The organism is Hylemonella sp. P2_B10 (genome assembly GCF_056404875.1).
The window spans coordinates 835,532-1,060,820 of sequence record NZ_JBFUDE010000001.1 but is presented as its reverse complement, the minus strand read 5'-3'; the positions used below and the strand labels follow the sequence as shown (position 1 = coordinate 1,060,820).

Sequence of the window (225,289 nt, the reverse complement as noted above, 5' to 3'; positions counted from 1 at the left end):
CACACGCGCGCGGGCCTTGGCATTCGCGGCGCTGCTGCTGGCGCTGTCGGGCGCGGGGGCGCAGACACCCCAGCAAACACCCCCGCCAGCACCCGCAGACAAGCTCAACGAGGCGCTGATCACCGCCATCTACACCCGCAAGCCCCAGCAGGTGGCGGCGCTGCTGAAGCAGGGCGCCGACCCCAACAGCCGCGACATGGTGACGCAGCCGGCCGTGGTGGCCGCCGCCTACCTGGGGCAGGGCAGCACGGTGGCCGCGCTGCGGGTGGCGGGCGCCCAGATGGACGCCGTGGACAGCGACGGCGTCAGCGCCCTGCACACGGCGGCATTGGGCGGGCACACGGCGGTCGCCGCCGACCTGCTGGACCATGGCCTGAGCGTGAACCTGCGCGCCAAGGTGGACGGCATGACGCCGCTGGCCTACGCCGCCGTGCGCGGCCACGTGCCGGCCATGCGCCTGCTGCTGGCGCGCGGGGCGGACGCCAACCTGGCCGACACCGGTGGCAACACGCCGCTGGTGCACGCCGCCTTGCGCGGTCGTACCGAGGCCATTCGCCTGCTGCTGGCCAACGGGGCCAGCGCCAGCACCGCCTCCACCCACGGCTGGACGCCGCTGATGGCCGCCCAGTCAGCGGGCTGCGCGGCGTGCGTGCAGCGGTTGCAGGCGGTGCGCTGAAGCTGCGGGCTTCTGGCTAGGGCGCCTGCACCAGCCGCCCCGCCGAGCCCCGTATCAGCTCCAGCATCGCCTTCTGCGTCAGCGTCGCCGGCCGCTGGGAGCTGACCGCCATCGACAGCCTGCTGCGCAGCCTGGGCGCGGCAATGGCGCGCATCACAAACGCATTGGGGTTGCTGGAGGTGGCCACCGCGTTGCGCGACAGCACGGCGCAGCCGGCGCCATCGGCCACCAGGTCCAGGATGGCGGACACGCCGTCGATCTCCAGCGCAATCTTGGGCCGCAGGCCCAGGTTGGCCAGCTCGCCTTCCACCAGCATGCGGATGGCGTTGGGCCGGCTGGGGATGACCAGGGGCAGGGCGGCAACGTCGGCCAGCGCGATGGGCTTCTCGCTCGCCTTGGCTTTGGTTTTGGTGGGGGCCTTGCTCTCGCTCCGCAGCACCAGGAACAGTTCTTCCTCCAGCAGCGGCGTCAGCTCGATCTCGGGCGCCGGGCTGGCGTTGTACAGCAGGGCGATGTCCAGCCGGCCGTGGGTCAACTGCTCTTGCATGGCCACCGACAGGCCTTCGCTGATGGACAGCGTGGCGTCGGGCATGCGGTGGCGGAATTCGCGCGTCAGCGGCACGGTCAGCAGCTTGGCCACGCTGGGCGGCAGGCCAATGGCCACGCGGCCGGCCAGCGCGCCGCGCACGCGGCCCAGCTCCTCGCGCGCACGCTCCACCTGGTGCAGGATGCCGCGGCCATGCTCAAGCAGCAGCTTGCCGGCCTCGGTGGGGGCGGCGCCGCGGCCGTTGCGCGTCAGCAGGTTTTGCCGCAGCTCCACCTCCAGCAGGCGCACCTGGCGGCTCAAAGCGGGCTGCGCCACGCCCAGCGCATTGGAGGCGCGGGTGAAGCTGCCCAGCTCAGCCACGCGGACGAAATATTCCAGTTGCTTCAGGTCCAAGGCATTGTCTCTGTTCTGTATAGCTTTGCCGTGATTATGCCGAATTGCGATAACTGCTAGTGGCACCCTCCGGCTGGCAGGGTTGCGCCGGCGCGCCCACAATCCAACGCATAAGACCGAGACCCCGCGACCGCGAGAGAGACGACCTGCCATGAGCGTGAACACCCCCCTGATCATCGACTGCCATGGCCACTACACCACCGCGCCCAAGGCGCTGGAGGAGTGGCGCAACCGGCAGATTGCCGGCATCAAAGACCCCGCTGCGATGCCCAAACCGTCCGAGCTGAAGATCAGCGACGACGAGCTGCGTGAATCGATAGAAACCAACCAGCTGAAGCTGATGCGCCAGCGCGGCAGTGATTTGACGCTGTTCTCCCCCCGCGCCAGCTTCATGGCCCACCACATTGGCGACTTTGCCGTCTCCAGCACCTGGGCCGCCATCTGCAACGAACTGTGCTTTCGCGTCAGTCAGCTGTTCCCCGACAACTTCATCCCCGTGGCCATGCTGCCGCAGTCGCCCGGCGTGGACCCGGCCACCTGCATTGCCGAGCTGGAAAAGTGCGTGAAGGACTACGGCTGCGTGGGCATCAACCTGAACCCGGACCCGTCAGGCGGGCATTGGAACTCACCGCCTTTAAGCGACAAGCATTGGTACCCCATCTACGAGAAGATGGTGGAGTACGGCCTGCCGGCGATGATCCACGTCAGCACCAGCTGCAACCCGTGCTTCCACACCACCGGCGCGCACTACCTGAACGCGGACACCACCGCCTTCATGCAGTGCCTGACGAGTGACTTGTTCAAGGACTTCCCCGAGCTGAAGTTCCTGATTCCCCACGGCGGCGGCGCCGTGCCCTACCACTGGGGGCGCTTTCGCGGCCTGGCGCAAGAGCTGAAGAAGCCGCTGCTGAAAGACCACCTGCTGAACAACATCTTCTTCGACACCTGCGTCTACCACCAGCCGGGCATAGACCTGCTCACCAAGGTGATCCCGGTGGAGAACATCCTGTTCGCCAGCGAGATGATTGGCGCCGTGCGCGGCATCGACCCCGAGACCGGCAACTACTACGACGATACCAAGCGCTACATCGAGGCCAGCACGCAGTTGACGGCGCAGCAGCGCTACCAGGTGTACGAGGGCAACGTGCGCCGCGTGTTCCCGCGGCTGGACGCGGCGCTGAAGGCCAAGGGCAAGTAATGACAAGGACGACGGAGGGATACACACCATGGCCATGAACAATCTGGGTATCGTCAAGCGCAACATCGTGCGTGCAGACAAGGCGGCTGTGCAGGCGCTGTCGCAATTCGGCGTGGCCACCATCCACGAGGCCATGGGCCGGGTGGGGCTGATGAAGCCCTACATGCGGCCCATCTACCCCGGTGCCTATGTGTGCGGCACGGCGGTCACCATCCTGGCCCAGCCAGGGGACAACTGGATGCTGCACGTGGCGGCCGAGCAGCTGCAGCCGGGTGATGTGGCCGTAGTGGCGATGACGGCCGACAACACCGATGGCCTGTTTGGCGACCTGCTGGCCACGTCGTTCCGCGCGCGCGGCGCGCTGGGGCTGATCACCGATGCCGGCGTGCGCGACGTGAAGGACCTGACCAAGATGCAGTTCCCGGTGTTCTCGCGCGCCATCCACGCCAAGGGCGCGGTGAAGAGCACGCTGGGCTCGGTGAACATCCCGGTGGTGTGCGCTGGTGCCATCGTCAATCCCGGCGACGTGGTGGTGGCCGATGACGATGGCGTGGTGGTGGTGCCCGCCGACGTGGCCATGGCCGTGGCCGAAGCCGCCAAGGTGCGCGAAGACAACGAGACCGCCAAGCGCGCCCGTTTTGCCGCCGGCGAGTTGGGCCTGGACATCTACAACATGCGCGAGGCGCTGGCCAAGGCCGGCCTGAAATACATTGACTGACAAGTTCACGATGACGCCGGGCTGGCTGCCGTTCTACCCCGGCCCCACCAAACCCAGCTTCAAGCTGCCCCCCGGCGCGGTGGATGCGCACTGCCACGTGTTCGGCCCCGGCGACCAGTTCCCCTATGCGCCGGAGCGCAAATACACGCCCTGCGATGCCGGCAAGGAGCAGCTTTTCGCGCTGCGCGACCACCTGGGGGTCAGCCGCAATGTGGTGGTGCAGGCCACCTGCCACGGCAGCGACAACAGCGCGCTGGTGGATGCGCTCAAGCATTCCAACGGCAAGGCCCGTGGCGTAGCCACCGTCAAGCGGGCCATCACCGACACCCAACTGCAAGACCTGCACGCCGCCGGTGTGCGCGGCACGCGCTTCAATTTCGTCAAGCGCCTGGTGGATTTCACCCCGCGCGACGAGCTGCTGGAGATCGCCCAACGCATTGCGCCGTTGGGTTGGCATGTGGTGGTGTATTTCGAGGCCGCCGACCTGCCCGAGCTGTGGGACTTCTTCACCAGCCTGCCCACCACGGTGGTGGTGGACCACATGGGCCGCCCGGACGTGGCCAAACCGGTGGACGGGCCGGAGTTCGAGCTGTTTGTGAAGCTGATGCGCGAGCACCCCAACGTGTGGAGCAAGGTCAGCTGCCCGGAGCGGCTGTCCGTCACCGGCCCCAAGGCGCTGAACGGCGAGCAACACGCCTACCGCGACGTGGTGCCGTTTGCCCGCCGCATTGTCGAGACCTTTCCCGACCGCGTGCTGTGGGGCACCGACTGGCCGCACCCGAACCTGAAAGACCACATGCCGGACGACGGTCTGCTGGTGGACTACATCCCCCAGGTCGCCACCACGGCACAATTGCAGCACAAGCTGCTGGTGGACAACCCCATGCGGCTGTATTGGCCCGAGGAAGTTTGACGCCATGCCCACTGACTACACAGCCGCCTTCAAGGACATCCCCGGCACCACGGTGTTCGACGCCACGCAGTCGCGCCTGGGCTACCACCTGAACATGTTTTGCATGTCGCTGATGAAGGCCGACAACCGCGCCGCCTTCAAGGCCGATGAGGCCGGCTACCTGAAGCGCTTCCCCATGAGCGCCGAGCAGCACGCCGCCGTGCTGGCGCGCGACTACAACCGCATGATCAAACAGGGCGGCAACATCTACTTCCTGGCCAAGATAGGCGCCACCGACGGCAACTCGTTCCAGAAACTGGCCTCGCTGATGACCGGCGTGACCGAGGACGCCTACCGCAACATGATGATTGCCGGCGGCCGTTCCCCCGACGGCAACCGCAGCATGGCCGACAACAACGGAATTGTGAAGACTTAAATGGCAGCAAAAATCTTCGCCGGCCTGGCCACTTCGCACGTGCCGGCCGTAGGCGCCGCGCTGGACCTGGGCAAGACGCAGGAGCCGTATTGGCAGCCGGTGTTCCAGGGTTACGAGTTTTCCAAGCAATGGATCGCCGAGCAGAAACCCGATGTGATCGTGCTGGTCTACAACGACCACGCGACGGCGTTTTCGCTGGAGATGATCCCCACGTTTGCCATTGGCTGCGCAGCCGAGTTCCAGCCGGCCGACGAGGGCTGGGGCCCGCGCCCGGTGCCGGTGGTGAAGGGCCACCCGGCGCTGGCCTGGCACATCGCGCAAAGCACCATCCTGGACGAGTTCGACATGACCATCGTCAACAAGATGGACGTGGACCATGGGCTGACGGTGCCGCTCTCCTTGATGTTCGGCCAGCCCGACGCCTGGCCTTGCCCGATCATTCCACTGGCGGTGAACGTGGTGCAGTACCCGCCACCCACCGGCAACCGCTGCTACAACCTGGGCAAGGCGATACGCCGCGCCATCGAGTCCTATGTGGCGCCGGAGGGCGAAAAGCAGGATTTGAAGGTGATGATCTGGGGCACCGGCGGCATGTCGCACCAGTTGCAAGGCCCACGTGCCGGGCTGATCAACAAGACCTTCGACACCGCCTTCCTGGACGGCCTGACCAAAGACCCGGCCGCGCTGGCGCGCATCCCCCACATCGACTACGTGCGCGAAGCCGGCTCCGAGGGCATAGAGCTGGTGATGTGGCTGATCATGCGTGGCGCGCTGAACGACAGCGTGCGCGAGGTGCACCGGCACTACCATGTGCCGGCATCGAACACGGCCGTGGGCCATATCATTTTGGAAAACACATGACGATCAAAGTAGCCCTAGCCGGGGCAGGCGCCTTCGGCATCAAACACCTGGAAGCGATCCAGAAAATCGACGGCGTAGAGGTTGTCTCCCTGATCAGCCGCGAACTGGCCAAGACCCAGGAGGTCGCTGACAAATTCAAGATCAAACACGTCAGCACCAAGCTGGAAGACAGCCTGGCCATCCAAGAGGTGGACGCCGTCATCCTGTGCACCCCCACGCAAATGCACGCCGCCCAGGCCATCGCCTGCATGAAGGCCGGCAAGCATGTGCAGGTGGAAATTCCGCTGGCCGACAGCCTGGCCGATGCGCAAGCGGTGGTGGCGCTGCAGAAAGAGACCGGCAAGGTGGCCATGTGCGGCCACACGCGCCGCTTCAACCCCAGCCACCAGTGGGTGCGCAAGCGCATCACGGCCAAGGAATTCAACATCCAGCAGATGGATGTGCAAACCTTCTTCTTCCGCCGCACCAACATGAACGCGCTGGGCCAGCCGCGCAGCTGGACGGACCACCTGCTGTGGCACCACGCCGCGCACACGGTGGACCTGTTCGCCTACCAGGCCGGCGGCCCTGTCGTGGCCTGCAATGCGCTGCAAGGGCCCATCCACCCCACGCTGGGCATTGCGATGGACATGTCCATCCAGCTGAAAAGCAGCACCGGCGCCATTTGCACGCTGAGCTTGAGCTTCAACAACGAGGGGCCGCTGGGCACCTTCTTTCGCTACATCGGCGACACCGGCACCTACATCGCCCGCTACGACGACCTGTTCGACGGCAAGGAGCAGAAGATCGACGTCAGCCAGGTGGACGTGTCCATGAACGGCATCGAGCTGCAAGACCGCGAGTTCTTCGCCGCCGTCCGAGAGGGCCGCGAGCCCAACGCCAGCGTGGCGCAGGTGTTGCCGTGCTACGAGGTGCTGCACAAGCTGGAGCAGCAGCTGGCCGGCTCGGCCTGAGGGGGATCACCCCACTGTGCGTTGGTTCGAAATTGTCTTCCGCTTCTTTTGCGCGGGCATCCTCGCGGGCTTCTCTTGCGTTCTGCTGTTCATCTGCCATCAGGCATTGCGTACTGTTGTCAGTGAGCCCGCCAAGTTCGGCCTCACTGTTGTCTTGGTCTTCACAGGATGCGCAGCCCTTGCCTTTTTCCTGTTTCTGCTGACCTACAGACTGGCCGTAGGTCGAGGGCGCAAGGCGGACGGTGGTTTATTTCCTCCGGCGATGGTGAAGGGAATTCTTCTGTGGAATTTTTTTGACAAACTGGGGGAATGGGCATTCCTGATGACCATGAAGCTGTTGAGTTTCTGGCGCAGGTCGCGGGGAAGGAGCCAGTTTGTCGAATCAAATATGCCGAAAGCAGCGTATGAAGCCATGCTGCTGTCTCAGTACCGTGCATTCACGAAAGGCGAATTGAAACCAAGGACACAAGAGGAACTGGTGGAACTGATGGAGTCGCGGCGCAAGACCAGCCAAAAGTAAGCCTCTGAAATCGTGTTGCGCAACCGTATCGACCCGTGTTGCGTGCCGCCGCCAAGGCGGCACAATGAAAGTCAAGATCAGCGTCCCCCGGTGCACAGGAGTTCTGTCAATGCAAGTTCATGGTGCCTGCCACTGCGGCCAAGTCACATTCACCGCCGAGATTGATCCCTCCAAGGTGATGATCTGCAACTGTTCAGACTGCCAAACCCTGTCGGGTGCGCCGTTTCGGGCCATCGCCCAGGCGTCCATCGAGTCGCTCAAGCTTGTCGGGCCAACGAAGACCTACGTCAAGACAGCCGAGTCCGGCAACCGGCGCGCGCAGGTGTTCTGCCCGGAGTGCGCAACGCCGCTGTACTCGTCGGCAGTCGAGAATCCGCCAGCCGTCACGCTCCGGCTGGGCTGCGTCGCTGAGCGCGCTCAGCTCAAGCCAGGACTTCAGCTTTGGCAACACTCGGCCATGCCGTGGGTGACGGAGCTGGGTGCCATCCCGGGCGTTCAGACGCAACCGCCACGCTGACCAACCCCGCTGGCCCTTCGGCCTTCAACCTGCGGCTCCCTGAGCAACATGGTCGGCGCAATGCCAAACATGCGCCGGCAGGTGCGGCTGAGGTGGGCGGAGTCGGCAAAACCCCAGGTGTGCGCGGCCTCGGTCCACGACACGCCGCCCATGGCAGCGCCGACAGCCGCTTCCACCCGCGCCCACAGCAGGTAGGCCCGAAACGAGATGCCCGTTTGCGCCATGAACAGGTGGCGAAACCGGCTGGGCGACAAATGGGCCACCGCTGCGGCCTCGGTCAGCGTGATTGGCGCACTCAACCGCGAGCGCATGTGCGCGATGGCGCGCGTGATGCGTGGGTCCACGCTGAATGGCGTAGGCTCGACGCCCACCAGCAGCTCCAGCAGGCGCTGGCCGGTGGCAACCAGTGTTTCATCTTTCGCACCACGGGTGTAGGCCGCATGCAGGGGGGCCACCAGCGCCGCAAGGGCCTCACCGGGGAGCGCATGGATGGGGGTGCCCGTGTAGCGCAGCAACAGCGCGCGCCCTTGCACGGTTTCTGGCTCCACAAAAAGCTGCGCCACCATTTCGCCTGTGCCGTCGAACTGGTGCCGCTGATGCGGCAGCACGATGGCGCCAGCGTAGCCCGTCCAGTCAGCCGCAGCGTCGCTGCGCAGCATCACGCGGCCAGACAGGGCCAGTGAAATCTGGATCGCATGGTGTGCGTGTGCCTCGGCCCTGCCGGTGCTGCGCCCTATCCACAGGCTGCCACCGCTCCACAGCAGCACACAGCCGACGCCGATGATGGGCTTGGTTGCGGCGGGCGGGTTGGGCTTCACGTGGGTGCCTGGCACATCAGCCGTTTTGTTCAAGCGGGGTTTGGCCTGGGTCAGCAGAATTCATGGCACGGACAAACCGTTCCGCATCATGTTCAACGAAATGGAGCTTTTTATGCACAGCCAAATCACCTCTTCCTGCCAGTGCGCCAACTGCCCGGGCGCCAGCTGCACCTGCGGCTGCCAGACGCCAGCCGCCGCACAAGCCCCCGTGACCCCCGCGTCGGCAGCATAGCACCACGCCCGCCGCGCGCCGCGTTGGGCAGCCGCCTCATTGGGGCGTGGCGGCCAGGGTGTAGCTGAAATCGTAATTGTGCTTGCCATCGACCACGGTGACCACCATGCTGCCGGCCAGGCCGGTCAGCTCGTCGGTGCCGGAATCGGGCACCACGTGCAGCGCATAGGTGGATTCGCCCCGGTTCATGCTGCCGCTGTGCTGCAGCACGAAGCTGCCGGCGCGCCCTTGCAGCTTGCCCACCACCAGCTCCATGGCCACAAAGCCGGCCGAGCCGGGCACCTGCGTGCGCATGGCCAGCATCTGGCCGGTGCTGGCGGCGGCCAGCGGGCCGTGGAAATGCTTGTCCAGCAGCATGCGGCCGATCACCTGGCCGGCCGCCTGGGCGGCGGCGACCTGCGGGATCATGGTGACGTCGAACGTGCCGTTGATTTTCTGGGTTTTGACGGGCTGTGGCATGGTGGGTTCCTTCTGCGAAGTGTGATGAAATGATTGAGCAGCAGCCGGCTGCGCCAGCGCGAGCGGCGCAGTGCAGGCCAGCAGCAAGCCCAGCCACCGCGCGCGTGCGCGAGACTGGCGAGGCGAATGGTTTCCAGATCCGTGGTTCATGGTGTCTGCTCCTTTGTTGGCACTGTTAGTCACAACGCAATTTCAGCAGCGAAGCGGAAAAAACGATTGGAAAAACGCGACAACGCCCGCAGCGACGGTGCCCAGGGCGTTGGGCCCGCCTTGCCGCCGCGCACCTGGGCCGCCCGGGGCGTGCTGCGCAAGGCGGTGGTGCCGGGTGACTTCCAGCACACGCGGCTGGCGCCGGCAGCCGCGTTGGCCGGCCTGGTGGAGCGCTACTGGAGCGTGCGCTGGCACGTGGCCGGCGAACCCCAGCCGGTGGAAACGCTGCCTCACCCCAATGTGCAGCTGGTGTTTGAAGCCGGGCGCAGCGGTGTGTATGGCGTGGCCTCCGGCCGTTACACCCGCACGTTAGCGGGGCAGGGCGGTGCGTTTGGCGTCAAGTTCAAGCCCGGGGGCTTCCGGCCCTTCCTCGGCCGCCCGGTGGCGGAACTGGCCGACAGCTCATTGGCCATCGCCGACGCCTTTGCCGGCGCCGGGCAGCTGGAAGCCCAGGTGCTGGCGCTGAGCGAGCCAGCGCAACAAGCGGCGCTGCTGGACGCCTTCCTGCTGGCGCGGCTGCCGCCGCCGGACGACACGGTGGCGCGCGTCACGCGCATGGTGGACGGCATCGTGGACGACCGCAGCATCACCCAGGTGGACGAGCTGGCCCGGCGCGAAGGCATGAACAAGCGCGCGCTGCAGCGCCTGTTCAGCGACTATGTGGGTGCCAGCCCGAAATGGGTCATCAACCGCTACCGCATCCACGAGGCGCTGGAGCAACTGGCCGCCGGCCGCCCGCCCGACTGGGTGATGCTGGCGCTGGACTTGGGTTACTTCGACCAGGCCCACTTCATCCGCGATTTCAAGACCCTGGTGGGCCAGACGCCCACCGACTACGCCAGCACCGCACGCGGCCCGGCGTGAAATAAACCGAAACAAACCGATACCGCGGGGAGAAGACGCCACGGGCCACAGGCGGCACCATGGCCACCATGTTCAATTCCCTTTTCTCCAAAGGTACCCCGATGATGATGAAACCCTGGCTCAAGCGCGTGCTGTATGGCGTGGTCGGCCTGTCCATCCTGGGCGGCGGTGTGGCGGCTTACAGCCACGGCCACCGCATGTCCTACGCCAGCATGACGCCGGAGCAGATGGCGCAGCACCGCAGCAAGGCGGTGGACCGCATTGCCGCCAAGATGGCGCTCAACGCCGACCAGAAGGCCAAGCTGAACGTGCTGGCCGACAAGCTGCAGGCGCAATACCTGGCGCTGCACGGCCAGGCCAAGCCGCGCGCCCAGGTGGCGGCGCTGGTGGCCGGCCCCAAGTTTGACCGCACCGCCGCACAGGCCCTGGTGTCCGAGAAAACCGGCGCGCTGACCATGAAAAGCCCCGAGGTGATTGCCGCCCTGGGCGATTTCTACGACAGCCTGGACGCCACGCAGCAGCAAAAGGTGCGCGACTTCATGGCGCGCCACCACGGCAAGCGGCACCACGGCGGCGGCGGCGAATGACGCGATCGCCCGGCCGCAGCCGGCTGGGCGACAATGCGCCATAGAGGGGCCTCACCACCGATATGCCGCGCATCCTGCTGATCGACGACGACACCGAGCTGGGCCCGCCGCTGGCGGCCTACTTCCAGCGCTTTGACATGCAGCTGGTGTGCGCGCACCGCCCCAGCATTGGCCTGGGCCTGCTGCGCCAAGGCGGCTTTGACGCCGCCATCCTGGACGTGATGCTGCCCGAGATGGACGGCTTTGAGCTGTGCCGCACGGTGCGCCGCGACAGCGACATCCCCATCATCATGCTGACCGCCCGTGGCGAGGTGATGGACCGCGTGGTGGGCCTGGAGCTGGGCGCCGACGACTACGTGCCCAAGCCCTTTGAGCCGCGCGAGCTGGTGGCGCGGCTGCAAACCGTGCTGCGCCGGCGCACCCCGGCGCACCCCACCACCGGCGCACGCCTGCAGTTTGACGGCCTGACGGTGGACGTGGCCACCCGCAGCGTGCTGCGCCTGGGCCAGCCGGTGGAGCTGACCGGCACCGAGTTTGATTTGCTGCACCTGCTGGCGCGCGAGCCCGGCAAGGTGTGCAGCCGCGACGACATCCTGAACCACGTGCGCGGCCACGAGGCTGAGCTGTTCACCCGGGCGGTGGACATCGTGGTCAGCCGGCTGCGCAAGAAGCTGGAACCGCTGGAGTGCATCAAGACGCTGCGCAATGCCGGCTACACGCTGGCCCTGGCGCCTTTGGCCAACAACACGGACGGCCAGACTACACCATGACGCCACCAGCCGCGCCAGAAGACCACAGCGTCTGGCACCGGCGCGCCCGCCACGCGCTGGCGCATTCGCTGCGGGTGCGCATGACGGCACTCTTCCTGCTGCTGGCGCTGGCCATGATCGCCGTCTTTTTGCTGGGCCTGCAGCAGGCGCTGACACTGGGCTGGCGCGATGCCGCCCGCCCCCTGGTGGCCGACTACGTGGACCGGCTGGCGGCCGACATCGGCGCCCCGCCCAGCGTGGAGCGCGCCCGCGCACTGGCGCAGCGCCTGCCCATCACCGTGCGCATCGACGGCCCGGTGGTCAACTACCGCAGCTATGCCAGCCGCTACCGGGGGTTTGACCGCCGCTTCCAGGTGCTGAACGAACCCCGGCTGGCCGACGACGACAGCCGCGCCGAGGAGCTGGATGGCGGCGAATGGCACCACAACGAGCCCCACCTGCTGGAGCGCTTCACCCCCGACGGCCACCGCATCCGCTTCGGCCCCAATGTGCGCTTCTGGCACGACCGTCCGCGCAACGTGGGTTGGCTGACGCTGGCGGTGATCCTGCTGATGACCGCCATCGCCTACGTGCGGGTGCGCCGCATGCTGCTGCCGCTGGACGACATACGCGCCGGCGCCCTGCGCTTTGGCAGCGGCGACTTTGCCCAGCCCATCCCCGTGCGCCAGGCCCGCCGCCCCGACGAGTTGGCCGAGCTGGCCACCACCGTCAACACCATGGCGCAAGACATCCACCAGATGCTGGAGGCCAAGCGCACCCTGCTGCTGGCCATCAGCCACGAGCTGCGCAGCCCACTGACCCGCGCCCGGCTGAACACCGAGCTGCTGCCCGAGCAAGACCCGGCGGTGCAGGCCAGCCGCGACGCGCTGTTGCGCGACATCAGCCTGATGCGCGACCTGATCAACGACCTGCTGGAAAGCGAGCGCCTGGCCAGCCCCCATGTGGCTCTGCAACGCGAGCTGACCGACGTGGGCCTGCTGATCACCGAAACGGTGGTAGCCACCGAAGGCGCCGAAGCGGTGAAGCGCGACATTGCGCCCAACCTGCCACATATCTCGGCAGATCGCGCTCGCCTGCGCCTGCTGCTGCGCAACCTGCTGGACAACGCGCTGCGGCACACGGCGCCGGATGCACCTGCGCCCGAGATCAGCCTGCAAGTGACCACCCTGCGCGGCCGCCCCGCCGTGCAACTGACCGTGCGCGACCATGGCCCTGGTGTGCCAGAGGAGCAACTGGCCCACCTGGCGCAGCCGTTCTACCGGCCGGATGCCGCCCGCGAACGGGCCACTGGTGGCGTGGGGTTGGGCTTGTACCTGTGCCGCTTGGTGGCGCAGGCGCATGGGGGGACGTTTGCTGTCAGCAATGCATTGCCTGGGCTTGCCGTACAGGTTTGCTTGCCTGTCTGAAGTTCAGAGTCCAAGCTGACGTGTCTTGGCTAGCATGCTTCATCGCGATGCGTGGAAATCGTCGGCTCTAGCTAAACGTCACTGTGGCGTCGCTGTAGAACTTAGATTTTTCTATGTTCAACTCGACTGTAAAGCTCTTTTCGGTTATGTCAGTACCGACAAGAATACCTTCTTTAAACATGGTCTCTTGAAGGCTCCCAAGTCCTTTACCCCGAAAGATCGGCAATCCCAGTAAATTCGTCTCGATGGTCGGGGCGGGTTTGGTTGGAGAGATCCGATTCTTGAAGCGGAGCACTATCGTGTCATCCCGATCCTTAGCCTGCACACCGACATATCCCTGCGCACCATGATGCATGGCATTGTCAAATATCTCCGTTACACCTCGGAAGAGCCCGTTGTGATCAAGTTTTACGGGGGGGAGATTGTGTACGGATCGACCGATGCCCACTCTCAAATTAGAGAAGCCTGCGGCAACTGACCGAATGAAATCAGGCAATGAGACGTAACCCTCCTCCGATACGGCTCGGCTCCGCCGGCCTTTCTCGATCAGACTCTTTGCCTGAGTTATAGATGAGTCTTGAACGCTAGCTTGGAGTTGTAACTTTGCATGCCGAAGAAAGCTGGCGGTGTCGTACATATAAAAATTTTGTACGCACCCCGCCTCTGAAAAAATCTCGTTCAGTAGCTCTTTTCTTGGACCGAGTTTCTTTCCTCTCTTCTCCAGCCACCAGTCTTCCTTCACGTCACCCGTGATTAAAACTACGTTTGCGATCTGATCGATTTTTGCTTTGCGAATAATTTCCTTCCAAAGAATCAAGTCTCCATACTTCCGTATGAACTCCCTGTCTTCCACCAAATAGGATCCTTGCTTCGATTTATCCTTGTAGCCTGGAGGAATGTTCGCCTCGTAGCGCTTCTCCCCGGTTTTGCAAATTTCATCCAGTTCCTTTTTGCTGAAGCCTTCACCAATCTTCCCTTGAAAGATATTGAGAACGATGTCCTTGATTAGGTCGCGGTCGTTAACGTCGGACTGCTTGCCCTCAAGAACTGAAAGCTCGCGAATGAACTCCTCTATTGCCAATTTCCCATTTGAAATCTTGTCTGGCGTAAGGAATTTGTCAGGGTCTATAAGGGAATGACGTTGCTTCAGTTTTAGCTTGGCGAGTTCTTCTGACAGCTTATCGAAGACATCGTCATACTGACCGCTGGCTTCCTCGAGCAAGCTCCGGACCGTATGGAATTTATTCTTTTGGTCGCTTATCGCCTCATGCCGATTGTTAAGAAATTCGACCAAGACTTGAAATCCAATCCAAATTCGTTGCTGCAACTTCTCATCTCTTAGTACTCCTAGGAGATCGTTGCTCGCCGATTCAGGAAGGCGATAGAGGTCAAGTAAAACATTCGAGTCAAAAACGAATAGACCTTGCTGCCAAAGCAAAGCGAAGTCGATTTCGTCCGGGTCGCGATGGGTTCGTAGGAGGACTTCGAGCATTGCGTCGTTGAGTCGGTTGGATGTGAGCTCAGTCTACTCGGTAGTGTTCCATCTACCAATCCCCAAAGATGGGTAAGGGAGGCGCTGTCCTCGGGGTGCATGAGGTTGTAGCCATCGTATTGGCTGTTAGGGCTTATTTGCTCTTCGTTGGAAGCGGAGGTGTACCCCAGCGTGCCGGGTGGCCGTGTCGGGGTGCAGGCGCCATTCGGGCAAGCGGCGGCATTCCGCGCCAGCCAGGCAACTGAGGGCATGGGAGCAACTGCCGCCAATCAAGTAGCCTCCCGACGAGCCGGAGAACCGATACGGACGCCCGGTGCGCCTGCCTAGGGCCATGGCGTGGCGCTAGCTTGAAGCCTGGGGCTTCGACAGGCTCAGCCCGAACGGAATATGCGCCTGAATGGAGTGTGGTGCGCGCCCAAAAGAAAACGCCCCACACCCAAAGGCATGAGGCGTTCACAAACGTGAAGCTAAAAGGTCAGCTTACAGCGAATCGGTGAAGCTCCGCAGCTTGTCCGACCGGCTCGGGTGCTTCAGCTTGCGCAGCGCCTTGGCTTCGATCTGGCGGATGCGTTCGCGCGTGACGTCGAACTGCTTGCCCACTTCTTCCAGCGTGTGGTCGCTGGTCATCTCGATGCCGAAACGCATGCGCAGCACCTTGGCTTCGCGCGGCGTCAGGCTGTCCAGGATGTCCTTCACCACGTCGCGCAGGCCGGCCTGCATGGCGGCGTCCATGGGGGCGGTGTTGGCGCTGTCCTCGATGAAATCGCCCAGGTGGGAATCGTCGTCGTCTCCGATCGGCGTTTCCATGGAGATCGGCTCTTTCGCGATCTTCATGATTTTGCGGATCTTGTCTTCCGGGATTTCCATCTTCGCGGCCAGGATGCTGGCGTCCGGCTCGAAGCCGAACTCCTGCAAGTGCTGGCGGCTGATGCGGTTCATCTTGTTGATGGTCTCGATCATGTGCACCGGGATGCGGATGGTGCGCGCCTGGTCCGCGATAGAGCGGGTGATGGCCTGGCGGATCCACCAGGTGGCGTAGGTCGAGAACTTGTAGCCGCGGCGGTATTCGAACTTGTCCACCGCCTTCATCAGGCCGATGTTGCCTTCCTGAATCAGGTCGAGGAACTGCAGGCCGCGGTTGGTGTACTTCTTGGCGATGGAGATCACCAGGCGCAGGTTGGCCTCGATCATCTCCTTCTTGGCGCTGCGGCTGGACGATTCACCCTCGTTCATGCGCTTGTTGATGTCCTTCAGCTGGTCCAGCGGCACCACCACGCGCGATTGCAGGTCGATCAGCTTTTGCTGCAGGTCCTGCACCGGGGGCACGTTGCGCGCCATGATGGCGCTCCAGGTCTTGCCGGCGGTGGCCTGCTTTTCGATCCACTTCAGGTTCAGCAGGTTCGAGGCCACCTTGGCGCCGTGCTTGTCGCGGCCGGAGAAATCAGCGATGAAGTTCTCTTGCGGGTAGCCGCACTTGTCCACGATGATGCGGCGCAGCTCGCGCTCTTTCTTGCGGATGTCGTCCACCTGGGCGCGCACCATGTCGCACAGTTTCTCAATCGTCTTGGCGGTGAAGCGGATGGTCATCAGCTCGTCGCTCAGGGCGCGCTGGGCCTTCACATAGTGCGGCGTGCCGTAGCCTTCCTTGTCGTAGACCTTGTGCACCTTCTCGAACAGGTCGCGCAGGCGGTCAAAGCGGGTCAGGGCCTCGTTCTTCAGCTCTTCCAACTTCTTGGTCAGCGCCTTGGAGCCGCCCTTGCCGTCGTCGTCGTCTTCGGCGTCGAACTCGTCAAAGTCTTCCTCGGCCACATAGTCGTCGGCCTCGTTGGGGTTGGAGAAGCCGTCCACGATGGTGGAGATCACCACCTTGTTCTCGCGGATGTCCTCGGCCATGCGCAGGATCTCGGCGATGGTGGCGGGCGAGGCCGAGATGGCCTCCATCATCGCCATCAGGCCGCCTTCGATGCGCTTGGCGATTTCGATTTCGCCTTCGCGCGTCAGCAGCTCCACGGTGCCCATTTCGCGCATGTACATGCGCACCGGGTCGGTGGTGCGGCCGAATTCGCTGTCCACAGTGGACAGGGCGGCTTCAGCCTCTTCTTCGGCTTCTTCTTCGGTGGCGGCGGTGGGGCCGGTGTTGTTCAGCAGCAGGGTTTCGGCGTCGGGCGTCTGCTCGTACACCGCCACACCCATGTCGTTCAACATGGAGATCACGACTTCCAGCGTTTCAGCATCGACCAGCTTGTCGGGCAGGTGGTCGGAGATTTCGCCGTGCGTCAGGTAGCCGCGCGTCTTGCCCAGCTTGATCAGGGCCTTCAGGCGCAGGCGGCGCTTGGCCATGTCTTCTTCGGACAGCACGGTCTCGTCCAGACCGAATTCCTTCATCAAGGCCCGTTCCTTGGCCTTGCTGATCTTCATGCGCAGCGGCTTGACCTTTTCGCCGGGGGCAGCCGCTGGTTCTTCGGCGAACTCGGCTTCGATGTCGGACAGGTCGATTTCGGCCTCGGGCTTGGCGGAGGCATCCGCATTCTTGGGCTTGCGGCCGCGCTTGGCGCCGGTGGCGGGCGCTGCGCTGCCGTCGGCACTGGCGGCCTTGGGCGGGCGGCCAGGCTTTTTCTTGGGCGCGGCTTCAACGGTGGCAGCGGCCTTGGCGGCTACGGTGTCTTTGTCGGCTTTGGCGGGAGTCTTGGAGGCGGGCACTGACGGGGCTTTCTTGGAGGCGGCGGTCTTGGCGGGCGCCTTGGCCGCCGGGGCGGTCTTGGGCTTGGCTTTTGTTGCGGGCGATGCTGACTTCACTGACTTTTGAGCGGGCATTTAAATCCTCAAAACAAAAAAGCTGTTGATTAATTAGCACGCACCGCAAGACACACCGGTGCAATGGTGGAAGGCAGAGGAAAACGTGGTTTCCTCAACGGCAAGACAGAAGGGCGAACATTTGGAATGCAGTCCTTGCGGTTAGGTGGCCGGTCGTGAACTGTGTCAACGGTTGGCCTGGCCCGGAGGTGCTGCTGTCGCGCTTGCCGACGAACAACCTTGGATTATACCCAATAACGCCTGCCTCGTAGGCAAATATAGGGTGCCGGGCGGCAAAATCAAGCGACTTTTCAGGCCGCCTTGCCGCTGCCGGGCGTAAATTTGGCTGTCAATGCATTCTTTCGGGTCAACAAATCACGGTAACGCTGCTGAGCGGCTGGATCGTTGGACATCGTCAATGCCAATTCATCCATTTGCCGGGTGAGCGAATCCACCAACAGCCGGTCCAACAGGCCCCGCAGTTCCTGGGCGTCTTCTTGGGCCTGTTGTTGCTCAGCCTCCTCGCCGGCCGCGCTCAGGTCTTCGGCCGTCATCAGTCGGATCGCCAGCGCCTCGGATTCATGGTCGCGCAAACCTTCGCGCAGAGCGCCCCAGGGTTGGGGCCCGTATTCGTGCAACTGGCTCTCCAGCCAGATGAACAGTGGGCCGTGTGGTGCTGGTAGCTCGCACAACATGGCATGGTCCTCGGCCGACAATTGGTCCCATACTGCTACCTGGCCCAGGAGTAGCCGAGTGGCGTGGTCGGCCCGGCTGAGCAGGGAGTTGCGCAGCCGACCTGTTGGGCGGGGCAGGGCGGGTTTGAAGGAGCGCTCTCGCCAGGGGCGTTTGCTTGCGCCGGCCTGCTCTTCGCCCTCGCTACCGCGCTCCTGCCGCTGCCAGCGGTTGCCTTGGCCGTCGGGTTTATCGCCACCACGGCCGCCGCTGCCCGGTTTGCGCTTGTTCCACAGGTCGTCCAGCTCGTGGCTGCCCAGTTGCACCAGGTCGGCAATCTCGGCCAGCAGCTGGCGCTTCAGGGCGCCGTCGGGCATGGCCAGCCACAGCGGGGCGGCGTTGCTGGCCATGTGGGCGCGGCCCTCGGGGGTGTCCATGTCGCAGCCCTCGCAGGCCGCCTCGATCAGGAAGCGGCTCAGCGGCGTGGCCTGGGCCACGTACTGGGCGAAGGCCTCCTTGCCGTTTTCGCGGATGTAGCTGTCGGGGTCGTGCTCGGGCGGCAGGAACAGGAACTTGACGCTGCGCACATCGGTGGCAAATGGCAGGGCGCCGTCCAGTGCCTTGCGCGCGGCGCGCCGGCCGGCGGCGTCGCCGTCGAAGCTGAACACCACCGCGTCGGTGAAGCGGAACAGCTTTTGCACATGGTCTGTGGTGCAGGCCGTGCCCAGCGTGGCCACCGCGTTGGGAAAGCCCAGCTGCGCCAGCGCCACCACGTCCATGTAGCCCTCGGTGACCAGCACATAGCCGTGCTCGCGCAGCGCGTTGCGGGCTTCGAACAGGCCATACAGCTCGCGGCCCTTGCTGAACACCGGGGTTTCGGGCGAATTCAAGTACTTGGGTTTTTCGTCGCCCAGCACCCGGCCGCCGAAGCCTATGCATTCGCCCTTGACGTTGCGGATCGGGAACATCACGCGGTCGCGGAAGCGGTCATAGCGCTTTTCCTCGCCGCCGTCTTCCTCGGCGTTGCTGATGACCAGGCCGCTTTCCACCAGCAGCGGGTCGTCGTAGCTGGGGAACACGCTGGCCAGGCTGCGCCAGCCCTCGGGCGCGTAGCCCAGGCCGAAATCACGCGCCACCTCGCCGGACAGGCCGCGGCCCTTGAAGTAGGCAACGGCCTTGGGCGAGATCTTCAACTGCTTCTTGTAGGCCTCGCAGGCCTTTTCCAGCACATCGGTCAGCGTGGCCTGTTTTTGCCGCTGCTCGGCGGCGCGTTCGCGCTGCTGCGGGCTCATGCCGTCGTCGGGTACCTGCATGCCGTATTGGCCGGCCAGGTCTTTCACCGCTTCGACGAAGGTCATGCCGGCGTGTTCCATCAGGAAGCCGATGGCGTTGCCGTTCTTGCCGCAACCAAAGCAGTGGAAGAACTGCTTGGCCGGGCTGACCGAGAACGACGGCGATTTCTCGCCATGGAACGGGCACAGCCCCATGAAGTTGGCGCCGCCCTTTTTCAGCTGCACGTAACGGCCGACGATGTCCACCACGTCGGTGCGCGCCAGCAGTTCCTGGATAAAGCTTTGCGGGATGGCCATTGCACCTGATTCTAGAGAGTCGGGGTCAGCAAGCCTGGCGACGATGGTTGGCAAGGATCAGGCCGCCACGGCGCTCAGCTCCGCGGCTGTCCCCCGGCCCTTCGGGCCTCCTCCTTGATGCCGCTGCGCTGAACGCCATGACGACCTGATCCTGCTGGCCTGGTAGGCGCGCTTCCAATCTCGGAAGCCTGTCTTGCCCCCACCATTGGGGATTCGCGGATACATCGATACCGCTTAGACTGATGGCAAGCGAAACAGTAACGCGACGTCGTTGCCCAAACCTCTATGAGTTATGTCCTTGGAATAGCGGATAAGCCTCTTGGGGAGGGTTTTGTGCCATTGATTCAACGTGTGACAGTTGCTTCACGAGCCCGCTTTCTAAGGGGCTACCTGAACGAGATTGCACCTGCGTTTCAGCAGTTCAGTGATCGTGGGAAAGACATTCTTACATTGCATTGCTTCGCTAGCATCTCACCCGAGCAATTCGACGCAGCGAAGTGTGTCTGTGATCGTTTGAGGAGTTCACTCTCAGACAGACCATCTTCGTGGCGGCTGCCCCTGGGCACCATTCAGTTCCCAGGTCAACCGAAGAGGGCATTCGCGCCGTTTGTCGCCAAACGTCGGGCCTTGGCCATAGTTGACCATATTGAACGGCTGCTCATCTTGGCACGTAAGGCTGGAGGTACCGTCGTCTTTGCTGGTGGTGCTTGGTATGTTCCTCTTTGCGGAATTAAGCTTCCTCTAGATACTGTCCTCTACTCGTAGTCGCCGAATAGCATAAGGATTGACCCTCCGCCTCGGTTTTCATACGCTGCGCCCGCCAACGAGCCCGATGCCGCTGGGGCGTGTGGCGGAGGGAAATCAAGGAGGAGGCCCGCAGGGCCGGGGGACATTCCCGTAGCCACGCGCACCAGCGGCGTCGGCAGCCAACAAGCCAGCTGCCTCGGGTGTTAAGGATCGCCGGCGACCGCGCCCTCACGCCTGGGGTCAGCCCCGCCGAACCAACCGGTGGGCGTGCGCTGGATGAACTGGGTGCCGCTGTTCAGGCCGCTCTCGTTCACCACATGCCCGCGCGCCCTCAAGGCTTGCAGCGTTGCCTCGCCAAAGCGCCCTGCCTCCAGCTGCGCGGGCCCGGCGAAGGCGCCGAAATTGGGCAGGTTGATGGCCTGCTGCACGTCCATGCCCCAGTTCAGCGTGGCGTACAGCACCTTGGCGGTGTAGTGGATGATCTGCGGCCCACCGGCGCTGCCGCCGGCCAGCACCAGCGGCCCCAACTGGCCGTCGGGCCGCTTCTCGAACACCAGCGTGGGCGCCATGGCCGAGCGCGGGCGTTTGCCGGGCTCCAATCGGTTGGCCACGGGTTTGCCGGCGGCGTCCGTGGGGCGGAAGCTGAAGTCCGTCAACTGGTTGTTCAGCAAAAAGCCGCCAGCCAGACCCAGGCCGCGGTTGACCATCTGCTGCGAGCCAAAGGCATATTCCACGCTGGTGGTCATGGACAGTGCGTGGCCCTGGGCGTCGACGATGGCGATGTGCGAGGTGCCGTATTCGGGCTGCTGCGCCATGGGCGCATAGGCGGTGGTGGTGCCGCCGGGCCGACCGGGCTGGACGGTCTTCATGCTTTTGCCGTCCTTGCCGGTCTGCACCAGTTGTGCGCGTTGGCGCAGGTAGGCCGGGGCCAACAGGCTGGCCCAGTCGCCGGCCGGGGCGGCGACGAAGTCCGGGTCGGCCGGGTACTGGTCGCGGTCGGCCGAGGCCAGGCGGGCGGCTTCGGTGTACAGGTGCAGCCAGTCGGCGGAGGGCACCGCCGGCCCGGGGCAGGGCAGGGCCACGCAGGCGAAGGGCGCGGGGGACGCGCCCGCGTCCAGCGGGTTGGCCGCCGCTGGCAACTGGTTCAGCAGCCCCAGGATCTGCGCCACCGCGACGGCGCCCGAGCTGGGCGGCGGCATGCCGCAGATGCGGTAGTCCCTGGCTGCGCCGGCCAGCGGGTGGGCGGTGTAGTCCACGCACAGCGGCATGCGTTGCTTGGGCTGGTAGGCGGCCAAGTCGTTCAAGCCCAGCTTGCCGGGGTTGCGCGGGTGCTGGCGCACCTTGTCCACGATGGCCTGGGCAATGGGCCCTTGGCTCAGCGCCTTGGCGCCTTGCTGGGCGATCTGGCGCAGCATGGCGGCCAGCTCGGGGTTCTTCAACACGTAGCCGGTGGGGCGGGGCTGGCCGTCGGCCCCAAAGAAATAGGCGCGCGCCACCGGGTCGTCCTCGCGCAGCACCTGCACCTGGCCCAGCAGGCCGTGAAGCCGCTCACCGACTGCGAAGCCGTTTTCGGCCAGCGCGATGGCCGGCTCGAACAGCGTGGCCCAGGGCAGCTTGCCGTGTTGGCGGTGCGCCTGCTCCAGCATGGCCAGCACGCCGGGCGCGCCCACGGCGCGGCCACCAACGACGGCTTCGCGAAAGCCCATGGGCTGACCGTTGGCCTGCATGAACAAGCCGCTGTCGGCGGTGGCCGGGGCGGTTTCGCGGCCATCAAAGGCCTGCACCTGGCGGCCGTCAAAGTACAGCAGAAAGGCGCCGCCGCCCAGCCCGCTGGACTGTGGCTCCACCAGCGCCAGCACCATCTGGGTGGCGATGGCGGCGTCCACCGCGCTGCCACCGCGTTGCAGCATCTGGTAACCGGCCTGGGCGGCCCGCGGGTCGGCGGCGGCCACCGCCATGCTGCGGGTGGCCCAGCCGGCGTGGGCGCGGTAGCCGGTGCTGCCCTCGGGTTGCGCGGCTGAGGGGGCGGGAGGTGTTGCGGCCGGAGGTGTGGGGCCGGCGCAGCCTGCCAGCAACAGCAGCAGTGCGGGCAACAGGCGAAGGCGGTTCATCGCCCCCATGGTAAGGCAGCCGCCAAAGTGCTGCTGGGGGCGTGCCGACTGCGGGGCTACCAGGGCTGGCGCTGGTAGTAGGTGACGTAGCAGTCACCGTCCAGGCACAGCATGGGGTCGCGGTTTTTCGGGTGATTGCGCTTTTCCAGCCGGTAGGTGGTGGTGCTGCCGGTGTTGGAGTGCGCGGTGATCTGGTAGTCGGTGGCGCTCCAGCGGCCGGCGTCGCCATTGCCCGCCGAGGTACCGCCATACATGCCGCCGCCATAGGCGGAAGCGGTGCGTTGCGAGCCATAGGTGTAGCTGCCGTTGGGGTGCAGCTCAAAACAGGCCGAGCTTTGCGAACCGCCGCCGCCGTTGGCCGTGAAGCTGGAGGCCTTGCACCATTTGCCCACCAGTTCCTGGCGCACACCGCCAGCGCCACCCGTGTTGGGCGCGCCGTTCATGGCCTGTTGCTGCTGCGGTGGCGGCGCGCCGGGCACGCCGCGCGTCATGGTCAGCACGCCTTGGATGACGCCGCCGGCCACCTGCAGCTGGTTGCCGTTGACCTGGAACTGGTAGGTGTAGACCTGTCCCTGGTCCTCGACGAACAGCATCTGGCCCATCACCTGGTAGCGTATGCGCCGGCCATCGACCTGGCCGCCGCCACTGCCGTCCAGCGTGAGTGAAATGGGGGTGCCGTTGAGGTTGGCGTTCCAGGTCCCGGTCAGGCCGGCCTGGGCCATGGCCAGCGTGGCCGACAGCAGAAGGGCTGAAACAAGCAAGCGCATCCACATGGTGGCGTCTCCTTCACTTCAGCCTTGACTATAGCGGTGTCTCGTCTTTGTCAGTGGCCTATCGCACCCGCCGAACAGCCATGCACGTGCTTGCCTTGCTGGCTGCCGACGCCGCTGGTGCGCGTGACTCCGCGAATGTCCTCCGGCCCTGCGGGCCTCCCCCTTGATTTCGCTGCGTCACGCGCCCCAGCGACATCGGGGCCGTTGGCGAACGAGGCGCCGGCATACCCTTGCCGGCATGCCAACCGTATTCGTTGGATCAGGTCGTGGTGGCGCTCAGCGCAGTGGCATCAAGGAGGAGCCCGCAGGGCGGGGGACAGCCACGGAGCTGAGCGCCGCCGCGGCCTGATCCCCGCAACCCTGCTGGCGTGCGGAGGGTGTTCGGAAGCTTAACGCGGCGCCAGACGAATGGCCCCGTCCAGGCGGATCACCTCGCCGTTGAGCATGTCGTTTTCGATGATGTGCTTGGCCAGCTTGGCGTAGTCCTGCGGGGTGCCCAGGCGCGAGGGGAAGGGCACGCTGGCGGCCAGCGATTCCTGCACCTCCTTGGGCATGCCGAACATCATGGGCGTGCCGAAGATGCCGGGGGCAATCGTCATGTTGCGGATGCCGTTGCGTGCCAGGTCGCGGGCGATCGGCAGCGTCATGCCCACGATGCCACCCTTGGAGGCGCTGTAGGCGGCCTGGCCGATCTGGCCGTCGTAGGCCGCCACCGAGGCGGTGGAGATCATCACGCCGCGCTCGCCGGTGGCTTCGGGTTCGTTCTTGCACATGGCGTCGGCGGCCAGGCGGATCATGTTGAAGCTGCCCACCAGGTTCACGGTGATGCACTTGGTGAACACGCCCAGGTTGTGGGCGCCGTTCTTGCCCACGGTCTTTTCCGCCGGAGCGATGCCGGCGCAGTTGACCAGGCCCATCAGCTTGCCCATGGACACCGCCTTGGCCACCACGGCTTGGCCGTCGGCTTCCTGGCTGACGTCGCACTTGACGAAGGCGCCACCGATTTCCTTGGCAATCGCCTCGCCCTTTTCCGCCTGCATGTCGGCGATCACCACCTTGCCGCCGTTGGCCGCCAGCATGCGCGCCGTGCCTTCACCCAGGCCGGATGCGCCGCCGGTGACGATGAATACCTTGCCGTTGATGTCCATGTGTTGTGCTCCAGAAGAAAAGAGGGGGGATGAGTTGACGTTGACGTAAACGGAAATTATCGTTGATTGGTGCGCGCGTTTGGGCCGCAGCGTGTCGCCATGGCGGCGCTGGCCGGGGCATGCCGCAATAACTGCTATACTTGCGTTCTCGAATACTTTTAGGCGCGTAGCTCAGCTGGTTAGAGCACCACCTTGACATGGTGGGGGTCGTTGGTTCGAGTCCAATCGCGCCTACCAATGATCAGCCTCGTTTTCACTGTGAAAACGGGGCTTTTTTGTTTTCGGGCCTCAGAAACCCGCATTGCGCGGCCTGCACTTCTGTTTGTTCAGCCCACCGACTCCACCCGCTCGAAGCGGTAGCCAAAGCCATACACCGGCACCAGCTTCCAGCCGTGGCCGCCGTCCAGGCTGAGCTTGCGGCGCACCCGGCTCACGTGGGTGTCCACGGTGCGCACGTCCACATCGGCCGAGATACCCCAGACCTTGTTCAGCAGGAAGTCGCGCGACAGCAGCTTGCCCAGGTTCTGGAACAGCGTGACCGTCAGGTCGAATTCCTTTTGCGTCATCTCCACCACCTTGCCGGCCATGGACATGCGCTGGCGTTTGATGTCGATTTCGTAGTCGCCGGCGCGCAACACCGGCAGTGCCCCGGGGCGCGCGCGGCGTGAGGCGGCGGCGATGCGGGCCATCAGTTCCAGCGGTTTGGCGGGTTTGACGATGTAGTCGTCCGCGCCGGCTTCCAGCGCGGTCACGACGTCGTGTTCTGACTCGTGTGCGGTGATCACGATGCAGGGCAGCTGCCAGCCCATGTTGGCACGTATCCATTTCAGCAACTCGCCGCCATTGCCGTCGGGCAGCACCCAGTCGATCAGCACCAGGTCAAAGCTTTCCTGCTTCAAGCCCTGCAGGAAGGCGGCGGCGGTGTCAAACGCGCGGCAGCTGTGCTGGCCTTGTTGCAATTGCACGGTCAGCATCTCACGTTGCAGCGGGTCGTCTTCCACAAAACCTATGTGCATCTGTCTCCTCCTTTCTGGCGCCCACAGTCGAAACTTGTATCCGCCTGATCCTGGGCCTGCTCAGTGTCCCCGCCATGGCATCGCGCGGATGTGCGGCATCATAAGTACATTGCACCATTTTGCGGCGCCCCTGGCAATGGTCGCCTGCACCACCCCAACAACGGTGTGGCTGTCGGCCCTCAAAGCGAATGCTGTGCTAGGTGTAGGCGTACGCCACAGTCTCATCACACTTGTCCGGCCCTGCTGTCGCCTAATAGATACTGTAGGAGCACGTGCCGCTGCTCCAGGGGAGCAGGTCCATGGGCCTTGAGGAACAAGTCAGCCATTCTTTCATTGACGCCTGTCTGCGCCATCCCGCGCCGAAGGTGGTTTCCATGTTCGCGCAGCGCTCGCATGGGGCGCTGTCGCCGCCGGGGTTGAGCGCCGGCGCATTGATGCAGATCGTCAACGACGGCGTCTTCATCGCGCGCGACGGCCGCTTTGTTTATGCCAACGAAGCCCTTCCCGCGCTGCTGGGCTACAGCAGCGCGGAGTTTGCCGATATGCCATTTGAGCGTGTCGTCGCGCCGGAGTTCCTCGGGTTGTGGACGCACCGCTTCGCCCGCCGCGTGGGCGAAGGTGACGCACCGCCGGGCAACTACCGCGTGCGCCTGCTCAAGCGTGACCCGTTGGACGAGGTGTGGGTGGACCTGCAGGCCAGCCGCTTCACCTACCAGGGCCGGCGCTGCGTGCTGGGTTTGCTGCGGGACGTCACGGAGCAGCGCCGTGAGCAGCAGCGTAGCAGCCTGCGCGACCACGTGCTGGAACGGCTGGCGCGCGGCGCCGGCCTGGAGAGCCTGCTGCACGCCATCGTCTATGCCATCGAGGAAGTGGTGCCGCACATGCACTGTGGCGTCTTGCTGCTGGACCCGCGTGACAACCGCCTGCGCTGTGGCGCGGCGCCTAATCTGCCCGAGCCGCTGGCGCAGGCGCTGGATGGCCTGGCCCTGGAGCCGGCGGCCAACGCCTGCGGTCTGGCCGTTGAGCCCGGCGTGGCGTTGACCGGGGCGGGCGCAGGCGCCAGCCACAGCCCGGCATTTGCCGCCGTGCTGGCTGGGGCCGGCGTGCAGGCCACCTGGTCCGCGCCAGTGCTGGACGGCAGCGGCCGGCTGGCCGGCGTGTTTGCCGCCTATTACGACGTGCCGGGGGCGCCTTCGCACAGTGACGTGGCGCTGCTGCGCGAGGCCGTCAGCCTGGTTGCCCTGGTGATGGCGCGCAAGCGCGCCGAAGAGGAACTGCAGATTGCCTCGCTGGTGTACCAGACCAGCACCGAAGGCATGATGGTGCTGGACGCTAAAGGGCGGGTGGTGGCCGTCAACCCGGCTTTCCTGGCCATCACCGGCTACACCACTGAAGAACTGGTGGGCGCGGACGCGGCCCGGTTGCCCCTGCTGCGCGACGACCAGGTGCTGCTGCGCAAGCTGTGTCAGGCGCTGCAGGCGCAAGGCCAATGGCAGGGCGAGGTCTGGACCCGCAAGCGTAGCGGCGAATCGGTGGTCTGCTGGGTCACCATCAACACCAGCCTGGATGCTGGCGGCGAAGTGCAGCGCCGGGTGGTGCTGTTCTCAGACATCACCAACCGCAAGCAGTCGGAAGAGTTGATCTGGCGGCAGGCCAATTTCGATCTGCTGACGCAACTGCCCAACCGCAACATGCTGCAAGACCGCTTGACGCAGAAGGTCTTGCGCGCCGCGCATGAAGGCCGCAGGTTCGCCGTGTTGTCCATAGACCTGGACAAGTTCAAGGAAGTCAACGACGCGCTGGGCCCGGACCAGGGGGACCATTTGCTGGTGGCCGCGGCGCGGCGCATCGTGCGGGGGGTGGGACAGTTCAACACCGTGGCGCGCATGGGCAGCAACGAGTTCGTGGCTGTCGTGCCGCTGGGCGGTGGCACCGAATCGGCGTCTACCCTGGCTGCCGCGTTGCTGGAGCAGTTGTCCGAGCCCTACCACCTGGCCGTGGGGCCCACCGTGGTGCACGCGAGCCTGGGTGTCTCGGTGTACCCGAACGATGCTGGCAGCGCCGAGAGCCTGCTGAGCAGTGCCGCGCATGCCATGCGCGTCGCCAAAGTGCAGGGTGGCAACCAGTGCTGCCTTTTCACCGCCGAGTTGCAACAGGCGGCGCAGGCGCGCGCGCAACTGGTGAAGGACTTGCGCGAAGCGGTGCAGCAGCAGCAGTTCGAGCTGCTCTACCAGCCCATCGTCGACCTGCACACGGGCGAGGTGCACAAGGCCGAGGCCCTGCTGCGCTGGAACCACCCGCGCCGTGGCCTGGTCGGCCCGGCCGAATTCATCCCGCTGGCTGAAGAGACGGGGTTGATCGTCGACATCGGCAACTGGGTCTTCCACGAGGCCACCCGTTGGGTGCAGCAGTGGCGCCAGCGCCATGACGCGACATTTCGCATCAGCATCAACAAGTCACCGGCGCAGTTTGACCGCACCGGTGCCGGCACCCGTGCCTGGCTGGAGCACCTGCGCACACTGGGCCTGCCCGGCGAGGCGGTGGTGGTGGAAATCACCGAGGGGCTGCTGCTGCATTCCGAGGCGCATGTGGCCGACACCATGGCGGCCTACCGCGCCGCCGGCATGCAGCTGGCCATTGACGATTTCGGCACCGGCTACTCGGCGCTGTCGTACCTGAAAAAGTTCGACATCGACCACCTGAAGATCGACCAGTCCTTCACCCGCCACCTGGGCGAAAGCGCCAGCGACCGCGCGCTGTGCGAAGCCATGGTGATGATGGCCCACCGCCTGGGTTTGAGCGTGGTGGCCGAGGGGCTGGAGACCGCAGAACAGCGCCAGCTGCTGGTGGACATGGGCTGCAACTTCGGCCAGGGCTACCTGTACACCAAGCCGTTGACGGCCCAGGCGTTCGAACAGCAATACGCCCGCGCCTGACGGCATTTATCCGGGCACGGTAGGCCCGTTTGCGCATGGCACGCTCTTTGCATTCAATCTTGGATACAAGATTGAATGCTCAAGGATGGTGCACATGGTGGTTCAGGGGCATGCGCCGGTGGCGCAGGCGGCAGGCGCAGCAGCTGATGGTGCAGGTTCGTTGGCACCCCAGGCCTGGATTTCTCGGCTCTCCCAGCCCGAGCCGGTGGACGCCGCCGGGCCGCTGGCCGGCCTGCGCTTTGCCGCCAAGGACAACATCGACGCGCTGGGCCTGCCCACCACGGCTGCCTGCCCGGCTTTCAGTTACGCCCCGGCGGCCAACGCCGTTGTGGTGCAGCGCCTGCTGGATGCTGGTGCGCGCCTGTTGGGCAAGACCAACCTGGACCAGTTCGCCTGCGGTTTGAACGGCACCCGCTCGCCTTATGGCCCGGTGCCCAACGCCTTCAACCCGCTGTATGTGTCGGGCGGCTCCAGCTCCGGCTCGTCCTACGTGGTGGCCACCGGGCAGGCCGACTTTGCGCTGGGCACCGACACCGCCGGCTCCGGCCGGGTGCCGGCCGGCCTGAACAACATCGTGGGCCTGAAGCCCAGCAAGGGCCTGATCAGCACGCGCGGCGTGGTGCCGGCGGCGCAGAGTGTGGACTGCGTGTCCATCTTCGCCCGCGACGTGCCCACCGCCGTCCGGGTGCTGCAGGCCGCCTTGGGCTACGACCCGCTGGACCCGTACTCGCGCAAGCTGGTGCTGGCCGCGCAACCGCTGCCGGCCAGCTTTCGCTTTGGCGTGCCGTCCGAGTTGCAGTTTTTCGGTGATGCGCTGGCCGAGGCCGCGTTCACGGACGCGCTGCAGCGCCTGGCCGCGCTGGGCGGCACCCCGGTCAGCATTGACTACACGCCGCTGGCCGGCGCCGCTGCGCTGCTGTACGAGAGCGCGCTGGTGGCCGAGCGTTATGCGGCGGTGCGCGGGTTCTTCGATGGGCACGAGGCGCAGGTGGTGGAGCCGGTGCGCAGCATCCTGGCCGGGGGCCGGCGCTACAGCGCGGCTGACCTGTACGACGCCCAGGCGCAGTTGCGTGCCTTCGGCCAGCAGGCCGCCGCGCTGTGGGATGGCATGGATGTGCTGCTGGTGCCCACCGCGCCCACGCACTACACCATTGCCCAGATGCAGGCCGACCCGGTGGCGTTGAACCGCAACCTGGGCGCCTACACCAACTTCGTCAACCTGCTGGACTATGCCGCGCTGTCGGTGCCCAGCAGCCTGCGCCCGGACGGCTTGCCATTCGGCATCACGCTGGTTGGCCCCTGTGGCAGCGATTTGCAGCTGGCCGAGCTGGGCCAGCGCTACCACCAGGCCACTTGCTTGCCCCAGGGGGCCACGGGCCAGCCATTGGCAGCACCACAGGCCATTGCCGGCTTGCAAGCACCGACCACGGCCAAGGTGGCCGTGGTGGGGGCCCACCTGTCGGGCATGCCGCTGAATACCCAATTGACTGAACGTGGTGCACGCCTTCTGGCCAGCACCCACACCGCGCCCAACTACAAGCTGTTCGCACTGCCCGGCACCGTGCCGCCCAAGCCCGGCCTGCTGCGTGTGGCACCGGGCGAGGGCGCTGCTATCGCCGTGGAGGTGTGGGAAATGCCGCTGGCGCACTACGGCAGCTTCGTGGCGCTGATACCGGCGCCGCTGGGCATAGGCACGCTGGCGCTGCTTGACGGCAGCAGCGTGCAGGGCTTCATCTGCGAACCGCAGGCCCTGGCCGGCGCGCAGGACATCACCGCTTTCGGTGGCTGGCGCGCCTTTATCGCCGCGCGTGCCGCCGCCGCTTCATGAGTTTTCTTGTTCCACGTACCCCTCAGGAGATTGCCATGCCTTTGACTGACTCTGACACCCCCGCGACCGCCGCAACTGCCGCCGGTCCATCGCGGCGCAGGTTGCTGAAAGCCGCTGCCGCCGGCACCGCATTGGGCACGCTGGGAGCGCCCGCCATCGTGCGGGCGCAAGGCGTCAAGATCCGCATCGGCTTCTGGCCGGTGGCTGCCGGCCTGCCGTTCTTCGCCGCGGTGGAGAAAGGCTACTTCAAGGAAGGCGGCCTGGATGTGGAGCCGCTGAAGTTCGCCGGTGCCCAGCAGGTGATGGAGGCCATGTTGGCGGGCCGCAGTGACGGCAGCTCCAACGGCACGGGGTCGGCCAACCTGGCGATTGGTGAGATCGCGCAGCCGGGCCTGTTCAAGATTTTTGCCACCAACCCCAGCAACGCCAAGTATGTGCTGGACGAGTTCATCGTGCCCAAGGACAGCCCGGTGAAGACCATGGCCGATCTCAAAGGCAAAAAGGTCGCCTCCGGCCCCGGCATCCAGAACGTGACGCTGGCCAAGACCATGCTGGAGCGCGCCGGCGCCAGCGGCGTCACCGTCAGCGAGCTGCCCATAGGCCAGCACGTGGCCTCGCTGGTGGCTGGCCAGGTGGATGCCTGCTACACGCTGGAGCCCACCGGCACCGTGGGCCGCCTGAACGGCACCACCCGCGTGCTGGAGGCCGGCGTGGTGGCCAAGTACATCCTGGGTGACCCGATGGCGCCGTGGCACGGCGGCTCGGCCAGCCTGACCACCGAGTTCATCAAGAAGAATCCCGAACTGGCCAAGAAGTACATCGCCGCCTACACCAAGGGCATTGAGTTGGTGCGCACCAAGCCGGCTGAGGCGCGGCAGTACCTGAAGGGCTACACCGCCATCGAAGGGCCGCTGACCAGCGAGGTGCCGCTGGCGTCCTACATGCTGTACAACGAGTTCAAGCCCAGCGACGTGGCTTACTTCCAGAAGTTCTACGACCTGTTCACCGAAAAAGGCATCTTCGAGAAGAAGGTGCTGGTGGATGGCCTGCTGTACAAGGGGTAAGCGCCATGGCCATCTCTGTTGCCACCGCTGGCGCCACCGCGCTGGCCACCCCGCCGGCCAATACGCAAGCCGGTGCGCCGCCCGCCGAGCTGGCGCCCATTCCGGCGGCCAATGACGCCACCGCCCCGGCCGCGCCAGTGGCGGCCACGGGTGCCAAACCCTGGGTGCCGCCGGCCATGGCCGCCAGCACGCCACCCAAGCAGCGCTCGCTGGCCAAGCTGCTGCCGGTGGTGGGGCCCATCGTGCTGTTCATCGTCTGGGACCTGGTGGTGCGCCTGGGTTTCATCAAGGCCATCCTGCTGCCCAGCCCGACTGCCACCATCGCCACGCTGGTCACCGGCCTGGCCGGTGGGCCGCTGCTGCTGGACTTCGGCATGACGGTGATGCGCACGCTGGAGGCCTTCCTGATTGCCGCTGTGGTGGGCGTGCCGCTGGGCGTGCTGCTGGGCAGCAACGAAAAGGCCTACCGCAGCGTGGAGTTTCTGATCGATTTCTTCCGCTCCACGCCGTCGTCGGCGTTGATCCCGCTGTTCCTGCTGATCTTTGGCGTCTCGGACATCAACAAGGTGGCCATCGCCGCCTTCGGTGCGTTCTTGATTGTCATTTTCAACAGCGCCTACGGCGTCATCAACGCGCGCAAGCAGCGGGTGATGGCCGCCAAGGTGATGGGCGCGTCGCGCTGGCAGGTGTTCAAGGACGTGCTGATCTGGGAAAGCCTGCAACCTTCGTTCGTGGGGCTGCGCTCGGCGGTGTCCATGGCGCTGGTGATCGTCATCGTGGCTGAGATGTTCATCGGCTCGGACACCGGCCTGGGTCACCGCATCATCGACGCGCAGCAGGTGCTGAACGTCAAGAGCATGTACGCGGCCATCCTGGCGGCGGGGGCCCTGGGGTACGCGCTGAACATCCTGTTCCTGCTGGCTGAGCGCCGCATCGTGCACTGGAGTGGAAGATGAATGCAGTACTCAATGGCCCCGTCTATGCCGACGTGCCCGCGCCCACGTTCGAACCCGGCCCGGCCGGCACCCACATCACCATACGCGGCCTGACCAAGTACTTCGCCGGCTGGCCGTTGTACGAGAACTTCGACCTCGACATCCCGAAGAACAAGATCGTGTCCGTGTTCGGCCCCAACGGCTGCGGCAAGAGCACGCTGATCAACATGATCGCCGGGCTGATTCCCATCGACGCCGGCCAGATTCTGTTCGACGGCAAGTCGTTGAAGGACACCAAGATCGGCTACGTGTTCCAGAACTACCGCGAGGCGATGTTCCCGTGGATGCGCACCATCGACAACATCGCCTACCCGCTGAAGCTGGAGGGTAAGAGCAAGGCCCAGGTGGACAAGCGCATGGCCGAGCTGGTGGCGTCGTTCGACGTCAAGTTCGACCTCAACCGCTACCCGTATGAGCTGTCGGGCGGCCAGCAGCAGACCGCCTCCATCATGCGGGCGCTGGCGCCCAACCCCGAGGTGCTGTTCCTGGACGAGCCGTTCTCGGCGCTGGACTTCGAGATGACGCTGTTCATCCGCGAGAAGCTGCAGCAGGTGTTCATGCAGACCGGCACCACCATGCTGCTGGTGTCGCACGACCTGGAAGAGGCCGTGTACCTGGCCGACCAGGTGCTGCTGTTGACCAAGCGGCCGACCCGGGTGGCCGACATCCTGGCCTACAGTGACCCGCGCCCCCGCACGGTGGACACCTTGTCCGAGCCCAGTTTTGTGGCGATGAAGAAGCTCAGCCTGGAGATCTTCCAGCGCGAGGTGCGCCGATGACGGAGGGCGAGGTCATCGCCTACGTGCGCGCCAGCGCGGCGCTGCACGGCATCCCCATGGACGAGGCGCGCACCCAGCGCGTGGCCCAGCACCTGGCGCGCACTGCGCAGCTGGCCCAGCTGTTGGAAGAGGCACCGCTGGCGCCACACGACGAGCCGGCCGAAATTTACAAACCACTCCCCTTTGCGCCGATGCCTGACCGGCGTGGCGCGCCATGAGTCTGGCCCGCGAAGCGACTGTGATGCCTGGCCTGGCGCTCGCCCGGGCCATCGCCACCGGCGACATCAGCGCGCGCGAAGCGGTTCAGGCCAGCATCGCACGCATTGATGCCACCGACGGCCGGGTCAACGCCTTCACCACCAAGACCTACCAACGGGCGCTGAATGAGGCAGACGCGGTAGACGCGTTGCGCGCCAGTGGTGCCGCACTGCCGCCGCTGGCCGGTGTGCCGTATGCGGTGAAGAACCTGTTCGACGTGCAAGGCGAGGTCACACTGGCCGGCTCCAAGGTCAACCGGGGCCTGCCGCCCGCTGCCGAGGACGCTTTCCTGGTGGCGCGCATGCGCGCCGCCGGTGCGGTGCTGCTGGGCGCGCTGAACATGGACGAATACGCCTACGGCTTCACCACCGAGAACACGCACTACGGCCCTTGCCGCAACCCGCATGACCTGGCGCGCATTGCCGGTGGTTCCTCCGGTGGCAGCGGCGCTGCGGTGGCGGCCGGGCAGGTGCCCATCACGCTGGGCTCGGACACCAACGGCTCCATACGTGTGCCAGCCTCGCTGTGCGGGGTGTGGGGGTTGAAGCCGACGTTTGGCCGGTTGTCGCGCCGTGGCAGCTACCCGTTTGTGCACAGCATTGACCACCTGGGCCCGCTGGCCGATTCGGTGGACAGCCTGGCACTGGCCTATGACGTGCTGCAAAGCCCGGACCCGCTGGACCCCGGCTGCCACGCGTTGCAAGTGCAACCTGTGGGCGAGGGGCTGGGTGCCGGTGTGCAGGGGCTGCGCATAGGCCTGCTGGGGGGCTACTTCCAGCAACAGGCCACGCCGGCCGCGCGCGAGGTGGCGGCATTGGCCGCCCGCACGCTGGGCGCCAGCGACGAGGTGCAATGGCCCGAGCCGGAGCGGGGCAGGGCGGCGGCCTTCATCATCAGTGCGGCGGAAGGCGGCAGCCTGCACCTGGCCGACCTGCGCAGCCGTGCGGACGATTTCGAGCCCCTGTCGGTGGACCGCTTCATCGCCGGTGCCTTGCAGCCGGCCGCCTGGTACACGCGGGCACAGCGCTTTCGCCGTGTTTACCGCGAGCAGGTCAACGCCTTGTTCCGCCAGTGGGATGTGCTGCTGGCACCGGCCACACCGGTGGCCGCGCCCGAAATCGGCACCGAGTGGTTGGACATCAACGGCCAGCGCCTGCCCTGCCGCCCGTCGGTAGGCCTGCTGACGCAACCGATCTCGTTCGCCGGCTGCCCGGTGGTGGCCGCACCGATGTGGCCCAGCGGCACCGGTGGCCTGCCCATTGCGGTGCAGGTTATCGCGCCGCCCTGGCGCGAAGACCTGGCACTGCGCGCTGCCAAGGTGCTGCAGGAAGCCGGCGTGGCCCACCTGAAACCGCCCAAGGATTTGTAAAGTGGACATCAACCTCCCCGACGTGTTGGCCGAGGTGACGGCCCAGTGCGAACGCTATGAGAAGGCGCTGACCAGCAACGACGTGGCGGTGCTGGACGAGCTGTTCTGGAACAGTCCGCACACGCTGCGCTACGGTGCCACCGAGAACCTGTATGGCTACGAGGCGATACAGGCGTTTCGCGCCGGGCGTCCGGCTGTGGGTCTGCAGCGCACCGTGCTGAAGAACGTCATCACCACCTACGGGCGCGACTTCGCCACCGCCAACGTTGAGTTCCAACGCGTGGGCAGCGACAAGACCGGGCGCCAGAGTCAGACGTGGATGCGTACTTCTGACGGCTGGCGTGTGGTCGCTGCCCATGTCAGCTTGCTGTCTTAGCTCATTGAAGTCACATGGGGCGGCTTGTCTTGCTGGCTGCCGACGCCATTGGTGTGCGTGGCTCCGCGGCTGTCCCCCGGGCCTGCGGSCCTCCTCCTTGATGCCGCTGCGCCACGCACCCCAACGACATCGGGGCCGTTGACGGAGGTGAAGCTCGAATGCCGAATACCGGGCTTTGGTGCGCCAACCATGTTCGTGGGACCAGGTCGATGCGGCATTCGGCGTAGCGGCATCAAGGAGGAGGCCCGCAGGGCCGGGGGACAGCCGCGGAGCTGAGCGCCGTGTCGGCCTGGTCCCAGCCAACCAGTTTGAAGCGCGATGGCAGTTGGAGGGTAGGCACAGTTTATGCATCCCGTCTTGTATCCAAGAAATTTGGACTCCGCTGGCACCACTTTGATGCGCCGCCCCTGAGCTAACAACCCTTTGGAGAGATGAGCATGAGCTTGAACAAACTGAACCGTCGCGATTCCCTCAAGACCCTGGCCGCGCTGGGCGCGTCCGGCACGTTGGCCACCTGGGGCGACCAGGCGTTGGCGCAAAAGCCGATGACCGTGGGGGTGATCTACGTTGGCCCGCGCGACGACTACGGCTACAACCAGGCCCAGGCGCAGGCGGCGGCGGAGGTCAAGAAATGGCCAGGCCTGAAGGTGGTGGAAGAAGAGAACGTGCCCGAAACCGCCGCCGTGCAAAAGACCATGACCGGCATGATCGCGCAGGACGGCGCCTCGGTGCTGTTCCCCACCTCGTTCGGTTACTTTGACCCGCACATCCTGGCGCTGGCCGCCAAGAACCCCACGGTGCGCTTCGCCCACTGCGGCGGCATGTGGACCGAAGGCAAGCACCCGAAGAACGTGGGCAGCTATTTCGGCTACATCGACGAGTGCCAGTACCTGAACGGCGTCATTGCCGGCCACATGACCAAGAGCAAGAAGATTGCGTTTGTGGCCGCCAAGCCCATCCCCCAGGTGCTGCGCAACATCAACGCCTACCTGATGGGTGCGCGCTCGGTCAAGGCCGACATCACCTGCAGCGTGATCTTCACCGGCGACTGGTCCATGGCCGTCAAGGAGGCGGAAGCCACCAACAGCCTGGCTGACCAGGGGTGCGATGTGTTCACCATGCACGTGGACGGCCCCAAGGTGATTGTGGAAACAGCTGCCAAGCGCGGCAAGATGGTCTGCGGCTACCACGCCAGCCAGGCCAAGCTGGCACCCACCGCCTACCTGACCGGTGCCGAGTGGAACTGGCTGACCGCCTACAAGACCATCATTGAGGCCGCCCAGACCGGCAAGCCGCACCCCAACTTCCTGCGCGGCGGCTTGAAGGAAGGCTTCGTCAAGATGTCGCCCTATGGCTCCATGGTGCCTGACGCGGCCAAGAAGAGTGCCGACGACACCAAGGCCAAGATGGTGGCCGGCAGCTTCGACATCTTCAAGGGCCCGCTGAAGGACAACAAGGGTGCGGTGGTCATTCCCGCCGGCAAGACCTACAAGCAGACCGACCTGGAGCTGGAGAAGATGAACTACCTGGTGGAAGGTGTGGTCGGCTCCATCTGAGCCCCGGCGACATACAGAGCAGCCGAGCGCCCCCATGCGCGACACGCTGATCGACATCGCCTTGCCGACGCTGGCCATTGCGGCAGCGCTGCTGGTGTTCGGCCTGTTGGTGGCCTTTGCCGGCGTCAACCCGCTGGACGTGTGGCTGCTGCTGTTCAAGGGGGCGTTTGGCGACTGGTTCTCGTGGCAAAACAGCCTGCAACGCGCCGCACCGTTGATGCTGACGGCCCTGTGCGTGGCCATTCCGGCGCGCGCCGGCCTGGTCATCATCGGTGGCGAGGGCGCACTGGTGCTGGGTGGCCTGGCCTGCGCCGCGCTGGCCTATGCGGTGCCGCTGCCCGCCAACATCGTTGGCACCGCGTTGGTGTGCCTGGCCGGTGCGCTGGCCGGCGGGCTGTGGGTTGCGCTGGCTGGCTGGCTGCGGCAGTACCGGGGCATCAATGAGACCATCTCCAGCCTGTTGCTGGCCTACATCGCCATCGGCCTGTTCAAGCACCTGGTGGAAGGCCCGCTGCGCGACCCGGCCAGCCTGAACAAGCCTTCCACCTACGCGCTGCCCGAAGGCATGCTGATCGGCGGCATAGGCGGGTCCGACGTGCACTGGGGCTTTGTGCTGGGCGCCGTGGCCTGCATTGTCCTGGGCCTGTGGATGCGCTGGACGGCCTCGGGCTTCTCGGTGCGCGTGGTGGGCGGCAACCCGCGCACCGCGCAGCTGGTGGGCTTGCCGGCTTCCAAGTTGATCTTGCTGGCCTGTGGCCTGGGGGGTGCGTGTGCCGGCCTGGCCGGCGCCGTGGAAGTGGCGGCGGTGCACACCAATGCCAATGCCTCGCTGATCGCGGCCTATGGCTACGCCGGCATCCTGGTGTCTTTCATCGCGCGGCACCAGCCGTTTGCCGTCATCCCGGTGGCCATCCTGTTCGGTGGTTTTGGGGCGGCGGGCAGCCTGCTGCAGCGCCGGCTGGGCTTGCCGGATGCCTCCGTGCTGGTGCTGCAGGGCATTGCGTTCGTGTTCATCCTGGCCAGTGAGGCGCTGCGCGGCATGGACTGGCAGGCGCTGTTTGCCAAGTTGCAGCGGGCATCCGGTGGTCCCAAGGACGAGCTTGCGCCCGTGGAGAAAACAGCATGACCGCTGATCAATGGGTGGCCTTGTTTGCCGGCCTGGTGGGCGGCGCGCTGCGGGTGGGCGTGCCCTTCCTGTTCGTCAGCCTGGGAGAGTGTTTGACGGAAAAATCCGGACGCATCAACCTGGGGCTGGAAGGTGTGCTGGTGCTCTCGGCCATGGTGTCGTTCGGCGGCGCCTACCTCACAGGCTCGCCCTGGCTGGGCGTGCTGGCCGGCGCGCTGGCTGGCGGGCTGCTGGCCTCGCTGCACGGGGCGCTGTGTTCGCTGCCGCGCGTCAATGATGTGGCCACTGGCATCGCGCTGATGTTGCTGGGTACCGGCCTGGCGTTCTACTTTGGCAAGCCGCTGATACAGCCGCAGGCGCCGCAGATACCGGCCATCCCCTTGGGCAACTGGAGCGACTCGTCTGCCGTGCGCTCGGCCTTGCAGGTCAACGCATTGTTGCCGCTGGGCTTGGTGCTGGCGGGGGTGATGTGGTGGGGCTTTCGCCGCACGCGCTACGGGCTGCTGGTGCGCATGGCGGGGGATTCGGCCAATGCGGCGCGCGCGCTGGGCTACTCCGTGACCCAGATACGCCTGCTGTCCACCACGGTGGGCGGCATGATTGCGGGGCTGGGTGGGGCCTCGCTGACCCTGTTCTACCCCGGCAGCTGGAACGAGGGCATCTCCAGCGGCCAAGGCCTGATCGCTGTCGCCCTGGTCATCTTTGCCCGCTGGAGCCCGCTGCGCTGCATTGGTGCGGCGGCGCTGTTTGGCGGTGCCGGCGCCTTGGGGCCGGCGTTGCAGTCGGTGGGCGTCAGCTGGGGCTACCACCTGTTCAACACCGTGCCCTATGCGCTGACGCTGCTGATCCTGGTGCTGACCTGCAAGCCCGGCAGCGTGGCGCAGGGCAGCCCGGGCGAGCTGTCGTCCACCCGCTGAGAAGGCCGTCCATGAAGTACGTCCAAGCCAACCCCTACGCCTGGCCCTACGACGGCGCTTTGCGCCCGCACAACACCGCGCTGATCGTCATCGACATGCAGATCGATTTCTGTGGCCCGGGCGGCTACGTGGACAAGATGGGTTACGACATCTCGCTGACGCGCGCTCCGATTGAGCCGCTGAAGCTGCTGATGGCGCGCATGCGTGCCCTGGGCTACACCCTGATCCACACCCGCGAAGGCCACCGGAGCGACCTGGCCGACCTGCCTGCCAACAAGCGCTGGCGTTCGCGCCAGATCGGCACCGGTGGCGTGGGCATTGGCGACGTCGGGCCGTGCGGGCGCATCCTGGTGCGTGGCGAGCCGGGCTGGGAGATCATTGACGAGCTGGCGCCGCTGCCGGGCGAGGTGGTCATCGACAAGCCGGGCAAGGGCTCGTTTTACGCCACCGACCTGGACCTGGTGCTGCAAAACCGTGGCATACGCAACCTGGTGCTGACCGGCATCACCACCGACGTGTGCGTGCACACCACCATGCGCGACGCCAACGACCGGGGCTATGAGTGCCTGCTGCTGTCCGACTGCACGGCCGCCACCGACGCCGGCAACCATGCCGCCGCACTGAAGATGATCACCATGCAGGGCGGCGTGTTCGGCGCCCATGCCACCTCCGGCCAGTTGCTGGAAGCGCTGGGCTGACCCGCAGACATCATGGCACGCCGTGACCTGATCCCCCCACCCAAGCCCGCCACCGGCGCGCTGCTGCTGGAAACCTACGAGCTGACCAAGCGCTTTGGCAGCTTCACCGCCATGGACCATGTGACCATGCGGGTGGAGCCCGGCACGGTGCACGCGCTGCTGGGCGAGAACGGTGCCGGCAAGAGCACATTGGTCAAATGCGTGGCCGGCTTCCAGCAGGCGGAAGAAGGCAGCGTGCTGATCGACGGCCGCGAGCAGGACATCGCCAACCCGGTGGTGGCACGCGCCCTGGGCATTGGCATGGTCTACCAGCACTTCACGCTGGCACCCGGCATGACGGTGGCCGAGAACCTGTTGCTGGCGTCTGACCAGATGCCGCAGGTGATCGACTGGCGCGCGAAGCGCCAGGAGTTGCAGGACTTCCTGGCCACCACGCCGTTCAGCCTGGACCTGGACGCCACCCCCGCCGCGCTGGCGGCCGGTGAGAAGCAGAAGCTGGAGCTGCTGAAACAGCTGTACCTGAAGCCGCGCTTGTTGATATTGGACGAACCCACCTCGGTGCTGACGCCGCAGGAGGCTGATGAGGTGCTGGGCCATGTGCGGGCGTTTGCCCGCAGCGGGCAGTGCACGGTGATCATCATCACCCACAAGTTCCGCGAGGTGATGGCCTATGCCGACGCCGTGACGGTGCTGCGCCGGGGCAAGGCGGTGCATCATTGCAGCGTGGCCGACACCACGCCCGCGTTGCTGGCCCAGGCCATGATGGGCGAGGCGGCTGCCACTGAGGCCGAGCCGGCAGATGCCGCGCAGGCCACACTGCCTGCCGCCGATGCCCAGGTGGCCCTGCAGGTCAGCGGCCTGACGGCTCCCGGTGACCGTGGCACGCTGGCCCTGCATGGTGTCGACCTGGCGGTGCGGCGCGGTGAGATATTGGGCGTGGCCGGTGTCTCCGGCAACGGGCAGCGCGAGCTGGTGGAGGCCCTGGTGGGCCAGCGGCCGCGCCTGGGCGGCCAGGTCAGCGTGCTGGGCCAGCCCTATGGCGCCACCCGGGCCGAAAACCGCAGCCTGAAGGTGCGCAGCCTGCCCGAGGAGCCGCTGCGCAGTGCCTGCGTGGGCGACCTGAGCGTGGCCGAGAACATGGCGCTGCGCGACTTTGACCAGCCGCCGCTGGCCAAGGGTGGCCTGCTGCGTTTCGGTGCCTGGCGCGAACGCGCCCGCGCATGGATTGCCGAATACGGTGTCAAGACGCAGGGCGAGGGTGCGCCCATACGCTCCTTGTCTGGCGGCAACGTGCAGCGCGCCGTGCTGGCGCGCGAGCTGGCGGGCGATATCAACGTGCTGATCGCCGCCAACCCGGTGTTCGGGCTGGACTTTGCCGCCGTGCGCGAAATCCACAGCCGGCTGCGCCAGGTGCGCGCGCGCGGCGCCGGTGTGCTGTTGATCAGCGAAGACCTGGACGAGCTGCTGGAGCTGTCCGACCGCATCGTGGTGATGAGCGAGGGCCGGGTGGTGTTTGAGACCACGGCAGCCGGTGCTGACCGCCATGTGCTGGGCGCCCACATGGGCGGTGGCCACGGCGCGCACGATGAACCGCACGACAAGGTGGCCGCATGACTTCCAAACCCCTGATCACGCCGCTGCACCTGGCAGCCACGCCGTTCGAGTACAAGTTCATGGTGGAGCGCACTGCGCTGGTCATCATCGACATGCAGCGCGATTTTGTCGAGCCGGGCGGCTTTGGCGAGACCTTGGGCAACGACGTTTCCCTGCTGGCGGCCATCGTGCCGGCCTGCCAGGCGGTGCTGGCTGCCTGGCGCGATGCGGATGGTTTGGTGGTGCACACCCGCGAGGCGCACCAGCCTGACCTGTCGGACTGCCCACCGGCCAAGCTGCACCGTGGCAACCCCACGCTGCGCATTGGCGACGTGGGGCCCATGGGGCGCATTTTGGTAGCCGGTGAGCCGGGGAACCAGATCATCCGCGAACTGGAGCCGCGACCGAAGGAATGGGTGGTGGACAAGCCCGGCAAGGGCGCCTTCTACGCCACCGGCCTGCACGAAAGCCTGCAGGACAAGGGCATCACCCACCTGCTGTTCATGGGCGTGACCACCGAGGTCTGCGTGCAGACCTCCATGCGCGAGGCCAACGACCGGGGCTACGACTGCCTGCTGCTGACCGACTGCACCGAGAGCTATTTCCCGCAGTTCAAGGCCGCCGCGGTCGAGATGATCCACGCCCAGGGCGCCATCGTCGGCTGGACCGCGCCCAGCAGCCTGCTGCTGCAAGCCCTTGCGGCGCCGGTGCCGGCCTGATGCTGGTAGAGTTTCGTCCGATGCCTGCTGCCACTGCCTCCCCACCGCGCCGAACCGCAGCGCCCGCCATCGCCGAAACGCCGGCACACCGCTCGCGCGCCGACGAGGTGTATGGGCAGCTCAAGCGCGACGTCGCCGAATTCAAGCTGGTGCCGGGCGACCGTTTCACCGAGACCGAAATCAGCGAGCGCCTGGGCGTGTCGCGCACGCCGGTGCGCCAGGCGCTGTTTCGCCTGCAGCAGGAAGGCTATGTGGAGGTGCTGTTTCGCAGCGGCTGGCGCGTGCTGCCGTTCGACTTCGAGCAGTTCGAGCAGCTGTACGACCTGCGCATGGTGCTGGAGACCACCGCCGCCCACCGCCTGTGCGAGGACGGCGCGCTGCGCCACGCCAAGATAGACCGCGCGCTGCTGGAAGAGCTGGCCGCCATCTGGCTGGTGCCGGTGGCCCAGCGCAGCACCGACACGGTGCAGGTGACGCAGTGGGACGAGGCCTTCCACTGCGCGCTGGTGGCCGCCGCCGGCAACCCCGAGATGGCGCGCGTGCACCGCGACGTGACCGACCGCATACGCATCATCCGCCGGCTGGACTTCACCAAGCAGGCGCGCATTGACGCCACCTACGACGAGCACGCCAAGATCCTGAAGGCCATCCAGCGCAAGCGGGGCGACCAGGCCGCCATGCTGCTGCGCGCCCACATCGAGACCAGCCAGGCTGAGGTGCGCAAGATCACGTTGCACCAGGTGCACATGGCGCGGCAGCGCGGGTAGTTGTTCTGCCCAGCTGGCGCCACGCGTTGCCGGTTCGCGGTTTACCGATGACACTGGAGCGCGTGGCTCCGCGAATGTCCCCCGGCCCTGCGGGCCTCCTCCTTGATTTCGCTGCGCCACACGCCCCAGCTTCACCGGCAGCGTGTTGGTAGGGATAGCGCCAGCCAGAAGTCCAACTGCGTGGTGCCGGCGGTGAAAACTGTTTTCAGAAAACTGATGTTGCGCTTGCACATTGCAGCGACGCGCCGTTGCACAATCCAACCAGCCGGTGCGGCAGTCGCACCTTCCAACCACTCGGGGGTCATCGCATGAATCGCAGGGATTTCGTCAAGGTCGGCATGGGCGCCGGCAGCACGCTGGCCGCTCACCCTGCTTTTGCCGCCTTGGCCAGCGACCCGGCTCAACGCTTTATCGCCAGCGCCGATGTGGCGCAACTGCAGGCTGCGATGACCTCGGGCAAGCACACGGCCCAATCCATTGTCAAGCTGTACCTGGCGCGCATCGCCAAGCTGGACAAGGCCGGGCCGAAGCTGAACGCCATCATCGAGCTGAACCCGGATGCACTGGCCATCGCCAAGGCGCTGGACGCCGAGCGCAAGGCCAAGGGGCCGCGCGGGCCCATGCATGGCATTCCGGTGCTGATCAAGGACAACATCGCCACCGGCGACAAGATGCTGACCACGGCCGGCTCGCTGGCGCTGGCCCATGGGCCAGCGGCCAAGGACTCGCACCTGGCGCAGCGGCTGCGCGAGGCCGGCGCGGTGATTTTGGGCAAGACCAATCTCAGCGAGTGGGCGAACCTGCGTTCCACCCGATCCACCAGCGGCTGGAGCGGCCGGGGTGGCTTGTCGCGCAACCCGTACGCGCTGGACCGCAGCACCAGCGGCTCGTCCTCCGGCTCGGGCGCGGCCGCCGCAGCCAGCCTGGCGGCCGTGACCATTGGCACCGAGACCAATGGCTCCATCATCTCGCCGGCCTCCATCTGCGGGCTGGTGGGCATCAAGCCCACGGTGGGCCTGGTCAGCCGCAGCGGCATCATCCCGCTGTCGCACACGCAGGACACCGCCGGCCCGATGACGCGCACGGTGGCGGACGCGGCGGCGCTGCTGTCCGCGATGGCCGGCGTGGACCCGCTTGATGCTGCCACGCAGGACAGCGCGGCCCAGCGCCCGGGCGACTACACCCGTTTCCTGGACAAAGGCGCATTGAAAGGCAAGCGCCTGGGCGTGGTGCGCAACTACTTTGGCGGCAAGCGCGACTTGATCGACGCAGAGATCGAGAAGGCGCTGGCGGTGCTGCGCGACCAGGGCGCGATTCTGGTGGATTGCGAGCTGACCAACTTCGCCAAAACCGGCGCTGGTTCGCTGGAGCTGTTGCTGTACGAGTTCAAGGCCGGCCTGGCCGCCTACCTGAAGGACTACGCGCCGGACGCCAAGATCAAGAACATGGCCGACTTGATCGCCTTCAACCTGGCGAACAAGGACAAGGAGTTGCAATACTTCGGCCAGGAGTTCCTGATCCGCGCCGAGGCCAAGGGCGACCTGAACACCAAGGAATACCTGGATGCGCTGGCCAACAACCAGCGCTATTCCCGCACCGAGGGCATAGACCTGCTGCTGAAGGACAACAAGCTGGACGCGCTGGTGGCACCCAGCAACAGCACCGCCTGGTTGATCGACCTGGTCAATGGCGACAGCAGCCTGGGCGGCTTCTCCGGCCCGGCGGCCATTGCCGGCTACCCGCACATCACCGTGCCGGCCGGGCAGGTGCGGGGGTTGCCGGTGGCGTTGTCGTTTGTCAGCGGGGCGTGGACCGATGGGCCGTTGATCGGGATGGCTTATGCCTATGAGCAGGCTACGTTGCTGCGCAAGCCGCCAACTTTCCCTCGGTCAGTGAATCCGGCCATTTGAGGGGCACCGTGGTTGGCGGGGACCAGGCCACCACGGCACTCCGCTCCGCGGCTGTCCCCCGGCCCTACGGGCCTCCTCCTTGATGCCGCTGCGCAGAGTGCCATGATGTCCTGGTCCTGCCAGCGTGGGGGGCGTTCTAGCTGCAGGCGCGCCAAGTTGGTCCGCTTCTCAAGAAGGCTTCCAGTAGCCACGGTGCAGCGCTGCGATCTCTTCCTCCACTTCTGCGACGGGGCCGATGACCTCGACCGCCTTCTGTCCGGCGGCAAACACACTGCGGCAGGGCAGGTCCATCGTTGGGTTCTCGTCGTGGTTGCCGGTCAGCTCCAGCAGTCGTCGTTCGGTCATGCCATACACCAGCCGCCCGATGTTCGCCCAGTATTGCGTGCCGGCGCACATGGCGCAGGGCTCCACCGTGGTGACCAGCGTGCATTGCCACAAGTAGTCTGGCGTGAAGTTGGTCGCCGCCGTGCGCGCCAGCGTGGACTCGGCATGGTTTACCGTGTCCACATTGCCTTGCTCGGCCAGCACGGTCTCACCATCAGGCGCGACCAAGATGGCACCGAACGGGTGGCGGCCCAATTGCATGGCGCGGCGCGCGACCTCATTGGCGCGGCGCAGGTGACGGGCGACTTGCTCAGCGTTCATGACGGGGCGGTAAAAGTTAGTGTGCCAAAGCGCTTGGAATGGGATCAGGACATCATGGCACTCTGCGCAGCGGCATCAAGGAGGAGGGCCGAAGGCCCGGGGGACAGCCGCGGAGCGGAGTGCAGTGGTGGCCTGATCCAGCCAACCAAGCAGGCACGCAACCACGACAAAAACCACGAAGCTCAGCCATTCTGAGAACCCCTATGCGCCCAGGCCGTCGTGTGCTTTTCCACCAGGCTGAACAGCTCGTACATCACCATCGCCATGGCACCCACCACCACCAGGCCGGCAAAGGCCAGGCCCATCTGCATGGCCGAGCCGGCGGAGATCAACAGGTAGCCTATGCCCTCGTTGGCGGCGGTCATCTCCGACACCGTGGTGCCCACAAAGGCCAGTGTGATGGCCACCTTCAGCGAGCCATAGAAGTAGGGCATGCTGCGCGGCAGGCCGACCTTGACCAGCACGTCCCAGCGCTTGGCGCCCAGCACGCGCAGCACGTCTTCCAGCTCCGGCTCCAGCGTGGCCAGGCCGGTGGCGATGTTGACCATGATGGGGAAGAAGCTGATCAAAAAGGCCGTCAATATGGCCGGCCCCGCGCCGATGCCGAACCACACCACCAGGATGGGCACGAAGGCGGCCTTGGGCAGTGCGTTGAAGGCCGTCATCAGCGGGTACATGGCGGCATAGGCCAGGCGCGAACTGCCGATGACAAAGCCCAGCAGCACGCCCACCACGATGGCGATGGCAAACCCGGCCATGGTGACCCAGAAGGTGCGCCAGGCGTGGCCGGCGATCAGCGCCTTGTTCTCCCAGAACTGGCTCCAGATGCGCCAGGGGCTGGGGAAGATGAACTCCGACACGTCGAGCGCCGCGCACAAAATCTGCCACAGTGCGATCACCGCCAGCAGCAGCAGCCACGGGGCCCAGAGTTCCACTTGCTTGGTGTTGAGTTTCATCGGCTTGGCTTCAGACGGTGGTGGAGGCCGTGGCAGCAGGGGCGCCCTTGCGCATGGCACCAATGTGGCCGCGCAGCTCGTGCACGATGTCGCCGAATTCCTGCGTGTAGGTCAGCTCCAGCTCGCGCGGGCGCGGCAGCGTGATGTCCTTCTTCACCACAAAGCGGCCCGGGCTCTTGCTCATCACGTACACCGTGTCGGCCAGGAACACCGATTCGCGCAGGTCGTGCGTGACCAGGATGACGTTGAAGCGCTGCTCGGTCCACAGGTCGCGCAGGATGCACCACAGCTCTTCGCGGGTGAAGGCGTCCAGCGCGCCAAACGGCTCGTCCAGCAGCAGCATCTTGGGCTCGTGGATCAGTGCGCGGCAGATGCTGGCGCGCTGCTGCATGCCGCCCGACAACTGCCAGGGGAACTTGTCCTCATACCCGCCCAGGCCCACCTTCTGCAGCAGCCCACGGGCGCGCGCCTCGTACTCCTTGCGCTTGGCCTTGAAGCTGCTGCGGTAGGGCTCCACGATCTCCAGCGGCAGCAGCACGTTGTCCACCGTGGTGCGCCAGGGCAGCAGCGAGGGGGCCTGGAAGGCCATGCCCGAGATCTTCAGCGGCCCGGTGACCGGCTGGCCGGCAATGCTGATCTTGCCCATAGACGGCATCTTCAGCCCGGTGGTCAGCTTCATGAAGGTGGACTTGCCGCAGCCCGAAGGCCCCACGATGGCGATGAACTCGCCGGCGCGCACCTTCAGATCGATGGCCTCCACCGCAAAATGGTTTTCCTTCAGCAACTGCTCGTTATAGGCCAGCCAGACGTCCTGGAAGTCCACGAACCAGGGGGCTTGGGCGGTTTGCATGGAGGCTCGGTCGAATTGCTGAACGCGGTTACTTCTTCGCCCACACGTTCAAATCTGCCTTGGCGGGCAGGAAATTGCCGTTCCACACCGTGTCCGGGTTGACGCGGGTCTTGGTGGCAAAGGCATCGGACACCTGCGATGCCATCAAGGACAGGCGCGGCCCGCTGATTTGGCCAAAGCCCTCGGCGCGGGCGCTGGGGGTGTCGATGACGGTCTCTATCGCCAGTTTCAAGCGCCGGGTTTCCAGGTCCAAGTTGACGATGCCGTCGCGTGCTTTCACGTCCTGCGCGGCAGCGGCAGGGTTGGCCAGGATGTCCTTGACACCGCGTGTGAACGCCACCAGGAAGGCCTTCACCTCGGCCGGGTGCTCCTTCAGGAATTTGGGCGACACGATGATGGCATTGCCATACAGGCGCACGCCATAGGCGGGGTAGGGCAGCACCACCACGTCGGCCGCCTTGACGCCGCGCGCCTCCAGGTTCAGCAGCGAGGTGAAGGTGAAGCCGGTGATGGCGTCCACATCGCCGCGTGCCAGCATGGTCTCGCGCAGCGGCGGGTCCATGGCCGTCCACTGCACACCGCTGACGTTGTTGGCCTTGGCAAAGATGGGAAAGGCGCGGCGCCCGGCGTCGAACACCGGTGCGCCCAGTTTCTTGCCGTTCAGGTCGGCAGGGGTCTTGATGCCGGATTTTTTGAGCGCCATCACCGAGGCCGGCGTGTCGTTGTAGACCATCATCACCGCCACCGGTTTGCTGGGCGCGTCCGGGTTGTTGGCCTGGAACTCCATCAGCGCCGCCATGTCGGCAAAGCCCATGTCGTAGGCGCCCGAAGCCACCCGGGTGACGGCGCCGCCCGAGCCGTTGCCGGCGTCCACCGTGACGTCCAGCTTCACATCCTTGAAGTAGCCCTTGGCCAGCGGCGTCAGGAACAGCGCACCGGGCCCTTCAAAGCGCCAGTCCAGCTGGAACTTGATGGGGGTCATTTGCGCCTGGGCCACGCTGCCCAGCGTGGCGAGGGTGAGGGCGGTCAGCAGTTTCAGCAGCAGGCGCTTGGGGGTCATGGGGTTCTCGTGCGGTGGGTTGTTGTTGCTCTGTGCCAAGCAAGACAAGTGCCAGTGCTTCGCGCTGCCGCCGAAAGTACTGATAATGCCTTCGTCAGCGGTTCATTCAACAACAGGAGACTCCATGAAAAAGCTCGTTTGTGTTGCCGCCATGGCGGTGGCTGTTTCCACCGTGTGGGCGGAGGACAAGAAGGGTGCGGCACCCCATTGGACGTACACCGGCGCACAGGGTGCCGAAAAATGGGGCGATCTGGAGAAAGACTTCGCAACCTGCAAGCTGGGCAAGAAACAGTCGCCCATTGACATCAAGGGCGCGACCAAGGGCAGCTTGCCCGCCATCGCCTTCAACTACGGCCAGGGCGCCGCCGAAGTGGTCAACAACGGGCACACCATCCAGGTCAACCTGGCCGCGGGTGGCGATGTCAAGGTGGCCTCGGGTGGGTACAAGCTGCTGCAGTTCCACTTCCACACACCGAGCGAAGAGCTGGTCAACGGCAAGCCCTACCCCCTGGTGGCGCATCTGGTGCACAAGAGCGATGCCGGCAAGCTGGCCGTGGTGGCCGTTCTGTTCAAGGAAGGCAAGCCCAACGCCGCGTTGCAAAAGGTGTTTGCCGCCATGCCCGCCAAGGAAGGCGGCAAGGCCGAGCTGGGCGGTGGCCTCAACGTGGCGGACATGCTGCCGGCCAAGCAAGCCTACTGGGCCTTCGAAGGTTCATTGACCACGCCGCCTTGCAGCGAAGAGGTGCAGTGGCATGTGCTGAAGGAGCCGGTGGAATTGTCACCGGCGCAATTGGCGGCGTTCAAGAAGCTTTACCCCATGAATGCTCGCCCGGTGCAGCCGCTCAACGGGCGTGCGCTGCAGGAAAGCTCCTGAGCGGCGCTACCCTCAAGGTCCACGTCCAGCCAGACAGCGTCTGAGCCTTCTGTGATCGACACCGCTGGGGCGCGTGGGGCTTAATCCGCTGGCTGCCGACGCCGCTGGTGCGCGTGACTCCGCGAATGTCCCCCGGGCCTTCGGCCCTCCTCCTTGATTTCGCTGCGTCACGCGCCCCAGCGACATCGGGGCCGTTGGCGGACGTGACGCTCGAATGCCGGATGCCGAAGCTGGCACGCCAACCACGTTCGCAGGATCAGGTCGTCATGGCACTCTGCGCAGCGGCATCAAGGAGGAGGCCCGAAGGGCCGGGGGACAGCCGCGGAGCGGAGTGCCGTGGCGGCCTGATCATCCAAACACGTTAGCGCGAGGAGCGCTATCAAGCCATCCCGGCCTTGACCAACAACCCGTGGCTCAGCCGGTTGTGCTGCTCGATCAATGGCGGCAGATCAACGCCCTGCAGCCGGCCGTCTTCGACGACGATACGCCCGTTGATCACCGACAACCACGCGGGTGCCGGCGAGCACGTCAACAGCGCTGCCACCGGGTCACCCAAGCCACCGGCATGGTGCAGGCCATCGACGCGGAAGGCCACGAAGTCCGCCGCCTTGCCCAGCTCCAGGCTGCCGATGTCGTCGCGTGCCAGCGTGCGGGCGCCGCCTTGTGTGGCCAGCCACAGCGCTTCGCGGGCCGACAGGCGGGCGGCGTCGGATTCGAAACCTGGCCAGCCCACGCGCTGCAGCAACATGGCCTGGCGCGCTTCGCCCAGCAGGTGGTTGCCATCGTTGCTGGCTGAGCCGTCCACGCCCAGGCCCACGCGCACACCGGCGTCCAGCATGGCGCGCACCGGTGCGATGCCCGAGGCCAGGATCATGTTGCTGCTGGCGCAGTGGCACACGCCCGAGCAGGTGTGGGCCAGGCGGGTGATCTCAGTGGCATTGGGGTGCACCATGTGGGCAAACCACACGTCAGGGCCCAGCCAGTCCACCGACGCGGCGTAGTCAATGGGCCGCATGCCGAATTTCTCCAGGCAGAAGCGGTCTTCGTCCAGCGTTTCAGCCAGGTGCGTGTGCAGGCCCACACGCTGGTAGCTGCGCGCCAGCCGCGCCGATTCGCGCATCAGTGCGCTGCTGACGCTGAACGGCGAGCAGGGCGCCAGCCCCATGCGCAGCATGGACAGCGGTTCGGGGTCGTGCCAGGCCTCGATCAGGCGCTGCGACTCAGCCAGGATGTCTGCCTCGCGTTCCACCAGGCTGTCGGGTGGCAGGCCGCCGGCCGATTCGCCCAGGCTCATGCTGCCGCGCGTGGGGTGAAAGCGTATGCCCATGGCCTGGGCGGCCTGGATCTCGTCTTCCAGCCGGCAGCCGTTTGGGTACAGGTACAAATGGTCGGCCACCGTGGTGGCGCCGGACAGCATCAGCTCGGCCAGCGCCACTTGGGTGCTGACATGCACTGCCTCGGGCGTGATGCCGGCCCACACCCGGTACAGCAGCTTCAACCAGTCGAACAGCGCCAGGCCCTTACCGGTGCCAATGGCGCGGGTCAGTGTCTGGTACATGTGGTGGTGGCAGTTCACCAGGCCGGGGGTGACCACGCAGCCGCTGGCGTCCAGAGTGCGCGTGGGGGCGTGCTCGGGGTGCTGGGCGACCCAGGCGTCCAGCTCGGCGGTGCTGGCCACGCGCAGGATGCGGGGGCCGTCGGTCAGCAGCGCGCCGTTGGGGATTTCGCGCCGCGCCCCGTCTTGCGTGGCCAGCACCAGCGCGTGGCGCAGCAGCAGGCGTTCGCTCATGGGCTGGCCAGGTTCAATCCGGCGCGATCACGCCGTAGCGCAGGCCTTGCCCGACCAGGTAGCGGCGGTAGGCCAGCGACATGCGGTCGCAGGCCATGGACACCTCGGCCCCAGCGGCCAGCGGCAGGCGCTGCGGCTGCTGGTTCTCGACGATGGGCAGGTCCTGCATGAAGATGGTGTCCTGGAACTGGCGCAACTCGTCGTCTGTCTTGTCGTGGATGGGCATGGCCAGGATGATCCAGGCCCGTGTTGTCGTTTCGGTCAGCGGCTGCAGGTGCAGGCTGATGGCCTCGTGAAAGCCGTCCTGCGCCTGCGGCTCCTTGGTCAGGATGGCGGTGAGTGGCCGCAGCACCCGATAAGTGTAGGCCACCTCGCTGCCGGTTTCGGCCGCCGCATTGGCGCGCGGCTGCCACACCTTGCATTGCACCGCGCGCACGCCCTGGCCCAGGGTGGGGTCGTCCAGCATCTCCACGCGGTAGTCCGGCACGGCGGCCTGGGCCGGTTCACCCAGGATGCCCTCATGCACGAAAGACAGGTGCGCCAGATCCAGAAAATTTTCCACCAGGCGCGGGCCGCTGGCGCGCACCTCATACGGGCCGCACCACACCTTGCGCAGCCGCGCGTCGTCAAACTCGGGGAAGGGCAGCACGTCTTGCGCCGGCGTGCCCAGGCACACCCACACCAGGCCGTAGCGCTCGCGCACCGCAAAGCTGGTGGCGCAGGCTTTCAGATCAGCCTCGCGCAGTTGCGGCAGCGCCGGCACCAGGCGGCATTTGCCGCCGCTGTCAAATTCCCAGCCGTGGTAGGCGCAGCGCAGGGCGTCACCCTGCAGCGTGCCCATGGACAGCTTCATGCCGCGGTGCGGGCAGCGGTCTTCCCAGGCCTGCAACGTTCCCTGGCTGTCGCGCCAGACCACCAGCGCGGTGTCCAGCAGTTGCGTACCCAGCATGCCGCCGCTGGGCACCTGTGTGGCCAGGGCCACCGGGTGCCAGTCGTCGAACAAGACCGGATCGCKCAACATGCCGCGACTGTACCGCGCCGCGACTACTTCGGCACCGTGCCTTCCACGCCTTGCACGTAGTAGTTCATGGACAGCAGGTCTTTCAGCGGCATCACCGAGCCGGCGGCCACCTTGACGGCGCCGCTCTGGTCCTTCACCGGGCCCTGGAAGGGGTGGAAGGTGCCGGCAATCATGGCCGCCTTCTTCTCCTCGAAGGCCTTGGCGGCGTCAGCCGGCACGGCGGCGTTCAGCGGTGACATTTTCACCATGCCTTCCTTCAGGCCGCCGCGCACTTCGCCCGACTTCCATTTGCCGGCCAGCACCGCCTTGGCGGTGTCGGTGTAGTAGCCACCCCAGTCGTTGGTGTTGGCCGTCAGGTGCGCCTTGGGCGCGAACTTCACCATGTCCGAATCCCAGCCGAAGGCGTAGATGCCTTTTTCCTGCGCCGCCTGCAGTGTGGCCGGCGAGTCGGTGTTCTGGCTCAGCACATCGGCGCCTTGGGCGATCAGCGTCTCGGCGGCCTGGCGCTCCTTGGCCGGGTCATACCAGCTGTTGACCCAGATCACCTTGGTCTTCACATTGGGGTTCATGCTTTGCGCGCCCATCGTGAAGGCATTGATGTTTCGCACCACCTCGGGGATGGGGAACGAGGCCACCACGCCCAGCGTGCCGCTCTTGGTCATCTTGCCGGCGATCACGCCCAGCAGGTAAGCCCCTTCGTAGAAGCGCGACTCGTAGGTGCCCAGGTTCTTGCCCGTCTTGTAGCCGGTGGCGTGTTCGAAGATCACGTTGGGGAAGGCCTTGGCCACCTTCTCGGTCGGGTTCATGTAACCGAACGAGGTGGTGAAGATCAGCTTGTTGCCTTCGGTGGCCAGCTTGCGGATCACGCGCTCGGCGTCGGCCCCTTCGGGCACGTTTTCCACAAAGGTGGTTTTCACCTTGGCGCCCAGCGCCTTTTCCATCGCCAGGCGGCCCTGGTCGTGGGCGTAGGTCCAGCCGGCGTCGCCCACCGGGCCGACGTAGACGAAACCCACCTTCAGCGGTTCGTCGGCCGCGCGGGCGGGCTGCGCAAAAGCGGTGAGGACGGCGGTGGCCACGGCGGCCAGGGCAAAGAATGTGCGGCGGTTCATGTCGATGTTTCCTGTTGTGCTGGGGCGTGGATCAGAAATGGTACTCCACGCGGATCATGGGCGTGTGCGCAAAGGCGCCCTTGCCGGCTGCGCCAGCGGAATCGTTGCCGAACTTGTTCTTCCAGTACTGGTATTCCAGGCCGATCTTGAAGCCTTTGGCGCCCACGCTGCTCAGGTCATACATGATCTGCATGTCGATGTTGGTCTCGGTGGCGGTGTTGCCGCCGAACTCGTTCTTGCCCTTGGGCGCGATGATGTTGAAGAAGCCCTCGAACGACAGTGGCAGCTTGCCGATCGGGATGCTCCAGGCGCCGGTGATCATGGCGTGGGTGTCGTAGCTGTAGCGCGGTGTGGACACGCCGCCGGGGAAGGTGCTGTAGGGGGCGTTGCTCTCCCACAGCGCCAGCAGGCTGACGTTGAAGAAGCCGGGCACGTCCAGCATGAAGGTGGGGCCGGCCACCAGCATGCGCTTCTTCGAGTTGTAGCCGGCATCGGTCTTGGTGTTCCAGTCAAAGCCAAAAGTGATGCCCATGTTGCGCACCGGGCCGAACTTGAACGGCGTGCCCGAGAGCTTCTCCAGGTCCAGCGTGTGGCGGTAGACGATGTAGGCCTCTTGGGCGCCGTTCTTGGAGCCGAAACTTGACGGGTCCTTCTCGTCGGACATCAGCAGGTCGACGTTGAAGAAGTTGCTGCCGTATTTGTAGCCGCTGGCGTGCGTCAGGTTGATGATGCTCTTGCTGACGTCCTGGTTGTTGAAAGGCTCGGCATAGGAGCTGCCGTAGCGGTAGCCGATGGAGGTGTCGCTCCAGTCGGCGGCCTGCGCGCCCGTGGCGCAGGCCATCAGGGCGGCCAGGGCCATGCTGTGTTTGAGAAATGTGTGCTTCGTCGTCATGGCAGCTCCTTGAGCGAGGGGTTTGCGGATTTATGAGGGATTACCAGAATGGTTGATAGCAAGTAGCGGGCCAATTGCCTTGGTGCCGGTGGGGGTATGCCGCGCAAAGGATTTATACCGTTTCGCGTCGCGGGGTGAGTACCGACATGCACCCGAACTTGTATACAAGGCACCAGCATGGGGATTTTTTGGCACCAAGGGCTCCTGTTCTTGGTGCGCGTGCGCTGCTCTGCCGTTATGCTGGCGTGCGCGGGTTGCGACAGCGCTTCGGCATGCAACTTGCGTTGTTTGAAGTACAAGATGGCGAAAGCGAACGCCGTCGACTGCCTTAGGAGCCTCGCCATTGCCATGACCGAAGCGCTTGCCGCCCCAGCGTCCCCATTCCGGTCCGAGCCGCGCTTGCAGATGCTGGGCATCTCCAAGATCTACCCCTCGGTGGTGGCCAATGCTGACGTCAACCTGACCGTGATGCCGGGCGAGATCCACGCCGTGCTGGGCGAAAACGGCGCCGGCAAAAGCACGTTGATGAAGATCATCTACGGCGTCACCCGCCCCGACGCCGGCGAGATCATGTGGGAAGGCAGTCAGGTGCACATCCCCTCGCCGTCGGCGGCGCGCAAGCTGGGCATTGGCATGGTGTTCCAGCATTTCTCGCTGTTCGAGACGCTGACAGTGGCAGAAAACATCTCGCTGGTGCTCGACGAGCGTGTGCCGCCCAAGGTGCTGGCCCCGCGCATACGCCAGGTGTCCGAAGAGTACGGCTTGCCGGTGGACCCGGAGCGCCACATCCACAGCATGTCAGTGGGCGAGCGCCAGCGGGTGGAGATCGTGCGTTGCCTGCTGCAGTCGCCGCGCCTGTTGATCATGGACGAGCCGACCTCGGTGCTGACGCCGCAGGCGGTGCTGAAGTTGTTCGAATCACTGCGCCGGCTGGCCAGCGAGGGCTGCTCCATCCTGTACATCAGCCACAAGCTGGACGAGATCCAGGCACTGTGCGACAAGGCCACGGTGCTGCGTGCAGGCAAGGTGTCGGGCACCGCCATCCCGAAGCAGGAGACCGAGCGCTCGTTGGCCGAGTTGATGATTGGCAAGGAGCTGCCGGTGTGCAACCTGCAACCGCGCCAGCCCGGCGAAACGCGCTTTGCGCTGCGCCAACTCACGCAGGCCTCCAGCGACCCGTTCGGCACCGATTTGCAAGAGGTCAGCCTGGAGTTGCGCAGCGGCGAGATCCTGGGCATTGCCGGCATATCGGGCAATGGCCAGCAAGAGCTGCTGAAGGCCATTTCCGGCGAGGCGTTGATGGCTGACGCGGCGGCGGTGCAACTGGCCGGCCAGGACGCCGGCCGCTTGGACGCTGCCCAGCGCCGCGCTTTAGGCTTGTGCTTCGTGCCCGAAGAGCGGCTGGGCCGCGGTGCCGTGCCCGAGCAGTCGCTGGCCGACAACGCGCTGTTGACAGGTTACGTGCCAGGCTACGGCAGGCACATGCTGAAGCACGGACTGATCCAGTTCGGTGCGGTGCGCGCGTTTGCCAGGCAGGTGATCGAGCGCTTCAACGTCAAATGCGGGGGCGAACGCGCCATGGCCAGCAGCCTGTCGGGCGGCAACTTGCAAAAGTTCATCGTCGGCCGCGAGACGCTTTTGGCGCCCAAGGTGATGGTGGTGGCCCAGCCCACCTGGGGCGTGGACATCGGTGCATCCATGCTGATACGCCAGGCCATCATCGACCTGCGCGATGCCGGCGTGGCGGTGCTGGTGCTGTCTGAAGAGCTGGACGAGCTGTTCATGATGTGCGATCGCCTGGCCGTGCTGGCCAAGGGCAAGCTGTCGCGCGCGGTGCCCGTGGCGCAGACCAGCGTGAACCAGATCGGCATCTGGATGAGCGGCAATTTTGACGCCACGCTGGAGGAAAGCGGCGGCCCAACCTCCCAACCCGAATCCACAGGAGAAGGCCAGCATGCCCCGGCTTGAAGCCCGCCCCGAGCCCTCGCGGGCGATGATGGTCGCCTCGCCGCTGATTGCCGCCGTGGCCATGCTGCTCAGCGGCTCGCTGCTGTTCAGCCTGCTGGGGCAGGAGCCGCTGCACGCTTTTTATGTGTACTTCATCAAGCCGGCCAGCACCGCCTATGGCGTGGGTGAGCTGTTGCTGAAGGCCACGCCGCTGACGCTGTGTGGTGTTGGCCTGGCCATGGGTTTTCGCGCCAGCGTGTGGAACATTGGCGCCGACGGCCAGCTGACCATGGGCGCGGTGACCGCCAGCTGCGTGGCGCTGTACTTCCATGGCTCGGAATCGCACTGGGTGCTGCCGCTGATGCTGCTGGCCGGCGCTGTGGGCGGCATGCTGTGGGCGGCAATACCGGCGCTGCTGCGCACCCGCTTCAACACCAGCGAGATCCTGGTCAGCCTGATGCTGGTGTATGTGGCCTATCTGTTCTTGAGCTACCTGGTGCATGGGCCGCTGCGCGACCCGGACGGTTTCAACTTCCCGCAGTCCAAGATGTTCAGCGACAGCGCCATGTTGCCGCTGCTGGTGGAGGGCCTGCGCGTCAACGCGGCCTTCATCCTGTCGCTGGTGGGGGTGGCCGGGGCCTGGTTCTTTGTCTCGCGCACTTTCGCCGGCTACCGCATGAAGGTCAGTGGCATGGCGCCGGCCGCCGCTGCCTATGCTGGTTTCAGCGAGCAGCGCAATGTGTGGCTGGCCTTCATGATCAGCGGCGGCCTGGCCGGCCTGGCTGGCGTGGGCGAGGTGGCCGGGCCCATAGGCCAGCTACAGCCCTCGGTGTCGCCGGGCTACGGCTTTGCCGCCATCATCGTCGCCTACGTGGGGCGGCTGCACCCGCTGGGCGTGCTGCTGGCGGCGCTGCTGATGTCGCTGCTGTACATCGGCGGCGAATCGGCACAGATGGAGCTGCAACTGCCCTCGGCCATCACCGGGCTGTTCCAGGGCATGCTGCTGTTCTACCTGCTGGCGGCTGATTTGTTCATCCACTACCGCTTCAAGCCACGGCACCGCGCCGTGGCTGCAGCGAGCAAGGCGGCCTCATGACGCTGGACCATCTGATCCCTTTCCTGGCCAGTACCGCTGGCGCGGCCACGCCGCTGATCGTGGCGGCCACCGGCGAGCTGGTGACCGAGCGCTCCGGCGTGCTGAACCTGGGGCTGGAGGGCATGATGCTGGTCGGCGCGGTGGCCGGCTTTGCCGTCACGCTGCACACCGGCTACGCCGGCCTGGGCCTGCTGGCGGCTTGTGGCGCGGCGATGGCCGTGGCGCTGCTGTTTGCCTTTCTGGTGCTGACGCTGCAGACCAACCAGGTGGCCACCGGGCTGGCGCTGACGCTGTTTGGTGTCGGCCTGTCAGCGTTCGTCGGCCGCAGCCTGGTGGGCCAAACGGTGCAGCCGCTGGCCAAGCTGAATATCCCGCTGCTGTCGGACATTCCTTTCCTTGGGCCGCTGTTGTTCCGCTTTGACGCCATGGTGTACGGCTCGCTGCTGCTGGTGGTGGTGGTGGGCTGGGTGCTGGCGCGCACGCGGCTTGGGCTGGTGATACGCGCCGCCGGCGAGTCCCCGCAAAGCGCCCATGCCATTGGCCAGCCAGTGATCGCGCTGCGCTATGGTGCGGTGCTGTTCGGCGGCGCCATGGCCGGCCTGGCCGGCGCCTACCTGTCGCAGGCGCTGACGCCCATGTGGGTGGAGGGCATGACGGCCGGGCGCGGCTGGATCGCACTGGCTCTGGTGGTGTTCGCCACCTGGCGGCCGCGCGGCGTGGTGCTGGGCGCCTACCTGTTCGGTGGGGTGACGGTGCTGCAGTTCCACGGTCAGGGTTTCGGGCTGGCGGTGCCGTCGGAGTTTTTGTCCATGCTGCCCTACCTGGCCACCATCGTGGTGCTGGTCATCATCTGCCGCAACCCCAAGACCATTTTGCTGAACCGGCCGATGTCGCTGGGACAGAGTTTTCGGGCTGACTCGTAGTTTGGTTTGCTCTGTGTTGGCTTGTGCGGTGACCGCATGCCAGCCATGCATTGCGCTAAACTTCTGCGACTATTTTTGCGCACCTCGTGCGCCATGGTGCTCCCCTGGCTTCTGACTGCTTGGTTGACCTGAGATTGAGTTTTCTGCACAAGGCTTGCGGGCTCCCTGACCGAAAACGGCGTCAGTTCAAATTGAGAAAATCTTATGTTTGAAACAAGCAAGGCAATTTCACGCCGTATTCACGACAGTCGATTCGCGACCCGGTATTTTGTGGGCCATGGTGTCGACATTGGCGCTGGGCCTGACCCCATCAACCAGTATGGCGAATTTTTTCCACGGATGCAAAGCTGTCGAGCCTGGGATCTTGAAGACGGAGACGCGCAGTTGCTTGCGTCGCTGGACGACTGTTCAATGGACTTTGTCCACTCAAGCCATTGCTTGGAGCATATGCACGACGTGAAAGAGGCCATGCTGAACTGGCTTCGCGTCCTCAAGCCTGGCGGGCATCTGGTTGTGGTCGTCCCTGACGAGGATTTGTACGAGCAAGGCGTATTCCCATCCGCTTTCAACGCAGATCACAAGTGGACCTTTACCATGTGCAAGCATCTGAGCTGGTCGCCTAAATCCATAGACTTGCTGGACCTGCTGTCAATATATTCAGGTGACGCACAGGTTTTGAAAGTTGAGCTGCTTGACGCCACTTTTCGATTTGGGTTGGGGCGTTTTGATCAGACGCTGACGCCCGTGGGGGAGTCAGCGCTGGAGTTTGTCATGCGCAAATCACTGCCGGATGAAAAAATACGGCGTGGGCGGTTCGCTGCTTGAGTGCGCATGGAGCTTGCTCTGGCGTCGCTGGGTTTCGAGCAGGTGGCACGGCAACTCAGGAAGCACTGGCGTAAATCACCTCCCGTACCCGCGGGTAGATCTGCTGGTTCCACTTGCGGCCGCTGAACACACCGTAGTGGCCCACACCGACCTGGATGTGGTGGGTCTTCAGATAGGGGCGGATGCTGCTGCACAGGTCGTGAGCGGCCACCGTCTGGCCGACTGAGCAGATGTCGTCGCGCTCGCCTTCCACCGTCATCAGCGCGGTGCGGCGTATCGCCGCCGGGTTCACCGTGCGGCCCTGGTAGGTGAGCGTGCCCTTGGCCAGGTCGTAGGTCTGGAACACTTTTTCCACCGTCTCCAGGTAGAACTCGGCCGGCAGGTCGTTCACCGCCAGGTATTCCTCGTAGAACGCGCGTATCAGGTTGGCCTTTTCGATGTCGCCGTCCACCAGGTGCTGGTACAGGTCTTGAAAGGCCTTCTTGTGGCGCTCCGGGTTCATGCTCATGAAAGCGCTGAGTTGCACGAAGCCGGGGTAGACCCGGCGCATGTGGCCGGCGTGCGGCAGCGGCACATGGCTGATCAGGTTCTTTTCAAACCACGCGATCGGCTTGCTGGTGGCCAGGGTGTTGACGCCGGTGGGGTTGACGCGGCAGTCCACCGGGCCGGCCATCAGGGTCAGGCTGCGCGGCTGGGCCGGGTGGTCGTCCTCGGCCATCAGCGCGGTGGCGGCCAGTGCGGCCACGCAGGGCTGGCAGACCGCCACCACGTGCGCGCCGGGGCCGATGGTTTCGATGTAGCGCACCATGTGGCTGATGTAGTCGTCCAGGCCGAAGGGGCCGTTGCGCAGCGACACGTCGCGGGCGTTGTGCCAGTCGGTGATGTAGACGTCGTGGTCCTGCAGCAGGGTGCGCACGGTTTCGCGCAGCAGCGTGGCGAAATGGCCTGACAACGGTGCCACCAGCAGCACCGGCGGTTGGGCCGGGGCGCTGGCGGGCAGGTCTTTCTTGAAGTGCAGCAGGGTGCCGAAGGGCAGGCTGAGGGTTTTCTCCTCGGTCACGGCGATGTCCTGTTCGCCCATTTTCACCGAGCTGATGCCGTAGGCCGGGCGCGAATGCGTCAGGCGCATGCGCGACAGCACCTCCATGGCGGCGGACCATTTGCGCAGCAGGCTGCCCTCGGTCTTGTTCAGCCACAGCGCTGCGCTGCTGCTCTGAGCCAGCAACCGCATGGGGGACATCAGGTCGGACTGGGTTTGGTAGGCTTGGTACAGCATGGGTTTCCTGACGTGCGCCGGGCGGGTGGCCCGGATACCGGGAAGGCAGGCAAGTTGCGGGCCAATCTGCGCTGAAACACCGGCTGGTATACAAGTTGGCACAAGGCTTGCGGAGGTTGTGTCACCCCTTTGGGGTTACAGGAGCAGTGCATGGCCGCCAGCAAAGCCGTTTTGACGATCAGCAGCAAGAACTACGGCGCCTGGGCGCTGCGCGGCTGGCTGATGGCCAAGCTGGCCGGGCTGGAGTTCACCGAAAAGGTGATCCCCCCGGACGATCCTGCCATGAAGGCCGAGATGCTGTTGCTGGCACCCAGCATGCTGGTGCCCTCGCTGCTGCACAACGGCATCAAGGTGTGGGACACGCTGGCGATCGGCGAGTACCTGAACGAGATCAAGCCCAAGGCGCTGCTGCTGCCGTCGGACGCCAAGGCGCGCGCGCACTGCCGCGCCATCTGCGGCGAGATGCACTCGGGCTTTACGTCGCTGCGCTCGGCGCTGCCGATGAACCTGAAGGCGCATTTCCCCGGTTTCAAGGTCTGGTCGCGCGCCCAGGGCGACATCAGCCGCGTGCTGGAAATCTGGAAGGAGTGCCTGGCCACCTATGGCGGCCCCTACCTGTTCGGCAAGCAGCCTTGCATGGCTGACGCCATGTATGCGCCGGTGGTGACACGCTTCCTGACCTATGACATTGCGCTGGACAAGGGCAGTGCCGCTTACTGCAAACGCATCATGGAACTGCCGGCGATGCAGGAATGGCTGAAAGCTGCGAAGACCGAACCCGACGAGATTGATGAACTGGATGCGGAATTCTGAAACCTTGCGGGACAGACCAGATTTGCGCAGCAAATGTGCTCTGTCCCCAACTGTTTGTAGCTGTTCCGGTTATTTCCACGGCGTGGGCGGCGGAATCTCGCACACCGGTTCCACGTCCACCGTCTTGAAATCCGCCGGCGACACAATCTCCAGGTACTCCATATCGGGCGAGTAGTCGAACAGGTAGTGGCGTATGCCGGGGCGCTGGTGCACCACGTCGCCGGCTTGCACCAGCGTTTCCTTGTCCTCGTACATGAACTTGGCCCAGCCCTTGGTCATGATGACGATCTGGAAATCCGCCTCATGTCGGTGCCAACCGGTGCCTGTTTCTGGTGCCATGTTTGCCTTCACCAGGTGCGCGATCACCTGGCCGTGCGTGGCTTCGGCAATGCCGAGGTCGCGGTACAAGAAGAAATCGCGCAGCCCGCCTGAGACGAACTGCGTGTCGCCGGGCTTCACGTGAGTGAAGAGCGTGGTGGTGCGGTCCAGCATGATGTACTCCTGTTCGTACAAGATAAGAATGGTGCAGTGCAACATCAAGCACAAAGCATGCCTCAGGGTAAACCTTGGGCACCAGAACGGGGCTGGTCCTTAGAATCTGTTGCAGCGCAATACACAGCCGCAACACACGCTACGTAGACCACGGTCCACACCCACAGGACACAGGAGCCAGGCCGCACATGCAAAGCAACAAGGGCAAGGACAGCAAGCCCGCGCAGAGGGTGATCAAGAAATACCCGAATCGCCGTCTGTACGACACCGACACCTCCACCTACATCACGCTGGCCGAGATCAAGCGGCTGGTGATGGACGCCGAACCCTTCGTGGTGCGCGACGCCAAGAGCGGCGAGGACCTGACGCGCAGCATCCTGCTGCAGATCATCCTGGAGGAAGAGGCCAGCGGTTCGCCCATGTTCACCGCCAGTGTGCTGGCCAGCGTTATCCGCTTCTACGGCCATGCGATGCAGGGATTCATGGGCGGCTACCTGGAAAAGAGCATCCAGTCGCTGATGGAGGTGCAGTCCAAGCTGGGCGAGCAACCCACCGGCCTGACGCCGGAGATGTGGATGCAGTTCATGAACATGCAGACCCCCATGGTGCAGGGCATGCTGGGCAACTCCATCGAGCAGTCCAAGAACATGTTCGCTCAGATGCAGGAGCAACTGCAAAAGCAGACCGAGCAGATGCTCAGCGGCTTTGGCATGAAGCGCTGAGGGGGCGCTTGGCCTGGATGGCCTTGGGCCGCAGGAAACTCAGTACGTCAACTTGTCGGCCATGGCGCGGTATTCCGTCAGGCGCCGATCGATGTGGGCCAACTTCCTGTCGCACCATTGGATGTCCTCGGAAGCACCGGTGTCCGGCACCTTGGTTTTTCGATAGACATAGATCGGAACGCCGACAAGGGCGACCAGCCAGACAAAACTGAGCAATGTTGACATGGTGGGGTGTCCCTCAGTCGCTTGCGCCATGGCGCCACCGATAAAAAACATCACGACCAAGGCGGTCAGCGCCGCGTTTCTTCGTCCAGTGCGGCCGCTGGCGAGCTTTTCAGCGTGTGCGGCTATCGCTTCCTTCTTTTTCTCCAGCACCTCATCGCGCTCTCCCATCAGCAGATCAATCTCGATTTCGGCGCTTCTGCGGGCACTGTCGCGGCGTATGGCCTCGTGGGTGGCGTCAATCTCGTCGACCGGCTCCGCCTCGCCGCTTCTCTCCAGCACCTGCGGGCTGCCGCAATACCCGCACTTCAGATTCTTGGCTTCGCCAAGCAACTCCAGGGGCGCCGTGCAATTCGGGCAAGTCAGGCTGTAGTTTTTCATGCGAGTTCGGTCTGTCAAGCTGGACAAGTCAAACGGTGCCCCATCCTCGGTCGAAGCCGGGTGCTGGCGAGCGCATCTTACGCGACCCCGCCAAGCTGATCCATGGCCAACTCTGCTGCGCCTTGGCCGAACCGGGCCGAACCTGGGACAATACGGGGATGAGTGAAGTTTTGTCCCCCCCCGCCGCCAAAAGTACCGGCAGCGCCGCGCCCAAGGTGGGCTTCGTCAGCCTGGGCTGCCCCAAGGCACTGACCGATTCCGAGTTGATCCTGACGCAATTGAGCGCCGAGGGTTACCAGACCTCCAAGACCTTCCAGGGGGCTGACCTGGTGATCGTCAACACCTGCGGCTTCATCGACGACGCCGTCAAGGAAAGCCTGGACACGATCGGCGAGGCGCTGGCCGCCAATGGCCGCGTCATCGTCACCGGCTGCCTGGGCGCCAAGGCAGGCGAGGGCGGCAGCGGCAACCTGGTCAAGCAGATGCATCCCAGCGTGCTGGCCGTCACCGGCCCGCACGCGACGCAGGAGGTGATGGACGCGGTGCACGCCAACCTGCCCAAGCCGCACGACCCTTTCCTGGACCTGGTGCCCAACAGCTTTGGCACCGCCGGCATCAAGCTGACGCCGCGCCATTACGCCTACCTGAAGATCAGCGAGGGCTGCAACCACCGCTGCACCTTCTGCATCATCCCCTCCATGCGCGGCGACCTGGTGTCGCGGCCCATAGGCGACGTGCTGAACGAGGCCAAGGCGCTGTTCGAAGGCGGCGTGAAGGAGTTGCTGGTGATCAGCCAGGACACCTCGGCCTATGGCGTGGACGTCAAGTACCGCACCGGTTTCTGGAACGGCCGGCCGGTGAAGACCCGCATGGTGGAGCTGGCCCAGGCCTTGGGCGAGATCGCCGAACCGTTTGGCGCCTGGGTGCGGCTGCACTATGTGTACCCCTACCCCAGCGTGGACGAGATCATCCCGCTGATGGCCACCGGCAAGATCCTGCCTTACCTGGACGTGCCGCTGCAGCACAGCCACCCCGATGTGTTGAAGCGCATGAAGCGCCCGGCCAGCGGCGAGCGCAACCTGGAGCGCATCCAGCAATGGCGCCGGGACTGTCCCGAATTGGTGGTGCGCAGCACCTTCATCGCCGGCTTCCCCGGCGAGACCGAGGCCGAGTTTGAGCACCTGCTGGACTTCATGCGCGAAGCACGCATAGACCGCGCCGGTTGCTTCGCCTACAGCCCGGTGGCTGGTGCCACCGCCAACGACATCCCCGGCATGCTGCCGCCCGAACTGCGCGAAGAGCGCCGGGCACGCTTCATGGCGGTGGCCGAGCAAGTGTCAGCCGCCAAGCTGCAAGAGCGCATAGGCGCCACCATGCAGGTGCTGGTGGACTCGGCCCCTGGCCTGGGCAAAAAGGGCGGCATCGGCCGCAGCTATGCCGACGCGCCTGAGATTGACGGCACGGTGAAGCTGCTGCCACCGGAGAAGATCAGCAAGACGCTGAAGGTGGGCGAATTCACCAAGGCCCGCATCGTGGGCACGCAGGGGCACGATCTCGTGGCCCTGCCGATCTGAAGCCGTGGGGCACGATCTCATGGCCCTGCCGGTGTGATCAAGCACCATCCCGTGTGCTGCAAATTTCGCGCTGACCGCAGAAATAAGTGGCACGACGGGGTGTTAGCATTGTCTGCATGAATTCAAGGCATGAAAAAAGGGTCTGCAACTTGCGTTACAGACCCTCTATCAAACGTGGTGCCCAGGAGAAGACTCGAACTTCCACGACCTTGCGATCGCCAGCACCTGAAGCTGGTGCGTCTACCAATTTCGCCACCTGGGCACAGCCTTGAATTATAGGCACTTTTTTTGTGTTTTTGCAAGGCCGTCAAAATTTTTTTCAAACTAGCTGTCAAGGCAGGCGCGTCTACCCATACAGCCGCCGTGACACCCCCTTTTGCATTTCAGGAAAGAGAGAGGACCTATCAAAAATTTGAGTACCCCCAGCGGCCTGCTGGATGAAGTTGAAGGAACCATACAAGGCCACCGCGATGGCCATGGTTTCGTGGCCCGTGACGACGGCGAATCAGACATTTACCTGCCCCCCAACGAGATGCGCGCGGTGCTGCACAAGGACCGCGTCAAGGCGCGCATCGTGCGGCACGACCGCAAGGGCCGCCCCGAGGGGCGCGTGGTGGAGATCGTGGAGCGCCCGCCGCACCCCATCATCGGCCGCCTGCTGCAGGAAAGCGGCATGTGGCTGGTGGCCCCGGAGGACAAGCGCTACGGCCAGGACATCCTGATCCCCAAGGGCGCCACCGGCACCGCCAAAACCGGCCAGGTGGTGGTGGTGGAACTGGTGGAGCCGCCGGCGCTGTTCGGCCAGCCGGTGGGCCGCGTGAAGGAAGTGCTGGGCGAGATCGACGACCCGGGCATGGAAATCGAGATCGCGGTGCGCAAGTACAGCGTGCCGCATGAGTTTTCCGACGCCTGCATCGCCCTGGCGCGCACGTTGCCCGACAAGGTGCGGCCGCAGGACAAGCGGCACCGGGTTGACCTGACCGACGTGCCGCTGGTCACCATCGACGGCGAGGACGCGCGCGACTTCGACGACGCCGTGTACTGCGAGCCCATCACCACCGGGCGCGGCAAATCGGCGCAAAAGGGCTGGCGCCTGCTGGTGGCGATTGCCGACGTCAGCCACTATGTGGAGACCGGCTCGGCCATCGACATCGATGCCTACGACCGCGCCACCAGCGTGTATTTCCCGCGCCGCGTCATCCCCATGCTGCCGGAGAAGCTGTCCAACGGCCTGTGCTCGCTGAACCCCGAGGTGGAGCGCCTGTGCATGGTGTGCGACATGGTGGTATCCAGCGCCGGCGACGTGACCGGCTACCAGTTCTACCCGGCGGTGATGTGGAGCCATGCGCGTTTCACCTACACCGAGGTGGCCGCCATCCTGGCCAATACGCGCGGCCCCGAGGCCACGCGCCGGCGCGAACGCGTGCCGGACCTGATGAACCTGCACGACGTCTACCGTGCGCTGCTGGGCTCGCGCAACAAGCGCGGCGCAGTGGATTTCGAGACCACCGAGACGCAGATCATCTGCGACGAAAACGGCCGTATCGAGAAGATCGTGCCGCGCACCCGCAACGACGCCCACCGCCTGATCGAGGAGGCCATGCTGGCCGCCAATGTGTGCAGCGCCGACTTCATCAACCAGAGCAAGCACCCGGGGCTGTTTCGCGTGCACGAGGGGCCGACGCCGGAGAAGAAGGAAATCCTGCGCACCTACCTGAAGGCGCTGGGTGTCGGTATGGGCATCAGCGACGACCCACACCCCAGCGAGTTCCAGGCCATCGCCCAGGCCACCAAGGAGCGGCCAGACGCGCAGCAGATCCATTCCATGCTGCTGCGCTCCATGCAGCAGGCCATCTACACGCCCATCAACAGTGGCCACTTCGGCCTGGCCTACGACGCCTACACGCATTTCACCAGCCCGATACGGCGTTACCCGGATCTGCTGGTGCACCGTGTCATCAAGGCCATCCTGGCCAAGGGCAAGTACCAGTTGCCGGCCCTGCCCACCCCGGGCGAGGCGCATGCCAAGCTGCAGCGCCGGCTGGAAAAGAACCAGGCCGCGCGCAGCAAGGACAAGGATGGCAGTGCCAAGCCCAAGAAGGCCAGCGCCGACACCGTGGCCTGGCAGGCCGCCGGCCTGCACTGCAGCGCCAACGAGCGCCGCGCCGACGAGGCCAGCCGCGATGTGGAGGCCTGGCTGAAGTGCAAGTACATGCGCGAGCATCTGGGCGAGGAATATGGCGGCGTGGTCACCGCGGTGGCAGGTTTCGGCATCTTCGTCACGCTGGACGCGCTGTACGTGGAGGGCATGGTGCACATCACTGAGCTGGGCGGCGAGTATTTCCGCTTCGACGAGGTGCGCCAGGAACTGCGCGGCGAGCGCACCGGCCTGCGTTATGCCGTGGGCACCCGCGTGCGGGTGCAGGTCAGCCGCGTGGACCTGGACGGCCGCAAGATCGACTTCCGCCTGGTGCGCGAGGGCGAGGAGTTGCTGCAGCGTGCCATGCGCGACAAGGGCGCCGGGCGTGAGCGCGAGCGCGAGCCGCAGCACCGAGACGATGCCGATGGCTTGCCGCCCAAGTCCTCGATGAAGCAGCGCACGCCGCGCAAGGCCGCAGGTGGCGCTGCGGCCCCGGTACACGCACCCGCCTCGCCGATACAGGCGTTGAAGGCGGCGGCCAAGGCGGCTGCGGCGAAGAAGCGCGGCACGAAGGGGCGTAGGCGGGGCTGAGCTTTCACAGGCCGTTCGGGCTGAGCCTGTCGAAGCCCTGTTCGGCGGCCTGCGCCAGTTCGTCGCGTGTTTGCTTGCTGCCGACGCCGCTGGGGCGCGTGGCTACGGGAATGTCCCCCGGCCCTGCGGGCCTCCTCCTTGATTTCCCTCCGCCACGCGCCCCAGCGACATCGGGTCAATTGGCGCGCGCAATGCTTGAACGCCAGCAAACCATCGCGGCCTGAAGGGTGCCCGTAATTGGCAACTCAGGCAAACGGCGCTATGGACCGGGCCAGCGACGAGGCTGTCAGCGCTGTCCCGGCGGGCCACGAATCAGCACACAACCCATGGACGTACACGCTGTCGCAAGCTGCGTCAAAGGCGGTTGCGCCTGCAGCCAGCCGCGCCCCCACCATGCCGGCCAGCACGTCGCCGGTGCCGGCGCTGGCCAGCAGGGCATTGCCGGTGGGGTTGATGGCGGGTAGCTGGTCCGGTACGGCGATCACCGTGCCGGAGCCTTTCAGCACCACGGTGCATTGGAAGTGACTGGCCAGGCGTTGCGCGGCGGCGATGCGGTCTTGCTGCACATCGCGAGCGGTGCTGTTCAGCAGGCGGGTGGCTTCCAGCGGGTGCGGGGTCAGCACGGTGAGCCAGCCACGGTTGGCTCGGGCTTGCAGCAGTTGCGCCAATTGGCTGTCACTGGCCACGGCATTCAGCGCGTCGGCGTCCAGCACCAGGCTGGGGGTGGCGGACAGCAGGCGCGGCAACAGGGTGCGTATGGCCTCGCCGCCACCGCAGCCGGCCACCACGGTGGCAGTTTTCAGGTCCAGCGCGTCGGGGTGGCGGAACATCAGCTCGGGCAGGGTGGGGTCGCAGGCTGGGGCGTCCTTGGCCAGTGGCGCCACGTAGACACGGCCGGCGCCAAAGTGCAGTGCGGCCGAGCCGGCCAGCAACGCGGCGCCCAGCATGCTGGGTGCGCCGCCCACCACGGCCACGTCGCCGCGGCTGCCTTTGTGTGAGTCGTGCGCCCTTACCTGGGAAGCGGGGGCGCCTGACAGGCGGGCCGTGGCTGGCGCCAGGTCTGGCGGGCAGTGCAGGTCGTCAAACCAGATGTCGCCTGCGGCGTCGCGCCCCTGGGCGGTGAACAAGCCGGGCTTCAGCGTTAGCAGGCTTAAAGTGGCGCGGGCGCGCACGCACAGCGCTTGGGCCGCGCCGGTGTCGGCATGCAGGCCGGTGGGCAGGTCCACTGCCAGCACCGGGGCGGGGCCGGCGTTCATGTGCGCTATCCATTGCGCCATCGCGCCTTCGGGGGCGCGGCTGGCGCCCAGGCCCAGCAGCGCATCGATGGCCAGATCCCAGTGCGCGGGGGGCTCGTGGCCCACCTGCACGCCGGCTGCGCGGGCACGCTGGTACGGGGTTTCGGCGTGGTAGGGCGTGTCGGCATCCAGGCGTTTGTCGGGCTGGCCCAGCCAGGTCGCAACCACTGTCTTGCCCCATTGCCGCAGGTGCATGGCTGCTTCCAGCCCGTCGCCGCCGTTGTTGCCGGGGCCACACGCCACCCAGACCGTCTGCGCATGGGGCGCATAGGCCAGCGCCAATTTCGCCAGGCTCAAGCCGGCGCGACGCATCAGCGTGTGAGGCGGCACGCTGGCCAGCGCCAGCGTTTCAGCCTGCCGGCTGGCGGCAGTGCCGTGCAGCGGCCAGGCTGGGCCGGGCGTGACCCGCATCATGGCCGCGCGCTGCCTGTGGGGTCAGAATTCGAAGTATTCACCTTCGCGCGCCAGGCGTATGTCCATGTTCGGCGGCAATGGCGCGTTGTCGGCCAGCGCCTGGGCGAACACTTTTTCCAGCGCGTCGTCGCTGCGGGTGGGCTCATGGTGGGTGCAAAACAGCGTCTTGCAGCCGGCCGCGCGCGCCATCCCTATGCTGGTGTCGTAGGTGCCATGGCCCCAGCCCACCTTGGCCGGGTATTCGGCGCGGGTGTAGGAGGTGTCGCAAATCAACACATCCACGCCCTTCATGGCGGCGCGTATTGCGCCTTCCTTCTCGTCCACAAAGGTCTGGTACTCGGCGTACTCGGGCTCGTCGGGTTGGTAGATGTTGTACGGCGGCTCGTGGTCGCCGGTGAAGAACACCGATTTGCCATGGCTTTCCACCCGGTACCCAAAATCCACCACCGGGTGGCTCAGCAGGAAGGGGGTGATGGTGGCGCTGCCCACCTGTATGCTTTCCTCGGGCATCAGCGTCACGTACTCGATGCGCGCCTTCATTTCGGCTTCGCGCACCGGGAAGTAGCTGTATTGCAGTTGCACGCTCATCACCTGCTCCACGCCCTTGCCCGACACCGGGTCGAAGCCGCCGTGCAGGCGCAGCACGTTGCCGGGGATGAAGTTGGGGATGAAGAAGGGCAGGCCCTGGATGTGGTCCCAGTGCGAGTGGGTGATGAATACATTGGCCGTCACCGGCAGCTTGGCCAGCAGCGTCTGCGACAGCGGGAAGATGCCGGTGCCGGCGTCCAGGATGATGAGCTCGTCGTTGTCGGTGCGTATCTCTATGCAGGTGGTGTTGCCGCCATAGCGCACGGTGGCGGGGCCGGGCGAAGCGATGGAGCCGCGCACACCCCAGAATCTGATTTTCATGGGTTTTAGCCTTCCAAGCGGGCAAACACCTGGGCTTCCTCGAACAGCGTGTCCAGGTCACCCATGCGCGCGATCACCTCGTCCAGGGTGCCGCCCAGCCGCTTGGCCAGCGGCGCGGGCAGTTCCTCCACCAGTGCGTTGCCGGCATCGCCAAAGCGGAGCTTCTTGCTGATCTGGTTGGCGGCGAACACGCAGGCGATCATGTCGGTGTCCTTCAGGTTGGCGCTGTCCTGGTGACGAATGGTTTCCACCAGCTTGGGGTCAAAGCGCCACTTCTCCACCAGCATGGCACCCACCACCGCGTGGTCGGCGCCTATGGTGTCGCGCAGCGCCTGGTGCAGCGAAATGCCCTGGGTGCGGCTGGCTTCCAGCGCGGCGCGGAATTCGTCGGGCATGAACTGGGCGAACACCACCTTGCCGAAGTCGTGCAGCAGGCCGGCGATGAAGCAGTCCATGGGGTCGGCATCGTCCACCTTCAGCGCCAGCTGCTTGGCGATGCCGGCGGTGGCCAGCGAGTGCAGCAGGTACTGCTGGACGTCAAAGCCGGCGGCGTTGTCCTTGGGCAGCATGCCGATGGCGGCGATGGACAGCGCCAGGTTCTTGATGGTGTTGAAGCCCAGGTACACCACCGCCGGGCTGATGGCGGTGATCTGCTTGGGCAGCCGGTAGTAGGCCGAGTTGACCACCTTCAGGATCTTGACGGTGACCACCGGATCCTTGTCGATCACCTGCACCAGGTCCTTGGGCGTGCTGTTGACATCGCGCGTCAGCTCGAGGATTTTCTGCACGCTCTTGGGGAAAGCGGGCATGCCGTCCACGGCGGCGGCCAGTTTTTGCGAGAGTTCGGGGCTCATATCGGGTCGGCGCTTGCCTTATGCCTGCATTGTGTACCGGGACAGGGCCGAGTGTACAGAGCGCCGACGTGGTGCTTCAACCACTGCGGTAGGCGAAACCGGCCATGTCCAGCGCCGGCGTGCGGCCAGCCAGCAGGTCGGCGCTGGCGCGGGCACTGCCGCAGGCCAATGCCCAGCCGCTGGAGCCGTGGCCCAGGTTCAGCCACACGCCGGGCACGCCGCTGGCACCTATCACCGGCGGGCCGGCCGGCAGCATGGGGCGGGCGCCCTTCCATTCCTGCACGCCGCTGGAGATCTGGGCGGCGCCGGGAAACCAGTCGTGCAGCACCTTGTACAGCGTCTGCACGGCGGCTGGCCGGTGCCTGTCCGGTGACCCGCCCAGTTCGGCCCCGCCGGCCACCCGCACCCGGTTGCCCAGGCGTGAGATGGCCACCTTGTAGCGCTCGTCCATCACCGCGCTGCGCGGCGCGTTCAGCGGCTCGCGGATGTGGGCACTGACCGAATAGCCGTACACCGGCAGCAGGCTCAAGCGCAGCCCCAGGCCCTTGAGCAGGGCGGGCGAGGCCGCACCGGTGCACAGCACGGCGGCGTCGAAAGCCAGCGGCTGCGCCTGGCCGGCCAGCTGCAGGCGCACGCCCTTGGCCGCGCCGCCCTCGCCGCTGAGCTGGGTCACCTCGCTGTTGAAGCGCAGCGTCACGCCCAGGCGCTGGGCTTCGTTTTTCAGCAGCAGCACGAACTGGCGGCAATTGGCCACCTCGTCCTGCGGCAGGTGCACGGCACCGGCAAAGGTGGTGTCGGGATTCAGCGCCGGTTCCAGCTTGCGGGTGTCTTCGGCATTGAGCTCCTTGAACGGCACGCCGGCATCGCGCAGCACCTGCAGGCCAGGGGCCATCAGCTTGACCTCGCGCGCCGAGCGTTGCAACACCAGGTAGCCCTCGCTGCGGTCGTAGTCCAGCTTCAGCGTGTCGGTGATCTCATGCAGGCGCTCACGGCTGTAGAAGGCCAGCTTCTGCAGCTGCGCGCGGTGGCTTTGGTAGGCGTCCAGCCGGCAGGCGCGCCAGAAGCGCCACAGCCAGCGCAACTCAGCCGTGCCCGGTGCACCGCCCAGCCGCATGGCCGCGTGGCGGCCAAACAGCTGCGCCAGCGCCTTGCGCGGCACGCCGGGCGCCGCCCAGGGGGTGACGTAGCCCGGCGCCAGGATGCCGGCGTTGGCAAAACTGCCTTCCTCCGCCGCCGCGCCGCGCCGCTCGAACAGGCTGACCTGGTGGCCATCGGCGGCCAGTTCATACGCCGTCGTCACGCCTATCACGCCGGCGCCTATCACTGCAATCTTCATGAAACCCTTGGCTGAGAAATCTCGTTGTTGTTGTGGTTGCGCCCGACCATGCGGGCCGCTCTGGAAGGGTTGTCAGGGCCGCAGCGTTGGCGCTGCCTGGTCGTCCAGCGCCTGTGCCGCCTGGTGCGCAATGTTGAGCACCGTGTCGTCGCGCAGCGCGCCGTGCCACAGCATCAGGCCCATGCCCGGTTCGCCGCTCTGCTGACACGGGATGCTGATGGCACAGCCGTCCAGCATGTTGACCACGCTGGTGTTGCGCAGCAGCAGGTTGTTGATGGCGAAAAAGTGCGCGTCGCGTTCAGACCCGGGTGCCACCTCTGCAATGGCCGGCGCGGTGACGGGCACGGTGGGCGACAGCACCGCGTCATACGGGGTCAACTGGTCTTGCATGCGGCTGATCCAGTCACGCCGGGCGTGCAGCAGGTCAATGTAATCATGCGCCTGCATGCTGGCGCCGCGCTGCATGCGCACCAGCACGCGCGGGTCGTAGCGCGCGCCGTCGCGCGCGATCAGCTGGCGGTGCCAGGCATAGCTTTCGGCGGCCGACAGCGAGCCGCTGGCCTGCATGGCCTGCAGTTCCAGCACCTGTGGCAACGCGATCTCGGTGATGTGCGCGCCAGCGGCGCGCAGGCGCTGCAGGCTGCGCTCGAAGGCGCGGGCCACGGGCGGCGCCATGTCGTCGAGAAACAGCGAGGTGGCCACCGCCAGGCGGTAGGCAGCCAGCGGTGCGTTGCTGCGCACCACCCGGCGCGCGGCCAGGATTTCATGCGCCAGCACGGCGTCTGCCACCGAGCGGGTGATGGCGCACACCGTGTCCAGCGTGGTCGACAGCGGCAGGGCGCCCTCGGTGGGCACCAGCCGCGCCGTGTTCTTGAAGCCCACCAGCCCATTGAGCGCGGCCGGTATGCGTATCGAGCCACCGGTGTCCGATCCCAGGCCTATGAAGGCCGCGCCATTGGCCACCGACACCGCCGCGCCGCTGGACGAGCCGCCCGGAATGCGCGGCACATCGGTGCCCAGTGCATTGGCCGGCGTGCCGTGGTGCGGGTTGACGCCCATGGCGGAAAAGGCGAATTCCGTCATGTTGGTGCGGCCCAGCAGCACGCCGCCGGCCTGGCGCAGCCGGGCCACCGCCGGGCAGTCCTGCGCGGCGGGCGGGGCGTCCGCCAGCACGGCCGAACCGGCCGCTGTCACCTCGCCGGCAACGTCAAACAGGTCCTTGACGGACACCGCCAGGCCGGCCAGCGGGCGAGCGGTATGGCCGGCGTCGCCGGCTTCCCGGCGGGCGGCGTCAACGCGGGTGCTCAGGAAAGCGTGCCGGCTGGCCGGGGCTTGGGCGGCGGCGATGGCGCGCTCCATCTCTTCCCCGGCGCTGGTTTGCCCGTTGGCCAGCTGGCGGCGGGTCTGGTGGAGGTCTGGCAGCAGGGGCATGGCGCGGCGCGGTGTGTTATACTCTTTGGGTTTTGCTGGGTAGCGCATCCGCGTTTGCTCATACAAGACTAATCGCAAACCAGTTCGCCAAGGTGTCGCTGCAAGGTGGGTAACCAATCCCACACTCGTCGCGAAATTGAACTGGATTTTAGACCCAACCTTTGGAGTTTTTCATGTCCGTCACCATGCGTCAAATGCTGGAAGCCGGTGTCCATTTCGGCCACCAAACCCGCTTCTGGAACCCCAAGATGGCCCCGTTCATCTTCGGTCATCGCAACAAGATCCACATCATCAACCTGGAAAAGTCGCTGCCGATGTTCCAGGACGCGGCCAAGTTCGCGCGCCAGCTGACCGCCAAGCGCGGCACCATCCTCATGGTGGGCACCAAGCGCCAAGCCCGCGAAATCGTCGCCGCTGAAGCGCAGCGCGCCGGCGTGCCGTTTGTCGACCAGCGCTGGCTGGGCGGCATGCTGACCAACTTCAAGACCGTCAAGACCTCCATCAAGCGCCTGAAGGAAATGAAGGTCCAGCAGGAAGCCGGCCTGGACGCGATGAGCAAGAAAGAGCAGCTGATGTTCGCCCGCGAACTGGAAAAGCTGGAAAAAGACATCGGCGGCATCCAGGACATGGCCACGCTGCCGGACGCGATCTTCGTGATCGACGTCGGCTACCACAAGATCGCCATTGCCGAAGCGCAAAAGCTGGGCATCCCGCTGATCGGCGTGGTCGACTCCAACCACTCGCCCGTGGGCATTGACTATGTCATCCCCGGCAACGACGACTCTTCCAAGGCTGTCATGCTGTATGCCCGTGGCATCGCCGACGCCATCCTGGAAGGTCGCGCCAATGCCGTCGACGATGTCGTGAAGGCAGTGTCCGCCACCGAGAGCGACGACGAATTCGTGGAAGTGAACGAAGCCTCGGCCTGAGCTTCGCCCCACACCCAAGAAAGGGGCTCGTATGCCCCTTTTTTTTAATCCCAGATACCCCCTACATTGACCGATACGGAGAAAAAAATGGCTGCAATTACCGCGAGCATGGTTGCCGAACTGCGTGGCAAGACCGACGCCCCCATGATGGAATGCAAGAAGGCGCTGACCGAAGCCGAAGGCGACATGGCCAAGGCTGAAGAGCTGCTGCGCGTCAAGCTGGGCAGCAAGGCCGGCAAGGCCGCCGCCCGCATCACCGCCGAAGGCGTGGTCGCCAGCTTCATCGACGGCAACACCGGCGCCCTGATCGAAGTCAACTGCGAAACCGACTTCGTCACCAAGAACGACAGCTTCCTGGCCCTGTCCAAGGCCGCTGCCGAGCTGGTGGCCAAGCAAAACCCGGCCGACGTGGCCGCCTTGAGTGCGCTGCCCTACAGCCAGGACGGCTTCGGCCCGACGCTGGAAGACGTGCGCAAGGGCCTGATCGGCAAGATCGGCGAGAACATGAGCTTCCGCCGCTTCAAGCGCTTCGCCTCCGGCGCCAAGCTGGCTTCCTACCTGCACGGCACCCGCATCGGCGTGGTGGTCGAGTTTGAAGGCGACGACACCGCCGCCAAGGACGTGGCCATGCACGTGGCCGCCATGAAGCCGGTCGCCCTGTCCAGCGCCGACGTGTCGGACGAGCTGGTGGCGCGCGAGCGCTCGGTGGCCACCGCCAAGGCCGCAGAAGACGCTGCCAAGGCCACCGCCGAAGGCAAGCCGGTGCAGTCCGCCGAAATCGTGGCCAAACGCATCGAAGGCGGCGTGCAGAAGTTCCTGAAGGAAGTCTCGCTGTACAACCAGGCCTTCGTGAAGAACGACAAGCAGACCGTGGAGCAGATGCTCAAGGCCGCTGGCACCACCGTGAAGGCGTTCACGCTGTACGTGGTGGGCGAGGGCATCGAGAAGAAGGTGGACGATTTCGCCGCCGAAGTGGCCGCGCAAGTGGCTGCCGCGAAGCAGGCTGCCTGAGTCGGTTGTCAAGCAAGCCGCGTCCAGCGGCTGTGCCGGGGCGGGCGAATGTGTAACCGGCCGCCGCCCCGGTAGAAAGTAAGATAGCCGGTATCCGCCACAATCAGCCACCCCGCCAACCTCAGGAGTCCTTCATGTCCGATGCCCGACCAGCCCACAAGCGTATCTTGCTCAAGCTGTCGGGTGAGGCGCTGATGGGGGACGACGCGTTCGGCATCAACCACGCCACCATCAAGCGCATGGTGGACGAGATCGCCGAGGTCACCCGTTTGGGGGTGGAGGTGGCGGTGGTGATTGGCGGTGGCAACATCTTCCGCGGCGTGGCCGGTGGCTCGGTCGGCATGGACCGCGCCACTGCCGACTACATGGGCATGCTGGCCACCGTGATGAACGCGCTGGCCCTGGCAGACACCATGAACAAGGCCGGCCTGACCGCCCGCGTGATGTCCGCCATTGCCATCGAGCAGGTGGTGGAACCCTATGTGCGGCCCAAGGCGCTGCAGTACCTGGAAGAGGGCAAGGTGGTGGTGTTCGCTGCCGGCACCGGCAACCCCTTCTTCACCACCGACACCGCCGCCGCGTTGCGCGGCGCCGAGATCGGTGCCGAGATGGTGCTCAAGGCCACCAAGGTGGACGGCGTCTACAGCGCCGACCCCAACAAGGACCCCACGGCCACCCGCTACAACCGCATTTCGTTTGATGAGGCCATCTCGAAGAACCTGGGCATCATGGATGCCACGGCCTTCGCGCTGTGCCGCGACCAGAAGTTGCCCATCAAGGTGTTCTCCATCTTCAAACACGGCGCCTTGAAGCGCGTGGTGATGGGCGAGGACGAGGGCACGCTGGTGTACGCCTGAGGAGAGAGCAAGCATGACAACCATCGCTGACATCAAAAGCACGGCAGAGGGCAAGATGGACCAATCCATCGCCGCCTTCAAGAACAACCTGAGCAAGATCCGCACCGGCCGCGCCAGCCCCGCGTTGCTCGACACCGTGCAGGTCGACTACTATGGCTCCCCGGTGCCGATCTCGCAGGTGGCCAACCTGTCGCTGCTGGACGCCCGCACCATCGGCATCCAGCCGTGGGAAAAGGGCATGGGCGCCAAGATCGAGAAAGCCATTCGCGACAGCGACCTGGGCTTGAACCCGTCGTCGGTGGGCGAGCTGATACGCGTGCCCATGCCGATGATGAGCGAGGAGCGCCGCAAGGAGCTGACCAAGATCGTCCGCAACGAGGCCGAGGCCGCCAAGGTGGCCGTGCGCAACCTGCGCCGCGACGCCAATGAGGCGGTGAAGAAGCTGGTGAAGGACAAGCAGGCTTCCGAAGACGACCAGAAGCGTGTCGAGGCCGATATCCAGAAGATCACCGACAAGCACATCATCGCCATCGACCAATTGATGGCCGGTAAAGAAGCGGACATCATGGCGGTTTGAGGCTGCCAGCCTCTGATTTGCTTTTCTTTACATGAGCTCCCAAAACGGGATTCCGCACCACATCGCCGTCGTCATGGACGGCAATGGCCGCTGGGCCTCGCGCCGTTTTTTGCCGCGCGTGGCCGGCCACAAGCAGGGCGTGGATTCGCTGCGCCGCTGTGTGCGGGCCTGTGGCGACCGGGGCGTGGCGGTGCTCACTGTGTTTGCCTTCTCGTCCGAGAACTGGAACCGCCCGCCTGAAGAAGTGTCCGGCCTGATGGACCTGCTGGCGGTGGCCATTTCGCGTGAAATCCCCCAACTGAAGGCCGACGGCGTGCGCATACGCTTCGTCGGCGAGCGTGCCGGCCTGTCGCCCAAGGTCAGCGCCGGCCTTCTGCAGGGCGAGGCCGCGACCGAAGGCAACAGCAAGCTGCTGCTCAACGTGTGTTTCAACTATGGCGGCCGCTGGGACATCGCCCAGGCCGCGCGCAAGTTGGCCGAAGCGGGCCAGCCCATCACCGAGGCGGCCTTGAACGACGCCATGGCGCTGTCCTTCGTGCCCGACCCGGATTTGCTGATTCGCACCGGCGGCGAGCAGCGCATCAGCAACTTCCTGCTGTGGCAGGCCGCCTATTCCGAGCTGTTCTTCAGCGACAAGCTGTGGCCCGAATTCGACGAGGCCGAGCTGGACCTGGCCATTGCCTCCTACGCCCGGCGTGAGCGCCGCTTCGGTCAGACATCCGCCCAGGTGGCTCCGGCCGCCGCCGCTGCCAACGGCTGAATGCCGCCCCGTTTCATGCACACCCCATGCTGAAGCAGCGCGTCATCACCGCAGTGGTCCTGCTGCTCATTCTGCTGCCGGCGCTGTTCTACCCCTCGTTCGAGCCGTTTTGCGCGCTGGCGCTGCTGTTGGTGGCTGCCGGTGGCTGGGAATGGGCGCGGTTGAACGGCCTGCCCGGTGCCGGTGCCGTGGCGTTGGGTGCGGCCGTTGCCGCGCTGTGCGTAGCCGCCTGGGGCTGGGGCTTGTTGGGCAAGCCGCTGCAACCCTTGTGGCTGATCGTGGGCGCGCTGTGGGTGCTGGGCGGCGCCTGGCTGTTGCGCGCCGGGCCCGCGGGCTGGGGCCGGCTGCCGCGCGGCCTGCGCCTGCTGGCGGGCGTGGCGGTGCTGGCCGCGGCCTGGCTGGCCATTGCCCAGGCCAAGCTGCTGGGCACCAATTTCCTGCTGTCGGTGCTGGTGCTGGTGTGGGTGGCCGACATCTTTGCCTACTTTGCCGGCCGCGCTTTCGGCGGGCGGCTGCACAAACAGAAGCTGGCCCCCTCCATCAGCCCCGGCAAGAGCTGGGAAGGCGTGTGGGGCGGCATGGCCGGCGTGCTGGTGCTGGCCTTTTGCTGGCAGGCGGCCGATGCATCGTTGCACGCCAGCGTGCCCAGCCTGTATTCGCGGCTGATGGCCGGTGGTGTGGTGGTGATGGTGATCGCCGCCATCTTCCTGGCCGCCATGAGTGTGTTGGGTGACCTGGTGGAATCGCTGATGAAGCGCAGCGCCGGCGCCAAGGACAGCAGCAACCTGCTGCCCGGCCACGGCGGCGTGCTGGACCGGCTGGATGCGCTGTTGCCCACCTTGCCGCTGGCCATGATGCTGACGCAGTGGGTGCCATGAACATGTCCCCCACGTCCGGTGTTCAGCGCGTCACCATCCTGGGCTCCACCGGTTCCATAGGCACCAGCACGCTGGACGTGATCGCCCGCCACCCCGGGCGTTTCGAGGTGTTTGCGCTGACAGCGGCTACCCAGGTCGAGTTGCTGGCCCAGCAATGCGTGCAGTTCAAGCCGCGTTACGCGGTGATGGCCAGCGCCGAGCATGCGCGCACGCTGGCTGACCGTTTGAAACAGGCCGGCAGCGCCACCCAGGTGCTGAGCGGCGCTGCGGCCATCGCCCAGGTGGCGGCCGAGCCCGAGGTGGACATGGTCATGGCCGCCATCGTCGGTGCTGCCGGCCTGGGGCCTTGCCTGGCAGCTGCCGAGGCTGGCAAGCGCCTGCTGCTGGCCAACAAGGAGGCGCTGGTGGTGGGTGGCCAGGTGTTCTTGGACGCCGTGGCGCGCGGTGGCGCCACGCTGCTGCCCATAGACAGCGAGCATTCGGCCATCTTCCAGTCGCTGCCCGAGGACCGCGGCAGTTGGGCCAGCCGGGTGGACAAGATCATCCTCACCGCTTCCGGCGGCCCGTTTCGCACGCGCGAGCCGGCCACGCTGCGCGATGTCACGCCCGAGCAGGCCTGCGCCCACCCCAACTGGGTGATGGGCCGCAAGATCTCGGTGGATTCGGCCACCATGATGAACAAGGCGCTGGAAGTCATCGAGGCGCGCTACCTGTTTGGTGTCGCGCCCAGCCAGTTGCAGGTGGTGATCCACCCGCAAAGCGTGATCCATTCCATGGTGCAGTACACCGACCACTCGGTGATTGCCCAACTGGGCACGCCCGACATGCGCGGCCCCATCGCCTACGGCCTGGCCTGGCCTGAGCGCATGACTTCGGGCGCGGCGGCGCTGGATTTCACCACCTTGGCCGACATGAGCTTCGAGTCGCTGGACACGCGCGGCCACCGCCAGCGCTTCCCCGGCCTGCAACTCGCCTGGGATGTGCTGCAGGGCGAGCCCGGCGCCACCGCGGTGCTGAACGCCGCCAACGAGATCGCCGTCGAGGCCTTCCTGGCGCGGCGCATACGCTTTGACCAGATCCACCAGGTAAACCTGGGAACTCTGGAATCCGTCCACCCCTCCAAGCCCCACACACTGGAGGATTTGTTGACATTGGACGCGCAAACCCGGGCTGCTGCCAGCCGACTCGTTGCCCACCTGGGCGCCTGAGCTGCCGACTGCCTTCGACACGCCCACCATGCTGACCGTCCTTGCTTTCCTGCTCGCCATCGGTGTGCTGATCACCGTGCACGAGTACGGCCACTACCGCGTGGCGGTGGCCTGTGGCGTCAAGGTGCTGCGCTTTTCCATCGGCTTTGGCAAGGTGGTGTGGCGCTGGCAACGGCCTGGTTCACCGACCGAATTCGTGCTGTGCGCGCTGCCGCTGGGCGGCTACGTGCGCATGCTGGACGAGCGCGAGGACGCCGTGGACCCGGCCGAGCGCCACCTGGCCTTCAACAACAAGCCGCTGCGTTCGCGCGCCGCCATCGTGGCTGCCGGACCGGCCGCCAACCTGTTGCTGGCCGTGTTGCTGTACGCGCTGGTCAACTGGATGGGCGTGGACGTGCCGGCGCCGGTGCTGGGCACCCCCACGGCCGGTTCGGCCGCGCAGCGCGCCGGTCTGGCGGCGGGCGATACCGTGCTGAGCAGCGCGGTGGGCGATGGCGCCGCGCAACCGGTGGACTCCTTTGACGACCTGCGCTGGGTGCTGACCCAGGCCGCGCTGGACAGCCAGGACGTGCGCCTGGTGGTGCGCGGCCCGCAGGACCGCGCAGGCCGCGAACTGCTGCTGCGCCTGGGTGACATGCAGGTGACCGAGGCCGATGCCCGGCTGTTCCAGCGCCTGGGTGTGGAGCGGCCCTATCGGCCGGCCCGCATCCAGGCCATCGTGGCGGCTGGCGCTGGCGAGCGCGCCGGCCTGCGCGCCGGTGACGTGGTGGAGCGCATCGGTGAGGCGCCGATAGGGGATGCTGACCAGCTTTACACAACCATCCGCAGCCTCGGCCAACAGGGCGGTGACACCGCCAGGGTGTGGGTGGTGCGGCGTGGCGCCGAGCGGCTGGAGCTGACCGTGCAGCCCGATGTGGCGCAGGACCGGGGCCAGCGCGTCGGCCGGGTAGGCGTGGACCTGAGCGGTCCGCCCCAGATGCTGACGGTGCGCTACGGTTTCGTCCGCGGCCTGTGGCTGGGGGCGGTGCGCACCTGGGAGGTGTCGGGCCTGACGCTGAAAATGATGGGCCGCATGCTGGTGGGCGAGGCCTCGCTGAAGAACCTCAGCGGCCCATTGACGATTGCCGACTACGCCGGCAAGTCCGCCAGCATGGGGCTGACCCAGTACCTGATTTACCTGGCTTTGGTCAGCGTCAGCCTGGGCGTGCTCAATCTGCTGCCGTTGCCCGTCTTGGACGGGGGGCACCTGATGTATTATCTTTATGAGGGCCTCAGCGGCAAGAGCGTGTCTGACGTCTGGTTGGACCGCTTGCAGCGCGGCGGCGTGGGGGTGCTGTTGCTCATGATGAGCATCGCGCTGTTCAATGACCTGACCAGGCTCTTTGGCTAATTTTTTCCGGTGCCTGTGTCCTCTCTCGGTGCCGGCCTGACTTTCACAATTTGACCATGCAATTCAAACGTTTCCGCTTGCGCGCCGTTTCCGCGGTAGCCGCTCTCGCACTCTCTGCCAGTGCCTGGGCGGTCAATCCCTTTACCGTGCGCGACATCCGGGTGGAAGGCTTGGAGCGCGTGGAACCCGGCACCGTGTTCGCCTCCATGCCGCTGCGCGTCGGCGACACCTACACCGACGAACTGGGCGCCGCCACCATCCGCTCGCTGTTCGCCTTGGGCATCTTCAAGGACGTGGGCCTGAAGGTGGACGGCGACGTGCTGGTGGTCATCATCCAGGAACGCCCGTCCATCGGCGAGGTGGAATTCGCCGGCGCCAAGGAATTCGACAAGGACAACCTGAAGAAAGCGCTGAAGGACGTCGGCATTGCCGAAGGCCAGCCTTTCGACAAGGCCCTGGCCGACCGCGCCGAGCAGGAGCTCAAGCGCCAGTACATCAACCGCAGCATGTACGCCTCCGAGGTGGTCACCACCGTCACGCCCACCGAGCGCAACCGCGTCAACCTGACCTTCACCGTGACCGAGGGCGAGCCGGCCTCGATACGCGACATCAAGATCGTCGGGGCCAAGGTGTTCTCCGAGTCCACGCTGCTCAACCTGTTTGATTTGGGCACCAGCGGTTGGCTGACCTGGTACACCAAGGCAGACCGCTATTCGCGCACCAAGCTCAATGCCGACCTGGAGTCGCTGAAGTCCTACTACCTGACGCGCGGCTACCTGGAGTTCAAGATCGACTCCACCCAGGTGGCGATCTCGCCCAACAAGAAGGACATGTCCATCACCATCAATGTCACCGAGGGCGAGCCCTATGTGGTGTCCGAGGTGAAGCTGGAGGGCAACTACCTGGGCCGCGACGGCGAGTTCAAGACGCTGGTGCAGATCAAACCCGGCCAGGCCTACAACGCCGACCAGGTGACGTTGACGCAAAAGGTCTTCACCGACTACTTCGGCAACTTCGGCTATGCCTTCGCCCGGGTGGAGGCCCGCCCCGAGATCGACCGCAAGAACAACCGCGTGGTGCTGACACTGGTGGCCGACCCGTCGCGGCGCGCCTATGTGCGCCGCGTCATCGTGGCCGGCAACACCCGCACCCGCGACGAGGTGGTGCGCCGCGAGTTCCGCCAGTTCGAGTCGGCCTGGTATGACGGCGACCGCATCAAGCTGTCACGCGACCGCGTGGACCGCCTGGGTTACTTCAAGGAAGTCACGGTGGATTCGCAGGACGTGCCCGGCTCCCCCGACCAGGTGGACGTGATCGTCACCGTCGTCGAAAAACCCACCGGCAGCCTGTCGCTGGGCGCCGGTTACTCCAGTGCCGATGGCCTGGGCTTCTCCTTTGGCATCCGGCAGGACAACATCTTCGGTTCCGGCAAGTCGTTGGGTCTGCAGATCAACACCAGCCACTACAACCGGGTGATCTCGGTCAGCACCACCGACCCGTATTTCACCAACGACGGCGTGTCGCGCACCATCGACGTCTACCACCGCTCCAGCAACCCTTACCAGGACCCGAGCAGCTACCAGTTCGTCAGCACCGGCGGCGCCTTGCGCTTCGGTGTGCCGTTCTCGGAAGTGGACACGGTGTTCTTCGGTGCCGGCCTGGAGCGCACCACCATCGTGCCGGGTGCCAACATCCCCAACGCCTACCTGCGCTACGCCAACACCTTCGGCTACTCCAGCATCACGGTGCCGCTGACGGTGGGCTGGGGCAGCGACACCCGCGACAGCGCGTTGACGCCCACGGCGGGCAAATTGCAGCGCGCTTCGGCCGAAATCAGCCTGTGGGGTGACGCCCGTTATGCGCGCGGCACCTACCAGTACCAGCAGTACTACCCGCTGAACAAGCAGTTCACCTACGCCTTCAACGGCCAGCTGGACTACGGCGTTGGCCTGGGTGGCCGGCCGTACCCGGCGTTCAAGAACCTGTATGGCGGCGGCCTGGGTTCGGTGCGTGGTTTTGAGCAGGGCAGCCTGGGCCCCAAGGACGAATACGGCCTCGCCGTGGGTGGTGCCAAGCGCTTCACCATCGCCAACGAAATGATGTTGCCGGTGCCTGGCGCCGGCAGTGACAAGACGCTGCGCTTCTTCGCCTTCTACGACTTGGGCAACGTCTGGGGTGAAGACGAAAAGATCCGCCTGAGCGACCTGCGCACCTCGGCCGGCGTCGGCATCAGCTGGATCTCCCCGGTGGGGCCGCTGCGCATCGCCTTCGCCAAGCCCCTGCACAAGCTTGAAGGCGATAGAATCCAGACTATTCAATTTCAAGTCGGAAACCAGTTTTGATGAAGAATCTTCTGCGTTGCCCCTCGTGGATGCTGGGGGGGCTGCTGTGTGCAACCCTGGCCAGCGCGCCAGTGCTGGCCCAGGAACTTCGCATAGGGTATGTCAACACCGACCGCATCTTCAAGGAATCGGCGAGTTCCAAGCTGGCCCAGAGCAAGCTGGAGCAGGAATTCGCCAAGCGGCAAAAAGAGCTGGAAGAGCGCGGCGCCACGCTGAAGGCTTTTGCCGACAAGTTTGACCGCGAAAGCCCCACCTTGTCCGAGGCGCAGCGCGTCGCGCGCCAGAAGGAATGGGCCGAGATGAACCGCGACTTCGAGCGCCGCAAGCGCGAGTTCCAGGAAGACGTGAACGCCCGCAAGAGCGAGGAGTTCCAGCAAGTGCTGGAGCGTGCCAACCGGGCCGTGCGCCAGATTGCCGAAACCGAGAAGTACGACGTGGTGCTGCAAGAGGCGGTCTACGTCAACCCCAAGTACGACATCACCGACAAGGTCATCCGGGCCTTGAGCCAGCCGGGTGGCAAGTGAGCCCCCGTTCCATCGCGTCAGTTCACGTGTGGCACTGCGACTAGGCTCCATCGTCGACGCATTGGGTGGCGTGCTGTACGGCAGCGCCGCGATGGAGATCACCGGCCTGGCGCCGCTGGAAGCCGCAGGCAGCGCCGACATCAGCTTCCTCAGCAACCCCAAGTACCAGCAGCAGCTGGTCACATCCCTGGCCGGGTGCGTCATCGTCAGCCCGGCCATGCAGGCCGCCGCCCAGGCGCGCGGCGCCTGCATCGTCACCGACCAGCCCTACCTGTACTTCGCGCGCCTGACGCAGTTGTGGAAGCGTGAGCACGGGGGAGCGGCTGCGCCCGTTGGCGTGCACGCCAGTGCGGTGGTGGATCCCACCGCCCAGGTGCACCCCACGGCCAGCATTGGCCCGCTGTGCGTGGTGGAGCGCGGCGCCCGCGTGGGTGCGGGCACGGTGCTCAAGTCCCGCGTCACGCTGGGCGAGGGCTGCTCTATCGGCGCGCGCTGCATCGTGCATGCCGGCGTGGTGATTGGCGCGGACGGCTTCGGCTTTGCGCCGGCTGAGGGCGGCGCCTGGGAAAAGATCGAGCAGCTGGGCGCGGTGCGCATAGGCGACGACGTGGAAATCGGCGCCAACACCTGCATAGACCGTGGCGCGTTGCAAGACACGGTGATCGAAGATGGCGTCAAGCTGGACAACCTGATACAGATCGGCCACAACGTGCGCATTGGCAAGCACACCGCGCTGGCCGGCAATGCCGGCGTGGCCGGCAGCGCCACCATTGGCGCGCATTGCACGGTGGGTGGCGGGGCGGTGGTGCTGGGGCATCTGACGATTGCCGACCACGTGCACATTTCAGCGGCCTCGGTGGTCACCCGCTCGATTGCCAAACCGGGCCACTACACGGGCCTGTTTCCACTGGACGAGAATGCGGTTTGGGAGAAAAATGCTGCCAGCCTGAAACAATTGAACAGCTTGCGCGAACGCGTGAAACAACTCGAAAAAGCCAATAAATCATGACGACCATGGACATTCACGCCATCCTGAAGCAACTGCCGCACCGCTACCCCTTCCTGCTGGTGGACCGGGTGCTGAGCATGGACAAGGGCAAGAGCATCCAGGCGCTGAAAAACGTGACCATGAACGAGCCTTTCTTCACCGGCCATTTTCCGCACCGCCCGGTGATGCCGGGCGTGCTGATGCTCGAGGCCCTGGCCCAGGTGGCGGCCTTGCTGGCCTTTGACACGCTGGGCGTGGTGCCGGACGACAAGACGGTGTATTACTTCGCCGGCATCGACGGCGCGCGCTTCAAGCGCCCGGTGGAGCCGGGTGACCAGCTGGTGATGGACGTGACGCTGGACCGCATGAAGGCCGGCATCTTCAAGTTCACCGGCGTGGCCAAGGTGGACGGCAACGTGGCCTGCGAGGCCGAGCTGATGTGCACCATGCGCACCATTGCCTGACGGCAGCGTGACCCCATGAGCGCGAAACTGATACACCCCACCGCCATCATCGACCCCAAGGCCGAGCTGGACAGCTCGGTCTCCGTCGGGCCCTACACCGTGATTGGGCCAGAGGTGAAGGTGGCCGGCGGCACCACCATTGGCGCACACTGCGTCATCGAAGGCCGCACCACCATTGGCCGCGACAACCAGATCTTCCAGTTCAACTCACTGGGCGCCATCCCGCAGGACAAAAAGTATGACGGCGAGCCCTGCGAGCTGGTGATTGGCGAGCGCAACGTCATCCGCGAGTTCTGCACCTTCAACATCGGCTCACCGGGCGATGCCGGCGTCACCCGCGTGGGCGACGACAACTGGATCATGGCCTACGTGCACCTGGCGCACGATTGCGTGGTGGGCAACCACACCATCTTTGCCAACAACTCGCAGTTGGCCGGCCATGTGCATGTGGGCGACTGGGTCATCCTGGGTGGCTTCACCGTGGCGCACCAGTTCGTGCGCCTGGGCGCGCACAGCATGACGGCCATGTGCTCGCTGCTGTTCGCCGACCTGCCGCCTTTCGTCATGTGCCAGGGCCAGCCGGCCTCGGCCCGCTCGATGAACTACGAAGGCCTGCGCCGGCGCGACTTCTCGCCCGAGCGCATCAGCGCCGTCAAGGCCATGCACAAGGCGCTGTACCGCGACGACCGCACGCTGGAGCAGGCGCAGGCGCGCATTGGCGAGCTGGCCGACGAGTTCCCCGAGGCAGCCGGCGACGTCGACATGATGCTGAGCTTCCTGGAGCAGACCTCGCCGCAGCGCGGCATCGTGCGCTAGGGCAGGGGGCAGATTGACCGCTTCGGCCCCCCGCTTCGGCCTGGTGGCCGGTGAAACCTCCGGCGACCTGTTGGCCGGCTTGCTGCTGGCCGGCATGCGCCAGCGCTGGCCGGACATGGCCTGCGCCGGCATAGGCGGGCCGCAGATGGCGCGCCATGGGTTTGACGCCTGGTGGCCCAGCGACAAGCTGGCGGTGCGCGGCTATGTGGAGGTGCTGCGCCACTACTGCGAGATCGTCGGCATACGCGATCAGTTGAAGGCACGGCTGCTGCGCGAACGCCCCAGCGCCTTCATTGGTGTGGATGCGCCCGATTTCAACCTCGACCTGGAAGCCGCGCTCAAACGCGAGGGCATCAAGACCGTGCACTTCGTCTGCCCCTCGGTGTGGGCCTGGCGTGCCGAGCGGCTGGAGAAAATCCGCGCCAGCGTCGACCACGTGCTGTGCATCTTCCCCTTCGAGCCCGAGCTGCTGCGTCAGCATGGTATAGATGCCACGTATGTGGGCCACCCGCTGGCCAATGTGATCCCGCAGCAGCCCGACCGCGCGGCCGCCCGCACCGCGCTGGGCCTGCCGCAGGACGCGCGCGTGGTGGCCATCCTGCCGGGCAGCCGCAAGTCTGAAATCCAGTACCTGGCGCAGCGTTTCATGGATGCCGCGTTGTTGCTGCGCCGCGCGCGGGCCGACGTGCGCTTCATCGTGCCGGCCATGCCGGCGCTGCGCCCGCTGATCGAGCAGGCCGTGGCCGCCAGCGGCATGGACGGCCAGGTGCTGATCGTCAACGGCCAGTCGCACGCCGTGCTGGCGGCCTGCGATGTGACGCTGATCGCCAGCGGCACCGCCACGCTGGAGGCGGCGCTGTTCAAGCGGCCCATGGTGATCGCCTACAACATGAACTGGCTGTCCTGGCAGATCATGCGGCGCAAGCAACTGCAACCCTGGGTGGGCCTGCCCAACATCCTGTGCCGCGATTTCGTCGTGCCCGAGCTGCTGCAGGACGCCGCCACGCCACGCGCGTTGGCCGATGCGGTGCTGGACTGGCTGCAGGCCATTGACGCCGGCGCCCCCCGGGTGGCCGCGCTTCACCGTACATTTACCCTTTTGCACGCAGAGTTGCAAAGAGACACCCCTACACTGGCGACCGATGCGATCCAAGCGATTCTTGAAGGCTGAGCAGGCCACGCTGTGCTGGGACACGCCGGGCCTGATGGCCGGCGTGGACGAGGCCGGGCGCGGCCCGCTGGCCGGCCCGGTGGTGGCGGCGGCCGTCATCCTGGACGAGCTGCAGCCCATTGACGGCCTGGCCGACTCCAAGGTGCTGACCGCCGCGCGGCGTCAGCAGCTGTATGACCAGATACGCGCCCGCGCGCTGTGCTGCGCCGTGGCCGAGGCCAGCGTGCAGGAGATCGACGAGCTCAACATCCTGGGTGCCACGCTGCTGGCCATGCGCCGCGCGGTGATGAGCCTGCGCCTGAAGCCGGTGAAGGTGCTGGTGGACGGCAACCGCCTGCCCAGGCTGGACGTGCTGGCCGAGGCGGTGGTGGGGGGCGACGCGCTGGTGCCGGCCATCTCGGCCGCCTCCATCCTGGCCAAGGTGCACCGCGACCGGCTATGCCTGGAGTTGCACCAGCGTTACCCGCTGTATGGCTTTGCAGGCCACAAGGGCTATGGCACGGCCGAGCACATGGCGGCGCTGCGCCTGCATGGCGCCTGCCCCGAGCACCGCCAGAGCTTCGCGCCGGTGCGCGAAGCCGGCGTGCGCATGGCGGTGGAGATCACTGTGGCGGGGAGCACCACCCGCGTCTCCGGGGATTGGGCATGAGCAGCGACGAACAGCGCATCGTGCACATCAGCTCGCGCGACAACGCGCTGCTGAAGGAGTTGCGCAAGGTCTCGCAAGACCCCACCGCCTACCGCGTGTTCGGCCGCGTGTGGCTGGAGGGCGACCACCTGTGCCGCGCCGCGCTGGAGCGCGGCGTGCGGCCGGCAGTGGCGGTGTTTGCCGAGTCCTTCTGGCCGGTGGCACCACCCGCCTGGTCGGAAGGCGCCGCCAAGGTGGTGGTGATGGAAGACGCGCTGTTCCGCGGCCTGAGTGCTTTGGAGTCGCCCGCGCGCATGGGTTTTTTCATCGAGCTGCCCAACCAGGGCCAGGTGATGCCGGGCCTGGCCACCGTGGTGCTGGACCGGGTGCAGGATGCCGGCAACGTCGGCTCCATCCTGCGCAGCGCCGCCGCCTTTGGCGTCCAGCAGGTGGCCGCCATCAAGGGCAGCGCCGGCCTGTGGTCGCCCAAGGTGCTGCGCGCCGGCATGGGTGCGCACTTCAACCTGCGCCTGGTGGAAGGCCTGGAGCACAAGGACGTGATGCAACTGGCCCTGCCATTGGTGGCCACCAGTTCGCACAACGGCCAGGCGCTGCGCAGTCTGAAGCTGCCCCACCCCTGCGCCTGGGTCTTCGGCCACGAAGGGCAGGGCGTCAGCGAACCGCTGCTGCGTGAGGCTGACGTGCTGGTGCGCATCGAGCAGCCGGGGGGGGAGGAGTCGCTGAATGTCGCCGCCGCTGCTGCGATTTGCCTGCACGCAAGCGCTGCGGGCTGACCTTCCAAGTCCGTTCGGGCTGAGCTTGTCGAAGCCCAGTCACTGCGGCTGGCGCCACGCGGTATTCTCGTGCAGGCGCGGTGGGCTGCCCACCGCGCCTGCATGGGACCGACGAATGGCGACAGCGGTTTTAAGGGCTTCGGCAAGCTCAGCCCGAATGGGGGAGCGGGCCTGCGATATAATCAGAGGCTTTCCCATAAGCCCCCCACCCAGGCGTAAATCAAGACAGTACTCCCACAGAGCGACTCGCAAATTCATTGCTTGTGCACGCCTGGGCTACCCGTAACTACTCGGAGAACCCAGTGCTTCTGTCTCTCAAGGGAAATACCCCGCAGGCCATCCTGGCGCTTGCAGACGGCACGGTCTTTGTTGGCAATTCCATAGGCATGGCTGGTTCCACCGTCGGCGAGGTGGTGTTCAACACCGCCATGACCGGCTACCAGGAAATCCTCACCGATCCCAGCTATTGCCAGCAGATCGTCACGCTCACCTACCCGCACATCGGCAACTACGGCATCAACGCCGAAGACGTGGAGGCTGAGAAGGTCCACGCCGCCGGCTTGATCATCCGCGACCTGCCGCTGCTGGCCTCCAACTTCCGCTCCAGCCTGAGCCTGTCGGACTACCTGGTGCGCGAACGCACCGTGGCCATTGCCAACATCGACACCCGCAAGCTGACCCGCCTGCTGCGCACCCAGGGCGCACAAAACGGCTGCATCCTGGCGCTGGCCGCTGGCGAGGTGATCACGCCCGCACTGGTGGACAAGGCCGTCAGCGCTGCCAAGGCCGCGCCCAGCATGGCCGGGCTGGACCTGGCCAAGGTGGTGTCGGTGCAAAGCAGCTACCCCTGGACGCAGACCGAATGGACGCTGGGCCGGGGCTATGGCGAGCAAGACCAGCCGCGTTTTCACGTCGTGGCCTATGACTTTGGCGTCAAAAAGAACATCCTGCGCATGCTGAGCCAACGCGGCTGCAAGGTCACGGTGGTGCCGGCGCAGACGCCGGCGGCCGAGGTGTTCAAGCTGAACCCTGATGGCGTGTTCCTGTCCAACGGACCCGGCGACCCGGAGCCTTGCGACTACGCCATTGCCGCCACCCGTGAACTGGTGGAAAGCGGCATCCCCACCTTCGGCATCTGCCTGGGCCACCAGATCATGGCGCTGGCCAGTGGCGCCAAGACCTTCAAGATGAAGTTCGGCCACCACGGCGCCAACCACCCGGTGAAAGACCTGGACAACGGCCGCGTCAGCATCACCAGCCAGAACCACGGCTTTGCGGTGGACGAGAAGACGCTGCCACCGAATCTGCGTCCCACCCACATCAGCCTGTTCGACGGCACGCTGCAAGGCCTGGCGCGCACCGACAAGCCGGCCTTCTGCTTTCAGGGCCACCCCGAGGCATCGCCCGGGCCGCACGACATTTCCTACCTGTTCGACCGCTTCGTGGCCTTGATGCAGGCCGCAGCAACCACCCGCGCCGCCGGAGCTTCACAACATGCCTAAGCGCACAGACCTCAAAAGCATACTGATCATCGGCGCCGGCCCCATCATCATCGGCCAGGCCTGCGAGTTCGACTACTCGGGCGTGCAGGCCTGCAAGGCGCTGCGCGAGGAGGGCTACAAGGTCATCCTGATCAACAGCAACCCGGCCACCATCATGACGGACCCGGCCACGGCCGACGTCACCTACATCGAACCCATCACCTGGCAGACGGTGGAAAAGATCATCGCCAAGGAAAAGCCCGACGCGATCTTGCCCACCATGGGCGGCCAGACGGCGCTGAACTGCGCGCTGGACCTGTGGCGCCATGGCGTGCTGGACAAGCACCGGGTTGAGTTGATTGGCGCCACGCCCGAGGCCATCGACAAGGCCGAGGACCGGCTGAAGTTCAAGGACGCGATGACCAAGATCGGCCTGGGTTCGGCCCGCTCCGGCATCGCGCACTCCATGGACGAAGCCTGGGGCGTCCAAAAGGGTCTGGGCTTCCCAACCGTGATACGCCCCAGCTTCACGCTGGGCGGCACCGGCGGCGGCATTGCCTACAACCCGGAAGAGTTTGAAGTCATCTGCAAACGCGGCCTGGAGGCCTCGCCCACCAATGAGCTGCTGATCGAAGAATCGCTGTTGGGCTGGAAAGAGTTCGAGATGGAGGTGGTGCGCGACAAGGCGGACAACTGCATCATCGTCTGCTCGATCGAAAACCTGGACCCGATGGGCGTGCACACCGGTGACTCCATCACCGTGGCGCCAGCGCAGACGCTGACCGACAAGGAGTATCAAATCCTGCGCAACGCCTCGCTGGCCGTGCTGCGCGAGATCGGCGTCGACACCGGCGGCTCCAACGTGCAGTTCGCCATCAACCCCAAAGACGGGCGCATGGTGGTGATCGAGATGAACCCGCGCGTGTCGCGCTCCAGCGCGTTGGCCTCCAAGGCCACGGGCTTCCCCATCGCCAAGGTGGCGGCCAAGCTGGCCGTGGGCTACACGCTGGACGAGCTGCGCAATGACATCACTGGCGGCGCCACGCCGGCCAGTTTCGAGCCCAGCATCGACTACGTGGTGACCAAGGTGCCGCGCTTTGCGTTCGAGAAATTCCCGGCCGCCGATTCGCGCCTGACGACGCAGATGAAGTCCGTCGGCGAGGTGATGGCCATGGGTCGCACCTTCCAGGAGTCGTTCCAGAAAGCGCTGCGCGGCCTGGAAGTGGGCGTGGACGGCATGAACGAGAAAACCCAGGACCGCGAGGTGCTGGAAAAGGAGCTGGGCGAGCCCGGCCCCGAGCGCATCTGGTACGTGGGCGACGCCTTCGCCCAGGGCATGAGCGTGGACGAAGTGCATGCGCTGACCAAGATCGACCCCTGGTTCCTGGTGCAGATCGAGCAGATTGTGCAGATCGAGCTGGAGCTGGAGCAGGTCACCAAGACGCTGGACAACGTGGATGCCGCCACGCTGCGCGCGCTGAAGCAAAAGGGCTTCTCCGACCGCCGCCTGGCCAAGCAGTTGAAGACCACCGACACCGCGATACGCCAGAAGCGCCGCGAGCTGGGTGTGCGCCCGGTCTACAAGCGGGTGGACACCTGTGCGGCCGAGTTCGCCACCAACACGGCCTACATGTACTCCACCTACGAGGCCGAGCACAGCGAGTGCGAGGCCGAGCCGACGACCAAGAAAAAGATCATGGTGCTGGGCGGCGGGCCCAACCGCATTGGCCAGGGCATCGAGTTTGACTACTGCTGCGTGCACGCCGCGCTGGCCATGCGCGAAGACGGCTACGAGACCATCATGGTCAACTGCAACCCCGAGACCGTGTCCACCGACTACGACACCAGCGACCGCCTGTATTTCGAGCCGCTGACGCTGGAAGACGTGCTGGAGATCGTCGACAAGGAAAAACCGCTGGGCGTGATCGTGCAATACGGCGGCCAGACGCCACTCAAATTGGCGCTGGACCTGGAAGCCAACGGCGTGCCCATCATCGGCACCTCGCCCGACATGATCGACGCCGCCGAGGACCGCGAGCGCTTCCAGCAGCTGCTGCACACGCTGGGCCTGCGCCAGCCGCCCAACGCCACGGCCCGCGCCGAGCCCGAAGCGCTGGAAAAGGCCGCCGCCCTGGGCTACCCGCTGGTGGTGCGCCCCAGCTACGTGCTGGGCGGCCGCGCGATGGAGGTGGTGCACGAGCAGCGCGACCTGGAGCGCTACATGCGCGAGGCCGTCAAGGTCAGCCACGACTCGCCGGTGCTGCTGGACCGCTTTTTGAACGACGCCATCGAATGCGATGTGGACGCCATCTGCGACGGCCAGCAGGTATTCATCGGCGGGGTAATGGAACACATCGAACAGGCCGGCGTGCACAGCGGCGACTCCGCCTGCTCGTTGCCGCCCTACAGCCTGAGCGCCGCCACGGTGACCGAGCTGAAGCGCCAGACCACCGCCATGGCCCATGCGCTGAAGGTGGTGGGGCTGATGAACGTGCAGTTTGCCATCCAGCAGGTGCCCGATGAGGCCGGGGTGGTGAAGGATGTGATCTTCGTGCTGGAGGTGAACCCGCGCGCCTCGCGCACCGTGCCCTTTGTCAGCAAGGCCACCGGCATCCAGCTGGCCAAGGTGGCGGCGCGTTGCATGGTGGGCCAGTCGCTGGCGTCCCAGGGCATTGCCAAGGAGGTGACGCCGCCTTACTTCAGCGTCAAGGAAGCGGTGTTCCCCTTCGTCAAGTTCCCCGGCGTGGACACCATCCTGGGCCCGGAGATGAAGTCCACCGGCGAGGTGATGGGCGTGGGCAAGAGTTTTGGCGAGGCCTTCGTCAAGTCGCAACTCGGCGCGGGCATGAAGCTGCCGCGCACCGGCACCGTGTTCCTGTCGGTCAAGCAAAGCGACAAGCCGCGCGCCGTGGAAGTGGCGCGGGCCCTGGTGGCGATGAAGTTTGGCATCGTGGCCACCAAGGGCACGGCGGCCACCATACAGGCGGCCGGCATTGATTGTGCGGTGGTCAACAAGGTTACCGAAGGGCGGCCCAACATCGTCGACATGATCAAGAACAACGAGATCGCCATGGTGGTCAATACCGTGGAAGAGCGGCGCAATGCCATTGCCGACTCGCGCTACATCCGCACCTCGGCGCTGCTGGCCCGTGTCACCACCTTCACCACCATTGCCGGCGCCGAGGCGGCGGTGGAGGGCATGAAGTACCTGGACGACCTGGACGTCTGCTCGGTGCAGCAAATGCACGCCCAACTGTTGGCATAATCCATACCTTGAACCCGCGGGGACAGACCGGCGCGCAAGCGCCGCTCTGTCCCCCTGTACTTTGGATAGCGACAACACCGACACCATGGCCACCATTCCGATCACCAAACGCGGCGCTGAAAAACTGAAGGCCGAACTGCACCAGCTCAAGACCAAGGACCGCCCCTGGGTGATTGGCGCCATTGCCGAAGCGCGCGCCCAGGGCGACCTGAGCGAAAACGCCGAGTACGAGGCCGCCAAGGACCGCCAGGGCTTCATTGAAGGCCGCATCCAGGAAGTGGAAGGCAAGCTGTCGGCCGCCCAGATCATCGACCCCACGGAGGTGGACGCCGGTGGCCGCGTGGTGTTTGGCGCCACCGTGGAGCTGGAAGACGAGGACAGCGGTGACAAGGTCACCTACCAAATCGTCGGCGAAGACGAAGCCGACCTGAAGCTGGGGCTGATCAACATCAGCTCGCCGATCGCCCGTGCGCTGATCGGCAAGGAGGCCGGCGACAGCGTCGTGGTGCTGGCGCCCGGCGGCGACAAGCATTTCGAGATCGTGGCCGTCAGCTACGTCTGATGTTGAAGGCCCGGGCACCTGTGTGGCTGGCTGGGCTGTGGTGGTCCAGCCTGAGCGTCATCGGCTTCCTGGTGGTGCCCATGTTGTTCGCCAACCTGCCCACGCCAGCCATTGCCGGTGCCATGGCCGCCAAGCTGTTTGCCGCCCAGACCTGGTTGTCAACCATCTGCGGCCTGACGTTGCTGGCGCTGTCGCGCCAGGAATCGGAGGGTGAGGGCGCTAACCTGCCGAAAGCCGCCGCCATGCCCATCCTGGCCGGCATGCTGCTGGCCCTGCTGTCTGAATTCGCCGTTGCGCCGCGCATCGTGGCGCGGGAGAACCTCGCCCTCTGGCACGGTGTTGGCAGTGGCATGTACTTGCTGCAGTGGGTGTGCGCTGGCGTGGTGCTTTGGAAGCTGACGGCCAATAAGGCAAGCTGACTCGCTTGGTACGCAGCCGACGCCGCTGGTGCGCGTGGCTACGGGAATGTCCTCCGGCCCTGCGGGCCTCCCCCTTGATTTCCCTCCGCCACGCGCCCCAGCGACATCGGGTTAATTGGCACGCGCAACGCTTGAACACCGGTGCGCCAACCAAGTTCGCAGGATCAGGACGTCATGGCACTCTGCGCAGCGGCATCAAGGAGGAGGGCCGAAGGCCCGGGGGACAGCCGCGGAGCGGAGTGCCGTGGCGGCCTAATCTCGCCAAACCAACGTGGCGACAAAGGGGTGTTTCAGCCCTGGGCGCGCTTTTTGACGCTGACTTGCTTCTTGGGCTTGGCACGCCGCACATTGCCGCCAGCGGTGAGCCGCTGGTTGCCCAGCACGCGCAAGGTCTTGACTTCGGGCTTCTGGCCGGCGCGGCCGTATTTCAGCACCTTGAAGTCGCGCGGACCGGGCATGCGGTCCTCGTCCACCACTTTTTCCTTCACCGGCTTGGGCCGCCACAGCACCAGCAGCTTGCCGATGTGCTGGATGGGGGCGGCGCTCAGTTCGTCAGCCAGCGTCTGGAACATGGCCTCGCGTGCCGTGCGGTCGTCTGAGAACACTCGGATCTTGATCAGGCCGTGCGCGTTCAGCGCCGCATCGGCCTCTTTTTTGACGGCGGCCGTCAGGCCGTCGCCGCCCACCATGACCACGGGATCCAGGTGATGCGCCTCGGAACGGTGTTCTTTGCGTTGGGCGGGGGTGAGTTGTATGGCAGCCATGCCGGTATTATCGGTGCAACTGGCCCCCACGCTCCGCACTTCGTGTCGTCGCTGCCCCCCAAAGGGGCCGCTTTTTGCCTTGGGGCGGCCCGGTGGCAAAAAAAGCCGAAAATAGCCACACATGGACAGCAAACCTCAGACCAAGCCCGCGAAGGCCGGCAAGGCCACCGGCAAGAAGGTCAACCGTGCCTGGATAGACCAGCACGTCAACGATCCCTACGTCAAACAGGCGAAAAAAGACGGCTACCGGGCTCGTGCGGCCTACAAGCTGAAGGAAATCGACGAAACCCTGGGCCTGATCAAGCCCGGCCATCTGGTGGTGGACCTGGGCTCCACCCCCGGCGCCTGGAGCCAGTATGTGCGCCGCCGCCTGTCGCCCGGCGGGGCGGCTTCCGGGGCGCTGAATGGCGCCATCATCGCCTTGGACATCCTGCCCATGGAGCCGGTGGAGGGTGTGCTGTTCTTGCTTGGCGACTTCCGCGAGGATGCTGTGCTGCAGCAACTGGAGCAGGCGGTGGGCGGCCGCAAGGCCGATGTGGTGGTGTCCGACATGGCGCCCAACCTGTCGGGCATTGCCTCGGCCGATACTGCCCGCATCAGCCACCTGGTCGAATTGGCGGTGGATTTTTCTCGTAACCATCTGAAACCGGATGGCGCGCTGGTGGCCAAGGTGTTCCACGGCGCCGGCTATGCGGAGCTGGTGACCCTGTTCAAGGCCTCATTTCGGGTCGTCAAGCCGTTCAAGCCCAAGGCCTCCCGCGACAAATCTTCTGAAACCTTTTTGGTGGGCGTGGGTCTGAAAAGCTGATCTGGATCAACTGGCAGAGCCGCAAAGCAGGCCAACATGCGCCAAAAGCATGAAATAACACCGCAATGGCCCGCTGCCGTGCGGGGGCGATGCTCTCAAAATCGCTGCGCAGGCGCCTTGAAACCCGTAAAATCAGGCACAACTAACCTCCATCATCCTCAATGCGTCCGCACTGGAGCCCCGTTTGAATAATCAGTGGTTTTCGAAAATAGCTGTTTGGTTGGTGATCGCCCTGGTGCTGTTCGCCGTCTTCAAGCAGTTCGACACCCGTGGCGGCGCCTCCGCCAACTCCATGGGCTACTCCGACTTCCTGGAGGAGGTGCGCGGCAAGCGCATCAAGAGCGCCCGCATCAGCGAAGGCCAGGGCGGTACCGAGGTGGAAGCCACCACCACCGATGACCGCAAGATCCGCACCACCGCCACCTACCTGGACCGCGGCCTGGTTGGCGACCTGATCAACAACGGCGTCAAGTTCGACGTCAAGCCGCGCGAAGAGGGTTCGCTGCTGATGACGCTGCTGGTCAGCTGGGGCCCGATGCTGCTGCTGATCGGCGTCTGGATCTATTTCATGCGCCAGATGCAGGGCGGCGGCAAGGGCGGTGCCTTCAGCTTTGGCAAGAGCAAGGCGCGCCTGCTGGACGAGTCCGCCAACACGGTCACCTTTGCCGACGTCGCCGGCTGCGACGAGGCCAAGGAAGAAGTCAAGGAAGTGGTCGAATTCCTGAAAGACCCGCAGAAATTCCAGAAGCTGGGCGGGCGCATCCCGCGCGGCCTGCTGCTGGTCGGCCCCCCCGGTACCGGCAAGACGCTGCTGGCCAAGGGCATTGCCGGCGAGGCCAAGGTGCCGTTCTTCGCCATCTCCGGCTCCGACTTCGTTGAAATGTTCGTCGGCGTGGGCGCTGCCCGTGTGCGCGACATGTTCGACAACGCCAAGAAGAACGCCCCCTGCATCATCTTCATCGATGAAATCGACGCCGTGGGCCGCCAGCGCGGTGCCGGCCTGGGCGGTGGCAACGATGAGCGCGAGCAGACGCTGAACCAGATGCTGGTGGAGATGGACGGCTTCGAGACCAACGTCGGTGTCATCGTGGTGGCCGCCACCAACCGCCCCGACATCCTGGACGCCGCCTTGTTGCGCCCCGGCCGTTTCGACCGCCAGGTGTATGTGACGCTGCCCGACATCCGCGGCCGCGAGCAGATCCTGAACGTGCACATGCGCAAGGTGCCACTGGGCCAGGACGTCAGCGCGTCGGTCATCGCACGTGGCACGCCCGGCATGTCCGGCGCCGACCTGGCCAACCTGTGCAACGAGGCCGCGCTGATGGCGGCGCGCCGCAATGCCCGCATGGTGGAGATGCAGGACTTCGAGAAGGCCAAGGACAAGATCCTGATGGGCCCGGAGCGCAAGAGCATGGTGATGCCGGAAGAAGAGCGCCGCAACACCGCCTACCACGAGTCCGGCCACGCGCTGATCGGCAAGCTGCTGCCCAAGTGCGACCCGGTGCACAAGGTCACCATCATCCCGCGCGGGCGCGCCCTGGGCGTGACCATGAGCCTGCCGGCGCAGGACCGCTACAGCTACGACAGCGAGTACATGCTGAGCCAGATCAGCATGCTGTTTGGCGGCCGCATCGCCGAAGAAGTGTTCATGAAGCAGATGACCACCGGCGCCAGCAACGACTTCGAGCGCGCCACCCATCTCGCCCGCGACATGGTCACCCGCTACGGCATGACCGACGCGCTGGGCCCGATGGTGTATGCCGAGAACGAGGGCGAGGTGTTCCTGGGCCGCTCGGTCACCAAGACCACCAACATGAGCGAGCAGACCATGCAGAAGGTGGACGCCGAAGTGCGCCGCATCATCGACCAGCAGTACACGCTGGCCCGTGGCCTGATCGAGCAGAACAGCGACAAGATGCACGCCATGGCCAAGGCCCTGCTGGAGTGGGAAACCATAGACAGCGACCAGTTGGACGACATCATGGCCGGCAAGGAGCCGCGCCCGCCCAAGGACTGGACGCCGCGCACGCCGTCTTCGTCGGGCGATGGCGGCAGCCCGCCGGCAGTGCCCTCGCAACCGGCCACGACCCCCGTCTGAATGGCGGGCTGACCGAACGGTAATTTGTCGCGAAATTGCCGACATCAACGGGGCCCCAGGGCCCCGTTTTCCATTGGCGGGCGTGGTTCTTATTACACTTGCGCATGATCTGGCAGACCTCGCGTTTCGCGATTGACTTGAACCAGCCCCAGGTGATGGGCATCGTCAATGTCACCCCCGACTCCTTCTCGGACGGCGGCCAGCGCTCCACCACCGGCGCGGCGCTGAGGCACTGCGAAAAGCTGCTGAAAGACGGCGCCCATATCCTGGACATAGGCGGCGAATCCACCCGCCCTGGCGCCTTGCCGGTGCCGGCCGATGAAGAGCTGGCGCGCGTGCTGCCGGTGCTGGAAGGCGCGGTGAAGCTGGGTGTGCCGGTGTCGCTGGACACCTACAAACCGCAGGTGATGCAGGCCGCGCTGGACCTGGGCGTGGACATCATCAACGACGTCTGGGCATTGCGCTGGACCGACCCGGACCTGGGCGACGACCAGCCCAGCGGCACCCAGGTGGTGGCCGCCCACCCGAATTGCGGCGTCTGCCTGATGCACATGCATGGTGAGCCCGGCACCATGCAGCGCAGCCCCATGCAGGGCGATGCGGTGATCCAGGTGCTGTCTTTCCTGGGCCGCGCGGCGCGCAGCCTGAAAGAGGCGGGCGTGGCCCGCGACCGCATCGCCATCGACCCCGGCGTGGGCTTTGGAAAGACGGTGCCGCAGAATTTCTCGCTGCTGTCGCGCCAGCGCCAGCTGCTGGCGCTGGGTTACCCGGTGCTGGTGGGTTGGTCGCGCAAGTCCTCGCTGGCGGCGGTCATCAGCACCTCGCTGTCCAACCTGGCCACGCTGGACAACCAGGCCCGGCTGGTGCCCAGTGTCACTGCCGCGCTGCTGGCGGTGGAGCGCGGCGCCCATGTGGTGCGCGTGCACGACGTGCGCGAGACCGTGCAGGCGCTCAAGGTGCTGGCCTCCCTGGAGCCGGTGCCGGCCGCGCCGCAGTCGGCGGCGGCGTGACGCAGGTCAGCAGCTATAACGACATATTCCCTCAACCAGAACCATAAAGACCCCAAGGACATTCCCATGAGCAGAACCTATTTCGGCACCGACGGCATACGCGGCACCGTGGGCCAGGCGCCCATCACCCCCGACTTCGTGCTGAAGCTGGCCCACGCGGTGGGCCGGGTGTTGAAGAAGACCGAAACCCGCCCCACCGTGCTGATCGGCAAGGACACCCGCATTTCCGGCTACATGCTGGAAAGCGCTTTGGAAAGCGGCTTCAATTCTGCCGGCGTGGACGTGGTGCTGTTGGGCCCGTTGCCGACCCCCGGCGTGGCCTACCTGACGCGGGCGCAGCGCGCCTCGCTGGGCGTGGTCATCAGTGCCAGCCACAACCCCTATCCGGACAATGGCATCAAATTCTTCAGCGCCAGCGGCACCAAGCTGCCCGATGCCTGGGAACTGGCGGTGGAAGAAGCGCTGACCGAGCCGCCGGCCTGGGCCGATTCCAGCGCCTTAGGCAAGACGCGCCGGCTGCAGGACGCCGCCGGCCGCTACATCGAGTTCTGCAAGAGCACCTTTGCCAACGACCTGACGTTGAAGGGCATGAAGATCGTGGTCGACGCCGCCCACGGCGCGGCCTACCAGATTGCGCCCAAGGTGTTCCACGAACTGGGTGCCGAGGTGGTGGCCATAGGCTGCAACCCCGATGGCCTGAACATCAACGACCACGTGGGCGCCACCCATCCCGAGGCGCTGGTGGAGGCGGTGAAGGTGAACAAGGCCGATTTCGGCATTGCCCTGGACGGCGACGCCGACCGCCTGCAGGTGGTGGACAGCCAGGGCCGCCTGTACAACGGCGATGAACTGCTGTACCTGATGGCCGACGAGCGCCTGGGCCGCGACGAGAACGTGCCCGGCGTGGTGGGCACGCTGATGACCAACATGGCCATTGAGGTGGCGTTGGCCGCCCGCGATGTGCAGATGGTGCGCGCCAAGGTGGGCGACCGCTATGTGCTGGAAGAGATGGAAAAGCGCAAGTGGCTGCTGGGCGGCGAGGGCTCGGGCCACCTGATCGCGCTGGACAAGCACACCACCGGTGACGGCCTGGTCTCCGCGCTGCAGGTGCTGCAGGCCTGCGTGCGCAGCGGCAAGGCCATGGCTGAGCTGCTGAAGGACGTGACGCTGTTCCCGCAGACGCTGGTCAACGTGCGCCTGCAACCCGGCCAGGACTGGCAGGCCAGCCCCAGGCTGGCCAGTGAGACCGAGGCGGTGAAAGCCGAGCTGGGCAACAACGGCCGTGTGCTGATACGCGCCAGCGGCACCGAGCCGCTGGTGCGGGTGATGGTGGAGGCGCGCGACCCGGCGCTGGCCAAGGCCTGTGCCGAGCGCATTGCCCAGACGCTGAAGGTTTGAGGCCATGACCGAGTTGAAAGACGCGCCGGTGCGCGTGCTGCGCGCCGACTACGCCAACCCGGTGCACGCCGCTGCGCTGGTGGCGTTGCTGGACGCCTATGCGCTGGACCCCATGGGCGGTGGCCATGCGCTGAGCGAGCACGCCAAGCGCAACCTGGTACCGGCGTTGGCCGCGCGCCCCTGGCAAGCCTTCAGCGTGCTGGCCTATGCGGGAGGCGGGGCGGGCGAGGGCGAGGGCGAGGGCACGCCCATAGGCCTGGTCAACTGCCTGGAGGGTTTCTCCACCTTTGCGGCCCAGCCGCTGGTCAATGTGCACGACGTGGTGGTGCTGGACGGCTGGCGCGGCCGCCGCGTGGGCGAGCAGATGCTGGAATTGGTGGAGGCCCTGGCGCGCGAGCGTGGCGCCTGCAAACTGACGCTGGAGGTGCTGCAGGGCAATCCCCGCGCCATCCGGCTGTACGAAAGAGTGGGCTTCGCCAACTACCAGTTGGGCGACACCAACGGCAATGCCATGGTGTTGCAAAAATGGTTGGAGCCGGCTGGCTCAGCCTGAGGCTCAGGCTTCGTGAACCAGATTGGCCAGGTCGCGGTCCAGGATGCCGGCGTCGCCGGCGTTCAGTTCCACCAGCCGGCGCAGGTGGGTGATGCTGTCCAGGTCAATGCTGTCGCAGTGCAGGCCCAGGTGCTGGCCCTTGGCATAGGTCACCGAGGTCTGCATGGCGATGCTGACGCCTTCGCCGAGGTCGAATTGCAGCATGCCCTTGGCACCGGTCTGCCCACCCCAGGGCTGGTCGATCTCCAGCAGCGCGCCTTTTAACGACACGTCCAGCAGCTGCGCCTGCAGCTTGTTTCCACCGACGCTGAAACGCACGGGTGAATGGAACACGGAGCGCCAGAAATGGCGCCGTTCGGAGGCCTGGTTCACGCTGCTGTCCCTTTCACGCGGCTGCTGCTGCGGCAAGTATCGGCGCCCCCCGCTCCCCTGTCAAACCCCAAGACAAGGCCGCCGTGCGCGCCCTACAATGCAAGATCATGACCTTACAAGGCAGAGAATCGCCAGGCATGCGTTGGGTGGGCGCGCCGGGGCTGGCAAGCCGCTCGCCGGCAGGATGGGCGCGCGGCTTCACCCTGGTTGAGCTCATCATGGTCATCGTGCTGGTGGGGGTGCTGTCCGTGGTGGCGGTGCCCAGGCTGATCGACAAGTCCGACGTCAGCGCCCGGGGTTTTCACGACAGCACGCTGGCTTACCTGCGGTATGCGCAAAAGACCGCCATTGCCCAGCGCCGCACGGTGTGCCTGGACTTTGGTGGCGTCAAGACCTCGCTGACGCTGAAGATTGCCAATACCTCGGCCGACAGCGCCAATTCCAACATCTGCACCGTCAATCTGGCAGGGCCGGGGGGCGAGAACCCCGCCTTGCTGCAGGCCCCGTCCAGCTTCACCGGCACACCGCTGGCGCAATACACCGCTGTCCCCACCAATTTCAATTTTGACGGCCAGGGGCAACCGGTGAGCAGCGCGGGCAGCACCGGTACATTGCTGTCCAGCGCACAGGCGCTGCAGGTGGTTGCGTTGGACAAGACAGGCACAGCGACGATGCCGGTCGTCAACAGCATCTCCGTGGAACCGGTCACCGGGTACGTGCATGAGTAAGCGGCGCCAGCGCGGCTTCACCCTGGCCGAAGTCATCATCTTCATTGTGGTGGTGAGCCTGGGCATGGCCGGCATCCTGTCGGTGATGAACACCACGGTCAAGTCCAGCGCGGACCCGATGCTGAACAAGCAGTCGCTGGCGCTGGCCGAGTCGCTGCTGGAGGAGATCCTGTTGAAAGACTTCGCCAAGCCACCGGGCAGCGTGGTGCCGGGAGCGGGCTCCGGCGGTGCGCGGACCCAGTTTGACTGCGTGGACGACTACAACACCTACAAGACCACCGGTGGCATGGTGGATGGCCGGGGCAACGCCGTCAGCGGCCTGTCCGCCTACAACTACGCCCAGGCTGGCGGTGGTGCCGGCGTGGTGGTGGCGCCGGCCACGGTCAACGGCACGGCCACCAAACGGGTGACCGTGTTCGTCACCGGTCCTGACGGCATCACCATCAGCCTGATTGGCTACCGGGCCAGTTACTGACCATGGCGCACCTCCAGACCCGGCAACAACAAGGCTTCACGATGGTGGAGATGGTCATGGTGATCGTCATCCTGGGCGTGGTCGGCGGCATGGTGGCGGTGTTCATGAAAAGCCCGGTGGACGCCTACTTCGCCACCGTGCGGCGCGTGGCGCTGGCCGATGCCGCCGACCTGACGGTGCGGCGCATTGCCCGCGACCTGCGCACGGCGCTGCCCAACAGCGTCGGGCCGTCGGCCTCGGCAGGCCTGTGCATGGAGTTCATTCCCACCAAGGCGGGGGGGCGCTATCTGGCGGATGACTCCGGCAATGCCTTCAAGGCCAACACTTCCATCACCGGTTTCAACGTGCTGGGGCCGGTGGGCAGTGCCCCTGCTTCGCAGTTGGTGGCTGTCGGCGACTATGTGGCGGTCTACAACCTGGGCATCACTGGCGCGGACGCCTATGCCCAGAACAACGTCGCCCGCATCACCGGCCGCTCGTTCTCGCTGGCCCCCACCATCACCAACCTGCAGATCGTGGCCACCACCTTTCCGCTGGCCTCCGGCAGCAAGCGCGTGCATGTGATTCCGGCCAATGAGTTGTCGGCCGCCTATGCCTGCGATCTGACGGCCGGCACGCTGACGCGGCGCAGCAGCAGCAGCTTTCAGCACATTTGCGGCAATGCCGGCGCCACCACCAGCAACGCGGTGCTGGCCAAGAATGTCAGCGCCTGCAGCTTCGACTACAGCGGCGTGGACCTGCAGCGCAATGGCCTGGTCAACATCCGCCTGTCGCTCACCGACAAGGGTGAAACCGTCAACCTGGTGCATGAAGTGCGTGTGAGCAATTCGCCATGAGCGGCCGTGCACGCTATCCCGCCCAGGCCGGTTTTGCCGCCATTGCCGCCATTTTTCTGGTGGTGGTGCTGGCCGCCATGGGGGCGTTCATGGTGTCCTTCTCCAACACCGCGCAATTGACATCGGCGCAGGACCAACAGGGTGTGCGTGCCTACTGGGCGGCGCGCGGAGGCCTGGAGTGGGGGCTGGCGCAAGTCACCACCAACCCGGCCACCGTGTGTCCCGCGCCGGCCAGCACCACCACGTCCAGTTCTTTCACGCTGGACGGTTTTGCGCTGACCGTTTCGACCACCGCCAATTGCTACCTGGAGGGCGGCGTGCCGGTGTTCCTGTACCGGGTGCAAGCTACGGCCAGCCCGGCCGGCACACCGGCGCCCGTACGAGGCGACCTGAACTTCATCGAGCGCAGTGTCTCGGCCACATTGGAGAAATAGCGCATGGATGGAGCAAACCCCATGGCATGGTTGAGTTTCGGGCTGACCCGCCTTCGGTGGGTGGTTTGGGTGCGCGGGCGCGGCGTGTGGGCGCTGGCAGGGCTGTTGTTGCTGGCCTGCCAGCCTGTTTCCGCAGCCACCAACTACACCTTCCCCGGCAACCTGCCCGCTGGTTGCAGCGGCACAGGCCCCACCTACACCTGCAGCAACGTCACGCTGGGGTACAACGACAGCATCACCATCGCTTCGCCCAAGCCGGCTACCATCACGGTCACCGGCAACTTCACCACCGACACCAACAACATCAATTCGGCCGGCACCGCCGCCGATCTGACGCTGAACATCAGCGGCACGCTGACGATGGGCTACAAGCCGACAATCAACGCCAACATCACGGCCGGCACGGTGACCGACTCGGGTGGGCAGGGTACGCTGGGCGGCAGCCTCACCGCTACCAGCGGCAACATCTCGCTGGGGTTCAAGACCAACGTGGCCGGCCATATCAGCAGCACCGGCTCGGGCAGTGTCACGCTGTCGCAGCAAGGCGTCTACGGCGGCAACGTCAGCAGCACCAGCGGCAACATCACCATGGGGCAGACGGCGCAGATCAGTGGCAGCATCACCACCACCACCGGTAGCGTCACTGTGGCCCAGTCTGCCCATATATTTGGCAGCATCAGCAGCACCAGCGGTGCAGTCGCCATGAATTTCGGCGCCACGCTGGATGGCGGCATCACCACCAGCGGCGCCGTCACCGTGGCGCAAAACGCCGTGGTGAGCGGCAACGTGGCCGGCGGCACCGGGCTGGTGGATCTGCAATATGGCTCCCAGGTCACCGGCACCATCACCACCAGCTCCGGCAACATCCAGCTGGCGCAAAACGCCAAGGCCCTGGCCTGCGTCAAATCCACCACGCCCGGCACCATCACGCTGGGCTACCAAGCCCAGGCCAATAGCGTGTGCTGCGGCGCCAGTTGCACCAGCAGCTGCGTGGTCAACAACTCCAACGGGGCGATGCCGGCCTTGTGCACCCCCAGCTCTCCGGCCGTGGACCACTACGAGCTGTCGTTGCCCACGGCCAGCCTGAGCTGCCTGTCGGCCACCGCCACCGTGACCGCCTGCGCCAACAGCAGCAGCCCGTGCACCAACGCCGCGACCAACGTGAACGGCAAGACCGCCACGCTGGCCACGAACGCCGGTTCGTTGGGCAGCACCACGCTGACCTTCAATTCGTCGGGCGTGGCCACCACCACCTTGTCTTATCCCGGTGCCAGCAACGGCGCTTCGGCCACGGTCACACTGTCGGCCGAGCAGGTGACGGCCGCCAACGCGCGCAAGTGCTGTCCCAATGGCAGCAATTGCACTGCCGCCAGCAGTTGCGGCATCACGTTCAATACCGCCGGCTTTGTGGTGGCTGCGGTCGCGGATGGTGCCACGACCAGCGTCGCGAACCAGGTGGCAGGCACCACGTCCAGCAAATACTACTTGCGGGCCTTGCAGACCAACACCACGAATGGGGCTTGCCAGGCGGCGTTGACCGGTGCCAATGCGGTCAACGTGGGCTACGAATGCAACAATCCCGGCAGCTGTTATGCGGCGAACCAGATGAACATCATTGGCGGCGACAGCTTGGGCAACGACACCGCTCCCACCACAGTCACCCGCAACAACAGCGGCAGTGTGGGTTCCTACCAGCCGGTGAACCTGTTTTTCGACAACAACGGCAATGCCCAGTTCAAGCTGAGCTACGCGGACGTCGGGCAGACTGCGCTGTGGTTCAACAAGTCGGTGGGTTCGGCCACGCTCAATGGGTCATCCAACACATTCGCCACCAAACCGGCTGCTTTTACGCTGACCAATGTGAAGCGAACGGCGTCGCCACAGACCGCCAACCCTGCGGCCACCACCGCCTCGAGCCCGGTGTTCGTCAAGGCGGGTGAGGCCTTCACGGCCACCATCACTGCGGTGACCTCGGGGGGCGCGGCGACGCCGAGCTTTGGCAAGGAGTCCAGCCCTGAAGGCGTGTTGCTGACGCCTTCGCTGGTGCTGCCGACCGCGGGCAACGGCATACCGGGCATTGTGTCCAATGGCACTGTTGCCGGTGGCAGCTTCAGTGCGGGCGTGGCCACCGTCACCAATCTGGCCTACAGCGAGGTCGGCATCATGGCGCTGATTCCGGAAGTGGCCGATACCGACTACCTGGGCGCCGGCAAGGTCAATACATTGCTGCAGGCCAGTGCCAACATCGGCCGCTTCATTCCTGATCACTTTGCCGTCAACGCCAATTCACTGACCCCGGCCTGTCCCGTTGCCACTCCCTTCATCCCCTTCACCTACTTCGGCCAGAACGGCATCACCACGGTGTTCACGGTGACCGCACAGAACAGCGCCAACACCACCACGCAGAACTACACCGGCGCGCTGGCCAAGCTGGACCTGACCAGCTACATCGCGTTGGGATTCACCGCCACGCTGACACCGGCGGCGGCAGGCTCCACGCCGTCTGTTGGTACACCGGCGCCCAGCGGCACCTGGGCAGCCTATGGCGCCAGCGGAGGCTCCGGCGTGGCGACGGTGACCGCCAAGCACCAGCTCAGCCGGCCCACCGCCTTGGCGGGTGAGACGTCTGCCGTCATCAACGCCGCGCCCAATGATGGTGAGGTGCCGGTCGCTGCCGTGGCTGCCATCAGCAATCCCACCAAGCTGCGCTGGGGCCGGCTGCAGTTGCTCAACAGCTTCGGCTCGGACCTGTTGAACCTGCCCATGCAGTTGGTGGCACAGTATTACAACGGCAGCGCCTTCACCACCAACACCGATGACAGCTGCACGGCGCTGGCCACCAACAATGTGGCTGTGGTCAATCCCCAGGGCGGCATTGCCTCGGCCAGCGCCGTCACCGTGGCTGCGGCCGGCGCGTTGACCGCGGGGCGCGGTACGGTGACGCTGAACAAGCCCAGCAGCGCGCTGACCGGGATTGGCAGCGTGGACGTGGTGCTGAACCTGGGCAGCAGCGGCACCACCACCATCTGCCCACCCACGCAGACGCCGTCCCTGGCGGGCACCACCTCGGCCGCGCTCGGTTTCCTGAGTACCAACACCTGCGCCGCCTCGTCAGCCAACAGCAGCAGCTTTGACCGCAACCCGGCCGCGCGCGCGACCTTCGGCACCTACAAGAGCCCGCTGATCTTCCTGCGTGAAAATTACTGACAAGCGGTGGCAAAACTCTGTAAGCAAGTGTCAATGCACAGCGCAGTTTCCGGACGGCGCGCTATGCTTGTCTTATCGTCCCTGCAGGGATGAATGGTCCAAGACGGAAGGAGGTTTCCATGCTTGCACGATTGAACAAACTTGCTTTGGTGCTGTCGCTGGTGGGGGCGGTCGGCGCGGCCCACGCGGGTACGGTGGTGGTGTCGCTGAATCATCCAGAGACATTCAAGGACGCCGTGGATGCCCCCGGCCCTTACCCCACAGCCAGCTTGCAGGAACTGACCCTCTACCTGCAGCGGCTGGGGCAGAAGTACCTGCCTGCCGATCAAACCTTGTCCATCGAGTTGCTCGATCTCGATCTGGTGGGCAAGTTGCAGCCCTCGCGCCGCACCGTCAGCGGCTGGATACGGGTGGCCCGCAGCCCGCTGGATTGGCCGCACGCCAGGCTGCGCTACACACTGGTGTCCAATGGGCAGGTGCTCAGGAGCGGTGAAGAGTCCATTTCTGACATGGCCTTTGTCAGCCATATCGGCATCTACGGCGCTGACCCGCTGCGCTACGAAAAGCACATGCTGAACGACTGGTTCCGCGCCCGCTTTGTCAGCGGGGTACCCGCCAAGTCCTGAGCAACAAAAAAGCCCCGCGTCCCGGGGCTTTTTTGTGAGTGACGGGGCCTCAGACAGGCTTGGCCGTCCTGCGCCGCAGCAAGCCTGCAGCAGCCAGGCCCAGGCCGATCAGCGCCAGGGAGCCGGGCTCGGGCACATCGACGCTGGCTTCTCCGTTCACGCCGCCAGTCCTGATCAACCGGGCGGCTTCGCACAGCGGATCGTCACCTGCCATGCACTCGCCATTGGTCGAGCCGGCAAAGGACAAGCCCATGGGGCCGCCCGCATTGGTCAGCGCGCCGGTGAAATCCAGGTCGAAAAAACGGCTCAGGTCGTTGGCTTCCCAGGTGAACTCGTTGCCGGCAATGAATTTGTTGAGGAACAGCGTGCTGTTCGAATTGTCGTAAGTGAACGGCGTGGTGAAGAGGCCATCGCCCGCCGTTGTGGTGATGCTGAACGTGGACAGGCTGCTTGTCGACGAGTTCCAAGCGCTGTCCCAGGTGAAGGTGCCGCTGGCGGTTGCGCCATCGCCAAAGGTGGCGTTCACGGTCCAGGTGACGGGTGATGCCTGTGCGGACAGAGCCGCAGCAGCCAAGGCGCAACTGGAAAGGAGTTTCTTGAAGACGGATTTCATGGTGTGCCCAACTTGCATTTGCTCGATACTAAGCAAATTTCGCGCCATGAGAGCTAACCTTATGATATATAAAGGTTAAATGGCAATTTGAGCAAACCTTCTGTTAAATTATCCGACACCCTGTGCCAAGGCTGATAATGGCCGCGGGGCGGCTGTGTCAACGGTCACTTTTGCAGTTGTTGGTTGAAAAAGGCGAAAAAGTCATCCGGCGGCAGCGGCCTGCTGAAATAGAAGCCCTGCACCTCATCGCAACCCCGCTCGCGCAGGAATTCCAGCTGCCCCTCGGTTTCCACCCCCTCGGCAATGGTCTGCATGTCCAGGCTGGCGGCCATGCCGATGATGGCGCCGACGATGGCCTTGTCTTCCGGGTCGTCGGTGATGTCGCGCACGAAGGACTGGTCGATTTTCAGCTTGTAGACCTGGAATTTTTTCAAATAGCTGAGCGACGAGTAGCCGGTGCCAAAGTCGTCAATGGACATGCGCACGCCGCGCTCATGCAGCTTGTTCATCACCGCAATGGCGCCCATCGGGTCGGTCATGGCCACGCCCTCGGTCAGCTCCAGCTCCAGCAGGTGCGGCGGCAATTGCTCCTCGGCCAGGATGCGCGCCACCAGTTCGGGCAAGTCGGCATGGCGAAACTGCACCGATGACAGGTTCACCGCCACCGTGATGGGCGGCATGCCGGCGTCCAGCCAGCTTTTCAGCTGGCGCACCGCGTTGCGCAGCACCCATTCGCCGATCGGCAGGATGACGCCGGTGGTTTCCGCGATGGGGATGAATTCGCCCGGCGACACCATGCCCAGTTCTGGGTGTTGCCAACGCAGCAACGCCTCGGCACCGACGACGCGGCCGGTCTTCAGCGACACCTGGGGCTGGAAGTGCAGCCGCAGTTGGTCGCGCTCCAGCGCCCGCCGCAGCGCGTTTTCCAACTGCAGCATGCGCGCGGACTGGGCCTGCATCTCGCCGGTGAAGAAGCGGTAGGCGTTGCGGCCGTCGCGCTTGGCGCGGTACATGGCGATGTCGGCGCAGCGGCACAGGGTGTCGAAGTCAGCGCCGTCGGCCGGGTACAGCGCCACGCCCATGGACGGCGTCACGGTGAGCTCGTGATGGCCGATCTGGAACGCCTGCGCCGTCAACTCCAGCACCTTGCCCGCCACGTGGGCCGCGCCTTGCGCGTCCGTGCCGGGCAGCACCAGGATGAATTCGTCGCCGCCCAGGCGCGAGACGGTGTCTTGCTCACGCACAGCGGTGCGCAGGCGGTTGGCCAGCGCCACCAGCAGCTCGTCGCCTACGCGGTGGCCCAGCGAGTCGTTGACGTTCTTGAAATGGTCCAGGTCCAGGAACAGCAGCGCCACCGGCTCACCGCTGCGCTGGGCAATGCTCAGCGCCATGTTGCCGCGCTCGGCCAGCAGCGCCCGGTTGGGCAGGCCGGTCAGCGTGTCGTAGTGGGCCAGCTGCTGGATGCGCGCCTCGGCCACCTGCTGCTCCATGATCTTCTGCTCCAGCGCCTGCACCGTGCGGCTGAGTTGCTGGGTGCGCTCGGCCACCATCTGCTCCAGCTCGTCCTTGGCCCTCACCAGTGCGGCCTCGGCGTTCTTGCGCGCGCTGATGTCCATGGTGATCCAGATCGAGCCGCGCGACAGATCCTGCGGGTCGATGGTCTTGCTGCGCACCTCGCACCAGATGGGGCTGCCGTCCTTCTTGCACAACAGCATCTCGCCCTCGAAGGCCAGACCCTTGCTGAACGGCTCGTAGCAGCGCCGGCCGGCTTCCTCCCAGTCGGCATCGGTCAGGTACCACTGGCGCGAGGAACTGCCATGGAGTTCACCCGGCGCATAGCCGAACAGGCTCTCGAAAGCGGGGTTCACCTGCGTCACCTTGCGCTCGCGCAGGGACACGATGCCCACCATCGCGTGGTCGAAGATCAGCTTGTGCTGGGTGGTGACGGCCTCCAGCTCGGCCTGGGCGCGTTTTTGCTGGTCGACGTCGTCGACGATCCAGATCGACCCCTCCTGGGGCTCGGCCGGGTTGAGCAGCCGCCCGGTCAGGCTGGCCCAGAACAGCTGGCCGCTGCTGCGCTTCATCAGCCGCTCGGTCTTGTAGGACTGGCCGGTGGCCAGCACCGGGTAGGCCTCGGCCCCCAGGCGCTTGAAGGCCGGTTCGTCCGGGTAGATCAGCAGGCTGCTGGTACCCACCATGCTCTGCGCCGACGGAAAGCCGTAGATTTCCGCATAGCGCTGGTTGCAGCGCACCACCTGGCGTTGCTTGATGAAAGCAATGCCCACGCCGGCGTTTTCCAGGATCGCGTCCTGCTCGCGCAGCGTGTGGCGCAGCTGCGCATTGGCATCGGTGCCCGCCGGAAGGGGGTGGGGGACGGCACTCATCAGTCTTGTGGCGTTTTGTCTCTGGGCCCGCTGAAGCCTTGTGATGATGACATTTTGACTTAATTCCGCCGCCTGCCATTGGGTGCAAGCCCTGAGTCGACTTGGCCCGGCGCTTGTGCCATGTCATGCAACCGCCATCAAACTGACATTCTCGCGTCACCGCGCTCTTTCACACTTCCTTCGCCAGCCACGCGCTGGCCCACATCTGAAGGAGCCGCCATGAAAGAGATTCCCAGCCCCACCTTCCCGCTGTCACCCGTGTCCCTGCCCAGGGGGTCACTTCACCGACCTGATCACAACCTCCACAGTGAAAGTGGCCAGCACCTCGGTCTTGGCGGGCGCGGCGGTATTGCGGTGGCTTGGGCCCAGCACCTGGACGAAGTCCGCGAAGCCCAGCGCCTGAGGTACGACGTCTTCGCCAACGAAATGGGCGCTCGCCTGAGCACCCCGCTGGCCGGCCACGACATGGACCTGTTTGACGATTTTTGCGAACACCTGATCGTGCGCGACGCCGCCACCCGCCAGGTGGTGGGCACCTACCGGGTGCTGACGCCGGCCCAGGCCCAGCGCGTGGGCAGCACCTACAGCGACACCGAGTTTGACCTCACCCGCCTGCGCTCCTTGCGCAGCCGCATGGTGGAGCTGGGCCGCAGCTGCGTGCACCCGGAGCACCGCCACGGCGGCGTCATCATGGCGCTGTGGGGGGCGTTGGCCGAGTTCATGGTGCGCAACCAGTTGGACACCATGATCGGCTGCGCCAGCATCCCCATGCTGCACAACGGCGTGGTCAGCGGTGACACCGCCGCCAGCATCTGGCGCCAGGTCAGCCAAACCCATCTGGCGCCGATTGAATACCATGTGCGCCCGCGCCTGCCGCTGCCGGTGGAGCGGCTGGATGCCAGCCTGCCGGTGGAGCCGCCAGCGCTGATCAAGGGCTACCTGCGCCTGGGTGCCAAGGTGCTGGGCGCCCCGGCCTGGGACCCGGACTTCAACACCGCCGACCTGCCCATGCTGATGCGCATTGCCGACCTGCCGGCGCGCTACCGCAAGCACTTCCTGGGGAACTGATGCGCACCAGCTTCGATGCCCTGGGACCGTGGACGGACGGCCACCTGGCCGAAGCCGCTGCGCAAGCGCCCACCGACGACCACACCGACGATGCCGGTGGCAAGCGCTACCGCGCCGTCTTCGTCTCCGACATCCACCTGGGCACGCCGGGCTGCCAGGCCGAGGCACTGCTGGACTTCCTGAAGCACCACCCCAGCGACCACCTGTACCTGGTGGGTGACATCATCGACGGTTGGCAACTGCGCCGCCGCTGGTTCTGGCCGCAGGCACACAACGATGTGGTGCAAAAGCTGCTGCGCCGCGCGCGCAAGGGCTGCCATGTGACCTTTGTGCCCGGCAACCACGACGAGTTCGCGCGCCATTTCCTGGGCCACCAGTTCGGCGGCATCGACGTCGTCGGCGACACCGTGCACACGCTGCTGGACGGCCGGCGCCTGTGGGTCACGCACGGCGACTATTTCGACGCGGTGATCCAATACGCCAAGTGGCTGGCCTATGTGGGCGACAACCTGTACGAGTTCACCCTCAAGCTCAACCGCTACCTGAACACCTGGCGCCGGCGCCTGCGGCTGCCCTACTGGTCGCTGTCGGCCTACCTGAAGCTGAAGGTGAAAAAAGCCGTCAGCTACGTCAACGACTTCGAGGTTGCCGTGGCGCAGGAGGCGCGCCGGCGCGGCCACCATGGCGTGGTCTGCGGCCACATCCACCGCGCCGAGATGCGCGAGATCCACGGCGTGCTGTATTGCAATGACGGTGACTGGGTGGAAAGCTGCAGCGCGCTGGTGGAACACCTGGACGGCCACCTGGAACTGGTGCAATGGGCGCCCGACCACGAGATCGTGGAGCGGCCGCAGGCAGCCACCGTGACGGCCTGAAGCTTGATGCCTGTCACGAATTCGTCATCAAGATTGTCAACAATCGGTCATCCACCGGTAATAAATGACAATGCACAGATGCAGGCCGACGAATCGCCATCACCTCCGACGCTGACCTCCGCCGACCTGGGGGCGGGCGTCACCCTGCTGGACCGTGACCACAGCATCCTGGCTTTCAACGAGCGGGTGTTCGACTGGGCCTGCCGGCGTGAGGTGCCGCTGCTGGAGCGCCTGCGCTTCCTGTGCATCGTCTCCAGCAACCTGGACGAATTTTTCGAGGTCCGCGCCGAACCCCATTTGACGGCCTGGCAGCGCAATGACCAGAAGGGCACTTATTCGGTCGAATCGCTGGAAAGGCTGGCCGCCAAGACGCGTGAGCTGGTGCAGCGCCAGTACGCGCTGTACAACGACGAGCTGATGCCGGCCTTCGCCGCCGAGGGCATACATATACTGTCGCACGGCGAACGCAACGCCGCGCAGCGCCAGTGGGTCAAGCAGTACTTCACCCAGGAGGTGCAGCCGCTGCTGATTCCGGTCGGGCTGGACCCGTCGCACCCGTTTCCGCAGGTGGCCAACAAGTCGCTGAACTTCATCGTGCGCCTGTCCGGGCGCGACGCCTTCGGCCGCGAGAACGAGATCGCCATCGTCAAGGTGCCACGCGTGCTACCGCGCCTGATCCGCATGCCGGCCAAGATTTCCGGCAAGCGGGTGCTGTTTGTGTCGCTGTCCAGCGTGATCCGCGCCCATCTGCATGACTTGTTTCCCGGCCGCGAGGTGGGCCAGTTCTCGCAGTTTCGCGTCACCCGCCACTCCGACATGGCAGTGGACGAGGACGACGTGCAAAACCTGCGCATGGCGCTGCGTCAGGGGCTGGAGCACCGGCACTACGGCGAGGCGGTGCGCCTGGAAGTGTCGGCCGGCTGCTCCGAACACCTGGCCAGTTTCCTGCTGAAGCAGTTCAAGCTGCCCGCCCTGGCGCTGTACCGCGTGCACGGCCCCGTCAACCTGGTGCGCCTGACGCAGCTGATCGACCTGGTCAACGAGCCGCGCCTGTGCTTTCCCGCCCACAAGCCCAGCTTTCCCAGCCAGATGCAGCCGGGGCACTCCATCTTCGAGCAGCTGCGCGCGCACGACATCATCATGCACCAGCCGTTTGAGAGCTTTGGCGGCGTGCTGGCCTTCCTGCGCGAGGCGGTGAACGACCCCCAGGTGCTGGCCATCAAGCAGACCATCTACCGCACCGGCAGCGATTCCCAGCTGATGGACCTGCTGCGCGAGGCGGTGCGCCGCGGCAAGGAAGTGACGGCGGTGGTGGAGCTGAAAGCGCGCTTTGACGAAGAGGCCAACATCAACTGGGCTGAGATGCTGGAGTCCATTGGCGCGCAGGTGCTGTATGGCGTGGTGGGCCTGAAAACGCACGCCAAGATGATGCTGGTGACGCGCCGCGAGGGCCGCCGACTGGTGCGCTACGGCCACCTGTCCACCGGCAACTACAACCTGCGCACGGCCAGCCTGTACACCGACATCAGCCACCTGACGGCCGACCCGGCGCTGACCAACGACATGGAGCACGTGTTTGTGCACCTGGCCAGCCAGACGCGGCTGCCCAAGCTGGCCCGCATGTGGCTGGCGCCATTTCACATGCAGCGCCGCTTGATCGAAAAGATTACCGAGCTGGCCGATGCCGCACAGGCCGGCCAGCGCACCCGGCTGGTGGCCAAGATGAACGCGCTGACCGACGAGGCCATCATCCGCGCGCTGATCCATGCCGGGCGCTGCGGCGTCAAGATCGACCTGATCGTGCGCGGCGGCTGCACGCTGCCGGCCCAGGTGCCGGGGCAGACCGACAACATCCGGGTGCGTTCGGTCATTGGTCGCTTCCTGGAGCACTCGCGGGTGTTCTACTTCCGCCGCGGTGAGGTGGAGGAGCTGTACCTGTCCAGCGCCGATTGGATGAACCGCAACATGATGCGCCGGGTCGAGCTGGTCTGGCCGGTCACCGACCCGGCCCAGCGCCAGCGCCTGGTGGACGAATGCCTGGTGGCCTACCTGCATGACGGCGTGGACGCCTGGGACCTGCAGCCCGATGGCACCTACACCCGCGTGAAACCAGCCCCCCATGCGCACGGTGCCCAGGCGGCGCTGGTGGCGCGCTATGCGGGCCGCGAGCGAAGCTGAGGAGTTCGCATGGACCTGATCCTGTGGCGCCATGCGGAAGCCCAAGAGCCGGCAGACGGCACCAACGACATGGACCGCCCATTGACCTCACGCGGCGAAAAGCAGGCCGCCCGCATGGCCAGCTGGCTGGACCGCCAGTTGCCCGAGGGCACCCGCATCTGGGTCAGCCCGGCGCGGCGCACCGAGCAGACCGCGCTGGCCCTGGCCCGCAAGTACAAGCTGCGGCCCGAGTTGGCGCCGGATTGCACGGTGGCGCAACTGCTGGAGGTGGCGGGATGGCCCCATGCCAAGTCCACCGTGCTGATCGTCGGCCACCAGCCGGTGCTGGGGCAGGCGATTGCGCAGTTGCTGGGCTTGAGCGACAGCGAATGCGCGGTGCGCAAGGGTGCTGTGTGGTGGCTGCGCAGCCGCGAACGCGATGCGCACGAGCAGACGGTGATTGTCAGCGTGCAGTCACCGGAAATACTCTAGACCTTGCGGGACAGACCAAAATTGCAAGGCAATTTTGCTCTGTCCTCAACACTTCGTAGCTGTCCGGCTGTTTCTTGCGAGACAGATCAACACTTCGTAGCTGTCCCACTGTTCCCTGCGGCCAGCCTCAGGCGCCGCCGGTGGGCCGCCCCGTCTTGATGGCCGGTACGGCAGTCAAGGCCTGGATGTAGGCCACATCGGACATGGCGGCCAGCGCCTTGATACCGGCGCGCAGCAGCTCGCTCTTTTTCACCGGGTGGCCCAGCTTGCCGGCGCGCGCCTTCAGCTCTTCCAGCACCCCGTATTCGGCCTTGGGGATGGTGAAGCTGTCACGCACCAGCTTGGGTTTCTTTTCCTTCGGGGTCTTGTCGACTTTGGGCGCTGCCTTCGGCTTGGCCGGCGCCTTGGCAGTGGCCTTGGCCGGCTTTGTGGCGGCCTTCTTTGCGGCAGGCTTCACCGCCGCCGGCTTGGGGGTCACCGGCTTCGTGGGCGCCGTGCTGGCCTTGGCCGGCTTGGCAGCCGGGGTCTTTTTGGCGGCGGTAGTCTTCTTCAAGGTTGCCATGAATCTGCTTTCCTGCGGTTAAACGGTATATACAGTTTATACCGTTTTAACGCAGCCGGCAAGCTGGTGCGCGCGCACAAAGTCACCGCTGGGCCGCCTCCAGGAGATTTGCGGCCCCGTGGGGCTAGCTATCCAGCTCCATCGGCCAGGGCGTCTTTTGCCAGGCCAGCACCTCTTCGCGCAGCAGGTGGGCCGACTGCGGGAAGGCCTCCATCCAGCCGGTGCGGCAGCTCAATGAGAAGCCGCCGCCCTTGGTGCGCTGCAAGCCCATGCCGGCAAGGTCGGGGTCGCGCCGGGCGTGGCAAAGCAGCACGCTCAAGCGCAGGCACAGCAGTTGCACCGCCAGCGCCGGGTCGGCCAGCTCGGCCTCCAGCTTGCGCAGCTTGCCGCGGTGGCCCAGCACCAGCAGGCTCAGGCGGTGCAGCTCGGCCTGGGTGAAGCCCATGGCGTCGGCGTTGTCCAGGATGTAGGCGCCGTGCTTGTGGTAGTCGCTGTGCGAGATCTGGGTGCCGATTTCGTGCACCTGGGCGGCCCAGGTCAGCATCACCGCGCTGTGGCGGGTCAGGTCCTGCACGTTGCGGGGCAGGCTGGGGTTGAGCCAGGCGAACAACTGCGTGGCCACCTGGCCCACGCGCGCGCCTTGCGCGGCGTCGGCCTCGAATTTGCGGGCCAGGCGCCGCATGGAGGTGCTGCGCACATCGGCCTGCCCCTGCGGGTCTTCCATCAGGTCGAAAATCAGGCCGTGGCGCAGGCCCCCGGCGGCGGCATGCATCTGCTCCACGTCCAGCAGGTCGAACACCGCGCGCAGCACGCTCAGGCCGCCGCCAATCACGGCGCGGCGGTCGTCCTTCATGCCGTCGATGCGCAGTTTGTCGGCGTTTTGTGCCCGCAGCAGCTTGTCCTGCAGCCAGTCCAGGCCTTCGCGCGTCACGGTGTGGGGCGCAAAGCCGGCCGCCGTCAGCACGTCGCCCACCGCGCCCACGGTGCCGGCCGAGCCGTAGGCCTGGTCCCAGGTGTCGCGCCGGTACAGGCTCAGCGCCTCATCCAGCACCGCCTTGGCGGCGATGGCCGCCATGTGGAAGGACTGCTCAGTGAACTGCCCATTGGGGAAGTAGCGGGTGGACCAGGCAATCGACCCCACCCGGTACGACTCCATCACCTTGGCCTGGAAGCCCTGGCCCAGGATCAGTTCTGTGGAGCGGCCGCCGATGTCCACCACCAGCCGGCGCTCGTCGGACTGCGGCAGCACATGGGCCACGCCCTGGTAGATCAGCCGGGCCTCTTCGCGGCCCGAAATGACGTCGATGTCAAAGCCCAGCGCCTCTTTGCCGCGCACCAGAAATTCCTCCCGGTTGCGCGCCTCACGCAGGGTCTGGGTGGCCACCGCGCGCACCTGGATGGCGTCGAAGCCGGCCAGGCGCTCGCCGAAACGCGACAGGCAGTCCCAGCCCCGCTGCATGGCCTCTGCAGTCAGGTTGCGGTTTTCGTCCAGCCCGTTGCCCTGGCGTATGGTTTCCTTCAGGTACTCGGTGCGCAGGAACTGACCGTGGTCCACCCGGCCGATTTCGAGGCGAAAGCTGTTGGAGCCTAGGTCCACAGCGGCCAGGCGGGTTCCGTTTTGCATCAGTTATTGTCGTTCATCCGGTCCATGCGGCCAGCATAGCACTGGCGCATGCCGGCTCGCCGGCCGGGGCCGGCAGCACCCAGCAGTACCCGGCAGTGGCTTACTTCTTGGGCGGCATCAGCACGCGGTCAATCACATGCACCACGCCGTTGCTGGCGACGATGTCCGGCGTCACGGTGGCGGCGTCTTCGATGGTGACGATGTTGCCGGCCTTGGCCAGCGCCAGGTTGTCGCCGCCCACCGACTTGATGGAGCTGTTCTTTACCTCGGCCGAGGTCAGCTTGGCTGGCAGCAGGTGGAAGTTCAGCACCGCCTTCAGGCGTTGCGGGTCCTTGGCCAGTTCGTCCACGGTCTTGGCCGGCACGGCCTTGAAAGCGTCGTTGGTGGGCGCGAACAGCGTGAACGGACCGGGGCCCTTCAGTGTGTCGGTCAGGCCGGCCTGAGTCACCAGGGCGTTGAGGGTGCTCAGATTGGGGTTTTTGGCGATGGTATCGGCCACCGTCACCGGGCCGGACATGGTGGCGCAGCCGGCCAAGCTGGCCACGCAGGCGGCGATCAGCAACAGGCGGCGGTTGATCAAACTGGTTTTCATCGGGACTCCGTATGGAAAAAGGCCAAGGGTAAGGATTGTTTGTGACGGTCAGGTGACATTTCGGCCAAGTTCTCGTGACAGAAAATCCAGCAAAATCATGACCTTACAAACGCCGTTTGTCACGTGCTTGTCACAAAAACTTCTTAAATTCAAGGCCATTGTTCTGACCAACCTAAACAAGGGGCTTTTGATGAAACTGTATTTCAAGCACGCCGTCGTGGGCCTGGCCGCCATGGCTGCTCTGGGCTTTGCCGCACAAGCCGGCGCCCAGGAGGTGACCGGTGCCGGCGCCTCCTTCCCCGCGCCTCTGTACGCCAAGTGGGCCGCCGACTACAACAAGGCCACCGGCGTGAAGATCAACTACCAGTCGGTCGGCTCCGGTGCCGGCATCAAGCAGATTGATGCCAAGACCGTGGATTTCGGCGCTTCCGACATGCCGCTGAAGGACGACGAACTGGCCAAGAAGAACCAGATGCAATTCCCCACCGTCATCGGTGGCGTGGTGCCGGTGGTCAACATCAAGGGCATCACCGCTGGCCAGCTGAAGCTGTCCGGCGCCGTGCTGGCCGACATCTACCTGGGCAAGATCACCAAGTGGAACGACCCCGCCGTCAAGGCGCTGAACCCCACGCTGGCGCTGCCCGATGACGCCATCGCCCCGGTGCGCCGCGCCGACGGCTCCGGCACCAGCTTCATCTTCACCAACTACCTGAGCAAGGTCAGCCCCGAGTGGAAGACCAAGGTCGGTGAGGGCACGGCCGTGAACTGGCCCGCCGGTGCTGGCGGCAAGGGCAACGAAGGCGTGGCCGCTTTCGTGGGCCGACTGCCCAACTCCATCGGCTACGTCGAGTACGCCTATGTGAAGCAGAACAAGATGGTCTATGCCCAGATGCAGAACGCCGCCGGCAACTTTGTCTCGCCCAACGACGACGCCTTCAAGGCCGCCGCCGCCGGTGCCGACTGGTCCAAGAGCTTCTACCAGATCCTGACGGCCCAGCCCGGCAAGGATTCCTGGCCTCTGACTGGCGCCACCTTCATCCTGATGCACAAGGCGCAAGACAAGCCCGCCCAAGCCACCGCGGTGCTGAAGTTCTTCGAATGGGCCTACAAGAGTGGCGACAAGACCGCCGACGAGCTGGACTACGTGCCCATGCCCGCCACGGTGAAGGTGGCCATCGAGAAGGCCTGGGGTGACATCAAGGACGCTTCCGGCAAGCCGGTCGCGTTCAAGTAATCCCGGGCAATTCCGCTTCACCTGAAGTCCCAACCCGCCGAGGTGGCCGCCGTGTCCTCTACACTCCCAGCGAGCAGTGCTCCTTTTCCCACCGACCAGCCCCTGGGACGCATCACCATGGCCAACCCGCCACCTTCCAAACGCGCGCGCTCCGGCCCCTTGCTGGACGTGTTGTTTGGTTGGGCGGCCAAGGGGGCGGCCTGGTTGACGCTGGGTTTGCTGGTGGCCATCCTGGGCTCGCTGGTGGTGGGGGCCTGGCCGGCGATCGAAAAGTACGGCCTGAGCTTCATGACCCGCAGCGTCTGGGACCCGGTGAAGGAAGACTTCGGCGGCCTGGTGATGATCTACGGCACGCTGGCCACGTCCTTCATCGCCCTGGTGATTGCGGTGCCGGTCAGCTTCGGCATCGCCCTGTTCCTGACGGAAATGTCGCCAGCCTGGCTGAAGCGCCCGCTGGGCACGGCCATTGAGCTGCTGGCGGCCATTCCCTCCATCGTCTACGGCATGTGGGGCCTGCTGGTGTTCGGCCCCATCCTGGCCACCTATGTGCAGACGCCGCTGCAAAAGCTGCTCAAGGGTGTTCCCGTGCTGGGGGACCTGGTCTCCGGCCCGCCGGTGGGCATCGGCATCCTGTCGGCCGGCATCATCCTGGCCATCATGATCATCCCGTTCATCGCCTCGGTGATGCGCGACGTCTTCGAAGTCACCCCGCCGCTGCTGAAGGAGTCCGCCTACGGGCTGGGCGCCACCACCTGGGAGGTGGTCAGCAAGGTGGTGCTGCCCTACACCAAGGCCGGCGTGGTGGGCGGCATCATGCTGGGCCTGGGCCGGGCTTTGGGCGAAACCATGGCGGTGACCTTCGTCATCGGCAACATGAACCAGCTCGATTCCGTCAGCTTCTTCCAGGCCGCCAACAGCATCACGTCGGCACTGGCTAACGAGTTTGCCGAGGCCGGCGAGGGCTTGCACCAGGCCTCGCTGATCTACCTGGGGCTGGTGCTGTTCTTCATCACCTTCGTCGTGCTGTCGTGCTCCAAGCTGCTGCTGGCCCGTCTGAAGAAATCCGAAGGGGCCAAATCGTGAGCATTTCCATCGATGCGGGCAAGCTGAACAAATTCAAGAGCCGCCAGCGCGTCAACGTCGTCGCGTTGGCGCTGTCGCTGGCCGCCATGGCGTTCGGTGTGTTCTGGCTGTTCTGGATCCTGTGGGAAACGCTGCGCCTGGGCCTGGCTGGCCTGACCTTCGCCACCTTCACGCAGATGACGCCCGCGCCCAACGAGGCCGGCGGCATCGCCAACGCCATCTACGGCTCCTTCCTGATGGTGCTGCTGGCCACCTTTGTTGGCACGCCCATAGGCATCATGGCCGGCATCTACCTGGCCGAGTACGACCCCAAGGGCTGGCTGGCCGCGGTGACCCGCTTCGTCAACGACATCCTGCTGTCGGCACCCAGCATCGTCATCGGCCTGTTCGTGTATGCGGTGGTGGTGGCGCGCTTCAAGTCTTTCTCCGGCTGGGCCGGGGTGATGGCGCTGGCGCTGATCGTCATCCCGGTGGTGATACGCACCACCGAGAACATGCTGCAGCTGGTGCCCCCGGGCCTGCGCGAAGCCGCCTACGCTTTGGGCGCGCCGAAGTGGAAGGTCATCATCAGCATCACGCTGAAGGCGGCCCGCGCCGGTGTGGTCACAGGCATCCTGCTGGCTGTCGCCCGCATATCCGGCGAAACCGCGCCGCTGCTGTTCACCGCCTTGAGCAACCAGTTCTGGACTTCCAGCCTGAGCGGCCCCATGGCCAGCCTGCCGGTGACCATCTTCAAATTCGCCATGAGCCCGTACGAGAACTGGCAGCAACTGGCCTGGGCCGGCGTGTTCCTGATCACCGTCACCGTGCTGGGCCTGAATATCCTGGCCCGGGTGCTGACGCGCGAAAAGCACTGACACCCCCTTGAACCGGCGTTCCAAGCAAGTAACCAACATCCAAAACACCTCATGGACACCAACACTTCCACGAACGGCGCCTCCAAGATTTCGGTGAAGAACCTGAACTTCTACTACGGCAAGTTCCACGCCTTGAAGGGCATCAACCTGGAAATCCCGCAGAGCAAGGTCACCGCTTTCATCGGCCCCTCGGGCTGCGGCAAGTCCACGCTGCTGCGCGTGTTCAACCGCATGTTCGAGCTCTACCCCGAGCAGCGTGCCGAAGGCCAGATCCTGCTGGACGGCGAGGACCTGTTGACCAGCAAGACCGACGTCGCACTGCTGCGCGCCAAGGTCGGCATGGTGTTCCAGAAGCCCACGCCGTTTCCCATGTCCATTTACGACAACATTGCCTTCGGCGTGAAGCTGTTCGAGAATCTGAATGCCACCGACATGGAAGAGCGGGTGGAGTGGGCGCTGCGCAAGGCCGCGCTGTGGGGCGAGGTGAAGGACAAGCTGCACCAGAGCGGCTCCAGCCTGTCGGGCGGCCAGCAGCAGCGCCTGTGTATTGCGCGCGGTATCGCCATCAAGCCCGAGGTGCTGCTGCTGGACGAGCCTTGCTCGGCGCTGGACCCGATCTCCACCGCCAAGGTGGAGGAACTGATCACGGAATTGAAGAACGAATACACGGTGGTCATCGTCACCCACAACATGCAGCAGGCGGCGCGTTGCAGCGACTACACCGCCTACATGTACCTGGGCGACCTGGTGGAATTCGGCGCCACGGAGCAGATGTTTTTCAAGCCCACGCGCAAGGAAACCGAGGACTACATCACCGGACGGTTCGGCTGAGGCGGCCCGGCCGCCACAGAGGTACCAGAGTCACGTAAAAAGGGATCGCCATGCCAGAAAAGCACTTGTCCACCCAGTTCGACAGCGAACTCAGCTCCGTCTCCTCCCGCGTGCTGGAGCTGGGTGGCCTGGTGGAGTCGCAAATCCGCAACGCCATCTACGCGCTGTCGCAGTTCAGCGCCGAGGCGGCTGACGAGGTCACCGCCACCGAGGCCAAGGTCAACAACATGGAGATCGAGATCGACCGCGAGCTGTCCTCCATCATCGCGCGGCGCCAGCCCACCGCGCGTGACCTGCGCCTGCTGATCGCCATCTCCAAGACCACCGCCAACCTGGAGCGCGTGGGCGACGAGGCCGAGAAGATCGCCCGCATGGTGCGCTCCATCATCAGCAGCGGGGCACCGCGCTCGCTGCCGTCGCTGGAGCTGCGCGTGGCCGCTGATTTGGCCTCCGGCCTGCTGCGCAAGGCGCTGGACGCCTTTGCCCGGCTGGACACGGCGGCGGCGGTGTCCATCCTGAAGGAGGACGACCAGATCGACAAGGAGTTCGACGGCTTCATGCGCAAGCTGGTCACCTACATGATGGAAGACCCGCGCATGATCTCGCCCAGCCTGGACCTGCTGTTCCTGGCCAAGGCGATAGAGCGCATCGGCGACCACGCCAAGAACATCGCCGAATTCATCATCTACGTGGTCAAGGGCGCGGATGTGCGCCACACGTCGATGGAACAGATTGAGTCGGTCGTCAAATGAAGAACATGCCTGGCGTCTTGATTGTTGAAGATGAACCGGCGATCGCCGAGCTGATCGCGGTCAACCTGCGCCACAACGGTTTCCGCCCCACCTGGGCCATGGACAGCACCAGTGCCCAGCGCGAGCTCGACGCGGTGCTGCCCGATGTCATCCTGCTGGACTGGATGCTGCCTGGCGAAAGCGGCCTGGCGCTGGCCAAACGCTGGCGTGCCGATGCCCGGACCAAGGCGGTGCCCATCATCATGCTGACCGCGCGCGGCGACGAGGCCGACCGCGTGGCCGGCCTGGACGCCGGTGCCGACGACTACATCGCCAAGCCGTTTTCCACCAAGGAGCTGCTGGCGCGCATCCGCGCGGTGCTGCGCCGCCGCTCGCCTGAGCAGGTGGGCGGCCCGGTGACCATAGGTCCGCTGTCGCTGGACTCGTCCACCCACCGCGTCAGTTTTCAGGACCAGCCGCTCAAGCTGGGGCCCACCGAATTCAAGCTGCTGCATTTCCTGATGAACCATGCCGAGCGCGTGCACAGCCGCTCGCAGCTGCTGGACAAGGTCTGGGGCGACCATGTGTTCATCGAGGAGCGCACGGTGGACGTGCACGTCAAGCGCCTGCGCGAGGCACTGGGCGGCGGCGGCGTGATGGTGGAAACCGTGCGCGGCGCCGGTTACCGGCTGACGGCGCAACCGGTGGCCGGCATGGCTGCTGCCACCCCAGCCGGCGCCAATGGTGCCAGCGGTGCCACGCAGACCCTGCATGCTTGAGCGCGCGCTGGCGCCGGCGGCTGCTTCGCGGTAACCTGCCCGTCCATGATCTGGCGTTTCGTCTCTTTCCTGTTTTGCCAGTTGTTGGGTGGGGCGGTGGGCTGGTGGCTGGACGGCGGCCAGGATGCGCACTGGATCACCCTGGCGGGCGCGGTGTGTGGCGGCATCGTCTGGTTCCTGATCGATCTGGCGCGCGGCGCGCGCCTGCTGCGCTGGCTGCGTGTGGGCAATTCATCCACCATGACGCTGTCCAGTGGCCTGTGGGGCGAGGTGATGGACCGCACGCGCCGCCAGTTGCGCGCGCGCGAGCAGAAGACGCGCGACAGCGACAGCCGGCTGCAGGACTTCCTGGCCGCCTTGCAGGCCTCGCCCAATGGCGTGGTGCTGCTGGATGCCGACGCCCGCATCGAATGGTTCAACCAGATGGCGGCCAACCACTTCGGCCTGGACGCCCAGCGAGACCATCTGCAGCATTTCGCGCACCTGGTGCGCGACCCTGGGTTTGCCACCTATTTCAACGCCAAGAACTATCTTGACGATGTGGTCATGCTGGGGCGCCAGAGCACCAACTCGCGGCCGGTGCGCCTGTCGGTGCAGTTGCATCCCTATGGCGAGGGGCGTAGCCTGCTGCTGTCGCGCGACATCACCGCGGTGGAGCAGGCCGAGGCCATGCGGCGCGATTTCGTCGCCAACGTGTCGCACGAAATCCGCACACCGCTGACGGTGATGAGCGGTTTTGTCGAAACCCTGCAGACGCTGCCACTGGACGAGCAGGAGCGCGAGCGCTACCTGGGCCTGATGGCGCAGCAGTCCGAGCGCATGCAGACGCTGGTCAGCGACCTGCTGATGCTGTCGCGCCTGGAGGGCAGCCCGCTGCCCAGCGACGGCGAATGGCTGGCCTTGTCGTCCCTGGCGCAGCAGGTGGAGCAGGAGGCGCGCTCGCTGGTGGCCGTGCTGCTGCACAGCGCCGGGCGCAAGCTGGAGCTGGACTTTGAGCCGGCGCCGGCCTTCGAACTGTCCGGCGCCCACAGCGAGTGGATCAGCGCCATGTCCAACCTGGTGGGAAATGCCATACGCTACACCCCCAGCGGCGGCCAGGTGCATGTGGGCTGGCAGTGGCTGGCCGATGGCCGGCTGGAGTTCCTGGTGCGCGACACCGGCCCCGGCATCGCGCCCGAACACATCCCGCGCCTGACGGAGCGTTTCTACCGCGTGGACCGCAGCCGCTCGCGCGACACCGGCGGCACCGGGCTGGGCTTGGCCATCGTCAAGCACGTGCTGCAGCGCCACGGCTCGGAATTGCGCATAGACAGCACGCCCGGCGTGGGCTCCACCTTCGCCATCACGTTTGCCCGCAACCGGCTGCGCGAGGCCCCGGCCAGCCTGCCCACGCCGGCAGCGGTGGCGGCGCTCAGCGACGCTTGAACAGCAGCACTTTTTCTTCGCGGTCCGACGGGTGGCCTATGCTGCCTCGCAGCACCCACTGGCCCATGTCGGTGGCCTTTTCCAGCGTCAGCAGGCCATCCTTGTCCACCAGCAGCCAGGGGCAGTTGGCCTGGCTGTTCAGCGGCTGCAGGCGCAGCCCGGCATGGAACTGGAAGGCGGCAATCTGGCTGCGGCCCAGCGCATGCTCTTGCGCGCAGGCCGGCGGCGTGTTGCCCCAGATGAAGCGCGCGGCGTTTACCATGGGCACGTAGCTGCGGGCATAGTCCACCGCTGGCAACAGCAGCGTGGTCAGCAGCAGCCAGGCGAGGGCGGCGCCACTGGCCGGCAGCACCAGGCTTTTCCAGATGGCGTGTCGATAGCGGCCCACGCGCCAACGCACCAGCCAGGCCCAGGCCCCTGTGGCCGCCAGTGCCACGCCAAAGGCGATCCATGAGAAGCTGGCCGTGAAGCCGGGCACCTGGCGTGCGATGTTGGCGGCCGGCGTGGCCGGCACACCGGTCTGCATGCCCACCCAGTGGACCCAGATCACCACCGCGCAGCCGGTAAAGAACAAAAGCGTGAACCAGTCCACCAACGCGGCCACGCTGCGCCCCAGCGTCGGCAGGGCAAAGGCCGCCAGCGCGGCAAAAGCCGGCAGGGCCAGCAGCAGCGCGCGGTCTTGTGCGGCGGTGGTGAAGGTGGTGGCCAGCGCCACGGCTGCAAACCAGATCGGCAGCGCCAGGTGGCGGCTGATGCTGCCGCTGGCAATCTGGCGCCGCCAGCGCCACAGCGTCCACAGCGCCAGTGGCCAGGCCGGCCAGGTGAACCACAGCAGCAGCCGGCCCCAGTTGCGCCATTCCACCCACGAAGCCTGCGGCAGGTCGATGCGCCATTGCCACAGGCCTAAGCCCGTGGCCAGCGCGGCGGCGCTGGCGGTCATGGCCAGCAGGCCCCAGCTCCAGGCGCTGCGGCGCGCCGGGTTGTCGCGCTCCTGCGGGTCCAACCGTTGCAGCAGCGCGCTGCCCAGGCCCAGCAGCATGGCCACGCTGGGCGCCCCTGACATGGCCAGCCCGGCCAGGCCCAGTGTGCCGGCCACTGCCGGGCCGAGGGTGCGGTAGGGCAGGGCGGCCACGGCATAAAACAGCATGGCGGCACAGCACAGCTGCACCTGTGCCGGCGTGGTCTCGTGCGACAACTGGGCCAGCCCCAGGCAGGCGATGAAGGCCAGCAGCCCGCCGTCGGCCACGGCACGCGCATAGTCGGCCGGCAGTGCCTCGCCGCCGAAGGCAAAGGCCACCGGCTGGGCACCGGGGCTGCGCGCCAGGAAGTAGGTGCCGTACCAGGTGGCCAGCAGGCTCACGCCCAGCAGCGCGATGAAGGGCAGGCGGGCGGCAAAGTCTGGCGCCAACCAACTCGGCGCCAGTTGAATGGCCCAGGCGCCCAGCCAGTAGGGCAGCAGGCCGTCCAGTTCTGCCGGCAGACCCATCAGGCGCGGCGACAGCCAACTGCTGTGGCCCAGGGCCAGCTCCAGCATGTAGCCGAAACTGGTCAGGTCGGCGCTCTTCCAGGGCATGCGGCCCACAAAGCCGGACAGCACGTAGGCGGCGCAAAACAGCAGCAGCGCCGGCCTGGGCAGGCGGCGCACCGCATCCTGGGCGACGATGGCTGGAGAAGGCTGGTTCACGCTAGCAGATCATGCAGCAAACAAAAAAGGCAGCACCTGTGGGGACTGCCTTTTTGTAGAAAACGTTCCGCATGGGAACGCTGGTTGCCAGCTTACTTGGCGGCGGGCTTGCCGAAGCGGTTGCGGAAGCGCTCGACGCGGCCACCCATGTTGTCCACCGACTTTTGCGTGCCGGTGTAGAACGGGTGCGATTCGCTGGAGGTGTCCAGCTTGAACAGCGGCAGTTCGCGGCCGTCTTCCATCTTGATCATTTCCTTGGCGTTGGCGCAGGAACGAGTCACGAACTTGAAGCCGTTGGACAGGTCCACGAAGCAAACGTCGCGGTAGTTGGGGTGAATGCCTTCTTTCATGGGTGCTCTCTATTCGATTGCGGGAGCCGCGTCGGACCATTCCGGCGTACTTTCCGCGAAAAACCACAGATTATACATAGAAATCAACAGCTTGGCGAGCGTCGCCAAGCCCTGGGCTGACCGGGCCGCCGGTTGCGGCGCCCCGGCTGCCCTCAGAACCGCCCGATGTAGCGCACCAGCAGGTGCGGGTCGGGCTGGATGGCGGCCTTCTTGTCGCTCAGCAGGTTGTCCAGCACGATCTGCACCGCAGAACGCTTGTCCACGGTTTCCCAATAGGCCGTCAGGCCGAAGGACCAGCCGGCCAGCAGCGGGTCGCGGTTCAGGTCGTCCTGGTAGCGCAGGCTGCGGTACAGCGCGCTGGCGCCCAGCACCCAGCGCTCGGGCAACGACCACTGGCTGCCCAGCAGCAGGTAGTGGCGCGGCACATAGGGCACCATCAGGCCGGCCAAGCCGCCTTGTTGTTCGCTGTCGCGATACAGGTAGCGCGCCGTCACCAGCTGGTTGCTGCCGACCAGCATGCTGCCCGCCAGGCCCAGGGTGGACACATTGCCCTTGACGAAGCGGGGGATGTCGTCCAGGTCCTGCTTGGGCGAGAACACATCGGCCTTGTTGCGCAGGCTCTCCAGTTGCGTCAGCTGGAAGTCGTTGACCGTGGTGGGTTCACCGGCCAGGCCGTTGTCCACCACTTCGCGGTCCAGGTAGGCCTGGAAGAACATGTTGCGGCCGGATTCGCCGTCGTACTGCAGGCGGGCGCGCTGGTACAGGCCACCGGTGGCGGTCAACAGGTCGTTGACGGCGATGCCCAATGTATCGGGCGACGCCAGCGTGGCGGCCGATGCCGGCCGGCGCCATCTTTGCGCCACCAGCTTCAGGCTTTGCTCGGACCCCAGGCGCCACTCGTAGCCCAACCGGGGGTTGAGTTCGCTGGTGTCCTGTTTGCTGTTTTCGTTGAAGGTGGACAGCGGGATGACGTTGCCGGGCCGGACCAGGTCCAGGTTGCTGAGGTCACTGCGGCGCACGCTGTTTTTCTGGTAGAACAGGTCCAGCTGCAGCGTGTTGCCGCCCGGCACGCCATAACGCGCCGACACATAGGCGTCATGCTGGTCGATCGTGATGGGTTGCGAAATGGTCAGGCGCACCGGCGGGAACATCTGCACGATGGGCGCCGCGATGGTCTGGCGCGATGTTTCCAGGCCCCAGTTCCATTGCGTGGCTCCTTGGGTGAACGAGTGGCGGAACTGCACGTCCGTCTGCACCGCATCCACATGGAACTGGTCCAGGTTGCCGTTGGGCGAGATGTCGCGCGTTTGCAGCGCCCGGTTCAGGGTGTCGGCCAGTTCCTGGCTGAAGAAGGGGCCGGAGATGTCGCTGCGCTGGGTGCCGCGGCCCACCTTCAGCCATATCTGGTTGTCGTTGGCCAGCTTGAAGTTGCCGCCCAGGTCCAGCCGGCTCTGGTCTTGCACCATCGCCGTGTTGGTGAAGGCCTTGGTGCGCAGCGTGGCATCGACCTTGGAGTCGGTGGCAAAGGCGAACAGCGAGGTGTTGTAGTTGGGCTTCAGGCCCAGGCCCAGCGTGTAGTTGTGCAGGCGCGCGGTGGTGGCCGTGGCGCGGGCGTCGGCGTCGTCGACGTCGCCGCTGAGGAAATAGGAGAACGGCACGCCCTGCACCGACAGGCCGTTGACGGTGCCGGTCAGGTCGCGGTGGCGCCAGTCGTTGGACTCCAGCGTCAGGTCCACGCGGCCATAGTGCCCTGGCGTGGTGACCAGCGACGACGAGCGGTTGGAAGCGCCAAACACCGTCGGGTCGGCCAGGAAGCCGGCGAACAGCTCGGAATTCTTGTTGAACTTGCCGGTGTAGCGGTCGGCCAGGAACAGGTGGCTGCCGGCCCAGTAGGGCGTGTAGGCCTGCGCGGCGTAGTACGAGGCCCACTGCTCGGCGCCGAAATTGGCCAGCGCGCTGCCCAGGTTGGCGCTGCCCTTCTGGTCGTTGGCGATGGGGTTGAGCGACTTCAGGTAGCCCATGCGCGCCTGCGCCTGGCGGGCGGCGTCCACGGCTGCGCCCAGGTCCAGCGCGTCACCCTGCATCAGGCCCATCATCACGTAGGGCAGCGGGTCCTTGGGGTCTTGCTCGGCGGCTTTCTTCACGGTTTCCAGCGCGCGGCCGTAGTTGCCCAGCTGGTAGTAAGCCACCGCGGTGTACAGCTGGGCACGGGCGAAACGCGGCTCGATGACGCCGGCCTTCAGGAAGGACTCCAGCGCCTGCTGCGGTTGGCCGGCTTTCAGTTGCAGGATGCCCAGGCCGGTCCAGGCCAGGTAGTCGTCGGGCTGCTGCTTCAGCGCCTCGTCAAAGCTGGCGCGGGCTGCTGGCAGGTCGCTGGTCAGCGTCTGCAGCGTGGCCAGTTCGCCGTGGTAACCGGGGGCTTGCGGCGCCAGGGTGATGGCCTTGTCCAGCGCGGTCCGGGCCGGCACCACGTTTTCCTTTTCGTTCTCGATGCGGCCGATGCCGAACCAGGCCTCGTGGCTGTTGGCGTCCGTGGCCGCCACTTTGGTGAACAGGTCCAGCGCAGCCGGGCCGTCGCCTTGCAGGCGCGTCAGATCGGCCTGCGCCAGCAGCAGTTCGCGGTCGCCGGGGCGCTGCGCCAGGGCCGCGGCCAGCAGCTTGGTGGCCTCGTCCATGCGGCCGGCCACGGTCAGTGCGCGTGCCGTCAATGCGGTGGCGGTGGCGTTGCCGCCGCGGCTGGCCGGGGCCAGCAAGGCAATGGCGTCGTCCGACTGGCCCAGGAACAGGTACATGTCGGCCAGCAGCAGGGCCGCTTGCGGCGACGTGGCGGCTTGTGGCTTCAAGCTTGCCAGCGCGCTGGCATAGTCGCCGCCTTCGATGGCTTTCACAGCAGGGGCCAACTCGGCCGACGGATTGGGCACCCAGCGGCGCGGGGTGGGGCGGTAGGCGGTGACCCACTGCACGCGGTCTTTGGCGTTTGACAGCAGCACCTTCACCGGCGCCTGGCCGGCGCGCACCGTGGCCTGCTCATTGGGGGCCACCAGCACCTGGCCCAGCTCGTTGCCGACCTCCACCTCACCGCTGAACACGGCCACCTGCGTGGTGCCGGCATCGCCCACGCTGACCTCCCAGTCGGTGCCGCGAATGCCGATGGTGGATGTGGGGGTGGTGACCTGCAGGCGCCGACCGGGCTGGCTGTTGACCAGGCTGGTGGTGCGGCGGAACACGCCGGTGAAGAATTGCTTGGCCTGCGCCCACATGCGGCCCTGCTGCAACTCCAGTGCGGTGCCGCCCTCCTGGTTGCCGACGTTCTTCAGCTTGAACAAGCTTTGCTGGTTCAGCCGCACCTGGGTCTGGTCAGCGGCGACCAGGGCCATCTGGCTGGCCTCGCCGGTGCGCACGGCGTCGCCGGCGTTGAGCTTCTGGTTGACGGCGGCCTGGCGCCAATCGCCCTGGGCGTTTTGCTGCACCTCGACCTTGCCCACCACCATGACGATCTGGGCGTCCTCAGCGGCCCAGGTGGCCAGGCTGGCCAGGGACAGGGCCAGCACGAGCGGGGCGCGCGCAAGAGCGCGCGGCTGTCGGGTGCGAGAGGGTTGGCGAGCGTTGTTCATGGAGGCATCCTCTTGTTGTGCCCGGTTAGCCAATGGGGGTCTGGCCAGCCGGTGAGATGCCTGTATTGTGCTCTGTGCGCCGCAAGGCGGGAAGAGCGGGGTGGCGCCGCCGCGTCAGCCCCGTATTGCCTGCGTATCAGGCTTGTATCAGTGCCCCCACGTCCGGCACTGCGTGTCCGTCCTGTCCCCCAAGGGGGCCGCTTTTTGTCTAGGGGCGGCCCGTCGGCAAAAAAGAGCGATCAACCGCCGCGACGCATCATGTCGAAGAACTCGACATTGGTCTTGGTCGCCTTCATGTTCTTCAGCATCAGCTCCATGGACTCGATTTCGTCCATGTTGTACATGAATTGGCGCAGGATGCGGGTCTTTTGCAGGATTTCCGGCGCCAGCAGCAACTCTTCGCGGCGCGTGCCGCTGCGGTTCAGCTGGATGGAGGGGAACACGCGTTTTTCGTACAGGCGGCGGTCCAGGTGGATTTCGCTGTTGCCGGTGCCCTTGAATTCTTCAAAGATCACTTCGTCCATGCGGCTGCCGGTGTCGATCAGCGCGGTGGCGATGATGGTCAGCGAGCCGCCTTCTTCCACATTGCGGGCCGCGCCCAGGAAGCGCTTGGGGCGCTGCAGCGCGTTGGAATCGACACCACCGGTCAGCACCTTGCCCGAAGATGGCACGACGTTGTTGTAGGCGCGCGCCAGGCGGGTGATGGAGTCCAGCAGGATCACCACGTCCTTCTTCAGTTCGACCAGGCGCTTGGCGCGCTCGATCACCATTTCGGCCACGTGCACGTGGCGGGCGGCCGGCTCGTCGAAGGTGGAGGCAATCACCTCGCCCTTGACGCTGCGCTGCATTTCGGTCACTTCTTCGGGGCGCTCGTCCACCAGCAACACCATCATGTGGATGTCGGGGTAGTTGGCGGCGATGGCGTGGGCGATGTGCTGCATCATCACCGTCTTGCCGCTCTTGGGCGGCGCCACCAGCAGCGCGCGCTGGCCCTTGCCGATGGGGGCGATGATGTCGATGATGCGCCCGGTGATGTTTTCTTCACCCTTGATGTCGCGCTCCAGCTTCATCTGCTCCTTGGGGAACAAGGGCGTCAGGTTTTCGAACATCACCTTGTGCTTGTTCTCTTCCGGGCCGCCGCCGTTGACGCGGTCCAGCTTGTTCAGCGCGAAGTAGCGTTCGCCGTCCTTGGGCGTGCGCACTTCGCCTTCGATCATGTCGCCGGTGTGCAGGTTGAAGCGGCGCACCTGGCTGGGGCTGATGTAGATGTCGTCGGTGCTGGCGGTGTAGCTGGTGTCGGGGCTGCGCAGGAAGCCGAAGCCGTCGGGCAGGATTTCCAGCACGCCGTCGGCAATCACCTGTTCGCCGGCGCGGGCGCGCTTTTTGATGATGGCGAACATCAGCTCCTGCTTGCGCATGCGGCCGGTGTTTTCGATTTCAAGCTCTTCGGCCTGTTTCAGGACTTCGGACACGTGCAGTGCCTTGAGTTCGTTCAAATGCATGGAGTTGGGGCCCGAGGGGCAGGTTGACCGAAATGTCGGATAGGTTGGAAACGAATCGGGGGGAGGTCGTCGCAAGGGGCTTAACACCGGCCCTTCGCGCCAAATTCGAACCGGCTGCGCGGGTGCGGCCGGCGATCAGGGCTGATTATGACAGGAAATTGCAGGACCGGGGGCGCCCCGCAACACCGGGCTTTCCCGGCGTTGCGGCGTACCCCTGCGCCCGCAAGCCTGCCCGCGGCAGGGCTCAGCCGAATTGCAGCGCCGTGAAGGGCTTGCCGCGGTTGTTGGCGTCCACGTGCTGGGTGTAGACCTGCAACGTGAACGGCCGGTCCGGGTCGTAGTCGCCGTTCAGTGCATAGACCGCCGGCGCGGTGCAACTGTTGGCAAAGCTGGTGCCGGTGGTCAGCGCGATGGTCCGGCCGTCCTGGACGGCGAAGTAGCTGTCGGGCGACGCGCCCAGCGTGCCGGCGCAGGGGCCTTGCGCATCGCCGGCGCGCACGATCAGCTGCGTCTTGCCGCGCGCGTTCACCGCTTTCCAGGCCAATACACGGAAGTACTCACCTGACAGGCTGGGCCGCACGCCGCTGGCAAAGGCGGTCGGGTCGTTGGTGCCCTCCTTGGCGTCGGCGGGGATGGTCGTGGGCAGCGGGGCAGACCAGCCATTGCCGGCCGGGAAGCTGTCTTGCGGCCAGCCGCACAGGTTGCGCGTGGCGTCCACCGTGGCTGGCAGGCCAGCCAGGCGCACCAGGCCACCCTGGGTGGAGCCGAAGATGCCGCTGGCGGTGTAACGGAAGTCGGTGTTGACGAACAGCTTGCGCAGGAACTCCATGTTGGGTGCGGCCGGGTACAGCTTGCTGCCGTCCTTGAGCCAGGTTTCCGTCACCGCGCTGTTGGTGCCGATCTGGTAGGTGATGCGGCTGTCCAGGATGGGCGCGGTTGTTTGCAGGTAGTAGTTCTGCACGGCGTTGTTGGCGCACTCGATGACCAGCTGGTCCTGCCATGTCGGCAGGCTGGTCAATCGGATGGCGACAGCGCCGCTGGGCTGCAAAGCGGCGTCATAAGCCCAGTAGGACTGGCTGCGATCGGCGTCGCTGCGGGCGGTGCCGCCCACGCCCGGTTGCAGCGGGGCCACCACCTCGACGTTGATGTCGGCGTCGTCGCTGTAGTCCTTGCCGTCGCTGACATACAGCGTGAACTTGTAGGTCCCGGTGCGGGTGGGCTGAAACTGCGGCATGGCGGTGTTGCCGCCGCTGAACAGGGCGGTCTCGCCGGCCGGGGTGTCGTACAGGTTCCAGTGGTAGTACAGCGGGTCGTGGTCGGCATCAAAACTGGCGCTGCCGATGAGCCGGATCATCTGGCCCAGCGGGACCTGGGCGTCGTAGGCGCTGGCCACGGCCACCGGCGCGACGTTGTAGTCATAGCCGTCGTCATCGTCTTGCGTCCAGTCGTCTGACTCTTGCGCTCCGCCGCCGCATGCGGTCAGCAATGCGATCAACAACAGTGATACCAGGTATTTCATGGCCGTCTCCCTTCATTTGCCTTGCGTTGAGCATCCGGACAAGCCTGTTGTCCGGCCGGTTTGCCGGTTGGGTGCATGCACCGCACCGGCAAGTCCATTGCAAGTTCAGGCCATGGAGAGGGCGGGGATATTTGAAGAAGAAATGTAAAGAGGCATGCCGAATGCAACCGTCGCCGTGGACGAAACGCAGAGGCACGCGACGGATGACGGTTTCACACCGGACTGCGGGTAAACCACGACGCCATCACCCAGATGCGGCAAAAAAAAAGCCGGTGCGTGGCACCGGCTTGTTGCAGTGGGCGGGCAGGCCGCAGCCCGCCGCCAGCAGACCTGTCAGGCCGCCAGGCCCTGGTCGATGAAGGCGGTCAGCGCGGCCTTGTTCAGCGCGCCCACCTTGGTGGCGGCCAGCTGGCCATCCTTGAACAGCATCAGCGTGGGGATGCCACGGATGCCGAACTTGGCCGGCACGTCGCGGTTTTCGTCCACATTCATCTTGGCGATCTGCAGCTTGCCCTGGTAGGTGGTGGAGACTTCGTCCAGCAGCGGCGCAATCATCTTGCAGGGGCCGCACCACTCGGCCCAGTAGTCCACCAGCACCGGCTGCTGCGATTGCAGCACGTCGGTCTCGAAGGACGCGTCGGAAACATGTTTGATCAGTTCGCTTGCCATGGTGGTTCCTCGTTTGGAGTTGTCGCTACGGGTAAAGTTGGGGGAATTGTGACAGAAACCAACCCTCCCCACATTCCGTGGTGTTGCTATGGTTGACATAGCAAAAACTCATCAACATCACCACGTGGCGCAGGCATGGGCACGCGTGGTGGCGCAGGTGCGCGCGGCCATCGCCAGCCGGCAGGTGCACCCGGCACGCACCGTGGTGTTGCTGCCCTATGCGCAGCTGATGCAGGAGGCCCGCAGTGCCTGGGCGCAAGGCGCGCCAGATGCCGGTTTCATGCCGCGCCTGGAGACCACCATGAACTGGAGCGTCGCGCTGGGCGGCGTGGCGCTGGCAGGCGACGACTTGCGGCTGGACGCCGCGCACGATGTGCTGACTGCCGCCAGCCTGGTGGCGCGTGCCGGCCTGACCCCGCGTGCCGAGGTGCTGGCACCGCGCGTGCTGGAGGCCGCCTGGGCGCTGGCGCGCCTGGCCGCGGCCCAGCCACCGCGCCAACGCGGGGCCTGGGGCGAGCAGATGGCGCAGACCTTGTCCGCCGGCATGGACGGGCCGGTGTTGGCGTTGGAGCTGGCCATTGCGCGCATCGCGCTGGCCTGGGCGGCCAACTCCAGCTATGCCACCGACGTGCTGTTTGATGCTGAACTGGATCTGTTGGTGGTGCTGGAGGGTTTCCAGACCGAGCCGTTGACCGAGGCGTTGAAAGCGCGCTTTGCCGACCGGGTGCTGGCCTTGCCGCTGGACCTGCCTGCACCGCCCGGCCAGCGCAGCCTGCATGCCGCCAGCGATGGCGAGGACGAGGCGCGCCGCGCCGCGGCCTGCGTGCTGGCCCACCTGGCCCAGGGCCGCATGCCGGTGGCGCTGGCCGCGCAAGACCGGGTGCTGACGCGCCGCGTGCTGGCCCTGCTGGCACACAAGGGCCTGGCGGTGCGCGACGAGACCGGCTGGAAGCTGTCGACCACCCGTGCCGCCGCTGGCGTCATGGGTCTGCTGGCCGCATCCACCTGGGATGCCGACACCGACACCGTGCTGGACTGGCTGAAGAACGCGCCGGCCTTCGACCCCGCTGCGGTGAGCGCCGCCGAAGCCGAGTTTCGCCGCCGCGCCATCAGCGACTGGCGTGCCGCCTCGCACGGCATGGCGCTGGGTGCCCAGGCGCAAGCGCTGCGTGAGCCGCTGCAGACCAGCCGCGCCATCGGTGCCTGGTTGCGTGACCTGGGCCATGCCTTGCACGCCAGCGGCCAATGGCCCGGCCTGGAGGCCGACACCTTGGGCCAGGCCGTGTTGCGCGCGCTGAGGCTGACGCCCGACGGCCAGGCCGAATACGCGCACATGCGCGCACGCCTGAGCCTGGCCGAGTTCACCAACTGGGCACGCCAGGCGCTGGAGGGCGTGAGCTACGCGCCCGAGTACCCGCCGCAGGAGCAGGTGGTGGTGCTGCCGCTCAGCCAGTTGCTGGGCCGGCCGCTACCGGCCGTGGTGCTGGCCGGTTGCGACGAGGTACGCCTGCCCATGTCGCCCGAGCCGCCAGGGCCCTGGACGGCGGCGCAGCGCGCGCTGCTAGGCCTGGCCTCGCGCGAGCAGCTGGCGCAGGGCGCCGAGCGGGCCTGGCGCTATGCCTTGCAGACGCCCCACATCGACCTGCTGTGGCGCACCGGCGAGGCGGGTGAGACCCTGATGCCCAGCGGCTTTGTGCGCCAGCTGTGGCTGCAGGGCGATGCGGCGCTGAGTGCTGACGTCAGCGGCCAGCGCCTGCTGCAGCCGCAGGCCACGCCGCACCCGATGCCGGTGGGCGCGCAACTGGCCGTCAGCCGGCTGTCGGCCAGCGCCTATGAAGACCTGCGGCGCTGCCCCTACCGGTTTTTTGCGCTGCGCCAGCTGCGGTTGCAAGAGGCCGACGAGCTGGACACCGAGCTGGACAAGCGCGATTTCGGCAACTGGCTGCACCTGGTGCTCAAGCTGTTCCACGAACAGCAGGCGGGCGCACCGGCGGCCCATGCGGTGCAACGGCAGACGGACCTGGAAGCCGCCGCCCAGCAGGCCACGGCGGAAATGCATTTGTCCGCCGCCGAGTTCCTGCCCTTCGCCGCGGCCTGGCCCCGGGTGCGCGACGGCTACCTGGCGTGGCTGTTGGACCACGAGGCCAGTGGCACCCGGTTTGAGTTGGCCGAGGTGCCACGGCAGACGCCGCTGGGCGAGCTGCAATTGGTGGGCAAGATAGACCGCGTAGACCGCCTGCGCGATGGCAGCGCGCTGGTGATCGACTACAAGACCGAGAGCCTGGCCACCACCAAGGAGCGCGTCAAGCAGCCGCTGGAGGACACCCAACTGGCCTTTTACGCCGCGCTGCTGGAAGACGACACACTGTCGGCCGCCTACCTGCATGTGGGCGAGCGCGAGGGCACGCAAAGCCTGGCCCAGCCCGGCATCGTGGAGCTGCGCGACGCGCTGGTGCTGGGCATACGCGAGGACATGTCGCGCATCGCCGCCGGTGCCGCGCTGCCGGCGCTGGGCGAGGGCAAGGCCTGCGAGTTTTGCGCAGCGCGCGGGCTGTGCCGCAAGGATTTCTGGAGTGCGGCATGAGCGCCGACACCGCGATCAGCGCGGCCTATGAGCGCAACGGGCGCAACGTCAGCGCCAGCGAGTTCTACGCCGTGGCCTGCGACCCGCGCCGCAGCGTGGCGGTGGAGGCCTGTGCCGGCGCCGGCAAGACCTGGATGCTGGTGTCGCGCATCCTGCGTGCGCTGCTGGACGGCGTGGGCACCGACGGCCAGCTGCGGGTGCTGCCGCAGGACATCCTGGCCATCACCTTCACCAAGCGCGCGGCCGGCGAGATGCGCGAGCGCCTGTACAAATGGCTGGAAGACTTCGCCCAGGCCGACGAGCCCCGGCTGCGCCAGGAGCTGGCGCTGCGCGGCATGTCCGACGGCGCCGGCGGCCCACCCACGGCGGCCCAGTGTGCCGCGTTGGCCGGGCTGTATGCGCAGCTGCTGGGCAGCGGCCGCGAGGTGCAGATTCGCACCTTCCACAGCTGGTTTGCTGCCTTGCTGCGCAGCGCGCCATTGGCGCTGTTGCAGCAACTGGACCTGCCGGCCAACTACGAGTTGCTGGAGGACGACGCTCAGGCCGTGGCCCTGGTGTGGCGGCGCTTCTATGCCGCGCTGCTGGAGCAGCCCGAGCGCCAGGCCGACTACCAGGCGTTGGTGTTCGAGCACGGCCGCGCCCAGGCCGAGAAAGCGCTGAACGCGGCGCTGACCAAGCGGGTGGAGTTCACCCTGGCCGATGCGCAAGGCGAGGTGGACGGTTCGGTGCAGCATTTCACGCAACGCCATGCCGCTCTGAAGCACCTGGACGAGCCGGCCCAGGCACTGGCGGGCGAGGGCACCCGCACCCGCTGGCTGGCGCGTGCCGCGTCATTGGGCGGCGAGGCCAACAAGACGCCGCAGAAGGCCGCCGCCGCCGTGGTGGATGCGTTTGCCGAAGGTGTGGACGACGCCATGCGCCTGGCCATGCTGCGCAAGGCCTTCTTCGTGGCCGATGAAGACCGGCTGACCCAGCACCTGCGCAAGTTCCCGGTCGCTCAGGAAGCCGAAGCCGAGCTGGTGCAGCTGTGCGCAGCCCAGCACCAGCACCAGGCCTGGCTGCACCAGCAGCGCATGGCCTCGCTGACCCGGGTGCTGATTGCGCAGTACACCGCCGTCAAGCGCGAGCACGGTTGGATAGACATGAACGACGTCGAACGCGCCGCGCTGGTGATGCTGGGCGACGCCGTGCTGTCGGGCTGGGTGCAGCAGCGGCTGGACGCCCAGGTGAGCCATCTGCTGATCGACGAGTTCCAGGACACCAACCCGCTGCAGTGGCAGGCCCTGCTGTCGTGGCTCAGCGGCTATGGCGGCAGCGGTGGCGGTGGCCAGGCGCCCAGCGTGTTCATTGTGGGCGACCCCAAGCAGAGCATCTACCGCTTTCGCCGCGCCGAGCCGCAGGTGTTCAAGGCGGCGCAACAGTTTGTGCGCACCGGTCTAGGCGGCGAGCTGCTGAGCTGCGACCACACCCGGCGCAATGCGCCGCAGGTGATCGCCGCCGTCAATGCGGTGATGGGCCACGCCCGCGCGCACGATGGCTACGACGGCTTTCGCCCGCACACCACCGCCGCATTGCATAGCGGCGAGGTGACCCGTTTGCCGGTGATACCGCGTGAACCCCGCGGGGAAGCCGGCGACGACAGCGATGATGCCGCGCTGTGCTGGCGCGACAGCCTGAGCACGCCGCGTGAACTGCCCGAGGAGACCCTGCGCACGCTGGAAGCGCGCCAGGCCGCGCGCTGGGTGGCCTTGCAGGTGGCCAGCGGCTTGCCGCCGCAGGAGGTGATGGTGCTGTCGCGGCGGCGTGCCGGCCTGGGGCCGCTGAACGATGAACTGCGCGCCCTGGGCATTCCGGCCCAGGTGGGCGAGAAGACTGAGCTGATCGAATGCTGCGAGGTGCAGGACGTGGTGGCGCTGCTGGACGTGCTGGTGTCGCCGCAGCACGACCTGTCGCTGGCGCGCGCGCTGAAGTCGCCCATCTTCGGCGCCAGCGATCACGACCTGGTGCAGCTGGCCCTGCGCCAGCGCGCACTGGCCGCACGCCCCGGCGCCGGCCGGGCCGACAGCTACCCGCCGCCGTGCCCGCTGGGCTGGTACCAGGTGCTGCAGCAAGAAGCCGCTGGTGCCGAGGATGGCGCGCTGGATTGGCCCGCCAGCCTGCGCCAGGCCGGCGCCGCACTGGCGCGCTGGAGGCTGTGGCTGGACAGCCTGCCGCCCCATGACGCCCTGCAAGCCATCTACCAGGATGGCGATCTGCTGGCCCGCTTTGCCGTTGCCGCGCCGGCACCGCTGCGCGGCACCGTGCTGGCCAACCTGCGTGCGCTGCCCGGCGTGGCGTTGCAGCTGGGCGGCGGGCGCTTTGCTACGCCCTATGCGCTGGTGCGCGCGCTGAAGGCCGGCGGCGTGCAGGCCCCGGCCGCCGTGGACCCACTGGCGGTGCGCCTGCTGACCATCCACGGCGCAAAGGGGCTGGAGGCCGACGCCGTGCTGCTGCTCGACACCGACACGGTGGAGCGCAACGCCCAGACCATGGGCGTGCTGGTGGACTGGCCGGGCGAGGCCGCTTGGCCGGAAAAATTCGTCTTCCTGGCCAGCGAGGCCCATCCGCCGGCCTGTGCCCGCGACACGCTGGCGCGCGAGCGCCAGGAGCGCCAGCGCGAGGAAATCAACGCCTTGTACGTCGCCACCACCCGCGCTCGCGCGCGGCTGGCCATCTCGGCCATTGCCCCGCACCGTGCCACCGAAGGCAGCTGGTGGCGCCGGCTGGCCGACCATGCCGCGCCGCTGGCTGATGATGCTTTGCAGGTGCCCGAGCCGCCGGTGCACGACAATGGCGCGCAGTCTTTCAGTCTGCTGGAGTTGCCGTCATTCGAGTTGGCGCGCCCGGCGGCGGGTGCAGCGGCGGGTGCCATGGCGCCTATGGCCGGCACCGTCTCTGTGGCCATGGCAACAGATGCCGCGCGCGTGGGCTCGGCCGCGCACCGGCTGCTGCAGTGGGGCAGCGTGCAGGCCCACCATGTGCAGCAGGTGGTGCGCGAATGGGGCCTGGCGCCTGAGCAAGCCGAGCAGGCGGCCACCATGGCAAGCAGCATCTTGCAGGGTGCCGGTGCCTGGGCCTGGGACGAGGCCCAGCTGGCCTGGCAGGCCAATGAGGTGGAACTGGTGTTCCAGGGCAAGAGCCTGCGGCTGGACCGGCTGGTGCGCCTGCGTGACAGCGGGGAATGGTGGGTGCTGGACTACAAGTCGGCCAGCAACCCGCAGCAACAGGAATCGGCATTGGCCCAGCTGCGCGAATACCGGCAGGCTGTGCAGGCCATACACGCGGCGGCCTCAGTGCGCGCTGCTTTCCTCACTGCCCAGGGTGACCTGGTGTTGGTGGATTGAATTCGGATGGTGATGAGCGAAACGACAACTGTTGATGCCGCCGTGATGGGTGGCGGCCCGGCCGGGCTGATGGCGGCCGAGATGCTGGCCCAGGGCGGCGCCCGCGTGGCGGTGTTCGACGCCATGCCGTCGGTGGGGCGCAAGTTCCTGCTGGCCGGCAAGGGTGGCCTGAACCTGACGCACAGCGAGCCTGCGACCCTGTTCGCCAGCCGCTACGGCGCGCGCCAGGCGCAAGTGCAACCGCTGCTGCAGGCCTTTGGCGCCGCAGAGCTGCGCGCCTGGGCTGAGGCCCTGGGCGTGGCCACCTTCGTTGGCAGCTCTGGCCGGGTGTTTCCCAAGGACATGAAGGCCGCGCCGCTGTTGCGCGCCTGGTTGCACCGGCTGCGCGTGGCGGGTGTGCAGTTCCACATGCGGCACCGCTGGACGGGTTGGGCCGAGCCGCCGGTGGGCGCTGGCGCCCACAGCCTGTGTTTTGAAACGCCTGATGGCGCACGCACCGTGCAGGCCCGTGCGGTGGTGCTGGCGCTGGGGGGCGGCAGCTGGCCGCGCCTGGGCTCCACCGGCGCCTGGGCTGCACTGCTGCAGGCACAGGGTGTGGATGTGGCGCCGTTGCTGCCGGCCAATTGCGGCTTTGATGTGACCGTGCCCACGCCCGATGGCTGGCGTGCAGGTTGGAGCCAGCATTTCGCCAGCCGCTTCGCCGGCCAGCCCTTCAAGTCAGTGGCGCTCAGCGTGCCCGGTGCGTCACCGCCTGACGGCCCGCGCTTCACCCGCAAGGGTGAATTCGTGGCCACCGCAACCGGCGTGGAGGGCAGCCTGGTGTATGCCGCCGCGCACCTGCTGCGCGACGACATCGCGGCGCAGGGCAAGGCGGTGTTCCACCTGGATCTGTTGCCCGACATGCCCGCGCCCAAGGTGCTGGCCGAGGTGGCCCACCCGCGCGGCTCGCGCTCGCTCAGCAGCCACCTGAAAAGCCGGTTGGGGCTGGAGGGCATCAAGATGGGCCTGCTGCACGAGCTGTTGACCAAGGAGGCCATGGGCCACCCGGCCGAGCTGGCCCAGGCCATCAAGACCTTGCCGGTGCACTTGGCGGCGCCGCGTCCGATGGCAGAGGCCATCAGCACCGCCGGTGGCGTGCGCTTTGAAGCCATGACACCGGGCCTGATGCTGAACGCATTACCCGGCATGTTCTGCGCTGGCGAGATGCTGGATTGGGAGGCCCCCACCGGCGGCTACCTGCTGACCGCCTGCTTTGCCAGTGGGCGGCAGGCCGGGCTGTCGGCGCTGCAATGGCTGGGGCAGTGAGGCCGCCTTGCCTGCGCCGACCATGCCTTGTTGGCATGTGCCCATAGCGTTGACCGTTGCCGACTCCCACCTTTGGGGGATACGTCTCCGTATACGCAGGATTTTTGACAAACCTGATTACACTTTTTTTGGGAAAATTTACGCCATTTGTGCGCAGCATCACCTGAATGCGGAGTGAAAACGGGTAACCTTCGCGCATGCTGTCATTCAATCAAATTGTGTGGTGGGCACTGCACCTGCTACTGCTTCCGTACCATGGAATTTCGCGCGCCGTCAGCGCTTTCTGGTCAGCCTTGGGAGGCGCCTACGGCTGCTTCCTGGCAGCCTGTGGCCTGGCCTGGTGTGCAGGCATAGGCTATGGCGTCTTCCTCACCGTGGTGACATGAATTTGCCATGGGGCTTGTTAACATGGCCCCATGCTGCACCCTCAAACACAAGCCTTGCTGGCGCTGATCGCCAGCAAGGGCTTTCCCCCCACCCACACACTCACGCCTGTTGAGGCCCGCCGCGTCTACCGCGAGCGCCGCTCCTTCACCCAACCCGAACCGCAGCCGGTGGCCTCTGTCACCGAGCTGAGCGCGCCCGGACCGCAGGACAACATCGCGCTACGCCTGTACAAGCCGCTGGGCGCCACGGGCGCGCCGCTGCCGGTGCTGGTGTACTACCACGGCGGCGGCTGGACGATTGGCGACCTGGACACGCACGACACACTGTGCCGCGACCTGTGCCACCACGCCGGTTGCGCGGTGGTGGCAGTGGACTACCGGCTGGCACCCGAACATGCCTACCCGGCCGCGCTGGACGACAGCCTGGCCGCCACCTACTGGGTGCGCGACAACGCCGCCCAGCTGGGGCTGGATGCCCAGCGCATCGCCGTGGGCGGTGACAGCGCTGGTGGCAACCTGGCAGCGGTGGTCAGCATGTGCGCGCGCGATGCCGGTGACTTGGCCATCGCCTTCCAGTTGCTGATCTACCCGGCCACCGACCAGCGCGCCGGCTATCCGTCGTACAAGGCCAATGGCCAGGGCTACCTGCTGACGCAGGAGACCATGGACTACTTCCACGACAACTACTTGCCCGACCCGGCGCAGAACCTGGAATGGCGCGCCTCCCCCATCCTGTGCGAGAACCTGAAGAACCTGCCGCCGGCGCTGGTGCTGACCGCCGGCTACGACCCGCTGTGCGACGAGGGCCTGGCCTATGCGCAGAAATTGAGCGAAGCCGGCAACGCGGTGACGCAGATCTGCTTTGAGCGCCAGATCCACGGCTTCATCACCATGGGCCGGGTGGTGGACGAGGCCAATTCGGCGGTGCGCTTGTGCGCTGCCGAGTTGCGCCAAGCCTTTCGCTGAAGGCTGAAAACAGACAGGCCGTGCGATGCGGGGCCCGGAAAACAAACAAGCCCCGCAACGCGGGGCTTGTTTGTTTGAATAAGTTGACGAGCCTCGACCCCGGCACTGACTCCACAGTTAGGGCTGCTTGGTTCCCCACCTGACCCGGTTGGCCGCTTCACCATGCGGGAAGGCCCGTCAGTCATCATTGTAAGGGCTGATGGCACCGCCTCCCGGCGAGGCTTCAATTGCTTTGATATTTCCGGCCTATTGGCTCTCTAGGCCTCATTGAGTTAATTAAATTGTACTTAATGTAAAAAATAATTTACATTAAGTCTCCTGTAATTGACTTTCAGGAGTGCCTACATGCTGTACCGCGAAAAAAGTGCCTGGATCTGCCTGGCCATCACGCTGCTCATCTTCATTCCCTATTTCGGCCACGTGCTGCAGTTGTTTGTCGATGGGCAGTTGACGACGCCGGTGGTGCTGAATTACTTTCTCGGCGCCTTGTTTGCCCAAGCCATGTTGACCATAGGCGCGCACGTGCTGATCTCGGTGCGCAGCAAACGGGAACAATGCGACGAGCGTGACAAGGCCATAGAAGCCCGCTCGCTGCGGGCGTCGTACTGGGTGTTGACGGTGGCCCTGTGGACGCTGATCACCTGCCTGCCGGCGCGCACAACCGGCTACACGCTGACACCACTGTTCATCAGCCAGTTGCTGCTGCTGGCCTGGGTGTTGGGGGAGTTGGGCAAGTACATTGCGCAAGTGGTGTCCTACCGCCGGGGTTACTGAGCCATGGACGCCGCGCGCGCCTCGGGCGAAATCAGCAACCACATACGCCGCCTGCGTTTCGATGCTGGCGAGATGACCCAGCAGCAACTGGCCGACCGCGTGGGCGTCACGCGCCAGACCATCATCGCGGTGGAGGCTGCGAAGTACTCGCCTTCACTGGAGCTGGCGTTTCGCATCGCCATGGCGTTTGGCAAGCCGCTGGAAGAAGTCTTCCAATACCAGACCAAGGCTTGATCGCTTTGGTGTGTGGTGGCTGATGCTGCCGGGGGTTGCAGGTCTTTTGCTGCCGACGCCGCTGGGGCGCGTGACTTCGCGAATGTCCTCCGGCCCTGCGGGCCTCCCCCTTGATTTCGCTACGTCACGCGCCCCAGCGACATCGGGGCCGCTGGCAGGCGTGGCGCCGCAATACCACCGCAGGCGCGCCAGTCACGTCTCCAGGATCAGGTCGATGCGGCATTCGGCGCAGCGGCATCAAGGAGGAGGGCCGAAGGCCCGGGGGACAGCCGCGGAGCCGAGTGCCGCGTCGGCATGATCATCGCCAACCGGTTGGCACGGCTGGCTTGATCCCCGCCAGCGCCTCACGACTTGGCTTTCTTAGGACCGTACTTGGCAGCCAAACGCACCACCGTGTTCAGATTGCGAAAGGTCACGTTGCCCTTCAATGCCTTTTCGAACTTGGCGTTGGACAGCTTGGAATCTGCCTGGCTGATGCGCGTCAGCCAATGCAGCTCGCGGCCTTGGTGGTGGAAGGCGTCTTCGGGTGACTGCAGCGCGTTGACGGCACCGATGGCTTCCTTGCCCAAGGGCTGCGCCAGAAAGCCCACGCTGATGGTGTGCGCCTTGGCGGCTTCTTCGGGGCTGAAGGCTGCGTAGCCGGCCAGCGCCACCACCTCCGGCACGGTGCGCACGAAGGTCTTCACCTCGTAGCCCAGCGCCTTCTCCAGGTGCTTTTCCAGCTTGGCTTCCAGCGCGGCCAGGTTGCGCGCGCTGGTGTTGAAGATCACGTTGCCGCTGGCGATGAAGGTTTCCACCTGCTGACAGCCGGCTTCCTCGAACAGCGCGCGCAGCCGCTCCATCGTGACCACATGGCCACCCACGTTGATGGCGCGCAGGAAGGCGACGACTTGCGGCATGCGTCTGGACGGCGCTGGCTGTGTGCAGGCCTTGCGAATCAGGCTTTGGTCTTGGCCGCCGGCTTGAACACACCCGCGCAGGCGGCGCGCGATTCGTCTTGCGCCGGCAGCTTGGCGCACACGCCGTCCAGCTGCGCGCTGAGCTTCTTCACCACCGCGCTGTGCTCACCCTTGGCGTTCCAGGCCAGCAGCTTGGCGCCCATCTTTTCCAGGCTGCGGCGGTTGCGCTCGTAAAAAGTTTCGGGCGAGGGTTCCAGTTCGCTGATCACCTGGGCCGCGGCCTTTTCGATGCGGGCGCTGTCCTGCGGTGCCAGGTCCACCACTTTGGTCACGTAGCCGGTGCCCCACTGCATGCGCGTGGCCGGGCCTTCCGAACCGGCATAGGCCTTCTCGGCCCAGTCCAGCGAGCCGGCCTTGTCACCACGCTTCTTGGCGTTGGAAGCCAGCACCAGCATGTGGTAGTAGGGTGACAGCGCCTTGGGCAACTCGGCCTTCAGCATGGCGTCAGATTCGTCCAGCAGGCCCACGTCTGCCAGCAGGTCGGCGGCATTGGGCACCACGGCCTGGCGCTCGTATTTGTCGGTGGTGGACTTGGCGGCTGCCTCGGCGGCCTCACGGGCCTGCGCCACCAGCGCGGCGGGCAGCGGCTCCTTGCTGTCCTTGGGGCGCAGCGCTTCGGCCAGGCCCACCTTGCCCTGGATGGCGCCCAGGCGGTCGGCCTTGGACAGCGTGGCGTCGACCGCCAGCTTGTCCAGCGCCGCGTTCCAGGCCTCCACCAGCTTGGCGCGCTCGGGGCTGCCGGCCGCGGTGATGGCGGGCACCACGTCACCGCCGTAGTAGACCAGCATGTCGAAGTTGTCGCGCGCCAGCTTGGCGTCGCCCAATACCTGCAGCGCGCGTGTCTGGGCGGCGGCCATGTCCAGGCCGGGCAGCTTGTCCTTGGCGGCGGCGGTGATGGCCTTCAGCGCCAGGCGTGTAGCGGCCTCCGTATTGTTCGCAGGGCAGGCCTGGGCCAGCTTTTGCAGTGCGCCTGCCACGTCCTTCTTGGGCAACAGCTTGGCTTCATCCAATTCCCACGAGTAGTAGGCCAGCATGCGCCAGGCCTCGGGCGTCAGCGCAGCCTTGGCCTTGGCGGCGTCCGGGCCGTCGGCCAGCACGGCGGCCAGCGATTCCTTCACCGAATAGCTGCTGGCCAGGCCCATGGCCAGCACCTGCATGTACTGGCCGGCGTCCACTTCGCCGGGCAGGCGGGTCAGCTCGGTGCCATCGGGCTTGAACAAGATCATCGTCGGGTAGCCGCGCACCCTGAACTGCGCGCCCAGCTTTTGCGCACCCTTGGTGTCGCCATCCAGGTACACCGGCACGAAGGCCTTGCTGCGCTCGATGAAATCGGGCCGGTTGAAGACAGTCGCCTTGATCTGGTTGCAAGGCGGGCACCACACCGCGCCCCAGTACAGGAACACCGGCTTGTTGTCGGCCTTGGCCTTGGCGAAGATGGCCTCCACATCGGCACCCTCGGGCTTGACCCAGGCGATGCTGGCGGCGTGGGCGTCTTTGGGCGCGGCAGAGGCTGCGGCAGCCACCGGGGCCGCAGGCGTTTCCGGTGCCTTGGAGCAGGCCATCAGCAACAGGGAGGCGGACAGGGCGGTAAGAGCAAGGCGCATGCGGGGATACTCCGGCAAAAACGGATCAATAAGCGCGATTGTAGGAGCGCTGCTTATGCCAGTGGGCCATAAGCTCATGCGGCTTCAGGGCTTGGCCTTGCGCACGTACTTGCCGTCGAAGGCCACCACCCAGGTCTTGCCGCCGTCCTGTGACGACTCCCACAGCTGGCGCACCGAGGCGTCCGCGTTCACGCTCCAGGTGATGCGCTGGGTCACCATGGCCCCGGGCTTGCCCGGCACCGGCGCACTGCCTTGCAGCACCATGGCGCCGTTGGCGAAGCTGCCGGCCAGCTCCAGCCGGCTGCCGCTGCTGTCCACCCAGCTCTGGTGCCACTGGCCGTCCTTGGCATCAAAGATGTTCAGGCTTTTGCCGTCCAGCCCGCCCTGGCCCAGCCAGTTTTCCAGCAGTGCGCAGCCTTTGGAGATGCTGTCGATGCGGCTTTGGCCCACCTGCTTGCCGGCCGGGTTGAACACCTCCCACTCGCCCAGCCAGAAGTCAAACTGGTGGTGTTGCGCGCTGGTGCAGGCCGGTGGCGGTGCCGGCGTCTGGGCCAGGCTGGCGCCGGCGGTCCAACTCAGCGTGACGAGGGCCAGGGCGCGAAGCAGTCGGGGCATGGAGAACCTCCTGTTGTGGTGCGGTGTCAGCGCACATCCTGCAGCTTGAAGTGCGGGTTTTCAATGATGCCGAACACATTGCCAAAGGGATCCGTCACAGAGGCCACGCGTATGCCTTCGCCCACGTCCATCACCGGTTCATGCGCCTTGGCGCCCAGGCTCAGCAGCCGTGCCAGTTCGGCGTCGGCGTTTTCAACGCCCCAGAAGGCGGTGCAGCCTGTCGCACCCGGCTGGCCGTCAGGCACCAAGCCCAGCTCGAAGCCGCCGACAGCAAAGCCGACGTAGAACGGCTGGTCGAAATAGGGCGCTTGGCCCAATACCTGGGCGTACCAGGCCTTGCCGGCCGCCAGATCGGGCGTGGGATAGCTGATGGTGCGCAGACCTTGGATCATGAAAGGGGTTCTCCGTTGAAAAGGGGGGGTAAGGCGCGGCAACGGCGCCGGAAGAGGCCGTGGCCACACCGTAGAATGAATGCATGTCCTACCTCGTGCTCGCCCGCAAGTACCGCTCCCGCACCTTCACCGAAATGGTGGGGCAGGAGCACGTGGTGCGCGCGCTCACCAATGCGCTGGACAGCCAGCGTCTGCACCACGCCTACCTGTTCACCGGCACACGCGGTGTGGGCAAAACCACAGTATCGCGCATCCTGGCCAAGTCGCTGAACTGCCAGGGGCCGGACGGCCAGGGCGGCATCACCTCCACACCCTGCGGCGTCTGCCAGGCCTGCGTGGACATCGACGCTGGCCGCTTTGTCGACTACACCGAACTGGACGCCGCCTCCAACCGGGGCGTGGACGAGGTGCAGTCGCTGCTGGAGCAGGCGGTGTACAAGCCGGTGCAGGGGCGCTTCAAGGTCTTCATGATCGACGAAGTGCACATGCTGACCAACACCGCCTTCAACGCCATGCTGAAGACGCTGGAGGAGCCGCCCGAATACCTGAAGTTCGTGCTGGCCACCACCGACCCGCAAAAGGTGCCGGTCACCGTGCTGTCGCGCTGCCTGCAGTTCAACCTGCGGCCGATGGCGCCCGAGACCGTGCGCGCGCACCTGGAGCATGTGCTGGCCGCTGAAAACGTGCCGGCCGATGCGCAGGCACTGCGCCTGCTGGCGCGCGCCGCCAGGGGTTCCATGCGCGACGCGCTGTCGCTGACCGACCAGGCCATTGCCTTCGGCTCCGGCAAGCTGGACGAGGCCACGGTGCGCCAGATGCTGGGCAGTGTCGACCGCTCGCATGTGTTCCGACTGATCGCCGCGCTGGCCGGGGGCGATGGCAAGACGGTGGTGGACACTTCCGAGAACCTGCGCAACCTGGGCTTGTCTGCCGCCTCCACGCTGGAAGAAATGAGCGTGGTGCTGCAGCGCATGGCGGTGCTGCAGGCGGTGCCTGCGGCGCAGAACGCCGCGGACGAATCCGACCCCGAGGCCGCCGAGCTGGCTCGCCTGGCGCAGGCCATGCCGGCCGACGAGACGCAGTTGCTGTACAGCCTGTGCCTGCACGGCCGTGCCGAGCTGGGCCTGGCACCCGATGAGTACGCGGCGCTGACCATGGTGTTGCTGCGGCTGCTGGCCTTCAAGCCCGGTGCCATGGCCAGCGGCCCGGCGGAAAAAAAAACTCTGAATGACGCGCGGCCCGCTGCGGCGCAGCCGCAGCCGGGGGCGCCGTCGTTGCAGTCGCAGCCAGGTGCGCCCTCGGTGCAGCAGCGGCCAGCCGCATCCGTGGTGCAGCCACGGCCCGCCACGCCGGCACCGGTGACCGCGGCCATGCCGCCGCGTGCGCCGGCATCGGCGCCTGCCACCGTTGCAACCAGGTCTGCCCCTACGCCACCTTGGGAAGATGAGCCTGAGCCGAATGGCCCTGCTGCAGCGCCCCCCGGCCAGGTGCTGGCCGTGCACGACGCGCGCGAGGCCGCGCCGCTGCGGCCGACCACCGCGCCACCGGTCGCGCAGGACCAGGTGCTGGCCATGCCAGTGCGCACGCAGGTGGAGCCCAGCGCCCGCGCCGAGCCGCGCCTGGAGCCCGGCACCAGTGCCGCCAGCACCCTGGTGCTGACCGAAGAGGGTGATTTCTGGCACGCGCAGGTGACGCAGCTGATCGCGCAGGAGGCCATCGCCGCGCTGGTGCGCGAACTGGCCTTGCAGTCGCAACTGGTGGCGCGCGACACCGACCAATGGCTGCTGCGGGTGGAGCGCGAGTCGCTGAACCAGCCGGTCAGCCGCGAACGCCTGGCCGGTGCGTTGCGCACCCTGGGCTTTGACGTCAAGCTGGCGGTGGAGGTGGGCCGCGTGGTAGACAGCCCGGCGCGCCGCAACAGCAAGGCCGCGGCCGAGAAACAGTTGCTGGCGGAGAAGATCGTTTTTGAAGACCCCTTCGTGCAGAGCATGATGCGCGACTATGGCGCCAAGATCGTGCCCGGCAGCATCAAGCCCGCCTGAACAGAGTTCACCTGCCGCTTGCGCGACAATCGACAACACATTGAGTTAAAGGAACCCACACCATGTTCAACAAGGGACAACTGGCCGGCCTGATGAAGCAGGCCCAGGCCATGCAGGACAACCTGAAGAAGGCCCAGGACGAGTTGGCCAACGTCGAAGTCACCGGGGAATCGGGCGCGGGCCTGGTCAAGGTGCTGATGACCTGCAAGCACGACGTGCGCCGCGTCACCATAGACCCCAGCCTGCTGGCCGACGACAAGGACATGCTGGAAGACCTGGTGGCCGCCGCCTTCAACGCCGCCGTGCGCAAGGCCGAGGAAACCTCGCAGGAAAAGATGGGCAAGCTGACCGCCGGCATGCCGGGCCTGCCCGGGGGCATGAAGTTCCCGTTCTGACGACATCATCCCACCGGGCTGGCACAAGCCGCCATGTCTGACGCCAACTCTGTTGACGCGCTGATCCAGGCGCTGCGCCGCCTGCCCGGCGTGGGGGTGAAGTCGGCTTCGCGCATGGCCTTCCACATGCTGCAGCACGACCGCGAGGGCGCGCAGCTGCTGTCGCGCGCGCTGTCGCAGGCGGCAGGCCAGGTGCGCCACTGCGTGCTGTGCCACACCTTCACCGAGGCCGAGGTGTGCAGCACCTGCCTGGACCCCAAGCGCGACCATAGCAAGCTGTGCGTGGTGGAAACGCCGGCCGACCAGTCGGCAGTGGAACGCACGCTGGCCTACAAGGGCCTGTATTTCGTGCTGATGGGCAAGCTCAGCCCGCTGGACGGCATTGGGCCGCACGACATTGGGCTGAAAAAGCTGTTCGAGCGGGCGCTGAACGGTGAGGTGCGCGAGGTCATCCTGGCCACCAATTTCACCGCCGAAGGCGAGGCCACCGCGCACGTGATCAACGAGGGCCTGAAGGCACGCGGCGTGCAGCTGACCCGGCTGGCACGCGGCGTGCCTATGGGCAGCGAGCTCGAATACGTGGACCTGGGCACCATCGCCCACGCGCTGGCCGATCGGCGCTGAGCTTCCCACGCTCTTGCATGCGGACGTTTGCTGGCCAACCGGGTTGGCGAGGACCAGGCCGACACGGCACTCGGCTCCGCGGCTGTCCCCCGGGCCTTCGGCCCTCCTCCTTGATGCCGCTGCGCCGAATGCCGCATCGACCTGATCCTGCGAGCGTGGTTAGCGAGCCGGTGTCTCCGTGTTCAAGCGTTGCGCTTGCCAATTGACCCGATGTCGCTGGGGCGCGTGGCGGAGCGAAATCAAGGAGGAGGGCCGCAGGCCCGGGGGACATTCGCGGAGTCACGTGCACCAGCGGCGTCGGCAGCCCACCAAAGGGTGGCCTTCATGCAGCGCGAGGGACCAAAGAAAAAGCGTGGCACCAGTTACCCGATGCCACGCTTTCTGAGGGGGTTGTTAACTACGTGCTTACTTGAATAGCAAGTGCGGCAGCCACAGCGACATGGCCGGCCAGAAGGTGACCACCAGCAGGAAGATCACCATGGTCAGCAACCACGGGGCCACCGCCACCGTCAGTTCGGTGATGCCCATCTTGGTGATGCCCGAGGCCACGTACAGGTTCAGCCCCACCGGCGGATGGCACAGGCCCACTTCCATGTTCACCGCCATCAGGATGCCGAAGTGCACCGGGTCCACGCCCATCTTCACCGCCACCGGGAACAGGATGGGCGCCATGATCAGCACGATCGCCGCCGGGTCCATGAAATTGCCGGCCGCCAGCAGGATGACGTTGACGATCAGCAGGAAGGCCACCAATCCGAAGCCCTGGCTGGTCATCCACGCCGCCATGGCTTGCGGAATCTGCTCCGACGTCATCAGGAAGCTGAACAGCACCGCGTTGGTGATGATGTACAGTAGCATGGAGCTCATGGCCGCCGCGCCCAGCAGCGACTTGGGCACGTCCTTCAGCTTCAGGTCTTTGTAGACGAACACCGAGATGAAGAAGGCATACACCGCCGCCATCGCCGCCGCCTCGGTGGGCGTGAACTTGCCGCTGTAGATGCCGCCAATCACCACCACGATCAGCAGGATGCCCCACATGCTTTCGCGAAAGGCGCGCCAGCGCTCGTACCAGGTGGCCTTGGGCATGCGCGGGTAGTCGTGCTTCTTGGCCCGGTACCAGGTGGTCAGGCCCAGCAGGAAGGACAGCGTCAGCCCCGGCACGATGCCGGCCAGGAACAACTGGCCCACCGAGGCCGAGCTCACCGCTTCGCCGTTCGGCCCGGTGGCGTTCATGCCGGCGGTGGCAATGGCGTAGATCACCAGGTTGATCGACGGCGGGAACAGGATGCCCAAAGCGCCCGAGGTGGCGATCACCCCGGCGCCAAAGCGCTTGGGGTAGCCCTGCTTGACCATCGCCGGCAGCATGATCGAGCCCACCGCCACCACCGTGGCCACGGAAGAGCCCGAGATCGCCGCGAACAGCGCGCAGGCCATCACGCCGGCCAGGCCCATGCCGCCATACCAGTGGCCGATCATGGAGGTGCAGAAATTGATCATGCGCCTGGCCACGCCGCCATGGGTCAGGAAGTTGCCCGCCAGGATGAAGAACGGGATCGCCATGATCTCGAACTTCTCGATGCCGGTGAACAGTTTCAGCGCCACGCTCTCGATCGGCACGTCGGTCATCGTGAACAGGAAGGTCAGCACCGTCAGGCCCAGCGAGATCGAGATCGGCATGCCGGTGATCATCAGCGCCATCAGCAGCAGGAAAATGATGAGGGTGTTCATGCGCGTGCTCCCTTGTCGGTGGCGGCCAGTTCCGCTGCGGCTGCGTCTTCGTCCACGCCTTCCACATGGCCGTGGCCGTGGTGCGGCACCTCGCCGGTGCGCACGAAGCCCCAGAACACCTGCAGGAAGCGGAAGCTCATCAGGTACGAGCCCAGCGGCACGCAGGAGTAGGCGATCCAGGTCGGGATCTCCAGGTCCGGCGAGGTCGGGCCTTCGGGGATGTCACCCACGTTCATGCCCCACATGTGCAGCCAGGCGTGGTGGAAGCCGTTCTCCCACACGAAGGTGGCGCCCAGCGTGCCCACGATGCCGGTGAACAGCGCACCGCACAGCAGGCCGAAGCCGATCAGGTACTTGGCCTTGTCGTGCGACAAGGTGCGCACCAGCACGTCCACGCCCACGTGGGTGCCGTTGCGCACCCCATAGGCGGCGCCGAACTTGGCCATCCACACGAACATGTAGATGCACAGCTCCTGCGCCCAGCTGACGTCGAGCCGGATGGTGTAGTCCTGGATGTAGGGCACGCCGGACAGGAAGCGGTGCAGCACGGCGGCAAAGATCACCAGCGTGGCGCCGCCAATGAGGAAGGTGATCAACCATTCCTCCAGGTGGTCGAGTATGCGGTTCAGCATGCTGGGCTGCCAGTTCAGGGGGCGACGAAGCCGGCGGCCTTGTACACGGCGTCAATCGTGGGCTTGCCCACGCGGGCTTCCATCTCCTTGTGCACCGGCATCAGGGCCTTTTTCCATTCGGCAGTTTCGGCGGCGGTGGGCGTGTACACGGTGGTCTTGCCGCTGGCCTTGATCTTGTCCATCGACTGCGCGTTGTCCTTGTTGGCCATGTCGTTGGCGTAGATGGTGGCGTCCTTCATCGCGCCTTCCAGGGTGGTGCGGATGTCGGCCGGCAGGGCGTCCCAGAACTTCTTGTTGACGATCACCGCGTAGGCCAGGTGGCCGTGGTTGGACAGCGTGATGTGCTTTTGCACTTCATAAATCTTCTGCGTGAAGAAGTTCGACGCCACGCCCTCGGTGCCGTCCACCACGCCGGACTGCAGGCCCTGGTACAGCTCGCTGAAGGCCATCACCTGCGGGATGGCGCCCAGTGCGCGCATCTGCGCGTCCAGCACTTTGGAGCTCTGGATGCGCATCTTCAGGCCCTTGAAGTCGGCCACGTTGTGCAAGGGCTTGTTGGCGCTCATGATGTGAAAGCCGTTGTCCCAGTAGGCCAGGCCTCTGATGCCCTTGGGCTCCAGTTTCTTGAACAGGTCAGCGCCCACGGCGCCGTCGGTGACGGCGCGAAAGGATGCCTGGTCCTTGAAGATGTAGGGCAGGTCGAACACCTCGAACTCCTTCACCCCCAGCGGGCCGAACTTGGCCAGCGAGGGCGCCAGCATCTGCACCGAGCCCAGCTGCAGGGCTTCCATTTCTTCCTTGTCCTTGTACAGCTGGCTGTTCGGGTACACCTCCACCTTCACCCGGCCCTTGGTGCGCTCTTCGGCCAGTTCCTTGAAGCGCTGCGCGCCGTGGCCCTTGGGCGTGTCGGGCGCCACCACGTGGCTGAACTTGATGACGATGGGGGCCTGGGCCAGTGCGGAGCCGGCGGACAGGGTCAGGGCGGCGGCGGCGCAGGCGGCCAGCGCCAGGCGGCGGGTCAGGGGTGCGGTCATTGAGAGGTCTCCTCGGGGGCAGTCGGGATGGCTGCCTTTGCCGGGGGGATTGTGCGCAGGGGGTGGCCGACGCGGAAATTGTGGACTTCCACATTTTTTGCCGCCGGCCCCTGCGGGCCCTGCCTTGCAAGTCTAGACTTGCGGCTATGGCAGATCCAATTGTTGCGCCGCAGCATCCGGCCGTGGCCGTGCCGCCGCGCCCGGTGTCGCGGCGCGGCCTGTGGGCAGTTCCACTGCTGCTGTCGCTGGCCTTTGTGGCCGCCGTGCTGGCCTGGTTGCGGGCGGTGCATTCGTCGGATGCCGAGGAGCAGCGGCTGGAGATGATCACCGACGCCTTGTCGCTGGAGTCGCAGATGAGTGCGCGCGTCGAGCGCGAGACGCTGCTGCTCAAAGAATTGGCCGGCGTGATGCAGCGCCACGCCACCACGCCGCAGGATTTTGCCAACCTGCCCGAGGTGCAACTGGGGCTGCGGCGTTTCTGGATCAGCATCACCTGGCTGGACGCCAACCACCGCCTGGTGGCGCAACTGCCGCCGACAGCGGCCGGCAGCGCCGGCCTGGGCGTGCCTGCCGTGTCCAACGTGGGCACCTCGTCGCACCTGGCCGCGCCGCTGGCGTCGGGCGGCTCGCTGGTGGCGCGCTATTCACCGGCCGACATGCTGCGCCAGAACGTGCCCTGGTGGCTGGCGCGCAAGTACGACGTGCGCTTTGTCGACAGCTTTGGCAATGTGATGGCCTCCACCACCGAGGGCCGCGACCCGGGGGATTTGCAAACCTACCGCATCAGCATGTCGCCAATCTGGATCGACACCTACCTGGAGCTGATCGCGCGCGACCGCCTGCTGCCCTGGTACCAAAGCCTGTCGGTGCTGCTGGTGGCCGGCTTCGTGCTGCTGATTGGCTTGACCACGCTGATGCTGCGCAAGCAGATGCTGGGCGTGTCGCGCGCCGAAGCGGCCTGGCGCACCGAGGCAGCCTGGCGTCGCGCCATGGAGGATTCGCTGGTGGTGGGCCTGCGCGCCCGTGACCTGGACGGCCGGCTGGTGTATGTGAACCGCGCGCTGGCCGACATGGTGGGCTACGAGCCGCAGGAGCTGGTGGGCCTGCTGCCGCCCATGCCCTATTGGCCGGCCGACTCGCTGGAGGAGATCATGGTGCGCCACCGGCGAAACCTGGCCGGCCAGGCGCCGCGCGAGGGTTACGAGGCGGTGTGGCGCCACCGCAGCGGCCGGTTGCTGGACGTGATGGTGTTCGAGGCCCCGCTGGTTGATGCCGGCGGGCGCCACGTGGGCTGGATGGGCTCGGTGCTGGACGTCACCGAACGCAAGCGGCTGGAAGAGCGTGAGCGCCGCCGCACCGATACCACGGCCCACCATGCGCGCCTGACCATGCTGGGCGAGGTGGCCTCGACACTGGCGCACGAGCTGAACCAGCCGCTGACCGCCATTTCCAGCTACAACGCCGGCGTGCTCAATTCGCTGCAGCGCCACGCCAGTGCCGACCCGGCGGTGCTCAGCGCGCTGCAGCGCATGGGCGAGCAGGCGGCCAATGCCGGGCGCATCGTGCACCGCATACGCGAATTCCTGACCCGGCGCGAGCCCCGGCTGGAGCCCTGTGCGCCCAATGCGGTGGTGCAGGACGGTGTGGCCCTGCTGGCGCGCGAGCTCAAGCGCCACGAGGTGCAATTGGCGCTGCAGCTGGACCCGCAGTTGCCCACGCTGGTGGTGGACACCGTGCTGCTGGAGCAGGTGGTCATCAACCTGGTGCGCAATGCCTGCGACGCTTTGAGTGAGCAGCCGCTGGCGCCGGGGCAGTCGCGCCGCATCGAGGTGCAGACCTCGCGCAGCGCTGACCCACGCTTTGTGCGCATCGACGTGCGCGACAACGGCCCCGGCCTGAAGGGCCAGAGCGCCGACAGCCTGTGCGCGCCGTTCTATTCCACCAAGACTGAGGGCATGGGCATGGGGTTGGCGATTTGCCGCTCCATCGTCGAGGCGCACCAGGGCGTGCTGGATGCCAGCGACAACCCTGGCGGCGGCGCCTGCTTCTCGTTCACGCTGCCGGTGGATCTGCAGCAGACCGTGCCGCCGGTGGTGGAGGCCGCATGAGCACGGTTCAACCGGCAAACCCCGGCGGCCCGGTCTACCTGCTGGACGACGAAGGCGTGGTGCGCGACGCCTTGGGCTTCCTGCTGTCCTCGCGCGGCCTGGACGTGCGGACGCACGGCAGCGGCGTGCAGTTGCTGGCCACGGTGGATGCCGCGCCCAAGCCGCTGGCGGGTGTGTTCCTGCTGGATGTGCGCATGGAGGGCATGTCCGGCCCGCAGGTGTTTGATGAGCTGCTGCGCCGCGGGCTGCGCAACCCGGTGTTGTTCCTGAGCGGCCACGGCGACATCCCGATGGTGGTGGAGGCGCTGAAGAAGGGCGCTTTCGACTTTTTGGAGAAGCCCTACAGCGACAACACGCTGGTGGACCGGGTAGAGCAGGCGCTGGCCGTGGCCGCCGCCATGAACCAGAGCCACGCCCGCGCGGATGAGTTGCAGGCCCGCCTGGCCAGCCTGACCGAGCGTGAGCAGGAGGTGATGCAGCGCGTGGCGGCCGGCAAGCTGAACAAGATCATTGCCGACGAACTGCATGTCTCCATGCGCACGGTGGAGGTGCACCGCGCCCGCGTCTACGCCAAGCTGGGTGTGCGCTCGGCCGCCGAAGTGGCCACGCTGGTGGCTGGGCAAGGCTGAACACGGCGGACAGCGCAATTTGTAAGGATTTGTTACCTCCCCCGCTTGGTACGTACAAACCCCGAAGGGATGGTCCCAATGCGGTCTTGCACCAACCTGGGTAATCTAGGTCCCACAAAAGATCAGGGGACTCCACATGGTTGCTCACAATTGGCAGAAAGCGGCCCCGGCCACCAGCCGGCGCCGCTTCACGCTGCTGGCGGCGGCATCGGCCGCCTCGCTGGCGCTGCCCAGTGTCTGGGCGCAGGCCACCAAGCCGGAAAAAAGCAAGATCGCCATCGCCGTCGGTGGCAAGGCCGCGTTCTACTACCTGCCGTTGACGATTTCCGAGCAGTTGGGCTACTTCACCGCCGAAGGGCTGGAAGTGGAGATCAGCGACTTTGCCGGCGGCGCGCGCGCCTTGCAGGCGGTGGTCGGCGGCTCGGCCGATGTGGTCAGTGGCGCCTACGAGCACACCATCAACCTGCAGAGCAAGAACCAGATGTTCCAGGCCTTCGTGCTGCAGGGCCGGGCGCCGCAGATCGCCATGGGCGTGTCGACCAAGGCCATGCCCGGCTACAAGACGGTGGCCGACCTGAAGGGCAAGAAGATCGGCGTGTCGGCGCCGGGTTCGTCCACCAACATGGTGGCCAACCTGGTGCTGTCGCGCGCCGGGCTGAAGGCCAGCGACGTCAGCTTCATCGGCGTGGGCACGGCGGCCGGCGCGCTGTCCGCGCTGCGCTCGGGCCAGATCGACGCCATGAGCAACACCGACCCGGTGATGACCATGCTGGAGCAAAAGGGCGAGGTGCGCATCATCTCGGACACCCGCACGCTGAAGGGCACGCAAGAGGTGTTCGGCGGCCCGATGCCGGCCGCCTGCCTGTACGCGCCGGTGGAGTTTGTGCAGAAGAACCCCAACACTGCACAGGCCCTGGCCAACGCCATCGTGCGAGGCCTCAAGTGGCTGCAGACAGCCGGCCCCAGCGACATCATCAAGACGGTGCCCGAGAACTACCTGCTGGGTGACCGTGGGCTGTACCTGGCCTCCTTCAACAAGGTACGCGAGGCCATCGCGCTGGACGGCATCGTGCCGGACGAAGGCGCCCGCACGGCGCTCAAAGCCTTGACCAGCTTCGACACCAGCATCAAGGCCGACAAGATCGACCTGGCCAAGACCTACACCAACGTGTTTGCCCGGCGCGCCAAGGACAAGTTCAAGGCCTAGTCGCCGTTCCCGCTCGGGTTGAACTTCACTCCCGTTCGGGCTGAGCCTGTCGAAGCCTTTCACGGGACTATGGTTTGCGAAGATCAGGCCGCCACGGCGCTCAGCTCCGCGGCTGTCCCCCGGCCCTGCGGGCCTCCTCCTTGATGCCGCTGCGCTGAACGCCATGGCGACCTGATCCTGCCAATCTGGCTGGCGTGCCTGCGCAACGCGCACCAGCGGCATCGGCAGCAAAGGACAGTAAGATCGCCAACCATGACCAACGCCCCTGCGCTTGAGCTGATCAACATCAACTGCACATTCCGTGCTGCGGATGGCAACGGCGCCGGCTACACGGCGGTGGCAGACACCACGTTGCGTGTGCAGGCCGGTGAGTTCGTGTCGGTGGTGGGGCCGACGGGTTGCGGCAAGTCCACGCTGCTGAATGTAGCGGCCGGCTTGCTGGCGCCTTCCAGCGGTCAAGTGCGGGTGTTTGGCCAGCCCTTGCTGGGATTGAACCGGCGTGCCGGCTACATGTTTCAGACAGAGGCGCTGATGCCCTGGCGCAGCGCGCTGGACAATGTGCTGCTGGGGCTCAACTACCGGGGCATCGCACCGAGTGAAGCACGCTCGCTGGGGTTGCACTGGCTGGAGCGGGTGGGGTTGGCGGGGTTTGAGGACCGCTACCCGCACCAACTCTCTGGCGGCATGCGCAAGCGCGTGGCGCTGGCGCAGACGCTGGTGCTGGACCCCGACATCATTCTGATGGACGAGCCCTTCAGCGCGCTGGACGTGCAGACCCGCCAGTTGATGGAAAACGAGGTGCTGGCGCTGTGGGCGGCGAAGAAAAAGGCGGTGCTGTTCATCACCCACGACCTGGATGAGGCCATCGCCATGAGCGACCGCGTGGTGGTGCTCTCGGCCGGGCCGGCCACCCACCCCATGGGTGAATTTGCTATCGACCTGCCGCGTCCGCGCGATGTGGCCGAGGTGCGCGTGCACCCGCGCTTCGTGCAGCTGCATGCCGACATCTGGAACGTGTTGCGCGACGAGGTGCTGAAGGGCTACGCGCAACAACTGAAGAAGGCCGCCTGAATGGGTTTGTGGCAGAAACTGAAGCCAACCCAGGGCAACCTGCGGGTCTGGCAATTGGGGGTGCTGGTGGCCATGCTGGCGCTGTGGCAACTGGTCTCCACCGACCAGCGGCTGGCGTTCTTCCTGGGTGATCCGCTGCAAGTCGCGGGGCGCGTCTGGTCGTGGTTCTCACCCATAGGCTTCGGGCCCAGTGCCGTTTTCCCGGATGGTTTGCCGGGCCGGGCCGATGTCTACCTGCATCTGGGTGTCACGCTGCTGGAAACCGGGCTGGCCTTCGCGCTGGGCACTTCGTTGGGCCTGGTGTGCGGGCTATGGCTGGCGCTGTCGCCCATGGCCAGCGCCATCCTGGAGCCCTACATCAAGGCTGCCAACGCCATGCCGCGCGTCATCCTGGCGCCCATCTTCGCGCTGTGGTTCGGCCTGGGTGTGTGGAGCAAGGTGGCGCTGGCCGTCACCCTGGTGTTCTTCGTCGTCTTCTTCAATGTCTACCAGGGCGTGAAAGAGGTCAGCCCGGTGCTGCTGGCCAATGCCCGCATGCTGGGGGCCAACCAGCGGCAACTGCTGCGTACGGTGTACCTGCCCAGCGCCACCGCCTGGGTGTTCTCCAGCCTGCACACCTCCGTGGGCCTGGCCTTTGTGGGCGCGGTGGTGGGCGAATACCTGGGCTCAGCGCGCGGCGTCGGTTACCTGATCCAGCAGGCCGAGGGCACCTTTGACGTCAACACCGTGTTCGCCGGCATCGTGGTGCTGACCGCTTGCGCGCTGCTGATGGATGGGCTGGTGGGCCGCATCGAGCGGCGGTTGATGACCTGGCAACCCAAGGCGGGCGAGACCGAGAAGCTCTGACGACTTATGTGTGCTCTGAGGGGGGCGCAAGCGCTTCGCCCATCGGCGTGCGACATGCAGGGCACTCGCCAGCAGGTGGTATCGCGGATCGATCCAAAGTTTCAGTTAGATCGATCTCACAATTGCTGCATAGAAACCGATTGGCAGCAAGGTCGCCGGGGTTTGCTGAGAGGTAACGAACCGCTTGCGGATCAATATCCGCCAGCCATTGGCCACCCCTTGTCTTGCGCGTGTCGGCGAACCAATAGACCCGGGCTCGCGTCTCCATGATCTCATCGTCACTGGAGTCAGACCACAACGTCAGTTCCAAGCCGTCGTAGAGCTTTAAGTGATGGGCGTTCAAGTCGCGCAAGGTACCGAAACCTTCCAGACACACGGCCTTGTGTTCTGGCTCCAAGCCGGTCAGCCAGCCATTGAAATCCGCATAGATCCGCATGGCCCTGAAACCTCAGTGGTCCACGCTCTTCACCAACTCCAACGCAGCGGCCGGCGACAGCGTCAGCAACTCGGCGATTTCGGTGATGTCGTCGGGTATCGCCGCGTTGTCCCAACCCTGGGCGGTGTGGCGCGCCAGCCGTATGGCCAGCGTCACGCTGAGCACATTGGATTGGGTGGCATGCTTGTCGTCGCTGATGCGCACCAGCAGTTCGGGCAAGTGCCAGGCCTTCATCAGTGCCTGCTGCAGGTCGGGCAGTTCGATGTTCAGCACCCGGTTCTGGATGTCGGCCGAGCGCAACGTGGGGTCGGCGCGCTGGGCTTCGCGTATGTGCAAGGCCAGCGCCGGCGCATGGCACCACAGCAGCATTTCGGCGAAGTCGTGCAGCAGCGTGGCCAGGCAGATCACGTCGGCGTCATAGTCTGCGCGGTGCACCGCGAAACACAGCGCGAAATTGGCCGCGCGGTAGGCGCGGCCCAGCACGGCACGCAGACCGTCCAGGGCTTGCGGTTTGTCGGCCAGCCGGTCCTCCACGGTGAGTTGCGGGCCGAAGTCGCGAAAAAACGGGCTGATGCCCAGCATCACCAAGCCGGCGGTCACGCTTTCGGTCTCGGTCACCATGCGCTCCGGCCGGTTGCGCGCGACCCAGGCCAGGATCTTCAGCGTCATCAACGGGTCGCCGGCGGCCATGTCGCGCAGCATGTTGGCGTCCACCTTGTCGGGGTCGGCGCGCAAGGCCTCCAACTGGGCGGCCGTGTCAGCGCAGACGGGAATGTCGGTGTCGCTGAAGTGCCGGGTCCAGGCCGTCAGGTTGGCCAGCGGCTGGGTCAGCAGTGGCGCGGGCGGGGTCGTGTGGTCTACGCTGGTCATCAAGCGCGAGTATCAGCAGGCGCGGCGCCCCGGTCAAGTCACTTCTTGGTCGGCCGCACCGCCGCCTTGCGGGGTGGTGTTACTTTCGCAACGCGTCGCGGTGCCGGCTTGGCCTTGCCGCGCGCCACGCTGCGGGTCACGCGGTTGGCGGCGGGTGGGTTGGCCTGCGCCGGCAGGTACAGCACCACCTGCTGGCCCAGCTTGAAGGCCGCGTGCGCGCTGACCTTGTTCCAGCTGGCCACGTTGGCACCGCTTTGCTTGTAGCGCGTGGCAATGCTGGCCACGCTGTCGTTCTTGCCGGCCTTGACCACGGTGCGGCGCAGCACCACCTCGGGCGCCAGCGCCATCTGGCCGTTGTCGGCGATGTGCAGCGCCACGTCCTGGCTGACCGAGTTGGCGCGCGGTGCCAGCAGCGACGAGCCGGCCTTGATCAGCATGCGCGGCGGGATGTTGTTGACGTTGCGGAACTCAGCCTCGCTCATGCCCACTTTCTTGGCTGCGTCGGCCACCTTCATGGTGGCGGGGGCCACCCACACCGTCCAGCTGGCCAGCCGGGTGCCGGTGAAGGCGTCCAGGTTGCGCTGGAACACTGTGGCGTTGTCCCACGGCAGCAGGATCTGCGGCGTGCCGGCGGCCAGGATCACCGGCTTGTTGGCCGACGGGTTCAGCGCCTTGAAGTCGTCCAGCGGCACCTCGGCCAGCTTGGCGGCCAGCGCCACGTCGATGTCCTTGGTCAGGGTGACGGTGTCGAAATACGGGTGGTTGCCGATGTCGGGCAGGCGCGAGTTGAACATCGCTGGCGCGGCCACGATGTTCTTCACCGCCTGCAGCTTGGGCACGTACATGCGGGTTTCCATCGGCATGTTGAGGTCGCTGTAGGTGGTGCCCAGGCCGGCGCGCTGGTTTTTGGCGATGGCGCGCCCGACGCTGCCTTCGCCCCAGTTGTAGGCCGCCAGCGCCAGCTGCCAGTCGCCGAACATGCCGTGCAGCTTTTGCAGGTAGTCCAGTGCCGCGCGGGTGGATGCCAGCACATCCTTGCGGTCATCGCGGAAGGCGTTTTGCTTGAGGTCGAAGTTCTTGCCGGTGCTGGGGATGAACTGCCACATGCCCACCGCCTTGGCGGTGGAAACCGCCTGCGGGTTGAAGGCACTCTCGATGAAGGGCAGCAGCGCCAGTTCCGTGGGCATGTTGCGCAACTCGAGTTCTTCGACGATGTGGAACAGGTACTTGCGCGAGCGCTCGGTCATGCGAAAGATGTAGTCCGGGCGCGTCACATACCATTGCTCGCGGTCACGCACCAGGTCGCTTTCCAGGTTGGGCATGGCAAAGCCGCGGCGCATGCGCTCCCACAGGTCGGCCGGCGCCGACAGCTGCTTCACGCCCAACGAGGCGGCCTGGGCGGCGGTGATGGGGCGCAGCGGGCCGCCCGGGTAAAGCGGCGCCAACACAGGCGTGCTGGCCGGGGTGGCGGAGGCGTCCTGTGCCGACGCCACCGGTTGCGGCGCTGTTGGCGTGGCCACCCCCGGGGCGGTGGTGGCGCAGCCCGCCAGCAGCAACAACAACAGGGTTGCCAGGGCTTGGGTGAGCAGGGAGGGGAGCCGCAAACCGGGTGTGTATGGCGTTGTGCTGTGGAGCCCGCCGCAGTCGTTATGCATGGTGGGTCCGGCAGGGGTGTCTAAAATCGCGGCAATTCATGAGCGATCAAATTATAGGTTTGCAACACTGGTTCCAGACCCCGCCCGGCCGTTACCTGCTGGAATGGGAGCGGGCACAGTTCGACGATGCGGTGGCCGACATGTTTGGTTACCACGCGTTGCAATTGGGTTTGCCGGAGTTGGACACGCTGCAAACCAACCGCATGCCGCACCGCTGGCTGGCCACCCCGCAGCCGCTGCAGGCGCCTACCGGTGCGCTGCCCGGCAGTGTGCCGCCGGTGCGGGCGGCACTGGTGACGGAGTTTTCCGCCTTGCCGTTTCCGGCTGCCAGCCTGGACCTGGTGGTGCTGCCCCATGCGCTGGAACTCAGCGCCGACCCGCACACCACGCTGCGCGAGGTCGAACGGGTGCTGGTGCCTGAGGGCCGTTTGGTGATTTCGGGGCTGAACCCGACCAGCCTGTGGGCCATGCGCCAGCGCCGCGCCCACCTGTACCGCCGCCTGGGGCTGGGCACCCAGCTGTTCCTGCCCGATGCGGGCGAGTTCATCGGCTACCGGCGCCTGCGCGACTGGTTGCGCCTGCTCAGCTTCGAGGTGGAGACCGGTCGCTTCGGCTGCTACCGCCCGGCGGTGGAGAACGAAGACTGGCTGCGCCGCTTCGAGTGGCTGGACAAGGTGGGTGACCGCTGGTGGCCGATCTTCGGTGCCGTGTATTTTTTGGTGGCGGTCAAGCGGGTGCGCGGCTTGCGGCTGCTGGGCCCGGCCTGGAAGCCGGTGTCCCAGCGTGCGGCGGCGGCGCCGGTGTCGATTGCCGGGCGCACGCACCGCGCGCCCGCGCCCCAGCATGAATTTGAACCATGAGCAACGTTTTGGAGACAACCGATTGAACCAGGTGGAGATCTACACCGATGGGGCCTGCAAGGGCAATCCCGGCCCCGGCGGCTGGGGTGTGCTGCTGATGTCGCAAGACAGCGAAAAAGAGCTGTTCGGCGGCGAGCTCAACACCACCAACAACCGCATGGAGCTGACGGCGGTGATCGAGGCGCTGAACGCGCTCAAGCGTCCTTGCGCGGTGACGCTGTACCTGGACAGCGAGTACGTGCGCAAGGGCATCACCGAGTGGATACACGGCTGGAAGGCCAAGGGCTGGCGCACCTCGACCAAGCAGCCGGTGAAGAATGTGGAGCTGTGGCAGCAGCTGGACGCGGTGGTGGCCAACTCTGGCCACCAGATCGACTGGCGCTGGGTCAAGGGCCACGCCGGCGACCCCGGCAACGAGCGCGCCGACGCGCTGGCCAACCGTGGCGTGGAACTGGCGCTGGGGCGGCGCTAGGGCCAGGTGAAGGGCGGAAGGGCGCGAGGGCGCTAGTCAGCGCCCCGGGTTGCGCGTGGCCATCCTGGCTGCGACCAGGCCGGCGAACGTCTGCAGCTCAGCTGCTCCCAGGCCGCTGACGGCCACAAACATCATCTCGCCATCGCGCCAGCGCACCAGGTTGTAGCCACGCAGGCTGCCCGGCTCTGGCGCCATACGGGGGCCGGCTTGCGGCCACACAAACAGGTTGATGGCATGCGCCCGGCGTTGGTACACCAACGCGGCCACGCCGCGCCCCTGCAGCCAGTCCAGCCGTGCGCCGGCCAGCGCAAAGCCCTGGTCGCTGACATCCACCACCGGCGGCGTGTAGTCCAGCTTGCCCACGAACCAGGGCTGCACGGTATGCCAGTCGGCGGAAGCGGTGTCGGTCAGGTGGGCGGCCATCAGCGAGCGCACGTGGTCGTCCACCAATTGCTGTTGCCAGGGCTGGCCACCATCCTGGCCGCTGTGGGAGGGCGCCAGCCAGGGCAGGGCCAAGACGGTCAGCAGCACGCCGCAGGCCAGGCCGGCCGCCGGCCGCCAGGCCTGTTGCCACCACGGCACCGAACGGTGCGGTGGCGCGGGCACATCGGCGGCCTGCGCCTGCTGCGCCACCAGGTAGGCCACGCGCCGCTTCAGGCCGGGTGGCGCCACGTGGCGCGTCAGAAGTTGCCGCAATTCCGGTGGCAGGGCGCGGGTCTCAGGGGCGTTCATGTTCGGGTCGCCTGTCGCCGTCGCGCAAATGCAGGTACAGCTGCCGGCGCGCCTGCGCCAGGTGCGCCAGCGCCGTGCTGCTGGAGATGCCCAGCACCAGGGCGGTGTCCTCGGGAGAGAGTTCCTCGATCTCGCTCAGCACCAGCACTTCACGCAGCGGTTGGGCCAGGCGGGCAAGTGCTGTGTTGACCTGCGCACGGCCCAATTTCAGCTTGCGGGGTGGCGCAGGCGTTGCGGCTTCGAAAGCCTGTGCGGCCGCTTCTTGCGTATCAGCCAGCAATCCAGCGTGCGGTGGCGCAGGGTTGCGGGCCTGCCAATCCCGCACCGCCTGGTGCACCCGGGCCAGCAGCCAGGGCTTGGCCGCATCGCCGCGAAAACTGCTGAACTGCTGCAGGGCACGCAGGAAGGCGTCCTGCACGATGTCCTCGGCCACCTGTTCGTCGTGCACCAGCCAGCGCGCCAGCCCGTAGGCCGCGTCCAGGTGCGGCAACACGCAACGCTCAAAGCGCTGCCGCATGCTGTTGTCAGTGGCTTGGTCTGTGGCGGTACCGGCCATCTTGGTTTTCCCCTTTCCCCCAAGGCCGCATTGTGCGCCGGGATGGCTGGCGGCGCTGTCAGAACGCGCCGTCGAACATCAGCACGTCCACCAGGTCGCCCGGTCGCACCGTGCCCTGGTCATGGCCCAGCACCATGAGCCCATTGGCCTGCACCATGGAGCTGAGCACGCCCGAGCCCTGGTTGCCGGTGATGCGCACCTGCAGCTGGCCGTCGGCACCGCTGCTGACCACGGCGCGCTGGTATTCGGTGCGGCCCGGTTTCTTGCGTATTGCCTCCACGCTGTGTGCCCTCAGCAGTGGCTGAGGGCGGGGGCGGCAGCCCATCATGCGCAGCAGTGCCGGCCGCACAAAGGCCAGGAAGGTGACCATCACCGCCACCGGGTTGCCCGGCAGGCCGAACAGCACCGCCTGGCCAAGGCGCCCCACCGCCATCGGTCGGCCTGGCCGCATGGCAATGCGCCAGAACGCCACGTCCCCCAGCCGCTTCATCATGGCGCGGGTGTGGTCGGCTTCGCCCACGCTGACGCCACCGCTGCTGATGATGACGTCGGCCTCGCGCGCGGCGCGGCTGAAGGCGGCTTCCAGTTGGCCCGGATCGTCCGGCACCACGCCCAGGTCCAGCACCTGGCAGCCCAGCCGTGCCAGCATGCCCAACACGGTGTAGCGGTTGCTGTCGTAGACGGCGCCCTCGCGCGCCGCCTCGCCCAGGCTGAGGATTTCGTCGCCGGTGGAGAAATAGGCCACCTTCAGCACCCGGTGCACCGGCACCGTGGCCAGGCCCAGGCTGGCCAGCAGGCCCATGGCGGCCGGTGAGACCAGCTCACCCTGGCTCAGCGCCACGCTGCCCTGGTGCAGGTCTTCGCCCATCAGTCGGCGGTTGTCACCGCGCTGCAACTGGCCGGCGGGCAGGTGCACCCAGGGGCCGTCCAGGCGCGTCATCTCCTGCGGCACCACGGTGTCCAGGCCCTCGGGCATCACGGCACCGGTCATGATCTTCACGCATTGGTCCGGGCCTACGCTGCCGCGCCAGCGCTGGCCGGCCAGCGCCGTGCCCGCCACCTGCAGCACCAGGGCCTGGCCGCTGGCCAGCAAGGCGCCGTCGAAGGCATAGCCGTCCATGGCCGAGTTGTCGTGCGGTGGCACGCTCAGCGGTGACACCACGTCGGCTGCCAACACCCGGCCCAGCGCCTGGGTGATGGCGCAGTCCTCAAAGCCACTGACCGGCTGCACCAGTGCGTTGATGAAAGCGCTGGCAGCGGGCACGCTGAGCGATTGCGGGTCGTAGCCAGCCAGTTCGGCGGCGATCTGATCCAGACTCTTCATCACCGCTTCATCACTGCTTCAGCCACCGATGTAGCTCATTTCCACACGCCGCGCCTCGGCAGCCTGGGGCAGGGTGCCGCGCAACTCTGAATAGCGGTCGGCCCGGCCTTGCCACACATGGCCTATGGCGCTGGTGATTTCTGCGTCGCTGGCGCCGCCCGGGGCGCGCAACAAGGCGCGCAGGTCGTGGCCCTGCGAGGCGAACAGGCACAGATACAGCTTGCCCTCGGTGGACAGGCGGGCACGGTTGCAGTCGCCACAGAAGGCCTGGGTGACGCTGGAGATGACGCCGATCTCGCCCAGTGCCGGGTCGTGCCGGCCGTCGGCGCCAGCGTAGCCCCAGCGCTGCGCGGTCTCGCCCGGCGCGCTGTGCTCCAGCGGCACCAGGGGCAGCTCAGTGGCGATGCGCCGCACCACCTCGCTGGAGGGCAGCACCTCGTCCATGCGCCAGCCGTTGGTGACGCCCACGTCCATGTACTCGATGAAGCGCAGCACCACGCCGGTGCCGCGGAAATGCCGCGCCATGGGCAGGATTTCCTGCTCATTGGTGCCGCGCTTGACCACCATGTTGACCTTGATCGTCCCCAGGCCGGCGGCCTGCGCGGCGGCAATGCCGTCCAGCACGTCGGCGACCGGAAAGTCGGCGTCGTTCATGCGACGAAACACCGCGTCGTCCAGTGCGTCCAGGCTGACCGTCACGCGCTGCAGGCCAGCTTCTTTCAGCGCCCGCGCCTTGCGCGCCAGCAGTGAGCCGTTGGTGGTCAGCGTGAGGTCCAGCGGCCGGCCCTCGACCGTGCGCAGTTGCGCCAGCTGGGCCACCAGCACTTCCAGGTTTTTGCGCAGCAGTGGCTCGCCGCCGGTCAGCCGCAGCTTTTGCACGCCGTGGCTGGCGAAGAGGGTGGCCAGGCGGGTGATCTCCTCAAAACTCAGCAAGGACGCATGCGGCAGGTAGCTGTAGTTGCTGTCGAACACTTCCTTGGGCATGCAGTAGCTGCAGCGGAAGTTGCAGCGGTCGGTGACGCTGATGCGCAGGTCACGCAGCGGCCGGCCCAGTTGGTCCCGCAGCAGCCCGCTGGCGGCCAGCGGCTGGCGCGCCGCAGCGGCCAGCGAGGCGGCGCTGGATTGCGCTGCGATGGGGATCACGCGTTCGGACATGGCGCTATTGTCCACCCTCCGGGATGCCCGTTACAGCGTGCGGTCTTGGCAGGCGTCAGCGGTGGTTTTTCGCCAACAGGACCGTCTTTTCCGCCGTTTTGCCGGCCCGGTATGGGCCATACTACATGGACATAACACGTACCAGGGCCGAGGAGGGCCAGGCATGAAGCTGGCGGTTTGTTCGTTCGCCGTATTGGCCATGCTGGGCCGCGCCGCGCTGGCACAGGGCTCGCCGCCAGCGTCGGTGGCGGTCTCCGAGCGCGAGTTTTTGGGTGACGTGCCGGTGGTGCTGTCGGTGTCGCGCCTGCCGCAGCGGCTGGACGAGACACCCGGCGCCGTCACCGTGATCGACCGCGCCATGATACGGCGCTCCGGCGCCCGGGACGTGGCTGACCTGCTGCGCCTGGTGCCGGGTTTCCAGACCTCCAACGCCTTCGAGGCCGATGCCCCGCTGGTCAGCTACCACGGCGGCTTCAGCGAGTTTTCCAACCGCATCCAGGTGCTGGTGGATGGGCGCTCGGTGTATTCGCCGTTCCTGATCGGCTCCATCGCCCTGGGGTTGCAGACCGTGGCCCTGGTCGACATCGACCACATCGAGGTGCTGCGCGGTTCCAACTCGGCCGCCTACGGCGCGCGCGCCTTCCTGGGCGTGATCAACATCGTCACGCTGGACCCGATCGCCACCCTCGGTACCCAGGGCAGCGTGGCGGTGGGTGAAAGCCACGTGCGCGATGCGCAGGCGCGCATCAGCTGGGGCGACGAGCGGGCCGCGTTTCGCCTTGGGCTGGACCGCCGGGGCGACGCCGGACTGGAGGGCGCCAATGGCCACAACCAGCTGGGCCGCGTCAATTGGGTGGCCGACCTGCGCCCGTCTGCCGGTGACGAGCTGCAACTGCGCGCTGGCGCGCTGGACCTGACCTCCGGCCTGGGCTTTGCCAACCGTGCCGACAAGGCCCTTCACGACCGATATTCGCGCAGCAGTTACCTGCAGTTGGACTGGCGTCGCATCCTGTCGCCGAATGAAGACTTCGCGGTCAGCGTCTCGCATGCGCGTGAGAGCTACGTTGACAGCTTTCCGTTCTCGCTGGCGCCGTTCGGCATCAAAGGTGCCGTGGACATCAGCGCCAGCGGCAGCGCCGGCAACGACACCGTGTCGTTCCAGCACACGGTGCGCGCCAACGCCGACCTGCGCTGGGTCTGGGGCATGGAACTGCGCCGCGAAGAGGTGACCTCCCAGGCCTTGTATGGCCGCGCCGCGCCGCTGGTCACCCGCTTTGACCGGCTGTTTGGCAACATCGAATGGCGTTTGTCCCCCAGCCTGCTGCTCAACGCCGGCTTGATGGCCGAGCACAGCAATGTGTCGGACAACAACACCGCACCGCGCCTGATGCTGAACTGGCGCATGGTCGAGGGCCAGACGTTGCGCTTTGGCGTCTCCAAAGCCTTCAGGCCGCCCAGCAGCTTCGAGAAATTCAGTGACGTGGTGTATGCCTTCAACGGCACGCCGTTGCAGGTCACCACGCGTTCGCGTGGCCATGTGGACCCGGAATACGTCACCGCCACTGAAATCGGCTACCTGGGCAGTTTTGCCCGCCTGGGGCTGGACCTGGACGTGCGGGTGTTCAACGAGCACATCCAGGGCTTCGTGCGCCGCCTGAAGTACGCGTTGCCGGCCGGCACCACCGTGCTGGCCTCCACGCCGTGGGACTACGTGAACAACGAAGACTTCACCATCCAGGGCGTGGAATACCAGCTCAAATGCCGGCCCTGGCCGGGCGCTGAGATGAGCGTCAGCCAGACCTATACCCAGGACAGCTCCCGCGACCCGGGCACCCAGAATGCCGCGCCGCGCTGGGCCACGTCCGTCGCGGTGTTCCAAAAACTGGCCGGTGACCTGGACCTGGGCCTGATTTTCCAGAACCACAGCACCGAGACGCTGCAGGGCTCGAACCAGAAGTTCCCGCTCAGCCGCGTCGATGTCCGCCTGGCCAAGACGCTGCGTTGGGGTGGCCGTCACGGTGAGCTGGCGTTGGTGGTCCAGAGTCTGGGCGGCCCGTACCGCGATTTTGACCCGCTGTTCCAGTTCCAGCGACGCGCTTTCGTCACCCTGAGCCTGGAAAACTGAGCGTTCCGGTAGCCCATGCGCGGTTTATCGATTCTCTGCCTGCTGCTGGGCCTGCTGTGCGCGGCGGCCCCGGCCAGGGCGGCCGAGCCGGCGGTGGTGATCGTGGCCAGCGAACTGGGCGACAGCTACACCGAGGCGGTGGAGGCCTTGACCATTGAGCTGGAGCACGGCGGCATCGCGCGCCGCGACATCGCCGTGATGCGGCTGACCGAGCTGGCGGCGGGCGGCGGCCCGGCGCCGCGCATGTTCATCAGCCTGGGGGCTGAGGCAGCGCGCGCGTTGGCCAGGCGACCCGACAGCGCCATGGTGTTGTGTGCCCTGTTGCCGCGCGAGGCCTTTGAGCAGATCCAGCGCGAATCCGGCCGGCGCGTATCGGGTGAGTTTGCCGCGCTGTACCTGGACCAGCCAGTGGGCCGCCAGCTGGACCTGTTGCGCCTGGCCTTGCCACATGCGCGCCGGGTGGGCATGCTGTGGGGGCCGGACTTCCAAAGCTGGGCCGGCGCCGTGGAGTCGTCGGTCAAGGGCCGGGGCATGCAGTTCGTCGGCGTGCGCGCCGAGCCGGGCGAGCCCATCTACCCGAACCTGAAAAAGGTGCTGGAAGAAGCCGACGTGCTGCTGGCCGTGCCAGACCGGCAGCTCTACAACAGCACCACCATACAGAACATCCTGCTGGCTTCTTTCCGCGCCCGGGTGCCGATGGTGGCGTTTTCGCCCGCCTATGTGCGCGCCGGCGCGCTGCTGGCGCTGTACAGCACCGCCGGCCAGATCGGCCGCCAGGCCGGTGTCATCGCGCTGGGTGTGTTGCGCGGCCGTGCCAGCGCCATCGTGTCGCAATACCCGCAGGAGTTCACCGTCGGCGTCAACGACAACGTGGCGCGCTCGCTGGGCCTGGTGCTGGATGCCGGCGCGCTGACCGAGGCGCTGCGGCGCCAGGAGCGTGGGCGATGAAGCGCTACGGCATTCGCACCCGCATCCTGCTGGCCGCCATGCTGCCGTTGGTGGTGGTGGCCGTGCTGCTGTCGGCGGTGTTCATGTTCGGGCGCGTGACCGATGTGCAGCAGGCCCATTTGCAGCAGCAAAAGGCGCTGATACGCCAGCTCGCCGCAGCCGGCGAGTTTGGCGTCTTTGCCGGCGCCGTGGACAACCTGCAGACCCTGGTCAACGGCGCCATGCGCGAGCCCGACGTGCTGTCGGTCAGCATTTTCGACAACCGCTCCCGCCTGATGGCTCGCGCCGGCAGGGTGGGGTACAGCTCGCTGCCGTTGCTGGGCGCCACCGAGAGCGCGCAGGCCGATGCCGATGGCGCCACCGAACTGCTGGTGCAGCCCATCGCCAGCACCAGCCACTCGCTGGGAGACATCTTCGAGCGCAACTCGCTGGCCGGCGATGTCGGGCAGCAGTTGCTGGGGCATGTGGTGGTGGAGTTTTCGCGCGAGTCGCTGCTGGCGCGCCGGCGCCGGTTGCTGCTGCTGGGCCTGGGCGTGACCCTGGGCGGGCTGCTGGTCAGCTGCCTGCTGGCGCTGCGCATCGCGCGTGGCGTGATCCAGCCGGTGCTGCGGGTGTCGCGGCGCATCGAACGCATCGGACAGGGCGACTTTTCGGAGCAACAGACAGTGCGCGACGATGACCCGTTGCGCGACCTGCAGCTGGGTCTGAATCAGATGGCCATCAGCCTGAAATCCGGCCGCGAGGAGTTGCAGCAGCAGGTGCTGGCCGCCACGCTGGAGCTGCGCGCGCGCAAGGAGGAGGCAGAAACCGCCACCCGGGCGAAATCGCGCTTTCTGGCCGCCGCCAGCCACGATCTGCGCCAGCCCGCCCACGCGTTGGGCATGTTCGTCGCCCGCTTGGCGCAGTTGCAGGGCGATGCCCAGACCAAGCGCGTGGTGGCCGGGCTGGACGCCTCGGTGCGCGCCCTGCAGGACATGCTGGATGCGCTGCTGGACCTGTCCCGGCTGGAAGCCGAGTCGGTGCACGTGCGGGTGCTGGCCTTTCCGATCGAGAGCGTGTTCGAACAGGTGCGCAACGCCTTCGCGTCCGCCGCCGCCGAAAAAGGCTTGCGGCTGCGCTTTCGCCCCTCGCGGGCCTGGGTGCTGAGCGACCCCATCCTGCTGCACCGGGTGGTGCTGAACCTGGTCAGCAACGCGGTGCGCTACACCCCCAGCGGCACGGTGCTGGTGGCCTGCCGCCCGCTCAAGGGGGGCACGCAGATGCGCATCGAGGTGTGGGACAGCGGCATGGGCATTGCCGCAGAGCACCAGCAAAAGGTGTTCGCTGAATTCTTCCAGATCGGCAACCTGGAGCGTGACCGCACCAAGGGCCTGGGCCTGGGCCTGTCCATCGTCGAGCGCAGTTGCCGGCTGCTGGCGCATCCGCTGGCGATGCGCTCACAGCCCGGTTGCGGCACGCGTTTTTCGGTCACGGTGCCGTTGGCGGCCACGCAATCCGACGCTGCGCACGAGGCCAGCTCCGACAGCGTGCCCATGGACGAGCTGGCCGGCCTGCACGTGATGGTGGTGGAAGACGACAGCCTGGGCAGTGCCGCGCTGGCCGATTTGCTGGGGTCCTGGGGCTGCACCGTCACTTTGGCCGACGGCCAGCAGACCGCCTGTGACCGGCTGCGCCTCGGCCCGCTGCCCGACGTCATCGTCAGCGACTACCGGCTGCGTGATGGCCACCACGGCATAGGCACCGTGCGGCTGCTGCGCGAGATCAGCGGCCGCGCCATTCCGGCCTGCCTGGTCAGCGGCGACACCGACGCCGAAGTGCTGCAACAAGCCCGCGCCGCCGGGCTGGTGCTGCTGCACAAGCCGGTGCGGCCCGCAAAGCTGCGCAATCTTTTGCGCCGCTTAGGCAAAGCAGATTAGTGGGTGAAGCCCGGTTCCCGCCGGGCCGCCCCAAGGGAACCACGGCCCCCTCGGGGCTGAAGCCTGCGGCTCACAGCCTGCCTGCGCAGGCTGGGACGGGCTGAAGAGCCATGGCCTCAGGCCATCGGCCTGTCCAGGGAGCTACACGCAGTGAGCGACCGTGGGGGCTAGTTCAAGCCTGCCGGCTGACTGGACTTGAAACCGTGGCGGGTGGCGGCGATCACCGCCTGGGTGCGCGTCTGCACCTCGAACAGCCTCAGCAGGGAGGTGACGTGGTTCTTGATGGTCTCTTCGGACAGGTGCATGGCGGCGCCGATCTCGCGGTTGGAGCGCCCGTCCAGCAGGTGTTGCAACACCTCCACCTGGCGCGGCGTCAATTCCGGTGCGCCGCGCCCACCTTCGCCTGTGGCCGGCGCTGGCGCGGTGGCGCCGTGGGCATGCTGCAGCAGCATTTCCGGCGGCACATACACCTCGCCGGCCAGCACCAGGCCGAGCGCCGACAACAGAACCTCGCTCTTGCTGGTCTTGGGGATGAAGCCGGCCGCCCCGGCGCTCAGTACCTGGCGCATGATCTCCGGGCTGACCGAGCCCGATACCATGATGACTGGCAACTCCGGGTGGTTCTGGCCAAAGCGGTCCAACGCGGTCAGGCCGTTCATGTCCGGCAGGTGGTAATCCAGCAGCACCACGTCCAGGTCGGGGTGGCCGGCTGCCAACTCGAAAGCCTGCGCGCAGGTGGACGCCTCCAGGACCGTCAGGTCCTCGTCCATGCCCTTCAGGACCTGGCGCATGCCCTCGCGGATCAACGCATGGTCGTCAACTACAAGAATCTTCATGTATTTGTTCCGCGCCGGCTGTGGTGTCGGCGGCTGACACGGATTTTGCAGCAATTTGGAAGAATTGGATTTGGAAGTATCCTAGGGGCTGTTCATTTCTGCGCAAACCGAGCGTCATTTCCCCCGGCGTGAATTTATGGAACTGAAAGACCTGCTGGCCTCTCCGGTGGCCTTGCCCAGCATCCCCAAGGTGGTGTCCCAACTGCTCAGTGAGCTGGAGCAGGACGAGCCGGATCTGCGAAAGATCAGCCAATGGGTCAAGACCGACCCGGCGCTGACCACCCGGCTGCTGCAGATGGCTAATTCGGCCATGTTCCAGCTCGCCAAGCCGGCCGGCTCGGTGTCCGAGGCGCTGGCCGTGCTGGGGCTGGGGCAGTTGCGGGCGCTGGTGTGCGCGGCGGCGGTGGGCGGGGCCTTCTCGCACATTGCCGGCATGGATATGCCACAGTTCTGGCGTTACAGCCTCAACGTGGCCAAGCTGGCGCGCACGCTGGCGGGCATGCTCAAGACCAATTCCTCCACCGCCTTCACCACCGGCCTGATACACGCCGTGGGCGAACTGGTGATGCACGGCGGCATGCCGGCCAAGATGGTGGCGCTGGACAAGACGGTGGCGCCGTTGCTCCCGCGGCGTGCGGCGGCCGAGCTGGAACTGCTGGGCTACTGCTACGCGCAGGTGGGGGCCGGCTTTGCGCGTGCCTGGCACTTCCCCAAGAACATCGTGGACGCGCTGGAGACCCAGGTAGCGCCGTTCCAGAACGAGGTCTATGAGCCGCTGGCTGGCATCCTGCACCTGTCGGCCTGGCGAGCCCGTGCCAAGGAGGCCGACTACGACGCCGGCCAGCTGGCCGACAACTTCCCCGATGAGGTGGCGTTGAACCTGAAGCTGGACATCGACATGGTGTTGCAGCAAGACCCGATAGACTGGACCACCAAGCAGGAAGCCAGCGTGTTCGGCTGAACCGGCCCATGCGTTACGTCAGGTGGGGCCTGGGCCTGCTGGCCTTGTTGGCGGCGCTGGCTGCGGCCGTTGTCGGCTGGCGCCTGCAGGAGCGCCCCAGTCTGACACCCTTTGAAGCTTTATGGTGGCGCCAACCGGTGCCGGCTGCCACAGCGCCAGGCGCCAGCCTGAAAGTCAGCTGGCTGGGTGTGGCCACGGTGCTGCTCGACGACGGCGAAACCGCCTTGCTGACCGATGGTTTTTTCTCCCGCCCTGGCATGGGGCAGACCTTCACCAGCAAGATCGCCCCTGACCTGGAAGCCATCAGCCGCGGCCTGGCGCGCGCCGGTCTGGCCACGCGGACCGGGCAGGTGGGCCGGCTGGCGGCGGTGATCCCCCTGCATTCGCACTATGACCATGCGCTGGACGCCCCCGAAGTGGCCAAACGCACCGGCGCGCTGCTGCTGGGCTCCAGCTCCAGCGCCAATGTGGGGCGTGGCTGGGGGCTGCCGGAGGCGCAAATCCGCATCGCCGTGCTGGGCCAGCCACAGCGCTTTGGCCGCTTCACCGTCACGCTGCTGGCCGGGCGTCACCCGGACACGGGCTTCACCGGCGGTGAGATCAACGAGCCGCTGACGCCACCGGCCCGCGCCACGGCCTACAAGGAAGGGCAGAACTACACGGTGTTGGTGCAGCACGAGAGCCGCCCGGGCCGTTCGTTGCTGATCACCGGCAGCGCCGGCTTCGTGCCTGGTGCGCTCGCCGGCGTGCGCGCCGACGTGGTGCTCATGGGCGTGGGCACGTTGGGGGCGTTGTCGGACGCCCAGCGCGACGCGCTGTGGCAGGGTGTGGTGCAGGCCGTCGGCGCCAAACGTGTGTTGCCCATCCATTGGGAAGACTTCTGGCTGCCCTCGGACCAGCCGCTGCAACCCTTGCCCGTGCTGGTCGATCACTTCGATGTGACGATGCAGTTCTTGACGCGGCGCGGTGCGAAGGAGGGTGTGGACGTGCGGGTGACGGTGCCTTGGCGGGCGATGGATGTGTTTACCGGGCTCTAACTTTCTGGCTGCCAACGCCGGAACGCAGGCACGCAAGCCAGAATGGGGTGGTCAGGCGGCAGCGGGCGCAGGTTCGCGATTGACCGGCGTGTAGGTCTGCGTGTTGTTGGCCAGCCATTGGCGCGACAGTTCGCTCTCTTGCTGGCTGGGGTGGAAATCCTTGCGCTTGTAGGCCTTCCAGGCTGGGTACACCTCGCGCAACAGGCCACGCTTGCCAATCAGGAAGCTGGCCGCGCTCTTCCAGGTGCTCCAGCGCCACAGCGTGCCGTCGCGCCGCAGGTTGTCCACCGTCTGGCGCCAGACGTCGGTGATGAACACATAGGTCAGGCGGTTGAACCAGGTGATGCGCCACTCATGGTTGCCGCCCAACGCGTGGTAAAGATCGAACGCGGTGCTGCGGTGCTCGGATTCCTCGGCGCTGTGCCACATCCACATGGTCTTCAGGCGCGGTTCGCAGCCGTCGAACAGGTCGTCGTTGCTCAGCCACCACTCGGCCAGGATGGCGGTGAAATGTTCGATGGCGGCGGTGATGCCCAGCGCGTGGCGCACATCGGCGCCGGCCAGCACGTGGTTGCGCGCCGGCACATTCGGGCCGATCTTGTTGACCAGGCCGAAGCGGTCCAGATGGGCGTTGAACAGCGCATGGATGCGCCGGTGCGTGGCCTCCTGCCCGATGAAACCCTGCACTTCCTTGGCAAAGCGCTGCTGCTGCTCGGGCGGCAAGGCCTTCAGTCCGGCACGCACCGCGTCGATGAAGAACTGTTCGCCTTCCGGAAAGCTCATGGACAGCGCATTGAACAGGGCGGTGCGGAAGGCATCGCCATTGCACCAATGACGCGCGATGGGGGTTTCGAGGTCAATCAGCAAACGGCGCACAACGAGGTCTGTCATGGAGGTTCCAATCTGGGGGCATGGCATGGCATGGCATGGGTACGGTTTCGTACCGTTGTTGAATGGTGCGACAAATGATCGGTACTGTCAAGTACCATTTGTAAACCAGTGACAATATTCGACTGTATGACCGTCATTACACCGTCCCGCAGCACTTCGGACCATCGCCGTCGCCTGTTTGATGGCATGGCGCAGTGCGTGTCCGAAAAGGGCTACGCCGACACCACCATCGCCGACATCGTGCGGGCGGCCGCAGTGTCACGCCGCACCTTCTACGAGCACTTCCAGACCAAGGCCGACTGCCTGATCGCGCTGTACGAAGCGGCCAGCCACGCCAGCCTGAAGGTGCTGCGCGATGCCATAGACCCCAGGCTGGACTGGCAGCGCCAGGTCGATCGGGCGCTGGCCGCCTACCTGGGCTGCCTGGCCAGCAACCCGGTGCTGTTGCGCACGCTGTTCATTGAAATCCTGTCGCTGGGACCACCCGGCCTGGCTGCGCGCCGGCGCGTGAACCGCGAGATCGCCGACTTTGTCATGCAGTCCATCAACAGCATGCACGGGCCGCACGCCATCAGCGCCGAGATGGCCATGGCGATCGTCGGCGCCGTCAACGAGTTGGTGTTGCAGGCGATAGAGAACGACACCGTGCAGGACCTGGGCCAGTTCCTGGCCACGGCCAGCGCGCTGGTGCGCGGCGTGGTGGCAGGGCCGGCGTGAGTTGAGGCAAGGCCAGAAACAAAAAAGACCCGCCTAGGCGGGTCTTTTTGTTGGCCGGCTCAGCGGTTTACTTGCTGGCCGCGGGTGCCGGTGCCGATGCGTTGTCGGCTGCAACAGGCGCCGCCATGCTGGGTGCCGATGTGGCTGCTGCCGGTGCCACCAGCGGCAGCGGTTCCGGCGCCGGGGCGGGCGGCGGGCCGCCGTGGAACTTCATCATCAGCGGCACGATCAGCAGCGCCACGATGTTGATGATCTTGATCAGCGGGTTCACCGCCGGGCCGGCCGTGTCCTTGTAGGGGTCGCCCACGGTGTCGCCGGTGACGGCGGCCTTGTGTGCCTCCGAGCCCTTGCCGCCATGGTTGCCGTCTTCGATGTACTTCTTGGCGTTGTCCCAGGCACCGCCGCCGGTGCACATGGAGATGGCCACGAACAGGCCGGTGATGATGGTGCCCATCAGCAGACCGCCCAGCGCCTTGGGGCCCAGGATCAGGCCCACCACGATGGGCACCACCACGGGCAGCAGCGACGGAATCATCATTTCCTTGATGGCCGCCGTGGTCAGCATGTCCACCGCGGTGTCGTACTCGGGCTTGCCGGTGCCGTCCATGATGCCCTTGATGTCGCGGAACTGGCGGCGCACTTCCACCACCACGGCGCCGGCGGCGCGGCCCACGGCCTCCATCGCCATGGCACCGAACAGGTAGGGGATCAGCCCGCCGATGAACAGGCCGATGATGACCTTGGGGTCGCTCAGGTCGAAGGTGATGTGGCGGCCAAACTCCTCCAGCTTGTGCGTGTAGTCGGCAAACAGCACCAGCGCGGCCAGGCCGGCGGAGCCGATGGCATAGCCCTTGGTCACCGCCTTGGTGGTGTTGCCCACCGCGTCCAGCGGGTCGGTGACGTCGCGCACGCTGTCGGGCAGCTCGGCCATTTCGGCAATGCCGCCGGCGTTGTCGGTGATGGGGCCGTAGGCGTCCAGCGCGACCACGATGCCGGCCATGCTCAGCATGGAGGTGGCGGCCACGGCCACGCCGTACAGGCCTGCCAGCCAGAAGGTGGCGCCAATGGCGAAGCAGACGAAGATCACCGGCCAGGCGGTGGAGCGCATGGACACGCCCAGGCCGGCAATGATGTTGGTGCCGTGGCCGGTGGTGGAGGCTTGTGCGATGTGGCGCACTGGCGCGTACTGGGTGCCGGTGTAGTACTCGGTGACCCACACCAATGCGCCGGTCAGCACCAGGCCGACGGCGCAGCAGGCGAACAGGCGCTTCTCGGTGATCCAGCTGCCATCGGTCAGCGACACCAGCTGCGGGAACATCTGGTGCGTGACGAACCAGAAGGCGATCAGCGACAGCACGCCCGACACGGCCAGGCCCTTGTACAGCGCCGGCATCACGTTCTTCATGCCCGGCGAGGCCTTGACGAAGAAGCAGCCGATGATGGAGGCGACGATGGACACACCGCCCAGCGCCAGCGGATAGAGCACTGCGCCGCGCCCGGCTTCGCCCAGCAGCAGCGCGCCCAACACCATGGTGGCGATCAGCGTCACTGCATAGGTCTCGAACAGGTCGGCGGCCATGCCGGCGCAGTCGCCCACGTTGTCACCCACGTTGTCGGCGATCACGGCGGGGTTGCGCGGGTCATCCTCGGGAATGCCGGCTTCCACCTTGCCCACCAGGTCGGCACCGACGTCGGCGCCCTTGGTGAAAATGCCACCGCCCAGGCGGGCGAAGATGGAAATCAGCGAGGAGCCGAAGGCAAAGCCGATCAGCGGGTTCAGGTTGTGCGTGTTGACCTGGCCGTTGCCAATCAGGTAGTAGTAGAAACCGGCCACGCCCAGCAGGCCCAGCCCCACCACCAGCATGCCGGTGATGGCACCGCCGCGGAAGGCGACGTCCAGCGCCGGGCCAATGCCCTTGGTGGCGGCCTGGGCGGTGCGCACATTGGCGCGCACCGACACGTTCATGCCGATGAAGCCACAGGCGCCCGACAGGAACGCGCCGACGACAAAGCCGATGGCGGTTTGCAGATCCAGGAAGACGCCGATCAAAATGGCCAGCACCACGCCGACGACGGAAATGGTCTTGTACTGTCGCGACAGGTAGGCGGCGGCGCCGGTCTGAATGGCCGCCGCGATCTCCTGCATGCGGGCGTTGCCGGCGTCCTGGGAAAGAATCCAACTTCGGGCCCAGAAGCCGTAAGCCACGGCGATCAGGCCGCCTACCAGCGCTACCATCAGCGCAAAATTGCCAGTCATGTTTTTCTCCTTGTCAGTGAAGGACAAGGCCCAGGCGTGGCGCTTTGGTGAAACGTTGGCCAGAGCCCCATCCTGTCCGGTTCACAGGTTGGTTCGCTCACTGGAGATGCTGCTGGCAACGCTGGCGGCATCTCCGCTGCGTTGCTTCCTCGCCGCCTGCCAGCAGCTGTTGCTGGGGAAAGGCGATTGGCCAACGAACGGAATGTAACGCGAAATGCAACGATTTCGGTTGCGCGGGTGTTGCGCGGTTTGTAAATTCAGGGTTTGTCCTGAGGAACCCGTGACCTGGGTCAAACACCAGGGGCATCGCCAAGCAGGCTCAGGCATTGGACAATGCCGCTGTCTGGTCAAGGAGAGAGAGTTCATGCCCAAGCTGCTGCGCAACCTGCTGGCCCTGGTTCTGGGCTTTGTCATCGGCTCATGCGTCAACATGGCGTTGATCACGCTGGGCCCGGCGCTGATTCCTCCGCCGGCGGGCGTGGATGTGCGCAATGCGGACAGCCTGGCCAAGGGCATTCATCTGTTTGAGGCGCGGCATTTCGTCATGCCTTTCCTGGCGCACGCGTTGGGCACGCTCGCGGGCGTCTTCGTGGCCTTCATGGTGGCGGCCAGCCACAAGGCGCGATTCGCTTACGGCATAGGCATTCTTTTCCTCTGCGGTGGCGTGGCGGCCAGTTTCATGATTCCGGCGCCGGCCTGGTTCATCGCCTTGGACTTGCTGGGGGCCTACTTGCCGATGGCCTGGTTGGGGACCAAGCTTGGCACCCTGGCGGCCAACAGGGCCGCGTAGGAAATGCGTCAGCTACTTCAGGCAAAATAAGGGTTTTCCCCAGCGGCTCAACGGTTCCCGTGCGGCCGTCAACCCAGCAGAGCATTTCTCATCATGTCCCTCGACAAAGTCACCCCCGGCGACAAGGTTCCCGAAGCCTTCAACGTCATCATCGAAATCCCCATGAACGCCGACCCCGTCAAGTACGAGGTGGACAAGGAATCTGGCGCCATCTTCGTCGACCGCTTCATGAGCACCGCCATGCACTACCCGACCAACTACGGTTATGTGCCCAAGACCATCAGTGGTGACGGTGACCCGGTGGACGTGCTGGTGATCACCCCGGTGCCGCTGATTCCCGGCGTGGTGGTGACCTGCCGCCCGATCGGCATCCTGAAGATGCAGGACGAGGCTGGCGAAGACGGCAAGGTGCTGGCGGTGCCGACCAACAAGATCCTGTCGCTGTACACGCAGTGGAAGAAGCCGGAAGACCTGAACCCGCTGCGGCTGAAGACCATCTCGCACTTCTTCGAGCACTACAAGGACTTGGAAGAGGGCAAGTGGGTCAAGATCCTGGGCTGGGAAGGCCCGGAGTCGGCCATGAAGGAAATCATGGACGGCATCGCCAACTACAACAAGGAGCACGCCTGAGCACAGGTCCGGCGGCCACGCGCCAAATGAAAAGGGGCCTCGCGGCCCCTTTTTGTTTTTCTCAGCGATCCGGGTTCGGAAACAGCGCGCCCTGCAGTCCCTTGGGCCGCTTGAACGGCTGCCATTGGCTCTCGACCTGCGCCAGCCGATCAGCCACCGCCCACCACGCGGTGGGGTTCAGACCCAGGCCGATGTGGCTGGCATAGACCTCGATGTTCTCGGTGTGCGGGTGGGCGGCCTTGGTGGCGTCCTGCAGGCTGGCCTGCCAGGCCACCACGCCGTCGGTGCGCGAGTAGATCGAAGTGGTGGGCACCGGCGGCGCCTCGGGCAGCTGGAACAGTTCGGTCTCATGCTCCACGCTGCGCCCGCTGGTCAGCTCGTAGACGCGCCATGCATTGGTGCTCTTGGGCGAGCCGTTGAACGGCGTGCCCAGCGTCTGCACGCCGCGCACGCAATGTGGCAGCAGCTTGGCCAACTCACGCGCATACACGCCACCCAGGCTCCAGCCAATCAGGCTCACCTTGCGGCCACTGGCGGCGCAGGTGTCCTCCACCTGGCGGCGCGCGGCGTCCAGCACGCCCACGCGCGGGCCGAAGTTGAAGTTCTGGTTCCAGCCCGAGACGTCATAACCCAGGCTTTGCAGGTAGCCGCGCAACGGCAGTGTGGAGGCGTCGCTGGCCGACAGGCCGGGGAACACGATGACGGCATGGCCATCGCCCGCCGGCGCGCGCTGCAGCAGCGGCCAGGCTGGCAGCAGGGCGCCGAACTCCCACGGCGCGCGGAATTCCATCGCCATCAGCAGGGCGTTGGGGGCCGGCGGGTGCGCGGCGTGGGGTCGGGAGGGGGTGGCCTGGACAGCCTGAGTATGGCCGGGGTGCTTGCTGCTGCGTTGTCTCGTCGAGCGTGTCATCGTGTACGCGGAAGTCAGGTGGCCTTTCGGGGGCCTGCCTGTTTCCTGGCAGTTGTAGTGTTGGTAACGGTAACAGCTTTCTTCGCTGGGGCCTTGGCTTTGCTGCGCGCTTTAGAGGCGGGCGTCTCGCTTTGCGTCACCTTGGTGACTTTCTTCGCGCTGGGCTTGCGGGTTACTACTGAGGCTGGCGCTTCATGCGCGGGCGCCGTCACAAACAGCTTCTTGCCGTCGTCGAAGGCCGCCTTCAGCCCATCGGCCAGTTCATGCAGGCCGGGCACGGCCTGCTTGCCGGCGATCAGGCCAAAGTCCACGCTGCCGGCGTAGGTCTGAATGGTGATGTTCAAGGCCAGGCCGTGCGAGACGATGCTCAAGGGGTAATAGGTCTGCATGCGCGCGCCAGCCAGGTACAGCGGCACCTGCGGGCCCGGCACATTGCTGATGGCCACGTTGGCAAAGGCCGGCAGCCGCTCCAGCACACCGCCGATGCGCAGCGTGCGCGCCGCCACCTTGGCCGCGCCGCCCACCCACAGCGGCGCCAGCAGGCCGGGGTAGTTGGTGGGCAGCACACCCTTGAGGCTGGCCAGCGCGGCCTTCACCTTGGCGGTGCTGGCCATGATGGCCTGCATGCGCTTGTGCGGCTGGGCGATGTGGGTGGCCAGGTCCACCAGCGAGGCCGAGGCCTGGTTGTTCATCTCCTTGTTGTTCTCTTCGCGCAGGCTCACCGGCATGGCGGCGATCAGCGGTTTTTTGGGGATATGGTCGTGCTTGGCGAGGTAGCCGCGCAGCGCGGTGGCGCACAGCCACAGCACCACGTCGTTGAAGCTGCCGCCCACCGCCTTGGCCATGGCCTTGCAGTCGGCAAACGGCAGGCTGACGGTGGCGAAATCGCGCTGAATGCCGATGGCGGTGTTGAACGGCGTCTTGGGGGCCAGCGATACCGGTGACTTCAGCGCCAAACCCGAGTCGCTTTTACGCGCCAGCGATTGCCCGGCCACCGCCTGGCCCAGGCTGCTGGCGGTTTGCGGCAGCATGCGCGCGATCTTCACGTACTGCGCCATGGTGTTGGACAGTGCCGCGCCTATCATCTCGCCCACCTTCAGGTCGGCGCGCCTGGGCCCCGAGCGCGCCGGGTCAGGTGGCGGCACGTCGCGCGGCACGGGGGTCAGGTCCAGCATGGCGTTGGCCAGCACGGTGCCGCCCTTGCCGTCCAGCCCGGCGTGGTGCACCTTGGCATAAAAGCCCGCCAGGCGTTTTCCGGGTGGCGACTTCAGGCTGTCGAAAATATGGAACTCCCACAGCGGGTGCTCGCGGTCCAGCAGGCGGCTGTGCAATTTGGCGCAGGTGGCCTCCATCATCCTGAGCGTGATGTTGCTGCCCGGCACCTTGCGGATGTGATGGTCCAGATCCACCTCATCGGCCTCCACCCAGATCGGGTGCCCGAGGTCGAACGGCATGAAGGCCAGCTTGCGCGTGAAGATGGGCGACAGGTGGATGCGCCGGGCGATGTGCGCCTTCACCGCCTGGTGGAAGCTGCCCTTGAAGTCCGGCGGCAGTTCGTACACGTTCATGGAGCCCACATGCATGGGCATTTCCGGGGTCTCGAGGTACAGGAAAGTGGCGTCCAGGCCGCTGAGTGATTTCATCGCGCATTTGTCTCCTGCGGACTAGCGTAGCCGCGCTTGGCTGCGCAGGGCACTAGGGTTTGCCTTCATGCTTCATAATCGGTGCACGGGCGTGTATCATGATTCAACCGCGCCCAGCGTCCAAGGAAGCGACAACGATGGAAACCACCCAAAAGTCCCAGGCATTCGGCCGGCCCAACACCCCCAACAAGGCCGCGGAAAGCCTGGCCGACGGCGGCCAGTACCTGACGCTGCGGCTGGGCTCCGAGGAGTATGCGATCGACATCCTGCGGGTGCAGGAAATCCGCTCCTACGAGGAGCCCACCCGCATGGTCAACGCGCCCAATTTCATCAAGGGTGTGGTCAACCTGCGCGGCGTCATCGTCCCCATCGTGGACCTGCGCCTGAAGCTCAACATCGCCAAGGTCGAATACACCGAGTTCACCGTGGTCATCATCCTCAACGTGCGCGGCACCGTGATCGGCGCGGTGGTGGACGCCGTCTCCGATGTGGTGACGCTGAGCGCCCAGGCCATCAAGCCGGCGCCGCAGTTCGACGCCGCCATCGATGCCCGCTTCATCACCGGCCTGGCCAACATCGGCGAGCGCATGCTGATCGTGATGAACATGGAGGCTTTGCTGAGCAACGCCGAGATGGGCATGGTGAGTGCCGCGTTGAACAACTGATTTGGCTTGAGGGATCGAGCCACCGCAACACTCAGTCCTCGCAGGATCAGGCTGCCACGCACCCCAGCGGCGTCGGCAGCTAAAGATCGGCCGCCCTGATTGCGTCAACAACCAAGCCGACCTCAGCTCAACGAGGAGCGCTTAGACAGCGCTCTCGTCCTGCTCACCGGTACGGATGCGCACCACGCGCTCCACGCTGGTGACGAAAATCTTGCCGTCACCGATCTTGCCCGTGCGCGCAGCCTTGATGATGGCGTCCACGCAGCGGTCAACGTCTTCGGTCTTCACCACCACTTCCACCTTCACCTTGGGCAGGAAGTCCACCACGTACTCGGCGCCGCGGTACAACTCGGTGTGGCCCTTCTGGCGGCCGAAGCCCTTGACCTCGGTCACTGTCAGGCCGGTGACGCCGCAGTCGCCCAGGGCCTCGCGCACCTCTTCCAGCTTGAACGGTTTGACGATGGCGGTGATCTGTTTCATGGCGGTTACCTGGTGCTGTTGAAGAAGGTCATGCGCGGAATTTGCTGGTAATAGGATACCGCCAATCCTTGCCGAAACTGCGGTGGGTAACCCGAATACCCACCGGCGCCTGGCGGCGCTTGTACTCGTTGATCCGTATCAGCCGGGTCACCTTCTCCACATCGGCGCGCTCAAAACCGGCGGCGACGATGTCCTCCAGGCCCATGTCGTTCTCCATGTAGCGCTCCAGGATGGCGTCCAGCACCTCGTAGGGCGGCAGGCTGTCCTGGTCCTTCTGGTCGGGCCGCAGCTCGGCGCTGGGTGGGCGGGTGATGATGCGCTCGGGGATCGGGCTGGCACCACTGCCATACGGGTCGTTCTGGTTGCGCCAACGCGTCAGCGCGAACACGGTGGTCTTGGCCAGATCCTTGATGACGGCAAAACCGCCGGCCATGTCGCCGTACAGCGTGCAGTAGCCGGTGGCCATCTCGGACTTGTTGCCGGTGGTCAGCACGATGCTGCCGAATTTGTTGCTCAGGGCCATCAGCAGCGTGCCGCGTATGCGGGCCTGGATGTTCTCTTCGGTGGTGTCTTCCTTCAGGCCTGCGAACTCCTTGGCCAGGCTGGCCTTGAAGGCCTCGAATTCGGGCACGATGGAAATCTCGTCGTAGCGCACGCCCAGGCGGTCGGCCATGTCGCGGGCGTCTATCCAGCTGATGTCGGCGGTGTAGGGCGAGGGCATCATCACCGCACGCACCTTGTCGCGACCCAGTGCATCCACCGCCACCGCCAGCACCAGCGCCGAATCGACGCCGCCCGACAGGCCCAGGATGGCGCCGGGGAAGCCATTCTTGCCAATGTAGTCGCGCACGCCCAGCACCAGCGCGTCCCACAGGTCGGCCTCGTCCGTGCGGGGGGCATCGATGGGGCCGGCCAGGCGCAAGCTGCCGCCTGCACGGGTCGCGTCCAGCATGAAGTTGTCTTCGGCAAAACTGCGTGCGCGGCTGGCCACGCTTTCGTCGGCATTCAACGCGAACGACCGGCCCTCAAACACCACCTCATCCTGTCCGCCCACCAGGTGGGCATAGACCAGCGGCAGGCCGGTGGCGCGCACCCTGGCGCGCATCATCAGCTCGCGCTCGTCGCCCTTGCCGACGTGGAAGGGCGATGCGTTGATGACGGCCAGCAGCTCGGCGCCGGCCTGGGCAGCCAGGCGGGCGGGCTCCTCGAACCAGGCGTCCTCGCAGATCAGCAAGCCCACCTTGACGCGCTGGCCTTCGGGGCCGGCCTCAAACACGCACACGCCCTGGCCGGGCGTGAAGTAGCGCCGCTCGTCGAACACCTGGTAGTTGGGCAACTCGCGCTTGGCATAGATGGCGATGATGCTGCCCTCGCGCAGCACACTGGCCGCGTTGTGGCGGTGCTGGATGGCCACCGAGCGGGTGCGGCTGTCATCGCCCTGCGGGTGGCCCACCACCACGCACATGTCCTTTAACCCGGCCAGAGCACGGGCCACCGTTTTCACGGCATCATCGCAGGCGGCGATGAAGCTCGGGCGCAGGAACAGGTCTTCGGCGGCGTAGCCGCAAATGGAGAGTTCCGGCGTCAGCAACAGGCGGGCGCCGGCGGCATGGGCCGCCTGGGCCGCTGAGATGATTTTTTGTGCATTGCCGGGCATGTCGCCCACCACGAAGTTCAATTGGGCAATGCAGATCTTGAGTGTCATTGACGTGTAGGCGAAAAAAGAAGGTGCCGGTACCGGTGAACAGCAAGCGTTCAGTCATAAAAGATTATGTCACCCGCGTGCACGACACGCCGCTGGCGCTCGACAAAACCCGCTGGAATGCGCTGCTGGCCGCCCAGTGCGCGCCCAGCCCGTTCATGCGCCACGAGTACCTGGCGGCCATGCACGCCAGCGGCAGCGCCGTGCCCGGCACCGGCTGGACGCCGCGCTTCATCACGCTGGAGCAGGGCGGTGAGCTGGTGGCCGCCTGCGCGCTGTACCTGAAGGGCCACTCCTATGGCGAGTATGTGTTCGACTGGGCCTGGGCCAACGCCTACCACCAGCACGGCCAGCGCTACTACCCCAAGGCGCTGGTCGCTGCGCCGTTCACACCGGTGCCCGGTACGCGGCTGCTGGCGCGGGATGAGCCGGCGCGACTGGCGCTGGCAGCGGCATTGGTGGCCTGGTGCGAGGAAGAGGAGTTGTCTTCGCTGCATCTGCTGTTTGGCGCGCCCGAAGACACCGCAGCCTGCGTCGAGGCCGGCATGATGCTGCGCCACGGCGTCCAGTTTCATTGGGAAAACACCGAGCCGGGCTACCCTGATTTCGACGCCTTCCTGGCCTCGTTGGCGCAAGACAAGCGCAAGAAGATACGCCAGGAGCGCCGCAAGGTGGCCGAGGCGGGCGTGACGTTTCGCTGGGCAGGCGGCGCCGACATCGCGCCACGCGACTGGGACTTCTTTTACGCCTGTTACGAGCGCACCTACCTGGAGCATGGCAACGCGCCTTACCTGACGCGCGATTTCTTCCAGCGCATGGCCGACACCATGCCGCAGAACTGGCTGTTGTTCACGGCCGAGCGGGCGGGCCACCCCATGGCCACCAGCCTGATCGCGTTGACCGACGAGGGCCTGGGCGCCAACGCCGGCCGCGTCGCCTATGGCCGCTACTGGGGTGCGCTGGAGCGCGTGGACTGCCTGCACTTCGAGGCCTGCTACTACCAGCCGCTGCAGTGGTGCATTGAGCAGGGTTACCAGCGCTTCGAGGGCGGCGCCCAGGGCGAGCACAAGATGGCGCGCGCGTTGCTGCCGGTGGGCACCACCAGTGCCCATTGGCTGGCGCACCCGGCGTTTGCCGAGGCCATCGAGCGGTTTCTGGAGCGCGAAGAAGCCGGTATTGCCGATTACCTGGGCGAGTTGCAGCAGCGCAACCCGTTCAGGAAGGGCTGACAGCGGCTGGCCGGTGCCAAATGCCGCTGGGATGGCAGGTCGCTGGCAGCCGACGCCGCTGGTGCGCGTGGCTACGGGAATGTCCTCCGGCCCTGCGGGCCTCCTCCTTGATTTCCCTCCGCCACACGCCCCAGCGACATCGGATTCGTTGGCGTGCATTGCGCTGGCACGCCAGTCACATTCGCGGGATCAGGTCGTCGTGGCGTTCAGCGCAGTGGCATCAAGGAGGAGGCCGCAGGCCGGGGGACAGCCACGGAGCTGAGCGCCGCGGCGGCCTGATCACCCAAACCAGTATGGATGGTCAGATCTTGTCCAGCGCCGATTCCGGCGCCATGCCGGCGTTGGTGATCAGCTCGGGCAGCAGCGTGCCCACCTCAGCGCCGCTCTTGATCAAGTCCATCTGCCAATGCCCCAGGAACTGCTGCTCCAGACTGGCGTTCAGGAAGGTCAGCAGCGCGTCGTAGTAGCCTGCGGTGTTCAACAGGCCGATCGGCTTGTCGTGGTAGCCCAGTTGGCGCCAGGTCCAGACCTCGAAAAACTCTTCCATGGTGCCAATGCCGCCCGGCAGGGCCAGGAAGCTGTCGGCGCGCTCGGCCATCATGCGCTTGCGGTCGTGCATGGTGTCCACCACGTGCAGTTCGGTGCACCCCAGGTGGGCCCATTCCTTTTCCACCAACGCCTTGGGGATCACGCCCACCACGCGGGCGCCGGCCTGCAGCGCGGCATCGGCCACCAGGCCCATCAGCCCGGCCTTGCCACCGCCATAGACCAGCTGGCCACCGTGCCGGCCTATCCACTGGCCGACGTCGCGCGCGGCCTGCGCATACAGCGGGTTGATGCCCGGGCGCGAGCCGCAGTACACGCACAGGGAGAAGCTGGTTTGGTCGCTCATGATGGGCAAGGGGCGGGCAGGGCGTGGGGGAAGTCAGGCTTTCGGTGCAGGGGCATTGGCGGCGGCGATTTTCGGCTGCGCCGAAATCAGCCGGGTACCGGCCAACACATCATGCACGAACTGGCGCTGCGGGTGGAAGCGCGCCAGCAGGGCCCACACCACCACCCAGCCGGTCACCAGCAGCGCGACTTCGGCGCCGCTGCGGTGGAAAGGCGCCAGCACCGCCAGCGGCGGCAAGAACCACAGCCAGCTCAGCACATAGCGCACCAGCGCACGCGTCTGGCTGACGGCTTGGCCCTGGCGGTCGACGATGCGGATGTGCCAGGTCTTCATGGCCAGGGTCTGGCCCCGGGCCCAAAACCAGATGAAGTAGATGCCCAGCACCACGAACAGGAAGGCCATTTGGGCGTGCCGGTTGTCCAGCGCATGGCGTGTCTGGGTCAGCGTGCTGAACAGCCAGGCGGTGATGAAGATCACGCCGAACAGCAGCAGGCCTTCGTAGGTCCAGCAGGCCATGCGGCGCCACAGTGGGGGAGCGGTCAACGGCAATTCGTCGGCTGGCGCCGCACTTGAAAGGGTGCTCATCTTCTTGCGGGAAAACGGGTCAGGGCTTGGCGGTGCTGGCCGATGCTGCGCTGACCGCGAGGGCGGGCGCCGTTGCCGGCGCGATCACCGCAGCCGTGGGTTGAGGCGCCACGGGGCGCGCAGGGTGGCTGACGTGCAGGGTAGGCGTGGATGCCTGGCGCGTCACCGGCACGGCGGCCAGCTTTTGGGGCGGTGTGGGCTTGACGGGCGTGGCCGCGCCGGGCAGCTTGACCGGCGCCTTGGCGGCCAGCTTCTGCTTTTCCTCGGGGCTGAGGGCCTGGTAGGCCTGCCAGGTGGCTGTTTTTTCCTCCGGGGTCAGTTGCTTGGCCTCGGCAAAATTCAGCCGCGCAATGTCGCGCTGCGCCGGGCTCAGGGCCGCCCAGTCTTTCATGCGGCTGTGCAGCTTGCCCTGCTCGGCCGGGGTCAGTTTTTGGTAATTCTTGGAAAAGGCCAGCCATTTGCGCCGCTGCGGCTCGCCCAGCGCGGCCCAACTGCCGGCCAGCGGCGCCAGCGCTGCCTGCTGCGCGGGTGTCAGCTCGCTCCAGGCGGGCTTCACCACCTTGGGCAGGGCCTGCGAGGTGTTGCGCTTGGGGGCGGAAGCCGCCGCAGCCTGGCGGCTGGCCGGGGCGGTGGCTGCTGCGGCGACGGGCTTGCTGGCGGCCGGTGCGGCTGCGGGCACGCTTGAAGAGGCAGTTGCGGGGACCGGGGTGGCGGTAGGCGATGCGGCTTGCGCAAAAGCGCCTGGCGCGTCAAGCGCCAGGCACAGGGTGGCCAGCAACAGCGCGAGGCCGAGGCCGCCGGGATGGGGGCGAAGCGCCGGGGGCAGGGACATCGGCAAACCGGGGCTTACTGCTGCTGTGGTGGTTGGGCTTGGTCGTTGACGGGGGTACGGCCCAGTTTCAGGAATTGGGCGAAACCCGGGTCGGTATAGGCGGCCGGCGGCAGGTCGTCGGTCAGGAGGGCGGCATCCACCTCGGCCACTTCGTCGGCGCGCAGTTCGTTTTGCACCCAATTGATGGCAATCAGGCCCGCCAACAGTGCAATCACCGGCAAGGCTGATGCAATCCGGTGCATCCAACCGGGCCGCTCATCGCCGCTGTCGCCGCCGCCCAGGCTCAAAGTTGCTGCGCCACCGGTGACGGCGGCAACCTGCAGGCCGTAGGCGGTGCGGACCAGGGCCTGCTTGCGCGAGTCCAGCGCCTGCTCGCGGGCGGCGCGCAGCCGCTCGGCGATGTCGTAGGGCAGCGCCTGGGCGCCGCCGGACAGGCGGGCCGTCAAACGCACGGCGAAGCGCTCCTGGGCGCTGGTGCTGGGGTGATTTTGAATTCTTGTCATAGTTGTATTCCCTTTGCCTTCAAGGCCTTGCTCAGGGCCTGGATGGCACGCGAGCAGTGGGTTTTCACACTTCCCTCCGAGCAGCCCATGGCCGCCGCGGTCTCTGCGACATCCAGTTCTTCCCAGTAACGCATCAGGAAGGCTTCCCGTTGACGTGCTGGCAATTCCTGGATCTCGGCTTCTATTTCTCGCAAGATCTGGGCCCGCTGCGTGGTGGTTTCGGCGCTTTCCGTCTGCTCCGACTCCACGGAGACGTCCAAAGTTTCCAACAAATCGAAATCCCCGTCCTCGCCGGGTGTTTCGAAGTCGCTCATGTTGGAAAACAGCGCGTTCCGGGTCTTCTGGCGGCGAAACCAGTCCAGCGTGCAGTTGGACAGGATGCGCTGGAACAGCATGGGCAGCTCTTCCGCCGGCTTGTGGCCATAGTGCTCCGCCAGTTTCATCATGCTGTCCTGCACGATGTCCAGCGCCGATTCTTCGTTGCGCACGTGGTACACCGAGCGCTTGAAAGCGCGGGCCTCCACGCTTTTGAGGAAATCGTTGAGTTCTTGTTCGGTTGCCAAGAGATGGGGTGGACGGTTTTAGTGCGGGCGACGCACCTCAAAGAGGGTGCGATTTGGCTTGAATTGTGCCATTCGGGCCAGCTTTTTTTGCCCCAAATGCCAGATTTGGTCGAAATTGAATGTTGCAATGCGATAATCGCAGTTGCAAATTAAAGCAAACGGGTCACTGCTCGGCGTTCAGATCATGGCGCCCATGGCTTTGGCCTCAAGTTCCGCAGCAGCTTCACAAGAGCGCGCTCAGGGGCACCCAAGGTTTTTCGTCAGAGAAATTCGCAAAGGTTGAATATGGACATCTCCAAGGCCGAACTCGCTTCGGCGGCCGCAGCGCACGCTGCCGCCAAATCCTCCCCCACTGCCGCGGCACCGCAGGAATTGCGTGGCGCAGAAATTCTGGTCAAGGCCCTGCAGGCCGAGGACGTCAAATACGTCTGGGGCTACCCCGGCGGTGCGGTACTGCACATCTACGACGCCTTCTACAAGCAAGACACCATTCAGCACGTGCTGGTGCGCCACGAACAGGCCGCCGTGCACGCGGCTGACGGCTATGCGCGCGCCACCGGCGACGTTGGCGTGGCACTGGTCACCTCCGGCCCCGGTGTGACGAACGCCGTCACCGGCATTGCCACGGCCTACATGGACAGCATCCCCATGGTGATCATCACCGGCCAGGTGCCCACCCACGCGATCGGGCTGGACGCCTTTCAGGAATGCGACACCGTGGGCATCACCCGCCCCATCGTCAAGCACAACTTCCTGGTGAAGGACGCGCGCGACCTCGCCGAGGTGATGAAAAAAGCCTTCCACATTGCCCGCACCGGCCGCCCCGGCCCGGTGGTGGTGGACATCCCGAAGGACGTGTCGTTCAAGAAGGTGCCCTACAGCGGCTACCCGCAGTCGGTCAGCATGCGCTCGTACAACCCGGTGAAGAAGGGCCATGGCGGGCAGATCCGCAAGGCGCTGCAACTGCTGCTGGCGGCCAAGCGGCCCTATATCTACACCGGCGGCGGCGTGCTGCTGGGCAACGCCACGCCCGAGTTGCGCACGCTGGTGGACATGCTGGGCTACCCCTGCACCAACACGCTGATGGGCCTGGGCGCTTACCCGGCCAGCGACAAGAAATTCCTGGGCATGCTGGGCATGCACGGCACCATCGAGGCCAACAACGCGATGCAAAACTGCGACGTGCTGCTGGCCGTGGGCGCGCGCTTTGATGACCGCGTGATCGGCAACCCCAAGCATTTCGCGCAGAACGAGCGCAAGATCATCCACATCGACATCGACCCCTCCAGCATCTCCAAGCGGGTGCGGGTGGACATTCCCATCGTCGGCGACGTCAAGGACGTGCTGACCGAGATGATCGCCATGGTGCGCGAAAGCGCCATCAAGCCCGACGCCAACGCGCTGGGCGCCTGGTGGGAAACCATCGAGGGCTGGCGCAAGCGCGACTGCCTGAAGTACGACCACGGCAAGGGCGACGTCATCAAGCCGCAGTATGTGGTGGAAACGCTGTGGAACATGACCAAGGACGTCGACACCTACATCACGTCGGACGTTGGCCAGCACCAGATGTGGGCGGCGCAGTATTACCGCTTTGACGAGCCGCGCCGCTGGATCAACTCCGGCGGCCTGGGCACCATGGGCGTGGGCATTCCCTACGCCATGGGCATCAAGCTGGCCAAGCCCGACAGCGAGGTGTTCTGCATCACCGGCGAAGGCTCGGTGCAGATGTGCATACAAGAGCTGTCCACTTGCCTGCAGTACAACACGCCGATCAAGATCGTGTCGCTGAACAACCGCTACCTGGGCATGGTGCGGCAGTGGCAGGAGGTGGAGTACGAAGGCCGCTACAGCCACAGCTACATGGACGCGCTGCCCAACTTCGTCAAGCTGGCCGAGGCCTATGGCCACGTCGGCATGCTGATCGAGCGGCCGCAGGATGTGGAGCCGGCGCTGCGCGAGGCGCGCAAGCTGAAGGACCGCACGGTGTTCATGGACTTCCGCACCGACCCCACCGAGAACGTGTTCCCGATGGTGCAGGCCGGCAAGGGCATCACCGAAATGCTGCTGGGGTCGGAAGACCTGTAGCAGCGCACGGCACGGCGCTTCCATGCGCCGCGCCGGTTTGTTCAACTTATTCGACGAATCTATTGCCTGCCAAGCCTCGCGGTTACCGCCGCAAGGGGAGGGCAGCGAAAAGAGGAATCAGGCACTATGAAACACATCATTGCAGTTTTGCTCGAAAACGAGCCCGGCGCGTTGTCACGCGTGGTGGCGCTGTTTTCGGCCCGTGGCTACAACATCGAATCGCTGACGGTGGCGCCCACCGAAGACCCCAGCCTGTCGCGCATGACCATACAGACGGCCGGCTCGGAGGACGTGATCGAGCAGATCACCAAGCACCTGAACCGCCTCATCGAGGTCGTCAAGGTGGTGGACCTGACCGAAGGCGCCTACACCGAGCGCGAGCTGATGCTGGTGAAGGTGCGCGCGGTGGGCAAGGAGCGCGAGGAGATGAAGCGCATGGCCGACATCTTCCGCGGCCGCATCATCGACGTCACCGAGAAGAGCTACACCATCGAGCTGACCGGCGACCAGGGCAAGAACGACGCCTTCCTGGAAGCCATAGAGCGCGGCGCTATCCTGGAAACCGTGCGCACCGGCTCCTGCGGCATTGGCCGCGGTGAGCGCATCCTGCGGGTTTGATTTCCTGAGTTTTTGAGCTAGTTTTCTGTAACCGGCGATTTTTTCAACGCCATTTGTTTATCCGGAGATAAGAATGAAAGTTTTCTACGACAAGGACTGTGACCTGAGCCTGATCAAGGGCAAGACGGTGGCCATCATCGGTTACGGCAGCCAGGGGCATGCCCACGCGCAGAACCTGAACGACAGCGGCGTCAAGGTGGTGGTGGGCCTGCGCAAGGGCGGCGCCTCCTGGCCCAAGGTCGAAAAGGCCGGCCTGAAGGTGGCCGAGGTCGCCGAGGCCGTCAAGGCCGCCGACGTGGTGATGATCCTGCTGCCCGACGAGCAGATCGGCAGCGTCTACACCAACGACGTGGAGCCCAACATCAAACAGGGCGCCTCGCTGGTGTTCGCGCACGGCTTCAACGTGCACTACGGCCTGGTGACGCCGCGCGCCGATCTGGACGTGTGGATGGTCGCCCCCAAGGCGCCCGGCCACACCGTGCGCGGCACCTATGCCCAGGGCGGCGGCGTGCCCCACCTGATCGCCGTGCACCAGGACAAGTCCGGCCGCACGCGCGACCTGGCGCTGAGCTACGCCATGGCCAACGGCGGCGGCAAGGCCGGCATCATCGAAACCAACTTCCGCGAAGAGACCGAGACCGACCTGTTCGGCGAGCAGGCGGTGCTGTGCGGCGGCACGGTGGAGCTGATCAAGGCTGGCTTTGAGACGCTGGTGGAAGCCGGCTACGCGCCCGAAATGGCGTATTTCGAGTGCCTGCACGAGCTGAAGCTGATCGTCGACATGATCTATGAAGGCGGCATCGCCAACATGAACTACTCGATCTCGAACAACGCTGAGTACGGCGAGTACGTCACCGGCCCGCGCATCGTCACCGCAGCCACCAAGGACGCGATGCGCCAGTGCCTGAAGGACATCCAGACCGGTGAATACGCCAAGAGCTTCATCCTGGAAAACAAGGCCGGCGCCCCCACGCTGCTGAGCCGCCGTCGCCTGACCAGCGAGCACCAGATCGAAAAGGTCGGTGAGACGCTGCGCGCGATGATGCCCTGGATCAAGAAAAACAAGCTGGTGGACCAGACGCGCAACTGATTTACGTTGTTACTTCCTTCAAACCTCATTGGCCACTTCGGTGGCCATTTTTTCGTCCGCACATTCCGTATCCGTTCGGGCGGAGCCTGTCGAACCCCTTTCACGCAGCGATGGCTTGTGAGGATCAGGCCGCCACGGCACTCCGCTCCGCGGCTGTCCCCCGGCCCTTCGGGCCTCCTCCTTGATGCCGCTGCGCAGAGTGCCATGACGACCTGATCCCGCGAACGTAATTGGCGTGCCAGCGTTCGGTATTCGAGCGTCACGCGCACCAGCGGCGTCGGCAGCCAGCGAATCAGGCCAAGCACACCAGCGGCGTCGGCGGCCATCAAACTTGCAACGCGAGCGGTAACGCCTGCTTTACACTTCCGCCTCTGGAGAACCAATATATGCACGATGGCGAGGAAGCCGAGATTGCACCGAATGAGCCGGTGATGGTGCGCAAGCGCCGCAAGGGCATCTACATCCTGCCCAACCTGTTCACGCTGGCGGCGCTGTTCGGCGGCTTCTATGCGGTGGTGATGGCCATGAACGGGCGCTACGACCAGGCGGCCGTGGGGGTGTTCTGCGCCATGGTGCTGGACGCGCTGGACGGGCGCGTGGCGCGCATGACCAACACCCAGAGCGCGTTTGGCGAGCAGATGGATTCGCTGGCCGACATGGTGTCGTTCGGCGCCGCCCCGGCGCTGATTTCTTACGAGTGGGCCTTGAAGGGCCTGGGCCGCTGGGGCTGGATTGCCGCTTTTGTGTACTGCGCTTGCGCCGCACTGCGCCTGGCGCGCTTCAACGTCAACACCGCAGTGGTGGACAAACGTTATTTCCAGGGCCTGCCGTCACCGGCGGCCGCGGCCTTGTTGGTGGGCTTCATTGGCCTGATGACGGATTTGGGGTACAAGGGCACCGACATGCTGGGCGTGTTCGACATCCGCTGGCTCACCTTCGCGCTGGCGCTGTATTCCGGCCTGACCATGGTCACCAATGCGCCGTTCTACAGCTTCAAGGTGGTCAGCATGAAGCGCACCGTGCCGTTTGTGGTGATGGTGCTGATCGCGCTGGGCCTGGCGGTGGTGACCATTGACCCGCCCACGGTGTTGTTCAGCATCTTTGTCGCCTATGGCACCAGCGGCTACATCATCTACGCCTGGCGCAAGGCCAAGGGGCTGCGCACCAGCGTTATCAGCGTTTCCACTGACGAGCCGGAAGAGCGCGGTTTGCATAAATGAAAAATTTTGTGGTACATTGACTGCATGAACAAGCGAATTGCTCTGGCTCTACTGCTATCCCCCCACGGGCGGAGACGGTAGTGCGCGCGTAACGCGAAGTTCCACCAGTCAACGGCCCGTGTGCACCAGCAGCGGGCCGTTTCTCTTTGCGGGCTCTGCTGGGTTCACGGGGATTTGAAGATTCCTCACCTGAGAACCTGACCATGACCATGTTGAAGCAACCCGCCAGCAAATACCCCGCCTTCAAGCCCGTGGGCTTGACCGACCGCACCTGGCCCGACGCCGTGCTGACCCAGGCGCCCATCTGGTGCAGCGTGGACCTGCGCGACGGCAACCAGGCGCTGATCGAGCCCATGGACATCCCGCGCAAGCTGCGCATGTTCCACATGCTGGTGGCCATTGGCTTCAAGGAGATCGAGGTCGGTTTCCCCTCGGCCTCGCAGGTTGAGTTCGACTTTGTGCGCAAGCTGATTGACGACAACCTGGTGCCCGACGACGTCACCATCCAGGTGCTGACCCAGGCGCGCGAGCCGCTGATACGCCGCACTTTCGAAGCTTTGCAGGGCGCCAAAAAAGCCATCGTGCACCTGTACAACGCCACCGCGCCGGTGATGCGCCGCGTGGTGCTGGGCATGAGCGAGGACGAGATCGTCGAGCTGGCCACCAGCAACGCCAAACTGTTCAAGGAACTGGCCGCGCAGCAGCCCGCCACGCAGTGGACGTTCCAGTACTCGCCCGAGATGTGGTCCGGCACCGAGCTGGCGTTCTCCAAGCGGGTGGTGGATGCGGTCACCGACGTGTGGCAGCCCACGCCGCAGCACAAGTGCATCATCAACCTGCCGTCCACGGTGGAGCACTCCACGCCCAACATCTTTGCCGACATGATGGAGTGGATGCACCGCCACCTGGCGCGGCGCGACGCCATCATCATCTCCGTGCACCCGCACAACGACCGCGGCACCGGCACGGCTGCCGCCGAGCTGGCGCTGATGGCCGGTGCCGACCGGGTAGAAGGCTGCCTGTTTGGCAACGGTGAGCGCACCGGCAATGTGGACCTGGTCAACATCGCGCTGAACCTGTACACCCAGGGCGTGTCGCCGGGGCTGGATTTCTCGGACATTGATGAAGTCCGCCGTACCGTGGAACACTGCAACCAGCTGCCGGTGCACCCGCGCCACCCGTATGCGGGTGACCTGGTCTACACCTCGTTCTCAGGCTCGCACCAGGACGCCATCAAGAAGGCCTTTGCCGCCCGCAAGGAGGGCGACGCCTGGGCCATCCCCTACCTGCCGGTGGATCCGAAGGACCTGGGCCGCAGCTACGAGGCGGTGATACGCGTCAACAGCCAGTCCGGCAAGGGCGGCATCGCCTACCTGCTGGAGCAGGAATACGGGCTGGAGCTGCCGCGCCGCCTGCAGATCGAGTTCAGCCAGGTGGTGCAGCGGGTGATGGACGCCGGCGGCAAGGAGCTGACGGCACAGGACCTGTGGGCGCTGTTCCAGCAGGAATACGGCGTCGGGCAGATTGAGGCGCCCAGCTACCAGACCCAGCCCGGCGTGGACGGCACGGTCAGCCTGAGGGCCGAAGTGGCACTGAACGGCCAGGCGATGCAGGTGCAAGGCCAGGGCAACGGCCCCATAGAGGCCTTCACCATGGCCGTGAGCCGCGCCACCGGCCGCAGTGTGCGCGTGCTGGACTACCACGAGCACGCCATGCGTGCCGGTGCCGATGCCCAGGCCGTGGCTTACCTGGAGCTGCGGGTGGACGAGGCGCACACCGTGTTTGGCGTCGGCGTGGATGCCAACATCGTCTCCGCTTCGCTGAAAGCCATCGTGTCGGGCCTGCAACGGGCGAAAATCGAGCCTGCCGGTGAAACACGGGCGGCCGTGGCCGCCTGAGCCGCCACCCAGGACAAACAACAGGAACCCCGCACCATGAGCGACAAACTGATCATTTTCGACACCACCTTGCGCGACGGCGAGCAGTCGCCCGGCGCCTCCATGACGCGCGACGAAAAGCTGCGCATCGCCCGCCAGCTGGAGCGCCTGAAGGTGGACGTGATCGAGGCCGGCTTTGCCGCCAGCTCCAACGGCGACTTCGAGGCCGTGCAGGCGATTGCCCACGCCATCAAGGACGCCACGGTGTGTTCGCTGTCGCGCGCCAACGACCGCGACATCTCGCGCGCCGCCGAGGCTTTGAAGGGTGCCAACAGCTCGCGCATCCACACCTTCATCGCCACCTCGGCGCTGCACATGGAGAAAAAGCTGCGCATGACGCCAGAGCAGGTGTTCGAGCAGGCCAAACTGTCCGTGCGCTTCGCCCGCAACCTGGTGAGCGACGTGGAGTTCAGCCCCGAAGACGGTTACCGCAGCGATGTGGACTTTCTGTGCCGCGTGCTGGAAGCGGTGATCGGCGAGGGCGCCACCACGGTGAACATCCCCGACACCGTGGGCTACGCCGTCCCCGAGCTGTATGGCAACTTCATCAAGACGCTGCGCGAGCGGGTGCCCAATTCGGACAAGGCCATCTGGTCCGTGCACTGCCACAACGACCTCGGCATGGCGGTGGCCAACTCGCTGGCCGGTGTCAAGATCGGTGGCGCGCGGCAGGTGGAGTGCACCATCAACGGCCTGGGCGAACGCGCCGGCAACTGCTCGCTGGAGGAGGTGGTGATGGCGGTGAAGACCCGCAAGGACTACTTCGGCCTGGAGCTGGGCATAGACACGCAGCACATCCTGGCTGCCAGCCGCATGGTCAGCCAGACCACCGGCTTTGTGGTGCAGCCCAACAAGGCCGTGGTGGGCGCCAACGCGTTTGCCCATGCCTCGGGCATCCACCAGGACGGCGTGCTGAAGGCGCGCGACACCTACGAAATCATGCGCGCCGAGGACGTGGGCTGGACCAACAACAAGATCGTGCTGGGCAAGCTCAGCGGCCGCAACGCCTTCAAGCAGCGCCTGCAGGACCTGGGCGTGCAGATGGAGAGCGAGGCCGACATCAACTCCGCCTTCGCCCGCTTCAAGGAGCTGGCAGACCGCAAGAGCGAGATCTTTGACGAAGACATCCTGGCGCTGATCAGCGACGAAAGCGTCGCCCACGACCATGAACATTACGCTTTTGTGTCCCTGTCACAGCACAGCGAGACGGGTGAGCGGCCCCATGCCAGCGTGGTGTTCACGGTAGGCGGCAAGGAAGTGAAGGGCAGTTCGGACGGCAACGGCCCGGTAGACGCTTCCCTGAAGGCCATTGAAACGCACGCCAAAAGCGGCGCCGAGATGGTGCTCTATGCGGTGAACGCCATCAGCGGTTCCACCGAGAGCCAGGGGGAAGTCACCGTGCGGCTGCAAAACAGCGGGCGGGTCGTCAATGGCGTTGGTGCGGATCCGGACATTGTGGTGGCCTCCGCCAAGGCTTATCTGAGCGCGCTCAACAAGTTACAAAGCAAAGCTGATCGGGTGGCTGCACAAGGCTAGTTACCGCTTAGGTACTAACCCCTATTTCCTACATGTCTTTAGGAAAACCGCGCAAGTGCTTGATCCTGCGCGAATTTTTCCTTAAACTCTAGCCCATGCCTGTGTTGGTGATCCCACGCAGGCATTGTCGCATTGGGTCATGACCTGTTCGGGATAGGAAAGCACTTTGAAACACCTCTGTCATCTGCTGTGCGCATCCGCCATTGCACTCGCTGCTTTCACTCCCGCCGCCCAGGCCGCCACCCCTTCCAAACCTGCCGTTAAATCCACCAAAGCCACCAAAGCCGTTGCCAAGGCGCCGGCCAAGGCCCGGGTGTTGCGCGCTAACGTCACCTTGCGCCGCAAGGCCCCGGCAGTGCGCTATGCCGCCGTGCCGCTGAAGCCGTCCTTCGGCCAGCTGGCAGGCCTGCACGCCGAGCAGGATGCGCTGCAGCTCAAGTCCGCCGTCGCCTTTGTGGTCGATCAGGACACCAACGAGGTGCTGCTGAACAAGAATTCCCAGGCTGTGCTGCCGATCGCCTCCATCACCAAGCTGATGACCGGTGTGGTGCTGAGCGAAGCCCGCCTGCCCATGGACGAAATGGTCACCATCACCCAGGACGACGTGGACAGCGAGAAGTTCACCCGCTCTCGTCTGACGGTGGGCACCCAACTGAGCCGCGGCGAGCTGCTGCATCTGGCGCTGATGTCCAGCGAAAACCGTGCCGCCCACGCGCTGGGCCGCACCTACCCCGGCGGCCTGGCCGCATTCATCCCGGCCATGAATGCCAAGGCCCTGGTCCTGGGCATGACCGACACGCATTACGTGGAGCCCACCGGCCTGTCCAGCAAGAACCAGTCGTCCGCCAAGGACTTGGCCAAGCTGGTCAATTTCGCCTACGGCAATGAAACCCTGCGTGAACTGACCACCTCGCCCGGCTACCAGGTGGCCGTGGGCAAGCGCAACCTGCAGTTCGTCAATACCAACCGCCTGGTGCACAACCCGCAGTGGGACATCGGCCTGCAAAAGACCGGCTTCATCAACGAAGCCGGGCAGTGCCTGGTGATGCAGGCCAAAGTGGCCGGGCGCAAGCTGATCATGGTGTTCCTGGACTCGGCCGGCAAGCTCAGCCGCATCGGCGACGCAGAGCGCGTGCGCCACTGGGTGGAAAACATCCCCGCCCGTGCCGCCGCGCCGGTGGCGCGTGCCGGGTCCACTGGCAATCTCATGTAAGCCACTGCGAGCTTCAAAACAAAAAGGCCCCGAGGGGCCTTTTTGTTTGGTCGTCTGGCCAAGGTTTACTTCGGCTGATGCCCCAGCGACGCCGAGATCTCCCGCGCCGTGGTCTGCAGCTTGGGCAGCCACTCGTCTTCCAGCCGGCCGCTGGGGGCCGAGATGGACAGGCCGGCCACCAGCTTGTCCTGGTCGTCGTAGATCCCGGCGGCCATGCAGCGCACGCCCAGTTCCAGCTCCTCGTTGTCGTGCGCGTTGCCATACTGGCGCACCTTGGCCAGTTCGCGCTCCAGCACCGGCAGCTGGGTGATGCTGTTGCGGGTGTGGCCGGCCAGGCCGGTGCGGGTGGCATAGGCGCGCACACGCTGTGGGTCGTCGGCGGCGAGGAACAGCTTGCCGGTGGAGGTCAGGTGTAGCGGCGCGCGCCCGCCGATGGCGCGCACCACCTGCATGCCCGAGCGCTCGCTGTAGGCGCGCTCGATGTAGACGATCTCATCGCCCTGGCGCATGCTCAGGTTCACCGGCTGCTGAATCAGCTTGTGCAGCTCGCGCATGGGGGTGAGCGCGGCGTCGCGCACATTGAGCCGGCCCTTGACCAGGTTGCCCAGCTCCAGCAGGCGCATGCCCAGCCGGTAGACGCCGGGTTGTGGGCGGTCGACGAAGCGGCCGGTGGCCAGGTCGTTCAGGATGCGGTGGGTGGTGGAGGAATGCAGGCCGGTTTTCTCGGCGATGTCCTTCAGCGACATGGCCTCTTCGCGCGAGGCCAGCACATCCACGATGGCGAACATGCGCTCTATCACCTGCACGGTGGGCGTGGCCACCACGTCCGGATCGGCTTTCTTCACGGGGCCTCCTCCTGATGCTGAAAGCCCATTTTATGCCGTGAAATGGAAAACCACCCTGTGCGATACAGGGTAGAGGCAAAAAGCGGCCCCTGAGGGGCTGCAGCCTCTGGCTGCGGCATGTCCAGCGACGACACGACGTGCGGAGCGTGGGGGCTAACCGCTCTGCCAATCACCGTTCACCAGCACCTCGTGCGGCATGAAGCGGGCCTTGTAGGCCATCTTGCCGCTGTGCTCTATCCAATAGCCCAGGTAGACGAAGCCCAGCCCCAGTTGCCTGGCCTGGGCGATCTGCCACAGCACGCTGTAGGTGCCGTAGCTCTGGCCGGCTTCGGGCTCGTAGAAGGTGTAGACGGCGGAGATGCCGTCCTCCAGCACGTCCAGGATGGAGATCATCTTCAGCGCGCCAGCCGAGCCGTCGGGCAGCGTCTCACGGAACTCCACCAGCCGCGAGTTGACGCGGCTTTGCAGCAGGAACTGGGTGTATTGGTCGGTGCTGTCGTGGTCCATGCCGCCGCCGGCGTGGCGGCCGTTCTGGTAGCGCAGGTACAGCTGGTAGTGCTCGGGCACGAAACACAGCTTCAGCACCCGCGCCTGTAGCCCCGCATGCTGGCGCGCGGCGCGGCGCTGGCTGCGGTTGGCGACGAATTCACCGGCCAGCACGCGCAGCGGCGTGCAGGCGTTGCAGCCGTCGCAATAGGGGCGGTAGGTGAACATGCCGCTGCGCCGGAACCCCTTGTTCACCAGGTCGGAGTAAGTGGCGTTGTTGATCAGGTGGCTGGGCGTAGCCACCTGTGAGCGCGCCTGGCGGCCGGCCAGGTAGCTGCAGGGGTAGGGTGCAGTTGCATAGAACTGCAGCGTCTGTAGCGGTAGGTCCTTAAGGTGCGTCACAGGGCGTCACAGGGCTTCAGGGAGTTGCAGCCGCGCTTGGGGCGGCCAGCAGTTGGTGCCAGTATAGGGGCTCGAAACGCCACGCCGGCGCCGCCTGCAGCCGGGCCTGGGCAATGTGGGCCAGGAAGCTGTCGCGCGGCATCTCGCCCGCGCCCAGCGAGGCCAGGTGGCCGGTGTTTTGCTGGCAGTCCACCATCTGGATGCCGTGCGCGCGGCAAAAGCACACCAGCGCGGCCAGCGCGATCTTGGAGCTGTCGGTGGCCAGGCTGAACATCGATTCGCCAAACACCGCCTGCCCCAGCGCCACGCAATACAGCCCGCCCACCAAGCGGCCATCGACCCAGGTCTCCACGCTGTGGGCCAGGCCGGCGCGGTGCAGCGCGCAGTAGGCAGCCACCATCTCGGGCAGTATCCAGGTGCCGTGCTGGCCTTCGCGCGGGGCGGCGGCGCAGTGGCGTATCACCTGCTCAAAGGCGGTGTCGATGCGCACCTCGCAGCGCGGTGCGGCGTCCACAAAGCGCTGCAGCACCTTGCGCAGCGAGCGGTGCAGGCGAAATTGCGCCACCTGCAACACCATGCGCGGGTCGGGGCTCCACCACAGGATGGGCTGGTTCTTGCTGAACCACGGAAAGATGGCGCTGCTGTAGGCACGCTGCAGGCTGTCCACCGACAAATCGCCGCCGGCCGCCAGCAGCCCGGGCGCGAACGAGTCCGGCCCCAGCGTCTGCGCCAGTGGCGGAAAGGGCTGGCCGGGCTCCAGCCAGGTCAGCTGCAAGGTGTTCGGGCCCATGGCGGCAATGGTGAATGCTGTTGGTTTTCGGCGGCAGGGCCGCCTGAACCGATGATAAACAGACAGACAAGAGGCTGCTTGCCAAGTTCCGTGCGCGCCAGCCAGTACAATGCTGAGTTGTCGGAGCGTAGCGCAGCCTGGTAGCGCATCTGGTTTGGGACCAGAGGGTCGAAGGTTCGAATCCTTTCGCTCCGACCATCATTTACAAATGGCCTGGGCCACCATGCGGGTGGCGTGAGCCCTTTCTTTTCAACTGCCCGTAGCTCAGTTGGATAGAGCAACAGCCTTCTAAGCTGTGGGTCGGGGGTTCGATCCCCTCCGGGCAGGCCAGATTTCCCCCTTGGGGCATGTAGAGTGGCTCAGCGCACCTGACGCAGCGTTGCGCGGCGGGCCTGCCAGGCTTGACGCGGCGCGGGGGATGTGACGCGCCGCTCACCCAGGCTGAAGGTGCCCGGGCCCAGCAAGGCCACCGCAATGGCCGACACCAGGTAAAACGCCTGCAACTCCAAAGCCCAGCCACCTTCCTTGCTCAATTTGCCCAGGTCACCCATGTGGGCCAGACCGACAGCGAACAGCATGTTGACGGTCACGACCAGCGCCGCGCTGCGCGTCCACCAGCCGGCGATCAGCAGTATCGGCGCCAGCACTTCACCCACATACACCAGGTAAGCCGTGGCTGCGGGCAGGCCAGCCTGTGTCACCAGGTGAATGATGCCACCGGGTCCGTTTTGCAGCTTGGCAATGCCATGCAGCAGCAACAGCAAGCCCAACGTCACACGCAGCAGCAGCTTGGCCGTGTTGCAGGCCAGGGCCAGCGTGGCCGGATCGGTCGATAGTGCACTCAGCCTGATGCGCATGGCGTCCTCTCTTTCCTTTCCAGGGGTAATGTGTCAGTGTGCGTGGGGACTGCGCGCCATGTCTGTGTGGCCGCGCACGGTCACATGGCCTGGGCGACCAACTCGGGTTGCGGCGCCTGCTCGGCTGTGGTGGTGGCGCAAGGCCAGGCCCCGCGCACCGTCAGCGCATTGCGCTGCGCGGCGCCGGCTGCAGTGTTGTCGAAGATCAGCCAGCTGGTGTGACCCGCCTGTGCGCGCTCAGCCAGAGTCTGAGTTTGCTGGATCAATAGGGCGTCCGGGTATGACGAGTAGTACATGCGCGGCGAGCCATGCAGGCGCACATAGGCGGCGGCTGTGGTGGGCTCAAAGGCCGCGGCTTGCTCCTGTGGTGGGTCGGCCTGCACGCGGGTGATGCCCTGGGCCTGCAGCAGCGCGCTGGCCGGTGCTTCAAACCAGCTGGGATGGCGTGCTTCGCAAGCCAGCATGCAGGAGAAGTTGCGCTGTAACTGGGTGAAAAAATGCTCGGCCACCGCCGCGTCGAACTTGCCGCTTGGGGGCAACTGCACCAGCACGCAGCCCAGCTTGTCGCCCAAGGCCCCGGCCTGCGCGGCAAAGCGTGCCAGCGGCTCGTCGACCTGGTTCAGTCGCGCGTAATGGGTGATGGCGCGCGGCAGCTTGACCGCAAAGCGGAAGCCCTCGGGCACGCTGGCGGCCCAGCGCGCGTAGGTCTCGGGCATGTGGGGCCTGTAGAAGGAGGAATTGATTTCCACCGCGCCGAAGGTCGCCGCGTAGCGCTCCAGCTGCGTGCCCTGGCTGGGAAAGCAGGACGCCGTCTCGTTGGTCAGGGCCCAGCCGGCAGTGCCCACCAGCGCGGTACCCGGGTTGTGGGGCAGGCTGCTTGGCGCAGCCAAGGTGAAAGGCGCGGGGTTCATGCAGGTTCCATCGCGATGTCAGGTTGCGCCAGCCGCCGGCGCGAGCCGAACTGGTTGGCAAACGCCCAGGTGAACTCCGCCCCCATCAGGAAGATCTGTGCCGAGTAGTACACCCACAGCAGCAGCACCACCAGCGAGCCGGCGGCGCCGAAGCCGCTGACCACGCCGCTGCGGCCCAGGTACAGGCTGATGGCCAGCTTGCCAACGGCAAACAGCGAGGCGGTGATGATGGCGCCCACCCAGACGTCGCGCCACTGCACGGCGACGCGCGGCATCACCTTGTAGATGAAGGCGAACATCAGCGCCACCAGCGCCAGGTCTGCGGTCGCGTTGCCGAGGTTGGCCAGCAGGTACCAGTCCTGCGGCACGTCTCCCAGCCAGTGCCGGGCCGTGGCCAGGGCGGCGCTGACCAGCAGCGACACGATCATCAGGAAGCCCATGGCCAGCACCAGGCCGAACGACAGCAGGCGCGCGCGCACGATGCGAAACCACCCGGCCATGGGCGGCTGGGCGGGCACGCGCCAGATGCGGTCCAGGTCGATCTGCAATTCATTGAACACGCTGGTCGCCCCCACCAGCAGCAGCGCCACGCCCAGCAGGGTGGCCAACGCGCCCTCGGCCGGCTGGCGCACGCTGGCCAGCAACTGCTGCACGGCGGCAGCCCCTTGTGGGCCCATCAGCGCGTCCAACTGGGCCTGGATTTCGCCGCGCGCGGCATCCTGGCCAAACACCAGCCCGGCCAGCGACACCACGATCAGCAGCAGCGGCGCCAACGAAAACAGCGTGTAGTAGGCCAGCGCTGCACCCATGCTGGGCACCTGGTCGGCCAGGCTGCTGGCGACGACCTGCTTGACCAGCATCCAGGAGCTTGTCGCCGTGAGCCTCATGCCTGCCATCTGGCCTCAGTGCCTGCACACCGCGGGTCCTTCAGGCCGATGCCGCACGCAGGGCTTCACCGCCGGCGTATGGCATCCAATGCCCGGGGCGTTGCGCCAGCCGGTCGGCAATCACCCGCAGCACCGCCGGGTTCCAGCCCATGCCGGTGTGGCTGCCGCTGACTTCCACGTCTTCTACATGCTGGCCCTTGCGCGCCGGATGCCGGCAGGTTTGCCAGGCGACGATGCCATCTGTGCGGCTATAGATCGAGGTGGTCGGCATGGGCGGCGGCTGGCGCAGGCGTTCGGCCAGCGCCGGGTTGATGTCGGCTTTGCTGCCGCTGAGCAGCCGGTAGCACCAGCCCACATTGGTGTAGTCGGCCTCGGCGTTGAAGGGCGTGCCGGTGGTGATGACCTGGCGCACGCGCTCGCGGCCCAGCAGCTTGGCCACCTCGCGGGCATACAGGCCGCCCAGGCTCCAGCCGATCAGCGTGGCGCTTTGCCGTTGACCCTTCAATTGGCGCGCGATATCGCCGGCCAGTTCCTCCAGCCACTTGTCGAGCTCGCCTTGCGGGCCACGGTTCAGGCCACGCCCCCAATCAAGGGCGGTGTAGCCCAGCGTTTCGCAATGCTGCTTCAGCGGCGCGACAGCGCGCTCGCTGGAGGCCAGGCCAGGAAACAGGATCACCGGGTGGCCGTCGCCATTGCGCGCCGCCGGCCCGGGGCTGAACTTGTGGGACAGAAACTCTGCCGCTGCACGCCAGGGCTCGGAGCCCAGCAGCAACAACGACGGTCTGTGTATGGGGGGCTGGGCAATGCTAAGGGTGGACATGATGAGGTGACTCCCTGACGACTTGTTGAACTTGGCTTGCATCGTCCCAGAGCCGCTTGCCCTGTGCCATCGGCGTGCCGCGCACCGACGTGTAGGACAAAGACCCATTTGCCTTTGGCGCTGCGCACTGTGGGTCAACGCACAGATTGCGGGTGTGGGGCGAACTACTGTTGCTACCAATCGCATTGCACGCTGTGCACAACGGAGGACACACCATGAACCGCGAAGAGATACGCCATGAAGCCGGGGCCCACCGCGACCCCATCACCGACGCGCCCGGCGCACACCCTGTGGGCACGGGCATAGGCGCCGCCCTGGGCGGCGCCGCATCCGGGGCGGTGGCCGGTGCCGTGGCGGGGCCGGTGGGTGCCCTGGTGGGCGCGGCTGCTGGCGCAGTGGTGGGCGGACTGGCTGGCAAGGCTGTGGCCGAGTCAGTGGACCCCACCTACGAGCATGACTATTGGCGCGACCACTTTTTCGCCCAACCCTATGTGCCGATGGGGGCTACCTACATCGACTACGGCCCGGCCTACCGCTATGGCATCGAGGCCTACGTGCGCTTCCATGACATGGAGTTCGACACCATCGAAGTGGCCCTGGAGGGCGGTTGGCCTGCCGCGCGCGGCACTTCGAGGCTCGAATGGGCAGCGGCCCGGCAAGCCGCGCGCGACGCCTGGGACCGCTTGCACAACCGCACACGGGTGCGGCATTGAGCCGCCGGCCACCTGAGGCCTTGGCACCAAGCCGCTGTGGTGCCGTCACTTCGGGCGCGGGCGCTTCAGCACGGGCTCAGCGGGCTTCAGTCGGCCGGCGCGCAATTCACCCACCGAGTAGGCGATGGCACGCGCCACATTGCGCGCCTCCTCTTGCAGCGGCAGGTCTTCATCCAGCGTCTGGTGGCTGGTGGCATAGGGCTCGAAGTAGCCGGTATAGCGGTCAAGCTCGGCCTTTGAGCCGGCACTGACCAGGCCCATCCAGGTCAGCCAATCCGACAGTGCCCGCCGGGCGTCGTCAATGCCGGCCACGTCGCCGTGCACGATCAGGCCAAACAGCCGGCCCGCCAGGTGCTGCGGGTAGTTCCAGCCCTTGAGCTCAAGTGCCTTGGCTTGCGCTGCTTTCTTGCCGTGGGTGGCTGTGGGGTCGGGGTTGCCGCCATCGGCACACACCAGCCGGTCCACCATCAGCTTCAGCACGCTGGGGCTCTGGTACCAATGCACGGGGGTGACGATGAGCACCGCGTGCGCGGCCGTCCAGCGCTCGTAGATCTCGGCCATCCAGTCGTTGACCTGGTTCAAGGAATGGTTGGGGTAGCAGCTGCACGGCCAGTGGCACAGCGGCATGGCGGTGGACACGCAGCCTTTGCAGGGGTGGATGTTGCGGCCGTAGTCCGACGTCATCAGGCTCAGGTCCAGCACATCGGTTTGCAGTTGCGCCTGCTCCAGCACCTCGCGTGCCCAGCCCAGCAGGCGGTGGCTCTTGGACATCTCGCCCGGGCAGGTGCCGTCGTTGCGCGGCGAGCCGCACACCAGCAGCACACGCGCCGGCGTGGCGGGGTCGGCCCAGCGCGCCTGCGCCTGCGCGATGCGCTCGCGCGTGGCCAGCCACTCGACCGACAGCTGATAGGTTGGGTCGGCAAAGCCAGGGCCGGCGGCCCGCGTCTGCGGCGCCTTGCGGCCATCCTGGTAGGCGGCCCAGGCGATGTCTTCCAGGCGGACGATGGCGGTGTCTTCCGTGCGGTACGCCGGGTCGCTGAAAGCGACGCGAAAGCGGCCGCCAAATTCGGCCCGCGTGAGGGTGGGAGGCGCCTGGCCTGTTCGAACGTCCGTCATGAAAGGGTCCTGATGTGGAAGATGGCGTGTGAGCCCACTGTAGGGACGGTGGCGCCAGGCCTCTGCGCTGTAGCGCACAGATCGCCGGAGATTGGCTTGCTCATACTTGCTACCCAAGAAGGAACGCTGCGATGAGCTATCAGCTTCACTACTGGCCCACCATCCAAGGGCGCGGTGAATTCGTCCGCCTGGCGCTGGAGACCGCCCAGGCGCCGTACGTCGACGTGGCCCGTGGCGGCAAGCGTGAAGGCGGTGGCGCCGAAAAACTGCAGCAGTTGCTGGACGACCCGGCACTGACGCGCCCACCATTCGCCTGCCCGGTGCTGGTGGACGGCAGCCATGTGGTGGCGCAAACGGCGCTGATCCTGCACTACCTGGGCCCAAAGCTGAAGCTGGTGGGCCGCAGCGAAGCCGACCGCCTGTGGGCGCACCAGATCCAGCTCACCATCGCCGATGCGGTGATGGAGGCCCACAACACCCACCACCCAGTGGGGGTGGCCAAGACCTACCAGGCCCAGAAGGCCCCGGCCGCGCTGGCCGCCAAGGAGTTCCGCACCCAGCGCATTGCGAAGTTCCTGGGATGGCTGGAGTCCATCCTGTCGCGCAACCCCACCGGGCCGCGCCACTTGGTGGGCGCGCGGCTGAGTTATGTCGACCTGTCGGCCTTCCAGCTGGTGGATGGGCTGCTGTATGCCTTTCCCAATGCCACGCGCAAGGCGCTGCACGGCACGCCCCACCTGCTGGCACTGCACATGGCCGTGGCCCTGCTGCCGCCGCTGCGCGCCTACCTGGACAGCGCGCGGCGCATCCCCTTCAACGAAGAGGGCATCTTCCGCCACTACCCGGAGCTGGATGACTGACCCGCACCGGCCCGGGTATTCTGCGAAGCCTCCGTGCCGTTACATCTGGGCGATCACCTGGCCGCGGATCTCACCACCTGGGTTGGCGGCAGTGTGGACGTTGAAATACCAGCGGCCCGCCAGCAGGTCTGCCGCTTGCTGCGGGGTCAGCACAGCACTGCCTGTGATCGGGCTGGCCAGCTTGTCATTGGGAATGGGCACGGTAGGCCCGGCATTCATTCCAGGGCCGGCCGGGCCATGGAAGTGCGCCGCCGTGACCGGGCCGCTCAGGCCGTCGTAACGAATGCTCCAGTTCAGCGTGCTGGTGGCTTTGTTGAAGCTGGCCGACAGGTTGCCGGTGGCGGGGCTGGGGTTGGCCGGTACCTCGCTGCCACTCCACAGGCGGGCCGCAAACTGGGTGCCGTTGTACCCAGCAGTGGGCTGGGAACCGCAGGCCGCCAGGGCCAGGCTGGCGGCGAGCATGCCGCCCCATACCGTCGCTCGCACAATACGTGTCATCATCATGGACGCCTCCTTGTTGTTGAAGGCCCCATGCTGCGCGCGGTTGCCCGGCTTGACTGTGCGCTGGCCTACATTCCAGCGCAACCAGTCAGTGGGGTGGAGGGCGCAGACCGCTCAATCCCAGCGGAAGCCTTTGTCCAGCATGTAGACGTTCTTGACGTTCTTGCACCAGTCCAGCTTGAAGTCCTGGTTGCCCCAATTCACCCAGCTGACGCGGAAAGGCACCTCGCAATCGCCCTCGTCACTCTTCCAGTCCATGCTGGCCGACTCGCCCGGCTTCAGCAGCCGGCCGTTGGAAAACCAGTTTTTGCTCCAGACGCCGTTCTGGAAGGTGTAGAAGCCGTTGATGTCATAGCCCGTGGCGTTGTTGTGCAGCTTGAAGGCATAGGCGCCGGCAAAAGACCGGGTGGCGATGCCCGCCAGCGTGGCGCCCAGCAGCGTGCGGCGCGTCAGGTGATGAATGTGCATGGAATACCCCCTTGTCATGTGAATCTTGGTGTTGATTGGCGTAGCGTGGGGTGAGGGCGCTTGTTCGGCGCGGCGAGCCTCGTCCCCGCGCCATTGTTGCGCTTGTGCGCTCCCTAGGCAACGCACACGCGCAACAAACTACATTCTTTTTTAATATGAGAATATTAATATATTGAACATTGATCAATATTTGTATTGGCGCTCTTTGTGTTGATTTTTGTGCGTTATTTTTGTTGCGCGTGTGAATTACCTAGGGCGCGCACGCGCGCAACAGTTGTCGCCGTCACGCCAGGGGCTCACCATGTTGCGCTTCGGGCAGCGCCCGCAAAGCCCAGTCGATGCTGGCACGCGGGCCGCTACCAGCGGTAAAACGCGTTACCGGGATCAGCCCGCTTGAGCGGGGATGGCCAGCGACGTCACCGGGGGCTGTCCAGCCGCATCGTCCAGGCCCAGCCAGCGATGCACCGCAGCCGCCAGCACACCGGCCTGGCCGGTGGTGAAGAACTGCAGGCTGCCCGGTCCCGCAGTCGCCAGCAGAGCGCGCTGCGCCAGCACCCGGTGCGCCTGCCGAGCCACCGGGGCGCCGCTTTCCAGCCAGTGCACGCCGGCGCCTGCCAGGGGCTGCAACATGTCCAGGGCAAAGGGGTAGTGGGTGCAGCCCAGCACCACGGTGTCGATCTGGCTGGCCTGTGTGCCGGTGTCACCCAGCGCGCGCATATGCTGGGCGCACAGTTGGGCGGTGCGCGCCCCGTCACCACGCTCCAGTGCATCGGCTAGGCCGTCGCAGGGCTGGCAGTGGAAGCTGGCCTGGTCGGCCAGGCTGGCCAGCAGCGCCTGGAACTTGGCGCTGGCCAGTGTGCCGCGCGTGGCCAGCACGCCCACCTGCTTGGTGGTGCTGAGGGCGGCGGCGGGCTTCACCGCTGGCTCCACACCCACGATGGGCAGGTCAGGGTGGCTGGCGCGCAAGGCCTGCACGGCCGCCGCCGTGGCGGTGTTGCAGGCAATCACCAGTGCCTTGATGTGGTGCTGGCCCAGCAGCCATTGCGTGATGGCCTCGGCGCGCGCCAGCACGTGGGCGCTGTCGCGTTCGCCATAGGGGGCGTGGCCACTGTCGGCCACGTAGACAAAGTGCTCGTGCGGCAGCTCGGCCTGCAGCGCGCGCAGCACGCTCAGGCCGCCTATGCCGCTGTCGAAGACGCCAATCGGGCCTTGGCTGGTCGGGTCAGCAGGCACGCCGACTCAAGACGCTGCGACAGCAATGCCCTTGAACTCGCCGGTGGCGATGCGCTTTTGCCACTCGGCCGGGCCGGTGATGTGGGCACTGGTGCCGCCAGCGTCCACCGCCACGGTCACTGGCATGTCCACGACGTCGAATTCGTAGATGGCTTCCATCCCCAGGTCGGCAAAGCCCACCACCTTGGCGGTCTTGATGGCCTTGGACACCAGGTAGGCGGCGCCGCCCACCGCCATCAGGTAGGCGCTCTTGTGGTTCTTGATGGCTTCGATCGCGGTGGGGCCGCGCTCGGCCTTGCCAATCATCGCGATCAGCCCGGTCTGGCTCAGCATCATGTCGGTGAACTTGTCCATGCGGGTGGCGGTGGTGGGGCCGGCCGGGCCTACGGCCTCGTCGCGCACCGGGTCCACCGGGCCCACGTAGTAGATCACCCGATTCGTGAAGTCCACCGGCAGCTTCTCGCCCTTGGCCAGCATGTCCTGGATGCGCTTGTGCGCGGCGTCGCGGCCGGTCAGCATCTTGCCGTTCAGCAGCAGCGTGTCGCCGGGCTTCCAGCTGGCCACTTCGGCTTTGGTCAGCGTGTCCAGGTTGACCTTTTTGCTCTTCACATAGTCCGGCGTCCAGTTGACGTTGGGCCACAGGTCCAGGCTGGGCGGGTCCAGGTACACGGGGCCGCTGCCGTCCATCACAAAATGGGCGTGGCGGGTGGCCGCGCAATTGGGGATCATCGCCACCGGCTTGCTGGCCGCGTGCGTGGGGTGCATCTTGATCTTGATGTCCAGCACCGTGGTCAGGCCGCCCAGGCCTTGCGCGCCAATGCCCAGCGCGTTGACCTTCTCCATCAGCTCCAGGCGCATCTCTTCCACCTTGGTCAGCTTGTCGCCCTTGGCGGCCTTGGCCTGCAGCTCGTACATGTCCAGGTCGTCCATCAGGCTTTCCTTGGCCATCAGCACGGCCTTCTCGGCGGTGCCGCCTATGCCTATGCCCAGCATGCCGGGCGGGCACCAGCCGGCGCCCATGGTGGGCACGGTCTTCAGCACCCAGTCGACCACCGAGTCGCTGGGGTTGAGCATGATCATCTTGCTCTTGTTCTCGCTGCCGCCGCCCTTGGCGGCCACGGTCACTTCCACCGTGTTGCCGGGCACGATCTCGGTGAAGATCACGGCCGGGGTGTTGTCTTTCGTGTTCTTGCGCTCGAACTGCGGGTCGGCCACCACGCTGGCGCGCAGCGTGTTGTCGGGGTGGTTGTAGCCACGGCGCACGCCCTCGTTCACCGCGTCTTCGAGACTACCGGTGAAGCCTTCCCAGCGGATGTCCATGCCCACCTTCAGGAACACGTTGACGATGCCGGTGTCCTGGCAGATCGGGCGCTGGCYGGTGGCGCTCATCTTGCTGTTGGTCAGGATCTGGGCAATGGCGTCCTTGGCGGCCGGGCTCTGCTCGCGCTCATAGGCGCGCGCCAGGTGGGCGATGTAGTCGGCGGGGTGGTAGTAGCTGATGTACTGCAGCGCGGCGGCCACGGATTCGATCAGGTCGTTTTGGCGGATGGCGGTGGTCATGATGGGGGTAGGGCTGTGAAGGCTTGTCGGTATGTGCGGCGGCATTTCTGGTACGGTTGCCGCAGACCGCTATTTTGACAGGTCGCCCCAACCCTGGCTGACAACCCACCATGAACACCCGCACCGAAAAAGACACCTTCGGACCGATCGAAGTCCCGGCCGACCACCTGTGGGGGGCGCAGACGCAGCGCTCGTTGCAAAACTTCGACATCTCCGGCGAACGCCAGCCCAAAGAGCTGATACGCGCGCTGGTGCAGGTCAAGCGCGCCTCGGCCGTGGTCAACCAGGCGCTGGGCCTGCAAGACGCCAAAAAGACCGCCGCCATCGTCGCCGCCGCCGACGAGGTGTTGGCCGGCCAGCACGCGGACGAGTTCCCGCTGGTGGTGTGGCAGACCGGCTCGGGCACGCAGACCAACATGAACGTCAACGAGGTGCTGGCCAACCGCGCCAGCGAGCTGCTGGGTGGCCCGCGCGGCGAAGGGCGTTTGGTGCACCCCAACGATGACGTCAACCGCAGCCAGAGCAGCAACGACGTCTTCCCCACCGCCATGCACGTGGCGGCGGTGGTGGCCATCACACAGCGCCTGCTGCCGGCCATCAGCAAACTGCGCACCACGCTGGATGGCAAGGCGCAGGACTTTGCCGGCATCGTCAAGATCGGCCGCACCCACTTGCAGGACGCCACGCCGTTGACCCTGGGGCAGGAGTTCTCCGGCTACGTGGCCCAGCTGGCGCATGGCGAGGCGCATGTGGTGGCCGCGCTGCCGCATCTGTGCGAGCTGGCGCTGGGCGGCACGGCGGTGGGCACTGGCCTGAACGCACCCAAGGGCTATGCCGAGGCTGTGGCCGCCGAACTGGCCCGGCTGACGCACCTGCCCTTCGTCACCGCCCCCAGCAAGTTCGAAGCCATGGCCAGCGCCGACGGTCTGGTGCATGCCCACGGCGCGCTGAAAACCCTGGCCGCCAGCATGATGAAGATAGCCAACGACGTGCGTTGGTTGGCCAGCGGCCCGCGCAGCGGCCTGGGCGAGCTGAGCATCCCCGAGAACGAGCCCGGCTCCAGCATCATGCCCGGCAAGGTGAACCCGACGCAGAGCGAGGCCGTCACCATGCTGTGCTGCCAGGTGTTTGGCAATGACGTGGCGATCAATATGGGCGGCGCCAGCGGCAATTTCGAGCTGAATGTGTTCCGCCCGATGATCGCCCACAACTTCTTGCAGAGCGTGCGCCTGCTGGCCGACGGCATGGTCAGCTTCAACGACCACTGCGCGGTGGGCATAGAGCCCAACCGCGAACGCATTGACGAGCTGGTGAACCGATCGTTGATGCTGGTGACCGCCCTGAACACCCACATTGGCTACGACAAGTCGGCGCAGATTGCGAAGAAGGCGCACAAGGAGGGGACTTCATTGCGCGAGGCGGCGCTGGCAACCGGCTTTGTGACCGGTGAGCAGTTTGACAAGTGGGTGGTGGCTGGGGATATGGTGGGGTGAGGCCTGTTCCGTTCGGCTGAGCCTGGCCTGTCCTGAGCTTGTCGAAGGGTCGAAGCCCAGAGTTCGGGATTTGTTGCGCGTGTGCATGCACTAGGCAACGCACACGCGCACGCATCTACCTTGACCTGGCGCGCTGCTCCTTGGTGTGCGGTAGAAGAAGTTGCACAGTTGCGCGCCCTAGGCAACGCAACTGCGCAACTCCTGGGGTCGGCGTTGATTCGCATGCCGTTCCCGGAATCACCCGATTGGCGGCGGCTGCCCTTCCGACACCGGCAATTCCGCGTTGATACATGCCCAACTCGGCGCGCTTTCTGTCCAGATCGTCATCGCCGGCCGCGCCAGTTCCGGGTCGTCAAAGCTGCCTACGCGCACAAACACCAGGTGCGGCCGGGCCTCGGCCTCGCTGAACAGCTGCGTACCGCAAGTGGGGCAAAAGCGCCGGTGCATGCGGTTGCCGCTGTCAGCCGTCTTGACGTAATCCTGCATCGCTCCGGTGACGGTGAAGCCGTCGGTGAGAAAGCAGGCATTGACCGTGCCATTTCCTGCCGCGAAATACTGGCAGTCGCGACACCAACAGATGCGGGTGATGACGGGCGGCTGCTCGCTGCGCCAGCGCACGGCGCCGCACAGGCAGCCGCCAGTGACAGGGTTAGGGGCCGTGGTGTCAGTCATGCACGCTCCGAAGGAGTATGTTCGCCATGGTAGCCGCTCAGTGGTATGCCAATACGACTTGCAGGATCAGGTCGATGCGGCATTCGGCGCAGCGGCATCAAGGAGGAGGGCCGCAGGCCCGGGGGACAGCCGCGGAGCCGAGTGCCGTGGCGGCCTGATCTCGCCAACCCCGGTGGCCTGCGTTCAGCAGCATTGCCAAGGCGACAGCAACCCCAGAAGAAGCAATTTACACTGGAGGGTCTAGCCAACCTGATGCGTACACAAGCCCATGGACACCAAACCCGTCATCCTGAACCCCCGCAGCAAGAACATCACCGAGGGCAAGTCGCGCGCGCCCAACCGCTCCATGTACTACGCCATGGGCTACCAACAGGGCGATTTCGTCAAGCCCATGATCGGCGTGGCCAATGGGCACAGCACCATCACGCCCTGCAACTCGGGCCTGCAGAAGCTGGCCGATGCGGCCATTGCCGGCATCGAAGAGGCGGGTGGCAACGCCCAGGTGTTTGGCACGCCCACCATTTCAGACGGCATGGCCATGGGCACCGAGGGCATGAAGTACTCGCTGGTCAGCCGTGAGGTGATTGCCGACTGCATCGAGACCTGCGTGCAGGGCCAGTGGATGGACGGCGTGGTGGTGGTCGGCGGCTGCGACAAGAACATGCCTGGCGGCATGATGGGCATGCTGCGCGCCAACGTGCCGGCCATCTATGTGTATGGCGGCACCATCCTGCCCGGCCGCTACCAGGGCAAGGACCTGAACATCGTCAGCGTGTTTGAAGCCGTGGGCGAAAACGCCGCCGGCCGCCTGAGCGACACCGACCTGCTGGAGATCGAGCGCCGCGCCATCCCCGGCACCGGCTCATGCGGCGGCATGTACACCGCCAACACCATGTCGTCGGCCTTCGAGGCGCTGGGCCTGTCGCTGCCGTACTCCAGCACCATGGCCAATCCGCACGACGAGAAGATGAACTCGGCCAAGGAATCCGCCAAGGTGCTGGTGGAAGCCATCAAGAAGGATCTGAAGCCGCGCGACATCGTGACGCGCAAGGCGCTGGAAAACGCCGTCGCCGTCATCATGGCCACCGGCGGCTCCACCAATGCAGTGCTGCACTTCCTGGCCATCGCGCATGCGGCCGATGTGGAATGGACCATTGACGACTTCGAGCGCGTGCGCCAGAAGACGCCGGTGCTGTGCGACCTGAAGCCCTCGGGCAAGTACCTGGCGGTGGACTTGCACAAGGCGGGTGGCATTCCGCAGGTGATGAAGACGCTGCTGGCCGCCGGCCTGCTGCATGGCGACTGCATCACCATCACCGGCCAGACCATCGCCGAGGTGCTGAAGGACATTCCCGATGTGCCGCCAGCCGACCAGGACGTGATCCGTCCCATCAGCAACCCCATGTACAAGCAGGGCCACTTGGCCATCCTGAAGGGCAACCTGTCGCCCGAGGGCTGCGTGGCCAAGATCACTGGCCTGAAGAACCCGGTGATGACCGGTCCGGCGCGCGTGTTTGACGACGAGCAGTCGGCGCTGGCCGCCATCCTGGCCGGCAAGATCGTGGCCGGTGACGTGATGGTGCTGCGCTACCTGGGCCCCAAGGGCGGCCCTGGCATGCCCGAGATGCTGGCCCCCACCGGCGCGCTGATTGGCGCCGGCCTGGGCGAAAGCGTGGGCCTGATCACCGACGGCCGCTTCTCCGGCGGCACCTGGGGCATGGTGGTGGGCCACGTGGCGCCCGAAGCCGCCGTGGGCGGCACCATCGCCTTTGTGCACGAGGGCGACAGCATCACCATCGATTCACGCCAGCTGGTGCTGCAATTGAATGTGCCCGATGAAGAAATCGCCAAGCGCCGCGCTGCCTGGACGGCGCCCGAGCCGCGTTACCGCCGGGGGGTGCAGGCGAAATTTGCGTTCAACGCCTCCACGGCCAGCAAGGGGGCGGTGCTGGACAGCTTTTAGCGTTTTCGCTTGCGGTTGGTGCCGATCGCGTCCTTGTTCTTGTCGATGCGCACCTGGCGGCGCGCATCCTCGCGCTCCATGGCCTTGCGCTTGGTGTAGCCGGTGGCGTCCGCCCACCACCACCACAGCACCGCCAGCCCCCAGGGAATGGCGATGACGTACCAGGGCCAGCTGGCCACCGGACCAATCTCCAGGTACCACATGGCCAGCAAAATGATGCCAATGCCCAAAAAATACATGATGTTTCTCTCCTGGCAGCCTGCGCCCCGGTATTGACCTGTAACAGCGGCCCGTCAACCGGGATCACTACAATAGCGTTAAAGCACTGTAACCCAACCGAAGAGGAAAAAGATGAAACGTATCGCGTTGACCCTGTTGGCCGGCTTGGCCCTGTCGGCCCCTGTGTTCGCCGACGAACTGGCCCTGGCAACCTCGAAGAATTGCATGGCATGCCACGCGGTGGACAAGAAGCTGGTAGGCCCGGCCTACAAGGAAGTGGCCGCCAAGTACAAGGGCGACAAGACCGCCGTCGACAAGCTGGCCACCAAGATCATCAAGGGCGGCTCCGGTGTCTGGGGCCAGGTGCCCATGCCCCCGAACGCCCAGGTCAACGATGCCGAGGCCAAGAAGCTGGCGGGCTGGATTTTGTCGATCAAGTGAATGGCGCCGTTCAGGCGGCCCACATGAAAAAAGCCCGCATCAGCGGGCTTTTTATATTCTGGCTGGCGCCGAACGTGACCGGTTGGCAGGCACGCCGGGCGTCCGCATTGGTTCTCCGGGGAGCCGCGCGGTGTTAAGCCCTTCTCACACAGCCTTGGCTGGCCTCAACACTGCTCTTGGTTGGGGTAACTGTTCGTGGGCACGAATGTCCCCTGCGCCCCAATGCGGCCACCCGGCGCGCCGGCGAGGCTTGGTTTGCCGGGGCTCGGAATACCTTTTTGAAAAGTTGCGCAGTTGCGTTCCCTAGGCAACGCAACTGCGCAACTTATTTGGAAATGAACAAGCAGATTCGCTCGCTTGCCTCCCGAGGGTTTGATTGCAACAAGAAATGGGGACCCTCAATTTCCGCAACCCTTGTCGCCGGTTGGAGTGCACAAATCGCTTTGCAGGAACTTGCCGGGACCAGCACATCAGCTGTAGCTCTCAAGTAGAGAATCGGTTGCGTAACCCGCTTCAGGTCTGCTTCAAAATCGGCATTGGCTACGGCAGCCAGTCTGGCTCGAAAAGCATTCGGACTTAGCTCTTTGACCGAGCTGGCGATCAACTGGAACAGTTCAAAACTGAAATATTTGCCCAGTAGCACGACAAAGGCCGGCATAGATGCCAGCAAGGCGCGTGGGAGCAATGCTGAGAGCGGCGTCAGTTTCAACAACTGAGGACGAGGACTTTTGGCGAAAGTGCAGCAAAGTACCAACCCGACCAGTCCTGGCGGTGATTCTGCGGCGAGGGCAATGGCTATGGGGCCGGAGAATGATTCGCCAAGCAGCACATAGTCGCCGGTTTTCGGTAGTTCTGCCCTGACACGAGTGATCAACGATGGGTAGTCCTCTGTCGAGTCTTTCGGATAGGTCACAACTTGCGTCTTGACTCGCTCGCCGAATGCCTCGATCAGAGGGCCAAAAAGCCGGCCTGTTCCATCCATTCCGGGCAGCAATATCAAGGTGGGCATGGAAGGCTAAAGTGCTTGGGCGGGGTTGGTCGAATGCCGTTCAACACAAATGTATCCAGATCAACGTACTGACTCACAGTTGCGCGGTTGCGTTGCCTAGAGTGTGCAACTGCGCAACGAGGTGAAAGGGGGTTCGAAGCCCACGCAAACCCAGCCCCGCAGGCGTGTCGGGTGGCTGCATTGGGGCGCAGGGGACATCGTGCCCACGAGCAGCTATCCAGCCAGAAGCGGTGTTGAGGCCAGCCAAGCCTGTGCGAGAAGGGCCTGCCACCGCGCGGCTCCCCGGAGAACCAATGCGGACGCCCGGCATGCTCGCCAACCGGGTGCGTGTGGCGCCAGCTGAACCCTAGGGCGGGTCTTCGACAGGCTCAGCTCGAACGGAAGTGTCAGTAAGCCTGCCCCAGTTGCGACAGAATTGCCGGGTTCTCCAGCGTCGACGTGTCCTGCGTAATCGTCTCGCCCTTGGCAATCGAGCGCAGCAGCCGGCGCATGATCTTGCCCGAGCGCGTCTTGGGCAGGTTCTCGCCGAAGCGGATGTCCTTGGGCTTGGCAATGGGCCCGATTTCTTTGGCCACCCAGTCGCGCAGTTCCTTGGCCAGTTGCTTGGCCTCGTCCCCCTGCGGCAGCGGGCGCTTCAGCACCACGAAGGCGCAGATGGCCTCGCCGGTCAAATCGTCCGGGCGGCCCACCACGGCGGCTTCGGCCACCAGGTCGGTCTTGGACACCAGGGCGGATTCGATCTCCATCGTGCCCATGCGGTGGCCCGACACGTTCAGCACGTCGTCGATGCGGCCGGTGATGCGGAAGTAGCCGCGGTCGGCACTGCGCACCGCGCCGTCGCCGGCCAGGTAGATGGTGCCGCCCATTTCCTCGGGGAAATAGCTCTTCTTGAAGCGCTCAGGGTCATTCCAGATGGTGCGGATCATCGACGGCCAGGGCCGCTTGATCACCAGCATGCCGCCGGCGCCATTGGGGATGTCCTTGCCGGTCTCGTCCACGATGGCGGCCATGATGCCGGGCAGCGGCAGCGTGCAGCTGCCGGGCACCAGCGGCGTGGCGCCGGGCAGCGGGGTGATGACGTGGCCGCCAGTCTCGGTCTGCCAGAAGGTGTCCACGATGGGGCAGCGCTCGCCGCCCACGTGCTTGTGGTACCACATCCAGGCCTCGGGGTTGATGGGTTCGCCCACCGAGCCCAGGATGCGCAGGCTGGTCAGGTCGGAGCGGGCCGGGTGCACCTTCTCGTCGCCCTCGGCCGCCTTGATCAGCGAACGGATGGCGGTGGGCGCGGTGTAGAACACCGTGCACTTGTGCCGCTCGATCATCTGCCAGAAGCGCCCGGCGTTCGGGTAGGTGGGCACGCCCTCGAAGATGATCTGCGTCGCCCCGGCCGCCAGCGGGCCATAGGCCACGTAGGTGTGGCCGGTGATCCAGCCGATGTCGGCGGTGCACCAGAAGATGTCGTCGGTGCGGATGTCAAACGTCCAGTCCATCGTCAGCTTGGCCCACAGCAGGTAGCCGCCGGTGCTGTGCTGCACGCCCTTGGGCTTGCCGGTGGAGCCCGAGGTGTAGAGGATGAACAGCGGGTGCTCGGCACCCACGGGCACCGGCGCGCAGTCCGTGCTCTGGCCGGCCAGCGCTTCGGCAAAGGTCTTGTCGCGCCCGGCCACCATGTTGCAGGCGGTGGCGGTGCGCTGGTAGACAAACACCGTCTTGATGCACTCGCAGCCGCCCATCGCCAGGCCTTCGTCCACGATGGCCTTCAGCGGCAACTCCTTGCCGCCGCGCATCTGGTAGTTGGCGGTGACCACGGCCACCGCGCCGGCGTCGATGATGCGCTCTTGCAAGGCCTTGGCAGAAAAGCCGCCGAACACCACGCTGTGCGTGGCGCCAATGCGGGCGCAGGCCTGCATGGCGATGACGCCCTCCAGCGTCATGGGCATGTAGATCAGCACGCGGTCGCCCTTGGCGATGCCGGCGGCCTTCAGCGCGTTGGCGAACTGGCTCACGCGGCCCAGCAGCTCTTTGTAGGTGGTTTTGGTGACCGTGCCGTCGTCGGCCTCGAAGATCACCGCCGTCTTGTTCTCCACCGGCGTGCCGATGTGCTTGTCCAGGCAGTTGGCCGAGGCGTTCAACTCGCCGTCGTCAAACCATTTGTAAAACGGGGCGTTGGACTCGTCCAGCGTGCGGGTGAAGGGCTTGGTCCATTGCACGTTGTCGCGCGCCAGCTTGGCCCAGAAGCCTTCGAAGTCTTTGTCGGCTGCCGCGCACAGCGCGTTGTAGCCGTCCATGCCGGACACCCGGGCCGCCTTCACGATGGCCTCGCTGGGCGGGAAAACGCGGTTTTCCACCAGCACGGACTCGATGGTGGACGAAGCTGCACTCATGAAAAAGTCTCCTCGGGTTATTCTGCAAAATCGGCCAGACTGTGACGCCGGGCACTTACGTGCCACTGACTGGCGGCAAACTTACAACCACCCATCGCTGACCCCCAACAACCAAATTGTGCGCCAAAGCCCCTGGCCTGTGCTTGCGCTGGCGCAAAGCCTGTGCGTCGGCCCCTACAATGGCCGCGATTCCCTCTCTTGAAGCCCCATGCCCAACCACCCGACGCCCCAGCCCGAACCCACGCCGTTGCGCCCCATTCCGCGTTTGATTTTTGCCAGCCGTTGGCTGCAGTTGCCGCTGTACCTGGGCCTGATCCTGGCGCAGGGGGTGTATGTCTGGCATTTCCTGCTGGAGTTGTGGTACCTGGTGTCAGCGGCCTTCGGTAGCGATGTTGCGTTGCAGCATCTGATCGCCAGCATGGGTTATGTGCCCAAGGGCACCGCCACCGGGCTGAACGAGACCGTCATCATGCTGGTGGTGCTGGCGCTGATCGACGTGGTGATGATCTCCAACCTGCTGATCATGGTCATCATGGGCGGCTACGACACCTTTGTCAGCCGCATGAACCTGAATGGCCACCGTGACCAGCCGGAATGGCTGAGCCACGTCAACGCCTCGGTGCTGAAGGTCAAGCTGGGCATGGCCATCATCGGCATCAGCTCCATCCACCTGCTGAAGACCTTCATCAACGCGGACAGTTACACCGACCGGGTGCTGATCGCGCAGACCGCCATCCACATCACCTTCCTGTTGTCGGCCATGGCCATTGCCTACACCGACAAGCTGATGGCGGGCACCCAGCAGGCCGGCAGCCAACAGCACCATTGAGCGCCACGGACCTGCCGCTTCCACCGACCTGTACCGCGAACGCATGCTGACCCATCCCTACATCGACCCGGTGGCCTTTCGCCTGGGCCCGTTGGCCGTGCATTGGTATGGCCTGACCTACCTGGCCGCGTTTGCGCTGTTCATGTGGCTGGCCGTGCTGCGGCTGCGCCACCCGCCCTATGCCGGCATGAAGGGCGAACAAGCCTGGACGCGCAAGGGCGTGGAAGACCTGCTGTTCATGGGCGTGATGGGCGTGGTGTTGGGCGGCCGCGTCGGTTACTGCCTGTTCTACAAGCCGGGCTTTTACCTGACGCACCCGCTGGAAATCTTGTATGTGTGGCAAGGCGGCATGAGCTTTCACGGCGGCATGCTGGGCGTGATCGCCGCCATGGCCTGGTACGCACGCTCGCACCACAAGCACTGGCTGGAGGTGACCGACTTTGTGGCGCCCTGCGTGCCCACCGGGCTGGCCGCAGGACGTGTGGGCAACTTCATCAACGGCGAGCTGTGGGGCCGCCTGGCGCCGCCCGACCTGCCGTGGGGCATGGTGTTTCGCGATGGTGGCCCGCTGCCGCGCCACCCGTCGCAGGTCTACCAGTTCCTGCTGGAAGGGCTGCTGCTGTTCGTGCTGCTGTGGCTGTATGCGCGCAAACCGCGCAAGCTGGGCCAGGTGTCGGCGGCTTTCCTGCTGGGCTATGGCGTGTTTCGCTTCATTGCCGAGTTTTACCGCCAGCCCGACGATTTCCTGGGTTATCTGGCCCTGGGCATGAGCATGGGCCAGTGGCTGTGCGTGCCGATGATCCTGGGTGGCGTGGGCATGTTCTGGTGGGCCAGCAAACAGCCGGAACGCCGCTGAACCGGCAGTGACAGGCACGGCGAACCGCCCATGACCAGCAGCAGTGGCAGCATCGTCAGCGAGCGGGTGGGCCCGGTGCTGCGGGTCACGCTGAGCCACGCGCCGAAGTTCAACGCCATGACGCGCGCCATGTGGCGCCAGTTGCGCGCGGTGTTCGAGGCGGCGCAGACCGATGCGGCGCTGCGCTGCGTGCTGGTGCAAGGGCAGGGTGGCCACTTCTGCGCCGGTGGCGATATTGCCGAATACCCCGAGTTCCGCTTCGTTGAGGCCAGCCTGCGCGCCTTCCATGAAGACGATGTGTGGGGCGGTCTGGCCGCCATGCTGGCCTGCGACCTGCCCATCGTCGCTGCCATTGAGGGCAATTGCATGGGCGCAGGCGTGGAGATCGCCAGCTGCTGCGACATCCGCCTGGCCGGCACCTCTGCCCGCTTCGGCGCGCCGATTGCCAAGCTGGGCTTCCCCATGGCGCCGCGCGAGGCACAGCTGGTGCTGCGCGAAGCCGGCGCGGTGACGGCGCGACAGATGCTGCTGGAAGCAGCGGTGTTCAGCGCCGAGCAGATGGATGCGCGGGGTTTCCTCAGCGCCGTGGTGCCGGACAACGGCCTGGCGGTGGAAGCCGACGCCGCCGTGCAGCGCGTGTGCATGCTGGCGCCGCAGGCGGCACGCGTCAACAAGCGGACCTTGCGCGGCCTGATAGCCGAATCTCCGCCGGACGCTTATGCTTATGCCGACAGCGCCGAGCACCGTGAAGGCATCCAGGCATTTCTGGAAAAGCGAAAGCCGAAGTTCGCCAACTGAGTTCCAAAAAAAACAGCGAGACAAGCATGCCGTCAGCAGCAACGACACCCGGCCCGCAAGCCGACCACAATTTGTACACGGCCCTGCGCGCCGGCTTCCCAGCCGATCTCGACGCAGTCGCGGTGGAGACCGACAACGGCCTGAACTACAGCTGGCGCGACATCGAGCGCGCCACTGCCATGCTGGCCAATCTGCTGGATTCGCTGGGGCTGGAGTCCGGCGCGCGGGTGGCGGTGCAGGTGGAAAAGTCGGTGGAATGCATGCTGCTGTACCTGGCCACGCTGCGTGCGGGCTACGTGTACCTGCCGCTGAACACCGCTTACCAGAGCGGCGAGATCGAATACTTCATCGGCAACGCCGAGCCGGCCGTGGTGGTGTGCAGCCCGAAGAACTTCAGCTGGGTCAGCAAGATCGCCTTCCAGGCCGGGGCCAACAGCGTGTTCACGCTGGGGGACGACCGCAGCGGCTCGCTGCTGCAGCGCGCCGCGCATTGCAGCGACCAGCACACGCCGGTGCGCCGTGCGGCGGATGACCTGGCCGCCATCCTGTACACCAGCGGCACCACCGGGCGCAGCAAGGGCGCCATGCTGACGCACGGCAACATGCTGAGCAACGCGCAGGTGCTGCAGGACTACTGGGGCTGGCGCAAGGATGACGTGCTGATCCACGCGCTGCCCATCTTCCACGTGCATGGGCTGTTCGTGGCCATCCACGGCGCGCTGCTCAATGGCAGCAAGATGCTGTGGCTCAGCAAGTTCGAGCCCAGGCTGGTGCTGGAGCGGATGGCGCGCGCCACGCTGTTCATGGGCGTGCCCACGCTGTACGTGCGGCTGCTGGGCGAGCCCGGGCTGACGCCCGAGGCGACGCGGCACATGCGGCTGTTCATCTCCGGCTCGGCGCCGATGCTGATCGAGACCTTCACCGAATGGCAGCGCCGCACCGGCCACACCATCCTGGAGCGCTACGGCATGAGCGAGACGGTGATGCTGACCTCCAACCCCTACCGGGCCGACCCGCGCCATGGCAACCAGGACGAGCGGCGGGGCGCCACCGTGGGCTTCCCGCTGCCCGGCGTCAGCCTGCGGGTGCAGGACGACGATGGCAAGCCGCTGGGCGTGGGGGAGATTGGTGGCATCCAGGTCAAGGGCCCCAATGTGTTCAAGGGCTACTGGCGCATGCCGGAGAAGACCGCCGAGGACTTCACCGCCGACGGCTACTTCAAGACCGGCGATGTCGGCCAGGTGGACGCACGCGGTTACGTGGTGCTGGTGGGGCGCAGCAAGGACCTGATCATCAGCGGCGGCTACAACGTCTACCCGGCCGAGATCGAGGGTTACATCAACGAGATGCCGGGCGTGGCCGAGAGCGCGGTGGTGGGCGTGCCGCATGCCGATTTTGGCGAGGTGGGGGTGGCGCTGGTGATCGCCAAGCCCGGTGCCGCGCCCAACCCCGAAGCGCTGCTGGCCGAACTGAAGGCCAGGCTGGCCAACTTCAAGATCCCCAAGCGCTGCTTCGTGGTGGCCGAGCTGCCGCGCAACACCATGGGCAAGGTGCAGAAGAACCTGTTGCGCGAGCAGTACAAGGGCCTTTTCTTGCCCTGACTTTGGCGAAACCGTTACCATGCTGGCTGCACCACCCACTGACGGCCGATCCATGGAAGCACCACAGCCTGCCAATGAGAGCAAGCGTCTGTCGACGCTGCGGCTGTACGACGTGCTGGACACGCCGCGCGAACGCGCGTTTGACGACATCACCAAGCTGGCGGCCTACATCTGCGACGTGCCCATCGTGTTGGTATCGCTGGTGGACGACGACCGGCAGTGGTTCAAATCCAAGGTGGGGCTGGAGTTCACGCAGACGCCGCGCAACATCTCGTTTTGCGCCCACGCCATCCTGCACCCGGGCGAGTTGCTGACGGTGCCCGATGCGTCGCAGGACGAGCGCTTCAAGGGCAACCCCATCGTCACCGGCGACCCCAACATCCGCTTCTACACCGGCGCGCCGCTGGTCACCATGGAGGGCGAGGCGCTGGGCACGCTGTGC

At 65.8% G+C, this 225,289-nt stretch carries 204 protein-coding genes, 4 tRNA genes and 1 other RNA gene (2 of these 209 cut by a window edge); 126 read left to right on the top strand and 83 right to left on the bottom strand.

Annotated features, from left to right (window positions below; genetic code table 11):
- A protein-coding gene (locus AC1DX2_RS05105) for an ankyrin repeat domain-containing protein (protein ID WP_477195199.1) crosses the window boundary here: on the top strand, positions 1-676 show its 3' portion. Its footprint begins 11 nt before the window's first position; only the last 676 of its 687 coding nucleotides appear in the window; its start codon lies beyond the left edge, outside the window; its stop codon occupies positions 674-676.
- A 16-nt stretch (positions 677-692) separates the two neighbouring features.
- Here the strand turns inward: AC1DX2_RS05105 and AC1DX2_RS05100 are convergent, their stop codons facing one another.
- A complete protein-coding gene (locus AC1DX2_RS05100; protein WP_477195198.1) occupies positions 693-1,616 on the bottom strand; it encodes a LysR substrate-binding domain-containing protein in 924 nt (307 codons plus the stop codon).
- Positions 1,617-1,785: 169 nt separating this feature from the next.
- On the opposite strand from AC1DX2_RS05100, the gene AC1DX2_RS05095 reads away from it, so the two are divergent.
- The 8 genes from AC1DX2_RS05095 to AC1DX2_RS05060 all read left to right on the top strand — a co-directional run bounded on the left by AC1DX2_RS05095 (position 1,786) and on the right by AC1DX2_RS05060 (position 7,711).
- Complete coding sequence (locus AC1DX2_RS05095; protein WP_477195763.1) at positions 1,786-2,814, top strand: amidohydrolase family protein; 1,029 nt, start codon at positions 1,786-1,788, stop codon at positions 2,812-2,814.
- Positions 2,815-2,842: 28 nt separating this feature from the next.
- The gene (ligK, locus tag AC1DX2_RS05090; RefSeq protein WP_477195197.1) at positions 2,843-3,532 is read left to right on the top strand and encodes a 4-carboxy-4-hydroxy-2-oxoadipate aldolase/oxaloacetate decarboxylase; all 690 of its coding nucleotides are present in this window, start codon (positions 2,843-2,845) and stop codon (positions 3,530-3,532) included.
- A gap of 10 nt (positions 3,533-3,542) precedes the next feature.
- Positions 3,543-4,445, top strand: coding sequence for an amidohydrolase family protein (locus AC1DX2_RS05085; protein ID WP_477195762.1), 903 nt, complete (start codon positions 3,543-3,545; stop codon positions 4,443-4,445).
- Positions 4,446-4,449: 4 nt separating this feature from the next.
- Entirely contained in the window at positions 4,450-4,860 is a 411-nt protein-coding gene (gene ligA, locus AC1DX2_RS05080; protein WP_477195196.1) for a protocatechuate 4,5-dioxygenase subunit alpha, read from the top strand.
- Positions 4,861-5,721, top strand: coding sequence for a class III extradiol dioxygenase subunit beta (locus tag AC1DX2_RS05075; RefSeq protein ID WP_477195195.1), 861 nt, complete (start codon positions 4,861-4,863; stop codon positions 5,719-5,721).
- Positions 5,718-6,674: a Gfo/Idh/MocA family oxidoreductase gene (locus AC1DX2_RS05070; protein WP_477195194.1), complete on the top strand. Its 957-nt coding sequence runs from the start codon at positions 5,718-5,720 to the stop codon at positions 6,672-6,674. Before AC1DX2_RS05075 ends, AC1DX2_RS05070 begins: the two co-directional genes overlap by 4 nt.
- Before the next feature lie 16 nt (positions 6,675-6,690).
- Positions 6,691-7,194: a hypothetical protein gene (locus AC1DX2_RS05065; RefSeq protein ID WP_477195193.1), complete on the top strand. Its 504-nt coding sequence runs from the start codon at positions 6,691-6,693 to the stop codon at positions 7,192-7,194.
- A gap of 64 nt (positions 7,195-7,258) precedes the next feature.
- Positions 7,259-7,711 carry a GFA family protein gene (locus AC1DX2_RS05060; RefSeq protein ID WP_477195192.1) on the top strand — a complete coding sequence of 151 codons (453 nt, stop codon included), beginning with the start codon at positions 7,259-7,261 and terminating at the stop codon, positions 7,709-7,711.
- Here AC1DX2_RS05060 and AC1DX2_RS05055 read toward each other — a convergent pair.
- Together AC1DX2_RS05055 and AC1DX2_RS05050 are read right to left on the bottom strand one after the other, a co-directional pair.
- Positions 7,690-8,562, bottom strand: a complete 873-nt coding sequence (locus AC1DX2_RS05055; protein ID WP_477195191.1) for a helix-turn-helix transcriptional regulator — start codon at positions 8,560-8,562, stop codon at positions 7,690-7,692. The two genes, AC1DX2_RS05060 and AC1DX2_RS05055, sit on opposite strands and share 22 nt — an antisense overlap.
- Positions 8,563-8,797: 235 nt before the next feature.
- Positions 8,798-9,220 (bottom strand): DUF3224 domain-containing protein, encoded by a 423-nt coding sequence (locus tag AC1DX2_RS05050; RefSeq protein ID WP_477195190.1) that lies wholly within the window; start codon positions 9,218-9,220, stop codon positions 8,798-8,800.
- Positions 9,221-9,436: 216 nt separating this feature from the next.
- On the opposite strand from AC1DX2_RS05050, the gene AC1DX2_RS05045 reads away from it, so the two are divergent.
- From AC1DX2_RS05045 to AC1DX2_RS05030, 4 genes are all read left to right on the top strand, one after another.
- Positions 9,437-10,294 carry a DUF6597 domain-containing transcriptional factor gene (locus tag AC1DX2_RS05045; protein WP_477195189.1) on the top strand — a complete coding sequence of 286 codons (858 nt, stop codon included), beginning with the start codon at positions 9,437-9,439 and terminating at the stop codon, positions 10,292-10,294.
- A gap of 101 nt (positions 10,295-10,395) precedes the next feature.
- A complete protein-coding gene (locus AC1DX2_RS05040; RefSeq protein WP_477195188.1) occupies positions 10,396-10,881 on the top strand; it encodes a Spy/CpxP family protein refolding chaperone in 486 nt (161 codons plus the stop codon).
- A gap of 62 nt (positions 10,882-10,943) precedes the next feature.
- On the top strand, positions 10,944-11,651 hold the full coding sequence (locus AC1DX2_RS05035) for a response regulator transcription factor (protein WP_477195187.1): 708 nt from the start codon (positions 10,944-10,946) through the stop codon (positions 11,649-11,651).
- Entirely contained in the window at positions 11,648-13,057 is a 1,410-nt protein-coding gene (locus AC1DX2_RS05030; protein WP_477195186.1) for an ATP-binding protein, read from the top strand. The genes AC1DX2_RS05035 and AC1DX2_RS05030 overlap by 4 nt, the downstream gene beginning before the upstream one ends.
- A 67-nt stretch (positions 13,058-13,124) precedes the next feature.
- On the opposite strand, the gene AC1DX2_RS05025 is transcribed toward AC1DX2_RS05030, so the two are convergent.
- From AC1DX2_RS05025 to AC1DX2_RS05000, 6 genes are all read right to left on the bottom strand, one after another.
- Positions 13,125-14,549 carry a PIN-like domain-containing protein gene (locus tag AC1DX2_RS05025; RefSeq protein WP_477195185.1) on the bottom strand — a complete coding sequence of 475 codons (1,425 nt, stop codon included), beginning with the start codon at positions 14,547-14,549 and terminating at the stop codon, positions 13,125-13,127.
- A 480-nt stretch (positions 14,550-15,029) separates the two neighbouring features.
- Positions 15,030-17,363, bottom strand: a complete 2,334-nt coding sequence (gene rpoD, locus AC1DX2_RS05020; protein ID WP_477195184.1) for an RNA polymerase sigma factor RpoD — start codon at positions 17,361-17,363, stop codon at positions 15,030-15,032.
- Positions 17,364-17,653: 290 nt separating this feature from the next.
- Positions 17,654-19,603, bottom strand: a complete 1,950-nt coding sequence (gene dnaG / locus AC1DX2_RS05015; protein ID WP_477195183.1) for a DNA primase — start codon at positions 19,601-19,603, stop codon at positions 17,654-17,656.
- 950 nt (positions 19,604-20,553) lie between these two features.
- Positions 20,554-22,461 (bottom strand): gamma-glutamyltransferase family protein, encoded by a 1,908-nt coding sequence (locus tag AC1DX2_RS05010; RefSeq protein WP_477195182.1) that lies wholly within the window; start codon positions 22,459-22,461, stop codon positions 20,554-20,556.
- A 56-nt stretch (positions 22,462-22,517) separates the two neighbouring features.
- Positions 22,518-23,234, bottom strand: a complete 717-nt coding sequence (locus tag AC1DX2_RS05005) for a hypothetical protein (RefSeq protein ID WP_477195181.1) — start codon at positions 23,232-23,234, stop codon at positions 22,518-22,520.
- Between the two features lie 389 nt (positions 23,235-23,623).
- Positions 23,624-24,382, bottom strand: coding sequence for a 3-hydroxyacyl-CoA dehydrogenase (locus AC1DX2_RS05000; protein ID WP_477195180.1), 759 nt, complete (start codon positions 24,380-24,382; stop codon positions 23,624-23,626).
- Between the two features lie 160 nt (positions 24,383-24,542).
- Between AC1DX2_RS05000 and AC1DX2_RS04995 the strand changes: the two genes are divergently transcribed.
- Positions 24,543-24,619 (top strand) — tRNA-Val (locus AC1DX2_RS04995).
- An 89-nt stretch (positions 24,620-24,708) separates the two neighbouring features.
- Here the strand turns inward: AC1DX2_RS04995 and AC1DX2_RS04990 are convergent.
- Positions 24,709-25,398: a response regulator transcription factor gene (locus AC1DX2_RS04990; protein ID WP_477195179.1), complete on the bottom strand. Its 690-nt coding sequence runs from the start codon at positions 25,396-25,398 to the stop codon at positions 24,709-24,711.
- A gap of 374 nt (positions 25,399-25,772) precedes the next feature.
- Here AC1DX2_RS04990 and AC1DX2_RS04985 point away from each other — a divergent pair, with 374 nt between their 5' ends.
- The 16 genes from AC1DX2_RS04985 to AC1DX2_RS04910 all read left to right on the top strand — a co-directional run bounded on the left by AC1DX2_RS04985 (position 25,773) and on the right by AC1DX2_RS04910 (position 44,289).
- Complete coding sequence (locus AC1DX2_RS04985; RefSeq protein WP_477195178.1) at positions 25,773-28,334, top strand: sensor domain-containing protein; 2,562 nt, start codon at positions 25,773-25,775, stop codon at positions 28,332-28,334.
- A 94-nt stretch (positions 28,335-28,428) separates the two neighbouring features.
- Positions 28,429-30,162: an allophanate hydrolase gene (gene atzF, locus AC1DX2_RS04980; protein WP_477195177.1), complete on the top strand. Its 1,734-nt coding sequence runs from the start codon at positions 28,429-28,431 to the stop codon at positions 30,160-30,162.
- Positions 30,163-30,197: 35 nt separating this feature from the next.
- The gene (locus AC1DX2_RS04975; RefSeq protein ID WP_477195176.1) at positions 30,198-31,226 is read left to right on the top strand and encodes an ABC transporter substrate-binding protein; all 1,029 of its coding nucleotides are present in this window, start codon (positions 30,198-30,200) and stop codon (positions 31,224-31,226) included.
- A gap of 176 nt (positions 31,227-31,402) precedes the next feature.
- Complete coding sequence (locus AC1DX2_RS04970) at positions 31,403-32,182, top strand: ABC transporter permease (protein ID WP_477195761.1); 780 nt, start codon at positions 31,403-31,405, stop codon at positions 32,180-32,182.
- Positions 32,179-33,000, top strand: a complete 822-nt coding sequence (locus AC1DX2_RS04965; RefSeq protein WP_477195175.1) for an ABC transporter ATP-binding protein — start codon at positions 32,179-32,181, stop codon at positions 32,998-33,000. The genes AC1DX2_RS04970 and AC1DX2_RS04965 overlap by 4 nt, the downstream gene beginning before the upstream one ends.
- Positions 32,997-33,218: a DUF4089 domain-containing protein gene (locus AC1DX2_RS04960; protein ID WP_477195174.1), complete on the top strand. Its 222-nt coding sequence runs from the start codon at positions 32,997-32,999 to the stop codon at positions 33,216-33,218. Before AC1DX2_RS04965 ends, AC1DX2_RS04960 begins: the two co-directional genes overlap by 4 nt.
- Complete coding sequence (locus AC1DX2_RS04955) at positions 33,215-34,627, top strand: AtzE family amidohydrolase (RefSeq protein ID WP_477195173.1); 1,413 nt, start codon at positions 33,215-33,217, stop codon at positions 34,625-34,627. Before AC1DX2_RS04960 ends, AC1DX2_RS04955 begins: the two co-directional genes overlap by 4 nt.
- 1 nt (position 34,628) lies before the next feature.
- Entirely contained in the window at positions 34,629-35,003 is a 375-nt protein-coding gene (gene hpxZ, locus AC1DX2_RS04950; protein ID WP_477195172.1) for an oxalurate catabolism protein HpxZ, read from the top strand.
- Between the two features lie 437 nt (positions 35,004-35,440).
- Positions 35,441-36,559, top strand: coding sequence for a BMP family ABC transporter substrate-binding protein (locus AC1DX2_RS04945; protein WP_477195171.1), 1,119 nt, complete (start codon positions 35,441-35,443; stop codon positions 36,557-36,559).
- A gap of 34 nt (positions 36,560-36,593) precedes the next feature.
- Positions 36,594-37,685 (top strand): ABC transporter permease, encoded by a 1,092-nt coding sequence (locus AC1DX2_RS04940; RefSeq protein ID WP_477195170.1) that lies wholly within the window; start codon positions 36,594-36,596, stop codon positions 37,683-37,685.
- Positions 37,682-38,602 carry an ABC transporter permease gene (locus AC1DX2_RS04935; RefSeq protein ID WP_477195169.1) on the top strand — a complete coding sequence of 307 codons (921 nt, stop codon included), beginning with the start codon at positions 37,682-37,684 and terminating at the stop codon, positions 38,600-38,602. Before AC1DX2_RS04940 ends, AC1DX2_RS04935 begins: the two co-directional genes overlap by 4 nt.
- 11 nt (positions 38,603-38,613) lie before the next feature.
- Positions 38,614-39,300 (top strand): biuret amidohydrolase, encoded by a 687-nt coding sequence (gene biuH, locus AC1DX2_RS04930; RefSeq protein WP_477195168.1) that lies wholly within the window; start codon positions 38,614-38,616, stop codon positions 39,298-39,300.
- Positions 39,301-39,312: 12 nt separating this feature from the next.
- Positions 39,313-40,914: an ABC transporter ATP-binding protein gene (locus tag AC1DX2_RS04925; protein WP_477195167.1), complete on the top strand. Its 1,602-nt coding sequence runs from the start codon at positions 39,313-39,315 to the stop codon at positions 40,912-40,914.
- Entirely contained in the window at positions 40,911-41,612 is a 702-nt protein-coding gene (locus AC1DX2_RS04920) for a cysteine hydrolase family protein (protein WP_477195166.1), read from the top strand. The genes AC1DX2_RS04925 and AC1DX2_RS04920 overlap by 4 nt, the downstream gene beginning before the upstream one ends.
- A 20-nt stretch (positions 41,613-41,632) precedes the next feature.
- Positions 41,633-42,379, top strand: a complete 747-nt coding sequence (locus AC1DX2_RS04915; RefSeq protein ID WP_477195165.1) for a GntR family transcriptional regulator — start codon at positions 41,633-41,635, stop codon at positions 42,377-42,379.
- A gap of 308 nt (positions 42,380-42,687) precedes the next feature.
- Positions 42,688-44,289 carry an amidase gene (locus AC1DX2_RS04910; protein WP_477195164.1) on the top strand — a complete coding sequence of 534 codons (1,602 nt, stop codon included), beginning with the start codon at positions 42,688-42,690 and terminating at the stop codon, positions 44,287-44,289.
- 168 nt (positions 44,290-44,457) lie between these two features.
- Here the strand turns inward: AC1DX2_RS04910 and AC1DX2_RS04905 are convergent, their stop codons facing one another.
- The 4 genes from AC1DX2_RS04905 to AC1DX2_RS04890 form a co-directional block, all read right to left on the bottom strand.
- Positions 44,458-44,934: a nucleoside deaminase gene (locus AC1DX2_RS04905; protein WP_477195163.1), complete on the bottom strand. Its 477-nt coding sequence runs from the start codon at positions 44,932-44,934 to the stop codon at positions 44,458-44,460.
- Positions 44,935-45,116: 182 nt separating this feature from the next.
- Positions 45,117-45,890 carry an ABC transporter permease gene (locus AC1DX2_RS04900; protein WP_477195162.1) on the bottom strand — a complete coding sequence of 258 codons (774 nt, stop codon included), beginning with the start codon at positions 45,888-45,890 and terminating at the stop codon, positions 45,117-45,119.
- A gap of 10 nt (positions 45,891-45,900) precedes the next feature.
- Positions 45,901-46,740 carry an ABC transporter ATP-binding protein gene (locus AC1DX2_RS04895; protein ID WP_477195161.1) on the bottom strand — a complete coding sequence of 280 codons (840 nt, stop codon included), beginning with the start codon at positions 46,738-46,740 and terminating at the stop codon, positions 45,901-45,903.
- A gap of 28 nt (positions 46,741-46,768) precedes the next feature.
- A complete protein-coding gene (locus AC1DX2_RS04890) occupies positions 46,769-47,800 on the bottom strand; it encodes an ABC transporter substrate-binding protein (RefSeq protein WP_477195160.1) in 1,032 nt (343 codons plus the stop codon).
- A 124-nt stretch (positions 47,801-47,924) separates the two neighbouring features.
- Here AC1DX2_RS04890 and AC1DX2_RS04885 point away from each other — a divergent pair, with 124 nt between their 5' ends.
- Entirely contained in the window at positions 47,925-48,674 is a 750-nt protein-coding gene (locus AC1DX2_RS04885; RefSeq protein WP_477195159.1) for a carbonic anhydrase, read from the top strand.
- Positions 48,675-49,053: 379 nt separating this feature from the next.
- On the opposite strand, the gene AC1DX2_RS04880 is transcribed toward AC1DX2_RS04885, so the two are convergent.
- From AC1DX2_RS04880 to AC1DX2_RS04865, 4 genes are read right to left on the bottom strand one after another with little or no spacing between them, the layout of a single operon-like run.
- Positions 49,054-50,463, bottom strand: coding sequence for an 8-oxoguanine deaminase (locus tag AC1DX2_RS04880; protein ID WP_477195158.1), 1,410 nt, complete (start codon positions 50,461-50,463; stop codon positions 49,054-49,056).
- Between the two features lie 13 nt (positions 50,464-50,476).
- A complete protein-coding gene (locus AC1DX2_RS04875; RefSeq protein WP_477195157.1) occupies positions 50,477-51,484 on the bottom strand; it encodes an aromatic ring-hydroxylating dioxygenase subunit alpha in 1,008 nt (335 codons plus the stop codon).
- 23 nt (positions 51,485-51,507) lie between these two features.
- Positions 51,508-52,593 (bottom strand): BMP family ABC transporter substrate-binding protein, encoded by a 1,086-nt coding sequence (locus AC1DX2_RS04870; RefSeq protein ID WP_477195156.1) that lies wholly within the window; start codon positions 52,591-52,593, stop codon positions 51,508-51,510.
- A 31-nt stretch (positions 52,594-52,624) separates the two neighbouring features.
- Positions 52,625-53,485 carry an outer envelope protein gene (locus AC1DX2_RS04865; protein ID WP_477195155.1) on the bottom strand — a complete coding sequence of 287 codons (861 nt, stop codon included), beginning with the start codon at positions 53,483-53,485 and terminating at the stop codon, positions 52,625-52,627.
- 348 nt (positions 53,486-53,833) lie between these two features.
- On the opposite strand from AC1DX2_RS04865, the gene AC1DX2_RS04860 reads away from it, so the two are divergent.
- The 4 genes from AC1DX2_RS04860 to AC1DX2_RS04845 all read left to right on the top strand — a co-directional run bounded on the left by AC1DX2_RS04860 (position 53,834) and on the right by AC1DX2_RS04845 (position 58,276).
- Positions 53,834-55,453 carry an ABC transporter ATP-binding protein gene (locus AC1DX2_RS04860; protein WP_477195154.1) on the top strand — a complete coding sequence of 540 codons (1,620 nt, stop codon included), beginning with the start codon at positions 53,834-53,836 and terminating at the stop codon, positions 55,451-55,453.
- Positions 55,440-56,528 carry an ABC transporter permease gene (locus AC1DX2_RS04855; RefSeq protein WP_477195153.1) on the top strand — a complete coding sequence of 363 codons (1,089 nt, stop codon included), beginning with the start codon at positions 55,440-55,442 and terminating at the stop codon, positions 56,526-56,528. Before AC1DX2_RS04860 ends, AC1DX2_RS04855 begins: the two co-directional genes overlap by 14 nt.
- Positions 56,525-57,451, top strand: coding sequence for an ABC transporter permease (locus AC1DX2_RS04850; protein ID WP_477195152.1), 927 nt, complete (start codon positions 56,525-56,527; stop codon positions 57,449-57,451). The genes AC1DX2_RS04855 and AC1DX2_RS04850 overlap by 4 nt, the downstream gene beginning before the upstream one ends.
- Positions 57,452-57,655: 204 nt before the next feature.
- Positions 57,656-58,276, top strand: coding sequence for a methyltransferase domain-containing protein (locus AC1DX2_RS04845; RefSeq protein WP_477195151.1), 621 nt, complete (start codon positions 57,656-57,658; stop codon positions 58,274-58,276).
- Positions 58,277-58,331: 55 nt separating this feature from the next.
- Here AC1DX2_RS04845 and AC1DX2_RS04840 read toward each other — a convergent pair whose 3' ends face one another.
- Positions 58,332-59,552 carry a polyhydroxyalkanoate depolymerase gene (locus AC1DX2_RS04840; protein WP_477195150.1) on the bottom strand — a complete coding sequence of 407 codons (1,221 nt, stop codon included), beginning with the start codon at positions 59,550-59,552 and terminating at the stop codon, positions 58,332-58,334.
- A 150-nt stretch (positions 59,553-59,702) separates the two neighbouring features.
- On the opposite strand from AC1DX2_RS04840, the gene AC1DX2_RS04835 reads away from it, so the two are divergent.
- Positions 59,703-60,365: a glutathione S-transferase gene (locus tag AC1DX2_RS04835; RefSeq protein WP_477195149.1), complete on the top strand. Its 663-nt coding sequence runs from the start codon at positions 59,703-59,705 to the stop codon at positions 60,363-60,365.
- Positions 60,366-60,434: 69 nt separating this feature from the next.
- Here AC1DX2_RS04835 and AC1DX2_RS04830 read toward each other — a convergent pair whose 3' ends face one another.
- Entirely contained in the window at positions 60,435-60,857 is a 423-nt protein-coding gene (locus AC1DX2_RS04830) for a cupin domain-containing protein (protein WP_477195148.1), read from the bottom strand.
- Between the two features lie 188 nt (positions 60,858-61,045).
- Here AC1DX2_RS04830 and phaR point away from each other — a divergent pair, with 188 nt between their 5' ends.
- Complete coding sequence (phaR, locus tag AC1DX2_RS04825) at positions 61,046-61,579, top strand: polyhydroxyalkanoate synthesis repressor PhaR (RefSeq protein WP_477195147.1); 534 nt, start codon at positions 61,046-61,048, stop codon at positions 61,577-61,579.
- Between the two features lie 39 nt (positions 61,580-61,618).
- Here phaR and AC1DX2_RS04820 read toward each other — a convergent pair whose 3' ends face one another.
- Positions 61,619-62,182, bottom strand: a complete 564-nt coding sequence (locus AC1DX2_RS04820) for a TFIIB-type zinc ribbon-containing protein (protein ID WP_477195146.1) — start codon at positions 62,180-62,182, stop codon at positions 61,619-61,621.
- 158 nt (positions 62,183-62,340) lie between these two features.
- Between AC1DX2_RS04820 and rimO the strand changes: the two genes are divergently transcribed.
- Positions 62,341-63,756, top strand: coding sequence for a 30S ribosomal protein S12 methylthiotransferase RimO (gene rimO, locus AC1DX2_RS04815; RefSeq protein ID WP_477195145.1), 1,416 nt, complete (start codon positions 62,341-62,343; stop codon positions 63,754-63,756).
- A 175-nt stretch (positions 63,757-63,931) separates the two neighbouring features.
- Here the strand turns inward: rimO and AC1DX2_RS04810 are convergent.
- A tRNA-Leu gene (locus tag AC1DX2_RS04810) sits at positions 63,932-64,018 on the bottom strand.
- A gap of 150 nt (positions 64,019-64,168) precedes the next feature.
- On the opposite strand from AC1DX2_RS04810, the gene rnr reads away from it, so the two are divergent.
- The gene (gene rnr, locus AC1DX2_RS04805) at positions 64,169-66,487 is read left to right on the top strand and encodes a ribonuclease R (protein ID WP_477195144.1); all 2,319 of its coding nucleotides are present in this window, start codon (positions 64,169-64,171) and stop codon (positions 66,485-66,487) included.
- Positions 66,488-66,732: 245 nt separating this feature from the next.
- Here rnr and AC1DX2_RS04800 read toward each other — a convergent pair whose 3' ends face one another.
- From AC1DX2_RS04800 to AC1DX2_RS04780, 5 genes are all read right to left on the bottom strand, one after another.
- Positions 66,733-68,196, bottom strand: coding sequence for an NAD(P)H-hydrate dehydratase (locus AC1DX2_RS04800; protein WP_477195143.1), 1,464 nt, complete (start codon positions 68,194-68,196; stop codon positions 66,733-66,735).
- Between the two features lie 21 nt (positions 68,197-68,217).
- Positions 68,218-69,105 carry an MBL fold metallo-hydrolase gene (locus AC1DX2_RS04795; protein ID WP_477195142.1) on the bottom strand — a complete coding sequence of 296 codons (888 nt, stop codon included), beginning with the start codon at positions 69,103-69,105 and terminating at the stop codon, positions 68,218-68,220.
- A gap of 5 nt (positions 69,106-69,110) precedes the next feature.
- Entirely contained in the window at positions 69,111-69,959 is an 849-nt protein-coding gene (locus tag AC1DX2_RS04790; RefSeq protein WP_477195141.1) for an HDOD domain-containing protein, read from the bottom strand.
- 76 nt (positions 69,960-70,035) lie between these two features.
- Positions 70,036-71,295 carry a D-amino acid dehydrogenase gene (locus AC1DX2_RS04785; protein WP_477195140.1) on the bottom strand — a complete coding sequence of 420 codons (1,260 nt, stop codon included), beginning with the start codon at positions 71,293-71,295 and terminating at the stop codon, positions 70,036-70,038.
- 72 nt (positions 71,296-71,367) lie between these two features.
- The gene (locus tag AC1DX2_RS04780) at positions 71,368-72,720 is read right to left on the bottom strand and encodes an amidase (protein ID WP_477195760.1); all 1,353 of its coding nucleotides are present in this window, start codon (positions 72,718-72,720) and stop codon (positions 71,368-71,370) included.
- A gap of 179 nt (positions 72,721-72,899) precedes the next feature.
- Here AC1DX2_RS04780 and rpsB point away from each other — a divergent pair, with 179 nt between their 5' ends.
- The 20 genes from rpsB to AC1DX2_RS04680 all read left to right on the top strand — a co-directional run bounded on the left by rpsB (position 72,900) and on the right by AC1DX2_RS04680 (position 93,790).
- Positions 72,900-73,655: a 30S ribosomal protein S2 gene (gene rpsB / locus AC1DX2_RS04775; protein ID WP_477195139.1), complete on the top strand. Its 756-nt coding sequence runs from the start codon at positions 72,900-72,902 to the stop codon at positions 73,653-73,655.
- A gap of 87 nt (positions 73,656-73,742) precedes the next feature.
- A complete protein-coding gene (gene tsf, locus AC1DX2_RS04770) occupies positions 73,743-74,666 on the top strand; it encodes a translation elongation factor Ts (protein WP_477195138.1) in 924 nt (307 codons plus the stop codon).
- 134 nt (positions 74,667-74,800) lie between these two features.
- Positions 74,801-75,523, top strand: a complete 723-nt coding sequence (gene pyrH / locus AC1DX2_RS04765) for a UMP kinase (protein ID WP_477195137.1) — start codon at positions 74,801-74,803, stop codon at positions 75,521-75,523.
- Positions 75,524-75,536: 13 nt separating this feature from the next.
- Entirely contained in the window at positions 75,537-76,100 is a 564-nt protein-coding gene (frr, locus tag AC1DX2_RS04760; protein ID WP_477195136.1) for a ribosome recycling factor, read from the top strand.
- A 31-nt stretch (positions 76,101-76,131) separates the two neighbouring features.
- Positions 76,132-76,860 carry a polyprenyl diphosphate synthase gene (gene uppS, locus AC1DX2_RS04755; RefSeq protein ID WP_477195135.1) on the top strand — a complete coding sequence of 243 codons (729 nt, stop codon included), beginning with the start codon at positions 76,132-76,134 and terminating at the stop codon, positions 76,858-76,860.
- Between the two features lie 26 nt (positions 76,861-76,886).
- On the top strand, positions 76,887-77,738 hold the full coding sequence (locus AC1DX2_RS04750) for a phosphatidate cytidylyltransferase (RefSeq protein ID WP_477195134.1): 852 nt from the start codon (positions 76,887-76,889) through the stop codon (positions 77,736-77,738).
- Positions 77,735-78,946, top strand: a complete 1,212-nt coding sequence (gene ispC / locus AC1DX2_RS04745; protein ID WP_477195133.1) for a 1-deoxy-D-xylulose-5-phosphate reductoisomerase — start codon at positions 77,735-77,737, stop codon at positions 78,944-78,946. The genes AC1DX2_RS04750 and ispC overlap by 4 nt, the downstream gene beginning before the upstream one ends.
- Positions 78,947-78,974: 28 nt before the next feature.
- Complete coding sequence (gene rseP / locus AC1DX2_RS04740; RefSeq protein WP_477195132.1) at positions 78,975-80,336, top strand: RIP metalloprotease RseP; 1,362 nt, start codon at positions 78,975-78,977, stop codon at positions 80,334-80,336.
- Between the two features lie 50 nt (positions 80,337-80,386).
- On the top strand, positions 80,387-82,678 hold the full coding sequence (gene bamA, locus AC1DX2_RS04735) for an outer membrane protein assembly factor BamA (RefSeq protein WP_477195131.1): 2,292 nt from the start codon (positions 80,387-80,389) through the stop codon (positions 82,676-82,678).
- Complete coding sequence (locus AC1DX2_RS04730) at positions 82,678-83,202, top strand: OmpH/Skp family outer membrane protein (RefSeq protein WP_477195130.1); 525 nt, start codon at positions 82,678-82,680, stop codon at positions 83,200-83,202. Before bamA ends, AC1DX2_RS04730 begins: the two co-directional genes overlap by 1 nt.
- 28 nt (positions 83,203-83,230) lie before the next feature.
- Positions 83,231-84,211 (top strand): UDP-3-O-(3-hydroxymyristoyl)glucosamine N-acyltransferase, encoded by a 981-nt coding sequence (gene lpxD, locus AC1DX2_RS04725; RefSeq protein ID WP_477195129.1) that lies wholly within the window; start codon positions 83,231-83,233, stop codon positions 84,209-84,211.
- Between the two features lie 5 nt (positions 84,212-84,216).
- A complete protein-coding gene (fabZ, locus tag AC1DX2_RS04720; RefSeq protein WP_477195759.1) occupies positions 84,217-84,654 on the top strand; it encodes a 3-hydroxyacyl-ACP dehydratase FabZ in 438 nt (145 codons plus the stop codon).
- A gap of 15 nt (positions 84,655-84,669) precedes the next feature.
- A complete protein-coding gene (lpxA, locus tag AC1DX2_RS04715) occupies positions 84,670-85,470 on the top strand; it encodes an acyl-ACP--UDP-N-acetylglucosamine O-acyltransferase (protein ID WP_477195128.1) in 801 nt (266 codons plus the stop codon).
- A 13-nt stretch (positions 85,471-85,483) separates the two neighbouring features.
- Positions 85,484-86,641, top strand: a complete 1,158-nt coding sequence (gene lpxB / locus AC1DX2_RS04710) for a lipid-A-disaccharide synthase (RefSeq protein WP_477195127.1) — start codon at positions 85,484-85,486, stop codon at positions 86,639-86,641.
- Positions 86,613-87,290: a ribonuclease HII gene (gene rnhB, locus AC1DX2_RS04705; RefSeq protein ID WP_477195126.1), complete on the top strand. Its 678-nt coding sequence runs from the start codon at positions 86,613-86,615 to the stop codon at positions 87,288-87,290. The genes lpxB and rnhB overlap by 29 nt, the downstream gene beginning before the upstream one ends.
- Positions 87,287-88,063, top strand: a complete 777-nt coding sequence (locus AC1DX2_RS04700; protein WP_477195125.1) for a TrmH family RNA methyltransferase — start codon at positions 87,287-87,289, stop codon at positions 88,061-88,063. Before rnhB ends, AC1DX2_RS04700 begins: the two co-directional genes overlap by 4 nt.
- Before the next feature lie 302 nt (positions 88,064-88,365).
- Positions 88,366-89,565: a glutamine-hydrolyzing carbamoyl-phosphate synthase small subunit gene (carA, locus tag AC1DX2_RS04695; protein WP_477195124.1), complete on the top strand. Its 1,200-nt coding sequence runs from the start codon at positions 88,366-88,368 to the stop codon at positions 89,563-89,565.
- Positions 89,558-92,809 (top strand): carbamoyl-phosphate synthase large subunit, encoded by a 3,252-nt coding sequence (gene carB / locus AC1DX2_RS04690; protein ID WP_477195123.1) that lies wholly within the window; start codon positions 89,558-89,560, stop codon positions 92,807-92,809. The genes carA and carB overlap by 8 nt, the downstream gene beginning before the upstream one ends.
- A gap of 85 nt (positions 92,810-92,894) precedes the next feature.
- On the top strand, positions 92,895-93,371 hold the full coding sequence (gene greA / locus AC1DX2_RS04685) for a transcription elongation factor GreA (RefSeq protein WP_477195122.1): 477 nt from the start codon (positions 92,895-92,897) through the stop codon (positions 93,369-93,371).
- The gene (locus AC1DX2_RS04680) at positions 93,371-93,790 is read left to right on the top strand and encodes a DUF4149 domain-containing protein (RefSeq protein WP_477195121.1); all 420 of its coding nucleotides are present in this window, start codon (positions 93,371-93,373) and stop codon (positions 93,788-93,790) included. The genes greA and AC1DX2_RS04680 overlap by 1 nt, the downstream gene beginning before the upstream one ends.
- 290 nt (positions 93,791-94,080) lie before the next feature.
- On the opposite strand, the gene AC1DX2_RS04675 is transcribed toward AC1DX2_RS04680, so the two are convergent.
- Positions 94,081-94,554 (bottom strand): YhbY family RNA-binding protein, encoded by a 474-nt coding sequence (locus AC1DX2_RS04675; RefSeq protein WP_477195120.1) that lies wholly within the window; start codon positions 94,552-94,554, stop codon positions 94,081-94,083.
- 121 nt (positions 94,555-94,675) lie between these two features.
- Here AC1DX2_RS04675 and AC1DX2_RS04670 point away from each other — a divergent pair, with 121 nt between their 5' ends.
- The 5 genes from AC1DX2_RS04670 (at position 94,676) to AC1DX2_RS04650 (ending at position 100,421) form a co-directional block, all read left to right on the top strand.
- Positions 94,676-95,362, top strand: coding sequence for an RlmE family RNA methyltransferase (locus AC1DX2_RS04670; RefSeq protein ID WP_477195119.1), 687 nt, complete (start codon positions 94,676-94,678; stop codon positions 95,360-95,362).
- Positions 95,363-95,546: 184 nt separating this feature from the next.
- The gene (ftsH, locus tag AC1DX2_RS04665) at positions 95,547-97,460 is read left to right on the top strand and encodes an ATP-dependent zinc metalloprotease FtsH (RefSeq protein ID WP_477195118.1); all 1,914 of its coding nucleotides are present in this window, start codon (positions 95,547-95,549) and stop codon (positions 97,458-97,460) included.
- Between the two features lie 104 nt (positions 97,461-97,564).
- Positions 97,565-98,470 carry a dihydropteroate synthase gene (folP, locus tag AC1DX2_RS04660; protein ID WP_477195117.1) on the top strand — a complete coding sequence of 302 codons (906 nt, stop codon included), beginning with the start codon at positions 97,565-97,567 and terminating at the stop codon, positions 98,468-98,470.
- Between the two features lie 66 nt (positions 98,471-98,536).
- A complete protein-coding gene (glmM, locus tag AC1DX2_RS04655; protein WP_477195116.1) occupies positions 98,537-99,868 on the top strand; it encodes a phosphoglucosamine mutase in 1,332 nt (443 codons plus the stop codon).
- 4 nt (positions 99,869-99,872) lie between these two features.
- Positions 99,873-100,421 (top strand): GNAT family N-acetyltransferase, encoded by a 549-nt coding sequence (locus AC1DX2_RS04650; RefSeq protein ID WP_477195115.1) that lies wholly within the window; start codon positions 99,873-99,875, stop codon positions 100,419-100,421.
- 3 nt (positions 100,422-100,424) lie between these two features.
- On the opposite strand, the gene AC1DX2_RS04645 is transcribed toward AC1DX2_RS04650, so the two are convergent.
- On the bottom strand, positions 100,425-100,793 hold the full coding sequence (locus tag AC1DX2_RS04645; RefSeq protein WP_477195114.1) for a PilZ domain-containing protein: 369 nt from the start codon (positions 100,791-100,793) through the stop codon (positions 100,425-100,427).
- Between the two features lie 107 nt (positions 100,794-100,900).
- Between AC1DX2_RS04645 and AC1DX2_RS04640 the strand changes: the two genes are divergently transcribed.
- The 6 genes from AC1DX2_RS04640 (at position 100,901) to AC1DX2_RS04615 (ending at position 107,099) form a co-directional block, all read left to right on the top strand.
- Positions 100,901-101,521 carry a prepilin-type N-terminal cleavage/methylation domain-containing protein gene (locus AC1DX2_RS04640; protein WP_477195113.1) on the top strand — a complete coding sequence of 207 codons (621 nt, stop codon included), beginning with the start codon at positions 100,901-100,903 and terminating at the stop codon, positions 101,519-101,521.
- On the top strand, positions 101,514-101,996 hold the full coding sequence (locus AC1DX2_RS04635) for a prepilin-type N-terminal cleavage/methylation domain-containing protein (protein WP_477195112.1): 483 nt from the start codon (positions 101,514-101,516) through the stop codon (positions 101,994-101,996). The genes AC1DX2_RS04640 and AC1DX2_RS04635 overlap by 8 nt, the downstream gene beginning before the upstream one ends.
- A 2-nt stretch (positions 101,997-101,998) precedes the next feature.
- Entirely contained in the window at positions 101,999-102,832 is an 834-nt protein-coding gene (locus tag AC1DX2_RS04630; RefSeq protein WP_477195111.1) for a PulJ/GspJ family protein, read from the top strand.
- On the top strand, positions 102,829-103,266 hold the full coding sequence (locus tag AC1DX2_RS04625) for a hypothetical protein (RefSeq protein WP_477195110.1): 438 nt from the start codon (positions 102,829-102,831) through the stop codon (positions 103,264-103,266). The genes AC1DX2_RS04630 and AC1DX2_RS04625 overlap by 4 nt, the downstream gene beginning before the upstream one ends.
- A 21-nt stretch (positions 103,267-103,287) precedes the next feature.
- On the top strand, positions 103,288-106,473 hold the full coding sequence (locus tag AC1DX2_RS04620; RefSeq protein WP_477195109.1) for a DUF6701 domain-containing protein: 3,186 nt from the start codon (positions 103,288-103,290) through the stop codon (positions 106,471-106,473).
- 119 nt (positions 106,474-106,592) lie between these two features.
- A complete protein-coding gene (locus AC1DX2_RS04615; protein WP_477195108.1) occupies positions 106,593-107,099 on the top strand; it encodes a DUF3016 domain-containing protein in 507 nt (168 codons plus the stop codon).
- A gap of 49 nt (positions 107,100-107,148) precedes the next feature.
- On the opposite strand, the gene AC1DX2_RS04610 is transcribed toward AC1DX2_RS04615, so the two are convergent.
- Both AC1DX2_RS04610 and AC1DX2_RS04605 read right to left on the bottom strand, forming a co-directional pair.
- The gene (locus AC1DX2_RS04610) at positions 107,149-107,712 is read right to left on the bottom strand and encodes a PEP-CTERM sorting domain-containing protein (protein WP_477195107.1); all 564 of its coding nucleotides are present in this window, start codon (positions 107,710-107,712) and stop codon (positions 107,149-107,151) included.
- Positions 107,713-107,876: 164 nt separating this feature from the next.
- Complete coding sequence (locus tag AC1DX2_RS04605; protein ID WP_477195106.1) at positions 107,877-110,096, bottom strand: sensor domain-containing protein; 2,220 nt, start codon at positions 110,094-110,096, stop codon at positions 107,877-107,879.
- A gap of 219 nt (positions 110,097-110,315) precedes the next feature.
- Between AC1DX2_RS04605 and AC1DX2_RS04600 the strand changes: the two genes are divergently transcribed.
- From AC1DX2_RS04600 to AC1DX2_RS04585, 4 genes are all read left to right on the top strand, one after another.
- Complete coding sequence (locus AC1DX2_RS04600; protein ID WP_477195105.1) at positions 110,316-111,164, top strand: GNAT family N-acetyltransferase; 849 nt, start codon at positions 110,316-110,318, stop codon at positions 111,162-111,164.
- The gene (locus AC1DX2_RS04595; protein WP_477195104.1) at positions 111,164-112,039 is read left to right on the top strand and encodes a UDP-2,3-diacylglucosamine diphosphatase; all 876 of its coding nucleotides are present in this window, start codon (positions 111,164-111,166) and stop codon (positions 112,037-112,039) included. Before AC1DX2_RS04600 ends, AC1DX2_RS04595 begins: the two co-directional genes overlap by 1 nt.
- Positions 112,040-112,117: 78 nt before the next feature.
- Positions 112,118-114,217 (top strand): polyphosphate kinase 1, encoded by a 2,100-nt coding sequence (gene ppk1 / locus AC1DX2_RS04590; protein ID WP_477195103.1) that lies wholly within the window; start codon positions 112,118-112,120, stop codon positions 114,215-114,217.
- A 9-nt stretch (positions 114,218-114,226) separates the two neighbouring features.
- A complete protein-coding gene (locus AC1DX2_RS04585; protein ID WP_477195102.1) occupies positions 114,227-114,688 on the top strand; it encodes a SixA phosphatase family protein in 462 nt (153 codons plus the stop codon).
- Positions 114,689-114,815: 127 nt separating this feature from the next.
- Here the strand turns inward: AC1DX2_RS04585 and AC1DX2_RS04580 are convergent, their stop codons facing one another.
- From AC1DX2_RS04580 to AC1DX2_RS04570, 3 genes are all read right to left on the bottom strand, one after another.
- Positions 114,816-115,250 (bottom strand): hypothetical protein, encoded by a 435-nt coding sequence (locus AC1DX2_RS04580; RefSeq protein ID WP_477195101.1) that lies wholly within the window; start codon positions 115,248-115,250, stop codon positions 114,816-114,818.
- Positions 115,251-115,374: 124 nt separating this feature from the next.
- Positions 115,375-116,874: a Ppx/GppA phosphatase family protein gene (locus tag AC1DX2_RS04575; protein ID WP_477195100.1), complete on the bottom strand. Its 1,500-nt coding sequence runs from the start codon at positions 116,872-116,874 to the stop codon at positions 115,375-115,377.
- Between the two features lie 100 nt (positions 116,875-116,974).
- Complete coding sequence (locus AC1DX2_RS04570; protein ID WP_477195099.1) at positions 116,975-117,466, bottom strand: fasciclin domain-containing protein; 492 nt, start codon at positions 117,464-117,466, stop codon at positions 116,975-116,977.
- Between the two features lie 190 nt (positions 117,467-117,656).
- Here AC1DX2_RS04570 and pstS point away from each other — a divergent pair, with 190 nt between their 5' ends.
- From pstS to phoR, 7 genes are all read left to right on the top strand, one after another.
- Positions 117,657-118,700 carry a phosphate ABC transporter substrate-binding protein PstS gene (gene pstS / locus AC1DX2_RS04565; RefSeq protein WP_477195098.1) on the top strand — a complete coding sequence of 348 codons (1,044 nt, stop codon included), beginning with the start codon at positions 117,657-117,659 and terminating at the stop codon, positions 118,698-118,700.
- Positions 118,701-118,817: 117 nt separating this feature from the next.
- Positions 118,818-119,783 (top strand): phosphate ABC transporter permease subunit PstC, encoded by a 966-nt coding sequence (gene pstC / locus AC1DX2_RS04560; protein WP_477195097.1) that lies wholly within the window; start codon positions 118,818-118,820, stop codon positions 119,781-119,783.
- On the top strand, positions 119,780-120,640 hold the full coding sequence (gene pstA / locus AC1DX2_RS04555) for a phosphate ABC transporter permease PstA (protein WP_477195096.1): 861 nt from the start codon (positions 119,780-119,782) through the stop codon (positions 120,638-120,640). The genes pstC and pstA overlap by 4 nt, the downstream gene beginning before the upstream one ends.
- Positions 120,641-120,691: 51 nt before the next feature.
- Positions 120,692-121,471: a phosphate ABC transporter ATP-binding protein PstB gene (gene pstB / locus AC1DX2_RS04550; RefSeq protein ID WP_477195095.1), complete on the top strand. Its 780-nt coding sequence runs from the start codon at positions 120,692-120,694 to the stop codon at positions 121,469-121,471.
- 50 nt (positions 121,472-121,521) lie between these two features.
- Positions 121,522-122,223, top strand: coding sequence for a phosphate signaling complex protein PhoU (gene phoU / locus AC1DX2_RS04545; protein ID WP_477195094.1), 702 nt, complete (start codon positions 121,522-121,524; stop codon positions 122,221-122,223).
- Complete coding sequence (phoB, locus tag AC1DX2_RS04540) at positions 122,220-122,981, top strand: phosphate regulon transcriptional regulator PhoB (RefSeq protein WP_477195093.1); 762 nt, start codon at positions 122,220-122,222, stop codon at positions 122,979-122,981. The genes phoU and phoB overlap by 4 nt, the downstream gene beginning before the upstream one ends.
- A gap of 45 nt (positions 122,982-123,026) precedes the next feature.
- Positions 123,027-124,406 (top strand): phosphate regulon sensor histidine kinase PhoR, encoded by a 1,380-nt coding sequence (gene phoR / locus AC1DX2_RS04535; RefSeq protein WP_477195092.1) that lies wholly within the window; start codon positions 123,027-123,029, stop codon positions 124,404-124,406.
- On the opposite strand, the gene AC1DX2_RS04530 is transcribed toward phoR, so the two are convergent.
- The 6 genes from AC1DX2_RS04530 to trxA form a co-directional block, all read right to left on the bottom strand.
- Complete coding sequence (locus tag AC1DX2_RS04530) at positions 124,393-126,090, bottom strand: hypothetical protein (RefSeq protein WP_477195091.1); 1,698 nt, start codon at positions 126,088-126,090, stop codon at positions 124,393-124,395. The two genes, phoR and AC1DX2_RS04530, sit on opposite strands and share 14 nt — an antisense overlap.
- Positions 126,091-126,182: 92 nt before the next feature.
- Positions 126,183-126,440: a type B 50S ribosomal protein L31 gene (locus AC1DX2_RS04525; protein WP_477195090.1), complete on the bottom strand. Its 258-nt coding sequence runs from the start codon at positions 126,438-126,440 to the stop codon at positions 126,183-126,185.
- Between the two features lie 152 nt (positions 126,441-126,592).
- Positions 126,593-130,054, bottom strand: coding sequence for a tetratricopeptide repeat protein (locus tag AC1DX2_RS04520; protein WP_477195089.1), 3,462 nt, complete (start codon positions 130,052-130,054; stop codon positions 126,593-126,595).
- Between the two features lie 239 nt (positions 130,055-130,293).
- Positions 130,294-131,556, bottom strand: a complete 1,263-nt coding sequence (gene rho / locus AC1DX2_RS04515; protein ID WP_477195088.1) for a transcription termination factor Rho — start codon at positions 131,554-131,556, stop codon at positions 130,294-130,296.
- A gap of 244 nt (positions 131,557-131,800) precedes the next feature.
- Entirely contained in the window at positions 131,801-133,075 is a 1,275-nt protein-coding gene (locus AC1DX2_RS04510; RefSeq protein ID WP_477195087.1) for a PKD domain-containing protein, read from the bottom strand.
- Positions 133,076-133,408: 333 nt separating this feature from the next.
- Positions 133,409-133,744: a thioredoxin TrxA gene (gene trxA / locus AC1DX2_RS04505; protein ID WP_477195086.1), complete on the bottom strand. Its 336-nt coding sequence runs from the start codon at positions 133,742-133,744 to the stop codon at positions 133,409-133,411.
- 88 nt (positions 133,745-133,832) lie between these two features.
- Here trxA and AC1DX2_RS04500 point away from each other — a divergent pair, with 88 nt between their 5' ends.
- The 4 genes from AC1DX2_RS04500 to AC1DX2_RS04485 all read left to right on the top strand — a co-directional run bounded on the left by AC1DX2_RS04500 (position 133,833) and on the right by AC1DX2_RS04485 (position 142,368).
- Positions 133,833-136,328, top strand: a complete 2,496-nt coding sequence (locus tag AC1DX2_RS04500) for a PD-(D/E)XK nuclease family protein (protein WP_477195085.1) — start codon at positions 133,833-133,835, stop codon at positions 136,326-136,328.
- On the top strand, positions 136,325-139,711 hold the full coding sequence (locus tag AC1DX2_RS04495) for a UvrD-helicase domain-containing protein (RefSeq protein WP_477195084.1): 3,387 nt from the start codon (positions 136,325-136,327) through the stop codon (positions 139,709-139,711). Before AC1DX2_RS04500 ends, AC1DX2_RS04495 begins: the two co-directional genes overlap by 4 nt.
- A 6-nt stretch (positions 139,712-139,717) precedes the next feature.
- On the top strand, positions 139,718-141,016 hold the full coding sequence (locus tag AC1DX2_RS04490) for a TIGR03862 family flavoprotein (RefSeq protein WP_477195083.1): 1,299 nt from the start codon (positions 139,718-139,720) through the stop codon (positions 141,014-141,016).
- A 416-nt stretch (positions 141,017-141,432) separates the two neighbouring features.
- Positions 141,433-142,368 carry an alpha/beta hydrolase gene (locus AC1DX2_RS04485; RefSeq protein ID WP_477195082.1) on the top strand — a complete coding sequence of 312 codons (936 nt, stop codon included), beginning with the start codon at positions 141,433-141,435 and terminating at the stop codon, positions 142,366-142,368.
- Between the two features lie 82 nt (positions 142,369-142,450).
- Here AC1DX2_RS04485 and ffs read toward each other — a convergent pair.
- An RNA gene (gene ffs, locus AC1DX2_RS04480) (signal recognition particle sRNA small type) lies at positions 142,451-142,547 on the bottom strand.
- 166 nt (positions 142,548-142,713) lie between these two features.
- Between ffs and AC1DX2_RS04475 the strand changes: the two genes are divergently transcribed.
- The gene (locus tag AC1DX2_RS04475) at positions 142,714-143,142 is read left to right on the top strand and encodes a hypothetical protein (RefSeq protein WP_477195081.1); all 429 of its coding nucleotides are present in this window, start codon (positions 142,714-142,716) and stop codon (positions 143,140-143,142) included.
- A 3-nt stretch (positions 143,143-143,145) separates the two neighbouring features.
- On the top strand, positions 143,146-143,376 hold the full coding sequence (locus AC1DX2_RS04470) for a helix-turn-helix transcriptional regulator (protein WP_477195080.1): 231 nt from the start codon (positions 143,146-143,148) through the stop codon (positions 143,374-143,376).
- A gap of 344 nt (positions 143,377-143,720) precedes the next feature.
- Here AC1DX2_RS04470 and AC1DX2_RS04465 read toward each other — a convergent pair whose 3' ends face one another.
- The 4 genes from AC1DX2_RS04465 to AC1DX2_RS04450 all read right to left on the bottom strand — a co-directional run bounded on the left by AC1DX2_RS04465 (position 143,721) and on the right by AC1DX2_RS04450 (position 146,946).
- A complete protein-coding gene (locus AC1DX2_RS04465; protein WP_477195079.1) occupies positions 143,721-144,275 on the bottom strand; it encodes a DUF1697 domain-containing protein in 555 nt (184 codons plus the stop codon).
- A gap of 38 nt (positions 144,276-144,313) precedes the next feature.
- Positions 144,314-145,939, bottom strand: coding sequence for a thioredoxin family protein (locus tag AC1DX2_RS04460; RefSeq protein ID WP_477195078.1), 1,626 nt, complete (start codon positions 145,937-145,939; stop codon positions 144,314-144,316).
- An 84-nt stretch (positions 145,940-146,023) separates the two neighbouring features.
- Positions 146,024-146,554, bottom strand: a complete 531-nt coding sequence (locus tag AC1DX2_RS04455; RefSeq protein WP_477195077.1) for a hypothetical protein — start codon at positions 146,552-146,554, stop codon at positions 146,024-146,026.
- Positions 146,555-146,580: 26 nt separating this feature from the next.
- Positions 146,581-146,946, bottom strand: a complete 366-nt coding sequence (locus AC1DX2_RS04450) for a VOC family protein (RefSeq protein ID WP_477195076.1) — start codon at positions 146,944-146,946, stop codon at positions 146,581-146,583.
- Between the two features lie 83 nt (positions 146,947-147,029).
- On the opposite strand from AC1DX2_RS04450, the gene dnaX reads away from it, so the two are divergent.
- The 3 genes from dnaX to recR all read left to right on the top strand — a co-directional run bounded on the left by dnaX (position 147,030) and on the right by recR (position 150,007).
- Positions 147,030-148,988 (top strand): DNA polymerase III subunit gamma/tau, encoded by a 1,959-nt coding sequence (gene dnaX, locus AC1DX2_RS04445; protein WP_477195075.1) that lies wholly within the window; start codon positions 147,030-147,032, stop codon positions 148,986-148,988.
- A gap of 62 nt (positions 148,989-149,050) precedes the next feature.
- Positions 149,051-149,383 (top strand): YbaB/EbfC family nucleoid-associated protein, encoded by a 333-nt coding sequence (locus AC1DX2_RS04440; RefSeq protein WP_477195074.1) that lies wholly within the window; start codon positions 149,051-149,053, stop codon positions 149,381-149,383.
- Positions 149,384-149,416: 33 nt separating this feature from the next.
- Entirely contained in the window at positions 149,417-150,007 is a 591-nt protein-coding gene (gene recR / locus AC1DX2_RS04435; protein WP_477195073.1) for a recombination mediator RecR, read from the top strand.
- A 405-nt stretch (positions 150,008-150,412) separates the two neighbouring features.
- Here the strand turns inward: recR and AC1DX2_RS04430 are convergent, their stop codons facing one another.
- Genes AC1DX2_RS04430 through AC1DX2_RS04420 form a run of 3 tightly spaced genes read right to left on the bottom strand, consistent with a single transcriptional unit; the run spans position 150,413 to position 153,401 of the window.
- Positions 150,413-151,735 carry a TRAP transporter large permease gene (locus tag AC1DX2_RS04430; RefSeq protein WP_477195072.1) on the bottom strand — a complete coding sequence of 441 codons (1,323 nt, stop codon included), beginning with the start codon at positions 151,733-151,735 and terminating at the stop codon, positions 150,413-150,415.
- Entirely contained in the window at positions 151,732-152,367 is a 636-nt protein-coding gene (locus AC1DX2_RS04425; protein WP_477195071.1) for a TRAP transporter small permease, read from the bottom strand. Before AC1DX2_RS04425 ends, AC1DX2_RS04430 begins: the two co-directional genes overlap by 4 nt.
- A gap of 14 nt (positions 152,368-152,381) precedes the next feature.
- A complete protein-coding gene (locus AC1DX2_RS04420) occupies positions 152,382-153,401 on the bottom strand; it encodes a TRAP transporter substrate-binding protein (RefSeq protein WP_477195070.1) in 1,020 nt (339 codons plus the stop codon).
- 146 nt (positions 153,402-153,547) lie between these two features.
- Here AC1DX2_RS04420 and AC1DX2_RS04415 point away from each other — a divergent pair, with 146 nt between their 5' ends.
- From AC1DX2_RS04415 to AC1DX2_RS04395, 5 genes are all read left to right on the top strand, one after another.
- Positions 153,548-155,509, top strand: a complete 1,962-nt coding sequence (locus AC1DX2_RS04415) for a sensor histidine kinase (RefSeq protein ID WP_477195069.1) — start codon at positions 153,548-153,550, stop codon at positions 155,507-155,509.
- Positions 155,506-156,138 carry a response regulator transcription factor gene (locus tag AC1DX2_RS04410; RefSeq protein WP_477195068.1) on the top strand — a complete coding sequence of 211 codons (633 nt, stop codon included), beginning with the start codon at positions 155,506-155,508 and terminating at the stop codon, positions 156,136-156,138. The genes AC1DX2_RS04415 and AC1DX2_RS04410 overlap by 4 nt, the downstream gene beginning before the upstream one ends.
- Positions 156,139-156,274: 136 nt before the next feature.
- Complete coding sequence (locus tag AC1DX2_RS04405) at positions 156,275-157,345, top strand: ABC transporter substrate-binding protein (protein WP_477195067.1); 1,071 nt, start codon at positions 156,275-156,277, stop codon at positions 157,343-157,345.
- Between the two features lie 252 nt (positions 157,346-157,597).
- Positions 157,598-158,416 carry an ABC transporter ATP-binding protein gene (locus AC1DX2_RS04400; RefSeq protein ID WP_477195066.1) on the top strand — a complete coding sequence of 273 codons (819 nt, stop codon included), beginning with the start codon at positions 157,598-157,600 and terminating at the stop codon, positions 158,414-158,416.
- Complete coding sequence (locus tag AC1DX2_RS04395; protein ID WP_477195065.1) at positions 158,417-159,262, top strand: ABC transporter permease; 846 nt, start codon at positions 158,417-158,419, stop codon at positions 159,260-159,262.
- A gap of 4 nt (positions 159,263-159,266) precedes the next feature.
- On the opposite strand, the gene AC1DX2_RS04390 is transcribed toward AC1DX2_RS04395, so the two are convergent.
- From AC1DX2_RS04390 to AC1DX2_RS04380, 3 genes are read right to left on the bottom strand one after another with little or no spacing between them, the layout of a single operon-like run.
- Complete coding sequence (locus AC1DX2_RS04390) at positions 159,267-159,698, bottom strand: hypothetical protein (RefSeq protein ID WP_477195064.1); 432 nt, start codon at positions 159,696-159,698, stop codon at positions 159,267-159,269.
- Positions 159,699-159,710: 12 nt separating this feature from the next.
- The gene (locus AC1DX2_RS04385) at positions 159,711-160,568 is read right to left on the bottom strand and encodes an HDOD domain-containing protein (protein WP_477195063.1); all 858 of its coding nucleotides are present in this window, start codon (positions 160,566-160,568) and stop codon (positions 159,711-159,713) included.
- A gap of 38 nt (positions 160,569-160,606) precedes the next feature.
- Positions 160,607-162,223 (bottom strand): transglycosylase SLT domain-containing protein, encoded by a 1,617-nt coding sequence (locus AC1DX2_RS04380; RefSeq protein ID WP_477195062.1) that lies wholly within the window; start codon positions 162,221-162,223, stop codon positions 160,607-160,609.
- 38 nt (positions 162,224-162,261) lie between these two features.
- On the opposite strand from AC1DX2_RS04380, the gene AC1DX2_RS04375 reads away from it, so the two are divergent.
- Both AC1DX2_RS04375 and rnhA read left to right on the top strand, forming a co-directional pair.
- Entirely contained in the window at positions 162,262-163,083 is an 822-nt protein-coding gene (locus AC1DX2_RS04375) for a class I SAM-dependent methyltransferase (protein WP_477195061.1), read from the top strand.
- Positions 163,084-163,105: 22 nt separating this feature from the next.
- A complete protein-coding gene (rnhA, locus tag AC1DX2_RS04370) occupies positions 163,106-163,555 on the top strand; it encodes a ribonuclease HI (RefSeq protein ID WP_477195758.1) in 450 nt (149 codons plus the stop codon).
- 36 nt (positions 163,556-163,591) lie between these two features.
- On the opposite strand, the gene AC1DX2_RS04365 is transcribed toward rnhA, so the two are convergent.
- The 4 genes from AC1DX2_RS04365 to moaA form a co-directional block, all read right to left on the bottom strand.
- Positions 163,592-164,287 carry an anti-sigma factor family protein gene (locus tag AC1DX2_RS04365; RefSeq protein WP_477195060.1) on the bottom strand — a complete coding sequence of 232 codons (696 nt, stop codon included), beginning with the start codon at positions 164,285-164,287 and terminating at the stop codon, positions 163,592-163,594.
- Positions 164,274-164,804 carry a sigma-70 family RNA polymerase sigma factor gene (locus tag AC1DX2_RS04360; RefSeq protein WP_477195059.1) on the bottom strand — a complete coding sequence of 177 codons (531 nt, stop codon included), beginning with the start codon at positions 164,802-164,804 and terminating at the stop codon, positions 164,274-164,276. The genes AC1DX2_RS04365 and AC1DX2_RS04360 overlap by 14 nt, the downstream gene beginning before the upstream one ends.
- Before the next feature lie 97 nt (positions 164,805-164,901).
- Positions 164,902-166,167 carry a molybdopterin molybdotransferase MoeA gene (gene moeA, locus AC1DX2_RS04355; RefSeq protein WP_477195058.1) on the bottom strand — a complete coding sequence of 422 codons (1,266 nt, stop codon included), beginning with the start codon at positions 166,165-166,167 and terminating at the stop codon, positions 164,902-164,904.
- 18 nt (positions 166,168-166,185) lie between these two features.
- Entirely contained in the window at positions 166,186-167,322 is a 1,137-nt protein-coding gene (gene moaA, locus AC1DX2_RS04350; RefSeq protein ID WP_477195057.1) for a GTP 3',8-cyclase MoaA, read from the bottom strand.
- Between the two features lie 163 nt (positions 167,323-167,485).
- On the opposite strand from moaA, the gene AC1DX2_RS04345 reads away from it, so the two are divergent.
- From AC1DX2_RS04345 to AC1DX2_RS04335, 3 genes are read left to right on the top strand one after another with little or no spacing between them, the layout of a single operon-like run.
- Positions 167,486-169,447, top strand: a complete 1,962-nt coding sequence (locus AC1DX2_RS04345; RefSeq protein WP_477195056.1) for a TonB-dependent receptor plug domain-containing protein — start codon at positions 167,486-167,488, stop codon at positions 169,445-169,447.
- 15 nt (positions 169,448-169,462) lie between these two features.
- On the top strand, positions 169,463-170,395 hold the full coding sequence (locus AC1DX2_RS04340) for an ABC transporter substrate-binding protein (RefSeq protein WP_477195055.1): 933 nt from the start codon (positions 169,463-169,465) through the stop codon (positions 170,393-170,395).
- Positions 170,392-172,311, top strand: a complete 1,920-nt coding sequence (locus AC1DX2_RS04335; RefSeq protein ID WP_477195054.1) for a hybrid sensor histidine kinase/response regulator — start codon at positions 170,392-170,394, stop codon at positions 172,309-172,311. The genes AC1DX2_RS04340 and AC1DX2_RS04335 overlap by 4 nt, the downstream gene beginning before the upstream one ends.
- Positions 172,312-172,478: 167 nt before the next feature.
- Here the strand turns inward: AC1DX2_RS04335 and AC1DX2_RS04330 are convergent, their stop codons facing one another.
- The gene (locus AC1DX2_RS04330) at positions 172,479-173,147 is read right to left on the bottom strand and encodes a response regulator (RefSeq protein ID WP_477195053.1); all 669 of its coding nucleotides are present in this window, start codon (positions 173,145-173,147) and stop codon (positions 172,479-172,481) included.
- A gap of 136 nt (positions 173,148-173,283) precedes the next feature.
- Here AC1DX2_RS04330 and AC1DX2_RS04325 point away from each other — a divergent pair, with 136 nt between their 5' ends.
- Together AC1DX2_RS04325 and AC1DX2_RS04320 are read left to right on the top strand one after the other, a co-directional pair.
- Positions 173,284-174,108 (top strand): HDOD domain-containing protein, encoded by an 825-nt coding sequence (locus AC1DX2_RS04325; RefSeq protein ID WP_477195052.1) that lies wholly within the window; start codon positions 173,284-173,286, stop codon positions 174,106-174,108.
- Positions 174,109-174,116: 8 nt separating this feature from the next.
- A complete protein-coding gene (locus AC1DX2_RS04320; RefSeq protein WP_477195051.1) occupies positions 174,117-175,145 on the top strand; it encodes an MBL fold metallo-hydrolase in 1,029 nt (342 codons plus the stop codon).
- Between the two features lie 51 nt (positions 175,146-175,196).
- Here AC1DX2_RS04320 and AC1DX2_RS04315 read toward each other — a convergent pair whose 3' ends face one another.
- Positions 175,197-176,036: a metal-dependent hydrolase gene (locus tag AC1DX2_RS04315; protein ID WP_477195050.1), complete on the bottom strand. Its 840-nt coding sequence runs from the start codon at positions 176,034-176,036 to the stop codon at positions 175,197-175,199.
- Between the two features lie 126 nt (positions 176,037-176,162).
- On the opposite strand from AC1DX2_RS04315, the gene AC1DX2_RS04310 reads away from it, so the two are divergent.
- Positions 176,163-176,753, top strand: a complete 591-nt coding sequence (locus AC1DX2_RS04310) for a TetR/AcrR family transcriptional regulator (protein WP_477195049.1) — start codon at positions 176,163-176,165, stop codon at positions 176,751-176,753.
- Between the two features lie 67 nt (positions 176,754-176,820).
- On the opposite strand, the gene AC1DX2_RS04305 is transcribed toward AC1DX2_RS04310, so the two are convergent.
- Positions 176,821-179,010: a sodium-translocating pyrophosphatase gene (locus tag AC1DX2_RS04305; RefSeq protein ID WP_477195048.1), complete on the bottom strand. Its 2,190-nt coding sequence runs from the start codon at positions 179,008-179,010 to the stop codon at positions 176,821-176,823.
- Positions 179,011-179,374: 364 nt separating this feature from the next.
- Here AC1DX2_RS04305 and AC1DX2_RS04300 point away from each other — a divergent pair, with 364 nt between their 5' ends.
- Entirely contained in the window at positions 179,375-179,800 is a 426-nt protein-coding gene (locus AC1DX2_RS04300) for a hypothetical protein (RefSeq protein WP_477195047.1), read from the top strand.
- 93 nt (positions 179,801-179,893) lie between these two features.
- Positions 179,894-180,430, top strand: a complete 537-nt coding sequence (gene ppa / locus AC1DX2_RS04295) for an inorganic diphosphatase (protein ID WP_477195046.1) — start codon at positions 179,894-179,896, stop codon at positions 180,428-180,430.
- 61 nt (positions 180,431-180,491) lie between these two features.
- Here the strand turns inward: ppa and AC1DX2_RS04290 are convergent, their stop codons facing one another.
- Both AC1DX2_RS04290 and AC1DX2_RS04285 read right to left on the bottom strand, forming a co-directional pair.
- Entirely contained in the window at positions 180,492-181,340 is an 849-nt protein-coding gene (locus AC1DX2_RS04290; protein WP_477195045.1) for an esterase/lipase family protein, read from the bottom strand.
- Between the two features lie 14 nt (positions 181,341-181,354).
- Positions 181,355-182,983, bottom strand: coding sequence for a wax ester/triacylglycerol synthase family O-acyltransferase (locus AC1DX2_RS04285; RefSeq protein ID WP_477195044.1), 1,629 nt, complete (start codon positions 182,981-182,983; stop codon positions 181,355-181,357).
- Positions 182,984-183,120: 137 nt separating this feature from the next.
- Between AC1DX2_RS04285 and AC1DX2_RS04280 the strand changes: the two genes are divergently transcribed.
- A complete protein-coding gene (locus AC1DX2_RS04280; RefSeq protein WP_477195043.1) occupies positions 183,121-183,648 on the top strand; it encodes a chemotaxis protein CheW in 528 nt (175 codons plus the stop codon).
- Positions 183,649-183,789: 141 nt separating this feature from the next.
- On the opposite strand, the gene AC1DX2_RS04275 is transcribed toward AC1DX2_RS04280, so the two are convergent.
- Positions 183,790-184,128 carry a P-II family nitrogen regulator gene (locus AC1DX2_RS04275; protein ID WP_477195042.1) on the bottom strand — a complete coding sequence of 113 codons (339 nt, stop codon included), beginning with the start codon at positions 184,126-184,128 and terminating at the stop codon, positions 183,790-183,792.
- Between the two features lie 28 nt (positions 184,129-184,156).
- A complete protein-coding gene (locus tag AC1DX2_RS04270; protein WP_477195041.1) occupies positions 184,157-185,833 on the bottom strand; it encodes an NAD+ synthase in 1,677 nt (558 codons plus the stop codon).
- Between the two features lie 56 nt (positions 185,834-185,889).
- Here AC1DX2_RS04270 and AC1DX2_RS04265 point away from each other — a divergent pair, with 56 nt between their 5' ends.
- Entirely contained in the window at positions 185,890-187,059 is a 1,170-nt protein-coding gene (locus AC1DX2_RS04265) for a GNAT family N-acetyltransferase (protein ID WP_477195757.1), read from the top strand.
- A gap of 301 nt (positions 187,060-187,360) precedes the next feature.
- Here the strand turns inward: AC1DX2_RS04265 and AC1DX2_RS04260 are convergent, their stop codons facing one another.
- The 5 genes from AC1DX2_RS04260 to AC1DX2_RS04240 form a co-directional block, all read right to left on the bottom strand.
- Positions 187,361-187,951: an LOG family protein gene (locus AC1DX2_RS04260; RefSeq protein ID WP_477195040.1), complete on the bottom strand. Its 591-nt coding sequence runs from the start codon at positions 187,949-187,951 to the stop codon at positions 187,361-187,363.
- 33 nt (positions 187,952-187,984) lie between these two features.
- Entirely contained in the window at positions 187,985-188,536 is a 552-nt protein-coding gene (locus tag AC1DX2_RS04255; protein WP_477195039.1) for an RDD family protein, read from the bottom strand.
- Positions 188,537-188,555: 19 nt separating this feature from the next.
- Complete coding sequence (locus AC1DX2_RS04250) at positions 188,556-189,215, bottom strand: DUF3106 domain-containing protein (protein ID WP_477195038.1); 660 nt, start codon at positions 189,213-189,215, stop codon at positions 188,556-188,558.
- 167 nt (positions 189,216-189,382) lie between these two features.
- A complete protein-coding gene (locus AC1DX2_RS04245; protein ID WP_477195037.1) occupies positions 189,383-189,871 on the bottom strand; it encodes a DUF3619 family protein in 489 nt (162 codons plus the stop codon).
- Positions 189,868-190,434, bottom strand: a complete 567-nt coding sequence (locus tag AC1DX2_RS04240) for an RNA polymerase sigma factor (RefSeq protein ID WP_477195036.1) — start codon at positions 190,432-190,434, stop codon at positions 189,868-189,870. Before AC1DX2_RS04240 ends, AC1DX2_RS04245 begins: the two co-directional genes overlap by 4 nt.
- Positions 190,435-190,719: 285 nt before the next feature.
- On the opposite strand from AC1DX2_RS04240, the gene AC1DX2_RS04235 reads away from it, so the two are divergent.
- The 7 genes from AC1DX2_RS04235 to AC1DX2_RS04205 all read left to right on the top strand — a co-directional run bounded on the left by AC1DX2_RS04235 (position 190,720) and on the right by AC1DX2_RS04205 (position 200,133).
- Positions 190,720-192,519, top strand: a complete 1,800-nt coding sequence (locus AC1DX2_RS04235) for an acetolactate synthase 3 catalytic subunit (protein WP_477195035.1) — start codon at positions 190,720-190,722, stop codon at positions 192,517-192,519.
- Between the two features lie 126 nt (positions 192,520-192,645).
- Positions 192,646-193,137, top strand: a complete 492-nt coding sequence (ilvN, locus tag AC1DX2_RS04230) for an acetolactate synthase small subunit (RefSeq protein WP_477195034.1) — start codon at positions 192,646-192,648, stop codon at positions 193,135-193,137.
- A 73-nt stretch (positions 193,138-193,210) separates the two neighbouring features.
- Entirely contained in the window at positions 193,211-194,227 is a 1,017-nt protein-coding gene (gene ilvC / locus AC1DX2_RS04225) for a ketol-acid reductoisomerase (protein ID WP_477195033.1), read from the top strand.
- A gap of 386 nt (positions 194,228-194,613) precedes the next feature.
- Positions 194,614-195,447 (top strand): CDP-diacylglycerol--serine O-phosphatidyltransferase, encoded by an 834-nt coding sequence (pssA, locus tag AC1DX2_RS04220; RefSeq protein WP_477195032.1) that lies wholly within the window; start codon positions 194,614-194,616, stop codon positions 195,445-195,447.
- A gap of 209 nt (positions 195,448-195,656) precedes the next feature.
- Positions 195,657-197,345 carry a 2-isopropylmalate synthase gene (gene leuA, locus AC1DX2_RS04215; protein WP_477195031.1) on the top strand — a complete coding sequence of 563 codons (1,689 nt, stop codon included), beginning with the start codon at positions 195,657-195,659 and terminating at the stop codon, positions 197,343-197,345.
- A 36-nt stretch (positions 197,346-197,381) separates the two neighbouring features.
- A complete protein-coding gene (locus tag AC1DX2_RS04210) occupies positions 197,382-198,920 on the top strand; it encodes a 2-isopropylmalate synthase (protein ID WP_477195030.1) in 1,539 nt (512 codons plus the stop codon).
- Between the two features lie 166 nt (positions 198,921-199,086).
- Entirely contained in the window at positions 199,087-200,133 is a 1,047-nt protein-coding gene (locus tag AC1DX2_RS04205) for a serine hydrolase (protein WP_477195029.1), read from the top strand.
- Positions 200,134-200,198: 65 nt separating this feature from the next.
- Here AC1DX2_RS04205 and AC1DX2_RS04200 read toward each other — a convergent pair whose 3' ends face one another.
- The 3 genes from AC1DX2_RS04200 to aat all read right to left on the bottom strand — a co-directional run bounded on the left by AC1DX2_RS04200 (position 200,199) and on the right by aat (position 202,656).
- On the bottom strand, positions 200,199-200,978 hold the full coding sequence (locus AC1DX2_RS04200; protein ID WP_477195028.1) for an IclR family transcriptional regulator: 780 nt from the start codon (positions 200,976-200,978) through the stop codon (positions 200,199-200,201).
- A gap of 153 nt (positions 200,979-201,131) precedes the next feature.
- The gene (locus AC1DX2_RS04195) at positions 201,132-201,866 is read right to left on the bottom strand and encodes an arginyltransferase (RefSeq protein ID WP_477195027.1); all 735 of its coding nucleotides are present in this window, start codon (positions 201,864-201,866) and stop codon (positions 201,132-201,134) included.
- A gap of 16 nt (positions 201,867-201,882) precedes the next feature.
- A complete protein-coding gene (gene aat / locus AC1DX2_RS04190; protein WP_477195026.1) occupies positions 201,883-202,656 on the bottom strand; it encodes a leucyl/phenylalanyl-tRNA--protein transferase in 774 nt (257 codons plus the stop codon).
- A gap of 121 nt (positions 202,657-202,777) precedes the next feature.
- Here aat and AC1DX2_RS04185 point away from each other — a divergent pair.
- Together AC1DX2_RS04185 and AC1DX2_RS04180 are read left to right on the top strand one after the other, a co-directional pair.
- Positions 202,778-202,854 (top strand) — tRNA-Pro (locus tag AC1DX2_RS04185).
- A 55-nt stretch (positions 202,855-202,909) separates the two neighbouring features.
- A tRNA-Arg gene (locus AC1DX2_RS04180) sits at positions 202,910-202,986 on the top strand.
- Between the two features lie 29 nt (positions 202,987-203,015).
- Here AC1DX2_RS04180 and AC1DX2_RS04175 read toward each other — a convergent pair.
- The 4 genes from AC1DX2_RS04175 to AC1DX2_RS04160 form a co-directional block, all read right to left on the bottom strand.
- The gene (locus AC1DX2_RS04175) at positions 203,016-203,513 is read right to left on the bottom strand and encodes a DoxX family protein (RefSeq protein WP_477195025.1); all 498 of its coding nucleotides are present in this window, start codon (positions 203,511-203,513) and stop codon (positions 203,016-203,018) included.
- Positions 203,514-203,593: 80 nt separating this feature from the next.
- A complete protein-coding gene (locus AC1DX2_RS04170) occupies positions 203,594-204,424 on the bottom strand; it encodes a DUF72 domain-containing protein (protein ID WP_477195024.1) in 831 nt (276 codons plus the stop codon).
- Complete coding sequence (locus AC1DX2_RS04165; protein ID WP_477195023.1) at positions 204,421-205,284, bottom strand: YihY/virulence factor BrkB family protein; 864 nt, start codon at positions 205,282-205,284, stop codon at positions 204,421-204,423. The genes AC1DX2_RS04170 and AC1DX2_RS04165 overlap by 4 nt, the downstream gene beginning before the upstream one ends.
- A 67-nt stretch (positions 205,285-205,351) precedes the next feature.
- Positions 205,352-206,131, bottom strand: coding sequence for an esterase/lipase family protein (locus AC1DX2_RS04160; RefSeq protein ID WP_477195022.1), 780 nt, complete (start codon positions 206,129-206,131; stop codon positions 205,352-205,354).
- 215 nt (positions 206,132-206,346) lie between these two features.
- On the opposite strand from AC1DX2_RS04160, the gene AC1DX2_RS04155 reads away from it, so the two are divergent.
- Positions 206,347-206,844, top strand: coding sequence for a hypothetical protein (locus AC1DX2_RS04155; protein ID WP_477195021.1), 498 nt, complete (start codon positions 206,347-206,349; stop codon positions 206,842-206,844).
- A 45-nt stretch (positions 206,845-206,889) separates the two neighbouring features.
- Here the strand turns inward: AC1DX2_RS04155 and AC1DX2_RS04150 are convergent, their stop codons facing one another.
- Positions 206,890-207,960: a flavodoxin family protein gene (locus tag AC1DX2_RS04150; protein WP_477195020.1), complete on the bottom strand. Its 1,071-nt coding sequence runs from the start codon at positions 207,958-207,960 to the stop codon at positions 206,890-206,892.
- 131 nt (positions 207,961-208,091) lie between these two features.
- On the opposite strand from AC1DX2_RS04150, the gene AC1DX2_RS04145 reads away from it, so the two are divergent.
- The gene (locus AC1DX2_RS04145; RefSeq protein ID WP_477195019.1) at positions 208,092-208,820 is read left to right on the top strand and encodes a glutathione S-transferase; all 729 of its coding nucleotides are present in this window, start codon (positions 208,092-208,094) and stop codon (positions 208,818-208,820) included.
- Positions 208,821-208,859: 39 nt separating this feature from the next.
- Here the strand turns inward: AC1DX2_RS04145 and AC1DX2_RS04140 are convergent, their stop codons facing one another.
- The 4 genes from AC1DX2_RS04140 to AC1DX2_RS04125 form a co-directional block, all read right to left on the bottom strand.
- Complete coding sequence (locus tag AC1DX2_RS04140) at positions 208,860-209,318, bottom strand: CHRD domain-containing protein (RefSeq protein ID WP_477195756.1); 459 nt, start codon at positions 209,316-209,318, stop codon at positions 208,860-208,862.
- 117 nt (positions 209,319-209,435) lie between these two features.
- A complete protein-coding gene (locus AC1DX2_RS04135) occupies positions 209,436-209,789 on the bottom strand; it encodes a hypothetical protein (protein ID WP_477195018.1) in 354 nt (117 codons plus the stop codon).
- A 384-nt stretch (positions 209,790-210,173) separates the two neighbouring features.
- On the bottom strand, positions 210,174-211,022 hold the full coding sequence (gene murI / locus AC1DX2_RS04130; protein WP_477195017.1) for a glutamate racemase: 849 nt from the start codon (positions 211,020-211,022) through the stop codon (positions 210,174-210,176).
- Positions 211,023-211,028: 6 nt separating this feature from the next.
- Positions 211,029-212,582 carry a fumarate hydratase gene (locus AC1DX2_RS04125; protein ID WP_477195016.1) on the bottom strand — a complete coding sequence of 518 codons (1,554 nt, stop codon included), beginning with the start codon at positions 212,580-212,582 and terminating at the stop codon, positions 211,029-211,031.
- 110 nt (positions 212,583-212,692) lie between these two features.
- Between AC1DX2_RS04125 and fumC the strand changes: the two genes are divergently transcribed.
- A complete protein-coding gene (gene fumC, locus AC1DX2_RS04120) occupies positions 212,693-214,075 on the top strand; it encodes a class II fumarate hydratase (RefSeq protein ID WP_477195015.1) in 1,383 nt (460 codons plus the stop codon).
- 237 nt (positions 214,076-214,312) lie between these two features.
- Here the strand turns inward: fumC and AC1DX2_RS04115 are convergent, their stop codons facing one another.
- Positions 214,313-214,747: a GFA family protein gene (locus tag AC1DX2_RS04115; protein ID WP_477195014.1), complete on the bottom strand. Its 435-nt coding sequence runs from the start codon at positions 214,745-214,747 to the stop codon at positions 214,313-214,315.
- Between the two features lie 268 nt (positions 214,748-215,015).
- Here AC1DX2_RS04115 and ilvD point away from each other — a divergent pair, with 268 nt between their 5' ends.
- Positions 215,016-216,710, top strand: coding sequence for a dihydroxy-acid dehydratase (gene ilvD / locus AC1DX2_RS04110; RefSeq protein ID WP_477195013.1), 1,695 nt, complete (start codon positions 215,016-215,018; stop codon positions 216,708-216,710).
- On the opposite strand, the gene AC1DX2_RS04105 is transcribed toward ilvD, so the two are convergent.
- On the bottom strand, positions 216,707-216,949 hold the full coding sequence (locus tag AC1DX2_RS04105; RefSeq protein ID WP_477195012.1) for a TIGR04438 family Trp-rich protein: 243 nt from the start codon (positions 216,947-216,949) through the stop codon (positions 216,707-216,709). The two genes, ilvD and AC1DX2_RS04105, sit on opposite strands and share 4 nt — an antisense overlap.
- A gap of 112 nt (positions 216,950-217,061) precedes the next feature.
- Here AC1DX2_RS04105 and AC1DX2_RS04100 point away from each other — a divergent pair, with 112 nt between their 5' ends.
- On the top strand, positions 217,062-217,370 hold the full coding sequence (locus AC1DX2_RS04100) for a c-type cytochrome (protein ID WP_477195011.1): 309 nt from the start codon (positions 217,062-217,064) through the stop codon (positions 217,368-217,370).
- Between the two features lie 325 nt (positions 217,371-217,695).
- Here AC1DX2_RS04100 and AC1DX2_RS04095 read toward each other — a convergent pair whose 3' ends face one another.
- Positions 217,696-218,379, bottom strand: a complete 684-nt coding sequence (locus AC1DX2_RS04095) for an alpha/beta fold hydrolase (RefSeq protein ID WP_477195010.1) — start codon at positions 218,377-218,379, stop codon at positions 217,696-217,698.
- 386 nt (positions 218,380-218,765) lie between these two features.
- The gene (gene acs / locus AC1DX2_RS04090) at positions 218,766-220,763 is read right to left on the bottom strand and encodes an acetate--CoA ligase (RefSeq protein WP_477195009.1); all 1,998 of its coding nucleotides are present in this window, start codon (positions 220,761-220,763) and stop codon (positions 218,766-218,768) included.
- 208 nt (positions 220,764-220,971) lie between these two features.
- Here acs and AC1DX2_RS04085 point away from each other — a divergent pair, with 208 nt between their 5' ends.
- The 5 genes in view from AC1DX2_RS04085 to AC1DX2_RS04065 are tightly spaced (at most 52 nt apart) and all read left to right on the top strand, a layout consistent with a single transcriptional unit that may run on beyond the window.
- Positions 220,972-221,592, top strand: a complete 621-nt coding sequence (locus tag AC1DX2_RS04085) for a YqhA family protein (protein WP_477195008.1) — start codon at positions 220,972-220,974, stop codon at positions 221,590-221,592.
- Positions 221,593-221,635: 43 nt separating this feature from the next.
- Positions 221,636-222,448: a prolipoprotein diacylglyceryl transferase gene (gene lgt, locus AC1DX2_RS04080; RefSeq protein ID WP_477195007.1), complete on the top strand. Its 813-nt coding sequence runs from the start codon at positions 221,636-221,638 to the stop codon at positions 222,446-222,448.
- Positions 222,449-222,478: 30 nt separating this feature from the next.
- A complete protein-coding gene (locus AC1DX2_RS04075; RefSeq protein WP_477195006.1) occupies positions 222,479-223,246 on the top strand; it encodes an enoyl-CoA hydratase/isomerase family protein in 768 nt (255 codons plus the stop codon).
- Between the two features lie 26 nt (positions 223,247-223,272).
- Positions 223,273-224,847, top strand: coding sequence for a malonate--CoA ligase (locus AC1DX2_RS04070; protein ID WP_477195005.1), 1,575 nt, complete (start codon positions 223,273-223,275; stop codon positions 224,845-224,847).
- A gap of 52 nt (positions 224,848-224,899) precedes the next feature.
- Positions 224,900-225,289 carry the start of a sensor domain-containing diguanylate cyclase gene (locus AC1DX2_RS04065; protein ID WP_477195004.1) on the top strand. Its footprint extends 687 nt past the window's final position, so only the first 390 of its 1,077 coding nucleotides appear in the window; the start codon lies at positions 224,900-224,902; its stop codon lies off the right edge, out of view.

Excerpts from the sequence above, each read along its gene's own strand:
- ligK (WP_477195197.1), top strand. The coding sequence starts at position 2,843 with ATGGCCATGAACAATCTGGGTATCGTCAAGCGCAACATCGTGCGTGCA.
- AC1DX2_RS05085 (WP_477195762.1), top strand. The coding sequence starts at position 3,543 with ATGACGCCGGGCTGGCTGCCGTTCTACCCCGGCCCCACCAAACCCAGC.
- ligA (WP_477195196.1), top strand. The coding sequence starts at position 4,450 with ATGCCCACTGACTACACAGCCGCCTTCAAGGACATCCCCGGCACCACG.
- AC1DX2_RS05075 (WP_477195195.1), top strand. The coding sequence starts at position 4,861 with ATGGCAGCAAAAATCTTCGCCGGCCTGGCCACTTCGCACGTGCCGGCC.
- AC1DX2_RS05070 (WP_477195194.1), top strand. The coding sequence starts at position 5,718 with ATGACGATCAAAGTAGCCCTAGCCGGGGCAGGCGCCTTCGGCATCAAA.
- AC1DX2_RS05060 (WP_477195192.1), top strand. The coding sequence starts at position 7,259 with ATGAAAGTCAAGATCAGCGTCCCCCGGTGCACAGGAGTTCTGTCAATG.
- AC1DX2_RS05050 (WP_477195190.1), bottom strand. The coding sequence starts at position 9,220 with ATGCCACAGCCCGTCAAAACCCAGAAAATCAACGGCACGTTCGACGTC.
- AC1DX2_RS05040 (WP_477195188.1), top strand. The coding sequence starts at position 10,396 with ATGATGATGAAACCCTGGCTCAAGCGCGTGCTGTATGGCGTGGTCGGC.
- AC1DX2_RS05035 (WP_477195187.1), top strand. The coding sequence starts at position 10,944 with ATGCCGCGCATCCTGCTGATCGACGACGACACCGAGCTGGGCCCGCCG.
- AC1DX2_RS05030 (WP_477195186.1), top strand. The coding sequence starts at position 11,648 with ATGACGCCACCAGCCGCGCCAGAAGACCACAGCGTCTGGCACCGGCGC.
- AC1DX2_RS05025 (WP_477195185.1), bottom strand. The coding sequence starts at position 14,549 with ATGCTCGAAGTCCTCCTACGAACCCATCGCGACCCGGACGAAATCGAC.
- rpoD (WP_477195184.1), bottom strand. The coding sequence starts at position 17,363 with ATGCCCGCTCAAAAGTCAGTGAAGTCAGCATCGCCCGCAACAAAAGCC.
- dnaG (WP_477195183.1), bottom strand. The coding sequence starts at position 19,603 with ATGGCCATCCCGCAAAGCTTTATCCAGGAACTGCTGGCGCGCACCGAC.
- AC1DX2_RS05010 (WP_477195182.1), bottom strand. The coding sequence starts at position 22,461 with ATGAACCGCCTTCGCCTGTTGCCCGCACTGCTGCTGTTGCTGGCAGGC.
- AC1DX2_RS05005 (WP_477195181.1), bottom strand. The coding sequence starts at position 23,234 with ATGTGGATGCGCTTGCTTGTTTCAGCCCTTCTGCTGTCGGCCACGCTG.
- AC1DX2_RS05000 (WP_477195180.1), bottom strand. The coding sequence starts at position 24,382 with ATGGACATCAACGGCAAGGTATTCATCGTCACCGGCGGCGCATCCGGC.
- AC1DX2_RS04990 (WP_477195179.1), bottom strand. The coding sequence starts at position 25,398 with ATGCACATAGGTTTTGTGGAAGACGACCCGCTGCAACGTGAGATGCTG.
- AC1DX2_RS04985 (WP_477195178.1), top strand. The coding sequence starts at position 25,773 with ATGTTCGCGCAGCGCTCGCATGGGGCGCTGTCGCCGCCGGGGTTGAGC.
- atzF (WP_477195177.1), top strand. The coding sequence starts at position 28,429 with ATGGTGGTTCAGGGGCATGCGCCGGTGGCGCAGGCGGCAGGCGCAGCA.
- AC1DX2_RS04975 (WP_477195176.1), top strand. The coding sequence starts at position 30,198 with ATGCCTTTGACTGACTCTGACACCCCCGCGACCGCCGCAACTGCCGCC.
- AC1DX2_RS04970 (WP_477195761.1), top strand. The coding sequence starts at position 31,403 with ATGGCCGCCAGCACGCCACCCAAGCAGCGCTCGCTGGCCAAGCTGCTG.
- AC1DX2_RS04965 (WP_477195175.1), top strand. The coding sequence starts at position 32,179 with ATGAATGCAGTACTCAATGGCCCCGTCTATGCCGACGTGCCCGCGCCC.
- AC1DX2_RS04960 (WP_477195174.1), top strand. The coding sequence starts at position 32,997 with ATGACGGAGGGCGAGGTCATCGCCTACGTGCGCGCCAGCGCGGCGCTG.
- AC1DX2_RS04955 (WP_477195173.1), top strand. The coding sequence starts at position 33,215 with ATGAGTCTGGCCCGCGAAGCGACTGTGATGCCTGGCCTGGCGCTCGCC.
- AC1DX2_RS04945 (WP_477195171.1), top strand. The coding sequence starts at position 35,441 with ATGAGCTTGAACAAACTGAACCGTCGCGATTCCCTCAAGACCCTGGCC.
- AC1DX2_RS04940 (WP_477195170.1), top strand. The coding sequence starts at position 36,594 with ATGCGCGACACGCTGATCGACATCGCCTTGCCGACGCTGGCCATTGCG.
- AC1DX2_RS04935 (WP_477195169.1), top strand. The coding sequence starts at position 37,682 with ATGACCGCTGATCAATGGGTGGCCTTGTTTGCCGGCCTGGTGGGCGGC.
- biuH (WP_477195168.1), top strand. The coding sequence starts at position 38,614 with ATGAAGTACGTCCAAGCCAACCCCTACGCCTGGCCCTACGACGGCGCT.
- AC1DX2_RS04925 (WP_477195167.1), top strand. The coding sequence starts at position 39,313 with ATGGCACGCCGTGACCTGATCCCCCCACCCAAGCCCGCCACCGGCGCG.
- AC1DX2_RS04920 (WP_477195166.1), top strand. The coding sequence starts at position 40,911 with ATGACTTCCAAACCCCTGATCACGCCGCTGCACCTGGCAGCCACGCCG.
- AC1DX2_RS04915 (WP_477195165.1), top strand. The coding sequence starts at position 41,633 with ATGCCTGCTGCCACTGCCTCCCCACCGCGCCGAACCGCAGCGCCCGCC.
- AC1DX2_RS04910 (WP_477195164.1), top strand. The coding sequence starts at position 42,688 with ATGAATCGCAGGGATTTCGTCAAGGTCGGCATGGGCGCCGGCAGCACG.
- AC1DX2_RS04905 (WP_477195163.1), bottom strand. The coding sequence starts at position 44,934 with ATGAACGCTGAGCAAGTCGCCCGTCACCTGCGCCGCGCCAATGAGGTC.
- AC1DX2_RS04900 (WP_477195162.1), bottom strand. The coding sequence starts at position 45,890 with ATGAAACTCAACACCAAGCAAGTGGAACTCTGGGCCCCGTGGCTGCTG.
- AC1DX2_RS04895 (WP_477195161.1), bottom strand. The coding sequence starts at position 46,740 with ATGCAAACCGCCCAAGCCCCCTGGTTCGTGGACTTCCAGGACGTCTGG.
- AC1DX2_RS04890 (WP_477195160.1), bottom strand. The coding sequence starts at position 47,800 with ATGACCCCCAAGCGCCTGCTGCTGAAACTGCTGACCGCCCTCACCCTC.
- AC1DX2_RS04885 (WP_477195159.1), top strand. The coding sequence starts at position 47,925 with ATGAAAAAGCTCGTTTGTGTTGCCGCCATGGCGGTGGCTGTTTCCACC.
- AC1DX2_RS04880 (WP_477195158.1), bottom strand. The coding sequence starts at position 50,463 with ATGAGCGAACGCCTGCTGCTGCGCCACGCGCTGGTGCTGGCCACGCAA.
- AC1DX2_RS04870 (WP_477195156.1), bottom strand. The coding sequence starts at position 52,593 with ATGAACCGCCGCACATTCTTTGCCCTGGCCGCCGTGGCCACCGCCGTC.
- AC1DX2_RS04865 (WP_477195155.1), bottom strand. The coding sequence starts at position 53,485 with ATGACGACGAAGCACACATTTCTCAAACACAGCATGGCCCTGGCCGCC.
- AC1DX2_RS04860 (WP_477195154.1), top strand. The coding sequence starts at position 53,834 with ATGACCGAAGCGCTTGCCGCCCCAGCGTCCCCATTCCGGTCCGAGCCG.
- AC1DX2_RS04855 (WP_477195153.1), top strand. The coding sequence starts at position 55,440 with ATGCCCCGGCTTGAAGCCCGCCCCGAGCCCTCGCGGGCGATGATGGTC.
- AC1DX2_RS04850 (WP_477195152.1), top strand. The coding sequence starts at position 56,525 with ATGACGCTGGACCATCTGATCCCTTTCCTGGCCAGTACCGCTGGCGCG.
- AC1DX2_RS04845 (WP_477195151.1), top strand. The coding sequence starts at position 57,656 with ATGTTTGAAACAAGCAAGGCAATTTCACGCCGTATTCACGACAGTCGA.
- AC1DX2_RS04840 (WP_477195150.1), bottom strand. The coding sequence starts at position 59,552 with ATGCTGTACCAAGCCTACCAAACCCAGTCCGACCTGATGTCCCCCATG.
- AC1DX2_RS04835 (WP_477195149.1), top strand. The coding sequence starts at position 59,703 with ATGGCCGCCAGCAAAGCCGTTTTGACGATCAGCAGCAAGAACTACGGC.
- AC1DX2_RS04830 (WP_477195148.1), bottom strand. The coding sequence starts at position 60,857 with ATGCTGGACCGCACCACCACGCTCTTCACTCACGTGAAGCCCGGCGAC.
- phaR (WP_477195147.1), top strand. The coding sequence starts at position 61,046 with ATGCAAAGCAACAAGGGCAAGGACAGCAAGCCCGCGCAGAGGGTGATC.
- AC1DX2_RS04820 (WP_477195146.1), bottom strand. The coding sequence starts at position 62,182 with ATGAAAAACTACAGCCTGACTTGCCCGAATTGCACGGCGCCCCTGGAG.
- rimO (WP_477195145.1), top strand. The coding sequence starts at position 62,341 with ATGAGTGAAGTTTTGTCCCCCCCCGCCGCCAAAAGTACCGGCAGCGCC.
- AC1DX2_RS04800 (WP_477195143.1), bottom strand. The coding sequence starts at position 68,196 with ATGATGCGGGTCACGCCCGGCCCAGCCTGGCCGCTGCACGGCACTGCC.
- AC1DX2_RS04795 (WP_477195142.1), bottom strand. The coding sequence starts at position 69,105 with ATGAAAATCAGATTCTGGGGTGTGCGCGGCTCCATCGCTTCGCCCGGC.
- AC1DX2_RS04790 (WP_477195141.1), bottom strand. The coding sequence starts at position 69,959 with ATGAGCCCCGAACTCTCGCAAAAACTGGCCGCCGCCGTGGACGGCATG.
- AC1DX2_RS04785 (WP_477195140.1), bottom strand. The coding sequence starts at position 71,295 with ATGAAGATTGCAGTGATAGGCGCCGGCGTGATAGGCGTGACGACGGCG.
- rpsB (WP_477195139.1), top strand. The coding sequence starts at position 72,900 with ATGTCCGTCACCATGCGTCAAATGCTGGAAGCCGGTGTCCATTTCGGC.
- tsf (WP_477195138.1), top strand. The coding sequence starts at position 73,743 with ATGGCTGCAATTACCGCGAGCATGGTTGCCGAACTGCGTGGCAAGACC.
- pyrH (WP_477195137.1), top strand. The coding sequence starts at position 74,801 with ATGTCCGATGCCCGACCAGCCCACAAGCGTATCTTGCTCAAGCTGTCG.
- frr (WP_477195136.1), top strand. The coding sequence starts at position 75,537 with ATGACAACCATCGCTGACATCAAAAGCACGGCAGAGGGCAAGATGGAC.
- uppS (WP_477195135.1), top strand. The coding sequence starts at position 76,132 with ATGAGCTCCCAAAACGGGATTCCGCACCACATCGCCGTCGTCATGGAC.
- AC1DX2_RS04750 (WP_477195134.1), top strand. The coding sequence starts at position 76,887 with ATGCTGAAGCAGCGCGTCATCACCGCAGTGGTCCTGCTGCTCATTCTG.
- ispC (WP_477195133.1), top strand. The coding sequence starts at position 77,735 with ATGAACATGTCCCCCACGTCCGGTGTTCAGCGCGTCACCATCCTGGGC.
- rseP (WP_477195132.1), top strand. The coding sequence starts at position 78,975 with ATGCTGACCGTCCTTGCTTTCCTGCTCGCCATCGGTGTGCTGATCACC.
- AC1DX2_RS04730 (WP_477195130.1), top strand. The coding sequence starts at position 82,678 with ATGAAGAATCTTCTGCGTTGCCCCTCGTGGATGCTGGGGGGGCTGCTG.
- fabZ (WP_477195759.1), top strand. The coding sequence starts at position 84,217 with ATGGACATTCACGCCATCCTGAAGCAACTGCCGCACCGCTACCCCTTC.
- lpxA (WP_477195128.1), top strand. The coding sequence starts at position 84,670 with ATGAGCGCGAAACTGATACACCCCACCGCCATCATCGACCCCAAGGCC.
- rnhB (WP_477195126.1), top strand. The coding sequence starts at position 86,613 with ATGCGATCCAAGCGATTCTTGAAGGCTGAGCAGGCCACGCTGTGCTGG.
- AC1DX2_RS04700 (WP_477195125.1), top strand. The coding sequence starts at position 87,287 with ATGAGCAGCGACGAACAGCGCATCGTGCACATCAGCTCGCGCGACAAC.
- carB (WP_477195123.1), top strand. The coding sequence starts at position 89,558 with ATGCCTAAGCGCACAGACCTCAAAAGCATACTGATCATCGGCGCCGGC.
- greA (WP_477195122.1), top strand. The coding sequence starts at position 92,895 with ATGGCCACCATTCCGATCACCAAACGCGGCGCTGAAAAACTGAAGGCC.
- AC1DX2_RS04680 (WP_477195121.1), top strand. The coding sequence starts at position 93,371 with ATGTTGAAGGCCCGGGCACCTGTGTGGCTGGCTGGGCTGTGGTGGTCC.
- AC1DX2_RS04675 (WP_477195120.1), bottom strand. The coding sequence starts at position 94,554 with ATGGCTGCCATACAACTCACCCCCGCCCAACGCAAAGAACACCGTTCC.
- AC1DX2_RS04670 (WP_477195119.1), top strand. The coding sequence starts at position 94,676 with ATGGACAGCAAACCTCAGACCAAGCCCGCGAAGGCCGGCAAGGCCACC.
- folP (WP_477195117.1), top strand. The coding sequence starts at position 97,565 with ATGATCTGGCAGACCTCGCGTTTCGCGATTGACTTGAACCAGCCCCAG.
- glmM (WP_477195116.1), top strand. The coding sequence starts at position 98,537 with ATGAGCAGAACCTATTTCGGCACCGACGGCATACGCGGCACCGTGGGC.
- AC1DX2_RS04650 (WP_477195115.1), top strand. The coding sequence starts at position 99,873 with ATGACCGAGTTGAAAGACGCGCCGGTGCGCGTGCTGCGCGCCGACTAC.
- AC1DX2_RS04640 (WP_477195113.1), top strand. The coding sequence starts at position 100,901 with ATGACCTTACAAGGCAGAGAATCGCCAGGCATGCGTTGGGTGGGCGCG.
- AC1DX2_RS04635 (WP_477195112.1), top strand. The coding sequence starts at position 101,514 with ATGAGTAAGCGGCGCCAGCGCGGCTTCACCCTGGCCGAAGTCATCATC.
- AC1DX2_RS04630 (WP_477195111.1), top strand. The coding sequence starts at position 101,999 with ATGGCGCACCTCCAGACCCGGCAACAACAAGGCTTCACGATGGTGGAG.
- AC1DX2_RS04625 (WP_477195110.1), top strand. The coding sequence starts at position 102,829 with ATGAGCGGCCGTGCACGCTATCCCGCCCAGGCCGGTTTTGCCGCCATT.
- AC1DX2_RS04620 (WP_477195109.1), top strand. The coding sequence starts at position 103,288 with ATGGCATGGTTGAGTTTCGGGCTGACCCGCCTTCGGTGGGTGGTTTGG.
- AC1DX2_RS04615 (WP_477195108.1), top strand. The coding sequence starts at position 106,593 with ATGCTTGCACGATTGAACAAACTTGCTTTGGTGCTGTCGCTGGTGGGG.
- AC1DX2_RS04610 (WP_477195107.1), bottom strand. The coding sequence starts at position 107,712 with ATGAAATCCGTCTTCAAGAAACTCCTTTCCAGTTGCGCCTTGGCTGCT.
- AC1DX2_RS04605 (WP_477195106.1), bottom strand. The coding sequence starts at position 110,096 with ATGAGTGCCGTCCCCCACCCCCTTCCGGCGGGCACCGATGCCAATGCG.
- AC1DX2_RS04600 (WP_477195105.1), top strand. The coding sequence starts at position 110,316 with ATGAAAGAGATTCCCAGCCCCACCTTCCCGCTGTCACCCGTGTCCCTG.
- AC1DX2_RS04595 (WP_477195104.1), top strand. The coding sequence starts at position 111,164 with ATGCGCACCAGCTTCGATGCCCTGGGACCGTGGACGGACGGCCACCTG.
- ppk1 (WP_477195103.1), top strand. The coding sequence starts at position 112,118 with ATGCAGGCCGACGAATCGCCATCACCTCCGACGCTGACCTCCGCCGAC.
- AC1DX2_RS04585 (WP_477195102.1), top strand. The coding sequence starts at position 114,227 with ATGGACCTGATCCTGTGGCGCCATGCGGAAGCCCAAGAGCCGGCAGAC.
- AC1DX2_RS04580 (WP_477195101.1), bottom strand. The coding sequence starts at position 115,250 with ATGGCAACCTTGAAGAAGACTACCGCCGCCAAAAAGACCCCGGCTGCC.
- AC1DX2_RS04575 (WP_477195100.1), bottom strand. The coding sequence starts at position 116,874 with ATGCAAAACGGAACCCGCCTGGCCGCTGTGGACCTAGGCTCCAACAGC.
- AC1DX2_RS04570 (WP_477195099.1), bottom strand. The coding sequence starts at position 117,466 with ATGAAAACCAGTTTGATCAACCGCCGCCTGTTGCTGATCGCCGCCTGC.
- pstS (WP_477195098.1), top strand. The coding sequence starts at position 117,657 with ATGAAACTGTATTTCAAGCACGCCGTCGTGGGCCTGGCCGCCATGGCT.
- pstC (WP_477195097.1), top strand. The coding sequence starts at position 118,818 with ATGGCCAACCCGCCACCTTCCAAACGCGCGCGCTCCGGCCCCTTGCTG.
- pstB (WP_477195095.1), top strand. The coding sequence starts at position 120,692 with ATGGACACCAACACTTCCACGAACGGCGCCTCCAAGATTTCGGTGAAG.
- phoU (WP_477195094.1), top strand. The coding sequence starts at position 121,522 with ATGCCAGAAAAGCACTTGTCCACCCAGTTCGACAGCGAACTCAGCTCC.
- phoB (WP_477195093.1), top strand. The coding sequence starts at position 122,220 with ATGAAGAACATGCCTGGCGTCTTGATTGTTGAAGATGAACCGGCGATC.
- phoR (WP_477195092.1), top strand. The coding sequence starts at position 123,027 with ATGATCTGGCGTTTCGTCTCTTTCCTGTTTTGCCAGTTGTTGGGTGGG.
- AC1DX2_RS04525 (WP_477195090.1), bottom strand. The coding sequence starts at position 126,440 with ATGAAAGAAGGCATTCACCCCAACTACCGCGACGTTTGCTTCGTGGAC.
- AC1DX2_RS04520 (WP_477195089.1), bottom strand. The coding sequence starts at position 130,054 with ATGAACAACGCTCGCCAACCCTCTCGCACCCGACAGCCGCGCGCTCTT.
- rho (WP_477195088.1), bottom strand. The coding sequence starts at position 131,556 with ATGCATTTGAACGAACTCAAGGCACTGCACGTGTCCGAAGTCCTGAAA.
- AC1DX2_RS04510 (WP_477195087.1), bottom strand. The coding sequence starts at position 133,075 with ATGAAATACCTGGTATCACTGTTGTTGATCGCATTGCTGACCGCATGC.
- trxA (WP_477195086.1), bottom strand. The coding sequence starts at position 133,744 with ATGGCAAGCGAACTGATCAAACATGTTTCCGACGCGTCCTTCGAGACC.
- AC1DX2_RS04500 (WP_477195085.1), top strand. The coding sequence starts at position 133,833 with ATGGTTGACATAGCAAAAACTCATCAACATCACCACGTGGCGCAGGCA.
- AC1DX2_RS04495 (WP_477195084.1), top strand. The coding sequence starts at position 136,325 with ATGAGCGCCGACACCGCGATCAGCGCGGCCTATGAGCGCAACGGGCGC.
- AC1DX2_RS04490 (WP_477195083.1), top strand. The coding sequence starts at position 139,718 with ATGGTGATGAGCGAAACGACAACTGTTGATGCCGCCGTGATGGGTGGC.
- AC1DX2_RS04485 (WP_477195082.1), top strand. The coding sequence starts at position 141,433 with ATGCTGCACCCTCAAACACAAGCCTTGCTGGCGCTGATCGCCAGCAAG.
- AC1DX2_RS04475 (WP_477195081.1), top strand. The coding sequence starts at position 142,714 with ATGCTGTACCGCGAAAAAAGTGCCTGGATCTGCCTGGCCATCACGCTG.
- AC1DX2_RS04470 (WP_477195080.1), top strand. The coding sequence starts at position 143,146 with ATGGACGCCGCGCGCGCCTCGGGCGAAATCAGCAACCACATACGCCGC.
- AC1DX2_RS04465 (WP_477195079.1), bottom strand. The coding sequence starts at position 144,275 with ATGCCGCAAGTCGTCGCCTTCCTGCGCGCCATCAACGTGGGTGGCCAT.
- AC1DX2_RS04460 (WP_477195078.1), bottom strand. The coding sequence starts at position 145,939 with ATGCGCCTTGCTCTTACCGCCCTGTCCGCCTCCCTGTTGCTGATGGCC.
- AC1DX2_RS04455 (WP_477195077.1), bottom strand. The coding sequence starts at position 146,554 with ATGCCCCGACTGCTTCGCGCCCTGGCCCTCGTCACGCTGAGTTGGACC.
- AC1DX2_RS04450 (WP_477195076.1), bottom strand. The coding sequence starts at position 146,946 with ATGATCCAAGGTCTGCGCACCATCAGCTATCCCACGCCCGATCTGGCG.
- dnaX (WP_477195075.1), top strand. The coding sequence starts at position 147,030 with ATGTCCTACCTCGTGCTCGCCCGCAAGTACCGCTCCCGCACCTTCACC.
- AC1DX2_RS04440 (WP_477195074.1), top strand. The coding sequence starts at position 149,051 with ATGTTCAACAAGGGACAACTGGCCGGCCTGATGAAGCAGGCCCAGGCC.
- recR (WP_477195073.1), top strand. The coding sequence starts at position 149,417 with ATGTCTGACGCCAACTCTGTTGACGCGCTGATCCAGGCGCTGCGCCGC.
- AC1DX2_RS04430 (WP_477195072.1), bottom strand. The coding sequence starts at position 151,735 with ATGAACACCCTCATCATTTTCCTGCTGCTGATGGCGCTGATGATCACC.
- AC1DX2_RS04425 (WP_477195071.1), bottom strand. The coding sequence starts at position 152,367 with ATGCTGAACCGCATACTCGACCACCTGGAGGAATGGTTGATCACCTTC.
- AC1DX2_RS04420 (WP_477195070.1), bottom strand. The coding sequence starts at position 153,401 with ATGACCGCACCCCTGACCCGCCGCCTGGCGCTGGCCGCCTGCGCCGCC.
- AC1DX2_RS04415 (WP_477195069.1), top strand. The coding sequence starts at position 153,548 with ATGGCAGATCCAATTGTTGCGCCGCAGCATCCGGCCGTGGCCGTGCCG.
- AC1DX2_RS04410 (WP_477195068.1), top strand. The coding sequence starts at position 155,506 with ATGAGCACGGTTCAACCGGCAAACCCCGGCGGCCCGGTCTACCTGCTG.
- AC1DX2_RS04405 (WP_477195067.1), top strand. The coding sequence starts at position 156,275 with ATGGTTGCTCACAATTGGCAGAAAGCGGCCCCGGCCACCAGCCGGCGC.
- AC1DX2_RS04400 (WP_477195066.1), top strand. The coding sequence starts at position 157,598 with ATGACCAACGCCCCTGCGCTTGAGCTGATCAACATCAACTGCACATTC.
- AC1DX2_RS04395 (WP_477195065.1), top strand. The coding sequence starts at position 158,417 with ATGGGTTTGTGGCAGAAACTGAAGCCAACCCAGGGCAACCTGCGGGTC.
- AC1DX2_RS04390 (WP_477195064.1), bottom strand. The coding sequence starts at position 159,698 with ATGCGGATCTATGCGGATTTCAATGGCTGGCTGACCGGCTTGGAGCCA.
- AC1DX2_RS04385 (WP_477195063.1), bottom strand. The coding sequence starts at position 160,568 with ATGACCAGCGTAGACCACACGACCCCGCCCGCGCCACTGCTGACCCAG.
- AC1DX2_RS04380 (WP_477195062.1), bottom strand. The coding sequence starts at position 162,223 with ATGCATAACGACTGCGGCGGGCTCCACAGCACAACGCCATACACACCC.
- AC1DX2_RS04375 (WP_477195061.1), top strand. The coding sequence starts at position 162,262 with ATGAGCGATCAAATTATAGGTTTGCAACACTGGTTCCAGACCCCGCCC.
- AC1DX2_RS04365 (WP_477195060.1), bottom strand. The coding sequence starts at position 164,287 with ATGAACGCCCCTGAGACCCGCGCCCTGCCACCGGAATTGCGGCAACTT.
- AC1DX2_RS04360 (WP_477195059.1), bottom strand. The coding sequence starts at position 164,804 with ATGCGGCAGCGCTTTGAGCGTTGCGTGTTGCCGCACCTGGACGCGGCC.
- moeA (WP_477195058.1), bottom strand. The coding sequence starts at position 166,167 with ATGAAGAGTCTGGATCAGATCGCCGCCGAACTGGCTGGCTACGACCCG.
- moaA (WP_477195057.1), bottom strand. The coding sequence starts at position 167,322 with ATGTCCGAACGCGTGATCCCCATCGCAGCGCAATCCAGCGCCGCCTCG.
- AC1DX2_RS04345 (WP_477195056.1), top strand. The coding sequence starts at position 167,486 with ATGAAGCTGGCGGTTTGTTCGTTCGCCGTATTGGCCATGCTGGGCCGC.
- AC1DX2_RS04340 (WP_477195055.1), top strand. The coding sequence starts at position 169,463 with ATGCGCGGTTTATCGATTCTCTGCCTGCTGCTGGGCCTGCTGTGCGCG.
- AC1DX2_RS04335 (WP_477195054.1), top strand. The coding sequence starts at position 170,392 with ATGAAGCGCTACGGCATTCGCACCCGCATCCTGCTGGCCGCCATGCTG.
- AC1DX2_RS04330 (WP_477195053.1), bottom strand. The coding sequence starts at position 173,147 with ATGAAGATTCTTGTAGTTGACGACCATGCGTTGATCCGCGAGGGCATG.
- AC1DX2_RS04325 (WP_477195052.1), top strand. The coding sequence starts at position 173,284 with ATGGAACTGAAAGACCTGCTGGCCTCTCCGGTGGCCTTGCCCAGCATC.
- AC1DX2_RS04320 (WP_477195051.1), top strand. The coding sequence starts at position 174,117 with ATGCGTTACGTCAGGTGGGGCCTGGGCCTGCTGGCCTTGTTGGCGGCG.
- AC1DX2_RS04315 (WP_477195050.1), bottom strand. The coding sequence starts at position 176,036 with ATGACAGACCTCGTTGTGCGCCGTTTGCTGATTGACCTCGAAACCCCC.
- AC1DX2_RS04310 (WP_477195049.1), top strand. The coding sequence starts at position 176,163 with ATGACCGTCATTACACCGTCCCGCAGCACTTCGGACCATCGCCGTCGC.
- AC1DX2_RS04305 (WP_477195048.1), bottom strand. The coding sequence starts at position 179,010 with ATGACTGGCAATTTTGCGCTGATGGTAGCGCTGGTAGGCGGCCTGATC.
- AC1DX2_RS04300 (WP_477195047.1), top strand. The coding sequence starts at position 179,375 with ATGCCCAAGCTGCTGCGCAACCTGCTGGCCCTGGTTCTGGGCTTTGTC.
- ppa (WP_477195046.1), top strand. The coding sequence starts at position 179,894 with ATGTCCCTCGACAAAGTCACCCCCGGCGACAAGGTTCCCGAAGCCTTC.
- AC1DX2_RS04290 (WP_477195045.1), bottom strand. The coding sequence starts at position 181,340 with ATGACACGCTCGACGAGACAACGCAGCAGCAAGCACCCCGGCCATACT.
- AC1DX2_RS04285 (WP_477195044.1), bottom strand. The coding sequence starts at position 182,983 with ATGAAATCACTCAGCGGCCTGGACGCCACTTTCCTGTACCTCGAGACC.
- AC1DX2_RS04280 (WP_477195043.1), top strand. The coding sequence starts at position 183,121 with ATGGAAACCACCCAAAAGTCCCAGGCATTCGGCCGGCCCAACACCCCC.
- AC1DX2_RS04275 (WP_477195042.1), bottom strand. The coding sequence starts at position 184,128 with ATGAAACAGATCACCGCCATCGTCAAACCGTTCAAGCTGGAAGAGGTG.
- AC1DX2_RS04270 (WP_477195041.1), bottom strand. The coding sequence starts at position 185,833 with ATGACACTCAAGATCTGCATTGCCCAATTGAACTTCGTGGTGGGCGAC.
- AC1DX2_RS04260 (WP_477195040.1), bottom strand. The coding sequence starts at position 187,951 with ATGAGCGACCAAACCAGCTTCTCCCTGTGCGTGTACTGCGGCTCGCGC.
- AC1DX2_RS04255 (WP_477195039.1), bottom strand. The coding sequence starts at position 188,536 with ATGAGCACCCTTTCAAGTGCGGCGCCAGCCGACGAATTGCCGTTGACC.
- AC1DX2_RS04245 (WP_477195037.1), bottom strand. The coding sequence starts at position 189,871 with ATGACAAGAATTCAAAATCACCCCAGCACCAGCGCCCAGGAGCGCTTC.
- AC1DX2_RS04235 (WP_477195035.1), top strand. The coding sequence starts at position 190,720 with ATGGACATCTCCAAGGCCGAACTCGCTTCGGCGGCCGCAGCGCACGCT.
- ilvN (WP_477195034.1), top strand. The coding sequence starts at position 192,646 with ATGAAACACATCATTGCAGTTTTGCTCGAAAACGAGCCCGGCGCGTTG.
- ilvC (WP_477195033.1), top strand. The coding sequence starts at position 193,211 with ATGAAAGTTTTCTACGACAAGGACTGTGACCTGAGCCTGATCAAGGGC.
- pssA (WP_477195032.1), top strand. The coding sequence starts at position 194,614 with ATGCACGATGGCGAGGAAGCCGAGATTGCACCGAATGAGCCGGTGATG.
- leuA (WP_477195031.1), top strand. The coding sequence starts at position 195,657 with ATGTTGAAGCAACCCGCCAGCAAATACCCCGCCTTCAAGCCCGTGGGC.
- AC1DX2_RS04210 (WP_477195030.1), top strand. The coding sequence starts at position 197,382 with ATGAGCGACAAACTGATCATTTTCGACACCACCTTGCGCGACGGCGAG.
- aat (WP_477195026.1), bottom strand. The coding sequence starts at position 202,656 with ATGGGCCCGAACACCTTGCAGCTGACCTGGCTGGAGCCCGGCCAGCCC.
- AC1DX2_RS04175 (WP_477195025.1), bottom strand. The coding sequence starts at position 203,513 with ATGCGCATCAGGCTGAGTGCACTATCGACCGATCCGGCCACGCTGGCC.
- AC1DX2_RS04170 (WP_477195024.1), bottom strand. The coding sequence starts at position 204,424 with ATGAACCCCGCGCCTTTCACCTTGGCTGCGCCAAGCAGCCTGCCCCAC.
- AC1DX2_RS04165 (WP_477195023.1), bottom strand. The coding sequence starts at position 205,284 with ATGCTGGTCAAGCAGGTCGTCGCCAGCAGCCTGGCCGACCAGGTGCCC.
- AC1DX2_RS04160 (WP_477195022.1), bottom strand. The coding sequence starts at position 206,131 with ATGTCCACCCTTAGCATTGCCCAGCCCCCCATACACAGACCGTCGTTG.
- AC1DX2_RS04155 (WP_477195021.1), top strand. The coding sequence starts at position 206,347 with ATGAACCGCGAAGAGATACGCCATGAAGCCGGGGCCCACCGCGACCCC.
- AC1DX2_RS04150 (WP_477195020.1), bottom strand. The coding sequence starts at position 207,960 with ATGACGGACGTTCGAACAGGCCAGGCGCCTCCCACCCTCACGCGGGCC.
- AC1DX2_RS04145 (WP_477195019.1), top strand. The coding sequence starts at position 208,092 with ATGAGCTATCAGCTTCACTACTGGCCCACCATCCAAGGGCGCGGTGAA.
- AC1DX2_RS04140 (WP_477195756.1), bottom strand. The coding sequence starts at position 209,318 with ATGACACGTATTGTGCGAGCGACGGTATGGGGCGGCATGCTCGCCGCC.
- AC1DX2_RS04135 (WP_477195018.1), bottom strand. The coding sequence starts at position 209,789 with ATGCACATTCATCACCTGACGCGCCGCACGCTGCTGGGCGCCACGCTG.
- fumC (WP_477195015.1), top strand. The coding sequence starts at position 212,693 with ATGAACACCCGCACCGAAAAAGACACCTTCGGACCGATCGAAGTCCCG.
- AC1DX2_RS04115 (WP_477195014.1), bottom strand. The coding sequence starts at position 214,747 with ATGACTGACACCACGGCCCCTAACCCTGTCACTGGCGGCTGCCTGTGC.
- ilvD (WP_477195013.1), top strand. The coding sequence starts at position 215,016 with ATGGACACCAAACCCGTCATCCTGAACCCCCGCAGCAAGAACATCACC.
- AC1DX2_RS04105 (WP_477195012.1), bottom strand. The coding sequence starts at position 216,949 with ATGTATTTTTTGGGCATTGGCATCATTTTGCTGGCCATGTGGTACCTG.
- AC1DX2_RS04100 (WP_477195011.1), top strand. The coding sequence starts at position 217,062 with ATGAAACGTATCGCGTTGACCCTGTTGGCCGGCTTGGCCCTGTCGGCC.
- AC1DX2_RS04095 (WP_477195010.1), bottom strand. The coding sequence starts at position 218,379 with ATGCCCACCTTGATATTGCTGCCCGGAATGGATGGAACAGGCCGGCTT.
- acs (WP_477195009.1), bottom strand. The coding sequence starts at position 220,763 with ATGAGTGCAGCTTCGTCCACCATCGAGTCCGTGCTGGTGGAAAACCGC.
- AC1DX2_RS04085 (WP_477195008.1), top strand. The coding sequence starts at position 220,972 with ATGCCCAACCACCCGACGCCCCAGCCCGAACCCACGCCGTTGCGCCCC.
- lgt (WP_477195007.1), top strand. The coding sequence starts at position 221,636 with ATGCTGACCCATCCCTACATCGACCCGGTGGCCTTTCGCCTGGGCCCG.
- AC1DX2_RS04075 (WP_477195006.1), top strand. The coding sequence starts at position 222,479 with ATGACCAGCAGCAGTGGCAGCATCGTCAGCGAGCGGGTGGGCCCGGTG.
- AC1DX2_RS04070 (WP_477195005.1), top strand. The coding sequence starts at position 223,273 with ATGCCGTCAGCAGCAACGACACCCGGCCCGCAAGCCGACCACAATTTG.